This window comes from Pandoraea sp. SD6-2, from assembly GCF_000389825.1.
GTDB lineage: Bacteria > Pseudomonadota > Gammaproteobacteria > Burkholderiales > Burkholderiaceae > Pandoraea > Pandoraea communis.
Genome location: NZ_KB944426.1, coordinates 57,672 through 288,357, shown reverse-complemented (window position 1 = coordinate 288,357; position 230,686 = coordinate 57,672). Strand labels below are relative to the sequence as shown.

Annotated in this window: 185 protein-coding genes, 2 tRNA genes and 1 pseudogene (2 of these 188 only partly in view); 125 read left to right on the top strand and 63 right to left on the bottom strand. The window is 62.7% G+C overall.

Translation table 11 applies throughout. The features are described 5' to 3' along the window. From C266_RS26065 to C266_RS05875, 8 genes are all read left to right on the top strand, one after another. On the top strand, window positions 1–580 hold the 3' portion of the coding sequence (locus tag C266_RS26065) for a TonB family protein (RefSeq protein ID WP_010806337.1). The gene continues 152 nt to the left of window position 1, outside the view; the window shows 580 of its 732 coding nt (coding positions 153–732); its start codon lies off the left edge, out of view; it ends in the stop codon at window positions 578–580. Continuing rightward, window positions 577–1,083, top strand: coding sequence for an RNA polymerase sigma factor (locus C266_RS05905; RefSeq protein ID WP_010806336.1), 507 nt, complete (start codon window positions 577–579; stop codon window positions 1,081–1,083). The genes C266_RS26065 and C266_RS05905 overlap by 4 nt, the downstream gene beginning before the upstream one ends. A 127-nt stretch (window positions 1,084–1,210) precedes the next feature. After that, window positions 1,211–2,203, top strand: a complete 993-nt coding sequence (locus C266_RS05900) for a FecR domain-containing protein (protein WP_010806335.1) — start codon at window positions 1,211–1,213, stop codon at window positions 2,201–2,203. Between the two features lie 305 nt (window positions 2,204–2,508). Next, the gene (locus C266_RS05895) at window positions 2,509–15,150 is read left to right on the top strand and encodes a filamentous haemagglutinin family protein (protein WP_010806334.1); all 12,642 of its coding nucleotides are present in this window, start codon (window positions 2,509–2,511) and stop codon (window positions 15,148–15,150) included. 269 nt (window positions 15,151–15,419) lie between these two features. Next, the gene (locus tag C266_RS26060) at window positions 15,420–16,049 is read left to right on the top strand and encodes a hypothetical protein (RefSeq protein ID WP_010806333.1); all 630 of its coding nucleotides are present in this window, start codon (window positions 15,420–15,422) and stop codon (window positions 16,047–16,049) included. 308 nt (window positions 16,050–16,357) lie between these two features. Then, window positions 16,358–16,660, top strand: a complete 303-nt coding sequence (locus tag C266_RS27870; protein WP_010806332.1) for a hypothetical protein — start codon at window positions 16,358–16,360, stop codon at window positions 16,658–16,660. A gap of 326 nt (window positions 16,661–16,986) precedes the next feature. Beyond that, entirely contained in the window at window positions 16,987–17,199 is a 213-nt protein-coding gene (rpsU, locus tag C266_RS05880) for a 30S ribosomal protein S21 (protein WP_010806331.1), read from the top strand. Between the two features lie 158 nt (window positions 17,200–17,357). Then, entirely contained in the window at window positions 17,358–17,831 is a 474-nt protein-coding gene (locus C266_RS05875) for a WbuC family cupin fold metalloprotein (protein WP_010806330.1), read from the top strand. A 255-nt stretch (window positions 17,832–18,086) separates the two neighbouring features. Here the strand turns inward: C266_RS05875 and C266_RS05870 are convergent. After that, a tRNA-Arg gene (locus C266_RS05870) sits at window positions 18,087–18,161 on the bottom strand. Between the two features lie 282 nt (window positions 18,162–18,443). Between C266_RS05870 and C266_RS05860 the strand changes: the two genes are divergently transcribed. Then, entirely contained in the window at window positions 18,444–18,725 is a 282-nt protein-coding gene (locus tag C266_RS05860; protein WP_010806329.1) for an amidase family protein, read from the top strand. A 265-nt stretch (window positions 18,726–18,990) separates the two neighbouring features. Continuing rightward, on the top strand, window positions 18,991–19,431 hold the full coding sequence (locus tag C266_RS26630) for a universal stress protein (protein ID WP_306439158.1): 441 nt from the start codon (window positions 18,991–18,993) through the stop codon (window positions 19,429–19,431). Between the two features lie 214 nt (window positions 19,432–19,645). Here C266_RS26630 and C266_RS05855 read toward each other — a convergent pair whose 3' ends face one another. From C266_RS05855 to C266_RS05845, 3 genes are read right to left on the bottom strand one after another with little or no spacing between them, the layout of a single operon-like run. Then, window positions 19,646–20,491 (bottom strand): MBL fold metallo-hydrolase, encoded by an 846-nt coding sequence (locus tag C266_RS05855; protein ID WP_010806327.1) that lies wholly within the window; start codon window positions 20,489–20,491, stop codon window positions 19,646–19,648. Between the two features lie 18 nt (window positions 20,492–20,509). After that, window positions 20,510–20,836, bottom strand: coding sequence for a hypothetical protein (locus tag C266_RS05850; protein WP_010806326.1), 327 nt, complete (start codon window positions 20,834–20,836; stop codon window positions 20,510–20,512). Window positions 20,837–20,843: 7 nt separating this feature from the next. Beyond that, complete coding sequence (locus tag C266_RS05845; RefSeq protein ID WP_010806325.1) at window positions 20,844–21,389, bottom strand: hypothetical protein; 546 nt, start codon at window positions 21,387–21,389, stop codon at window positions 20,844–20,846. A 165-nt stretch (window positions 21,390–21,554) separates the two neighbouring features. On the opposite strand from C266_RS05845, the gene C266_RS05840 reads away from it, so the two are divergent. From C266_RS05840 to C266_RS05775, 14 genes are all read left to right on the top strand, one after another. After that, complete coding sequence (locus C266_RS05840; RefSeq protein WP_010806324.1) at window positions 21,555–22,454, top strand: LysR substrate-binding domain-containing protein; 900 nt, start codon at window positions 21,555–21,557, stop codon at window positions 22,452–22,454. Between the two features lie 259 nt (window positions 22,455–22,713). After that, on the top strand, window positions 22,714–23,511 hold the full coding sequence (locus C266_RS05835; protein ID WP_010806323.1) for a GntR family transcriptional regulator: 798 nt from the start codon (window positions 22,714–22,716) through the stop codon (window positions 23,509–23,511). Window positions 23,512–23,531: 20 nt separating this feature from the next. Further along, complete coding sequence (locus C266_RS05830; protein WP_010806322.1) at window positions 23,532–24,743, top strand: ABC transporter substrate-binding protein; 1,212 nt, start codon at window positions 23,532–23,534, stop codon at window positions 24,741–24,743. A 4-nt stretch (window positions 24,744–24,747) separates the two neighbouring features. After that, the gene (locus C266_RS05825; RefSeq protein ID WP_010806321.1) at window positions 24,748–25,620 is read left to right on the top strand and encodes a branched-chain amino acid ABC transporter permease; all 873 of its coding nucleotides are present in this window, start codon (window positions 24,748–24,750) and stop codon (window positions 25,618–25,620) included. 16 nt (window positions 25,621–25,636) lie between these two features. Continuing rightward, window positions 25,637–26,653 (top strand): branched-chain amino acid ABC transporter permease, encoded by a 1,017-nt coding sequence (locus C266_RS05820; protein WP_010806320.1) that lies wholly within the window; start codon window positions 25,637–25,639, stop codon window positions 26,651–26,653. Next, complete coding sequence (locus C266_RS05815) at window positions 26,646–27,404, top strand: ABC transporter ATP-binding protein (RefSeq protein ID WP_010806319.1); 759 nt, start codon at window positions 26,646–26,648, stop codon at window positions 27,402–27,404. Before C266_RS05820 ends, C266_RS05815 begins: the two co-directional genes overlap by 8 nt. Beyond that, window positions 27,401–28,111, top strand: a complete 711-nt coding sequence (locus C266_RS05810) for an ABC transporter ATP-binding protein (protein ID WP_036661642.1) — start codon at window positions 27,401–27,403, stop codon at window positions 28,109–28,111. The genes C266_RS05815 and C266_RS05810 overlap by 4 nt, the downstream gene beginning before the upstream one ends. 4 nt (window positions 28,112–28,115) lie before the next feature. Then, a complete protein-coding gene (locus C266_RS05805; RefSeq protein WP_010806317.1) occupies window positions 28,116–29,384 on the top strand; it encodes a 3-isopropylmalate dehydratase large subunit in 1,269 nt (422 codons plus the stop codon). Between the two features lie 22 nt (window positions 29,385–29,406). Next, window positions 29,407–29,955 carry a 3-isopropylmalate dehydratase gene (locus tag C266_RS05800; RefSeq protein ID WP_036661640.1) on the top strand — a complete coding sequence of 183 codons (549 nt, stop codon included), beginning with the start codon at window positions 29,407–29,409 and terminating at the stop codon, window positions 29,953–29,955. Continuing rightward, window positions 29,949–31,643 carry a hydantoinase B/oxoprolinase family protein gene (locus C266_RS05795; RefSeq protein WP_010806315.1) on the top strand — a complete coding sequence of 565 codons (1,695 nt, stop codon included), beginning with the start codon at window positions 29,949–29,951 and terminating at the stop codon, window positions 31,641–31,643. The genes C266_RS05800 and C266_RS05795 overlap by 7 nt, the downstream gene beginning before the upstream one ends. Beyond that, window positions 31,640–33,712: a hydantoinase/oxoprolinase family protein gene (locus C266_RS05790; protein ID WP_010806314.1), complete on the top strand. Its 2,073-nt coding sequence runs from the start codon at window positions 31,640–31,642 to the stop codon at window positions 33,710–33,712. Before C266_RS05795 ends, C266_RS05790 begins: the two co-directional genes overlap by 4 nt. Before the next feature lie 22 nt (window positions 33,713–33,734). Beyond that, the gene (locus C266_RS05785) at window positions 33,735–34,352 is read left to right on the top strand and encodes a cysteine hydrolase family protein (protein WP_010806313.1); all 618 of its coding nucleotides are present in this window, start codon (window positions 33,735–33,737) and stop codon (window positions 34,350–34,352) included. After that, window positions 34,349–34,558, top strand: coding sequence for a hypothetical protein (locus C266_RS05780; protein WP_010806312.1), 210 nt, complete (start codon window positions 34,349–34,351; stop codon window positions 34,556–34,558). Before C266_RS05785 ends, C266_RS05780 begins: the two co-directional genes overlap by 4 nt. Then, window positions 34,558–35,418 (top strand): oxaloacetate decarboxylase, encoded by an 861-nt coding sequence (locus tag C266_RS05775; RefSeq protein ID WP_010806311.1) that lies wholly within the window; start codon window positions 34,558–34,560, stop codon window positions 35,416–35,418. The genes C266_RS05780 and C266_RS05775 overlap by 1 nt, the downstream gene beginning before the upstream one ends. A 109-nt stretch (window positions 35,419–35,527) precedes the next feature. Here C266_RS05775 and C266_RS05770 read toward each other — a convergent pair whose 3' ends face one another. Further along, on the bottom strand, window positions 35,528–36,751 hold the full coding sequence (locus C266_RS05770) for a CaiB/BaiF CoA-transferase family protein (RefSeq protein WP_010806310.1): 1,224 nt from the start codon (window positions 36,749–36,751) through the stop codon (window positions 35,528–35,530). Window positions 36,752–36,996: 245 nt separating this feature from the next. Between C266_RS05770 and alaS the strand changes: the two genes are divergently transcribed. From alaS to C266_RS05745, 5 genes are all read left to right on the top strand, one after another. After that, window positions 36,997–39,621, top strand: coding sequence for an alanine--tRNA ligase (gene alaS, locus C266_RS05765; RefSeq protein WP_010806309.1), 2,625 nt, complete (start codon window positions 36,997–36,999; stop codon window positions 39,619–39,621). A gap of 360 nt (window positions 39,622–39,981) precedes the next feature. After that, window positions 39,982–41,238 (top strand): YbfB/YjiJ family MFS transporter, encoded by a 1,257-nt coding sequence (locus C266_RS05760; protein ID WP_051126153.1) that lies wholly within the window; start codon window positions 39,982–39,984, stop codon window positions 41,236–41,238. 92 nt (window positions 41,239–41,330) lie between these two features. Beyond that, a complete protein-coding gene (locus tag C266_RS05755; protein ID WP_010806307.1) occupies window positions 41,331–42,101 on the top strand; it encodes a class II aldolase/adducin family protein in 771 nt (256 codons plus the stop codon). A gap of 114 nt (window positions 42,102–42,215) precedes the next feature. Further along, window positions 42,216–42,410 (top strand): 4-oxalocrotonate tautomerase, encoded by a 195-nt coding sequence (locus C266_RS05750; RefSeq protein WP_010806306.1) that lies wholly within the window; start codon window positions 42,216–42,218, stop codon window positions 42,408–42,410. A 90-nt stretch (window positions 42,411–42,500) separates the two neighbouring features. Beyond that, complete coding sequence (locus tag C266_RS05745; protein WP_010806305.1) at window positions 42,501–43,616, top strand: low specificity L-threonine aldolase; 1,116 nt, start codon at window positions 42,501–42,503, stop codon at window positions 43,614–43,616. A 31-nt stretch (window positions 43,617–43,647) separates the two neighbouring features. Here C266_RS05745 and C266_RS05740 read toward each other — a convergent pair whose 3' ends face one another. Continuing rightward, window positions 43,648–44,943, bottom strand: coding sequence for a chloride channel protein (locus C266_RS05740; RefSeq protein WP_051126162.1), 1,296 nt, complete (start codon window positions 44,941–44,943; stop codon window positions 43,648–43,650). 237 nt (window positions 44,944–45,180) lie between these two features. Between C266_RS05740 and C266_RS05735 the strand changes: the two genes are divergently transcribed. Further along, window positions 45,181–45,711: an NUDIX domain-containing protein gene (locus tag C266_RS05735; protein WP_010806303.1), complete on the top strand. Its 531-nt coding sequence runs from the start codon at window positions 45,181–45,183 to the stop codon at window positions 45,709–45,711. A gap of 89 nt (window positions 45,712–45,800) precedes the next feature. Beyond that, window positions 45,801–46,028: a sulfurtransferase TusA family protein gene (locus C266_RS05730; protein ID WP_010806302.1), complete on the top strand. Its 228-nt coding sequence runs from the start codon at window positions 45,801–45,803 to the stop codon at window positions 46,026–46,028. 75 nt (window positions 46,029–46,103) lie between these two features. Here the strand turns inward: C266_RS05730 and galU are convergent, their stop codons facing one another. Then, window positions 46,104–46,988, bottom strand: coding sequence for a UTP--glucose-1-phosphate uridylyltransferase GalU (gene galU / locus C266_RS05725; RefSeq protein WP_010806301.1), 885 nt, complete (start codon window positions 46,986–46,988; stop codon window positions 46,104–46,106). A gap of 29 nt (window positions 46,989–47,017) precedes the next feature. Next, window positions 47,018–49,879, bottom strand: a complete 2,862-nt coding sequence (locus tag C266_RS05720) for a valine--tRNA ligase (RefSeq protein ID WP_010806300.1) — start codon at window positions 49,877–49,879, stop codon at window positions 47,018–47,020. Between the two features lie 111 nt (window positions 49,880–49,990). Between C266_RS05720 and C266_RS05715 the strand changes: the two genes are divergently transcribed. Then, window positions 49,991–52,312, top strand: coding sequence for a UvrD-helicase domain-containing protein (locus C266_RS05715; RefSeq protein ID WP_010806299.1), 2,322 nt, complete (start codon window positions 49,991–49,993; stop codon window positions 52,310–52,312). A gap of 78 nt (window positions 52,313–52,390) precedes the next feature. On the opposite strand, the gene C266_RS05710 is transcribed toward C266_RS05715, so the two are convergent. The 3 genes from C266_RS05710 to C266_RS05700 all read right to left on the bottom strand — a co-directional run bounded on the left by C266_RS05710 (window position 52,391) and on the right by C266_RS05700 (window position 54,703). Beyond that, on the bottom strand, window positions 52,391–53,200 hold the full coding sequence (locus C266_RS05710) for a BPSS1780 family membrane protein (RefSeq protein WP_010806298.1): 810 nt from the start codon (window positions 53,198–53,200) through the stop codon (window positions 52,391–52,393). Between the two features lie 31 nt (window positions 53,201–53,231). Beyond that, a complete protein-coding gene (locus tag C266_RS05705; RefSeq protein ID WP_010806297.1) occupies window positions 53,232–54,203 on the bottom strand; it encodes a homoserine kinase in 972 nt (323 codons plus the stop codon). A gap of 128 nt (window positions 54,204–54,331) precedes the next feature. Further along, window positions 54,332–54,703: a hypothetical protein gene (locus C266_RS05700; RefSeq protein WP_246174911.1), complete on the bottom strand. Its 372-nt coding sequence runs from the start codon at window positions 54,701–54,703 to the stop codon at window positions 54,332–54,334. A 364-nt stretch (window positions 54,704–55,067) separates the two neighbouring features. Between C266_RS05700 and C266_RS05695 the strand changes: the two genes are divergently transcribed. Then, the gene (locus C266_RS05695; protein WP_010806295.1) at window positions 55,068–56,303 is read left to right on the top strand and encodes a YeeE/YedE family protein; all 1,236 of its coding nucleotides are present in this window, start codon (window positions 55,068–55,070) and stop codon (window positions 56,301–56,303) included. A gap of 123 nt (window positions 56,304–56,426) precedes the next feature. On the opposite strand, the gene C266_RS05690 is transcribed toward C266_RS05695, so the two are convergent. Then, window positions 56,427–57,161 (bottom strand): TIGR00730 family Rossman fold protein, encoded by a 735-nt coding sequence (locus tag C266_RS05690; protein WP_036661637.1) that lies wholly within the window; start codon window positions 57,159–57,161, stop codon window positions 56,427–56,429. Between C266_RS05690 and polA the strand changes: the two genes are divergently transcribed. The 4 genes from polA to C266_RS05670 all read left to right on the top strand — a co-directional run bounded on the left by polA (window position 57,162) and on the right by C266_RS05670 (window position 63,621). Further along, a complete protein-coding gene (gene polA, locus C266_RS05685; protein WP_010806293.1) occupies window positions 57,162–59,900 on the top strand; it encodes a DNA polymerase I in 2,739 nt (912 codons plus the stop codon). A 209-nt stretch (window positions 59,901–60,109) separates the two neighbouring features. Then, a complete protein-coding gene (locus C266_RS05680; RefSeq protein ID WP_010806292.1) occupies window positions 60,110–61,483 on the top strand; it encodes an NAD(P)/FAD-dependent oxidoreductase in 1,374 nt (457 codons plus the stop codon). A 228-nt stretch (window positions 61,484–61,711) separates the two neighbouring features. Beyond that, on the top strand, window positions 61,712–62,587 hold the full coding sequence (locus C266_RS05675; RefSeq protein ID WP_010806291.1) for a dienelactone hydrolase family protein: 876 nt from the start codon (window positions 61,712–61,714) through the stop codon (window positions 62,585–62,587). 197 nt (window positions 62,588–62,784) lie between these two features. Further along, window positions 62,785–63,621, top strand: a complete 837-nt coding sequence (locus tag C266_RS05670) for a ZIP family metal transporter (RefSeq protein ID WP_010806290.1) — start codon at window positions 62,785–62,787, stop codon at window positions 63,619–63,621. A 116-nt stretch (window positions 63,622–63,737) separates the two neighbouring features. Here the strand turns inward: C266_RS05670 and C266_RS05665 are convergent, their stop codons facing one another. The 3 genes from C266_RS05665 to C266_RS05655 form a co-directional block, all read right to left on the bottom strand. Continuing rightward, window positions 63,738–64,622: a sulfurtransferase gene (locus C266_RS05665; RefSeq protein ID WP_010806289.1), complete on the bottom strand. Its 885-nt coding sequence runs from the start codon at window positions 64,620–64,622 to the stop codon at window positions 63,738–63,740. A gap of 158 nt (window positions 64,623–64,780) precedes the next feature. Further along, window positions 64,781–65,635: a DMT family transporter gene (locus C266_RS05660; RefSeq protein ID WP_036661731.1), complete on the bottom strand. Its 855-nt coding sequence runs from the start codon at window positions 65,633–65,635 to the stop codon at window positions 64,781–64,783. A gap of 242 nt (window positions 65,636–65,877) precedes the next feature. Continuing rightward, window positions 65,878–66,993: an aromatic ring-hydroxylating dioxygenase subunit alpha gene (locus tag C266_RS05655; protein WP_010806287.1), complete on the bottom strand. Its 1,116-nt coding sequence runs from the start codon at window positions 66,991–66,993 to the stop codon at window positions 65,878–65,880. Between the two features lie 227 nt (window positions 66,994–67,220). Here C266_RS05655 and C266_RS05650 point away from each other — a divergent pair, with 227 nt between their 5' ends. From C266_RS05650 to folE2, 4 genes are all read left to right on the top strand, one after another. After that, window positions 67,221–67,490 carry an exodeoxyribonuclease VII small subunit gene (locus C266_RS05650; protein ID WP_010806286.1) on the top strand — a complete coding sequence of 90 codons (270 nt, stop codon included), beginning with the start codon at window positions 67,221–67,223 and terminating at the stop codon, window positions 67,488–67,490. A 97-nt stretch (window positions 67,491–67,587) separates the two neighbouring features. After that, window positions 67,588–68,493, top strand: coding sequence for a farnesyl diphosphate synthase (locus tag C266_RS05645; RefSeq protein WP_144265715.1), 906 nt, complete (start codon window positions 67,588–67,590; stop codon window positions 68,491–68,493). Between the two features lie 197 nt (window positions 68,494–68,690). After that, window positions 68,691–70,604 carry a 1-deoxy-D-xylulose-5-phosphate synthase gene (gene dxs, locus C266_RS05640; protein WP_010806284.1) on the top strand — a complete coding sequence of 638 codons (1,914 nt, stop codon included), beginning with the start codon at window positions 68,691–68,693 and terminating at the stop codon, window positions 70,602–70,604. 197 nt (window positions 70,605–70,801) lie between these two features. After that, window positions 70,802–71,611, top strand: coding sequence for a GTP cyclohydrolase FolE2 (gene folE2, locus C266_RS05635; protein ID WP_010806283.1), 810 nt, complete (start codon window positions 70,802–70,804; stop codon window positions 71,609–71,611). Between the two features lie 85 nt (window positions 71,612–71,696). On the opposite strand, the gene tsaD is transcribed toward folE2, so the two are convergent. Next, a complete protein-coding gene (gene tsaD, locus C266_RS05630; RefSeq protein WP_010806282.1) occupies window positions 71,697–72,728 on the bottom strand; it encodes a tRNA (adenosine(37)-N6)-threonylcarbamoyltransferase complex transferase subunit TsaD in 1,032 nt (343 codons plus the stop codon). An 89-nt stretch (window positions 72,729–72,817) separates the two neighbouring features. On the opposite strand from tsaD, the gene C266_RS05625 reads away from it, so the two are divergent. The 6 genes from C266_RS05625 to C266_RS05605 all read left to right on the top strand — a co-directional run bounded on the left by C266_RS05625 (window position 72,818) and on the right by C266_RS05605 (window position 79,636). Beyond that, complete coding sequence (locus tag C266_RS05625) at window positions 72,818–74,068, top strand: NAD(P)/FAD-dependent oxidoreductase (protein WP_010806281.1); 1,251 nt, start codon at window positions 72,818–72,820, stop codon at window positions 74,066–74,068. 373 nt (window positions 74,069–74,441) lie between these two features. Continuing rightward, a complete protein-coding gene (locus C266_RS05620; protein WP_010806280.1) occupies window positions 74,442–74,891 on the top strand; it encodes a GatB/YqeY domain-containing protein in 450 nt (149 codons plus the stop codon). A 69-nt stretch (window positions 74,892–74,960) separates the two neighbouring features. After that, a complete protein-coding gene (gene dnaG, locus C266_RS05615) occupies window positions 74,961–76,844 on the top strand; it encodes a DNA primase (RefSeq protein WP_036661730.1) in 1,884 nt (627 codons plus the stop codon). Between the two features lie 11 nt (window positions 76,845–76,855). Continuing rightward, window positions 76,856–77,116, top strand: coding sequence for a hypothetical protein (locus tag C266_RS27260; protein WP_144265714.1), 261 nt, complete (start codon window positions 76,856–76,858; stop codon window positions 77,114–77,116). Between the two features lie 319 nt (window positions 77,117–77,435). Further along, on the top strand, window positions 77,436–79,532 hold the full coding sequence (gene rpoD, locus C266_RS05610) for an RNA polymerase sigma factor RpoD (RefSeq protein WP_010806277.1): 2,097 nt from the start codon (window positions 77,436–77,438) through the stop codon (window positions 79,530–79,532). A gap of 28 nt (window positions 79,533–79,560) precedes the next feature. Next, a tRNA-Ile gene (locus C266_RS05605) sits at window positions 79,561–79,636 on the top strand. A 188-nt stretch (window positions 79,637–79,824) separates the two neighbouring features. Here C266_RS05605 and C266_RS05600 read toward each other — a convergent pair. Beyond that, window positions 79,825–80,838: an alpha/beta hydrolase gene (locus tag C266_RS05600; protein ID WP_010806276.1), complete on the bottom strand. Its 1,014-nt coding sequence runs from the start codon at window positions 80,836–80,838 to the stop codon at window positions 79,825–79,827. A 49-nt stretch (window positions 80,839–80,887) separates the two neighbouring features. After that, window positions 80,888–81,007 (bottom strand): annotated as a pseudogene (locus tag C266_RS28020) (organic hydroperoxide resistance protein); the annotation flags it as partial. A 163-nt stretch (window positions 81,008–81,170) separates the two neighbouring features. Here C266_RS28020 and C266_RS05595 point away from each other — a divergent pair. Continuing rightward, on the top strand, window positions 81,171–82,037 hold the full coding sequence (locus tag C266_RS05595) for a cupin domain-containing protein (protein ID WP_371257034.1): 867 nt from the start codon (window positions 81,171–81,173) through the stop codon (window positions 82,035–82,037). A 164-nt stretch (window positions 82,038–82,201) separates the two neighbouring features. Here C266_RS05595 and C266_RS05590 read toward each other — a convergent pair whose 3' ends face one another. Further along, window positions 82,202–83,542: a PLP-dependent aminotransferase family protein gene (locus C266_RS05590; protein ID WP_010806273.1), complete on the bottom strand. Its 1,341-nt coding sequence runs from the start codon at window positions 83,540–83,542 to the stop codon at window positions 82,202–82,204. A gap of 214 nt (window positions 83,543–83,756) precedes the next feature. On the opposite strand from C266_RS05590, the gene C266_RS05585 reads away from it, so the two are divergent. After that, window positions 83,757–84,617 carry a DMT family transporter gene (locus C266_RS05585; protein ID WP_010806272.1) on the top strand — a complete coding sequence of 287 codons (861 nt, stop codon included), beginning with the start codon at window positions 83,757–83,759 and terminating at the stop codon, window positions 84,615–84,617. Between the two features lie 58 nt (window positions 84,618–84,675). On the opposite strand, the gene C266_RS05580 is transcribed toward C266_RS05585, so the two are convergent. Next, window positions 84,676–85,809 carry an agmatine/peptidylarginine deiminase gene (locus tag C266_RS05580; protein WP_036661634.1) on the bottom strand — a complete coding sequence of 378 codons (1,134 nt, stop codon included), beginning with the start codon at window positions 85,807–85,809 and terminating at the stop codon, window positions 84,676–84,678. 160 nt (window positions 85,810–85,969) lie between these two features. Between C266_RS05580 and C266_RS05575 the strand changes: the two genes are divergently transcribed. The 4 genes from C266_RS05575 to C266_RS05560 all read left to right on the top strand — a co-directional run bounded on the left by C266_RS05575 (window position 85,970) and on the right by C266_RS05560 (window position 91,378). After that, entirely contained in the window at window positions 85,970–86,854 is an 885-nt protein-coding gene (locus tag C266_RS05575; protein ID WP_010806270.1) for a LysR family transcriptional regulator, read from the top strand. Between the two features lie 253 nt (window positions 86,855–87,107). Then, complete coding sequence (locus C266_RS05570) at window positions 87,108–88,994, top strand: methyl-accepting chemotaxis protein (RefSeq protein WP_010806269.1); 1,887 nt, start codon at window positions 87,108–87,110, stop codon at window positions 88,992–88,994. 183 nt (window positions 88,995–89,177) lie between these two features. Beyond that, on the top strand, window positions 89,178–89,534 hold the full coding sequence (locus C266_RS05565) for a GFA family protein (protein ID WP_036661632.1): 357 nt from the start codon (window positions 89,178–89,180) through the stop codon (window positions 89,532–89,534). 242 nt (window positions 89,535–89,776) lie between these two features. Beyond that, window positions 89,777–91,378 carry a methyl-accepting chemotaxis protein gene (locus tag C266_RS05560; RefSeq protein WP_010806267.1) on the top strand — a complete coding sequence of 534 codons (1,602 nt, stop codon included), beginning with the start codon at window positions 89,777–89,779 and terminating at the stop codon, window positions 91,376–91,378. Between the two features lie 199 nt (window positions 91,379–91,577). On the opposite strand, the gene C266_RS05555 is transcribed toward C266_RS05560, so the two are convergent. Further along, a complete protein-coding gene (locus tag C266_RS05555) occupies window positions 91,578–93,074 on the bottom strand; it encodes an acetyl-CoA hydrolase/transferase family protein (protein ID WP_010806266.1) in 1,497 nt (498 codons plus the stop codon). Window positions 93,075–93,267: 193 nt separating this feature from the next. On the opposite strand from C266_RS05555, the gene C266_RS05550 reads away from it, so the two are divergent. After that, entirely contained in the window at window positions 93,268–94,185 is a 918-nt protein-coding gene (locus tag C266_RS05550) for a LysR family transcriptional regulator (RefSeq protein WP_010806265.1), read from the top strand. Here the strand turns inward: C266_RS05550 and C266_RS05545 are convergent. After that, entirely contained in the window at window positions 94,124–94,681 is a 558-nt protein-coding gene (locus C266_RS05545; RefSeq protein ID WP_036661629.1) for a hypothetical protein, read from the bottom strand. The genes C266_RS05550 and C266_RS05545 overlap by 62 nt on opposite strands. A gap of 257 nt (window positions 94,682–94,938) precedes the next feature. On the opposite strand from C266_RS05545, the gene C266_RS05540 reads away from it, so the two are divergent. Beyond that, window positions 94,939–96,492, top strand: coding sequence for an EAL domain-containing protein (locus C266_RS05540; RefSeq protein WP_010806263.1), 1,554 nt, complete (start codon window positions 94,939–94,941; stop codon window positions 96,490–96,492). A gap of 315 nt (window positions 96,493–96,807) precedes the next feature. Next, window positions 96,808–97,074 (top strand): hypothetical protein, encoded by a 267-nt coding sequence (locus C266_RS05535; RefSeq protein WP_010806262.1) that lies wholly within the window; start codon window positions 96,808–96,810, stop codon window positions 97,072–97,074. A 103-nt stretch (window positions 97,075–97,177) separates the two neighbouring features. On the opposite strand, the gene C266_RS05530 is transcribed toward C266_RS05535, so the two are convergent. Continuing rightward, window positions 97,178–97,825: a hypothetical protein gene (locus C266_RS05530; RefSeq protein WP_010806261.1), complete on the bottom strand. Its 648-nt coding sequence runs from the start codon at window positions 97,823–97,825 to the stop codon at window positions 97,178–97,180. A 655-nt stretch (window positions 97,826–98,480) separates the two neighbouring features. On the opposite strand from C266_RS05530, the gene C266_RS05525 reads away from it, so the two are divergent. Continuing rightward, window positions 98,481–99,836, top strand: coding sequence for an MFS transporter (locus C266_RS05525; RefSeq protein ID WP_010806260.1), 1,356 nt, complete (start codon window positions 98,481–98,483; stop codon window positions 99,834–99,836). A gap of 163 nt (window positions 99,837–99,999) precedes the next feature. Continuing rightward, entirely contained in the window at window positions 100,000–101,214 is a 1,215-nt protein-coding gene (locus C266_RS05520; RefSeq protein ID WP_010806259.1) for a multidrug effflux MFS transporter, read from the top strand. A 137-nt stretch (window positions 101,215–101,351) separates the two neighbouring features. On the opposite strand, the gene C266_RS05515 is transcribed toward C266_RS05520, so the two are convergent. Next, a complete protein-coding gene (locus C266_RS05515) occupies window positions 101,352–103,712 on the bottom strand; it encodes a cytochrome P450/oxidoreductase (protein ID WP_010806258.1) in 2,361 nt (786 codons plus the stop codon). 321 nt (window positions 103,713–104,033) lie between these two features. On the opposite strand from C266_RS05515, the gene C266_RS05510 reads away from it, so the two are divergent. The 3 genes from C266_RS05510 (at window position 104,034) to C266_RS05500 (ending at window position 107,775) form a co-directional block, all read left to right on the top strand. Then, the gene (locus tag C266_RS05510) at window positions 104,034–104,939 is read left to right on the top strand and encodes an IclR family transcriptional regulator (RefSeq protein ID WP_010806257.1); all 906 of its coding nucleotides are present in this window, start codon (window positions 104,034–104,036) and stop codon (window positions 104,937–104,939) included. 231 nt (window positions 104,940–105,170) lie between these two features. After that, a complete protein-coding gene (locus C266_RS05505) occupies window positions 105,171–106,043 on the top strand; it encodes a hypothetical protein (protein WP_010806256.1) in 873 nt (290 codons plus the stop codon). 127 nt (window positions 106,044–106,170) lie between these two features. Next, window positions 106,171–107,775 carry an ABC transporter substrate-binding protein gene (locus C266_RS05500; RefSeq protein WP_010806255.1) on the top strand — a complete coding sequence of 535 codons (1,605 nt, stop codon included), beginning with the start codon at window positions 106,171–106,173 and terminating at the stop codon, window positions 107,773–107,775. A gap of 56 nt (window positions 107,776–107,831) precedes the next feature. Here C266_RS05500 and C266_RS05495 read toward each other — a convergent pair whose 3' ends face one another. Genes C266_RS05495 through C266_RS05480 form a run of 4 tightly spaced genes read right to left on the bottom strand, consistent with a single transcriptional unit; the run spans window position 107,832 to window position 112,607 of the window. Further along, complete coding sequence (locus C266_RS05495) at window positions 107,832–108,722, bottom strand: NAD(P)-dependent oxidoreductase (protein ID WP_036661624.1); 891 nt, start codon at window positions 108,720–108,722, stop codon at window positions 107,832–107,834. Further along, a complete protein-coding gene (gene ilvD / locus C266_RS05490; RefSeq protein ID WP_010806253.1) occupies window positions 108,719–110,464 on the bottom strand; it encodes a dihydroxy-acid dehydratase in 1,746 nt (581 codons plus the stop codon). Before ilvD ends, C266_RS05495 begins: the two co-directional genes overlap by 4 nt. A gap of 38 nt (window positions 110,465–110,502) precedes the next feature. Then, a complete protein-coding gene (locus C266_RS05485) occupies window positions 110,503–111,282 on the bottom strand; it encodes an SDR family NAD(P)-dependent oxidoreductase (protein WP_010806252.1) in 780 nt (259 codons plus the stop codon). Further along, complete coding sequence (locus C266_RS05480) at window positions 111,279–112,607, bottom strand: MFS transporter (protein ID WP_010806251.1); 1,329 nt, start codon at window positions 112,605–112,607, stop codon at window positions 111,279–111,281. Before C266_RS05480 ends, C266_RS05485 begins: the two co-directional genes overlap by 4 nt. A gap of 277 nt (window positions 112,608–112,884) precedes the next feature. Here C266_RS05480 and C266_RS05475 point away from each other — a divergent pair, with 277 nt between their 5' ends. The 3 genes from C266_RS05475 (at window position 112,885) to C266_RS05465 (ending at window position 116,123) form a co-directional block, all read left to right on the top strand. Beyond that, the gene (locus tag C266_RS05475) at window positions 112,885–113,850 is read left to right on the top strand and encodes a LysR family transcriptional regulator (RefSeq protein ID WP_144265710.1); all 966 of its coding nucleotides are present in this window, start codon (window positions 112,885–112,887) and stop codon (window positions 113,848–113,850) included. Window positions 113,851–114,329: 479 nt separating this feature from the next. Then, window positions 114,330–114,872, top strand: coding sequence for a hypothetical protein (locus tag C266_RS27670; protein WP_168162870.1), 543 nt, complete (start codon window positions 114,330–114,332; stop codon window positions 114,870–114,872). 447 nt (window positions 114,873–115,319) lie between these two features. Continuing rightward, window positions 115,320–116,123, top strand: a complete 804-nt coding sequence (locus C266_RS05465; RefSeq protein WP_010806248.1) for a MetQ/NlpA family ABC transporter substrate-binding protein — start codon at window positions 115,320–115,322, stop codon at window positions 116,121–116,123. A gap of 414 nt (window positions 116,124–116,537) precedes the next feature. On the opposite strand, the gene C266_RS05460 is transcribed toward C266_RS05465, so the two are convergent. Further along, window positions 116,538–117,710 (bottom strand): multidrug effflux MFS transporter, encoded by a 1,173-nt coding sequence (locus C266_RS05460; protein WP_010806247.1) that lies wholly within the window; start codon window positions 117,708–117,710, stop codon window positions 116,538–116,540. Between the two features lie 149 nt (window positions 117,711–117,859). On the opposite strand from C266_RS05460, the gene C266_RS05455 reads away from it, so the two are divergent. Further along, window positions 117,860–118,729 (top strand): LysR family transcriptional regulator, encoded by an 870-nt coding sequence (locus C266_RS05455; RefSeq protein ID WP_010806246.1) that lies wholly within the window; start codon window positions 117,860–117,862, stop codon window positions 118,727–118,729. A 337-nt stretch (window positions 118,730–119,066) separates the two neighbouring features. Then, window positions 119,067–119,228, top strand: coding sequence for a hypothetical protein (locus C266_RS27665; protein WP_168162869.1), 162 nt, complete (start codon window positions 119,067–119,069; stop codon window positions 119,226–119,228). Between the two features lie 28 nt (window positions 119,229–119,256). Here C266_RS27665 and prpR read toward each other — a convergent pair whose 3' ends face one another. Further along, the gene (gene prpR / locus C266_RS05450; RefSeq protein WP_010806245.1) at window positions 119,257–121,362 is read right to left on the bottom strand and encodes a propionate catabolism operon regulatory protein PrpR; all 2,106 of its coding nucleotides are present in this window, start codon (window positions 121,360–121,362) and stop codon (window positions 119,257–119,259) included. Between the two features lie 344 nt (window positions 121,363–121,706). Between prpR and prpB the strand changes: the two genes are divergently transcribed. The 5 genes from prpB (at window position 121,707) to C266_RS05425 (ending at window position 129,199) form a co-directional block, all read left to right on the top strand. Continuing rightward, complete coding sequence (gene prpB, locus C266_RS05445) at window positions 121,707–122,597, top strand: methylisocitrate lyase (RefSeq protein WP_010806244.1); 891 nt, start codon at window positions 121,707–121,709, stop codon at window positions 122,595–122,597. 28 nt (window positions 122,598–122,625) lie between these two features. Further along, window positions 122,626–123,777, top strand: coding sequence for a 2-methylcitrate synthase (gene prpC / locus C266_RS05440; RefSeq protein WP_010806243.1), 1,152 nt, complete (start codon window positions 122,626–122,628; stop codon window positions 123,775–123,777). Window positions 123,778–123,914: 137 nt separating this feature from the next. Continuing rightward, window positions 123,915–126,524 (top strand): Fe/S-dependent 2-methylisocitrate dehydratase AcnD, encoded by a 2,610-nt coding sequence (acnD, locus tag C266_RS05435; RefSeq protein ID WP_010806242.1) that lies wholly within the window; start codon window positions 123,915–123,917, stop codon window positions 126,522–126,524. 11 nt (window positions 126,525–126,535) lie between these two features. After that, window positions 126,536–127,726, top strand: coding sequence for a 2-methylaconitate cis-trans isomerase PrpF (gene prpF, locus C266_RS05430; protein ID WP_010806241.1), 1,191 nt, complete (start codon window positions 126,536–126,538; stop codon window positions 127,724–127,726). Window positions 127,727–127,750: 24 nt separating this feature from the next. Beyond that, window positions 127,751–129,199 (top strand): bifunctional 2-methylcitrate dehydratase/aconitate hydratase, encoded by a 1,449-nt coding sequence (locus tag C266_RS05425; RefSeq protein WP_010806240.1) that lies wholly within the window; start codon window positions 127,751–127,753, stop codon window positions 129,197–129,199. 114 nt (window positions 129,200–129,313) lie between these two features. Here the strand turns inward: C266_RS05425 and C266_RS05420 are convergent, their stop codons facing one another. Further along, the gene (locus C266_RS05420) at window positions 129,314–130,465 is read right to left on the bottom strand and encodes a glycerate kinase (protein WP_010806239.1); all 1,152 of its coding nucleotides are present in this window, start codon (window positions 130,463–130,465) and stop codon (window positions 129,314–129,316) included. Window positions 130,466–131,012: 547 nt separating this feature from the next. On the opposite strand from C266_RS05420, the gene C266_RS05415 reads away from it, so the two are divergent. The 4 genes from C266_RS05415 (at window position 131,013) to glpK (ending at window position 135,738) form a co-directional block, all read left to right on the top strand. Continuing rightward, a complete protein-coding gene (locus tag C266_RS05415) occupies window positions 131,013–131,516 on the top strand; it encodes a hypothetical protein (protein WP_010806238.1) in 504 nt (167 codons plus the stop codon). Window positions 131,517–131,647: 131 nt separating this feature from the next. Continuing rightward, on the top strand, window positions 131,648–132,481 hold the full coding sequence (locus C266_RS05410) for a DeoR/GlpR family DNA-binding transcription regulator (RefSeq protein WP_010806237.1): 834 nt from the start codon (window positions 131,648–131,650) through the stop codon (window positions 132,479–132,481). A 185-nt stretch (window positions 132,482–132,666) separates the two neighbouring features. After that, window positions 132,667–134,205 carry a glycerol-3-phosphate dehydrogenase gene (gene glpD / locus C266_RS05405; RefSeq protein ID WP_010806236.1) on the top strand — a complete coding sequence of 513 codons (1,539 nt, stop codon included), beginning with the start codon at window positions 132,667–132,669 and terminating at the stop codon, window positions 134,203–134,205. Between the two features lie 30 nt (window positions 134,206–134,235). Continuing rightward, window positions 134,236–135,738, top strand: a complete 1,503-nt coding sequence (gene glpK / locus C266_RS05400) for a glycerol kinase GlpK (protein WP_010806235.1) — start codon at window positions 134,236–134,238, stop codon at window positions 135,736–135,738. A 735-nt stretch (window positions 135,739–136,473) separates the two neighbouring features. Here glpK and C266_RS05395 read toward each other — a convergent pair. After that, window positions 136,474–137,178 carry a fumarylacetoacetate hydrolase family protein gene (locus C266_RS05395; protein WP_010806234.1) on the bottom strand — a complete coding sequence of 235 codons (705 nt, stop codon included), beginning with the start codon at window positions 137,176–137,178 and terminating at the stop codon, window positions 136,474–136,476. Window positions 137,179–137,301: 123 nt separating this feature from the next. Beyond that, a complete protein-coding gene (locus C266_RS05390; RefSeq protein ID WP_010806233.1) occupies window positions 137,302–137,721 on the bottom strand; it encodes a VOC family protein in 420 nt (139 codons plus the stop codon). A 181-nt stretch (window positions 137,722–137,902) separates the two neighbouring features. Here C266_RS05390 and C266_RS05385 point away from each other — a divergent pair, with 181 nt between their 5' ends. Continuing rightward, window positions 137,903–138,829, top strand: coding sequence for a LysR family transcriptional regulator (locus C266_RS05385; RefSeq protein ID WP_010806232.1), 927 nt, complete (start codon window positions 137,903–137,905; stop codon window positions 138,827–138,829). On the opposite strand, the gene C266_RS05380 is transcribed toward C266_RS05385, so the two are convergent. Genes C266_RS05380 through C266_RS05365 form a run of 4 tightly spaced genes read right to left on the bottom strand, consistent with a single transcriptional unit; the run spans window position 138,814 to window position 143,438 of the window. Beyond that, window positions 138,814–140,337 (bottom strand): efflux transporter outer membrane subunit, encoded by a 1,524-nt coding sequence (locus C266_RS05380; RefSeq protein WP_051126152.1) that lies wholly within the window; start codon window positions 140,335–140,337, stop codon window positions 138,814–138,816. The genes C266_RS05385 and C266_RS05380 overlap by 16 nt on opposite strands. A 7-nt stretch (window positions 140,338–140,344) precedes the next feature. Further along, on the bottom strand, window positions 140,345–141,487 hold the full coding sequence (locus C266_RS05375) for an ABC transporter permease (RefSeq protein WP_010806230.1): 1,143 nt from the start codon (window positions 141,485–141,487) through the stop codon (window positions 140,345–140,347). Beyond that, a complete protein-coding gene (locus C266_RS05370) occupies window positions 141,484–142,476 on the bottom strand; it encodes an ABC transporter ATP-binding protein (RefSeq protein WP_010806229.1) in 993 nt (330 codons plus the stop codon). The genes C266_RS05375 and C266_RS05370 overlap by 4 nt, the downstream gene beginning before the upstream one ends. Next, window positions 142,473–143,438, bottom strand: a complete 966-nt coding sequence (locus C266_RS05365; RefSeq protein ID WP_010806228.1) for an HlyD family secretion protein — start codon at window positions 143,436–143,438, stop codon at window positions 142,473–142,475. Before C266_RS05365 ends, C266_RS05370 begins: the two co-directional genes overlap by 4 nt. Before the next feature lie 199 nt (window positions 143,439–143,637). On the opposite strand from C266_RS05365, the gene folE reads away from it, so the two are divergent. After that, window positions 143,638–144,204, top strand: coding sequence for a GTP cyclohydrolase I FolE (gene folE / locus C266_RS05360; protein WP_010806227.1), 567 nt, complete (start codon window positions 143,638–143,640; stop codon window positions 144,202–144,204). A gap of 91 nt (window positions 144,205–144,295) precedes the next feature. Here folE and C266_RS05355 read toward each other — a convergent pair whose 3' ends face one another. From C266_RS05355 to C266_RS05335, 5 genes are all read right to left on the bottom strand, one after another. Then, on the bottom strand, window positions 144,296–144,859 hold the full coding sequence (locus C266_RS05355) for a YbhB/YbcL family Raf kinase inhibitor-like protein (protein ID WP_010806226.1): 564 nt from the start codon (window positions 144,857–144,859) through the stop codon (window positions 144,296–144,298). A 180-nt stretch (window positions 144,860–145,039) separates the two neighbouring features. Then, entirely contained in the window at window positions 145,040–146,038 is a 999-nt protein-coding gene (cydB, locus tag C266_RS05350; protein WP_010806225.1) for a cytochrome d ubiquinol oxidase subunit II, read from the bottom strand. A 38-nt stretch (window positions 146,039–146,076) separates the two neighbouring features. Beyond that, a complete protein-coding gene (locus tag C266_RS05345; protein ID WP_010806224.1) occupies window positions 146,077–147,522 on the bottom strand; it encodes a cytochrome ubiquinol oxidase subunit I in 1,446 nt (481 codons plus the stop codon). 248 nt (window positions 147,523–147,770) lie between these two features. Then, window positions 147,771–148,442 (bottom strand): DUF1345 domain-containing protein, encoded by a 672-nt coding sequence (locus C266_RS05340; protein WP_010806223.1) that lies wholly within the window; start codon window positions 148,440–148,442, stop codon window positions 147,771–147,773. A gap of 63 nt (window positions 148,443–148,505) precedes the next feature. After that, window positions 148,506–150,314: a CPBP family intramembrane glutamic endopeptidase gene (locus tag C266_RS05335; protein ID WP_010806222.1), complete on the bottom strand. Its 1,809-nt coding sequence runs from the start codon at window positions 150,312–150,314 to the stop codon at window positions 148,506–148,508. Window positions 150,315–150,820: 506 nt separating this feature from the next. On the opposite strand from C266_RS05335, the gene C266_RS05330 reads away from it, so the two are divergent. Continuing rightward, window positions 150,821–152,209, top strand: a complete 1,389-nt coding sequence (locus C266_RS05330; RefSeq protein WP_010806221.1) for an MFS transporter — start codon at window positions 150,821–150,823, stop codon at window positions 152,207–152,209. Window positions 152,210–152,325: 116 nt separating this feature from the next. Further along, the gene (locus C266_RS05325; protein ID WP_010806220.1) at window positions 152,326–153,288 is read left to right on the top strand and encodes a LysR substrate-binding domain-containing protein; all 963 of its coding nucleotides are present in this window, start codon (window positions 152,326–152,328) and stop codon (window positions 153,286–153,288) included. Here the strand turns inward: C266_RS05325 and C266_RS05320 are convergent. Beyond that, entirely contained in the window at window positions 153,234–154,040 is an 807-nt protein-coding gene (locus C266_RS05320; RefSeq protein WP_010806219.1) for a class II aldolase/adducin family protein, read from the bottom strand. The two genes, C266_RS05325 and C266_RS05320, sit on opposite strands and share 55 nt — an antisense overlap. A 126-nt stretch (window positions 154,041–154,166) precedes the next feature. Further along, the gene (locus C266_RS05315) at window positions 154,167–155,048 is read right to left on the bottom strand and encodes an oxaloacetate decarboxylase (protein WP_010806218.1); all 882 of its coding nucleotides are present in this window, start codon (window positions 155,046–155,048) and stop codon (window positions 154,167–154,169) included. A gap of 360 nt (window positions 155,049–155,408) precedes the next feature. Between C266_RS05315 and C266_RS05310 the strand changes: the two genes are divergently transcribed. The 4 genes from C266_RS05310 to mnmH are packed head-to-tail and all read left to right on the top strand — an operon-like array spanning window position 155,409 to window position 159,219. Further along, window positions 155,409–155,951 carry a cytochrome b gene (locus C266_RS05310; protein ID WP_246189805.1) on the top strand — a complete coding sequence of 181 codons (543 nt, stop codon included), beginning with the start codon at window positions 155,409–155,411 and terminating at the stop codon, window positions 155,949–155,951. An 8-nt stretch (window positions 155,952–155,959) separates the two neighbouring features. Beyond that, the gene (locus tag C266_RS05305; protein ID WP_371257035.1) at window positions 155,960–157,453 is read left to right on the top strand and encodes a glycosyltransferase; all 1,494 of its coding nucleotides are present in this window, start codon (window positions 155,960–155,962) and stop codon (window positions 157,451–157,453) included. Window positions 157,454–157,492: 39 nt separating this feature from the next. Further along, window positions 157,493–158,119 carry a lipopolysaccharide assembly protein LapB gene (locus C266_RS05300; protein ID WP_010806215.1) on the top strand — a complete coding sequence of 209 codons (627 nt, stop codon included), beginning with the start codon at window positions 157,493–157,495 and terminating at the stop codon, window positions 158,117–158,119. Continuing rightward, the gene (gene mnmH / locus C266_RS05295; RefSeq protein ID WP_010806214.1) at window positions 158,116–159,219 is read left to right on the top strand and encodes a tRNA 2-selenouridine(34) synthase MnmH; all 1,104 of its coding nucleotides are present in this window, start codon (window positions 158,116–158,118) and stop codon (window positions 159,217–159,219) included. The genes C266_RS05300 and mnmH overlap by 4 nt, the downstream gene beginning before the upstream one ends. Here the strand turns inward: mnmH and C266_RS05290 are convergent. Next, window positions 159,155–159,988, bottom strand: coding sequence for a GyrI-like domain-containing protein (locus tag C266_RS05290; protein WP_010806213.1), 834 nt, complete (start codon window positions 159,986–159,988; stop codon window positions 159,155–159,157). The genes mnmH and C266_RS05290 overlap by 65 nt on opposite strands. A gap of 138 nt (window positions 159,989–160,126) precedes the next feature. After that, window positions 160,127–161,017 (bottom strand): LysR substrate-binding domain-containing protein, encoded by an 891-nt coding sequence (locus C266_RS05285; protein ID WP_010806212.1) that lies wholly within the window; start codon window positions 161,015–161,017, stop codon window positions 160,127–160,129. 173 nt (window positions 161,018–161,190) lie between these two features. On the opposite strand from C266_RS05285, the gene C266_RS05280 reads away from it, so the two are divergent. The 9 genes from C266_RS05280 (at window position 161,191) to C266_RS05240 (ending at window position 169,711) form a co-directional block, all read left to right on the top strand. Then, window positions 161,191–162,255, top strand: a complete 1,065-nt coding sequence (locus tag C266_RS05280) for an ABC transporter substrate-binding protein (protein ID WP_010806211.1) — start codon at window positions 161,191–161,193, stop codon at window positions 162,253–162,255. 22 nt (window positions 162,256–162,277) lie between these two features. Further along, complete coding sequence (locus tag C266_RS05275; protein WP_036661615.1) at window positions 162,278–163,384, top strand: ABC transporter ATP-binding protein; 1,107 nt, start codon at window positions 162,278–162,280, stop codon at window positions 163,382–163,384. Further along, window positions 163,381–164,319 (top strand): ABC transporter permease, encoded by a 939-nt coding sequence (locus C266_RS05270; RefSeq protein WP_010806209.1) that lies wholly within the window; start codon window positions 163,381–163,383, stop codon window positions 164,317–164,319. Before C266_RS05275 ends, C266_RS05270 begins: the two co-directional genes overlap by 4 nt. A gap of 12 nt (window positions 164,320–164,331) precedes the next feature. After that, complete coding sequence (locus tag C266_RS05265; RefSeq protein ID WP_010806208.1) at window positions 164,332–165,147, top strand: ABC transporter permease; 816 nt, start codon at window positions 164,332–164,334, stop codon at window positions 165,145–165,147. Window positions 165,148–165,150: 3 nt separating this feature from the next. Continuing rightward, complete coding sequence (locus C266_RS05260) at window positions 165,151–166,251, top strand: FAD-binding oxidoreductase (protein ID WP_010806207.1); 1,101 nt, start codon at window positions 165,151–165,153, stop codon at window positions 166,249–166,251. Continuing rightward, window positions 166,229–166,537, top strand: coding sequence for a (2Fe-2S)-binding protein (locus tag C266_RS05255; RefSeq protein WP_010806206.1), 309 nt, complete (start codon window positions 166,229–166,231; stop codon window positions 166,535–166,537). Before C266_RS05260 ends, C266_RS05255 begins: the two co-directional genes overlap by 23 nt. Continuing rightward, window positions 166,534–167,967 (top strand): NAD(P)/FAD-dependent oxidoreductase, encoded by a 1,434-nt coding sequence (locus C266_RS05250; protein WP_010806205.1) that lies wholly within the window; start codon window positions 166,534–166,536, stop codon window positions 167,965–167,967. The genes C266_RS05255 and C266_RS05250 overlap by 4 nt, the downstream gene beginning before the upstream one ends. Before the next feature lie 58 nt (window positions 167,968–168,025). Further along, window positions 168,026–168,382, top strand: a complete 357-nt coding sequence (locus C266_RS05245) for a RidA family protein (protein WP_010806204.1) — start codon at window positions 168,026–168,028, stop codon at window positions 168,380–168,382. A gap of 228 nt (window positions 168,383–168,610) precedes the next feature. Next, the gene (locus C266_RS05240) at window positions 168,611–169,711 is read left to right on the top strand and encodes a sensor domain-containing diguanylate cyclase (protein ID WP_010806203.1); all 1,101 of its coding nucleotides are present in this window, start codon (window positions 168,611–168,613) and stop codon (window positions 169,709–169,711) included. Window positions 169,712–169,776: 65 nt separating this feature from the next. On the opposite strand, the gene C266_RS05235 is transcribed toward C266_RS05240, so the two are convergent. Next, window positions 169,777–170,448 carry a Crp/Fnr family transcriptional regulator gene (locus C266_RS05235; protein WP_010806202.1) on the bottom strand — a complete coding sequence of 224 codons (672 nt, stop codon included), beginning with the start codon at window positions 170,446–170,448 and terminating at the stop codon, window positions 169,777–169,779. A 334-nt stretch (window positions 170,449–170,782) separates the two neighbouring features. Between C266_RS05235 and C266_RS05230 the strand changes: the two genes are divergently transcribed. From C266_RS05230 to C266_RS05200, 7 genes are all read left to right on the top strand, one after another. Beyond that, window positions 170,783–172,756 (top strand): long-chain fatty acid--CoA ligase, encoded by a 1,974-nt coding sequence (locus tag C266_RS05230; protein WP_010806201.1) that lies wholly within the window; start codon window positions 170,783–170,785, stop codon window positions 172,754–172,756. Between the two features lie 17 nt (window positions 172,757–172,773). Continuing rightward, window positions 172,774–173,625: an ABC transporter ATP-binding protein gene (locus tag C266_RS05225; protein WP_051126148.1), complete on the top strand. Its 852-nt coding sequence runs from the start codon at window positions 172,774–172,776 to the stop codon at window positions 173,623–173,625. A 52-nt stretch (window positions 173,626–173,677) separates the two neighbouring features. After that, a complete protein-coding gene (locus tag C266_RS05220; protein WP_010806199.1) occupies window positions 173,678–174,592 on the top strand; it encodes a branched-chain amino acid ABC transporter permease in 915 nt (304 codons plus the stop codon). 55 nt (window positions 174,593–174,647) lie between these two features. Beyond that, window positions 174,648–175,724, top strand: coding sequence for a branched-chain amino acid ABC transporter permease (locus C266_RS05215; protein ID WP_010806198.1), 1,077 nt, complete (start codon window positions 174,648–174,650; stop codon window positions 175,722–175,724). A 132-nt stretch (window positions 175,725–175,856) separates the two neighbouring features. After that, entirely contained in the window at window positions 175,857–177,131 is a 1,275-nt protein-coding gene (locus tag C266_RS05210; protein WP_246831143.1) for an ABC transporter substrate-binding protein, read from the top strand. Window positions 177,132–177,228: 97 nt separating this feature from the next. Then, a complete protein-coding gene (locus tag C266_RS05205) occupies window positions 177,229–178,041 on the top strand; it encodes an ABC transporter ATP-binding protein (protein ID WP_010806196.1) in 813 nt (270 codons plus the stop codon). A 73-nt stretch (window positions 178,042–178,114) separates the two neighbouring features. Next, window positions 178,115–179,353, top strand: a complete 1,239-nt coding sequence (locus C266_RS05200) for a phenylacetate--CoA ligase family protein (protein WP_010806195.1) — start codon at window positions 178,115–178,117, stop codon at window positions 179,351–179,353. 201 nt (window positions 179,354–179,554) lie between these two features. Here C266_RS05200 and C266_RS05195 read toward each other — a convergent pair whose 3' ends face one another. The 8 genes from C266_RS05195 to C266_RS26055 all read right to left on the bottom strand — a co-directional run bounded on the left by C266_RS05195 (window position 179,555) and on the right by C266_RS26055 (window position 189,432). Continuing rightward, entirely contained in the window at window positions 179,555–180,100 is a 546-nt protein-coding gene (locus tag C266_RS05195; protein ID WP_036661612.1) for a hypothetical protein, read from the bottom strand. Between the two features lie 119 nt (window positions 180,101–180,219). Continuing rightward, entirely contained in the window at window positions 180,220–181,071 is an 852-nt protein-coding gene (locus C266_RS05190; RefSeq protein WP_010806193.1) for a hypothetical protein, read from the bottom strand. Between the two features lie 305 nt (window positions 181,072–181,376). Continuing rightward, a complete protein-coding gene (gene acnB / locus C266_RS05185; RefSeq protein WP_010806192.1) occupies window positions 181,377–183,962 on the bottom strand; it encodes a bifunctional aconitate hydratase 2/2-methylisocitrate dehydratase in 2,586 nt (861 codons plus the stop codon). A gap of 541 nt (window positions 183,963–184,503) precedes the next feature. Beyond that, window positions 184,504–185,559 (bottom strand): AI-2E family transporter, encoded by a 1,056-nt coding sequence (locus tag C266_RS05180; RefSeq protein WP_010806191.1) that lies wholly within the window; start codon window positions 185,557–185,559, stop codon window positions 184,504–184,506. 232 nt (window positions 185,560–185,791) lie between these two features. Continuing rightward, a complete protein-coding gene (locus tag C266_RS05175; protein ID WP_010806190.1) occupies window positions 185,792–187,360 on the bottom strand; it encodes a DUF1254 domain-containing protein in 1,569 nt (522 codons plus the stop codon). A gap of 119 nt (window positions 187,361–187,479) precedes the next feature. Then, window positions 187,480–187,779 (bottom strand): YXWGXW repeat-containing protein, encoded by a 300-nt coding sequence (locus C266_RS26615; RefSeq protein ID WP_081636167.1) that lies wholly within the window; start codon window positions 187,777–187,779, stop codon window positions 187,480–187,482. A gap of 162 nt (window positions 187,780–187,941) precedes the next feature. Next, entirely contained in the window at window positions 187,942–188,817 is an 876-nt protein-coding gene (locus tag C266_RS05170; protein ID WP_371257033.1) for a phosphatase PAP2 family protein, read from the bottom strand. A gap of 252 nt (window positions 188,818–189,069) precedes the next feature. After that, window positions 189,070–189,432: a hypothetical protein gene (locus C266_RS26055; RefSeq protein WP_010806188.1), complete on the bottom strand. Its 363-nt coding sequence runs from the start codon at window positions 189,430–189,432 to the stop codon at window positions 189,070–189,072. An 808-nt stretch (window positions 189,433–190,240) separates the two neighbouring features. Here C266_RS26055 and C266_RS26050 point away from each other — a divergent pair. The 5 genes from C266_RS26050 to C266_RS05140 all read left to right on the top strand — a co-directional run bounded on the left by C266_RS26050 (window position 190,241) and on the right by C266_RS05140 (window position 196,379). Beyond that, window positions 190,241–191,029, top strand: coding sequence for a response regulator transcription factor (locus C266_RS26050; RefSeq protein ID WP_010806187.1), 789 nt, complete (start codon window positions 190,241–190,243; stop codon window positions 191,027–191,029). Window positions 191,030–191,360: 331 nt separating this feature from the next. After that, complete coding sequence (locus C266_RS05155) at window positions 191,361–192,863, top strand: EAL domain-containing protein (RefSeq protein WP_010806186.1); 1,503 nt, start codon at window positions 191,361–191,363, stop codon at window positions 192,861–192,863. Window positions 192,864–193,111: 248 nt separating this feature from the next. After that, window positions 193,112–193,966, top strand: a complete 855-nt coding sequence (locus C266_RS05150) for a helix-turn-helix domain-containing protein (RefSeq protein ID WP_010806185.1) — start codon at window positions 193,112–193,114, stop codon at window positions 193,964–193,966. A gap of 122 nt (window positions 193,967–194,088) precedes the next feature. Continuing rightward, the gene (locus C266_RS05145; protein ID WP_168162868.1) at window positions 194,089–194,820 is read left to right on the top strand and encodes a helix-turn-helix domain-containing protein; all 732 of its coding nucleotides are present in this window, start codon (window positions 194,089–194,091) and stop codon (window positions 194,818–194,820) included. A 419-nt stretch (window positions 194,821–195,239) separates the two neighbouring features. Then, window positions 195,240–196,379: a helix-turn-helix domain-containing protein gene (locus C266_RS05140; protein ID WP_168162867.1), complete on the top strand. Its 1,140-nt coding sequence runs from the start codon at window positions 195,240–195,242 to the stop codon at window positions 196,377–196,379. Window positions 196,380–196,385: 6 nt separating this feature from the next. Here the strand turns inward: C266_RS05140 and C266_RS05135 are convergent, their stop codons facing one another. Both C266_RS05135 and C266_RS05130 read right to left on the bottom strand, forming a co-directional pair. Continuing rightward, window positions 196,386–199,145 carry an AAA family ATPase gene (locus tag C266_RS05135; protein ID WP_371257032.1) on the bottom strand — a complete coding sequence of 920 codons (2,760 nt, stop codon included), beginning with the start codon at window positions 199,143–199,145 and terminating at the stop codon, window positions 196,386–196,388. Between the two features lie 632 nt (window positions 199,146–199,777). Continuing rightward, window positions 199,778–200,365 carry a YSC84-related protein gene (locus C266_RS05130; RefSeq protein ID WP_010806181.1) on the bottom strand — a complete coding sequence of 196 codons (588 nt, stop codon included), beginning with the start codon at window positions 200,363–200,365 and terminating at the stop codon, window positions 199,778–199,780. A gap of 899 nt (window positions 200,366–201,264) precedes the next feature. Here C266_RS05130 and C266_RS05125 point away from each other — a divergent pair. Together C266_RS05125 and C266_RS05120 are read left to right on the top strand one after the other, a co-directional pair. Further along, complete coding sequence (locus C266_RS05125) at window positions 201,265–202,179, top strand: transporter (protein ID WP_051126157.1); 915 nt, start codon at window positions 201,265–201,267, stop codon at window positions 202,177–202,179. Between the two features lie 15 nt (window positions 202,180–202,194). Then, window positions 202,195–202,644: a YMGG-like glycine zipper-containing protein gene (locus tag C266_RS05120; RefSeq protein ID WP_010806179.1), complete on the top strand. Its 450-nt coding sequence runs from the start codon at window positions 202,195–202,197 to the stop codon at window positions 202,642–202,644. A 48-nt stretch (window positions 202,645–202,692) separates the two neighbouring features. Here C266_RS05120 and C266_RS05115 read toward each other — a convergent pair whose 3' ends face one another. Continuing rightward, on the bottom strand, window positions 202,693–203,298 hold the full coding sequence (locus C266_RS05115) for a chloramphenicol phosphotransferase CPT family protein (RefSeq protein WP_010806178.1): 606 nt from the start codon (window positions 203,296–203,298) through the stop codon (window positions 202,693–202,695). A gap of 134 nt (window positions 203,299–203,432) precedes the next feature. Here C266_RS05115 and C266_RS26045 point away from each other — a divergent pair, with 134 nt between their 5' ends. After that, complete coding sequence (locus C266_RS26045) at window positions 203,433–204,140, top strand: hypothetical protein (RefSeq protein ID WP_010806177.1); 708 nt, start codon at window positions 203,433–203,435, stop codon at window positions 204,138–204,140. Window positions 204,141–204,325: 185 nt separating this feature from the next. Beyond that, the gene (locus C266_RS05105; RefSeq protein ID WP_010806176.1) at window positions 204,326–204,787 is read left to right on the top strand and encodes a GNAT family N-acetyltransferase; all 462 of its coding nucleotides are present in this window, start codon (window positions 204,326–204,328) and stop codon (window positions 204,785–204,787) included. A gap of 193 nt (window positions 204,788–204,980) precedes the next feature. Here C266_RS05105 and C266_RS05100 read toward each other — a convergent pair whose 3' ends face one another. Further along, on the bottom strand, window positions 204,981–205,535 hold the full coding sequence (locus C266_RS05100; RefSeq protein ID WP_036661608.1) for a cytochrome b: 555 nt from the start codon (window positions 205,533–205,535) through the stop codon (window positions 204,981–204,983). A 222-nt stretch (window positions 205,536–205,757) separates the two neighbouring features. Between C266_RS05100 and C266_RS05095 the strand changes: the two genes are divergently transcribed. Further along, window positions 205,758–206,633 carry a cation diffusion facilitator family transporter gene (locus C266_RS05095; RefSeq protein ID WP_010806174.1) on the top strand — a complete coding sequence of 292 codons (876 nt, stop codon included), beginning with the start codon at window positions 205,758–205,760 and terminating at the stop codon, window positions 206,631–206,633. Window positions 206,634–206,710: 77 nt separating this feature from the next. Next, entirely contained in the window at window positions 206,711–206,947 is a 237-nt protein-coding gene (locus C266_RS05090) for a hypothetical protein (RefSeq protein WP_010806173.1), read from the top strand. A 114-nt stretch (window positions 206,948–207,061) separates the two neighbouring features. Here C266_RS05090 and C266_RS05085 read toward each other — a convergent pair whose 3' ends face one another. Next, window positions 207,062–207,967, bottom strand: coding sequence for a LysR family transcriptional regulator (locus C266_RS05085; protein ID WP_010806172.1), 906 nt, complete (start codon window positions 207,965–207,967; stop codon window positions 207,062–207,064). A 166-nt stretch (window positions 207,968–208,133) separates the two neighbouring features. On the opposite strand from C266_RS05085, the gene C266_RS05080 reads away from it, so the two are divergent. Next, window positions 208,134–209,648: an MFS transporter gene (locus tag C266_RS05080; protein WP_036661602.1), complete on the top strand. Its 1,515-nt coding sequence runs from the start codon at window positions 208,134–208,136 to the stop codon at window positions 209,646–209,648. Window positions 209,649–209,754: 106 nt separating this feature from the next. On the opposite strand, the gene C266_RS05075 is transcribed toward C266_RS05080, so the two are convergent. Next, window positions 209,755–210,438, bottom strand: coding sequence for a glutathione S-transferase (locus C266_RS05075; RefSeq protein ID WP_010806170.1), 684 nt, complete (start codon window positions 210,436–210,438; stop codon window positions 209,755–209,757). A gap of 147 nt (window positions 210,439–210,585) precedes the next feature. Here C266_RS05075 and C266_RS05070 point away from each other — a divergent pair, with 147 nt between their 5' ends. The 7 genes from C266_RS05070 (at window position 210,586) to C266_RS05040 (ending at window position 218,978) form a co-directional block, all read left to right on the top strand. Continuing rightward, a complete protein-coding gene (locus C266_RS05070) occupies window positions 210,586–211,161 on the top strand; it encodes a TetR/AcrR family transcriptional regulator (RefSeq protein WP_010806169.1) in 576 nt (191 codons plus the stop codon). A gap of 527 nt (window positions 211,162–211,688) precedes the next feature. After that, complete coding sequence (locus C266_RS26040; protein ID WP_168162866.1) at window positions 211,689–212,735, top strand: BMP family protein; 1,047 nt, start codon at window positions 211,689–211,691, stop codon at window positions 212,733–212,735. 2 nt (window positions 212,736–212,737) lie between these two features. Continuing rightward, a complete protein-coding gene (locus tag C266_RS05060) occupies window positions 212,738–214,318 on the top strand; it encodes an ABC transporter ATP-binding protein (RefSeq protein WP_010806166.1) in 1,581 nt (526 codons plus the stop codon). A gap of 20 nt (window positions 214,319–214,338) precedes the next feature. Beyond that, a complete protein-coding gene (locus C266_RS05055) occupies window positions 214,339–215,406 on the top strand; it encodes an ABC transporter permease (RefSeq protein WP_168162865.1) in 1,068 nt (355 codons plus the stop codon). Continuing rightward, a complete protein-coding gene (locus C266_RS05050) occupies window positions 215,403–216,338 on the top strand; it encodes an ABC transporter permease (protein ID WP_010806164.1) in 936 nt (311 codons plus the stop codon). The genes C266_RS05055 and C266_RS05050 overlap by 4 nt, the downstream gene beginning before the upstream one ends. Window positions 216,339–216,481: 143 nt before the next feature. Further along, complete coding sequence (locus C266_RS05045; RefSeq protein WP_010806163.1) at window positions 216,482–217,555, top strand: ring-opening amidohydrolase; 1,074 nt, start codon at window positions 216,482–216,484, stop codon at window positions 217,553–217,555. Window positions 217,556–217,568: 13 nt separating this feature from the next. Next, window positions 217,569–218,978 carry an amidase gene (locus C266_RS05040; RefSeq protein WP_010806162.1) on the top strand — a complete coding sequence of 470 codons (1,410 nt, stop codon included), beginning with the start codon at window positions 217,569–217,571 and terminating at the stop codon, window positions 218,976–218,978. Between the two features lie 43 nt (window positions 218,979–219,021). Here the strand turns inward: C266_RS05040 and C266_RS05035 are convergent, their stop codons facing one another. After that, window positions 219,022–219,900, bottom strand: coding sequence for an IclR family transcriptional regulator (locus C266_RS05035; RefSeq protein WP_010806161.1), 879 nt, complete (start codon window positions 219,898–219,900; stop codon window positions 219,022–219,024). A gap of 412 nt (window positions 219,901–220,312) precedes the next feature. Between C266_RS05035 and C266_RS05030 the strand changes: the two genes are divergently transcribed. Further along, window positions 220,313–221,623 (top strand): hypothetical protein, encoded by a 1,311-nt coding sequence (locus C266_RS05030; protein ID WP_010806160.1) that lies wholly within the window; start codon window positions 220,313–220,315, stop codon window positions 221,621–221,623. A 135-nt stretch (window positions 221,624–221,758) separates the two neighbouring features. On the opposite strand, the gene C266_RS05025 is transcribed toward C266_RS05030, so the two are convergent. After that, window positions 221,759–224,095 (bottom strand): hypothetical protein, encoded by a 2,337-nt coding sequence (locus C266_RS05025; protein ID WP_010806159.1) that lies wholly within the window; start codon window positions 224,093–224,095, stop codon window positions 221,759–221,761. A gap of 283 nt (window positions 224,096–224,378) precedes the next feature. Between C266_RS05025 and C266_RS05020 the strand changes: the two genes are divergently transcribed. The 6 genes from C266_RS05020 to C266_RS04995 all read left to right on the top strand — a co-directional run. Next, window positions 224,379–225,887 (top strand): amidase, encoded by a 1,509-nt coding sequence (locus C266_RS05020; RefSeq protein ID WP_010806158.1) that lies wholly within the window; start codon window positions 224,379–224,381, stop codon window positions 225,885–225,887. Window positions 225,888–225,943: 56 nt separating this feature from the next. Then, a complete protein-coding gene (locus C266_RS05015) occupies window positions 225,944–227,263 on the top strand; it encodes an MFS transporter (RefSeq protein WP_010806157.1) in 1,320 nt (439 codons plus the stop codon). Window positions 227,264–227,414: 151 nt separating this feature from the next. Continuing rightward, entirely contained in the window at window positions 227,415–228,146 is a 732-nt protein-coding gene (locus tag C266_RS05010) for a TenA family transcriptional regulator (RefSeq protein WP_010806156.1), read from the top strand. A gap of 102 nt (window positions 228,147–228,248) precedes the next feature. Then, window positions 228,249–229,703: an aldehyde dehydrogenase family protein gene (locus C266_RS05005; RefSeq protein ID WP_010806155.1), complete on the top strand. Its 1,455-nt coding sequence runs from the start codon at window positions 228,249–228,251 to the stop codon at window positions 229,701–229,703. A 31-nt stretch (window positions 229,704–229,734) separates the two neighbouring features. Continuing rightward, entirely contained in the window at window positions 229,735–230,214 is a 480-nt protein-coding gene (locus C266_RS05000; protein ID WP_010806154.1) for a heme-binding protein, read from the top strand. Between the two features lie 18 nt (window positions 230,215–230,232). Beyond that, window positions 230,233–230,686, top strand: the beginning of a protein-coding gene (locus tag C266_RS04995) for a 2Fe-2S iron-sulfur cluster-binding protein (protein ID WP_036661600.1). Its footprint extends 578 nt past the window's final position; the window shows 454 of its 1,032 coding nt (coding positions 1–454); it begins with the start codon at window positions 230,233–230,235; its stop codon lies beyond the right edge, outside the window.

Genomic DNA, 230,686 nt, shown 5'->3' with positions numbered 1-230,686 from the left:
TATTCCGGCGTTAGCGCTGACCGACGCGCTCCAGCGTTATGGCGCCACGGCGCGTCAACCGGCGCTCTATCGCAGTGAAATCCTCGCGGGACAAATCTCAACGGCCGTTCAGGGCAGATATTCGCCCGAGGCCGCCCTGCATAAATTGCTCGAAGGCACGGGCCTGACGGCTGAGAAATTCAATATGGGGCAAAGCAGCGCGTTCATCCTGAAGTCAGCGAGTGATAGTACCGCCGTGCCGTCGCCCAATGGGCTGGGCAATCTGACCGGCTATCCCGGATTTGTGCAGGCACGCGTCTGGCAGGCGTTGTGTGGCAACCCGCTGACCGTGCCCGGCCGCTATCGTGCCGTGCTGCGCTTCGAGCTTGACGCCTCCGGGCACATCCAGCATCCCCGCCTGATCGGCTCGACGGGCGACCGTCGCCGGGACATCGCAGTACTCGAAACGCTACGTGACCTCCGCATGGACGCCGCACCGCCCAAGGACATCGCGCAACCGGTCACGATGTTGCTGCTGCCGCGCGATGCCGAATTCGGCATGTCGTGCGACGCCGACCCGGCAGCCAGGGCGGGCTCATGAGCGACGACACGCCGCCGATGGTGCTGGTGGACTATCTCACCAAGCACTACACCACGCTCAAGTCGCGCATGACACGCCTGCTGGGCAACGGCGATCTCGCCGGCGATGCGCTTCAAGACACCTGGCTGCGCGTGCACAGTCGCGAGGAAGACGAGCCGATCCATAGTCCGGCAGGCTACCTGTTGCGCATGGCCGTCAATATCGCCGTCGACATACAGCGCCGTCAGGGGCGAGCCCTGCCGCTCGACGAAATCGCCGAACTCATGGACATGGCCGATCCCTCGCCTGGACCGGAGCAGATCGTGGAGGCACGCTCCCGCGTGGAGGCGCTGCGTCAGTTCATCGACGCCATGCCCAAACGGCGTCGCCAGATTGTGCTGATGGTCCATTGGGACGGACTGGAACAAAAGGAAGTGGCTCGGCGGCTCGGCGTTTCGCTGCGCACGGTCGAGTCTGATCTGAAGCGGGCGCACGACTACCTGATCGCCCGGAAAGACCGATGATGAAAATAGTCTGCGGTTCCCCAGGGGGCTCGTTCGTCTTTGCATATGAGGCCAAATTTCAGGCAGCCCGCCTGCCACTCGTGCATGCCATATCCTTCCCGGATGGCGCAGTCTATGGGGAAAACGCGTGAGTTCCGTTGACGACAACCGCGGCCCGTCGTCGGGCGACCTTGAGCGCCAGGCATGGGCGTGGCTGCGTCGTCTAAGCTCGGGTGACGTGACGTCGTGGGATGCCGACGCGTTCAAGCGCTGGCTGCACACCAGTCCGGCGCATCACGCTGCCTTCAGCGAGGCCAGGCAGGCGTGGGCGTTGATCAAGCCCGCCGCGCGCGAGGTGCTGGTGAGCAATCCCGAAGCGGCCCGGCAGCATGTGCGCGCGCTGAATGGACCGAATCTCGGCCGCCGCGCGTTTCTTGGTGCGGCCGCGAGCGCTGCCGTGGTCGCCGGCGTTGCCATGCTGCATCCCCCTGCCGGCCTTTGGCCCGCCCCGGCAGCGTGGGGGGCCGATTTCCGCACGGCAACCGGCGAGCAGCGCACGATCTCGGTGGCGTCGAGGGTGAACGTCATGCTCAATACCGAGACCAGCATTCGCCGGGAAACCGCAGGTGCGAAAATGGTCGGTATTCGGCTGCTGACCGGGGAGGCTGCGGTCGATGTGGCGGCGGGCGGTGCCGCCTTTGCCGTCATCGCCGGTGCGGGGCGCAGCGAAGCCAATGCGGGACGTTTCGAAGTGCGCCGTCTGGCCAGCGGTGTTTGCGTGACGTGTATTGACGGGGCCGTGAGCGTCGATCACCCCGCCGGCCGCCATGTCTTGAGGGCCGGTGACCAGACCGTCTACGACGACGCGACGGTTGGTCGCGTCAGACGTGTCGCGGTGGCCGATGTCTCCGCATGGCGCAACGGTATGCTGGTGTTCCGCGAGACGCCGCTCAGTCAGGTACTCGACGAGATCAACCGTTACCGGCGCGGCAGGGTGGTGCTGATGAACGCGTCGTTGCGCAGCCAGCCCGTGAGTGGGAGCTTCGACATTACGTTGCTGGATATGGCCGTGGCGCAACTGGAGCGCACTTTCGGCCTGAATGCCCGCGCATTGCCGGGTGGATTGGTCGTACTTTCCTGACGTCTTCGCAGCGACGTGGCCGCCATGTCGTGTCGCTGTCTCTTACAGAAAAAATTCTTCGAAATATTCTGCGGGTGGATGGGTTCGCCGTTCGTCCTTGAGCATGGGGTCGCGTTGTCATCATGACGATACGTCGTGGGTGTCCGGCGTACCCCGATGAACAGGACTTCCCGGCACGGGGCGGGCAGTCGAGTGGTATTGACCCTTTACCGGCAGGATTTGAGATGAGCACACGCGGTCACACGGGCGCAGCACGAAAATTACGGTATCCTAAACAACTGAGAAACTTGTTTCGTGCAGCACCGATGACGCGTGCTATTGCCATGGCGCTGGCGACGGGCGGCATGTTCGTCGAGGCGCATGCGCAACAGGCTTTCAGCGCAGGTTGGTTCGCCGCTCGGGGCGCTGCACAGAATACGGCGACGCAGACCGGCAGACTGCCTAACGGCATGCCAGTTTCATCGTTAAATACGCCGTCCGAGCAACAGCGTCTTGCGAACGTTCAACTGCAACGCTCCATCGATAATCTGGGCATCACTGCGCAGGCCATCGCGGCGCAGCAATCGATGCAGGCTGCCGCCAGACAGGCCGCGCAGAACGACGCCTCAGTGCCGGACGGTTTGACCGCCGGCGGCCTGAAAGTCGACTCCAACAGCCTGACGCAGGGCTGGATCAACGTCAACGCGCCGACCCAGACCGTGTCCGGCGGCAAGACCACGGTGTCGGTGCAACAAACCGCCGACAAGGCCATTCTGAACTGGGAGACGTTCAACGTCGGCAAGAACACCACGGTCGCTTTCGAGCAGCAGCGCGACTGGGCGGTGCTCAATCGCGTGAACGATCCGAAAGCCCGGCCGAGCGTGATTCAGGGGCAGATCAAGGCGGATGGCACGGTGCTGATCGCCAACCGGAACGGTGTTGTGTTCACGGGGTCCAGCCAGATCGACACGCGAAATCTCGTGGCGGCGGCGGCCAACATCAGCAACGACCAATTTCAGAACAATGGCATCTATGGTGTCGGGGCCAGCACCCCGACATTCACCGGGGCTGCGGGCAAGGTGGAGGTATTGGCCGGTGCGCAGATCGCGACGCGCGCACCCGGCGCGTCGACCGACGGTGGCGGATACGTGTTGCTGCTCGGTAAGGAAGTGCACAACGCAGGAGACATCGCCACGCTCAAGGGGCAGGCGGTGCTGGCGGCAGGCGACAGCTTTGTCATCAAGCGCGGTGTCGGGACCAACAGCAACCCGGCGTCGACCACACGCGGCAGCGAGATTACGCCGCAATTCGCCGCCAACAGCGCGGCCGGACTCGTGACCAATTCGGGCCTGATCATGGCTCGCGAGGGCGATGTCACGCTCGCCGGGCGCGACGTCCAGCAAAACGGCGTGGCAATTGCCACCACATCGGTCAACACGCGCGGCACGATCCATCTGTTGGCCGTGGGGGCCGATAGCAAGATCGCCGTTGGGCGCGGGGCGGCGACCGCCATCGTGATCGATGGCAACGGCAGCGCGCTGGACAGTCAGCGCAGCGCCTTGCTCGGGCCGCCCGTCGAGGGGGCCTACAACATTACACCGGTCGACGACCGTCGCGACCAGTCGCGTATCGAGATTATCAGCGCGGGCACCGTCGACTTCCTGCAGGACTCGCTGACGCTTGCGACCGGCGGACAGATCATCGTCAACGCGGCGACACGCAGTCTGGTGCGCGACGGCGCCCAACTCGATGTCTCCGGTGCCGTCGGCGTCAATCTGTCGATGGAGAGCAACAACGTCAAGGTCAACGTTCAGGGCAACGAGCAACGCGATGCCCCGGGCAATCGCGGCAGCAAACTGCTCAATAGCAATGATGTGTGGATCGACCGCCGCAAAGTCGTCTTCGTTCCAAAGGGCACGAACGGCTACGACAGCGACCGCTGGTACACGGCAGGCGGCTTGCTCGAAGTCAGCGGCTACCTCGGTACCCAGGGACATAGCGTTGGCGAATGGATGGCACAGGGTGGCACGCTGACCTTCGGCGGCGCGGACGTCGTTACGCAATCGGGGTCCAACATCAATTTGTCGGGCGGCACGTTCAATGTGCAGACCGGCTATCTGAGGCAGACTTGGCTCAAGGGTGCCGACGGAAGTCTGTACGAAGTATCGAAGGCCCCGGCCGACCTGCTTTACACCGGCATTTACAAGGGCTTCGAGGATGTCCACGCCCGCTGGGGTGACAGCGCGACCCGCTACTACGCCACACCGCTCATCGCGCCGTCGACACGCCTTGAGAATGGCTACACGGTCGGTCGCGACGCCGGGCGGCTCGTGGTCTCGGCCAAGAGCGCGGTGCTCGAAGGCGGCATTGTCGGCAACGTCTTCCAGGGTGCCCGGCAGACACAAGCCCCGGCACCGGATCTCGATGGATACAACCAGTCGCAGAACACCGTCGCACGTCAAGGGCAGTTGATCGTCGGCAAGTATCAGTCGATGTACGACAAGACCAGCGGCCTGCTCTACGACAACCTGAGTGCGGTGATGAACGAGGTCGACTTGCGCGACACGCAAGCGCGCGTTGCGGCAGGGTTGGATCTCACCACGGCGACACCCGCTGAGCGTCAGGGCAAGCTGGTGCTCGACACGTCGCAGCTCAACGGCTTTTCGCTCGGCGCGATACGCCTTGCCGCCAAGGACCGCATCGAGGTCAGTGGCGACCTTCAGGCCGCGTCCGGCGGTCTCGTCACCTTGTATGGCAACGACGTGGCGGTGAACGCCAACGTGAGCGCGCACGGCGGCCGTATCCAGATTGGCAGTCTGCTCAGTCAGATGGATACGAACGGTCTTGTCAACACCATCGTCAATTCCGGCGCGCCCGTGGGCAACGTCACCCTGGCCCAGGGCGTGAAACTCGATGCGAGCGGCCTGTGGAGCAACCTGGTGACGAACCCGGACCGGATCGACGGTCTGCCGTATCGCGATGGCGGCAGCGTTGTCATTCGCGGCAGTGGCAACGTGAGGCTGGGTCAGGGCAGTCTCATCGACGTTTCCTCGGGGGCGACGCTCGCGAGCGACGGTAAATTGCAAGGCGGGCGCGGCGGCGATGTGACGCTGGCGGCAACGGGCGACAACGCAACGCTTGCGCTGGGGTCCGATGCTGCCCTTCGTGCCTATGGCTTCGGCGGTGGCGGCACGTTCGACGTGCTCTCGCAGAAGGTACTGATCGGCGATGCACTCGCAGCGCCGGATGCGGGAACCCTGACGCTCGGCGGCGACTTCTTCAACAAGGGGTTCTCCAATTATCGGGTGAACGGTGCGGTAGGCCTGAGCGTGAGCGACGGCGCGCATGTCGATGTGACGATGCCCGTCTATCGACGTGCCGACGACGCGCGCGATCTGACGACGGCAAACGACCTGCGCGACAGGTTCACGGTGTGGACTCCGCCGTTGTATCAGGAGAACGCCGCCAAGGCGGTGCTCACCCAGCGCAAAGGCGCGAGTCTTGCCCTGCAAACCGGCAACTACCTCTCGACGGCGCAGGACATGGCGACGGCGCAGTTGGTCATTGGAAAGGGCGCTGCCGTCAGCGTTGACCCTGGCCAGTCGATCGCATTGAGCGGCATCGGCCAGATTACGGTGAATGGCACCTTGAACGCCTGGGGCGGCAACATTACGTTGGGCGACATGAAGGACAATGCCGTGGTGGCCGAGACGGTCAACGCACACGGGCATGCCCGCTCGATCTGGATTGGCGAGCGCGCCGTTCTGGACGTGGCGGCCCGGGCGGCGACGGCGAGCGACGCGCGTGGCAATCCCTACGGACTGGTGCGCAACGGCGGCAATATCGTCATCGGCGCAGAGATCGATCATGTTACCGGCAGCGCGACAGGCACGCACCTGTTCGTCGTCGTGCGTAACGGTGCCGTACTCGATGCTTCCGGCGCGCAGGCGATGCTCAACGTCGATGGACAGGGCGTAAGACAGGTCACGACCAACGGCGGCAATATCTCGATTGCGTCGAACAATGGCCTGTATCTGGACGGTGCGTTCAGAGCGGCTGCCGGTGGTGCTGGTGCGACGGGGGGCACGTTCTCCGTTGCGCAGGTGAGTGCGGCCTATCTGCAGCAGGCGGCGACCGCGCGCGTGCTTGCATCGCGTGAATGGACTGTTGAGCAAGTCCAGAGTGAGGGCCCCTTGCACGGCATGCTGACGCCCGCACAGGCCGCCGCCGCACTGACTTATGGGTACGGCCGATTGTCCGTGGCACAGATCGAGGCAGGTGGCTTCGATAACTTTTCCATCCTCGGGCAAGTTGGATTTTCTGGCGATGTTTCGCTCAAGCTCAACCAGAATCTGCAGATCTACGGCGGCCTCACGACGGCGAAAGGCGCTGCCGCGCCGTCGAACGTCCACCTCGATGCGTCGTACCTGCGTCTGGCTCAGGCACGTTTGAATGCTCGGGACGGGTACGTCGTCCCGGGCGAGGTAACGCCTGCGCCGCGCCCGCTCATTGGCAAACTGGATGCGAAAGCCAACCTCATCGACGTTCGCGGCGGGGTGGCCGTCGACGCCGGTAACATTGAGTTGACCAGCCGTGGCGACTTGCGGTTTATGCCCACTAGCGACGGGTGGAATGGCGGGGAGCCCGTCACGGTGCTGGCCGGCCCGGGAGACATCACGCTTCGCGCCGCGCAGTTGTACCCGGGCACCGGTGCAGGTGCTGCGGTCAGGGCCGGCTACAGTGTTGTCAAGGGGCTGGCCGGCTACGACCCGACGCGTAAGCTGAGCGTCGCACGCACCACCGATGTCATTCCGGAGCTCCCGTATTCGGCATTCGGTTCGCTGTCGTTGCTGGCCGCGAACGTGGAACAGGGCGGTGTGGTCCGTGCACCATTGGGACGCATTCAGCTTGGCACGCCGGGTTATGACGGCGCGAACAGCCTGACCGTCCGTCTTTTGCCCGGCAGCGTGACATCCGTGAGTGGTGCCGGTCTCACCATGCCCTATGGGGGCACGCTCGACGGTCAAAGCTGGACTTACAACGGCAAGGACGTCACCTTCCAGGGCGCGGGCGGCGTTGCCGGCTTGGTATTGGCGGGGAAGTCGGTCAGCGTTGAGCGCGGCGCGCTGGTCGACCTTTCGGGCGGTGGCGACCTCATGGGTGCCGGCTTCGTGTCGGGGCGAGGCGGTTCCACCGACGCGCGCTTCTATCCGCTGATGCAGGTCGGTGCGAATGGCGGATTCGTCTTGCCGGATTCGAAGACCAACCCGGTCTACGCCATCGTTCCCGGCGTGCAAAGGGCCTACGCACCGTCGGCAGGCGGCACTGGCGATCCGGCCATCGGCCGCCAGATCACTATCGGCGCGGGCGTGCCCGGTCTGCCCGCAGGCACCTACACGTTGATGCCTTCGACTTATGCGCTGCTGCCGGGCGCGTTCCGCGTGGAAATCAACGGACGTGCGGGACAAGGCGCGGGCGCATCGGCGCAGGCCATGCGCAACGGCTCGTGGTCCGCTTCCGGAACCCTGTCGACGGCAGGCACAGGGTCTCGCGACAGTCTTGCCAGCCAGATGATCCTGACACCGGCGAATGTGTTGCGTACCTATTCGCAATACAACGAGACCGACTATGCCACGTTCGCGATAGCCGATGCGGCGCGGCGCGGTATTCCGCGTCCCGCGTTGCCGGTCGACGCCAGAACGCTTCAGTTGGCGCTACAGCCGGGCGCCGGTGCCAATGCCTTCCGTTTCGATGGCACGGGCCGTTTCGATGCGGCGCAAGGCGGCTACGGTGGCACGGTGTCGGTATTGACGCCGAGGGGAAGCGCTGGGATTCAGGCGCTGGAAGTCGTGGCCGAGAACGCCAATGCCACGCCCGGATTCAAGGGGGTCACGCTGCGCGCGGACACCCTGAACAATATCGGCGCATCACGCATCGTGCTTGGCGGTACGCCGGTGACAACCTACGGTCAGGGTGGCAACTACATCAGCTTTGGCTATGACATGCCCGAGCAGCTCTATTTGCGTAGCGGCGCGATATTGTCGGCACCGGAGGTGTTCCTCGTGGCGGCGGATAATACCGGAAATCCGCTCGCGGGTGGTCTGATTCGCGTGGAGCAGGGGGCGGGCATCAACACGCTCGGCCGGGGCAAGGTCGCTTACGACGCGAACGACGGATTCATCTATCAGGCAAACGGCTATGTACTCGCGGCGTCCAACGGGCTGGTGAATCTCTTGCCGTCCAGTGCTGCCGCGCGAGGGGGGATCGAGATAGGCAACTGTCCCGGTGGCGCATGCACCGGCACGACAACGCTCTATTCCGAAGGCACGATCGCTGCCGCAACGACCGGCTCGTTCACGCTCGACGACGCTGTGCGCTACGGCACGCGCAATCTCACGCTTGCGGTGGGCGCCATCAACGTCGGTACCTCGCAAGCGCTTGCCGAAGCGCAGGCGAACGGTACTCGCGCGAACGGTCTGGCGATGAACCAGAGTCTGATGGACCGACTGCTGCGCGGCGACACGTCGACAGGTGCCCCGGCATTGGAGACGCTGACACTGAGCGCGGCGAACAGCGTCAACTTCTACGGCGACGTCACGCTCGATACCTACGACAAGACAACCGGCAAATCCGTGCTGAGCCGTCTGGTGCTCACCACGCCGGCCATCTACGGGCAGGGCGATGCCGCGACGGCGGCCACTATCCGTACCGCCAACTTGATCTGGGGCGGGGCGCAGAGCGAGCCCGGCGCCGTGATCACCCATGGGGCAGGCACTGGCAGCGGCACGTTGAATCTGGAGACGGAGCGCTTCGAGTTCGGTTTCGGACCGTTCTCGCAACCAAGCAGCATCAAGTCGTACGACCGTCTGGCGCTGGGTTTTGCCAACGTCAACATCAGCGCCAGCGATCGTGTGACGTCGAATCACAAGGGCAGTTTGTCCGTGTATCAGTCAAAGGGCGCCTATGACGCGTTGAGCGGCTTCCAGTACAGCGGCGGTAACCTGAACCTGACGACGCCACTCATGACGGGGGCGGCCGGTTCCTCGAACCGGATCACCGCTGGCGGCGCGGTTTCCGTGGCGTCGCCCGCAGGTGCGGTGCCGGTCGATCGCTCGCGGGATATCGACGCGCTGGGCGCAGATCTGACACTGCACGGGGATAGCTTGGGCGTGGCGACGGCCGTGGTGCTGCCTGGCGGCAAGCTCACGCTGATTGCCGATAAGGATCTGACGCTGGCCGACGCCGCGCAGATCGATCTGGCAGGGCGCAAACGCAGCTTCTTCGACGTCGACAAATTCACCTGGGGAGGCGACGTTGTGCTGGAGAGCCGTGGCGGCAACATCTTCCAGTCAGGCGGGTCGACCATCGATCTGTCCGCCGTCAACAGCAGCGCGGGCACGCTAAAGGCCATCGCCCTGGATGCGGCAGCGGGGCAAGTGGATTTGGAAGGCCGGATTCTCGGCAACAGCAGCGGCCACTACGATGCCGCCGGCACGTGGGTCCCGTTCATGCCGGGCAGAGTGGAGATCCGTGCGCAATCGCTGGGCGCCGGGTCGCCGGATGCGCAGTTCGCGGCGCTCAACACGCGGCTGAACGACGGCGGCGTGTTCGGCGGGCGCAGTTTCCAGCTCAAGCGCGGCGACCTCACCATCGGCAGTGAACTCAAGGCGGGCGACGTCAACGTGTCGGTCGATAACGGCAGTCTGACCGTCGCCGGCATGATCGACGCCAGCGGCGAGCGTGTCGGGTCGATCCGGCTCGCGGGGAAAAACGGTCTCACGCTGGCCGATACTGCGGTGCTCGACGCGCACAGCACCGTATTGCGTGTGGACAGTTACGGCAAGATCATCGACAGTCCGAACCGAGCCATCGTCGAACTCAGTTCGGGCAATGGCACCCTCACCCTGGGGCGTGGCGCACAGATCGACTTGCGTCACGGCACGAATGCGGCGTTCGGCACGGCAGCGGGGCAGAACGACGGCGTGCCGCGCGGCACGCTCACGCTGAACGCGCCGCGCCTGGGGAGTCAGGGCAGCGTGGGCGATGCCGATGCCACCACCTACGGTGACGTTGCCATCGACGCTCGCAGCGGTCTGACCATTCGCGGGGCCAAGTCCATTGCACTGAACGGCATGCAGCGGTACGACGACGCCCCATATGCCACGCTCAAGGATGCCAATGGCAACGTCCTGCTCGATGCGAACGGCAAGCCGGTGCTGGAACTGGCGGCCGGCGGCCGTCCGTATCAGGTGATCGATCAGGCGTACATGGACGGTAAGCACGCAGACAGTACGACCTTCATCGACCATGCACTGGCCAACGGCAATTTGCTGAACGTGAAGATGGCGGGGCTCAATAACGCCGACTACCTCGGCGCGTTGCATTTGCGTCCCGGCGTGGAGGTTGTGAGCAAGACCGCCGACGGCGACATGATCGTTCGCGGTGACCTCGATCTGTCGGGCTATCGCTACGCGAGCCTCAATCCGCTCTCGGCGAAGACCAACGTCTACGGTTCTGGAGAGGTGGGCATGCTCACCGTGCGGGCGGGCGGAAATCTCGATATTTTCGGCAGCATCAACGATGGCTTCTCGCCGCCGCCGATCACCAAGGACGATAACGGGTGGAAGCTGCTGCCGGGCATGAACTTCGGCGGAGACGACATCGTCGTGCCGGGGCTGGGCGTGACGCTGGCCGACGGTACCGCGTTCCCCGCCGGGGCGATCCTCAACTACGACTTGCCGATCAAGGGCGTTGTCATACCGGCCGGTACGCGCATGCCGGTGACAGTGACGCTCGACGCGCCTCTGATATTGCCCGCCGGCACGGTACTCACGGGCGCCGTGCGCGACAGCGCGGGCAATGTCTTGTTTGCGGCTGGCACGCTGCTGAAGACGTCGGTAACGCTTGCCGCCGATTCCCGGATCGACCCTGGCTCGGTGTTGCCGTTGGGCGTGAGCGCACGCGCCATGCTCTGGCCTAAGGGCGTGCCGTTGCTAGGAACACCTGATCCGGGCGAAGGCGATCTGAAACGAAACGTGGTGTTGCTCAACGGGGCACAGGCGCTTGCTGCGGGGGCGGTGATCCCGTCAGGTACCGACGTGAAACTGCTCGCGGGGGTCGACTCAATCGAGCTGCGTCCGGAGATTGCCGGCCGGCAAGGCAAGTCGTGGGCCATTGCCCAGATGCTGCCCGAGGGATCTCAGTCGTGGTCGCTGCGGCTGGTCGCGGGGGCCGATACAACTGCGGCCGATAGCCGGATCGTACAAACGCGTCCGGTGCATGGGGACCTGCGGCTGGCAGACAGCCACTACGGCATGTACGGCAAGGGTGTGCCACCCAAAGGGGTTCAGTACTGGACGCAGGAGGCGGCGGATTTGGGGATTGACGGCATTGTGGCAGGCGAAAAGATCGACGAGGCCCTGCTCAAAAAGCTGGGTGTCGACTCCTCCGTCGATGATTTCTGCTCGGATTCACCGGCATATTGCGTCCTCAAGGTCAGCTATACGTGGACGCAGCAAGGGATCGACGAATGGGGCGATCCGTCGCTCCATGTGGGTGACGTGCTGGACCCGGTCAAACTCGGCTGGCCGACGATGTGTGATGAGAACCCGGGGTGGTGTACCGCGCCGGGCATGACGTACAACTACTACGCGACGAGTCAGCGCTTCAGCGTCTTGCGCACTGGCACGGGCGATCTTGAATTGCTCAGTGGCGGCAACATGCGAATGGACTCGTTGTACGGTGTCTACACCGCCGGTACGTCGTCGGCCAAGACTCGCCCGGATGATCCGTACAACCTGCCGCGAGCGAGAAGTGCGGCCGGCACTGTGCTCAACGAGCCCGCAGGCAACAATGAAGCGTTTGTCGACGGTGGCGCCGACAGTGTGTATCGCGCCTGGTATCCCGATCAGGGCGGCAACCTGTCGCTGCGTGTCGGCGGCAATCTGACGGGGTCGATACTGCAACCGAGCGCGTGGATCAGCCAGCGGCCGCTTCCGGGCGACGGCGGGTACGACAGCGCCAGTGTCAGCAACTGGTTATGGCGTCAGGGCAGCGATGGCGTGGCCACCGGCACCCAGGCGCAACCGACAGCGTGGTGGATCAACTTCGGCAGTTTTGTCAGCGCATTTGGCGGGGGCGTAAGCCGACTGATCGGCTTTACAGGGTTCGGTACGCTGGGCGGGGGCAATCTGACGGCGCAGGTCGATGGCGACGCAGGGCAATTGACGAGGCTTGTCGGCAGTCGTTTCTCTGAGGTGGTGAACCCGCGCCCACAAGGGCTGGTGCTGGCTGTTGCGAGCACCGGCCGTGTCGCGGCGGACGGCAGCATGACGTTGACCGGTGGCGGCGACCTCGATTTGCGCGTGAGCGGCGCGGTGAATCCTGTTGGCAGTAATGTTCTCGATCACGCGAACGGTGTGGTCAGCAACTTGCGCGGTCACACCGAGATCAAGGCCGGCCAACTGGGTACGATCGACCTCGTCTACGGCAACGCGTGGTCACAACATACGGCGGGCGAGACCCGCGCGTTCGATCCCTTCCGGTCGACGCGCGGCGACATGAGAGGTGGGTTCACTTTAGTGCCGGGGGATTCGACGTTCAACCTGTCGACCCTGTCGGATCAGGTCACGCACGACGTTGCCGATCCCGGCCGGCTTCCAATGGAATATGCCTCGCCATATGTCAGCAAGACGGGCATTTACGGTAGCGGCTGGAGCTGGTTCACCTTGTGGACGGATCGCACGGCCATCGATATGGTCACCGCGGGCGGCAACCTCACGCCGGTCAACACCTCGGTCGGCACGTTGACGGATGAGGCCGTGATGTATCCGGCGACGCTGCGCGCGGTGGCGGCCAGTGGCAGTCTCTACTACAGTAAGCCGGGGCTCGTGCAGGGCGCCACCAACGACGCGTTCCCGATCTTGCTGGCACCGTCGTCCGCGGGCGGTCAGTTGCAGTTCCTCGCCGCTGACTCGATTTATGCAGGGGGCTTCACGGTCAGCCAGTCCGGGGCGTCGAAGCGCGCGATTGCGACGCCGCAACGGCCCGCGTATCTGTCCTGGTTGCTGCCCGTGGGTGGGTCGATGGCACAGACACCGGACGCCACCAATCTTTCTGGCGACGGTAATCGCGCGGGGCTCGGGATGTTCCCGCTGTTCGCATTCGACGCGAATTCTGCGACGGGGCAGCCGAATGCCGGCGCGATCCCGGCGCTCTTCTATGCCGTGGATGGTGATCTGGTTGGGGTGAGTACCGGGCGGATCATCAAGTTCACCGGCACAGGCACTTTCTTCGAGCGGGAACCGCGGCGCGGCCGCACCTGGTATGAGGGGGCACAGCCGGTCCGGATGCTGGCGGGACGCGACATCGTGCGAAGTGGCAACCTGCTGCTTGAGGGAGGCTCTGGGGCCATTGCAAGCGGTTTCGATTTGAGCTACACGGGCAATCTGTTCGTTCATAACAACGCGACCGACGTGTCGGTCGTCTCTGCCGGACGCGACATTCTCTATAGCTCATTCAACGTCGCCGGTCCGGGCACGCTGGATATCAGCGCCGGGCGCAACATTCTGATGGAAGACCGTGCTGCGGTGACCAGCGTCGGACCTGTCACGACGGCCGATACGCGTCCCGGTGCGAGCATCGCCATGCAGGCGGGTGTGGGCGCCAAGGGACTGGATTATCTCCAGTTCGTGAAACCCTATCTGGACCCGGCCAATCTGGCGCGCACCGGCGTGCCGTTGGCCGATCAGGCGGGCAAGGTCGTGAAGACCTACGAAGCGGAATTGGCGACGTGGCTGGCCGAACGTTACGGCTTTTCGGGCACCGGAGACGAAGCCCGCGCGTACTACCTCGGATTGCCGGTGGAGCAGCAGAGGGGTTTTGCGCGCGATGTCTATTTCGCCGAACTCAAGGCTGGCGGGCGCGAGTACAACGATCCGGCCAGCCCGCGCTACGGCAGCTTCCTGCGCAGCCGCAATGCCATTGCCGCGCTTGCCCCGGACACCGATGCGAATGGCAATCCCACGGCGTACGCGGGCGACATTCTGATCTTCCGGGGGAATCGGGTGATCTGGGACCAGCTGAATCAGGTGAACATTTATCAGCCGCGCAGTGGCTACATCCGCACCAACTACGGCGGGGACATTCAACTCCTCACGCCGGGCGGGCGCCAGGTCTTCGGTATCGAGGGCGCGGCGCCGCCGGCAGAGTCCGGTGTGCTTACGCAAGGCGGCGGCAATATCGAGATGTTCTCGCGTGGCAGCATTCTGCTCGGCCAGAGCCGGATCATGACGACCTTCGGAGGCAGCATTCTGGGCTGGTCGTCGGAAGGGGATATCAACGCGGGGCGCGGTTCGAAGTCCACGATCGTCTATACGCCGCCCAAGCGTGAATACGACCAGTGGGGCAACGTGAAACTGTCGCCGCAGGTGCCGAGCACCGGCGCGGGGATCGCCACACTCAACCCGATTCCGGAGGTGAAGCCGGGCGACGTCGATCTGCTGGCGCCGCTAGGGACGATCGATGCCGGCGAGGCGGGGATTCGGGTATCGGGGAACATCAATCTGGTGGCGCCGCAAGTGGTGAACGCAGCGAACATCCAGGTGCAGGGGAAGTCGACCGGCATTCCGGTCATCGCTGGCGTGAACGTGGCGGCACTCTCCAACGCGAGCGCCAGTGCAGCGCAAGCCGCCTCTGCCGCGCAGGACGCCGTGCAGCGCGAGCGAAGCGCCGCGCGTGCATCGCAGCCGTCGATCTTCACGGTGCGTACGTTGGGGCAGGGGAATGCGCCGGAAGCAGGGGCAGACGCCGGTAAGGTCTTGCCGCTGCGCTCGCCGTTGTCGCCCGAGACGGTGCGCTACAGCGCGTCAAACCCGGTGCAGATCGTAGGGCTGGGCGAGAAGGTCGATCCGGCGCTCTGGGCACGTCTGAGCGACGCGGAACGCCTGGCGTTGCGGCAGGACCGATAGGCGGTGGGTGAGGCGTGGCCATCAAACCGGCGCTCATGCGGGCCTTCGTGGAAGCGGGCATCCGTTTCGCGATTCCGGCCATCGTGCAATAGCTTGCTTAAGCGTTCGAGCCTCCGGGGGGCGTGTGCACCACACACTAGACGCCCGGGGGCTCGAGCCTGCTGGCATAAGCACTGCGGCGTGGTAGGATCGCTCGTGTCCACGTGATTCGGTTCGTGGCGTCGATCCAATCCGGTCCCGTCTCGAGATGGGGACTTCAGGAGGCCAGTATGTCTGCAGAGCAAAAGACGTTACATCGCGGGTTCACCATCATCACCGTTCTCGAACGCCTATCGAAGGGTCGTGCACGGTTGTCGGCCAAGGTGCTCGCCAGCGACGAAGATCACAAGCGACGCCTCGGCGGAAAAAAGCTCCTGCAAGCCAAGCGCTGGTTCGATCACTTTGCGGATGATCTGGCAGCGCCGGTCATCGCCGGACTCAAGCACACCATCGATCTGGAGTTGGCCGCCGCCGCGAAGACCGCATCGAAGACCCCTGCTAAGCCGGCAGCTCCCAAGGCTTCCAAAGCCGCCAAGCCGGCTAAACCTGCGAAGGCCGTGAAGGCCGCCAAGCCGAAAAAAGCGGCGAAGGCGGACAAGCCTAATAAGGTGGTGAAGCCGGGCAAGACGTCCAAAGTTGTCGCTGCGACGAAGTTGGTGCAAGGGCCGAGAGTGGGCAATGGTTCGCCCGCCGCCGTAGGTGCAGCCAATGGCGCGGCACCGGCAAAGTCGGCGAGAACGGCCAAACCGGTCGCGACCGGCAGTGTCGCGAAGACGCGTAAGCGCACTGCGTCGTCGGCGCCCGTCGGAACATCGGCACCCAAGCCGCTCAAGACGGCGCCGGGTCGTAGCACGACATAGCGTCTTACGAGGGCGAGCGGCGCATATCGGGAACGATTGCCGCATTCATGTGCGGACTTCGTCGCGGACGTGTCAAAATGCGCCCGCTTTGCGATCACCAGCGGTGCTTTTTCCTTCGCAGGAAAGCACCGCTAGTCATTTAATAAGCACTCCATTGCATATGCAGTGGAAGCAAGTGCTACCTGCTGAGCGGTTTGGCCTTCATCGACAGCGATGGCAGCGTGGGTGGTACAACGGCGCTCCCGGGCATCACCAAGAGCACGAAGCCGCGTTGTTGGTTCCAGTCAACGCCAAGGGGAGTGCCCTCGTTGAGCAAGCGCACGGAGATGTACCTGACGGGTGTCGACCAGCGCGCAACGGGTGACGCTACCCCATCGTGGCCGCGATGGACGACGGGCACCGGCGCGCCGTCGCAAATCGCCGTCGTCGCTGGCATGCGTCACAAGTTTCAAGGCGGATTTCAGGCCGATTCGCACCGCATTGTCGGCATGACCGGAGGGGAGGCCGAAGTCATTCATCCGGTTGCAAAGGGCTCCGCCGCTTGCCGGCGGGGTCTGTTGTGTATCGGGGAAGGTCAATTCGTGTGCATTTCACTCACTTTATGTGTATAATCACGACCTTGTCCAAAATTTGGGCAAGTGCGGGGGAGTGGTGCTCACTGACGAACGATGAGTATCTGCTTCGCCATCAATCAACCGTTCAGCCAGTCTGGAAGGCGCGATGCGGGTTCGCGGTAGCGAGCGAGGCGTCGAATGCCAATCGGGAGATCGCAGAGGAGGTGAGTCGCGGTCCCGCCGGATGTGGTGTAGTGCAGTCCGTAGCAAGTCCGTTCGTCGCGCCTGGCAGGAGGAGTCTCCGGCAGGGCGGGGAAGGGTATCTTTGCTCGGTAAGTTAAATATCCGGCTCGAATGAGCCGAATCACTATTCGAGATATTGCATGACCAAGATCGTTATCAAAGACGGTGAACCCGTTGAAGTTGCACTGCGTCGTTTCCGTCGCGCTATCGACGGCACGGGCCTGATCAAGGAAGTCAAGGCACGCGCTGCTTACGAAAAGCCGACGGCTGAGCGCAAGCGCAAGAAGGCCGCTGCCGTGGCCCGTCTGCGTAAGCGTCTGCGCAGCCAAACGCTGAAGAAGAAGATGTACTAAGCACGTCGTTGCGCCGATGGCGCAGTGAAGTGTGAAGTCAAGAACCCGCCGCGAGGCGGGTTTTTTTATGGACGGAAGCGGCGTATCGATTTGCTACACTCGTGGCCGTCGCTGCCACGCCGCGATCCTTTTATCCCCTGACTCCCCACGATTCCGATATGAAAACGTTGACTTTCGCCGCACTCGACGTGCTGACGCAACAAGCCGAGCAGTCGCCGCGTGCGCGCATGAACCAGAACCTGCACGAGTCGCTGGAAGATCCGATTCAGCGTCTGGCCATCGCGATGGAGCCGGCAACGTACATTCGCCCGCATCTGCATCGCCAGACGTGGGAGTTGCTCACGGCCCTGCGCGGCCGTTTTATTGTGCTGACGTTCGACGAGGCGGGTATCGTCACTGACCGCAAGGTGCTCGGAGAGGGCACGAGCGTAACGGAGATGCCGCAGGGCACCCATCACACCGTGCTGTCGCTGGATGCGGGGGCGGTGATTTTCGAAGTGAAGCATGGCCCGTACCGACCGTTCGTCGAGTCCGATTACGCGAGTTGGTCGGCACCGGCAGACACCCCCGAAGCCGCAGCGTTCATGGCGTGGGTCAAGACGGCACAAGTGGGTGAGCGCTGGACAGCCTGATGCCCGATAGCGCCTCTACGGCGCGCAATTCGATGGCGCCGTTGAGGCGTCAGCGCGTCCAGCCTTGAAGCTCGATGGCCGTGGCGAGCAGCGCTGTGGCCGCCTAGTCGATCGCACTACACCAGTCGATCCAGTCGACGGCTTCGGGTGGGATAGCGTTTGACTTGCTGTTGCCGCTGCGACCCCGAAGGCATAGGCCCACTTTGCCGATTTGACACAAACGTGTCACAGGGAACGCTGAAAGCCTTATCTGGCTGGTCCCCCCGACAGGAATCGAACCTGTATCTAGCGCTTAGGAGGCACTCGTTCTATCCATTGAACTACAGGGAGAGACTGGATTCTATCCAGTAGCGCGACGTCCTTTGAAATCAAGGGCATCGCCTTATTCTACGGGGACTTCCGGCTGATTGTGATACCCCTAACGTATCACGCCAGATCACCCCGCAACCTTCGGTTTCACGTCGTCCTTGCTGCAGATTCGCTACTGCAAGGAGGCGACGATGACATCGATCTTACAGATAGGAACGCGTTGGCGCTCAGATACGACGCGAGGGCAAGAGTATAGCAAAAACGTTGCGCACGAAGGCACAGACGGTAGCCTGGAGGCGCGAAATGGATAAGGTTATTGATGACGGCCGAAGCCATCAATGCCGCGTCGCTGGCGTACCGTTTTTGGTCAAGGATATTGCAGTTGCCATGAGCGGTAAGCGGCTGGAGCTAGGAAGCCGGCTCTCCAGCGGCGTCGTCGCCCCGGCCGATTCGTGGCCCATGTCGCGGTTCCGCGCAGCCGACGCCGTCCCGCTCGCGCATGCCACCTATGCCGCCGGATCGATCCGGGTGCCAGCAAGCTACAACGGCTTGTTCGGACTCAATCCGACTCGCAGGGCAGCTTGAACGCGCACGGCCGTGAATCAATCGGTAACCCGCAGTTTTGGGCGGGACACCGCACCTCTTGGCGGAAACCGGCATTGGATACCGTTTGGTGGGTGTGACGTGAACCATAGTCGGCGTGAAAGTGCAATTTCTACGTTTTTTTTGAGTCAATCACCATCTTGGGCAGGCATCCGGCACCGCCAATTTTGATTGGTTTTTTACGGGGTGCGCTCGTGCGTTTACGCCATCCTTGCACTGTCCTTGCTTCAATGAAGTTGAAAACTAAGTGGTGTGTAACCGGAGGTCGATTGTGCTAAGACTGCTTATTCCTGTGCTCGGAACTCAAGGCGCAACGGAGGCCGCACGTCACGGTGCATTCATGTTCACCGAGAGATGTGTGTCCGACGTTGAGATTATCGAAGTGCTTGATGATGTGACCCATAGCCGTGCTGTTGCGTTTCATTCGTTGGGCGCATTGCATCGACGAGAAAAGCAAGCGGCACGCGATGCGCTAATGCAAACTCGGGCGATTCTCGATGATGCAGGCGTCCCATATACGTGGAAGCGCGTGTTCGGGCCAGCCGAGCGAACCATCGCCCAATATGCTGCGCAGGTGCATGCAGATATCGTGGTGCTTGACGCAAGTCATCTCGGTTTCTTTCATCGGTGGGCAGTCCTCGCCAGGCTCTGGCGCTTTACTTCAACTCCAGTAACGATGCTTCACTAACGTGTGAGGTCAATAGCTGACACCGCCGCCGATAGGTGCATAAACGAGATTCTGGAAACTCGAACCACGAGCAAGGCACCGGGACGGGCTCGTCTTTGCCAGGATTGCTCAATCCGCGCGTAGGTTAGATCCCTTCCGGCAATATGCGCGCGGTAGCTTTTTCACATGACCTTCTCACACTCGAGGCGGATCGCAGCCTCTCGCCACCATCGCTTTAGGCTTCGGTCACGTAAAGCAGATCGTATTCGCTCCGCGTCCGCTTGATTCTCGCGAAGCCGAGTTCGCCCAAATGCATGCCCGCGATCAGAAGTCCCTCCGAACTGACCATGTCCAGAAGCCTCGATCGTGTGGTGGCTGCCCGTGTGGGGTCTTGATCGAATGCAATCGATACGTCAGGGCGTTCAATCTGGATGTGAGGAAAATGCACGACATCCCCCCAAACCAGCAAGCTTTGGTCCCGGGATTCGACGAGGTATCCCGTGTGTCCATCGGTGTGCCCCGGCAATGACATCGCGCGGATGCCGGGAAGCACCTCCCCATCATCGAAAGTCCGCAGCCTGTCGCCGTAGCCATCGAACACCTGACGGGCTATCCGGAAGTTGCCGCGTGCCCGCTCGCTCGCACGACTGAGATTTCCCTCATCCTGCCAAAATCCGACCTCACGCCGATGAGCGACCAGCTCCGCGTTCGGGAAGGCAATCTGTCCGGCGGCATTCACGAGTCCCCCGACATGGTCGGGATGAGCATGTGTGAGCAGGATAGTGTCGACCGAGGATGGTTCGATACCGGCGAGCAGCAGATTGTCTTTCAGACGGCCGCCCCATTGTTTGATACCGCCAGCCCCCCCATCGATGAGGATGGTGCGGCCCGCGCCGCGTACCACATAGCAGTTGATATGCACGGCGTCGGGCACCGTCTGCCCGGCATCACGTTGCATTCTGGACGCTTCGGACGCCTCGATATTCGAGAGGAAGTCGAGGCTGGCGGTGAGGTAGCCATCGCTGATCGCGGTAACGGTGAAATCGCCAACTTGCTGGCTCGGAAAGGCAGAAACGGACACAACAATTCTCCTGATCGACTAATTTCGGGCGTGGATGCTCGGCGCCGCATAGCCAAAACAACGAATGCGTGCCGTGAGACCTGTGCGGCGGGCAATGGCGCTTTCCAAGCCTTCCATGAACTGATTCATTACCGCGGGCGTGCGAAACGTCTCGAGGCGATACTGGATTTCCGCAAAGACGGGATGGCCGTGTCCATGCCGAACATCCAGATAGATGACGTGAACGTTTTCGAGTTTGGCCTCGAGGACGTTCGTGCAAAGCTCGACACAGTCGCGGGAAAGCCCGGCAAGGCTCTCCCCGGAAGGCATGCTGCCCGCCTCGATATGGAATGTGACATTCGGCATTGCAGACCTATTTCGTCGACGCTGTCGAAAGAGCGCGGGGGCTTGTCAGTTGCTCTGTCATCGGTGCGTATAGATGAAGGCCATCGGCGATGCTCTCGACAAGCGGAGCGTTTGCCCGCGAAAGAACGGCGAGCCAGCGGTGCTCCGGAAACTTCTCCAACGCAACGGCGTGCATGGCCAGCGGCGCGAGGCCCATTCGAATCAGAGGATCGGGGCCACTTGAACAAAGCACGAGGATTTCATCGGCACCGACCGCAGGCGCAAGACCGATATCGCTATACAGATTTCGGTGCCAGTCGGTGATGTGTTGCTGCCACCTCGCAAAATTGCCACCACCTTTCTGACGATATTCCTCTCCCGTCAGCACTTCCATGCCGTCAATCGTGTGGATGGCGAGATAGACGGGGCAACCGTCGCTCATCGACCGGAAGCGTTGCGATGTGTGAAAGCCGGTGACCGAGATCAGGGCGGGCAGCTTTTCAAGGCTGTAGAAGTCGTTCCATTCGGCTTCGCTGTGGGCGTCGGCGAAGCTGCATTCCACGGTGTAGATCATCAGATTGTCCTCTGTGCCGGATGAGCACCTTGCTGCGAAAAATGCATCATCAGTGCGGTAACGTAATGGTAGTCTGGTGTTTTCAGTGTTTATAGCGAATTAAAGTCAGCCTTCAGTGATGTTTGCTCAAGCTGACTCGAGCGCGTTTGAATCGACGAGACCCCCATGCCACGTAAAATTCCCAGCAACTCAGCGCTTCTGGCATTCGAAGCGGCGGCTCGACACGGCAGCTTCGCCCGCGCCGCCGAGGAGTTGGCACGCACCGAGGGCGCAGTCAGTCGTCAGATTGGCCGGTTGGAGGCGTTCTTGGGGGTTGCGCTGTTCGAGCGAGTGGGAAATCGGGTGCGTCTCGCACCTCACGGCACGCGGTACGCGGTACAGGTTCGGGAGATTCTGGACCGGCTGGAGCGGGACAGCCTGTATCTGATGGGACAACCCATCGAGGGGGCGAGCATCGATATTGCCGCCAGTCCCACCTTCGCTACCCGTTGGCTCATTCCCCGGCTGAAGCGCTTTCAGCGCGAGTATCCGAACATTACCGTGCATATCGCGGAACGTATGGACCCCTTCCTTCTCGCGGGGAGCGGTTTCGACGCGGCCATCCATTTTGAACATCCCGCATGGGCGGGGATGCATCTGCATCGCCTGCTGGAAGAGATTCTTGTGCCGGTTTGTAGCCCGGCGCTCCTTGCCGATGCCGGTGCAAACACATCGCTCGATGCGTTGCCACTGCTTCACAGAAGGCAGAATCCGGATGCCTGGCAGAGGTATGCGCAAGCGTCAGGCATCGTGCTTACCAACCCGGCGGTGGGCGCGCGTTACGATCTCCACGTCATGCTGATAGAAGCCGCACTAGCTGGTTTGGGGGTGGCGTTGGTGCCGCGTCTGTACATCGGCGCCGAGCTTGAGCAAGGCCGATTGGTCGCGCCCTGGCCAGACGGTAAGGTGCTCACCAAGAACTTTTGCCTTGTGCTTCCCGAGCCGATTGAATTGAGTGAGAGGCCGGTTCAGGCATTTTCGAAATGGATTCTGGAAGAGGCTCGCGGCTCGGGAATTTCCCGATAGAACAACTGCGCTCGCCATTTGTTCCATTGACGCTAGAAATCTTCATCGGTGCGCCACCCACGAACTCGTGGCCGCTTCTGAAAACGATTGCGGCGCAGCCTTGAAGCATGCTGCGCCGCAACCTGGAAACCCTTGCGGCGCCTGCGTTTGCGGGCCGCCTTCCGGTAATGCCGAATGCCTTAGGTGTTTTCCCGATAGAACATTTTGTCTGCCGCTTTGTTCTATTGACCGGACATTATGACACTTCCAGAATCGCCGCATGGATACCTCACTACCGCTTCCGAAGTACCACCAGATCTATCTCGTGCTACGCGAGCAGTTGCAGGAGGGACGTTTCGATCGCGACGGCGTGCCGGGCGAACATGTGCTGGCCGATCAGTTCAGCGTGGCGCGTATCACCATTCGCCGTGCGATGGAAATGCTGGTGGCCGACGGTCTCGTCGTGCGTCGCCCGGGACTGGGAACGTGGCCGTTGCATGCCGGGCAACGCACCGGCGGCAAGACGCCGGGCATCTCCCGCGAGAAGGCGCATCTGACCGGCTTGCTCGAGAACATCGTCAACATGGGACTGCGCACGAGCGTTTCGGTGCTCGAATCGAGTGTCGTGGGTGCGAGCGATGCCGTTGCCGACGCGTTGGCGCTGGAACTCGGTGCGCCGGTCTACAAAAGCGTCCGCGTACGCAGCACGCAGGCTGGCCCCTTGTCGTACATCACAACACATGTGCCCCAGGGGATCGCCGAGATCAATCGCGAAGAACTTGAGCGCAAGCCGCTGCTGATGCTGCTCGAAGAAGCCGGTGTCGAACTCGGCGGCGCGACGCAAACCATTTCCGCTCGCCTGGCCGATGCCGTGGTGGCACGCCATCTCGACATCGCCGTCGGCTCTGCGTTGCTGGCGGTCACGCGCCTCGTGCGCGACGTGTCCGAGCGTCCCGTGCAACTGTTGCAAGGCCTGTATCGCCCCGATCGCTACCAGTACCAACTTCAACTCTCTCGTGTCGGCAATATCGACGCGAAGGTCTGGGTCAGCGAAGAACTGTCTGCCCAATTCCACTGATCACGTCCGGAGAATCGTCAATGAGTTCGCGTCGCACGTTCCTGCGTCAGTCCACTGCCATGGCCGCGCTCGCTGCCACTTCCAGCGCACCATGGCTCGCGCACGCCGCCGGCAAGCCGGTCAAGATCGGTGTGCTGCATCCCGTCACGGGAGCGCTGGCCTACTCCGGCCAGCAGTGCCGTCTCGGTGCGCTGCTCGCCATTGACGACATCAATGCCGCAGGCGGCATCAAGTCGCTTGGCGGCGCGCCCATCGAGGCGGTGCTCGGCGACGCGCAGTCGCGCCCGGAGGCCGGGTCGGCGGAAGTCGAGAAGATGAACGAGGCTGGGGTGTCGGCCATCGTCGGTGCTTATGCGTCGGCGATCTGTCTGGCGACGACGCAAACGGCGGCGAAATATGGCCTGCCGCATGTCGTTGACGTGGGTGTGGCCGACCAGATCGTGGAGCGCGGCCTGACGAACACCTTCCGTTTTGGCCCCGGCTACCGCATGTGTTCGCTGCGCGCGGTCGACGATCTCGCCGCACTCAACAACGCCGCCGGGAAGCCGGCCAAGACGGTGATGATCGTGCACGAAGAGTCGCTCTTCGGTACGGGCACGGCCGCGCTGCTGCAAAAGGAACTGCCCGCACGCGGTTTCGAGATCAAGGAAGTGATCAAGCACGCCAACCCGACGCGCGACTTCAATAACATCGTGCTGCGCATGCGCTCGGTGAATCCGGATATTGTGATTCCGGCGAACTACTACAACGAATACGCGCTACTGCTGCGTGCGATGAAGCAGCAGAAGGTGCAGCCCAAGGCGATCTACTCGGTGCTCGGCGGCGCGGCGTCGAGCTACAAGTTCCTCAAGGAGTTTCCGGACATCGCCGACGGCATCATCGACTGCAACCATTGGTTCAATCCGAAAGACCCGCGCGTGGCGACGCTCAAAGCGCGCACGCAAGCCAAGGGAGCGTTCTTCAGCTACGAGGTCTTCATGACCTACACGGCGATGATGCTGCTGGCCGATGCCATCGAGCGCGCCAAATCCGTCGATCGCGCGGCGATTACGGCGGCGCTCGCATCGAGTTCGTTCAAGGACCACATCATGCCCTACGGCCCGACGAAGTTCGTCAACGGGCAGAACACGGGCGCACAGCCGCTGCTCACGCAGGTCTCGCGCGGCGACATCAACGTGATTCTGCCGGACACCTATCGTCAGGTGGCGCCGATCTTCCCGCTCAAGGCCTGATGCGATGTTCGACCCGGTCATTCTCCTGTCGGCCGTGCTCAACGGGCTCACCACGGGGGCGGTGTACGCGCTCATCGCCCTGGGCCTCACGCTCGTGTACGGCGTGCTGCACATCATCAACTTCTCGCACGGCGCGGCGTTGATGATTGCGCTATACGCCGTGTGGCTGCTCAAGGAAAAGCTCGGCATCGATCCGTATGTTGCGCTGCCGTTCGTCACGCTAGGCATGTTTGCGCTCGGCTACGGCTTGCAACGGTGCGTGATCGAGCGTGCCAGCCACGGCAAGGACGAGAACATTCTGCTCGTCACCCTCGGGCTTGCCATCGTGCTGGAGAACCTCGCGCTGGTGTGGTTCAAGTCCGATACGCACACTATCGACACCCCTTACACGCTCGCCACCGTCGACATCGGCCCGGTCATGCTGTCTGTGCCGAAGCTCGTCGCCTTCGGCGGCGCGTTGGCCGCGGCGGCGTTGCTCTTCTGGATCATGCGGGCGACGGATCTCGGCCGTGCGATTCGTGCCGTTGCCAGGGAGAAGCACGGCGCGAAGCTCATGGGGATCGACGTCGAGCGGGTCTACGCGCTGTCGTTCGGCATCGGTATGGCGTGTGTGGGCGCGGCGGCTTGTTTCCTGATGCCGACTTACTACGTCAACCCGCAAGTGGGCAGCGGCTTCGTGCTGGTGGCCTTCACCATCGTGGTGCTCGGCGGCATGGGGAGCTTCGCCGGCGCACTCGCCGGGGGGCTGCTCATCGGTGTGGTCGAGTCGCTGGGCGGGTTATGGCTGGGCGATTCGCTCGGGCAGATGGGCATCTTCGCCATTTTCATCATCGTCGTGCTGCTGCGTCCGCAGGGCTTGTTCGGTGCGCGCGCGTGAGCGGGGAGAGCAAGCGATGAGAGACCTTCGTTGGATCGTGCTGTTCGGTGTCGTGATCGCGGCGCTGCTGGCCACGTTGCAATCGGGCGTGTGGCTGTCGTTCGTGATGATGACGCTCTACACCGTGCTGTTGTCGCAGTCCTGGAACATTCTGGGCGGGTTCGGCGGACAGTTGTCGTTCGGGCATGCGCTCTTCTTCGGCGTAGGCGCCTACGCGCAAGCGATTGCGCAATTGCGATGGGGCTGGAGCCCGTGGCTGGCGATGCCGTTCGCCATCGCGATGGGGACGGTGGTCGCCGTCGCCATCGGCGCGATCACGTTCCGCTACGGCCTCAAGGGGTCGTACTTCGCGCTCGTGACGCTGGCCTTCGCGGAAGTCTTCCGGATTCTCGCGGTGTCGCTGCCGTTCACCGGGGCGGGCGTGGGCCTGATGGTGCCGTTGCATCAGAGCGTCGGGAATCTTCAATTCGCGTCGCCGCGTGGCTATGCGGCGCTTCTGTTTGTCTTCGTGATGGCCGCGCTGCTCGTCACGGCCTGGCTGCGGCATTCGCGTTTCGGCGCGTGGCTGCAGGCCGTGCGCGACAACGAGAACGCAGCGCGTGCGGTCGGCGTGAATCCGCTGCGCGTGAAGCTCGGTGCAATTGCGCTCTCTGGCGTATTCATGAGCGCGGCGGGCATGTGCTACGTGCAGATGTTCCAGTACATCGACGCGGGCATTGCCTTCGGCTCGACGATCTCGGTCGAGGCACTTGTCGGCGTGATCGTGGGCGGTTTGGGCACGCTCTGGGGGCCCGTGCTGGGCGCTGCGGTGCTGTATGCGCTGGGCGAGTTCACGCGAAATCTGTTCGGCGAGTTGCCGGGGCTGTCGATGGTGATCTATGGCGTGGTGCTGATTGCGATCGTGATGTTCCTGCCGCGCGGCATTACCGGCGCGGGGGCATCGGTGCGCCGGGTGCTGGGAATGGACAAGAAGACGGTTGCCGCGCCTGATGCGCAAGCGGCCGCCACGCATGAGGAGAATGCCCGTGTCTGAGGCGCTGTTGAAGGCCGATGGCCTGTCCATTACGTTCGGCGGCCTCAAGGCCGTTCAGGACGTGAGTCTCGTCGTCAAACCGGGCACGCTCACGGCACTCGTCGGCCCGAACGGTGCGGGGAAAACGACGCTGTTCGGTCTGCTCTCCGGATTCCTGACGCCAACGGCGGGCCGCGTCGAGTTTCAGGGACGCGACATTACGGGACAAGCCCCGTTTGAAACTGCGCGCCAGGGGCTCACGCGTACCTTCCAGATCGTGCAGCCGTTCGGTGCGCAGACGGTGCGCGAGAACATTGCCGTGGGCGCGCATCTGCATCGACGCGAGCGCAGCGCAGCGCTGCGCGAGGCTGAGGAAATCGCACTTCGCACGAACCTGCAGGCGCAGTTGGACAAGCCTGCCGCCGACCTGACCGTCTGCGGTCGCAAGCGGCTCGAACTGGCTCGTGCGCTGGCAACGCGCCCGCGTCTGTTGCTGCTCGACGAGGTGCTCGCGGGCCTTAACCCGAGCGAGATCGACGAGATGATTCCCGTGGTGCGCGAAATCGCCGAGAGCGGGGTGACCGTGCTGATGATCGAGCATGTGATGCGCGCGGTCATGAGTCTTGCGGAGCATGTGTGGGTACTCGCGCAGGGCAAGCTGATTGCCGCCGGTACGCCGCGCGAAGTCACGTCCGATGCCACCGTAATCGAAGCCTATCTGGGACACGGCGCAGCGGCGCGGCTCGCTGCGCAGTCGGGCGGTGCGCAATGAGCCATTTGTTGGAAGTGGAAGGCTTGCGCACCGGCTATGGCCGCGTCGAAGTGCTGCGCGGCGTCGATCTGAGCGTGGGCGCGGGCGAGATCGTGGTGCTGCTCGGCAGCAACGGCGCGGGCAAATCCACGCTGAACAATACGCTCTCGGGCATTAACCCCGTGTGGGCCGGACGAGTGCGGTTCGACGGGCACGACCTCACCGGGCGTCATTACCGCGACGTAGTGAAAGCCGGGCTGATACAGGTGCCGGAAGGCCGCCGCATCTTCCCCAACCTGAGCGTGCGCGAAAACCTGATGCTGGGGGCGTTCGCCCGTGGCCGCGCGTCGCGCGAGCAAAGTCTGGAGCGCATGCTCGATCTGTTTCCGCGCCTTCGAGAGCGCATTGCCCAGCCCGCCGGCACGATGTCCGGCGGCGAGCAGCAGATGCTGGCCATCGGCCGCGGCCTGATGGCCGAGCCGCGGCTGCTCATTCTCGACGAACCATCGCTGGGCCTCTCGCCCCTGATGGTCGAAGAACTCTTCACGCTGATCGCCCGCTTGCAACACGATGGCCTGTCGATCCTGCTGGTCGAACAGAACGTGGGGCAGTCGCTGGAAACGGGCCAGCGCGGCTATGTGCTGGAGAACGGCGCGATCCGTCACAGCGGCACGTGCGCCGAGTTGCTGGCAAGCAGTGACCTGCGCCGCGCCTATCTCGGAATGTGAGGGAATGACCGTGACTCAAACGCTGACGCAAAAACTGCTGGCGGCCGCCTGTGGCCGCGACGAAGTCGCCGTGGGCGAGATCGTCACTTGTCGCGTCGATCTCGCGATGTTTCACGATTCCAGCGGCCCGCGCCGTCTGCAACCGATGCTCGAATCGCTGGGCGCACAGTTGTGGGACAAATCGAAAGTGGTACTCGTCATCGATCACTACGTGCCGGAATTCGACGACGAATCGCGGCGCATCGTGCGCATCGCCCGCGACTGGGCGAGCGCGCAGGCGCTGCCCAACGTCTACGACTCGGTTGGCATCTGCCACGTGGTCGTGCCCGAACACGGCCATCTGCGCCCCGGCATGTTCTGCGTGGGCGGCGATTCGCATTCGCCCACCGGCGGGGCGTTCGGCGCTTATATGTTCGGCATTGGCAGTACCGAAATGCTGGGCGTCGCCGTCTCGGGCGAGATCTGGGTCAAAGTGCCGGAAACCCTTCAGATGCGCTGGGACGGACGTCTGGCCGACGGTGTGACCGCCAAGGACATGATGCTGCACATGATCGGCCGCTTTGGCATGAATGGCGGACGTTATCAGGCCATCGAATTCTGTGGCGAGGCCGTGCGTGCGCTGTCGATGCAGGAGCGCATGACGCTCTCGAACATGAGCGCCGAACTTGGCTCGCAGGTTGGGCTGATTGCACCCGATGCGACCACGCTCAACTACTTACGCTCGGCTGGCGTGAGCGCCGCTATCGACGTCGAGCGCTGGCAGTCAGATGAGGGCGCCGCCGCCGAAGTGCATTCGTTCGACGCCAGCGCACTTGCCCCGCAGGTGGCCGCGCCGCACAGCCCTGCCAATACGCGCGGCGTCGGCGAATTCGCCGATGTCGCGGTCGACGTCGCTTATCTGGGCGCCTGCACGGGGGCAAAGCTCGAGGACCTGCGCGCGGCGGCCCGCGTGCTGCGTGGCAAGCGCGTGGCCGACGGCATGCACTTCGTCGTCGCCCCGGCCTCGCAGCGAGATCAGGCGCAGGCGGCTCGTGAGGGCGTGATGGACGTGCTCACGGCTGCCGGTGCGCAGGTGCTTGCCACTACCTGCGGTGCCTGTGCGGGATACGGCGGCTCGATTCCCGAAGGGGCAACCGTCGTGTCGAGTACCGCCCGCAATTTCAAGGGGCGCATGGGGGCGGAGACGGCGCAGGTCTATCTCGGCTCGCCCTATACGGTGGCGGCGGCCGCGCTCACTGGCCGCATCGCCGACCCGCGCGACTTGCTCGCCTGACTTTGTTCGTCACACGTTTTCCATGACCACCCCAACCACGACTGTTGATCCACGCAGCACCTTGCATCGCGCCTGGGTCGTCGGCGCCGATATCGATACCGACGCGCTCGCGCCGGGCGCTTACATGAAGTTCGGCATCGACGAGATCGCGCGCCATTGCCTGCATCGCGTTCGCCCCGAGTTTGCGGCGAGCGTGCAGGCGGGCGATGTGCTCGTCGCCGGCCCGAACTTCGGCATCGGCTCGTCGCGCGAGCAGGCGGCGGCGGCGCTGGTTCATCTCGGCGTGCGCGCCGTCATTGCGCCGTCGTTCAATGGTCTGTATTTCCGCAACGCCTTCAATGTGGGGCTGTTGCTACTGACCTGCGCCGACGCGCATCGCGTTGCCGAGGGCGAAGCCCTGCGGCTCTCGCCGCGCGAAGGTTTCGTCGAGCGCGCCGACGGCAGCCGGCTCGCCTGCGAGACCGTGCCGGACTTTCTGCTCGACATGGTCGACGCGGGCGGGCTGCTCAACCTGCTCAAGCGGCGCCGTACGGCACCCCATGCGACACCCAACGGAGTTTCCTCATGCTAGATCCCGTCACTTTGGCGGTCCTCAAGGGCCGTCTGGAGCAGATCGCCGACGAAATGGACGCGACGCTTTACCGCAGTGCGTTCAATCCCATCATTGCCGAGGCGCATGACGCCTGCCACGGCATCTACGACGCCGCCACCGGTGCCACGCTGATTCAGGGCAAGTCGGGCCTGCCCGTCTTCGTCGGTGCGATGGCCTTCGCCGTGCAGGCGGCAGCGCGCGCGGCGGCAGAGCGCGGCGGCATGGTCGATGGCGATGTGTGGCTGTTCAACGACCCCTACGAGGGTGGCACCCACGCCAACGACTTCAAGCTCGTGCGTCCGGTGTTTCGCAATGGCAAGCTGTATTGCTTTCTGGCGTCGGCCGCGCACTGGCACGACGTGGGAGGTGCGGTGCCGGGCAACTACAACCCGGCGGCGACCGAGTGCTGGCAGGAAGCCGTGCAGATTCCGCCGGTGCGCATCGTTCGCGGCGGTGAACTCGATGCCGACGTGCTCGCGATTCTCAAGGCGAACACGCGACTGCCCGACAGCCTCTGGGGCGATCTGAACGGCCAACTGTCGGCGCTGACCCTCGGCGCACGACGTCTGGCAGATCTGCTCGACGAATACGGCGACACGACGGTGCAGGAGGCCCTGGGCCAACTGCGCGAGCGTGCCGTCAAGCTCATGCGTGCGCATGTGGCCGCGTTACCCGATGGCGAGTACGTCTACCGGGACATGCTCGATAACGACGGGGTGCGCGATGTGCCGCTCACCATCGCGTTGCGCATGCGGGTGCAAGGCGAGACGCTCACGCTCGATTTCACCGGAACGTCGCCCGCCTGCATGGGGCCGGTGAACATTTCCCGGGCGACGGCGATCGCCGCCTGCTACGTGGCGCTCAAACACCTGTTCCCGGATGTGCCGGCCAACGCGGGCGTGCTGGACGCGGTGCAATTCGAGCTGCCGGAAGGGTCGGTGATTTCCGCACAGCGCCCGCGCCCCGTGGGCGGCTATACCGAGACGATCCTGCGCATGATCGATGTGATCTTCTGTGCGATGGCCAAAGCCGCGCCGCAACGCGCGATGGCGCAGGCATACGGCACGATCAATGCCTTGTCGATCGCGGGCTATCGCACCGACGAGGCACGTCGAGGCCAGCGCTGGGTGATGTTCAGCTTCTTCGGCGGCGGCCATGGCGGCCACATGGATGGCGATGGCCTGTCGCATGGCAACGCGCCGATTTCGACCGCCACGATTCCGCCCGTCGAGATTCTCGAGGCGGCCTATCCCGTGCGTTTCACCCAGTGGGCGCTGCGTCCCGATTCGGCGGGCGATGGGGAGCATCGGGGCGGGCTGGGCGCGATCTACGAGATCGAACTGCTGGAAGACAGCGCAGAAGCCTTCGTGTTCGGCGAGCGCGGCCGCTCGGCGCCGCAAGGCATTGCGGGTGGTCAGGCGTCGGTGCCGAATGTGTTCCGGTATCAGAACGACGGCGAGTGGCGCACGCCGCCGATGGCTTCGAAGATGCTCGGCATCCGGCTGGCGCGCGGCGAACGTGTGCGGCTCGAGACGCCGGGGGGCGGTGGCTACGGCGATCCTGCCCGGCGCGACGCGGCAGCGCGCGCGCATGACCGGGCGATGGGGTATGTGACGCAGGTGGCGGATGCCGCGACCGGCAAGGCAACGAAGGAGCAACAGGCATGAGCACAGCAGCAACGACCGGGGCCCCGCTGATCGTGGGGGTCGATGTGGGCGGCACGTTTACCGATTTGTTCGTGCTCGACGAGGCGGCCGGTGCGGCACGCATCGTCAAGGTGCCATCGACGCGCGGCGAGGAAGCGCGCGGTTTCATGAACGGCATCGAACGTGTCGGCGCCGCCGCCGAGACGGCAGGCGCGGGGGCTATCGCGACCATCGTGCACGGCACGACGGTCGGCACGAATGCACTGCTCGAACGTAAGGTCGCCCGCACCGGCATCATCACCACGACCGGCTTTCGCGACGTGCTGGAGATGCGCCGTCGCGACCGTCCCGCCACATGGGGGTTGCGCGGCGACTTCACGCCGATCGTGCCGCGCGACCTGCGCATCGAAGTCGATGAGCGCGTGCTCTCGGACGGCACGATTCACACCGACGTCGATATCGCTCAGGTCGAGTCGGCGGCGCGTGCGCTGCTCGAAGCCGGTTGCGACGCCGTGTGCGTGTTCTTTATCAATGCGTATGCCAACCCCGTTAACGAACAGCGGGCGGTCGCGGCGGTTCGTGCCCTCTGGCCTAACGGCTATGTGACGGCGGCGACGGAAGTGTTGCCCGAGATTCGCGAGTTCGAGCGCTGCTCGACCGCCACGCTCAACGCGGCGCTGCAACCGGTGGTAGGCAGTTATCTCACGCGGCTCGAGCGTGACCTGAAGGCACAAGGGTTCGGCGGCGAACTGCTCGTCGTGCAGAGCAACGGGGGCATCATGTCGCGGCAGACCGCCAGCGATGTCCCGGTACGCACCGCGCTCTCCGGGCCGGCGGCCGGCGTGATCGCGTGCGCGGCGATTGCGCGCGCGGCGGGCTTCGCCAACGTTGTCACCGGCGACATGGGCGGCACGTCGTTCGACGTCTCGCTCGTGGCGGGCGGCGAGGCATCGCTCTCCGCACAGACATCCATCGAGTTCGGCATGGTGGTGCGCTCGCCGATGATCCAGATCGAAACCATCGGGGCGGGCGGTGGCTCAATCGCGTCGGTGGACGCAGGCGGCTTGCTGCAAGTCGGGCCCGAGTCGGCGGGCAGCATTCCGGGTCCGGCCTGCTACGGGCGCGGCAATCTGCGCCCGACCGTGACCGACGCCAACGTGTTGCTCGGACGCATTGCCGCCGACCGGCCGCTGGGCGGCGGCTTGCTCGACAAACTCGACGCGGGCTTGGCGGCACAGGCCATTGGCGAGCACGTGGCCGCGCCGCTGGGGTTGGAGGTGCATGCGGCGGCGGAAGCCATTCTGACGGTGGCTAATGCCAAGATGGCCGGGGCCATTCGTGTGGTGTCGATCGAACGGGGCCACGATCCGCGCCAGTTTGTCTACATGCCGTTCGGTGGCGGCGGTGCGTTGCATGTGTGCGCCATGATGCGCGAGGTCGGTACGACCACAGGGATCGTGCCGCGTTACCCCGGCGTGACCTCGGCGCTCGGTTGCGTGATGGCCGACATGCGTCACGACAGCGTGCAGACACTCAATCAACCGCTTGCCGCCCTCGATGTCGAGGACCTCCTGGCCCGTGTGGAGGCGCTTGCTGAGTCTTGTCAGACGCGTCTGGATTCGGCGGGCGTGCGTTTCGAATCGGTGCGAGAGGCCATCGAACTCGACATGCTCTACGTCGGCCAAAGCCACACCGTACGTGTGCCCGTGTTGCGCGATGCGCTGCATCGCGAAGGCATCGCGCAGGCCTTCGACGTTGCCTATCGCGAGGCGTTCGGCGGTGCGCTCGATGGGATTGCGGTGCGCATCATGAATCTGCGCTACGCCCGCATCGGTGTGCGCCCGAAATTCGATCTCGCGGTGCTCGCACCGCAGGCCAGCGCCATGCCGGCGCCGCTGGGTACGCAACGTGTCTACCACGCGGGACAGTGGTGGGATGCCGTGCGATATGCGCGTCTCGATTTGCCGGTCGGTGCGACGGTGCCGGGCCCCGCAATCCTTGAGCAATCGGATACGACGATCTGGCTGGAGCCGGAATTCTCGGGGCGCGTCGACGCGCTGGGCAACCTGCTCATCACACGCAGCGCTTGAGCACGGGTACCGGAGAGACGACATGAGTCAAACCCTCAAGCTCGACAGCACTCGCACCGCGCTCATCATCGTGGACTTGCAGAACGACTTCATCACGCCGGGCGGCGCGTACGACCGCGGGGGAGCGGCCACACCGCAGGCGCAGGCGCTTCCCGCGCGGGTGGCGCCGGTGGCGGCATCGCTAAAAGCGGCGGGCGGTTACGTCGCCGCGAGTCAGTTCACGCTCTGGCCCGATGCGAACGGCGAGCCGATGATCTCCCCGCACCTGAAACAGCTGCGGCCTTTTCTGAGGCGCGGTGACTTCGTGGCCGGCACGCCGGGACACGCCACGGTGGATGCCCTCGCGGGCCACGTCGACATGTCGGTGTGGAAGGTGGCTTATTCGGCGTTCTTCAACACGCAGCTCGACTGGGTGCTGCGTCGCGCAGGCGTCGAGACCGTAGCGGTGTGCGGCATCGTGACGAACGGCGGCGTGGCGAGCACCGCACGCGACGCGCATATGCGCGATTACCGTGTGCTCGTGCTCTCGGACGGTTGCGCCGCTCCCACGCCTGCCGCACACGACGCCGCGCTTGCCGATCTGTGCACGGTAAGCGAGGTCCTGACTTGCGAGGCCTTCATGGGCCGGCTTGCCGCATGAGCGCGCCGGTGATTCGTCATGGCTTGCCGCCAGTGGACGATCTGCTGCACGCCGGTGGCGCGGCGCGCGGCGTGTCGGGCAATGCCGTCTGGGGCTATCTGTCGGGCAACGGCCTGCGCTCGGCCGTCGCGGGCGGCTTTCTCGCAGCGCATACGGCAGCCGATGTGCTCGCGGCCCAATCACCTTCTCAGGAGACCTCCGCATGATGACCTCGTCGTCTCTCAAACAGCGCCTGGGCGGCGGTGTGCTGCTCGCCCCCGGTGTCTACGACGCGCTGTCCGCGCTCATTGCCGCTCAGGCGGGCTTCGAGGCGTTGTATCTGTCGGGCGCGTCGATTGCCTACACCCGGCTCGGGCGCTCGGACATCGGGCTGACGACCTATCCGGAGGTGGAAGACACGCTCGCCCGGATTGCCGAGCGCGTCGACATTCCCGTGATCGTCGACGCCGACACCGGCTTCGGCAACGCCCTCAACGTCAAACGTACCGTGCGAGGCTTCGAGCGTGCCGGGGCCGCGATGATTCAGTTGGAAGATCAGACCTTTCCGAAGCGCTGCGGCCATCTCGACGGCAAGGGCGTGGTGCCGGTGCAGGAGATGATCGGCAAGGTGCGCGCGGCGGTCGATGCTCGTCACGATGCGCGCACGCTGATTCTCGCGCGAACGGACGCCGTGGCCGTCGAAGGTCTCGATGCGGCGCTCGATCGTGCCGAGCGTTATCTGGAAGCGGGGGCCGATGCGCTGTTCATCGAAGCGTTGCGCAGCCCGGCGCAGATGGCCGTGGCGTGCGGGCGATTCGCGCAGCGCGTGCCCTTGCTTGCCAATATGGTCGAAGGCGGCAAGACTCCGGTGCAAAGCGCGCAGGCGCTCGCCGATATCGGCTTCCGTATCGTGATCTTCCCGGGCGGGACGGCGCGCGCTGTCGCCAGCACGTTGCAGGGGTACTACGCCAATCTGCACGCGCAAGGCACTACGGCCGCATGGCGTGAGCGCATGCTCGACTTCGATGGCTTGAATGCGGTGATCGGCACCCCGGCGCTGCTCGCCGAGGGCAAGCAATACGAATAGACGGGCAAGGAGGGCGGTGCCCGTATGAGGAATCGGCGCGTGACGTGGGGCTCGCCGGTAAAGCAGGGCCTGCCGCGATCGGCTTCGCGTCAGGCCCTTTTCATGGGCGTCAGACGATGCTGTCGCCGCGCAACTGCGCGATCTTCGTGTCGTCGAAGCCCAGGCGTTCACGCAGAATTTCGTCGCTGTGCTGGCCCAGCGTAGGCGGGGCGCTACGGGCAATGGGCGGGGTCTCGCTCATCTTCATCGGGCTGGCGACGAGGCGGGCCACACCGCCCGAGGGATGCGGCAACTCCAGCGCCATCTCGCGCGCGATGACCTGCGGATGTGCGAACACTTCCGGCAGCGTGTTGATCGGGCCGCACGGCACACCGGCGGCTTCGAGCTTGTCGATCCAGGTGTCCTTGCCGAACTTGCGCACCATTTGCGCGAGAATCGGCACGAGCGTATCGCGGTGACGTACGCGCGATGGGTTGGTCGCAAAACGCGCGTCGTCGGCGAGCGCGGGCGCTTCACCTGCTTCGACGAACTTGCGGAACTGCCCGTCGTTGCCCACCGCCACGATGATCCAGCCGTCGTCGGCCGTCTGGAAGGTCTGGTACGGCACGATGTTCGGGTGCGCATTGCCCCAACGCACGGGCGGCTTCCCGCTCGCCAGATAGTTGGTGTTCATGTTGGCGAGCATGGCGACCTGCGTGTCGAGCAACGCCATGTCGATGTACTGACCCACGCCCGTGCGGTCGCGGTGGGTGAGGGCGGCCATGATCGCGAGGCTTGCATACATGCCCGTCATCAGATCGGCAATGGCGACGCCTGCCTTCTGAGGACCGCCACCCGGCAGGCCGTCGCGCTCTCCGGTGATGCTCATGAAGCCGCCGATGCCTTGCACGATGAAGTCGTATCCGGCGCGCGACGCGTGTGGGCCGCTCTGACCGAAGCCCGTGATCGAACAGTAGACGAGATCCGGTTTGATGGCCTTGAGCGACGCGTAGTCGAGGCCGTACTTCGCGAGTTGCCCGACCTTGTAGTTCTCGACGACGACGTCGCTTTGCGCGGCGAGTGCGCGCACGATCGCTTGCCCTTCCGGGCGCGAGATGTCGAGTGTGAGCGAGCGTTTGTTGCGGTTGGCCGCGAGATAGTAAGCGGCCTCCTGGGTGTCGTTGCCGTCAGCGTCTCGCTGATACGGCGGCCCCCAGCTACGGGTGTCGTCGCCCACACCGGGACGCTCCACCTTGATGACGTCGGCCCCCAGATCCGCCAGATTCTGCGTGGCCCACGGCCCGGCCAGTACTCGCGAAAGATCCAACACCCGGATATGGCTCAGCGCGCCCATCGTATTCGTATCTCCTGTGCATTCGTCGTGGTTCGGGGTCGTCGGCATCGCGCGGAACGATGTTTTGCAATGCGGAACTTCTGGGAAGGAGTCTACGTCCTGCCGTTCTCTGCTGACCAGCGTCGTTTCGCAGTGCGGTTGGCGGCGCGACGCGGTGACTGGATCGATTTCCCGTATAATCAAAAGTTTGCAAAATACCCACCAGGCTTGGCTTAGCTCGCCCGGTCCCCACGCTCACGCAGCCTATGAAAGTCGCAGACATTCGGGAAAAATTCCTCAACTTCTTCGAGTCGAAGGGGCACACCATCGTGCGCTCGTCGAGCCTCGTGCCGTCCAATGACCCAACGCTGCTGTTCACGAACTCCGGCATGGTGCAGTTCAAGGACGTCTTCCTCGGTTTCGAAACGCGCCCTTACAAGCGCGCGACCACGGCCCAGCGCAGTGTGCGCGCGGGCGGCAAGCACAACGATCTGGAGAACGTCGGCTACACGGCGCGTCACCACACGTTCTTCGAAATGCTGGGCAACTTCTCGTTCGGCGACTATTTCAAGCGCGAAGCGATTCAGTACGCCTGGGAATTGCTGACGGAAGTGTACAAACTGCCGAAGGACAAGCTCTGGGTCACCGTCTACAAGGAAGACGACGAGGCCTACGACATCTGGGCGAAGGAAGTGGGCGTGCCGGTCGAGCGAATCATCCGCATCGGCGACAACAAGGGCGCGCGCTACGCCTCGGACAACTTCTGGCAGATGGCCGACACCGGCCCGTGCGGTCCGTGCTCGGAAATCTTCTTCGATCACGGCGCCGACGTGTGGGGCGGCCCCCCCGGATCACCGGAAGAAGACGGCGATCGCTACATCGAGATCTGGAATCTCGTGTTCATGCAGTTCAACCGCGACGAGCAGGGCAACATGACGCCGCTGCCCAAGCCCTGCGTGGATACCGGCATGGGGCTGGAGCGTATCGCGGCCGTGCTGCAACACGTGCACAGCAACTACGAAATCGACCTGTTCCAGCACCTGATCAAGGCCGCGGGCCGCGAGACCGGTGTGACCGATCTCAACGCGAACTCGCTCAAGGTGATTGCCGATCACATCCGCGCTTGCTCGTTCCTGATCGTCGATGGCGTGATTCCGGGCAACGAAGGCCGCGGCTATGTGCTGCGCCGTATCATCCGCCGCGCGATCCGTCACGGTTACAAGCTCGGCTGCAAGAAGCCGTTCTTCTACAAGCTCGTACCGGATCTGGTCGCCGAGATGGGCGCCGCTTATCCGGAACTGGCGCAGGCGCAGCAACGCGTGACCGACGTGCTCAAGCAGGAAGAAGAGCGTTTCGGCGAAACCATCGAGAACGGCATGGAGATTCTCGAAGGGGCGCTGGCCGATCTGGCCAAGCGCGGTGTGACCACGCTCGACGGCGAACTCGCCTTCAAGCTGCACGACACGTATGGCTTCCCGCTCGATCTGACGGCCGACGTTTGCCGCGAGCGCAGCATCACGGTCGACGAGGCCGCGTTCGATGCCGCGATGGCGCGCCAGCGCGAGCAGGCCCGTGCCGCGGGCAAGTTCAAGATGGCGACGGCCCTCGAATACACCGGCGACAAGACCCGCTTCCAGGGCTACGACAAGCTGATGCTCGAAGGCGCGAAGGTGACGGCGCTCTACGTCGACGGCACGAGCGTGGGTAAGCTCTCTGCGGGGCAACAAGGTATCGTCGTGCTCGACACCACGCCGTTCTACGCCGAGTCTGGCGGTCAGGTGGGCGATCAGGGCCTGATCGTCGCCGGCGGTGCGCGTTTCGGTGTGTCGGACACGCAGAAGATTCAGGCTGACGTGTTCGGCCACTACGGCAAGCTGGAATCGGGCGAACTGAAGGTGGGCGAGGCTGTTACGGCGCAGGTCGATGCCGTGCGCCGCGCTCGCACCGTTCGCAACCACTCTGCCACGCATTTGATGCACAAGGCGCTGCGTGAAGTGCTGGGGGCTCACGTGCAACAGAAGGGCTCGCTCGTCGACGCCGACAAGACGCGTTTCGACTTCGCACACAACGCCGCGATGACCGCCGAGGAAATCCGTCGCGTGGAAGACATCGTCAACGCGGAAGTCCTGACCAACGTGCCGACGCAAGCGGCCGTGATGTCCTTCGACGATGCCGTCAAGGGCGGTGCAATGGCCCTGTTCGGTGAGAAGTACGGCGACGAAGTGCGCGTACTCGATATCGGCACGTCGCGCGAACTGTGCGGCGGCACACACGTGACGCGCACCGGCGACATTGGCCTGTTCAAGATCGTGATGGAAGGGGGCGTGGCTGCCGGTATCCGTCGCGTAGAAGCCATCACCGGTGACAACTCGGTGCGTTTCGTGCAGAAGCTCGACGACCAGGTCAACGAGGCCGCCGCTGCGCTCAAGACTCAACCGGCCGAACTCACTCCGCGTATCGCGCAGGTGCAGGAGCAGGTCAAGTCGCTCGAGAAGGAACTGGCGGCGCTCAAGTCGAAGCTCGCTTCGAGCCAGGGTGATGAACTGGTCGAGAAGGCCGTCGACGTGAACGGTCTGAAAGTGCTGGCCGCGCAACTCGAAGGTGCCGATGTCAAGACGCTGCGCGAGACGATGGATAAGCTCAAGGACAAGCTCAAGAGCGCGGCCATCGTGCTCGCGGCTGTCGAGGGCGGCAAGGTCAGCCTCATTGCCGGCGTGACGGCCGACGCGACCAGCAAGGTCAAGGCCGGCGAGTTGGTCAACTTCGTCGCGCAGCAAGTCGGTGGCAAGGGCGGGGGCCGTCCTGATATGGCGCAAGCTGGCGGTACCGACCCGTCGCAGTTGCCGCAGGCGCTGGCCGGCGTGCAGGGTTGGGTCGCAGGCAAGTTCTGACGATCCGGTAAGGGCGGCGGCGCAGGCTGCCGCTCCGGTTCGATGGGCAGTCTCCGGCGATTCGCCGGGATGGCTTGAGCAAAACGCGCACTTCGGTGCGCGTTTTGCATTCGGGGAGCGGATAACCCCGTGCCGTCGGGTGGCCTGATGAACAAACGATACAATTTCAGTATTTGAAAGGATACCGAAGCAAATGGGCTCAGTATTTCACGGGCGTGAGGGGCACAGCCACACCCGGATGGCAATGGCTGCCATTGCCCTTCATGATGCAGGGGAACCTCCGCTTTCCGTAATGGTTTGCATGTAAAGTATTCGGAAAGTTGCGCGCACCGGCGCCCGGTTTCCCACATAGTTATCGTCATGCCAGCCACACTCACCGATTCCGACAGAGCCGCCTCGTTGCACCAGCCTTCGCCTGAGCGCGCAGCGTGGCGCATTGCGCTGTCCTGCATGCTTGCGCTGGCCATTGCCATGGGCATCGGGCGCTTCGCCTTTACGCCGATGTTGCCCCTGATGCTGCAAGAGCGGCTCACCGATATTCAGCACGGCAGTTGGCTCGCTTCCCTCAATTACGCAGGGTACTTCGTTGGCGCGTTGTCATGCATGTGGCTGCGCTTCACGCCGACGCTCATCATCCGTTTTGCACTCGCTGCCACCGTCGTGTTGACACTGGCGATGGGGCTGCTCGAGTCGTTCGCCGTGTGGGCCGTCGTGCGTACGCTCGCGGGGGTGATGAGTGCCTGGGCGATGGTGTTCTCGGCCGGATGGGGTTTCCGCAAACTCGGTGAATTGCGCATGCCGAGTCTGGGGGGCGTGATCTTCGCCGGCCCCGGGGCTGGCATCGTGGTGACGGGCTTGCTTGCGAGCGTGAACAGCTCGCTGGCGTGGCCCGCACGCGGCGGCTGGCTGCTGTGCGGCGTGCTTGCACTAGCGTTGCTCGCGGTGATCTGGCGCACGTTCGCGGCCGACGCGCCCGAGGCCGCGAAGACGGCCCACGCCGCCAAATCCTCGGGCGGTACACCGGGGCAGGCCGCGGCACATGCCATCAATCATGGCAGTGGCGAGAGTGTCATCCCTGTCACGGTGCTCTACAGCTTCGCCGGCTTCGGTTACATCATCACGGCAACGTTTCTGCCGGTGATCGCGCGTCAGGCCCTACCGGGCTCGGCGTGGCCGGACCTGTTTTTCCCGCTGCTCGGCCTGATGGTCATGCCGGGGGCGATCATTGGCGCGCGTGCGCCGCTTGCCTGGGACAATCGGCTGCTGCTCGCCGCGTGCTACGTCATGCAGGGGTTGGGGGTAGGAATCGGTATCGTACTGCCGAACGTGGCGGGATTCGCGCTGGGCAGCGTGCTCGTGGGGCTGCCGTTCACGGCGATTACCGTGTACGCAGTGCGCGAGTGCCGGCGTCTGCGTGGGGACAATGCCAATGGCTTGATCGGTTTGGTGACGGCATCCTATGGCATCGGCCAGATCGTCGGGCCGTTGGCGGCTGCGCCACTGGTCGCGGCCACTGGCAGCTTCACGGCAGCGCTGCTGTGCGCGAGCGGCGTGCTCGTGCTCGGTGCGATCGGCTTCGTGTGGGATTGGCGGCGCTCGCTCGAGCACGCACTCTGATTCTCGCGCGCAGTGCCGCTGTCGCCGCCCTCGCTATCGCGATTGACGTCTGACGTCTGCCGATCCGACATCTTCATCCTCTGGGACTCTCTATGTCTTTTACCCTGCGGGCGGGCAAAAAGGCCGCCACCGCCACGAGCGACGCCGAGCACCAGATGCGCGTCGATCTCGCGGCCTGTTACCGCCTCGTTGCGCTGCACGGCTGGGACGATCTCATCTACACCCATATCTCCGCGATGGTGCCGGGCGAGCCGGGGTACTTTCTCATCAACCCGTTCGGTCTGGCATTCGACGAAGTGACGGCATCGAATCTCGTCAAGATCACGATCGCCGGCGAGATCGTGGGCGAGAGCGAACACCCCGTGAACGTGACCGGATTTGCGCTGCACGGCGCCGTGCATGCGGCGCGTGCGGATGCCGTGTGTGTCATGCATTTACACAATACGGCCGGCATTGCGGTGTCGATCCAGCCTCACGGATTACTGCCGATCTCGCAGCACGCGCTTCGCTTTCACGAGCGTATCGGCTATCACGACTACGAAGGTCTGGCGTTTTCACCGTCGGAGGGGGAGCGGCTCGTGGCGTCGCTCGGCCCGTATCCGGCCATGCTGCTGCGCAATCACGGCACGCTCACGACCGGACGCACGGTGGCCGAAGCCTTCGTGCTGATGGCCACGCTGGTCAAGGCGTGCGAGATCCAGTTGCAAGCATTGGCGGGCGGTATGCCACCTCATCTGCCGAGTGCCGCCGTGCAGGACAAGACTGCCATTCAACTCGAAGACGGTGGTGCTATCGAAGGTGTGCTGGAGTGGCCTGCACTGCTACGCAAACTGGATAGAATAGACGCCTCGTTTCGCGATTGACCGCCGCGCAGGTGCGATGTCGGGAGCGCAGGGAAGGCTGGCAGGCTTTGCCCGAGGAAGGGGATGGGCGGCGGCGCCGCCCATCTTGATAACGACATGAGGAGATAGACGGCAATGCCAACGTTTCACGTCGAGATGTTCGAGGGGCGCTCGGTCGAGCAAAAGCGCGCATTCGTCAAAGCTGTCACGGAAGCGGCAGTGAACACGATCGGTTGCACGGCTGAGTCCGTGGACATCATCATCACCGACATCAAGCGCGAGAACTGGTCCACAGCGGGTACGCTTTGGTCGGACCCGCGTCCCGAGTAAAACCGAGTGAGCCGGTGAGCGCCGCTGGCGCCGCCGGTAGGTCTGGGGCGGGGAGACTCACGGCCTCCCCGCCGTATCGAAGAGGTTGTCATGTCGCAAGTCCCGTCCGTATCGAGTCTTCACGCCACCGCCCGTGCCGCCGCCGGCAGCGAACCGGCACAAACGCCGCAACACTTTGCGTCGGATAACTACGCCGGGATTTGCCCCGAGGCGCTGCACTATCTGATTGAGGCAAATGCCAGCGGTCACGAAGTTGCCTACGGCGACGATACCTGGACGCAGCGTGTATGCGACGGCATTCGCCAGTTGTTCGACACGGACTGCGATGTCTTCTTCGTCTTCAACGGCACGGCCGCCAACTCGCTGGCGCTGGCGTCGTTGTCGCAGTCGTATCACTCCGTCATCTGCCACGAACTGGCGCACGTCGAGACCGACGAGTGCGGTGGACCCGAATTTTTCTCCAACGGCGCGAAGCTGCTCACCGCGCGCGGCCGCGAGAACAACGGCAAGCTCACGCCGGACGCCGTCGAATCGGTGATCAACCGGCGCTCGGACATTCACTTCCCGAAACCCAAGGTCGTCACGCTCACGCAGGCGACCGAAGTCGGCACCGTCTACTCGGTCGACGAGATCAAGGCGATCTCGTCGGTGGCCCGGCGGCGCAATCTTCGCGTGCATATGGACGGCGCTCGCTTCGCCAATGCCGTCGCAACGCTGGGCTGTCATCCGGGCGATGTGACCTGGCGCGCGGGCGTGGACGTGCTTTGCTTCGGCGGCACAAAGAATGGCCTGCCGGTAGGCGAGGCCGTGGTGTTCTTCAATCGCGCGCTGGCCGAGGACTTTGCGTATCGGGTGAAGCAGGCAGGGCAGTTGGCGTCGAAGATGCGCTTCATTTCCGCACCTTGGCTTGGCATGCTGGAGGACGACACCTGGCTGCGCAACGCACGTCACGCCAACGCCATGGCGCAACTGCTCGCGCAACGCCTTCGCGATGTGCCGGGCGTATCGCTGATGTTCGAGACGCAAGCCAACGCCGTGTTCGCGGAATTGCCGTTGCATGTGATCGAAGCGCTGCGCGCCAAGGGCTGGCGCTTCTACACGTTCATTGGCGCCGGCGGTTGCCGTTTCATGTGTGCGTGGGATACCCGCCCGGAAACGGTCGAGCGTCTGGCCGCAGATATCCGGGAACTGAGCGCGAAGGCGTAATCGATTCTCCGGCGCGGGCCGGCGGCGCGATTCATGCCTGTCGCGGCGCTGGTATCGCAGGCGTGAGAAAGCGGTGTGCCAACGTGTGATAGAACGATGGCGCGATGGCTTTCGACACCTGAGTCGAGAGCAATGCAACGGCCATGAGAGGAATCACCATCTGATGGCCGTCGATCATCTCCATGACGATCACGAACGACGTAATCGGCGATTGCGTGACTGCCGCCAGATACCCGACCATACACAGCGCGGCCATCGCTGGCAGCGGTATCGCCGACGTGACGTGAGCCATTACGTTGCCGAGCCCGGCGCCGATGGCGAGCGACGGCGCGAAGATGCCTCCGGGAATCCCCGACAGGTACGATACACATAGCGCGGCGAATTTCAGCAGGGCGTAGAGCGGCGAGAGCGCCGCATGCGACTCGAGCAGGCCGCGCGCTTCCGCATAACCGCTGCCGAAGGTCGTCCCCCCCGAGACCACGCCGATCACGGCAATGGCCAGCCCGCACAGAAACGCGAAGCGCACCGGGTACGTCCGGCGAAGGCTCACCAGCGACGCGGGCATCCAGCGCGCCACGTTGAGCATCAGCCAGCCGAACAGGCCACCTGCGACGCCCGTCAGCAGGCTGGCGGCAATGAGCACGGGGATCAGCGCCCAGTGGAATTCGGTGAGCGCCTTGATTTGCCCGAAGTACAGATAATTGCCTTGCAGTCCGAGTGCCACGACGCCGGAAAAGATGATGGCCGTGATGAGTGTGCCGCTGTTCCGGGCAACGAAACTTCGGCTCAATTCCTCGATGGCGAACACCACACCTGCGAGCGGTGTATTGAACGCGGCCGCCAGACCTGCCGCTGCGCCGGCCAGCGTCAATTGACGCTCGATGTGCGCGCTGCTGCGGCGATAGCCATGACGCATGGCATACATCAGCGAAGCGCCGATCTGCACCGTCGGCCCTTCGCGGCCAATGGTGAAGCCGCAAAGAATGCCGAGAAACGAGATCGCAATCTTGCCGACCATGATGCGCAGCGACAGCAGCGATTTCGACAGCCGCGAATCTTGCAGCGTGGCGATGACCTGCGGAATGCCGCTGCCTTCCGCGCCACGGAAGAACTTCTGCGTCAGCCAGATGGCCAGCGCAGCGCCAAGCGGCGTGACGATCAGCGGCAGCCAGGCGCCATGCGACAGCATGCGCTGGAACAGTTCGAAACCGAAGTCGATGAGCTTGGCGTACGCAACCGAGACCAGACCCACGAGCACGGCGCCGAGCCAGAACACACCGTAGTTATGCCAGAGGCGCCGCGAGCGATTGACGCCCCGTCTGGCCAGACGCGCCGATAACGACGGCGGCGCGAGGGGAGGTGTCGGCGAAGGCGACGGCGGTGGCGAGGCAGACTCGGTGTTTGGCGGGATAGCTGACACTTGGTCGTGAGCGAAGGGTGAAAGACGTTGGCCGATTATACGCCCCGGCCCTTATGGGCTTGGTCTTCAGACGTCTTGGATAGTTCTGAATGTGCATCCCGTCATGAGTTCATTTAAGATATTCGAATTCGCGGAAGAACGATCATGAACGAACTAATTTTCTGTCCCCGCTGTGCCTCGCCGCTCGACTCGCGTGATGTCGCCGGGCGTATTCGCCGCGCTTGTCCGGATACCGCTTGCGGTTTCGTCCACTGGGACAATCCGTTGCCGGTGGTTGCCGGCCTTGTGGAGTATCGCGGTCAGATTCTGCTGGCGCGCAACGCCGCGTGGACCGAGGGCATGTTCGCGCTCATCACCGGATTTCTCGAACGCGACGAAACGCCTGAAGATGGCCTGCGGCGCGAGATCAAGGAAGAGACCAATCTGGAGACCGACGCGATTTCGCTGCTCGGCGTCTACGAATTCATGCGCAAGAATGAGTTGATCATCGCCTATCACGCGGTCTGCGATGGCGATATTCGTCTCTCGGAAGAGTTGGCCGAGTTCCGTCTCGTGTCGCCGGAGCGGGTGCGTCCGTGGCGCGCGGGCACCGGACATGCGGTGGCCGAGTGGTTACGCCGGCGCAACCTGCCGGTCGAATACGTCGATTCGGCAAAGCTGTCGATTGCGGGCTGACGGCGGGGTGCGGCGACTACGGTAGAATCGCGGTTTGCAGGGTGAACCTGGCACAAGATTCGCACAAGACTGACAAGAGGGACATGAGCATGGAATTTCAGAAAGAAGTCGACGCGAGCGGTCTGAACTGCCCGCTGCCGATCCTGCGTGCCAAGAAGGCGCTTGCCGAAATGCAGAGCGGCGAAGTGCTGCACATCATCGCCACGGATCCCGGTTCGGCGCGCGACTTCAGCGCATTTGCCAAGCAAACCGGCAACGAACTCATCGAGTCGCGTGAAGAGGGCAAGACGTTCCACTTCCTGATGCGCCGCCGCTGATCGCACCGCATCGCGCGGGCATAAAAAAGCCGACGGACATGCCGTCGGCTTTTTCTTTGGTGCGGTGCCTGACGCTTACATGACAGCGCCGTGCGACTCGCGCAGGTACTCGCGGAACGCGTCCTTCAGCTCCGGGTGACGCAGCGCAAATTCCACCGTCGCCTTCAGGTAGCCGAGCTTGCTGCCGCAATCGAAGCGCTTACCCTTGTAGCGGTATGCCAGGACAACCTCGTCGTGCATCAGTTTCTGGATGGCATCCGTCAACTGAATCTCGCCACCTGACCCCGGATCGATCTCGCGGATGCAATCGAAAATGCGCGGACGCAGCACATAGCGGCCGACGACACCCAGATTCGACGGTGCGTCTTCCGGTGCCGGCTTCTCGACGATACTTGTCAGCTTGACGATGTCCTTCTCGCCCCACTCGTTGCCCGCGACGATCCCGTACGACCGGCTTTGCTCGATGGGAATCTCTTCCACGCCGATGATCGAGCTGTGATACTGGTTGTACAGATCGACCATCTGCTTGAGCACCGGCGGATCGCCGTCGAGCAAGTCGTCGGCGAGGATGACCGCGAACGGCTCGTCGCCCACGAGCTTTTCCGCGCACAGCACGGCATGCCCCAGACCGAGTGCCTTGGGCTGACGCACGTAGAAGCAGTCGATGTGCGGCGGCTTGATCGAATGCACGACGTCGAGCAGTGCCTGCTTGTTCTTGGCTTCCAGTTCCGCTTCGAGTTCGAAGGCCGTGTCGAAGTGATCTTCGATCGCGCGCTTGTTACGGCCCGTCACGAAGATCATCTCTGTAATGCCGGCGGCCGCCGCTTCTTCCACCGCGTACTGAATCAGCGGCTTGTCGACGATGGGCAGCATTTCCTTCGGGCTCGCCTTGGTCGCCGGGAGGAATCGGGTGCCGAGGCCCGCAACGGGGAACACGGCTTTGGTCACGAAGGTTTTCATTGGTATCTCCCTGGTGGATGTCGAGCGTCTCAGGCCGGCAGGCGAGCCAGCTGGGCCTGCAACTTGCCGAGAACGGCTTCAAAGTCGACCAATCGTTGCTTCTCGAGTTCCACGACGTTCGCAGGCGCGCGGGCCACAAAGCTCTCATTGGAGAGCTTGCCGTGGCACTTTGCGATTTCGCCTTCGAGACGTTTGACTTCCTTGCCGAGGCGCTCGCGCTCTGCGGCCACATCGATCTCGACCTTCAATGCCAGCTTGTTCGCGCCCACCACGGCGAGCGGCGCACCGGCAGCCTGCGCGTCGAGCGTGGCTTCGTCGTCCAGCACCTGCACCTCGGAGAGCTTGGCGAGCGTTTGCAGATACGGCGCGATCGACGTGAGGAATGGCACGTCGCCCGCGACCAGCAGCGGCACGCGTTGTGCCGGCGACAGGTTCATTTCGCCTCGCAGATTACGGCATGCGTCGACGGCCGCCTTCAACTGCTGCATCCAGGCTTCGTCGCCTTCGTCGATCTTGCTCGTGTCGGCCACCGGGTACGGCTGCACCATGATGCTGGCTTCGCCTGCGGCCTTGTCCGCCGGGTAGCGGCCGGCGAGCGGCGCCACCTTCTGCCACAGGGCTTCGGTGATGAACGGAATGATCGGGTGGGCCAGACGCAGCACCGTTTCCAGCACGCGCAGCAGGGTGCGGCGCGTGGCGCGTTGTTGCGCCGGGGTGCCGTTCTGGATCTGCCACTTGGCCAGTTCGACGTACCAGTCGCAGTACTCGTCCCACACGAACTTGTAGATCGTGCTGGCGATGTTGTCGAAGCGATAGTCGGCAAAGCCCTTCGCAACGTCGGCTTCCACGCGTTGCAACAGCGATACGATCCAGCGGTCGGCGCGCGAGAAGTCCAGTTGACCGTCGGGGCCGCAATCGCCCACGCACGGCGCCATGCCGCAGTCCTGGCCTTCGCAGTTCATCAGCACGAAGCGCGTGGCGTTCCACAGCTTGTTGCAGAAGTTGCGATAGCCTTCGCAGCGTGCGAGGTCGAAGTTGATGTTCCGGCCGAGCGTGGCCATCGACGCGAACGTGAAGCGCAGCGCGTCGGTGCCGAACGGCGCAATGCCATCCGGGAATTCCTTGCGCGTCTTCTTCTCGATGCTCGTCGCCTGCTTCGGGTTCATCAGGCCGGTCGTGCGCTTGGCGAGGAGGGTGTCGAGCGACACACCGTCGACGATATCGAGCGGATCGAGCGTGTTGCCCTTCGACTTGGACATCTTCTGGCCCTCGGCGTCGCGCACCAGACCGTGCATGTACACGGTCTTGAACGGCACCTTGCCGGTGAAGTGCGTGGTCATCATGACCATGCGCGCCACCCAGAAGAAGATGATGTCGAAGCCGGTCACGAGCACCGTCGACGGCAGGAAATGCTTCAGTTCGGGCGTCTCTTGCGGCCAGCCGAGCGACGAGAACGGCACCAGTGCCGACGAGAACCACGTGTCGAGCACGTCTTCGTCGCGCCTGAGCGCGCCGGTATAGCCGTTCGCGCGTGCTTTCCCGGCAGCTTCCTCTTCCGTCCGGGCGACGTAGACATTGCCCGCATCGTCGTACCATGCGGGAATCTGGTGTCCCCACCAGAGTTGACGCGAGATACACCAGTCCTGAATGTTCTCGAGCCACTGGTGATATGTCGTCGCCCAGTTCTCCGGCACGAACTTGATCTCACCGTCGCGCACGACGTCGAGAGCGACTTCGGTGATCGACTTGCCCGGATGGAACGTGCCTTCCGGCGCCGGCTTGCTCATCGCGACAAACCACTGGTCGGTAAGCATCGGCTCGATGATCGTGCCGGTACGATCGCTGCGCGGCACCATCAGCTTGTGCGGCTTGACCGATTCGAGCAGACCCTGAGCGTCGAGGTCGGCCACGATCTGCTTGCGCGCCTCGAAACGATCCAGTCCGCGGTACTTTTCCGGGGCATTCTCGTTGATCTTCGCGTCGAGCGTGAGAATGTTGATCTGCGGCAGGTTGTGGCGCTGGCCCACGGCGTAATCGTTGAAGTCGTGCGCCGGCGTGACTTTCACCACGCCCGTGCCGAATTCAAGATCGACGTAATCGTCGGCGATGATCGGGATTTCACGATCGGACAGCGGCAGCTTGGCCATCTGCCCGATCAGGTGCTTGTAGCGCTCGTCTTCCGGATGGACCATCAGGGCTACGTCGCCGAGCATCGTTTCGGGGCGCGTGGTGGCGACCGTGAGCGAGCCCGAACCGTTAGCCAGGGGGTAGCGGATGTGCCACAGCGAGCCTTCTTCTTCCTCGCTGACCACTTCCAGATCGGACACTGCGGTGAGCAGGACCGATTCCCAGTTCACGAGACGCTTGCCCCGGTAGAGCAGCCCTTGCTCGTACAGCGTGACGAACACATCGCGCACGACGCGCGACATCTTCTCGTCCATCGTGAAGTATTCGCGGCTCCAGTCGATGGAGGCGCCCAGACGGCGCACCTGACGTGTGATCGTGCTGCCCGACTGTTCCTTCCACTCCCAGACGCGCTCGACGAACTTCTCGCGGCCGAGGTCGTGGCGCGAGACCTTCTCGGCGTCGAGCTGGCGTTCGACGACGATCTGCGTGGCGATGCCCGCGTGGTCCGTGCCCGGCACCCAGAGGGTGTTGGCCCCCTTCATACGGTGGTAGCGGGTGAGGCCATCCATGATCGTCTGGTTGAACGCATGACCCATGTGCAGCGTGCCGGTAACGTTCGGCGGCGGCAACTGGATGCTGAAATCTTCGCGGGCGTCGTCGAAAGTCGGCCGGGCATAGCCTCGGCGTTCCCATTCGGGGCCCCAGTGGGCTTCGACGTCCTGCGGCTCGAAGCTCTTGGCAAGCGTATTGTCGCTGTCGCTCATGGATTGGATGGACCGTGTAATGCGTGAAACCCTGAATTATAAAAGATTCGGTGCCGTTTCCGCGGTGCGGCAGGATTTATAATCGGGCTTCACTCGAAATTCCCTCCCGACATGCCCGATCTGTTAGCGAATCTGAACCCCGAACAACTGGCCGCCGTGACCCTCCCGGACGAGCCAGCCCTCATTCTCGCGGGCGCAGGTTCCGGCAAGACGCGCGTGCTGACCACGCGTATCGCCTGGCTGATACAGCAGGGCCATGTCGGTCCGGCCGGTATTCTGGCGGTGACCTTCACCAACAAGGCGGCCAAGGAAATGCAGGCTCGTCTGGGGGCCATGCTGCCGATCAGCACCCGCGCCATGTGGATCGGCACCTTCCACGGGCTGTGCAACCGCATGCTGCGCGCGCATTTCCGCGATGCCGGGCTGCCGCAGAGCTTCCAGATCCTCGATCAGGCCGATCAGCTCTCTGCGATCAAGCGAATGATGAAGGCGGCGAATGTCGACGATGAGAAGTATCCGCCGAAAAACCTGCAGTATTTCATCAATAACGCCAAGGAGCAGGGCCTGCGCCCTCACGAGGTCGAGGCCAACGACGCCTTCAACCAGAAGTTCGTCGAGCTGTACACCACCTATCAGGCGCAGTGCCAGCGCGAAGGGGTGGTCGATTTTGCCGAATTGCTGCTGCGCTGTTTCGAGTTGCTCAAGCATAACGAACCGCTGCGGGTGCATTACCAATCGCGCTTTCGTCACATTCTCGTCGACGAGTTCCAGGACACGAACAAACTCCAGTACGCATGGCTCAAGATGCTCGCAGGGTCGAACGCCGCAGTATTTGCGGTGGGTGACGACGATCAGAGTATTTACGCCTTTCGTGGTGCCAACGTCGGCAATATGGCCGACTTCGAGCGCGAATTCCGCGTTCGGCACATGATCAAGCTGGAGCAGAACTACCGGTCGCACGGCAACATCCTCGACGCCGCCAATGCGTTGATTTCGAATAACGCACGGCGTCTGGGCAAGAATTTACGCACCGATGCGGGGCATGGCGAGTTGATCCGGGTCTACGAAGCCGCGACCGACTTGCAGGAGGCGAGCTGGCTGGTCGATGAAATCAAGGCGCTCGTTGCACAGGGGCTGTCGCGTCAGGACATCGCCATTCTGTATCGTAGCAATGCCCAGTCGCGGGTGATGGAGCACGCGCTGGTGGGCGCGGGCATCGCATATCGTGTGTACGGGGGGCTGCGCTTCTTCGAGCGTCAGGAAGTCAAGCATGCGCTGGCATATTTGCGTCTGATCGAGAATCCGAACGACGACACGGCATTTGCCCGCGTCGTGAACTTCCCGACGCGCGGGATCGGCGCACGGTCGCTGGAGCAACTGGCCGACGCGGCGCGTCTGTACAACTGCTCGATGTACGCCGCCGTGCCCTATATGACCGGCAAGGCGGGCACCAATCTGACGGCCTTCGTCCGGTTGATCGAGCAGATGCGTCAGGACACTGGGCGCCTTACGCTGCCGGAGGTCGTCACGCACGTCATCGACGCGAGCGGGCTGATCACGCACTATCAAACCGAGAAGGAAGGTCAGGATCGCATCGAGAACTTGCAGGAACTGGTGCACGCCGCCACGGCGTTTATCGCCGAGGAAGGCTATGGGCTCGACGCGCCGGCGCGTCTGATTGCCATGCGTCCTGCACTGCCGGGCGCCCCGGATATCCTGGCCTCGCCCGATGGCGTGGTGGACGCCGACACGCCCGTGGAGATGACCCCGCTCGCCGGTTTCCTGTCACACGCCTCGCTTGAGGCCGGGGACAATCAGGCCGAGGCCGGGCAGGACGCCGTGCAACTCATGACGGTTCACGCGGCCAAGGGGCTGGAATTCACGGCGGTCTTTGTCACCGGGCTGGAGGAGGGACTGTTCCCGCACGAAAACAGTGCGCTCGAACTCGACGGCCTCGAAGAAGAACGCCGGTTGATGTATGTGGCGATCACGCGGGCCAAGGAACGGCTGTATCTCTCGTTCACCCAAAGCCGCATGCTGCACGGTCAGACACGCTACAACGTGCGTTCGCGCTTCTTCGAGGAAATCCCGGAAGCGGTGCTGAAGTTCCTGACGCCGCGTGCGCAATCTGGTGCGCGTCTGGGGCAAGCCGAGCCGGCGTGGGGGCGCGACTGGTTCTCGCGTCCGCAAGTGGGCGCGACGAAGCAGGACGAATGGGTGGCGACAAAGTCGGAGCAGGCGCTTGCCGACCGTTCGCGCGCGTCGGAGACCGGCTTCAAGCTGGGGCAGGGGGTCTTCCACACCAAGTTCGGCGAGGGCAAGATCATCGGGCTCGAGGGGGCGGGCGTGGAAGCCCGTGCGCATGTGAAATTCGGCCGACATGGCGAGAAGTGGCTCGCACTGGCCGTCGCGAAGCTCCAGCCGATCGAGTAACGACGGCGTCTTACCCATGACAAAGGGCACCCGAGGGTGCCCTTTGTTTTGCCGGTCGCTTGTCTGCGCTGTCTGCGGTTATGCCTCCGGCGGCGCGACGTTCGGATCGATGGCGCCGATTTCCTGCACGCCGAAGCAGCCGCGATAGGTTGCATAGAACGAGCAGTACAGCACGGCCGTGAACAGGATCGAGTACGGCATGAGTATCAGCATTGCGTACTGATGAATGCCCATCGCGGCCATCGTCAGCGCCACGATCAGCGGCAGCACCGTGGCGACGACCGCCGTGCACAGCCCGTAGACGAAGAAGGCACGCAGGTTGCGTACGCAGGCCGTCCAACTGAAGAAGAGCGCCTTGACGGGAGTGACGTCGTGCCATGCCACGAGCACCGGTGCGAACCAGAACATCATCGCCACCGGAACGTAGGCCACCGCTGCCGCCAGCATCGCCTGGCCCATGGAACCGTTCACGAGCGACTCTTCGCTGATGCGGCCGCCGAAGAGCATCTTGTTCAGCAGATCGCCGCCGTCGAAGAGTGCCGAGAACAGGAACACCGCAGCCATCGCCAAAATGTAATAGCCGCCGAGGATCAGCAGGCGGCGCGAAACCTCCTTGCCGTGACCGCGAAAGCCGTCGAGCAGCACGTTCGGCAATACCTGCTTGCTCTTGATGATGTCACGGCAGGCGGCCATGAAGCCGACGGACAAGCCGGGGATGAACAGCAGCGGCAGGAACGCGCCCACGACCGGCGGGATCGACAGCAGCATCACGCCAAACAAATAGGCGAAGAGCAGCGTCAGAATGGCGAGCGGGTTCTTGCGGAATAGCCAGATACCCTGGCGCAGCCACACATAACCACTCTTCGGCGGGACTTCAAGCAATTGCATAGGGTTCGAATGACTCCGATAGGACGTCAGGTTACAGCCACGGGATGGAAACGGCTTCGATGCGTTCGCGCAGGATTCGTTCGAAATGCCCCGGATCGTGCGGCTTGAGCATTTCGGCCTCCCGCGGCAAGTGAAAATCATACAGGCGCGACACCCAGAAGCGCAGCGCTCCCGCCCGGAGCATATCGCGCCAGTGCGACGCTTCGATGCTCGTGAGCGGGCGCACCGTCTCGTAGGCGCGCAGCATGGCATGCACGCGAGCCTCGTCGAGCACGCCGGTCGACAGGTCGCAGCACCAGTCGTTGACCGTTACGGCCAGATCGAACAGCCACTTGTCGCAACCTGCGAAGTAGAAATCGAAGAATCCGCCCAGGCGGGGCGAACCGTCTTCGGCCATGTCGAACAACACGTTGTCGCGGAACAGGTCGCAGTGGCAGGGGCCGGCCGGCATCTCGCGATAGTCGGTCGACGCGAAAAACGCCTCCTGATGCGCCATCTCGCTTTGCAGCAACGCGCGTTCCGCGTCGCTCAGGAACGGCATGACTTCGGGCGTCGCTTCGCGCCACCACGGCAGGCTGCGCAGGTTGGCCTGCTCGAGCGTGAAGTCTCGTCCGGCCAGGTGCATGCGCGCGAGCATCGCGCCGACGTGCGTGCAGTGTGCCGGCGTGGGCGCCAGTTCGGAGCGTCCCGCCAGCTTGGTGACGATGGTCGCCGGCTTGCCGTTCAACTCGCCCAGGATCTCACCCGTGCGATCGGGAATCGGATCGGGCACCGGCACGCTGTGATGCGCGAGGTGGCCCATCAGTTGAAGATAGAACGGCAACTGCGTCGCGGTGAGCTTCTCGAACAGCGTCAGCACGAACTCGCCGCGCTCGGTTGTCAGGAAGTAGTTGGTGTTTTCAATGCCGGAGCTGATGCCCCGGAAATCGAGAACATTCCCCAAATCGTAGCGTTGCAGCCATTGTTGGAGTTGCTCGGGCGAGACGGAAGTGAAAACGGCCATGCGTGCGTTGAGTGGAGGTGTCTCAGACAAACGGCCCGTGCACGTGCAGCGGGCCGCTGAATCAAGACATACAGGAAGCTGGCGTGCCGCCAGGCGGCACGCGGGGGTGAGTCAGATTACCAGAGATGTCAGAACTTCAGACCGACAGACGGCAAGCGGTCGTTTTGCGACGTGTTGTCGCGCGCTCGCGGCGAGTTGTCCGGTGGCGTGGTCAACTGGTAATTGGTGCCGAATCGTGAGTGGACATCGATCTCCGTCGGCTTGCCGCGATCGCGATACTCGGTCACGGTGGTGCCTTGATCGTTGACGTAGTAGCTCGGCTTGCGCTCCTGGTTGACGTCCACCGACGAGGTGCTGGTGGCAGCGGCGCGGGCGTCAGCTTCGCGTTTGGCGGCTTGCGCGGCGGTTTCCTTGCCATCCTGGGCAAATGCATGGCCGGTGAGCAACAGGCCGGCACCGAACAGCAGGGGCAGGGCACGGGAAAGGCGCGTTTTCATCATTATTCTCCGAGGGCGGGAACGCATCCGCGACGTTGGGGCAAGCCGGGGCGGCGCAGCGGGTTCCAATATGTCCATTCTATCAAACGTCCCCCGCTTCGCATCGTGAAATCGCGTTGAATACGCCGTGGTTCCTTGCCTGCGGCGCGGTGCTGCATTCCGGGAGGTCGTTTCAAGGGGCTTGAGCGGGGGCGTGGGCGAGTGGTCCGGCCGGCCGGGAGCACGCGATCGCTATCCGCTATATTCCTTCCGGTAATAAGCGAATCACGAAACGGTCGTTTTCCTCACTGCTGTGTTCTGGCATCCTCCAACGTCGTCTTGATGGGTGGCCGCGTGCCGCCCATCTGCATTCTGGAGTCCGCAATTCATGTCTTCTTCCGCTGCTTCCGCCGTCGTCAAAACGGCCCCGCCTTCGCCGTCCGCATATAACGCCCGTCCGCTCGCCATTGCGTTGGTGCTGATTGCCGCCGGCATCGCCTATCTGCAAGCTACCGTCGGCCCGAAGCAGGCCGCGTTGGCCGGTGTGGGGGCGCTGCTCGGTGTGGCGCTCTATCACGCCGCGTTCGGCTTCACGTCGGCATGGCGTGTGTTCATTGCCGATCGTCGCGGTGCGGGGCTGCGTGCGCAGATGGTGATGCTCGCCGTCGGCGTCCTGCTGTTCTTCCCTGCGCTGGCCGACGGAACGCTCTTCGGTAACAAGGTCGTCGGACTCGTCTCGCCGGTTGGCGTGTCGGTGGCGTTCGGCGCTTTTATTTTCGGCGTTGGCATGCAACTCGGCGGCGGCTGCGCGTCGGGCACGCTCTACACGGTGGGCGGCGGCAGCACGCGCATGATCGTCACGCTGGCCGCCTTCATCGTCGGTTCGGTGGTCGCGACGGCGCATCTGCCCTGGTGGGAATCGTTGCCGCATATCAAGCCGGTCTCACTGGTCAAGGTGTGGGGGCTGTGGCCCGCGCTTATCGCGAATCTCGTGCTGTTCGCTGCGATCGGCGCCTTCACGTTGTGGGCGGAAAAGCGTCGTCATGGGCGGGTCGTCGGCGTGCCGATGACGCGTAGTGCGAAGGGCACGCCTGCGCTCTTGCGTGGCCCGTGGCCGCTGTTGTGGGGGGCGTTGGCGCTGGTGCTGCTGAACTACGCGACGCTGGCGCTGGCCGGTCGTCCGTGGGGCGTGACGTCGGCGTTCGCTCTCTGGGGCGCCAAGGCCTTCATGGCGCTCGGCGTCGATGTGGCCTCGTGGCCGTACTGGGCGAAGCAGGTCAACGTGCTGAATGCACCAGTCGCACAAGACGTTACGTCTGTGATGGACATCGGCATCATTCTCGGGGCGCTCGCCGCCGCGTCCATCGCCGGCAAGTTCGCTCCCGTGTGGAAGATCCCCGTGCGCTCGCTGATTGCGGCCGTCGTGGGCGGGTTGCTGCTCGGTTACGGCGCGCGTTTGGCGTACGGCTGCAATATCGGGGCGTATTTCAGTGGCATTGTTTCGGGCAGCCTGCACGGCTGGCTGTGGCTGGTGGCAGCGTTTTTCGGCAATGTGTTCGGCACACGCCTGCGTCCGCTGTTCGGTCTGGCGGTGGAAACCACCCCGCGCGAAACTGGCTGCTGATCGACACAAGGCCTCGGCAGATCCCGTGTCTGCCGAGAAAACGGCGCCCGTGATAACGCAAACCCCCAAGCGTTGGACATGAATCCAACCCTTGGGGGTTTTTCATGGCGAAGATTGTCGCGATTACAGGTAGAACATCTTCTCGCTGGTTTCCGACTCGGGCTCGATGCGGCCTTCATAGAAGGCGAACACGGCCTTGAGGATTTCGTCGGGATCGTCAATGACCTTCACCAGGTCGAGATCCTTCTCGCCGATGAGTCCCATCGGCAACATCGTCGAGCGCACCCAGTCGAGCAACCCCGTCCAGAACTCCGTGCCCACGAGAATCACGGGGACATGACGCGACTTCTGCGTCTGGATGAGGGTGAGGACTTCGGACAGCTCATCGAGCGTACCGAAGCCGCCCGGCATGATCACGAAGGCATCCGAATTCTTCACAAAGGTGACCTTGCGTGTGAAGAAGTGACGAAAGCGCAGCGAGATGTCCTGATACTGGTTGCCCTTTTGTTCGTGCGGCAATTCGATGTTCAGACCCACGGTCGGCGAGGCGCCGCCATGTGCGCCCTTGTTGGCCGCTTCCATAATGCCGGGGCCGCCGCCGGAGATCACCGCAAACCCGTTGTCGGAGAATTTGCGGGCGATGGTCATCGTTAGTTTGTAGAACGGCGATTTCGGTTTGATACGCGCGCTGCCGTAGATGCTGACGGCCGGCCGGATCTCGGACAGGTACTCGGTCGCCTCGATGAACTCTGCCATAATCGTGAACATCTGCCACGACGCGCGCGCTTTTTTTGCGGTGGCGCGCTCATGGTCTGCCAGCATGCGCAGACTGGGTATCTCTTTTCTTCTCTTGGTCATATGTCGGAACAGCAAAGTCTGGAAGGTAAGACGCTCTTATTGGTCGATGGTTCGAGTTATCTTTATCGAGCCTATCACGCCCTGCCGGATTTGCGCGGCCCCAACGGCGAACCCACCGGGGCGCTGCACGGCATCGTCAATATGCTGCGCCGCATGCGTAAAGACGTACATGCGGAGTATAGCGCCTGCGTTTTCGACGCCAAGGGCAAGACGTTCCGCGACGATTGGTACGCCGAATACAAGGCGAACCGTCCGTCGATGCCGGAAGATTTGCGCGCGCAGATCGAACCCATTCACGAAGCCGTGCGCGCCATGGGCTGGCCGCTGTTGATGATCGACGGCGTGGAAGCCGATGACGTCATCGGCACGCTCGCGAAGCAAGCGGCCGCGCGAGGCATGCGCGTGGTGGTCTCCACCGGCGACAAGGATCTGGCGCAACTTGTGAACGATCACGTGACGCTCGTCAACACGATGACCAACGAGACGCTCGACGCCGCTGCGGTGGCCGCGAAATTCGGCGTGCCGCCCGAGCGCATCGTCGATTACCTCACCCTGGTGGGCGATACGGTCGATAACGTGCCGGGTGTGGAAAAATGCGGACCGAAAACGGCCGTCAAGTGGCTCACGCAATACGGTGATCTCGACAACCTCGTCGCGAATGCGGCGGAAGTAAAGGGCGCGGTAGGCGAGAATTTGCGACGTGCTCTGGACTGGCTGCCTATGGGACGCAAGCTCGTGACGGTTGCGCTCGACTGCGATCTCGCGCCGCAGGTCACGTCCATCGAAGCCAGCTTGCAGACGCAACCCGAAGACACCGAGACGTTGCGCGATTTCTTTGCGCGTCACGGCTTCAAGACGCTGCTGCGTGAGGCAGAGGCCGCTGCCGCCACGCAGGCTGGCGAGCAGGCACCGGCGCCCGCGGCCGACACGATCGAACGTCAGTACGACGCCGTGCTGACGTGGGAACAGTTCGACGCGTGGCTGAAGATCATCGAAGCGGCGGAACTGACGGCGTTCGATACCGAGACGACGTCGCTCGACGCGATGCAGGCGCAACTTGTCGGTCTCTCGTTCTCGTGCGAGCCGGGGCGTGCGGCTTATATCCCGGTGGCGCACCGCGCACCGGGCGAGGTCGAACAATTGCCGCGTGACGAAGTTCTCGCGCGCCTGAAGCATTGGCTCGAGAGCCCGGACCACAAGAAGGTCGGTCAGAACCTCAAGTACGACTCGCATGTGCTCGAGAACTACGGCATCAGGCTGGGCGGCATCGAGCACGACACGCTGCTCCAGTCATACGTGGTCGAGTCGCATCGCAGCCATGACATGGACAGTCTTGCGTCGCGTCACCTCGGTGTGACGACGATCAAGTATGAGGATGTGTGCGGCAAGGGCGTCAAGCAGATCGGCTTCGATGAAGTCGGCATCGAACAGGCCACGGCATACGCTGCGGAGGATGCCGACATCACACTGCGTTTGCATCGCGCGCTTTATCCCGATGTGGCGCGTGAAGCCACGTTGGAGTTCGTCTACAGCAGCATCGAAATGCCGACGGCGCGTGTGCTCCAGCGCATGGAGCGCAACGGCGTGCTCGTCGATACCGCTCGCCTCGCCGCGCAAAGCGACGAAATCGGCCACAAGTTGATCGCGCTCGAAACCGAGGCGTATGCATTGGCCGGGCAGCAATTCAATCTGAATTCCCCTAAGCAGATCGGCGACATCTTCTTCACGCAATTGCAACTGCCGGTTGTCAAGAAGACGGCCAGCGGTGCCCCGTCGACCGACGAGGAAGTGCTTCAGAAACTGGCCGAAGATTATCCGCTGCCGAAGGTGTTGCTCGACTATCGTGGCCTCGCCAAGCTCAAGTCGACCTATACCGACAAGCTGCCGAAGATGGTCAATCCGTCGACCGGCCGGGTGCACACGAACTACGCACAGGCGGTGGCGATCACCGGACGTCTGGCATCGAACGATCCGAATTTGCAGAACATCCCGGTGCGCACGGCCGAGGGGCGTCGCATTCGTGAAGCGTTCATCGCCCCGCTGGGCAGTCAACTGGTATCGGCCGATTATTCGCAGATCGAACTGCGCATCATGGCGCATATCTCCGGCGACGAAAGCCTGCTGCGCGCGTTCGCCAACGGTGAGGACATCCACCGGGCGACGGCCGCGGAAATCTTTGCCGTCACGCCGCTCGAAGTCTCTTCCGAGCAGCGTCGTTACGCCAAGGTCATCAACTTCGGTCTGATCTACGGCATGAGCGCGTTCGGGCTGGCCGCGAACCTCGGGATCGAGCGCGACGCCGCCAAGCAGTACATCGATCGTTATTTCATGCGTTACCCCGGCGTCGCACGTTACATGGACGAGACGCGCAAGAGCGCCAAGGCGCGCGGTTACGTCGAGACGGTGTTCGGCCGCCGGCTGTGGCTGCCGGACATCAACGGGGGCAACGGGCCGCGTCGCCAGGCTGCCGAGCGGGCGGCGATCAACGCGCCGATGCAGGGCACCGCCGCCGATCTCATCAAGCTCTCGATGATCGCCGTACAGCGCTGGCTGGACGACAGAGGCTTACAGACGCGTCAGATCATGCAGGTCCACGATGAACTCGTGCTGGAAGTGCCCGATCACGAACTGGCGGAAGTTCGCAAGCGTCTTCCGGAACTGATGTGCGGCGTGGCAAAGCTGCGCGTGCCGCTCGTGGCGGAGGTGGGCGTTGGCGAGAATTGGGAACAGGCGCACTGACGAGGTTGGCTGGGCTGGCGCCTAAAGTGCGTGCGCGATACAAGATGCAGCGCGCCTTGGCTGCCGCCGCGCTCGGGTTCTTGCAATAGCGGGAATAGAGATGCGGGCATACCCGAAGTCCGCACTCTGCGGTAAGGTGATCGCTATCGCCGGGGCGGCAGTGACCGACCGGCTGGACGGTTTTCCAAGCACAGGGAGTTATCGTGAGTGTGCATCGCATCGTTGTGGTCGGCGGCGGCGCCGGCGGTCTGGAGCTTGTCACCCGCTTGGGCGACAAGTACGGGCGTGGCAAGGACGTTCAAATCACGCTGGTCGACCGTTCGCTGTCGCACATCTGGAAACCGCTGCTGCATGAGGTCGCCGCCGGTGTCATGGACACCGCGACGCACCAGCTCTCGTACGTTGCTCAGGCCAATTGGCATCACTTCGAGTTCGCCGCAGGCGAGATGATCGGGCTGGATCGCGCTGCCAAGACGATCCGACTGGCGGCCGTGCCGGCGGCGGCTGACGAAGGCGAGGGCGATCTGCTGCCAGAGCGTACGTTGCCCTACGACACGCTTGTCCTCGCCATGGGTAGCACCACCAACTTCTTCGGTGTGCCTGGGGCTCAGCAAAACACTATCGCACTGGACACGGTCGAGCAGGCCGAGCGCTTCCGGCGTCGCCTGATGGCGGCCTGTGTGCGCGCACAGAATGATTCGGAAACACCGGCGGCACAGCATGCCGGCGTGAACGAGGTGCCCGAAGGCACGCAAGGCGGTGAGCGCTTGCCGGCCCCGGGGCGTCGCAAGGTCAACCTCGTCATCGTCGGTGCAGGCGCCACGGGCGTGGAGCTTTCGGCGGAGCTGCGCAACACGGCGGAAGTCCTTCGCTCCTACGGCCTGAAGCTCGATCCGCGAAAGGATGTGGGCATTACCATCATCGAATCGAGTCCGCGCATTCTGAAGGCGCTGCCTGAGCGTGTGTCCGGCGCGGTTGCCGGATTGCTCGGCAAGCTCGATGTCGACATTCTTTGCGGCGATTCGGTCGCCGAGGTGCGCAAGAACGAGGTCACGACTACCGGCGGAAAGGTGTTGCCCGCGGATATCACGGTCTGGTCGGCGGGGATCACGGCCCCGCCGGTGCTCGGTACGTTGGGGCTTGCCGTCAATCGTCTGAATCAGATTGAGGTCTTGCCGACGTTGCAAAGCAAGACGGATTCGGACATCTTCGCTTTTGGCGACTGCGCGAGCTGCGAATGGCCGGAACACGGCTTTGTGCCGCCGCGTGCGCAAGCCGCGCATCAGCAGGCGAGTTTTCTGGTCAAGGCCATTGATGCCCGGCTCAAAGGGCAAAGCTTGCCGGCATTCACCTATCGCGATTTCGGATCGCTTGTCTCGCTGGGCAAGTTCAGCGCAGTGGGCAATCTGATGGGCGGCCTGATCGGTGGCAGCATGTTCATCGAAGGGCTCTTCGCCCGGGTGATGTACACGTCGCTCTATCGCATGCACGTGGCGGCGCTGCATGGTGTCTGGCGCATGATGCTCGACACCATTGCCAATCGTCTGCGGCGTTCGACCGTACCGCGCGTCAAGTTGCATTGACGTTGGCCGCAGGGGGGGCGAGCGTGCCGTCCCTGCCTTGCGCCGGTCTTCCTCTGCTGGACGTGTGCGGTTTCGGATAGATCCGATCATCGGCGCGCCAGTGTCCGAGTGCATGCGCGCGCCCTCTCTAGTAATATCCGAACGTCCGGCCCGGATCGACGATTCCCGTCTTTTCCGTTGGCGGTTTCCCGGCAATTCTTCTACCGACGCTTTTCTCTGGAGTGCGACATGTCGCAAGCGGATCTGGATAGTCTCGTGCCCGAAGTGGCGCCGCGCAATCGCCGCGATTTTCTGAAGACCGCCGCTGGCTCGGCGTTTGCGCTGGCCGTGCTGCCGGTGGCTGCCGAAACCATCACCACCGACACACAAGGGCTCGACGCGGGCGAGGTCATGCTGACCGTGCCGGGCATCAAGATGCCGGTCTACTACGCGAAGCCTGCCGGTAAGACGCATCTGCCGACCGTCGTCGTGGTCTCGGAGATCTTCGGCGTACATCAACATATTGCCGACATCTGCCGCCGGTTCGCCAAACTCGGCTATCTGGCGCTTGCGCCGGAATTGTTCGCGCGCGCGGGCGATCCGCAGTCGCTGGGGACAATTGCCGAGATTCAGTCGCAGATCGTCTCGAAGACGCCGGACAAGCAGGTGCTGAGCGATATCGATGCGACGGTCAAATGGGCGGTGGCCAATGGCGGCGACGAGAAGCGTCTGGGCATCACCGGTTTCTGCTGGGGCGGTCGCGTGGCATGGCTTTATGACGTCCACAACCCGAACGTGAAGGCGGCGGTGGCCTGGTACGGGCGTATCGTCGGCGACAAGAGTGCCGACTTCCCCGAAAATCCGATCGATATCGCAGGCAAGCTGCACGGGCCGCTGCTCGGTCTGTACGGTGGCAAGGATGCGGGTATTCCGGTCGCGAGCGTCGAGCGGGCGCGCGAGGCCCTTGCCAAGGGCAACGCGGCATCGAAGGGGTCGGAACTGACGGTGTTCCCGAATTCGGGGCACGCCTTCTTCGCCGACTACCGGTCGAGCTATGTCGAGGCCGACGCGAAGGCGGGCTGGACGCTGGCGTTGAACTGGTTCCGCAAGCATGGTGTGGTCTGAGTTGCGGGGGCTGCGGGTGGGCCGTCGGGTTTGTTGAGTCGTTCGAGCGTATCGGGGGACGTCGAACGTCTTTGCGCTGCGCGAGCCGACGGTTTGCCTGTAACGGTAAAAGCTGGTTAAATCGCCGGCTTGCCTGCGGGAGAATCACCATCGACACCATCTTCTTATTCATCGTTATCGCCACGCTGGCTTCCGGCGTGCTGAGCCTTGCCGGGGCGGCGTCGCTGTCGCTCGGCCTGCTCTCCAGGCTCATCGACAAGATGGTGAGTTTCTCGGCGGGCGTGCTGCTCGGCACGGCGCTGTTGCATCTGCTGCCTGAGAGTCTGGAGTCGCACGTCGACGCGCACGTCATCACGCGCTGGCTGTTGGGCGGGTTGCTTGGGTTCTTCCTGCTGGAGAAGCTCTCGCTCTTGCGCCACAGCCACCATCACGAGGGCGACGGGCATCATCACGAGCATGGGCACGATGCCCACGAGGCGGGCAAGGGCGGCTGGATGATTCTGGTTGGCAGCGCGATTCACAACTTTGCCGATGGCGTTGTGATTGCGGCGGCGTTTCTGGCCGATCCGCGTCTCGGGGTGGCGGCAACGGTGTCGATCACCGTCCACGAGGTGGCGCACAAACTCGGCGACTTCATGGTGTTGCTCAATGCGGGTTTCAAGCGCCGCAAAGCATTGGTGCTGACGCTGGCGTCGAGCCTGACGGCGCTGGCGGGCGGGGTGCTGGGCTACTTCATGCTCGACCGTCTGCAGAGCCTGATCCCGTATCTGCTGGCGCTGGCGGCGAGCAGTTTCATCTACATCGCCGTGTCGGACCTGATGCCGCAGATGCAGCGTCGGACGTCGCCGCGCGATGCGCTGCCTCAGATCCTGTTGATCGCTGTCGGGCTGACGCTGGTGGTGTGGCTCAACGGTCACGATCATGAGCACGAGCACGGACACGATCATAAGGACGGTGGCAGTGCTCTTGCGATGTCCGCATCAGCGTCGGGCGACGGCAGTCGCGCATCAGCGACGGGCAAGTCGCCGCATTGATGGGATAGCGTGGCGCCCGCTATTTGACGCCGGGCCGCGCGAAGCAAGAAAGAAGGGCGTCCCTCGGGACGCCCTTTGTCATTGCTGCTGGCGCTTCAGAGCAGCCGCTGCGTGACTTACGGTTGCGCTCCGGTGGCGACCGGACGGCGCTTGTCGGCGCACCACTCGCTCCAGGATCCTGGATAGAGGCTGGCGCCGTGAAGCCCGGCGACCTCCATCGCGAGCAGGTTGTGGCAAGCCGTCACGCCTGAGCCGCATTGCGAGATGACCCGCTCCGGTTGGCGATCCTTGCCGATGACTTGCATGAAAGCTTCGCGAAGCGTGGCGGCGGGCTTGAAACGGCCGTCAGGGCCGAGGTTGTCTTCGAAGCATCGGTTGACCGCACCAGGAATGTGGCCGCCAATCGGGTCGATGGTTTCGTTCTCGCCGCGATAACGATCCGCTGCGCGGGCGTCGATGACCAGACGTTCATGCGAAGTCAGATTGCGTTCGACGGCGGCCGCGTCTGCGGTGGTGGCGAGTGGCTCGCCCGGGCTGAAGTCGCCGGCCGGCGGTGTTTCGGGCGGGGCGGCGTCGAGCTTGAAGCCCGCCGCTTCCCAGGCTTGCAGGCCGCCGTCGAGCACCGCAACGGATTCGTGGCCGAGCCAACGAAGCAGCCACCACAGGCGGGCGGCATACCTGCCGCCTTGTGCGTCATAGGCGACGGCCTGCTGGCCGTTCGACAATCCGCAGTCGGCAAGGTAGCGTACGAGGGCGTCGCGATCGGGCAGCGGATGGCGGCCGTTTTTGCCCGTCGTCTTTCCGGACAAATCGCGCTCGAGGTGGGCGTAAAACGCACCGAAGATATGGCCGTCGACATAGGCGGCTTCGCCAGCCGCCGGATTGGCGAGGTCAAAGCGGCAATCGAAGATGACCACCGGGGCGCCGCCGCCGGCGGCGGTTTGCATCAGCGCATCGAGATTTTGCGGACTGATGAGCGTGGTGAAGTGCGTATGAATCATGACGTCTCCGCAGACGGGCGTGGGGGAATCGTTCAGCGGGAACTGACCGAACCGCTTGCCGGACGCATAGCGCGCATAGCCCTTGGGGGCGCTATCGGCGGCCGGGAGCCGTTGCCAAAAATACCGCGGCGCCCTGGTGTGACGCCCGGCGGCTGCAATCAGGCGGGCGCCGACGGCCGTCGCAATGCGGTCATGCCGCTCACCACAATCAGCAGCATGCCGATCCAGCCGGCCAGTGCGGGCCAATCGTCCCAGACAAGCATGCTGATCAGTGTAGCGAAGATTACGCCGGAATATTGCAGATTCGCAGTGACAAGGGTGTTGCCCAGACTGAAGGCCCGGGTGAGTGCCGTTTGCGCGATGAGTGCTGCGAGGCCGATACCCAGCATCAGCGCGGTGCCGCGCCATGTCAGCGCATGCATGCCTTCGACGGCAACCCAACCGAGGCCCAGCAACACGCCACCGAGCGAGAAATAGAAGACGATGCGCCAGTCGGGCTCACCTGCCGCCCCCAGCTCCTTGACCTGCATGTACGCCACGGCTGAGAACACCCCCGAGACAACACCGGCGACGCCGCCGCCCCAGGCCTGACTGTCGATGGTCGGCTGAAGCAATAGCGCCACACCGACAAATCCCGCAAAGATCGCGGCGACCAGACGGAAGTCGGTACGCAGGCTGCCGCGCATCGCGGCGGTCGCCATGACAATCAGCGAAATCCAGATCGGCGACATGTAATTGAGCGTCATCGCTGTGGATAGCGGCAATTGTGTGAGCGAATAGAACCAAAGGCCGAGCGAGATGACACCTGCGGTGCTGCGTTTGACGTGGGCGCCAAGGTGGCGAGTCCGGAGCGTCTGGCCTCGCATGCCGGTAATTGCCAGCAAAACGATGACGCCGATAAGACTGCGGTAGAGAACGATTTCGCCGGTGTTGTATTCGTTTGCCGCAAGTTTGATGAAGAGCCCCATCAACGTGAACATGAAGGCGGAGACCAACATCCAGAGCGATTGCATGGCGAATTGTGGCCGATTGACGGCGAAAAGGCGCGTTTTGTGCTGAACGCGGGTGACGCGCGCGGCATAGATCGTTGCCGCAGGGTCATCGTTGAAGCATGGCGACGATTCTAACGAAAACGGCGGGCCCATGGCCCGCCGTTCGGCGAAAGTTCGGCAAATATTTAATTCAGTCTCGCCAGTACCACATTGCCGCCTGCGCCTGCTTTCTCACGCAGTGAGATGCTTCTGGAGGAAGCTGTTTAGAAGTCACCCATCTGGCGACGCAGGAATTCGTGGAAATGCTGCATGCCGTCTTCCATCGGACTCTGGTACGGGCCGACTTCCGACACGCCGCGCTCGAACAGGGCGCGACGGCCTGCATCCATGCGTTCGGCGATCTCGTCGTCCTCGCGGGCGGTTTCCATATAGGCGGCACGCTCGGCCTCGATGAATTCGCGTTCGAAGAGCGCGATTTCCTCGGGGTAATAGAATTCGACGATGTTTGTCGTCTTCTGCGGGCCGCGCGGAATGAGCCACGACACCACCAGCACATGCGGATACCACTCGATCATCAGGTGTGGGTAGTACACCATCCAGATCGCGCCGAAGTCGGGTGGAACGCCTTCGCGGTAACGCAGCAGCACATCGTGCCAATCGCGGTAGATAGGGCTGCCCGGCTTGGCGAGACCTTCATGAACGCCTACGGTCTGGACGCTGTACCAGTCGCCGAACTCCCAGCTCAGGTCTTCGCACGAGACGAAGCTGCCCAATCCCGGGTGGAACGGCACGACATGATAATCCTCGAGGTAAACCTCGATGAACGTCTTCCAGTTGTAGTTACATTCGTGCACTTCGACGTGATCGAACATGAAATTCGAAAAGTCGAGATGGTGCTTCACGCCCAGACGTGCGAGATCGGCTTGTACGTCGCGGCCTTGCGCTTCGAACAGCAGTCCGTTCCAGCGTTGCAGCGGGAACTTGCTCAGGTTAAGGCATGGCTTTTCGGGGAAATGCGGCGCGCCGAGCAGTTCGCCCTTCGTGTCGTAAGTCCAACGATGGAGCGGACATACAATGTTGCGTGCATTACCGCGCCCATTGAGCATGACCGCCTGACGATGGCGGCAGACGTTCGAGAGCAGTTCGATGCCACTATGCTCGCCCGCGCCATTGCGGACCAGCATGCGACCTTCCTGCTCGGCCGGCAGCGCGAAATAATCGCCCGCTTCCGGCACCATCAGTTCGTGGCCTACATACCGAGGCCCGTATTTGAATAGGACTTCACGTTCGCGGGCGAGGAGCGCCTCGTCGAAATACGTGTAGACCGGCAATTGGCTCGAGGCCGGTTTCAATTGCAAAGCGCTGCTTAGATTGGACATTCCCACTCCCGTCGAGCTTGAAAGCAGTGAACAACCCAACCATCGAAGAATCGATTTAGGGAACCGATGATTATACCCGGTATGGGCTGTCGGGGGCACCTAAGTCCATGATTTGCGTTAAATAATGTCCGAAAATTGTCATCCCCGACGGTTTTGAGGCAATTTACGCCCTGCGAGGTGGCGTGCTTTTGCCGTAAAATGGAACATTCGACCTGAATTTTGCGTTTATGGCCAAGACTGCTAAGTCGCAAGACGCGGCACCCGAGGTGCCGCAGGACCTGCCCGAGACCTATGAGGCGGCGCTTGCCGAGCTGGAAAAGCTGGTGGGGCGCATGGAGGGCGGCGAGCTGGGGCTGGAGGAATCGCTCGGTGCATACCGGCGGGGGGCTGTGCTGGTGAAATATTGCCAGGGCCTGCTCGAGAAGGTGGAGCAGCAGGTCAAGGTGCTGGAAGGTGAAACGCTCAAGCCGCTCGAGGCGGCGCGCGACGACTTCTAACTGTCCAGCTACGGCAAGGCGACCCACGACCCAACGCGTCCCGAGGTGGCCCCCGGGGCGACTCAATAACACGCACGGCCTGAAGGGTACGTGCAGGATGAAGACGATGGCGGATCAGAATATCAAGACCTGGATGCAGGCGGTGCAGGCCCGTGTGGAGCAGGCGCTCGATGCCGCGCTGCCCAAGGCAGCCGATGGCGGCTCGGCGCGACTCAACGAGTCGATGCGTTACGCGGTGCTCGGTGGCGGCAAGCGGGTGCGCCCGCTGTTGTGCTTTGCGGCCGGCGAAGTGACCCAAGCCAGCGAGACGGCCCTCGACCGTGCCGCGTGCGCCGTGGAAATGATCCATGCCTATTCGCTGGTGCACGACGATCTGCCGTGCATGGACGATGACGATCTGCGCCGCGGCAAGCCGACGGTGCACGTCCAGTACGACGAAGCCACCGGCCTGCTCGCGGGCGACGGTCTGCAAACCCAGGCATTTGCGTTGCTCGGCGAAGCCACGGGGGATCTGAGTGCTGCGCAGTCGCTCGCATTGGTGCGCGAACTGGCGATGGCCTCGGGCGCGCTCGGTATGGCGGGCGGCCAGGCGATCGATCTGGAGAGCGTCGGCATCAAGCTCACGCAGCCGCAACTGGAAAACATGCATCGCCTGAAGACGGGGGCGCTGTTGCGTGCCTCGCTGCGCATGGGAGCGATCTGCGGCCGTGCGTTGTCGGACGACGAAACGGTTGCGCTGGATGCCTATGCGGCAGCCGTGGGATTGGCTTTCCAGGTGGTGGACGACATTCTCGATGCGACGGCCGATTCGGCTACGCTCGGCAAGACGGCAGGCAAGGACGCCGCGAACGACAAGCCGACTTACGTGTCGCTGATGGGGCTTGAGGGCGCACGGGCATACGCGGAAAAACTGCGTGCCGACGCCCATGCGGCGAGTACGTCGCTCGGCAATGCGGATCGCTTGCGCGCTTTGGCCGATTACGTGGTGGATCGCATCAACTGACCGGCGGATTGCCGGGCGGGCAAGTTTCGAGGCGGCCCCCAGCAGCACAGGATCACGAGATCCGGGGGCGGTTTGCAGTAGACATAAGCAAGGGGCAAGGAGGGTCGGCGCGATCTCCCCACAGAACGCACCGGCAGGAGATCGGGATTGGCCCACTGGGGAGGCCGCCCGATAAAACGCCTATATATGGAACGACGATGTACGAACTTCTAAATACCATCGATGACCCGGCCGCATTGCGGCGTCTGGAGCGTCGCCAACTTGCGCCGTTGGCCGAAGAGTTGCGCGCCTTCGTGCTCGAAAGTGTGTCGCGCACGGGGGGGCACTTGTCGTCCAACCTCGGCACGGTCGAGTTGACGATCGCGCTGCACTACGTGTTCAACACGCCGGAGGATCGCATCGTCTGGGACGTGGGCCACCAGAGCTATCCGCACAAGATCCTGACCGGCCGTCGCGATGCGATGGGTTCGCTGCGTCAGCTCGGCGGCATTTCGGGCTTCCCGAAGCGCGACGAGTCGCCGTACGATACGTTCGGTACGGCACACTCGAGCACGTCGATTTCGGCGGCACTTGGCATGGCGCTGGGCGCGCGCACGAAGGGCGAGAGCCGCTTCGGCATCGCCGTGATCGGCGACGGCGCGATGACAGCCGGTATGGCGTTCGAGGCGATGAACAACGCGGGGGTTCACGAAGACGTGCCGCTGCTGGTCATCCTGAACGACAACGACATGTCGATTTCGCCGCCGGTGGGTGCGCTCAACCGCTACCTCGCCCGTCTGATGTCGGGCCGCTTCTATGCGGCGGCAAAAAAGGGCGTGGAGAAGGTGCTGAGCGTGGCGCCGCCGGTGCTGGAATTGGCGCGCAAGTTCGAAGAGCATGCGAAGGGTATGGTCGTGCCTGCGACGATGTTCGAGGAATTCGGCTTCAACTATATCGGTCCGATCGACGGTCACGATCTCGACTCGCTGATTCCGACGCTTGAGAACATCAAGAATCTGAAGGGGCCGCAATTCTTGCACGTGGTCACGCGCAAGGGGTACGGCTACAAGCTGGCCGAGGCTGACCCGGTGCTGTATCACGGTCCCGGCAAGTTCAACCCGGCGGAAGGTATCAAGCCGAGCACGAACAGCAAGAAGACGTACACCCAGGTGTTCGGCGACTGGCTGTGCGATATGGCCGCAGCCGACAAGCGTGTCGTGGGGATCACCCCCGCCATGCGCGAAGGCTCAGGCATGGTCGAGTTCGAGAAGCGCTTCCCGGAACGTTATTACGACGTTGGCATTGCCGAGCAGCACGCTGTGACGTTCGCGGGCGGTATGGCGACCGAAGGCCTCAGGCCGGTCGTCGCCATTTACTCGACGTTCCTGCAACGCGGCTACGATCAATTGATCCACGATGTCGCGCTGCAAAATCTGCCGGTCCTCTTCGCGCTTGATCGTTCGGGCCTTGTGGGTGCGGATGGTGCAACGCACGCGGGCGCTTACGACATCGCTTATCTGCGGTGCATCCCGAATATGGTCGTGATGGCGCCGTCGGACGAGAACGAATGCCGCCAGATGCTCTACACCGGTGTGCAGATCGACGGCCCGTCGGCCGTGCGTTACCCGCGCGGCGCCGGTACGGGTGCCGTCATCGAGCAAACGATGACCGCGCTGCCGATCGGCAAGGGCCTCGTGCGCCGTGAAGGTCGGGCGGAAGCCGGGCGTCGCGTGGCGATTCTGGCGTTCGGTAGCATGGTTGCCCCGGCGCTTGCCGCTGCCGCACAACTGGACGCGACCGTAGCCGACATGCGCTTCGTCAAGCCGATCGACGATGAACTGATCGCACGACTGGCGCAGACACACGATTACCTCGTGACGGTGGAAGAGGGGAGCATCATGGGGGGCGCGGGTTCGGCCGTTGCGGAATCCCTGCTCGCCGGTGGGGTTACTCGGCCCGTACTACAATTGGGCCTGTCCGATCGCTTCATCGATCATGGCGATCCGGCGGCGCTGCTGTCGGCCGAGGGACTCGACGCGGCGGGTATTGCGAAGTCGATCTGTGCGCGCTTCGACCTGTCGCTGGGAGCCTCTCGGGCAGCTGACAAGGTCACGACGAAGCTCGTCGCCTGAGCGTCCGGTAGTCCCGAATATCCGAACGATCCGGCTTGCGCGCCGGATCGTTTCGTTTTGCGTTACGTATTTTCCGTCCCGTGCCGGGGCTCTCCGGCACGTTCCCGATGACACTCGCCGGAGGCCCGCGAGCCGTGCGTCGGATACGTTTGCCCATTGCCTCCCCCCAGTCGGCTTGCCGGCAAAGAAGGAAATAGATGAATCAGATGAACCCCGCTTTCGTCATGCCGGACGTGCAGAGCACCGTCGATACCCGGCAGATTCCGATTCAACGCGTTGGCGTGCGCGGTGTGCGTCACCCGTTGTCGGTGCGTCTGGCCGATGGCGACGCACAAGCCACCGTGGGCTTGTTCAATCTCGATGTCCATTTGCCTGCCGATCAGAAGGGCACGCATATGTCGCGTTTCGTGGCGCTGCTCGAGGCGCATCGTGCGCCGCTGGATGTCGCTGGCTTCCGGGCCATGCTCGACAGCATGCTGGATAAGCTCGAGGCCGAGGCCGGTCGCATCGAAGTGACGTTCCCGTATTTCATCAACAAGACCGCACCGGTGTCGGGTGTGCAGAGTTTGCTGGACTACGAGGTGACGCTCACGGGTGACGTGCGCAACGGTCAGACGCGCGTGTGGCTCAAGGTGCTCGTGCCGGTCACGAGCCTGTGCCCGTGCTCGAAGAAGATTTCGCAGTACGGTGCGCACAACCAGCGCTCGCACATCACCATCGACGCGGAAATCGCGGGCGACATCGCCGTCGACGAATTGGTGCGCATGGCCGAAGAAGAAGCGTCCTGCGAATTGTGGGGGCTGCTCAAGCGTCCGGACGAGAAATACGTGACCGAGCGCGCCTATGAGAATCCGAAGTTCGTCGAGGATCTGGTGCGCGACGTGGCAACGCGTTTGAACGACGAGCCGCGGATTGTGGCCTACGTGCTTCAGGCAGAGAACTTCGAGTCGATCCACAATCACAGTGCTTACGCCGTGATCGAGCGCGACAAGCGCGTGGCAGCTTGAGGTTGCGGCACCTTCCGGAGCGCGCTGCAAAAAAAGACCGCTCCTGGGAGCGGTCTTTTTATTGGACGGTTCCCCGGAAGGGGTGTCAGATGTTGCGCACGATGTCGGCAAGGTCCCAACGCGGGCGGACGGTGTAGGCGTATTCGCTGTCCGCTTCGTCCGGCCAATGCTTAAGGCGCATCGCGCCGGCGAAGGCGATCATGGCCCCGTTATCCGTGCAAAATGCGAGGTCGGGGTAGTGCACGCGATAGCCGCGTCGTCGGGCCGCTTCGTTGAGCCCCGCGCGAAGCTGTGCGTTGGCGCCGACGCCGCCGGCGACGACGAGCGTCTTCATGCCGGTCTGCTTGAGGGCGGCCATTGACTTGGCGACGAGTACGTCGACGATCGCGTCGACAAAGCCTCGCGCGAGATCGGCCTTTTCCTGCTCGCAGACATTGCCGTCGAGCTTGCGCACTTGCGTGAGCACGGCAGTTTTCAAGCCGCTGAAGCTGAAGTCGAGGTTGCCGGAGTGCTTCATCGGGCGTGGCAGGTCGTAGCGTCCCGGTGTGCCGAACTCGGCCAGACGCGAGACCGCCGGACCGCCCGGATAGCCGAGTCCCAGCAGTTTGGCGGTCTTGTCGAAGGCTTCGCCCGCAGCGTCGTCCAGCGTTTCGCCAAGCATGGCGTACTGGCCGAAGGCGCGCACTTCCATCAACTGCGTGTGACCGCCGGAGACCAGCAGCGCGACGAACGGGAAGTCGGGGGCGTCCGGGGCGAGCAGCGGGGAGAGCAGGTGGCCCTCGAGATGGTGCACGCCGACGACCGGGCGATCGAGCGCGAAGGCAAGCGCGTTCGCGACGCTTGCGCCCACCAGTAGCGCGCCGGCAAGGCCGGGGCCTTGCGTGTAGGCGATGGCGTCGACTGCGCTGAGCGGCTTGCCGGCCTGCGCGAGCACCTCTTCGGCCAGCGGCAGCGCACGACGAATGTGGTCGCGTGACGCCAGCTCGGGCACCACGCCGCCATATTCACGGTGCATGGCAATCTGCGAATGCAGCGCGTGCGAGAGCAGGCCGGCCTCCGTGTCATAGAGGGCGAGCCCGGTTTCGTCGCAGGAGCTTTCAATGCCTAGAACCAGCATGGCGTGAGGGGAGGCGCGGAGCGTCATTAAGAGGGATAACCGCCAAGTATACCAGTCGACCTTACCGCCCGCCGGTTACAATGCGCGCCATGGAAAAGTTCGATGTAGCGATTGTGGGCGCTGGCGCGGCCGGCCTGATGTGCGCGGCGGTGGCCGGGCAGTTGGGGCTGCGAGTGGTGCTCATCGATCACGCGACGCGTCTGGCCGAGAAGATCCGGATTTCAGGCGGCGGGCGCTGCAATTTCACCAATATCAATGCCGGGCCGGCCAACTACCTGTCCGAGAATCCCCGTTTCTGCCGCTCGGCACTGGCGCGCTATACGCCGCGCGACTTTCTGGATTTGCTCAAGCGTCATCGTATTGCGTGGCACGAAAAGCATCGCGGGCAGCTTTTCTGCGACGACAGCGCCGAAGACATCATCGAGATGCTTCGCCAGGAGTGCGCTGCGGGGCACGTGCACTGGCGGATGCCCTGTGCTGTCCACACCGTTGCCTATACGGAAGAGGGTGGGGCGCATCGGTATCATTTGACGACCGATGCGGGGCATATCGCGGCAAAACGGCTCGTGATCGCGACAGGTGGCCTGTCGATCCCAAAAATCGGCGCGACGGACTGGGGCTATCGCATCGCGCGTCAGTTCGGTCTGGAGATCGTTGAACCGCGCCCGGCACTCGTACCGCTCATGTTCGACGCCTCGACGTGGGCGCCCTTCGCAGGGCTGTCCGGCTTGTCGCTGGAAGTCGAGGTCAGTACGGGTAAGGGGAAGGAAGCCGGCAGCTTCGTCGAGGATCTGCTGTTCACGCACCGGGGATTGTCCGGGCCCGCCATCCTCCAAATCTCCAGTTTCTGGACGCCAGGACAACCTATTACGCTGGATCTGGCGCCATCGTCGGACATTGAGGCGGCATTGTTCGAGGCCAAGGCGACGTCTAAGCGTCAGTTGGCCAATTTGCTGGCGCAATGGGTGCCGGCGCGTCTGGCAGACGCCTGGGTGGCCAACAGCGGACTCTCGCCGCAGGCACGTGTGCAAGAGTTGCCGGACAAGGCGCTGCGCTCGCTCGCCCAGACGTTTTCGGGGTGGGCGCTCAAACCATGCGGCTCAGAGGGCTGGCGTAAGGCGGAAGTCACGCGCGGCGGGGTCGACACGCGGGCGCTTTCCTCTGCAACGATGGAGGCCCGCACGCAGCCGGGGTTGTACTTCGTCGGGGAAGTCGTGGACGTGACGGGGTGGCTCGGCGGTTACAACTTTCAGTGGGCGTGGGCCTCGGCGGTGGCTTGTGCCCGGGCGATGTCCGAAAGCGTTCAGGCCAGTCAGGCAGGAGAGAACGCACTGTCGTAGACGGCCACTCCCGGCGTGTGATACGCTCCCACCTTCGTGGAGACGACGCATCAATGGTTGTTTTCGGGACGTTTGTGACGACAGTTCAGGACGCTTCGGAAGCATTGCCGGGGGATTTGCGTCTGACACGTCACCGGCCAAACGGACGTTCAGCGTCTGAGCCGGGGCGGGTCCAGGTCTCCGGCGTGCCCGCTTGTGATCGCGTTTGTGATCGTCTCCCCAAGCGGGTTTTTGTGCTTTCTGCCCCCCCGGTTGCGTCTGCGCCAGCTTATCGGCTGCGGCCGCGCACGGTGAGTGCCAGGCGGCAGTCGCCCTTTTCTTTGGGGCGGCATGCACTACACTGAAACGTATTCGAATTCCGGAACCCCTGCTCATGAGTCTGAAAGAACGCATCAACGAAGACATGAAGACGGCCATGCGTGCCAAGGCCGCCGACAAACTGGGGACCATCCGGCTGCTGCTCGCGGCAATCAAACAAAAGGAAGTCGACGAGCGCATCTCTCTGGACGATGACGCAGCGGTTGTTGCTATCGTCGACAAGCTGATCAAGCAGCGAAAGGATTCCATCAGCCAGTTCCAGGCTGCCGGCCGTACCGATCTGGCCGACAAGGAGGCTGCCGAACTCGAAGTGCTCCAGGTCTATATGCCGCAGCAGCTTTCGGCAGACGAAGTCGCGCAAGCGGTCAAGGCCGCCGTGGCGCAAACCGGCGCTGCCGGTCCGCAGGACATGGGCAAGGTCATGGGTGTGCTCAAGGGCCTGTTGGCCGGTCGGGCTGACATGACGGCCGTGTCCGCGCAAGTGAAGGCGGCGTTGGCTGCGTAATTCTGTGGTGCGGCAAGTTGCCGTCGTTTGCGCGACGGCGCGTCACCGCATCGCGATGGCATCGATCCAGTGATTCCCCAGTCGTTCCTGCAGGACCTCCTCAACCGCGTCGATATCGTCGAGGTGGTGGGTCGCTACGTTCAGTTGAAGAAAGGCGGGGCGAACTTCATGGGGCTATGCCCCTTTCATAACGAGAAGTCGCCCTCATTTACGGTGAGTCCCACCAAGCAGTTCTATCACTGCTTCGGGTGTGGCGCGCACGGCAGCGCGATCAGCTTCCTGATGGAGCATGCCGGACTCGGATTTGTCGAAGCTGTCGAGGAGTTGGCCCGCAACGTCGGGCTGGATGTGCCGCGTGAAGCGCCGATACCTGGCGCGCCGGCACCTGCCGCGCAACGGGCGCAAACCCTTGGTCTGGTCGACGTCATGACGCGTGCCTGCGACTACTACCGCAAACAATTGCGAGGAGCGCCGGTCGCCATCGAATATTTGAAGCGGCGCGGGTTGACGGGTGAAATCGCCGCGCATTTCGGGCTGGGGTATGCCCCGGATGCCTGGCAGAACCTTGAGGCCGCGTTTCAGAACTACCGTGACGATCAGTTGCTCGACGCCGGTCTCGTCATCGAGAGTGAGAAGGGCGAGGGGGGCGGCGCGAAGCGTCGTTATGACCGTTTTCGCGACCGGATCATGTTCCCGATCCGGAACACGAAGGGGCAGGTGATCGCCTTCGGCGGACGAGTGCTGGACAAAGGTGAGCCGAAGTATCTGAACTCGCCTGAAACACCGCTTTTCAGCAAGGGTAGTGAGCTGTACGGCCTGTTCGAGGCGCGCACCGGTATTCGCGACGCGGGCTACGTACTGGTAGTGGAAGGGTATATGGATGTGGTCGCGCTGGCGCAGCTTGGGTTTCCGCAGGCGGTGGCTACATTGGGTACGGCGTGCACGCCCATGCATGTCCAGAAGCTGTTGCGCCAGACCGAGACGGTGGTGTTCAGCTTTGACGGTGACGCGGCGGGCCGCCGGGCGGCACGCCGTGCGCTGGAAGCCTGTTTGCAGCATGCGGATGACAACCGGAGCTTCAAGTTCCTGTTCCTGCCCAGCGAGCACGATCCGGACAGCTACGTGCGTGAATACGGCGCGAACGCGTTTGCCGAAGAGGTGTCGCGAGCCATGCCGCTGTCGCAGTTCCTGATTGGCGAAGTGACGGCCGGTAAAGAGATGCATCAGCCCGAGGGCCGGGCACGTGCGCTGTTCGAGGCGAAGCCGCTGCTGCAGCAGATGCCGGCGAATGCCCTGCGAGGGCAGATTCTGCATGCGCTGGCCGAGCGGGTGGGTAGTTCGGTAGAGGAAGTGGCTGAGCTGTGCGAGTTGCAGATCAGCGTGGCGCGCCGGCAGAACACGTGGGACAAGGCGCCGGCCAAGCGCGAGAAGCGGCGCGTGATGGGCACCGAGCATCGGGCACTGCAGAACCTGCTGATGTTTCCGGTGCTCGGAAACGAATTGACCGAAGAAGAGACCAAGATTTTGCAGGATGGACGTCACCACGCCGAGATTTTCTCAGAGGTGCTGGCGCATTGTCGCGAAATGGGAGCCCAGGCCGATTTCCGCTTCATGTCGGATCGGTTGCGGGCATCGCCGAACTGGGCGAGTTTCGACGACATTATTCGCGAAATCCTCGCGTTCGAAGAGAACGCTCGCGACCTGCTGTTGTTCGACCCGGCCGATGAGGCGCAGGTCGAGCGTCGCGAGGAACAGATTGCACTGCGGCTCACGGAGTTGCGAAGCGCGATTCGGCGTTTGCAATACGATGGGCTGTGCGAAGCGCTGGAGACGATTTTCAAGCGGCCGTCATTGACGTCCGATGAATTGCGCCATGCTCAGGCGCTGTCGCGGCAACGCGACGAATTGAAGCGGTTGCTGGCTCCGGTCGGCACAGGAGGCGCGCGAAGTTGAGGTAAGCCCGCGTGCTACAATGGAAAGTTTTCAGTGGGCTGTTTTCTGGCAAGCGAGATCGCTATGGCAAAGATGACAACGACCAGCGGAAAAAAGACGGTTATCCCTTCACCGAAGGCAAAGCGCGCGACAAGCGCGGCGGCGGCGTCTGGTGGGAAGGGGGCGTCTCGCTCCGCAAAAGCTGGCGTTGCCGTAAAAGCTGGCGCGGTTGCGCAAGCCAAGACGAAAACGGCCAGCCAGGCAAGTTCGGCGAAACGTACTACGCAAGTTAAGGCAGCCGCCGGCGCAACGAAGACGACCGGCAAGACGGCTGCGAAGGTGACCGATGTCACCAAGCGCAAGAGTGCGACCGCCGCGACGGTGGGGGCTGCGAAAGCGGCCAAGCCGACGGTGAAGTCCGAGCCATCCGTCAAAGCGACGACGACGGCAACGACTGCGAAGGCGACGGCAGGCGGGAAACCGCAAGCCCGACAACCCGCTGAAAAAAGCGCGAAGAGCGCAACCACCGCCAAGGCGTCGACCTTGGCGGGCCGCAGTACGCCTGCGACGCGAGTCCCACGCAAGACCGGGGCTTCAAGCAAACCCGAGGCAGTGGAAGTCACGCCGGCAGCAGTTGCACCTACCGTCTCCAAGACGCGTGGCAAGGCCGCGAAGACCGCCGCTTCGGGAGGGCAGAACGTTGCAGCGAATACTAATGATCAACCCGTGAACGAAGATCAGACCAAAGTGGAAAAGCAGAAGGCGCGTGATCGCCGGGCAAAAGAGAAAGCACTGCTCAAGGACGCATTTTCCTCGCACCAGCCCGGTACGGCCGAGGAACTTGAGGAGCGTCGCGGCAAACTGAGGACACTGATCAAGCTGGGCAAGGAACGTGGCTTCCTGACCTTTGCAGAGATCAACGACCACCTGCCTGACGACGTGGTGGAGGGCGACGCGCTGGAAGGCGTGATCGCTACGTTTAACGACATGGGCGTGGCCGTCTACGAGCAGGCGCCGGATGCCGAAACGCTGTTGCTCAACGACAATGCGCCGAATGCCGCGACGGACGACGAAGTTGAGGAGCAAGCGGAAGCGGCCCTGTCGACCGTCGATTCCGAGTTCGGCCGCACGACCGATCCGGTGCGTATGTACATGCGCGAAATGGGGACGGTTGAGCTGCTGACGCGCGAAGGCGAAATCGAGATCGCCAAGCGCATCGAGGAAGGCCTGAAGCACATGGTGCAGGCCATTTCCGCGTGCCCGACGACGATTGCCGAGATTCTGGCAATGGCCGAAAAGGTCGAACGTGAAGAAATGCGCATCGACGAAGTGGTCGATGGCCTGATCGATCCGAATGCGGATGCCGTTGCGGCAGCCGCCTCCGAAGACGAGGATTTCGACGCGGATGCGGAGGAAGAGGCGGAAGAAGAGGAAGCCGAATCGGACGAAGAAGACGACAGCAGCAGTGGTGCTGCTGCTTCGGCTGCGCAGGTCGAGCAGCTCAAGCGTGACGCGCTCGCCAAGTTCTCCGTGATCGCCGAGTGGTTCGGCAAGATGCGTCGTGCGTTCGAGAAGGAAGGTTATCAGTCGAAGCCGTATGTGAAGGCGGGCGAAGCCATCCAGATGGAACTGATGACGATTCGCTTCACGGCGCGTACGGTCGAGCGTCTGTGCGACACGCTGCGTTCGCAAGTGGACGAAGTGCGGAACATCGAGCGTGCGATTCTGAACATCGTGGTCGACAAGTGCGGCATGCCGCGTGCGGATTTCGTGCAGCGTTTCCCGGGCAACGAAACCAATGTCGACTGGATCTACACCGTTGTGGCCGACAACAAGGCTTACAGCTCGGTGGTGGAACGTAACGTGCCGGCCGTGCGGGAACTGCAGCAGAAGCTGATCGACCTGCAGGCGCGTGTGGTGTTGCCGCTCACGGAACTCAAGGACGTCAATCGCAAGATGGCCGAAGGTGAGCGACGTGCGCGCAAGGCCAAGCGCGAGATGACCGAAGCGAACTTGCGTCTGGTGATTTCGATCGCGAAGAAGTATACGAACCGCGGCCTGCAGTTCCTGGATCTGATTCAGGAAGGCAACATCGGCCTGATGAAGGCGGTGGACAAGTTCGAATACCGTCGTGGTTACAAGTTCTCAACGTACGCGACGTGGTGGATTCGTCAGGCCATTACGCGTTCGATTGCTGACCAGGCACGTACCATCCGTATTCCGGTGCACATGATCGAAACGATCAACAAGATGAACCGGATTTCGCGTCAGATTCTGCAGGAAACCGGTGTTGAGCCGGATCCGGCGACGCTGGCCGAGAAGATGGAAATGCCGGAGGACAAGATCCGCAAGATCATGAAGATCGCGAAGGAGCCGATCTCCATGGAAACGCCGATCGGTGACGACGACGATTCGCACTTGGGTGATTTCATCGAAGATACTGGCACGGTAGCACCTGCTGACGCCGCATTGCATGGTAGTATGCGCGACGTCGTGAAGGACGTGCTTGATTCGCTGACGCCGCGCGAGGCCAAAGTGCTGCGCATGCGTTTCGGTATCGAGATGAGCACGGATCATACGCTTGAGGAAGTGGGCAAGCAGTTTGACGTGACGCGCGAGCGTATTCGTCAGATCGAAGCCAAGGCGCTGCGCAAGTTGCGTCACCCGAGCCGCTCCGACAAGCTTAAGTCGTTCCTCGAAGGCAATTGATTGCTGTTGAGCGAGCGCCGGTAGTTGCGGGCCGTTAGCTCAGCGGTTAGAGCAGGGGACTCATAATCCCTTGGTCGCTGGTTCGAACCCAGCACGGCCTACCAATATCTACGCGGCTTTCCGGCCGTTCTTTGAAGATGCTCACCCTTTGTGGTGGGCATTTTTTTGCTATGTACACATTCAGCCGGGGATGGATGGGAATGGTAACGTTGGCATGCCGGGTTGACCTCTGAGAGGTTAAACGAAAAACGTCAGACAAGGCCGAAAAGCGGCCTTGTCTGACGAAATCAAGTTAACGCAAACGGGCCTTCAGCTCTTCGCTGGCTTGGTGCAGAGCCGCGCGAGTGGTTGGCAAATCGGCCAGCGCATTGAGCAGGCCGAAGTCGTGAATCATGCCGTTGTAGCGGGTCGCGACCACATTCACGCCAGCGGCGTCCAGCTTGCGGGCGTAGGCTTCACCTTCATCGCGCAGCACGTCTTTCTCGGCCGTCTGGATCAGCGTCGGCGGGAGGCCCTTCAACTGTTCCGGCGTCGCCAGCAGCGGCGAGGTGTAAATTTCCTGGCGCTGCTTCGGGTCGGTCGTGTAAGCATCCCAGAACCACTTCATCATGTCCTTGGTCAGGAAGTGGCCGTTGGCATACGCATCGTAAGACGCGTTCTCGAAGTTGGCGTCCGTGACGGGCCAGAACAGCACCTGCGAACGCAATGCGGGCGAGCCCTTGGCTTTAGCCATCAGCGCCACCACTGTGGCCATGTTGCCGCCCACGCTGTTGCCCACAATGGCCAGCCGCTTTCCGTCCACGTTGATCTGCGCGCCGTTGTCGGCCACCCACTTTGTGGCAGCGTAGATCTCGTTGATTGCCATGGGGTAACGCGCCTCGGGCGAAGGAGTGTAGTTCACGAAAATCCCCACCGCGCCGGAATCGGCAACCAGGTCGCGTACGAAGCGTTCGTGCGTCGGGAAGTCGCCCAAGATCCAGCCGCCGCCGTGCACGAAGATAAACGCGGGCAGCACGCCTTTGGCGCCTGCGGGGCGAACGATGTTGAGCACGATCTGCTTGCCATCGGCGGTGATGGTCTTCTCGCTCACGTCTGCAGGCGGCAGCTTTGCCCCCTTCTGCGCGCCGACAAGTACCTGACGAGCATCGGCAGGCGCCAGCGTCTCCAGTGGCTGGCCACCGCCCTTAGCCAAGGCGTCAAGGAAGGCTTGGGTATTGTGTTCGACACCCGGGCTACCTGCCGCCAGAGACAGGGTGGATGCCAGAGCCATCGCGGAAGCGGCAATAAGTTTGTGTGTGACTTTCATGTTGCTAATCCTTTAGTTGAGGGGTTGACGATGAAGGAGACCAGGAGACTCAAACGAGGCTCAAGCGCACATCGATGTTGTTGCGCGTCGCGTTGGAGTGCGGGCAGACGATGTGGGCCTTGTCGACCAACGCCTGGGCTTGTTCACGAGGAAGACCAGGTGCGCTGATGAGATGGCGCTCCCTTCGCGACCATCGGTCGCCTGGGCGTGGTACAGAACTTTTTCGATCGACACGATGTACTCCTTGTGACTTGAGGGTTGAGTAGTGCCAAGCGGCAGGACGAACTGTAGAACTGGAATAAGTACTTTAAGTCTCGTAAAATACGAAAAACTTGATACAGAGTTCCAAATTGATCGAAACATGCACTGACCGCTTGGGGGCATTGCTGAACCACTTCCCAGTAAGCGCGCGTATGTTCCATTCGGGCGCCATGTGTGGCATCACCGACTTCTCTGCCCCACTCGAGGGAGGGCAGATGCATCTGGTCAGGAGAGGGGCGATGGAGGTCATTCATCCGGGACGCCCCGCGCTTCAGCTGAGCGTTCCGAGTCTGCTGCTCTATCCGCGCCCCATGTCCAGGCGCTTTGTTACCGACGCCCAGCGCGGCGCAGACCTGGTCTGTGCAGATCTTCAATTCGATGGTGGAATTTCAAATCCGGTGTCGGCTGCGTTGCCCGACGTCATATGCGTAGCGCTGGATGACGTCGATGGTGCCGATCAAGTGCTGACACTGTTGTTCGATGAAGCATTCGGCAACAACTGCGGTCGGCATGTACTGATCGACCGGTTGTTCGAGGTTGTGTTAGTGCAGGTGTTGCGGCACCTGATGGAGACGGGGCAGATCAGCGGTGGCATGATGGCCGGCTTGTCGCACCCCAGGCTGCGCAAAGCCCTGGTGGCGATGCACGAGCAACCGGGACAGGAATGGTCGCTGGATACACTGGCTAGCATCTCGGGGATGTCGCGTACCGTGTTCGCCAACAGTTTTCGCAGTGTTGTTGGCTGTACCCCCGGTGCTTATCTTCAGGGGTGGCGTATCAGGTTGGCGCAGCAGGCATTGCGACAGGGGCGACCGCTAAAGGTGATCGCGATTGAGGTTGGCTACGGCAGTGAAGCCGCGCTTTCCCGCGCATTCAAGGCGCAATGCGGTATGACGCCACGGGAATGGCGAAACTTCACACTCACTTCTCGAGAGTGAAAGGCACCGCAGATGCACTTCTTTCTCCATCATTGGAGAGGCCCCGTTCAGATCACTGCATCCGCCAATACCGGCTTAGCGTGCTCAACTTTTTTGTTGCATAACGTTGATATGAACTCTTCATGGGTTCCATGGCACTTCCCGATGGGAATGAACGGGAGCGCCTACAGGTCCCGGTGGCTGAGAACGACCTGCTTCACGGATTGCAGCGCTTGGCGGAGTTTCGGGATGTCGACCGAACCCAGCGCCAGCCGTATCGCTTGCGTGCTGTGAGACGACGTAGCAAAGGGTTCTGACGTCGACACGGAGATGCCCTGTCGCATCAGTGCCATGGCCACCAGATCCGCTCTGACCTCAGGCTCAAGCGGCAGCCAGAGGAAATACGACGACGGGTGCCGCACGAGCGACAGGCCCGACAAGATATTCGCTGCAATTGCCTGCCGCAACGTCGCGTCTTGCCGCTTTTCCTCTTCAAGCCGCGCGACCGTACCATCGTCGATCCACCCGCAAGCGATGGCCGTCATCACGGCGGGGGCGTTCCAGGTTGTAGCCCTCACGGTACGTTCCATTGCCGGTATCCACGTCTTGGGTGCCGAAGCAAATCCAAATCGCAGCCCCGTCGCGACACTTTTCGATAGCCCGGAAACATACACCGTTGTCTCCGGCGCCAATGCGGCGAGAGGCGGCGGCGGGTTGTCCGCAAGAAATGCATAGGCGGCATCTTCGATGATAACGAGTCCATGTTTCTGCGCTATTTCGACCAGATGCTCACGCCATTGAAGGTCCAGAACCCAGCCCATCGGGTTGTGCATTGTCGGCATCGCATAGACCGCGCGAACCCGTCGTTTGACGCAGAGGCTCGCCAGCGCATCCAGGTCCGGGCCCGTCGCGGAGATCGGCACCGGTACCAGTTCCAATCGATGCACGTCGGCCAGCACTTTGAATCCGGGGTAAGTCAATGCATCCACGGCGACCACGTCGCCGGGTTTCAGCAACGCCATGACGGCGACCGTCAGACCATGCTGGGCGCCGTTGACTATCAACACATCGGAACCTTCAACGGTCAGGCCCCGGCACGCGAGATGACGTGCCACGGCGGCTCGTTCTATTGGTCGTCCGCTGTGCGGCTGATATCTCAATGCCGCTTCGAGGTCGCCGGAGGACGCGAGTTGCCGCAACGCAATTCGCAGCATGTCGGTTTGGCCCGGTAGCGAAGGGTAGTTGAAATTCAGGTCGACCGTGCCCGCCGCCACAAGGTCCTGTTGGTCAATTCCATGGCCGCTCGGAAGCGAGATGTCTCGCACGAAGGTGCCTCGACCCACTTCCCCACTGACCAGCCCCATTGCCTCCAGCTCGGCAAACACACGGGTCGCCGTGACCAGCGCGAGCCCCTCCCTGGCCGCAAATTCTCTGTGGGTCGGCAGGCGAGCGCCGGGAAGCAGCCGCCCCTCTTTAATCTCCGCAGCGATTGCATCGACGAGCGTCTTGTAGCGAGCTTTTCCCATCGTCAAATGTATCCATGACAATTATTTCACTTGTGCTGCACATCGCCCATACAATGCACGCGCGCATCTCAGGTTTCAAGTTCTTGGGAGATATTTACCGACCCAATTCCCCCGGAGCGCGGCGAGAAGCAGAGACGAGAAGCAGAGACGTGAATGCGCCGATTTTGACATTGCGCTTTGGCCGCCGCGCTCGCGCCGGCTCACGGAGAGGGAAGTGGATAAGTCAACGAGCGGTTGGGTAAACGGTTCTATTGGCGTCGCGATATTTGCCGGGTCACTGCCAGCGACACGTGTTGCGGTGAAGGACTTCGATCCGACGTTCCTGACGTGTGCACGAGCCACGATCGCCGCATTGCTGAGCCTGGCGTTACTCGTACTGCTCAAGCAGCGTCGACCGGACGTCAAGGACCTGCCATCGCTAGCGCTGACTGCGCTGGGCGGTGTGGTTGGTTTCCCATTGCTGACGGCGCTGGCCCTGCAACATGTCACCTCTGCGCATTCGATCGTGTTTCTCGGGCTGCTTCCCCTTTGCACTGCGGCATTCGCGGTTTTGCGCGGAGAGCGCCCGAAGCCCTTGTTCTGGGTGTTCTCCGTCATCGGAAGCGCGTTCGTGGTCGGCTATGCGCTCATGGGAGGCGGTGAAGCGTCGCTCGCCGGCGACCTGCTGATGCTCGCCGCCATCGTCGTTTGCGGCTTGGGCTATGCCGAAGGCGCGCGCCTTTCGCGCAAGCTTGGTGGCTGGCAGGTCATTAGTTGGGCGCTGGTCCTGTCGCTGCCAATGATGCTGATCCTCGCGCTTTTTACGCGCCCCGATTCGTTTGCGCACGTGAGCGGCCCCGCCTGGTTCAGCCTCGGTTACGTGTCGATATTCAGCATGTTGCTCGGCTTCGTCTTCTGGTATCAAGGACTCGCACAGGGTGGCATTGCCGCAGTCGGTCAGCTTCAATTGTTCCAACCCTTCATGGGGCTCGGGCTTGCCGCGCTGTTGCTTCACGAGAGCGTGAGCTGGACGATGCTGATTGCAACGCTGGGCGCTGTTGTCTGCGTTGCCGGGGCAAAAAAATACGCTAAGTAGTGCTACCCCGCGATGTCAAGAAAAGCCGCTTGCGGATGCGCTCCCTGCGCACCGCGCATCAAACGGGTTGCTGCTGCGTAGTACAGTGAATGCCGCCCCCACCATTCGCGATTCCGTCGATGTTGAGTTGCACGATATCGTGTTTGGGGAAGAGATCGCGTAACTTGTCTCTCGTGCTCCTGTCGGTCTGCGTGTCACCGAATTGCGGTGTGATGACGGCGCCGTTGCACACGTAGAAGTTGATATATCCGGCCGCAAACGTGTCCGATTCGTAGGTGCTGCGCACACTATTCGGGCCGGGGAGCGCGACCACTTGCAGCTTGCGTCCTGCGGCATCCGTCGCCTGCCGCAAGATGTCCAGATGGCGCATCGTGACGGCATGTTCGTAGAACGAGGTGTCGTTTTCCAGGTGCGCGACGACCACCCCGGGCCGCACGAACCGCGCGTAGAAGTCGGTGTGTCCGTCGGTGATGTCCTTACCGGCGATCCCCGGCAACCAGATGATCTTGCGCACCCCGAGAAGCCGCCTCAATTCCGTTTCGCACGCTGACTTGCTCACGCCCGGGTTGCGATTGACGTTGAGGACACAACTCTCCGTGATGATGGCCGTGCCTTCGCCGTCGACCTCGATGGCGCCACCCTCGAGCACGAGCGGCGTGCCTAGCACGCGTTCCCCGGCCTTTCGAACGACGAATTCGGCCACTTCGGCGTCGTTCGCGTGAGACTGTTTGGCCCCCCAGCCGTTGAAGTTGAAGTTGACGCCGGCCTTTTCGCCATGGCGTGTGCGGACGAAGACGGGGCCTGTGTCACGTATCCACAGATCGTCGATGGGGTGCACGATCAGGTTGACTGCGTTGCCGCACATGCGCTGCGCGGCGTCATAGTCCTCCTCGCACACCAGCATGTTGACCGGCTCGAAGCTGCCGATGCTCTTCGCTATACCGGCCAGTCCCTCGCGTGCCGCTCGTTGCAGGCGACGACCCCAAAGGTCTTCGCCCGCGCCGAACGCCATCCATGTAGCGGCGTGCCGCTCGCCCTCATCCGGCATGATCCATTCCGGCGTGTCGCTACCCGTCGTGCCGGGCGTCAACGCACTCGCATTTCCGGCAAAACTGCCGGCCGCGGCCCCTGCCAACAACGTCGCGCCCGACGCTGCCAATCCATTTTTCAGAAACCCACGCCTTGTTTGCATTGCCCCGTTCTCTTGAGAATTGCCGCACGACGCCGCCATCGAGTGACCGCTTGTGCGCTGGCGAGTCTGGCAGTTCACGCAGTTTGAGGCGCATGACCGATAATGAAAAACGATATTTCTTGCTAATATTAATTAATTTTTCTCATATCTCGGAGGGACCATGAGCCGGCAGCGAATTCCATCGCTCAAGCTATTGATGGGCTTTGAAGCGGCCGCCCGTCATGGGAATTTTTCCCGCGCGGCGGATGAACTGCACGTTAGCCAATCGGCGATCAGCCATCAGGTGCAGCAACTGGAAGAGGAGGTCGGGCAGCCGCTGTTCCGGCGAGTGGGGCGAGGGGTGGAGTTGACGGTGGCGGGCGAAGTACTCCAACGCAGCATTCAACGGTCGGTGGGGACGTTGCGCAGCGGGCTGGACCGTATTGCAACGTATCTCGACCCTGGCCTTGTCGTTATCGCCGGTCCGGCGGAGTTGCTGCACGGCTGGCTGAGTCCACGTATCGATCAACTTCTGGCGCGCCATCCGGCGCTTTGCCCGATGTTGTCGACCGACGATTCGGCACGATTCATCGACGAGACCGATATCGACATCGCTATTGGCGACCGGCCGCTGCAGCAAGCCGGCCTGACGGAAGTCCCTTTCCTGAAAGACGAGTGGGTGATTGTCGCGAATGAAGTGCTGGCCGGACGCTTGGCGGATCTCCCGCAAGCGCAACACCCCGAGCATGCTTCGCTGGTTTGCCTGGAAGAGAGTTTCACGCGCGACGACACGGCCGCGCTATTTCGCAATCAACTGGCGCCGTTTCGCAAACATGCGATCTATGACGACGAACGTCTTCTGCTCGACGCAGCCCTGCGCGGCCGCGGCATCGCTTGTCTCTCTCGTCTTGTGGCCGACGAAAGTCTGGCGCAAGGACGCCTGCATATCCTTGCCGGTTATCCGCGCATCGAGGGAGTCACGTGGTGGGTGTCCCGGGTCGCCGGCGAGCCACGCTCGCCGGTAGTGACCGAGGTCTTCGACTGGTTGATCGAGGCCGCGCAGTAATCCGGCGGGCGGTGCCCATTTTCACCGCATACAATTCGTATCCCTGATTTTTCGCCATCCATAACGACACGTACGCGCGAGTGCGCGTTGTTGTGGTCAATTCACATACGAATTTCGGGGTTAACACCTAAAGTTCCACCGGCGCAGGCCGTAAGTCACAAGGTGGAACCCCCACCTCGTGGAGCCGGTGGCCTGGGCACCGGCTTCTGTCTTTTGACCCCCCCCTAGCCGCAGGCCTGCCTGTCCAGACAGCATGACAGTATCTTCGCTTAGAACACGCATCATCCTGATCGCGTGTGCCACCGTTATTGGTGCACTGATCCTCTCCGGCATTACCACGTACGTCATCGTGCGCAGCAGCATGATGTCGACCATCGCCAACACGCTCGATGCCGTTGCACGCGGTAACACGCTTGCTGTGGAACGCTGGGCTGCAGCCAAGGGCCAGTCGGTCGTGGGCACTGCTGCCGCCGTCGAAAAGGGCGAGCAGGGCGTGGCGCTCACCAAACTGCTTGGCGCTACGAACGGTTTTCCGATCTCCAGCATCGGCTGGAGCGACAAGTCGTATTTCTCCAGCGGCCCCACGCCGCCCGACTACGATCCGACGGTGCGTCCCTGGTACAAGGGGGCGACCGGTGCGGGCAAACTGACGGTCGTCAAGCCGTACGCCGATATCGCCTCTGGCAAGCTGTACGTATCTTTTGCTGCGCCTATTCTGCGTGACGGGCAAACGCTCGGTGCCGTGAGCGGCGCTGTGCCGCTCGACGCCGTGCAGGAAGTCGTCAAGGCCGTGCACCCCACGCCGTCGAGCCTCGCGTTCGTGGTCTCGCGCGACGGTCTTGTCATCGCGCACCCCGATGAGAAACTCATGCTCAAGCAGTCGAGCGATCTTGCTCAATCGCTCACCCCCGAGGCGCTTGCCAATCTGGAGCGTGCGACCGAACCGATGGAGGTCGATCTCAGCGGTGCCGCCAAGCTGCTCAAGGTGCAGCCGGTGCCGGGCACCGACTGGCTCTTCGTCGTCGCCCTCGATAAAGCCGAAGCCACGGCCGGCCTGTCACGCGTGTTGAGCGCCACGATCATCGCACTGATCGTGCTGACCCTGTGCGCTATCGGGATCGCAAGCTTCTTCACGTCGCAAGCCTTCCGCCGTCTGTCGCAAGTGCGCGATGCGATGGATACCATCGGTTCGGGCGGTGGCGACCTGACGCACCGTCTCGACGTCGTCGGTCACGACGAAGTCGCGCAGATTTCGCGCTCGTTCAATGCTTTCGTGGACAAGATCAGCACGGTGATGATCGATGTGCGTGCCGGTGTCCATGGCATGACGTCGGCGACGAGCGAGATCGAGATGGGCAATCGCGATCTGTCGCAACGCACGGAAGCGTCGGCAGGCACGTTGCAGGAAACGTCGGCGGCGCTGACCGAATTGACGGCCAGCGTCAGGCAGACGGCCGAAGCGGCCGAGCACGCCACGCGCCTGGCCAACGACGCGAGTGAAGCGGCCGCGCGTGGCGGCGATGTCGTCACGGGGGCAGTGACGACGATGAGCGAAATTGCACAGTCGTCCGAGCGCATTACCGAGATCATCAGCGTGATCGACGGCATCGCCTTCCAGACGAACATTCTCGCGCTGAACGCAGCGGTCGAAGCGGCTCGGGCCGGTGAGCAGGGGCGCGGCTTCGCTGTGGTCGCAGGCGAAGTGCGCACGCTGGCGCAACGCAGTGCAGCCGCCGCGCACGAGATCAAGACGCTCATCGAAGCGTCGGTGCAGAACGTCAAGAGCGGCACGCAACGTGTGCAAGCGGCGGGCGATACGATGGGGGAAATCGTCGACGGCATCTCGCGTGTGCGCCGTCTGATCGGTGAGATCCACAGCGCCGTGACGGAGCAAAGCACCGGCATTAGCCAGATCGATCGCAGCGTGGCGGAGATGGACCAGTCGACGCAGCAAAATGCGGCACTGGTCGAAGAGTCGGCGGCAGCTTCGGCGATGCTCAGCGAACAGGCGCGGAATCTGGCCGACACGGTCGCGCTGTTTCAACTGCGCGAGCACAGCCGTCACGGCGTGACCGCAGTTCGCAACTACGCCAACGGCTCGCGCGATCCGCATCGTGACGAACCGGCGCTGGCCGCCTGAGCCGGCGTTTTGCACTAACGCTTCACGTTCCTCCTTGGCGGGGCCGGCGCTGTTGCCGCCGGCTATCGCCAGTCCGCCGGATTTTGTCGCAAAATAGAGCGCACTGCCGGCGGACTTCTCCTCGCAGATTCCTCGCATTTTATTTCCGCCGGCCAAGTCCTCGACATTATCGGGAGATACGACATGGCGAATCAGCAATATTCAGGTGGATGCCATTGTGGCGATTTGCGATTTACTGCAAATATTGATTTATCCAAAACAATTGCGTGCAATTGTTCAATTTGCAAAAAGCGTGGACTGATTCTCGCTTTTTCACCGATTTCCGAGTTCTCGCAAACGGCAGGTGTGGGAAAGGCACGGGAATACCTTTTCAATAAGCACGTCATTCGTCACCAATTCTGTCCGACCTGCGGTGTTGAAGCGTTCGCCTTTGGCGAAATGCCGGATGGGTCGAAAATGGCAGCCGTCAATGTTCGCTGTATCGATGGCATCGATCTGGATACGGTGCATCCGACGCCCTTTGATGGCGCCAGCAAGTAGGCCGCGCTGGCCACGCCGGATACCTGCCCGGAAAATTAGCGCCGCGTCGAAAGGCGCGGTGATCCCTTGCACCATTGCACAGTAATATCCGAATTAATAGATTAAGAAATATATTTCTATGGATATTATAGAAAATATCAAAAGCCATTGTGTGAGAATTCTGTAGTTATTGGCTAAAGATTTTTGAATGATTGCCCGTTATGCGATGTGATTGTTGTTGTTTTATCGAATACGGAGCGGGCATGAAGTTCTTGGACAGTCTCAAAATCGGCACACGCTTGAGCATCGGGTTTGCCGTCACGTTGGTTCTGCTGTGCGTCGTGGGGGGCATGGCGGTATTCCAGGCGTCACGTATTTACGGTGGCACTCGCGATCTTGCCGACAACTGGTTGCCCAGCGTGCAGGTGCTGGGTAACGTACAGACTGCGGCCAACTCGGCCCGCCGGGCCACGCTCGGCACGCTGCTCTCGGCGGGCGACGGTATGCAGGTTGAGCAGATGAAGCGGCGTCAGGCAGCCATCGATCTGATGAACAAGACGCTCGACAGCTACAACAGCCTGGTGGCATCAAGCGAAGATCGCCGCGCCTACGATGCCGTGCGCGAGGCGTGGGCGAGCTATCTGGAGATCGACAATCGCGCCGTCGAGCTGGAAAAGGGCGATGATGCTGCCAAAGAGCAGGCGCGCGCGCTCATCATGACCGACGCCTTCAAGCGCTTCGCGGTTCTCAGCGACAGGCTAGTCGAGCACGTGGCCGTAAATCGCGCCGGTGCACAGGCGGCGAGCGACGCCGCGGCGAACGAATACCGCACGGCGTTCATTGCCGCTATCGTGCTGATCTTGTTGTCGCTGGGCGTCAACATCGTTATTGCGCTGGTCATCACCCGTTCCATTACCGTGCCGATCGGCCGCTGTGTGGATATCGCGCAGACGGTGGCACGCGGCGATCTCAGTTCGCGTATCGAAGTGCGCGGAAAAGACGAACTCGCCCAATTGCTGGGTTCGTTACGGGACATGAACACGAAGCTTGCGCAGGTCGTGGGGCAGGTGCGTAACACCAGCGAGAGCATCGCGACCGGTTCGGCACAAATCGCCGCAGGCAATACCGACCTGTCGTCACGCACCGAACAGCAGGCAGCGTCGCTCGAGGAGACGGCGGCGAGCATGGAAGAACTGACGACCACGGTCAAACAGAACGCCGACAACGCGGAGCAGGGCAACGTGCTTGCGTCGAACGCATCTGACGTCGCCCGGCGTGGCGGCGAAGTGGTGCGTCAGGTCGTCGAGACGATGCGCGAGATATCCGAAGGTTCGACCCGCGTGTCGGACATCACGAGCGTGATCGAAGGCATTGCCTTTCAGACCAACATTCTGGCGCTTAACGCCGCCGTTGAAGCAGCGCGTGCCGGTGAGCAGGGGCGAGGCTTCGCTGTGGTCGCGGGGGAAGTGCGCACGCTTGCCCAGCGCAGTGCCAATGCCGCGAAGGAGATCAAGGAACTGATCGACGCGTCGACGCGTCAGGTCAGCGACGGCACGAAACTCGTCGCCGAGGCGGGCAGCACGATGGACGAGGTCGTTCGCGCGGTGAAACGCGTGACCGATCTGATGGCGGAAATTGCCGCTGCGTCTACGGAGCAGCGCACGGGCATCGAGCAGGTCAATCAGGCCGTCATGCAGATGGATACTGTCACGCAGCAGAACGCCGCGCTGGTGGAGGAAGCTTCTGCCGCCGCGCAGTCGATGGCGGCACAATCGGGTGGTTTGCGTGAACTGGTGTCGATCTTCACGCTCGAGGGTACAACCCATCAGCATCAGGCCCATCTTGCTCAACGGCTACCGGCCTGAAGGGCATTTGCAAAGCGGGAAAAAGTGGCTCGCCAGCGAGCGCTGGCGAGCCGCGAATGCCTGAACACTCTCTCACCAGCGTTCGGCCCACAGGACCGCATGCGTCCTATGTTCTTCCCGGCAACGGTCTTTGCCGCCGACGCCGGTCGATCAGTGTCCGGCACGCCTCGCCCCCCGGCGTCGGCGACCGGCACCGACGTTACTTCCCTGCCAGCATCGAGCCGCGCTCGCGCAAGTTGACGTGCATGTCGAACGCGCGCTCCAGCGCGTGCGGCGTCTGTCCGCCGTAGCGCAGCGCATCGCGATAGTAGTCGCGCAGAACCTCCCGGTAACTCGGGTGTGCGCAGCGATCGATCACCAGATTTACGCGCTCGCGCGGGGCCAGTGTGCGCAGGTCGGCGAGACCTTGTTCGGTGACGATGATGTCCACATCGTGTTCGTTGTGGTCGACATGCGGCACCATCGGGACGATGCTCGAAATCTTGCCGTCCTTGGCAATCGATTTGGTGGCGAAGATCGCCATGCGAGCGTTGCGCGCAAAATCGCCCGATCCGCCGATGCCGTTCATCATGTGCGTGCCGCCGACATGCGTGGAATTCACGTTGCCGTAAATATCCGCTTCGAGCGCGGTATTCAGGGCAATCAGCCCCAGCCGGCGGATGACTTCCGGATGGTTGCTGACCTCCTGCGGGCGCAACACGAGCTTGTCGCGATAACGCTCCAGATGTTTGAACACACGATCCTGCACCGCTTGCGATACCGTGATCGACGAGCCCGACGCGAACACCATCTTGCCCGCATCCATGAGTTCGAACGTCGAGTCCTGAAGCACCTCCGAGTACATCGTGAGGTCTTCGAACGGCGAGTCGATGAAGCCCGTGAGCACCGCATTGGCAATGGTGCCGATGCCCGACTGAAGGGCAGGCAGCGTGTGCGGCAGGCGGCCACGCGAGACTTCGTGCTGGAAGAACTCGATGAGATGGCCGGCAATGCGCTGCGTGTCGGCATCGGCCGGGAGGGCATTGGAGGCGCTGTCCGGGGTGTCGGTAATGACGATGGCGGCAATCTTCTCCGGCGCAATCTTCACCACGTTCGTGCCGACACGATCACGCACGTCGACGATAGGCAGCGGCCCACGGTGCGGACGCTGCCCCGGAATCCAGATGTCGTGCATGCCCTCGAAGGCGAGTGGCTGCGCGAGATTGATCTCGACGATGACCTTTTCCGCCAGGATCGCAAAGCTCGCCGAGTTGCCGACCGAGGAACTCGGCACGAGTCCGCCGTCTTCGGTGATGGCGACGGCTTCAATGACCGCCACGTCGAGCTTGCCGAACTGACCGGTGCGCAGAAATTCCACCGTCTCCGACAGATGCTGATCGACGAACATCACCTCGCCGCGATTGATCGCGTTGCGCAGTGTCGTGTCGACCTGAAACGGCAGGCGCTTGGCGAGTACGCCAGCTTCGGTGAGTGTCTTGTCGGAATCGTGCCCCAGCGATGCCCCGGTGATCAGCGTGATCTTCATCGGGTGGGTCTTCGCCCGCTTGGCCAGTGCAATCGGCATGTCCTTGGCGTCGCCGGCGCGGGTGAATCCGCTCATGCCGACCACCATGCCGTCGCCAACCAGCTTTGCAGCGTCGTCAGCGCTCATCACCCGGTCGCGTAGCGACGCCAGGCGGATGCGGTCTTCAAACATCGTGATGCTCCTCGTCTCTCTTATATTCAAATCTCTTGATCGGCGCGGTCACCAACGATGCGGCCCTGCGCGCTTGATTCGAAGTGTATTGACCCATCGGTCACATTTCCAATATATTAAGAGCGTAGTTTTCATACTTTTTATGTATTGTCGGTGCAAACCCCGGCGGGGCAGGGCTGACAGGAGGGGGGCGATGGAATTGCGGCATTTGCAATATTTCATTGCGGTGGCCGAAGAGCGCCATTTCACGCGAGCCGCCGCGCGTGTCGGGATTCAGCAACCGCCGTTGAGTTTGCAGATTCGGCAACTCGAGACGGAACTGGGCGGCCCGCTATTTGTGCGCCTGCCGCGCGACGTGGTGTTGACGGAGTTGGGCGAGGCGTTCCTGCCCGAGGCGCGGCAGATTCTTGAGCGGGTGGCGCGCGTGAAGCGTCGCATGCAGCAGATTTCGCGCGGCGAGGCGGGGCAGATCCGTATCGGATTCGCGGGCGCAACGTACTTCGAGCCGCGCATTCCGGCGTGGATTCGTGACTTCCGTGCGCGGTATCCCGACGTTCAACTGCATCCGCAGCAGAGCAATACGGCGAGTCTGCTGACGGCGTTGCTGGACGAGGCCATCGACGTCGCGTTCGTGCGTACGCCGTTCGAGGTGCCGGAGGGTATCGTCAGCGTGCCGGTTGTCGACGAACCGATGATGGTGGTGCTGCCGCTGGGGCATGCCATGTGCGCGCGCGAGCGTGTGCCGCTTGCTGCGCTCGCACAGGACGAGTTCATTCTGCTGCCGCGAGAGATCAGTCCTGCACTGTACGACCGCATTATCGCGGCCTGCGAGGCGGCGGGTTTCCGGCCGAAGCTGGGGCAGGAGGCGCCACAGATCACCTCCATCGTGCCGATGGTGGCCGCGGGGTTCGGGGTGTCGCTGGTGCCGGCGTCGGTGAGTCAGATCCGCACGCCCGGTATGGGCTTCTGGCCGATCGAAGGTGATGTGCCGCTAGCGCCGATCAGCCTCGCCTATCGCGCCGACCACGGCTCGGCAGCGCTTGACCGGTTCATTGCGATGGCACCTGCAGATTCGCCTGACAGTGGTGACAGCGCATCGCCTGCACCTTGATCGTTCCGGCGCAGAACGGGCATGCTTTTTCGTCGACGCTCGGGGCAGCACCTTCGTTGGCTGTCGGCCCGTTTGCCAGACTAACCATGTTGTGCGCCGGGGGCGTGGCGGCCGAGGGTTGCGCCGGAGCGAGCACCACGCCTTGCCTGGCGCGGCCGGTGCTTGGGATGTCGCCATGGGCATCGTAGCCGCGCTGGCCGGGGCCGGGCGCGGCGTCGGCGCGCGTGGGCAGCCAACCGTCAGCGCGCAACTTGCCGATAAGCAGCGGCTGGATCATCAGCGAATAGAGCAGGCAGGTGGCGGGTAGCGAAATCGCCAGTGCCGAATCCCGCCAGATCAAGGCGGGGCCAATGGCGAGAGCGGTCCAGAGGAGCGCATGCCACGCGAAACCGTAGGCCAGTAGATACACCGGACCCAGGAAGAAGGCGCCGACGCACGACATGTACGTGATCTCGACAACATCGCCGTCCGCCGGATTGCGAAATTTGAGCATCATGTCGAACGATCGTGAAAGGGGGAGTCTGCAACGTTACGCTGGCACCGACCCCATTTCGTCCCCCCTCCAACATGGGCTTCGGCGTTGCTTGCCGGAGCGCTGCGCAGCGCATATTGAGACCGGCGGATCACGCAAACGCCTGTGGCGCGCGCCCTGCTGACCCATCGTGTGGCAATCCGATACATCGGGCAGGGGGTGCGCTACACTGGCGGCCGTGCCCTGTATGGGATACAGGGCGTTACGCGGACGCGACTGCCATGCAAACGCTCAGAAGACTGACCCGCTGGCTGCCGGTGCTGACCGGGAGCATCGCGGGCATGTTGGTCATGTTGCTGGTGGGGCAGATCGTGCAGACTCGCGTCGACGACTTCCGCCTGCGCGCCTACGTGCACGAAATCATGGGTTTCATGAGCGATGCTTCGGTGTCCAGCCGTAATGCGTTGCTCAGCGCGATGTACAGCGACGCCGTGCCCTGTACCGACGCCGACATTCTGGCGCTGCGTCGCGTCGCCATGCGCAGCCCCTATTTCCACGATATCGGCCGGGTTCACGGTTCCCGGCTGCTGTGTTCGGCTGTCGCGGGACGGCTCGCTCCGGAGCCCGAGCTGCCGCCGCCAAGTCATGAAACGCGCAACGGCTTGAAGCTCTGGCGTACGCTGACCGGCGTCGTAACGCCCGGCGTGCAGGTCAATGCCACCGGCATGGGCGATGTGGTGGTGTTCAGTTCGCCGGTCTTGCCGGAGCGGCTGGCGATGCCGCCGAGCGGCTTTGCTTCTGTCGGGTCGACGAGCGACATGCGTTTTCAGTTCTGGCGCGCGGGGCTGTTCGAGGACCAGCAGCGTATTACGCTGGGCGCCACGTCGCCATGGCTCGAGATCGGGGCGTTGCGCCGTTATTCGGCGTGTTCGGAGCTGGTGGACGTGTGCGCGTCGGCGGTCTACGTGTCGTCGCAGATCCTGGCCAATCCGCTGGGTCTCATGCTGGCGTTGACGATTGGCGCATCGGCGGGTGCGTCGATGGGCATGGCGTGGCGTTCGCGCCGTCGTTACCGTATGTCGATCGATTGGGTGACGCAGCAAGCCGCCGAGTCCGGTGGCATCAGTGTTGTGTATCAACCGTTGGTGCGATTGCGTGACCGCAAGGTCATCGGCGTGGAAGCGCTGGCACGCCTGAACGACAGCGCCGGTGCGCCGATCTCGCCGGACATGTTCATTCCGATTGCCGAGCGTCGGGGGGTGATCGGGCTGATTTCGCGGCAGGTCGTGCGCCGCGCGTTGATCGATATGCACGGGCGCGCGCTGGCCGATCCCGAGTTTCACATCAGCGTCAATCTCGCGACGACGGACATCGTCGACAGCACATTCCACACCTATCTGAATCACATGTCGGCGTCTGTGCAGGTGCCACGCGCGCAAATCGTGCTGGAGATTACCGAGCGCTCGACAGACAACATGAAACGCCTCAGAGAGGCTCTCGACCGTTTGCGTGTCGATGGTTATCAGATCCATATCGACGATTTTGGAACGGGGTTCTCGAACCTCGCCTATCTGTCGACGCTGAATGTCGACGCGCTGAAAATCGATCGCATGTTCACGCAGTCCATTGGCAGCGATACCGTGGGCAGCGCCATCGTCGACCAGATCTGCAAGATGGCGGCGCTACTCAAGGTCGATGTCATTGTGGAGGGGGTGGAAACCGAGGCGCAGGCCGACTACATGCTGGCGCTGTTTCCCGAGGCAATCGGGCAGGGATGGTTGTTTGGCAAAGCCGTGCCGGCCGAGGATTTGCCACGCGAGGTGGGCGATGGCTGAAGGGCGTAAACCTGCCATTGATTCAGCGACCCCCCCCGAGATTTTTACTTGCCGGGCTGGGTGTCGAATGGCCGGCAGTCAGCAGAAATTTTTGTGCCGCATCAGGCAAATTACCGAGAATAACGACAACCATTCGGGACTAAAGTGAAATGACCGTGGTTCTGATGTGCCCCCGACCTCCACGGACTATCCGGCTCGCCGTCATGGCGGGCCGCTTTTTTTCTATCGTTTGTCGCGGTTCGTGTACATGTTAGGATTTCCCAAAAAACAGCGTTGGGAGACAGGTCCATAGCTGTCGCACTATCGAGGGGACATATGACTGATTCGTATCATTTTTCTTGGCATTACGTGAGCAACACACCGCCGGGGCGTCCGTTCGAGCTGGCCGGGGCGATTACGCCGCGCGCCGACGAACGCTTTGACGGCGCTGTTGATGCCTATTGCGATGGGCAGTACATCGGCCGTTGCGAGTTCTCGAGCATCGACGCGCATGACGCGTCCGAGGCGGCCCAGCAAATCCGAAAACGTATCGAGCTTCGCATCGAGGATCGCGTGGCCCGCGAAAACTCGACCTCGCACTGAGTCGTACCGAGAGCGCTCCCGACCGTCACGCTAGGCATTGCACGTAGCGCAGCGCCACACGTTTATCAAACGTCAGCCAGTTATGCGCATGACGCGGAGCCGTTCAGCGCCAGCGATGGCAGCAGCGGCCGCCCCATCCACCCCAGCCACGCCCCCATGAAAACGAAACCGACACGTTGCTGACCCAAGGCGACGCGCCGAACGCCGGGTAAAACGGTGCATAGGCCGGATACGTCGCATAGGCCGGATAGACGGCGTACGCGGGGTAGGCCGAATACGCTGGATATGCCGGATAGGTCTGATAAGTCGGGTAGGTGGGGTACGCCGGATAGGACACATATCCCGGGTCTTGTGCGTACGCGACGCTGCCGGACGGTGCTCGCGACGTAGGCGGCACATAGTCCGGCGGAACGGGCGAGCCGTTTGGATAAACGGGGGCGCGTGGCGTTTGCTGCGCTGGCGGCCGGTAATCCGGTGGCACCGGATTACCGTTCGGATAACGCTGAGGCGCGACCGTGCCGACGGGCGGCGGCGGCGCTAGCGACGACTTCACGGGTGCGGTCGAGACACTGGGCGTGGGTACCGGCGCGGTCGAGACTTCTGCGGCGCCGGGCGCACCCGGCGCAGCGCGCATGGCTTGCGGCGCGACAGGGTTCGGCGAGAGCGTGAGCGCACCTCCCGGATACTGCACGACATAGCAGCCGGCGAGCGGCAAAACACAAAGCAGAGTGGAGAGTGGCGCGAGTTTCATGGCAGCGAGTGTAGCGCAGGCAGGCCTGTTGTCAGTGATGTCGCCGACGCACTCGCATTACGATCTATTGCCGCTGGGGCGAGGTCTCACGGGACCGACAGGTAAAAAAAACGGCCAGCAATTTGCTGGCCGTAAAATCCACCAGGAGGAGGTGGAGGAGACAGGTGTAACTATATCAGGGAAATCCCTAGATGGGTTAACCTCTGCCAAAAAAATCTGTAGAAAAACCACAACTGCGACAATTCACCGCTTTTTTCCCTGGCAATCACTCAATTTCACGCCCTGTATAGCCTTTGGGCGCATTGACCGGGCGTCGTCTCGTTCTCCGTATGGAGAAAAACCACAGACTCAGGCCCCGTTCGCCGATGCCAGTCTATCCGGCGCTGGTCGGACAGCCTCGCGCGCAAGCACGCATCCTCCGGGAATCTAAGTGTTAACACCAAGCATTGAATTACGTTCGGCGGGATAAACTTCCGCAAAGCGTAATTTTGTGCGCGAGAGGATTCGGCAAATCCATCCTCTGATCGCGATGCATGAAATGCCCTGAATGCCCGACCGGGGCGGCAGGGTGCCGGAATCGAGGCAACGACTGGAGAAGCCGGCGCCTCGACCGGGTACGCAATGACACGAAGTTGCGAGAACGTTTGGAGACAGGATGAAAGCAGCAGAAGTGAATGTGGGCAAACTGATCGACGAGAGTCGACTGGGCGCCTATCAGTGGTGGGTCATCGCGTTGTGCGCGATGTGCCTGGTGGTGGATGGTTTCGACGTCCAGGCCATGGGCTACGTCGCCCCTGTGGTAATCCGCGAGTGGGGCATTGCCAAGGAAACGCTCTCGCCAGTGTTCGGCGCGGGGCTGTTCGGCATGTTGGTCGGGTCGCTCACGTTCTCGGCGCTGGCCGACAAGCTGGGCCGCCGTCCGGTGCTGATCGGTGCGACGCTGTTTTTCTCGGTATGCATGATCCTTACCGGTTTCGCCAACACGATCACGGAGTTGGTCGTCTGGCGCTTCGTGGCCGGGTTGGGGCTGGGGTGCATCATGCCGAACGCGATGGCGCTCGCCGGTGAGTACAGCCCGCGTCGCATTCGCGTGTCGCTCATGATGATGGTGTCGTGCGGCTTCACACTGGGCGGTGTGGTCGGTGGCCTCATCACGGCCGCGATCATTCCGAGTCTGGGCTGGCGCGCTGTGTTCTATATCGGCGGGGCCATCCCGTTGGTGCTCGGCATGCTGATGTGGATTTCGCTGCCCGAGTCGATCCAGTTCCTGATGTTCAAGAAGAGCGACGGCGCGCGTATTCGCAAGCAGTTGCTGCGCGTGGCGCCCAACGCCAACGTGCCAGCCGACGCTCGCTTCGTGTTCGACGAGCAGAAGGCGAAGGGCGTGCCGTTCATCGAACTGTTCAAGGACGGTCGTGCCCGCGTGACGCTGCTGCTCTGGGTCATCAACTTCGCCAATCTGCTCGACATGTACTTCCTGTCGAACTGGCTGCCGACGGTGATTCGCGACGCCGGTTATTCGACGCAGGTCGCCGTGATGGCGGGCACCGCCCTGTGGGCCGGCGGTGTGATGGGCACGCTGCTGCTCGGCCGGGTGATCGACCGTGTGGGCTTCACTAGCGTGTTGGCGGTCACCTTCCTGATCGCGATTGCGGCTACGGCGGCCATCGGCAACCCGGTGGTGATGGTGTCGATGGCTGCGGTGTTCATCGCCATCTTCTTCGCGGGCTTCTCGATCATCGGCGGACAACCTGCGCTTAACGCGTTGGCCGCGACTTACTACCCCACGTCGCTGCGCTCGACGGGCATCGGCTGGAGCCTCGGCATCGGCCGGATCGGGTCGGTGCTTGGCCCCGTGCTGGGGGGCGCGCTGATGCATCTGCAATGGTCGTCGTCGTCGCTGTTCCTCGCGGCGGCGGTGCCGGCATGCGTGTCGCTGATCGGTGTGCTGGCCATTGCCCGCACGCAGCGCAACAACGGCGGCACGCTGCGCACGGCTGCGGCCAACTGAGGGTGGTGCCGCAGTGCAGGCCGCGCCATAAGCCGCGGTTAAGCGTGCGATAACCATCGAGTATGAAAGTGCGGCGCCCGCCAGCGTTATCATGGCGGGCGTCGCTGTTTTCGCGGCGTCATCCACGGCGCGGCGGGCTTCGCGCCGAATCATCATAACGATAATGACATCGACGTCCGAACTCTCTCCTGCGTTGCCCTCCGAGCGTGTGTTGCTTGGCATTCTCGGCCTGTTCATGATGATCGCGCCAGCGTCCACGGACATGTACCTGCCGGGGCTCGTGACGATGCGCCACGAGCTGGGCGCGAGCGCCGCGGCCACGCAACTCACCCTGTCGTACTTCTTTCTGGGATTCGCTTTCGGACAACTCGTGTGGGGCCCGCTTGCGGATCGCTTCGGGCGTCGCCGGCCGATGGCGGCGGGGATCGCGCTGTACATCTTCGGCACCATCGGATGTGCGTTCGCCGACAGCATGGAGCACATGATGATGTGGCGCTTCGTGCAGGCACTCGGCGGGTGCGCCATGCCGGTGATCGCGCAAGCCATCGTGCGCGACGTCTACGGGCCGCGTCACAGTGCGCGCGCCTTTTCGATCATGTTGCTGGTGATGAGCGTGGCGCCGATCGTGGCACCGCTCATCGGCGGACAGATGCTGCGCTTCACCTCGTGGCGCGTGATCTTCGGCATTCTCGCGGTGTTCGGTGTGGGGGCAATGGCGGCGCTGTGGCGCCTGCCTGAGACCGGTGCCGTGCATGCGCGTCAGGCGGGCGGCCCGCGTGCCGTGGCGGCGTCGTACTGGCACCTGTTGCGCGACCCGCAGTTCGTCGGCTACATGGTGGCGGGCGGTGCGGTCTTCGGCGCGTCGTTCACGTACATTACCGGCACGCCGCTGGTGTACATGGAGTACTTCCATGTCTCGCCGCAATTCTTCGGCGTGCTCTTCGGCATCAACATCGTCGGGATGGCATCGGTGACGATGTTCAACTCGCGCCGCGTGGGGCAGGTGGGGCCCTATCGATTGATGCGTCTCGGCATCATCGGGTGCGCCATCGTGACGTCTGTGTTGTGTGCGACGGTGTGGTTGGGCGTCGCGTTGCTGCCGGTGATGGTTGCACTGCTGTTTCTGTTCATGTCGCTGCGTGGCGTCATCACCGCGAACTCGGTGGCGGGGGCGCTGGCCAATCATCCGACCCGCGCCGGCGCTGCGGCGGCGCTCGTGGGCAGCGTGCAGTACGGCTTCGGCTTCGCTGCAGGCGGCCTGTTGGGTGTGCTCAACGACGGCTCACCACGCCCGCTCGCGACCGTCATGTGTGGATTCTCGGTGTTGGCCCTCGTCGCGCTACTGACGATGCTGCGCAAGCCTCAGCACGCGCATTGAGTGCATCGGGAAACGCTCGGCGTTTTTGTGTCGTGCCGCATGTATTTTCGTTTCACGAAGTCACCGCGACACGTGGCAAAAAGGGGGGCGCCGCAGTGAACTGCACCCCCCGTACTTCCGCAGACCGATGCCGCAGCTTACAACGCCAGCACCAGTTTCTTGCCGCAGGCGCGTGAGCAGCAGGACATCATCTTGGTGTTCGCGTCGCGCTCGGCGCGCGTGAGCACCACGTCGCGGTGATCCACGTCGCCCTCCAGCACCTGGACCTCGCACGAGCCGCACAGACCCTCCTCGCAGTCGCTCTGCACGTCGATGTTCGCCGCGCGCAGTGCCGTGAGCAACGTTTGGTCTGCCGGCACCGTGACCGTAATGCCGGAATCCTTGAGCGTGACCTCGAACGCGTGCTCCTTTTCGGGGTCCAGCGTGCCCAGTTGCGACTGGAAGTGTTCGACGCGCAACGTGTCGTCCGGCCAGTGCGCGCAGCATTGCGCCAGACGATCGAGCATGCGCAGGGGACCACAGGCATACACCTGCGTGCCGTCTCGCGGCGTTGCGAGCAGGGCGGCATAGTCGGCACGCTGCCCTTCGTCCTTCACCCACAGATGCAGGCGATCGCCATGCAGCGCCTGAAGCTCGTCGATCAGCGCCATCGTGCGGCGGCTGCGCCCGCTGTAATGGATTTCATAGTCGATACCCAGCGCCTTCGCGCGCCGTGCCATGGCGGCGATCGGCGTGACCCCGATGCCTCCAGCCACGAAGATCGCGCGCGGCGTCGTTTCATCCAGCCGGAAGTGATTGCGCGGGCCGCGAATGCGCAGACGGTCGCCGCTTTTCACTTGCGTGTGAACCCAGTTCGAACCGCCGCGGCCTTCCGGCTCATGCAGCACGGCGATTTCGAGCGCGCCCGCGTCCGACGGATCGCCGCACAGCGAATACTGACGTGAGAGCCCCGTGTCGCCGCATTCGATATCGATGTGCGAGCCGGGTGCCCAGCGCGGCATGGCGCGGCCGTCCGGAGCGACGAGACGCAATTTGACGATGCCCTCGGCGGCCGGGGTGACCGACTCGACCACGACCGGACGCGTCACGCTGTGGCCCGACGGTTCGCCGATGCGCACGGGCGACTGACGTGTCAACACGGCCGGATCCTGGCGTTCGGGGTTCTGCGCCGGGTCCCACTCGACCCATACATGCTCGGGACCCCGGAACGACGTGTTAGGCACGTAGGTAAACGCCTGCTCCGCGAGCTTCATATGCGGCAGGCGGCGGGTGAATTCCTCGAGGAAGATCTGCATCTCCATGCGGGCGAGATTCTTGCCCATGCACTGGTGCGAGCCGTAACCGAACGTGAGCTGATCGCTGGCGTTTTCGCGGCGGATGTCGAACAGATCGGCGTCGGCAAAGTGCGCTTCATCATGGTTGGCAGACGACGTCACGATCAGCAGTTTCGAGCCCGCGGCGATGTCGATGCCGCCGATATTCACGTCCTTCGTAGCCAGACGACGCCACGCGGCGACCGAACCGTTGTGACGCAGGCACTCTTCCACCGCGTTCGGAATCAGCGACGGGTCTTCGCAGACCTCGCGCCACACGTCCGGGTGCTGTAGCAGCAGCTTCATTGCGTTCGCGGTGGCGTTGGCCGTCGTTTCGTGAGCCGCCACAATGCCAGCCATCATCATCGAATGCAGATACGAATCGGTGACGACCTCAGGGTGATCCTTCTGCTTGCGAATGCCGTACTGCATCCAGCCAGGGCCGTCCGGGTTCTGACGCATCTTGTCGAGAATCTTGCCCGCGAGTTGCCAGAAGTTGCCGACGGCGTGGGCCACGGCCACTTGTTCTTCGGGCTTCGGGCGTCCCCATGTGTTGACCGTGTGCGCGATGGAGTACTCACGCAGCTTGTCCATGTCCTCTTCCGGCACACCGAGGAAGTGCAGCGCTACCGTGAGCGGAACTTCCCACAGCATCTGGTCGACGAGATCGGCGCGGCCATCGTTGATGAAGCGGTCGACATACTCGCGCGCGAGTTGGCGCACCAACGGCTCGTGATGCTTGAGATGCTCGGGCGTGAAGGGTTCCATCAGCACGCGCCGGCGCGGCATGTGCGCCGGTTCGTCTTCGTTGACGAGCGTGCGATTGAGGGCGAATCCATACGACGCCAGCACAGCATTCGCTTCCGGTCCCGTCGGTGTAATCTTTTCCAGCGCAATCGACGGGCTGAAGGTGATGTTGTCGCGGAAGATCGCTTTGATGTCGTCGTAGCGCGTCACCACCCAGTAGCCAAGCTTCGGGCTGTAGAACACCGGCTCCTGATCGCGCGCCCAGCGCAAGTACTCGGGAGGGTCTTGCTGATAGCCGTTTTCGAACGGATCGAAGTCTGCCGCACGCGCGCTCACCGGGCAGCCATTGGGGGCTTTGTCGATAGCGGTTTGATGAAACGGGCAGCCGCCGGCGCTCGCGGCGGCAGTGTCGGGGGTGGGGGAAGTCGTTTGGCTCATCCGTTCACGCTCTCTGAGTCGGGTGCGACGACGGCCATGCAAGGCTCGTGACGACACACGCAATGAAACAAGTGTAGAGGAGCGGCTCGCGATCTTGCGGCGAGTGTGCGAGCACACTGGCGCATGAATCTGACGAGTGCGTCTCCTCATCTCGATGTGATATGCCCCGGATGCCCGACAATCGCGAGCACAGAGAGCGTTCACATTCTCTGAATCTGATAAGCGTAAATATAATACGCATTGCGTAAATTAGTGGACTGGGGTTAACCTCTAGGCCCGTCGATGCCGGGCGAAAGCGATTTGCATCATAGAATCTCGCCGATGACCACAAGCAAACGACCCACAGCTGGCCGCCCGCGCAGTGCGGCTGCGCCTTCCGGCGTGACGGACGGCCTCGCGGCATCCGGCACCGATGCCATCGACGCGCCTCGCGAGCGCGGCCGCCGACAACGCGTACAGTCGGCCGAAACCGGCATGGTCGTGCTCAAGGGACTGGCCCGCCTGGGCGGTCGCGCGAGCCTCACCGCGCTTGCCTTGCACGTGCAGCAGAGTCCCGCCAAGGTTCACCGCTATCTGATGAGCCTTGTGGAAGAGGGGCTCGTCGCGCAGGACGCCGACTCGCAGCACTATCATCTCGGGCTTGAGTCCATGCTCATCGGCGTGGCAGCCATGCGCCAGGCCGATCCGGTGCGGGCTGCCGAACCGGCGCTCGTGCGCTTGCGCGAGGCGTTCGACGTGACCTGCTTCATTGCCGTCATGGGCAATAAGGGGCCGACCATCGTGCGTTTCGAAGAGCCGGGTCTGCCGGTGACGATCAATGTGCGTATCGGTTCCGTGATGTCCGTCCTCTGGTCTGCGGCGGGGCGCGTCTTTCTTGGATGGCTCGACGATCCTCAGGTACTGGCGATGGCCGAAGGCGAACTGGCAAACGCCACGCCGGAGCAGCGCGCGCAGCTCGATGCGGCCGATCCCATCGGCACGCTCCGGGCGTCGGTGCGTGCCGCGCAGGGGGCAAGCGTGCGCGACACCAACCTGACCGGCATCAGCGCGCTGGCCGGCCCGGTCTTTAACTATGACGGCCGTCTCGTCGGCGTGATTACCGCGCTCGGCGCCACCGGCGGATTCGACTCCCGAATGGATGGCCCCATCGGCGAAGCCGTACGCCGGGAAGCGTTGGCCGCCAGTCATTCGCTGGGTTATCGCCCGCCGTTGCCGGCCGGCGCCTGACCCGTCAGCGCTTCACGACCCTCCGTCGCTGTGCAGCCGCCGCCCTCGCGGCTGCCGGCTTATACCGCCCAATCACACTCCCGCGCCAGTTCCAGTCTGAGCCTCGCACGCTTTCCTGTGGACCCATGTGCTATTATTTGATAATGATTCTCATTAACAAATTAACGGCCACCGATGACGTTGGGCACAGGCAAGACCTGTCGTCGGAGACCTCGCCTGTGGAGGTCGTAAATGCTGATGTTGAAACGAACCGTCGATCCGGCACCGCGGGTGGCATCGATTCCAACGCCTTCCATGACGTACCTGCCGTTAGGGCAGTTCGGTCAGGGGGAGCGCAAGCTGACCGGTGGCGCGCAACATCGTGCGCTGTCGGGCAGCGATAGGGAGGCGGTGGATAGCGTTGGTGAGCATCCTCTGGCGGTGCCACGCACGTTGCTTCGATGTGACGGTGACGAAATGTGGTTGTGGCGCTTTCTGCTGGCCGGACGTCCCTTCGGGGCGACGGGCGCGACCACCGGCGGACCCGACGACGGCGCGACATGGTTGTCGGCGGCCGAACATTCGCTCGCCCGCCGGCTGCCGCGTGCACAGATGCGCCATCGTTTCCTGTCGGAGCGCATCGCGCTGCGCTGGATTCTCGGCCGCTGGTTCCGCTGTTCTCCCGCACAAGCCCCTGTCCCGGCGCCCACGCCTGGCGGTTCGCCGCTGGAATGCGAGGGACCGCACGGCAAGGTGTGGGTCGACATGGCGCACGCGGGTTTGTGGTTGTTCGTCGCGCTGGGGCAGGGGCCGGTGGCGCTGGCCGTGCATGCCCCGACGCCGGTCGGGCCGGACGACGGCGCGCGGGTGAGCGCACAGCCGGGCGATCCGTTCGCCGTGGCGCGCGACGCCGCGCATCGTTTGTGTCTGGCGCGTCTGGCGGGCGACGCAGAAGCGCTGGCGCCGGGCGTCGGCGTGCCGTTGCTGGCGCACCCCTACGTGAGCGTGCCCTACGCGGGCCGTACACGTTATCTGTACGACATGTCGGTCAGTTCGCGACTAACCGTGGTGGCGGCGCGCGACAGCATCGTCCACCGGATGCGGGTCTTCGGTTGGCAGAATTGACCTCCGGCTTCAGGGTTCGAGACGGCCGATATAAGCATATGCGGCGGCGCAAAGGCAGTTGTCCTGAATTTGCGCTATTCTGGCCCGTTGTTTGCCAACCGTCATCGACTTCCTGGAGAAGAAGCTCATGCACCGTCGCTCGCGTCGTACTCTCGCTGCCGTTCTGACTGTCCTTTCCCTGCCGCTGGTGCCTCTCGCAGCGCACGCCAAGGCCCTTACCGTGTGCACCGAAGCCAGCCCTGAAGGCTTCGACGTCGTGCGCTACAACTCGCTCACCACGACCAACGCGTCTGCCGATCCGGTGTTCAACCGGCTGGTCGAATTCGATGCCGCGCAAGCGAAAGTCGTGCCGAGTCTGGCGACCAAGTGGGACGTCAGTCCCGACGGCCTGATCTACACGTTCACGCTGCGCCCGAACGTGAGCTTCCATAGCAACGACCTCTTCAAGCCGACGCGCGCCTTCAATGCCGACGACGTCGTCTTCACGTTCGATCGCATGCTCAACGACAACGCGCCGTGGCACAAGCTCACACCGTCGGGCTTCCCGCATGCGCAATCGCTCTCGCTGGGCAAGCTGATCAAGTCGGTGCAGAAGGTTGACGACAACACCGTTCGCTTCACACTGTCCGAGCCGGACGCCGTGTTCCTGTCGATGCTGTCGATGGGCTTTGCGTCGATCTATTCGGCCGAGTACGCAGATAAGCTCATCGCCGCCAACAAGACGGATGAACTGAATGCGCGTCCGATCGGCACCGGCCCGTTTGTGTTCCGCAGCTATCAGAAGGACAGCGTTGTGCGTTTCGACGCCAACGCGTCGTACTTCGGCGGCAAGCCGGCTTCGGAACGCCTGATCTACACGATCGTGCCCGACGCCGCCGTGCGCGCGCAGAAGGTGAAGGTTGGCGAGTGTCAGATCGCACTGTCGCCCAAGCCGCTCGACGTGCAGGCCGCGCGGGCAGACAAGGCCCTCAAGGTCGTGCAGACGCCCGCCTTCATGACGGCATTCGTCGCCATCAACACGCAGCACAAACCGCTGAACGACGTGCGCGTGCGTCAGGCGCTGAATCTGGCGTTCGACAAGCCCAGTTACGTCAAGCAGGTGTTCGAGGGCACGGCCACGCCAGCGGTCAATGTGTATCCGCCGAACACGTGGAGCTACGCCAAGAGCGTGGCTGACTATCCGCACAACATCGAGAAAGCGAAGAAGCTGCTCGCCGACGCCGGTTTCCCGCAAGGCTTCGAAACGACGATCTGGACGCGTCCGGCCGGCAGCCTGCTCAACCCGAACCCGCGCGTGGGCGCAGAGATGCTGCAAAGCGATCTGGCGAAGATCGGCGTGAAGGCGCAGATCAAGACCGTGGAGTGGGGCGAGCTGATTCGCCGTGGCAAGGCGGGCGAGCACGACCTGCTGTTCATGGGCTGGTCGGGGGATAACGGCGATCCCGATAACTTCCTCACGCCGCAGTTCAGTTGCGCTGCCGTGACCTCGGGGACGAACTTCGCGCGCTTCTGCGACGCCAATCTCGACAAGCTGATCGGCGACGGTAAGCGCACGCCCGATGTCGCCACGCGTACCGCCAAGTACCAGGCGGCGCAGAAGACGATCAAGGACGATGCGCTGTGGATTCCGTTGGCCCATCCGGTGGCCGCGGTGATTACGCGCTCGGAGGTCTCGGGGTATCAGGTGAGCCCGTTCGGCCGCCAGAACTTCGCGACGGTGCAGGTCAAGTAAGTTCTCAGTCATGACTGGCCATGCCCCGCGACGGGCATGGCCGCTTCAGGTCATCGTCACGCTTGCGGCGAACTCTCGGCTTCGCCGATCCGGAAAATCTGGGACAGATCCCAATCCGCCATGCCGCGTTGCGCGGCGTCGTTCAGCAGACGGCGCACCTCGGGCAGCACGCGTTGCACCGTAGCGCTCGTGTGGGCCAGTTCTGCAATCGCATCGAGATCCTTGAGCATCACGCGAACCGTACCGGTGGCATGCGCCGGGGGGGTCACCATGCGCGGCCACAGTGTTTGCAGCAGGACGGAATCGGCCCAACCCCCTTGCAGCGCCGACGGTACGGCCGACGTATCGATGCCGCTGCGTTTGGCCAGCAGGAAGGCCTCCGCCAGCCCTGCGAGCGTGGTGGCGACGATGGCCTGATTGGCCAGCTTCGTGGTCTGGCCTGCGCCGGTGTCGCCCATGCGTGTCACGCGTGAGGAGAATGCGCGCAGTACCGGCGTGATCGCTTCGACAGCCTCTTTCGGACCCCCCGCCATGATCGCCAGCGTGCCGGCCTCGGCACCGGCCGTGCCGCCAGACACGGGCGCGTCGATCCATACACTGCCGGTCGTTTCGTGCCAGCGCTTGGCGAGGGTGCGGGTCAACGCAGGCGAGAGCGTCGAATGATCGACGAGAAAGCGCGGCGGCGTGGCCGCATGCACGAGCCCGTGTTCACCGAACACCACGTCCTCCACCGCCTTGCCGTCACCGAGACAGAGCAGCGCCATATCGACGCATTCACTGAGCGCCTGCGGGGTGACGCAGGCCATTGCGCCGGCATCGGTCAACGCGGCCAGTTTTGCCGCCGAGCGGTTCCAGACGGCGACCTCGTGTCCGGCGGCGAGCAGCCGCCGCGTCATGGGTTCGCCCATGCGGCCGATACCGCAAAAACCTACGCGTGGGGTAGTCATCGATTCGTGTCCTCGTGGGTTGGCGTCTCCCCAAGCAAGGCTTCGTAGGGCCATTCCACGGCCCCCGAGTGCGTCACGGCGCCGAGCTTGGCGGGCCGCACGAGCGCTTCGTACTTTTCCAGCACGCCGCCCAGTCGTCCGCGCACGAACGGTGGGGTCTCGGCGGCGCGTGCCGCGAGTGCCTCGTCGGAGAGTTCGACGTCGAGCTTACCCTTGATTGCGTCGATGTGGATGCGGTCGCCATCGCGCAGCAAACGGATCGGCCCGCCCGCCGCCGCCTCGGGGCCGACGTAGCCGATGCACATGCCGCGCGTCGCCCCGGAGAAGCGGCCGTCGGTCAGCAGCGCCACCTTTTCGCCCATCCCTTGCCCGTAGATCGCTGCGGTCACGCTCAGCATTTCGCGCATGCCCGGCCCACCCTTGGGGCCTTCGTTGCGAATCACGAGCACGTCGCCTTCGCGGTACGTGCCTGCCGACACCACCGCCATGCAGGCTTCCTCCGTTTCGAATACGCGCGCGGTGCCCGAGAACACCAGTTGCTTCAGGCCGGCGGTCTTGAGTGCGGCGCCATCGGGCGCAAGGTTGCCGCGCAGCACGACCAGCCCCGCGTTTGGCGAGAGCGGTTCGGTATGCGGCTTGACGACGCGGCCGTCGGGGCCGGGAAACGCGCGCAATGCGACATCGAGCGTCTCGCCGCTCTGCGTGAGCGTGTCGCCATGAATGTGGCCGCCGGCGAGCAGGGCGTTGAGCACCGCAGGCACTCCGCCGACGTGGTGCAGATCGACGGCCAGATAGCGGCCGCCAGGCTGCATGTCGCCGATGAGCGGGGTGCGGGCGAGGACTTCGGAGACGTCGTCGAGCGTGAACGGGATGCCGGCTTCATGCGCGATCGCAGGAATATGCAGCATGGCGTTGGTCGAGCCACCGGTGGCCGCCACCGCCGCGCAGGCGTTTTCCAGACTCTTGCGCGTGACCAGATCGCGCGGCAACGGCCCGCCGTTGCGCAGGGCGCGCATGACGTTTTCTCCGGCGCGCCGGGCAATGGCGATGCGCTCGCTATACACCGCAGGCACCATGGCTGAGCCCAGCGGCGCGAGGCCGAGAACTTCCGCCACCATCGCCATTGTGTTCGCCGTGAATTGCCCGGGGCACGAACCGGCCGTCGGCGTGCAGCGCTTTTCGATGCCGTGCAACGTGTCGGGCGTCATATCGCCACGCTGCGCCGTGCCGACGGCTTCGATGGCCGTGAGGATGGTGGCTTGCGAGCCATCCGGCGCCACGCCGGGCAGCATCGCGCCGCCGAACAGGAACACGCCGGGGACGTTCACGCGCACCATGCCCATCAGAATGCCGGGCAGCGTCTTGTCGCAGCCGGCCACGCCAACGAGCGCGTCGTAACAATGCGCGCGCACGAACAACTCGACGCTGTCGGCAATCGTCTCGCGCGACACCAGCGAGAAGCGCATGCCGGAGTGATTCATCGAAGTGCCGTCCGATACCGAGATCGCGGAGCCGCGAATCGGTACGCCTCCCCCGGCGGCCACGCCAAGCCGGACGTTGTCCGAGATCTGGTTCAGCGACATGGAGCAGGGTGTGTTTTCGCCAAACGTATCGACGATGGCGACGAACGGCTTTTCGATGGCGGCGTCGTCGAGGCCGGTGGCGCGCAGAAACGCGCGGTGCGGCGTGCGCGTCACGCCTTCCGTTACGGTGCGGGAGCGGTGCTTGTGCAAATCTGTCATGGGGGGCTTCCTTAAGTTGTGTCGCGCGCCGTTGCCGCTCACGTGTTCAGCAGCAAGCCATTCTCGATGGCGATCACCTGACCGGTCATCGCGGGCGCGTGAGCGGCGAGGAACCAGGCGAGGTCCGCGATCTCCGACGGCTGCGAGACTCGCTTGAGCGGCGCGTTCTCGCGCATGCCGTCGACCACGCGGGCGTAAGCATCGTCGCCGAGCACGCGTCGCAGCAGGCCGTCGTCGACCATGCCCGGCGCAATGGCGTTCACGCGCACGTGCGGGGCCAGATTGCGCGCGAGCGAGAGCGTCAGCGAGTTGACTGCCCCCTTGGACGCTGCATAGGCAATCGACGAGCCCGTGCCATTGAGCGACGCGAGCGACGAGATGTTGACGACGGCGCCCGACGATGCGCCTGCCGGCCTGTTGCGCAGCAACGGTGCGGCGGCGCGCGTCATTTGAAACATGCCGATCAGGTTGACGCGGTAGACGCGTTCGAACTCGACGTCATCGATGGCGTCGAGGTCCCCGTGCGGAATCACGCGCGTTGTGCCAGCGCTGTTCACGAGGGCGTCGAGCCGCCCCCATTGCGCACCGACCGCATCCGCCATGCGACGGCAAGCCGCATCGTTGCCGACGTCGGCATCGATGACGAGCGTTTGCGCACCGGCGTCGCGGCATTGCGCGGCCACCGATTCTGCGGCGTCGCGGGTACTGTCGTCGAAGTTGTTGATGGCCACGGCCCAGCCGTCGCGTGCGAAGCGCAGGGCCGTGGCGGCGCCGATACCGGTGGCGGCACCGGTTACGAGGCAGACGGGAAAACTCATGCGCGACTCCGTTGCGGCCTCAGCGACAGCACGATGAGGGCACCGCCGACCAGCGCGCACGCCAGCACGATCATGCCCGGCAGCAGTTGTCCGGTACTGTCTTTGAGAAAGCCGATGACATACGGGCTGACGAAGCCGGCGAGGTTGCCGGTCGAATTGATCAGCGCGATGGCGGCGGCCGCACCGGCACCGCCCATCATCGCCGTGGGAATGCCCCAGAAGACCGGCGCGATCGAGTTGATGCCGATGGCGGCCACGATGAGCGCAGCCATCGACCACCACAGGTGCTGGGCCAGCAACACCGAGGCCAGCATGCCTGCGGCACCCAGCAGGCAGCATATGGCCACATGCACGCGGCGCTCGTTGCGGCGATCAGCGTGACGAGCCACCAGAATCATCGCAACCGCGCTGATGAGCGAGGGCACCGCCGAGAGCAGGCCGATGTTGCCGAGATTGGCAACGCCGGCGGCGCGGATCATCGTCGGCAGCCAGAACACGAGGCCGTAATTGCCCATCGCGATGCAGAAGTACAGCAGGCCGAGCAACCAGACCTTGCCGTTGCCGAACACCTCCCGCACGCTCTGATGGACGCGGGTGCTGTCGTCGGCGGCGAGATCCTGCGCGAGCAGGCGCTTCTCGTCCGCGTTCAGCCATTTCACCGTTTCGATCCGGTCCTGCAACACGAAGAACGCGGCGATGCCCACGAACAGCGATGCAATGCCTTCGATCAGGAACAGCCATTGCCAGCCGGCGAAGTCGTGCAGACCGCCGAAGTGCTGCATGATCCAGCCGGACAGCGGTCCGCCGATCGCGCCAGACACCGGAATCGCCACCATGAACATGGCAATGATCTGCGAGCGCTTGTTCGACGGGAACCACTTCGACAGATACAGCACGATGCCGGGGAAGAAGCCGGCTTCGGCTACGCCAAGCAGGAAGCGAAGCACATAGAACGAGGTCGGACCCTGCGTGAACATCGTCAGGCAGGAGATGATCGACCACGTGACCATGATGCGGGCGATCCACATGCGCGCGCCCACGCGGTGCATGATGAGGTTGCTCGGCACTTCGAAAATGAAATAGCCGAGGAAGAACACGCCGGCCCCGGCGCCGTAGACGGTTTCGGACAACGACAGGTCCGAGAGCATCTCCAGCTTCGCGAAGCTCACGTTCACGCGGTCGATGTACGCGACGATGAACGAGAGAAAGAGGAACGGGATGATGTGCCAGGTCAGCTTCCGATACAGCGCGTCGCGCTGCGTCGGGTCCAGGGCGGCGTTCGCGCCGGCATGCGGCCGCGCGCCGCCGGAAAGGGACGTGCTCATGAGTGTTGTCTCCATGGATGCGTGCCGTTCGGCACGTCGAGTTATTGAGCAGCGTGACTCGCGTTCGGTTATGTGGTGGTGTCTCAATCGGGAGCCGCGCGGAGTGGCGCCGAATTGACCCATACATCACGGGGTGCCCGCTTGGCAGTGCTGCTCGATCGAAGGGTAAGGGGGAGCGGACGCCACGGCAAATCACAGTTTGCACTCGCGTCATTACCATTTGGTTATGATGTCGGCGTTCTGCCTCGCGCAGCGCTACGTCATTCCGACGCCCGCCATGTCAACCACCGATAATTCGATAGAGCGCTTTTTCCGCAGTGGCCTGAAGCTGGGTCATCTGCGCATTCTGGTGACGCTGGGGGAACTGCGACAGGTCACGCGCGTGGCTGCGGCGTTTCATGTCACGCAGCCGGCCATCTCCAAGCAGATCGCGGAGATCGAAGAGGCCCTGGGAGCGCCGGTCCTGCGTCGCGTGGGGAACGCCGTGGAGCTGACGGGCATTGGGCGCGTACTTGTCGAGCGAGGCCGCGAGATTCTCCGGCAAATCGAACTGGCGCGGCGCGATGTCAGCGCACTGACCGCCGGAACGGCCGGCCATGTGCGTTTCGGTGCCGTGGTGACGATTCCGCAGCCGTTGATTGCCCATGCGGTCGAGCTGTTCACACGGCGTGCACCGACCGCGTCGTTCTCGTTCGTGGAAGCCACGCTCGACCGTCTGCTCAAGATGATGGACGAGGGCAATCTCGATCTGGCGCTCGGACGCAATCGTGTGACCGGCCATTTGCCTGTCATGCGTCACGAATCGCTGCACCATGAGCCGTTCGTTTTCGTGGTCGGCACGCGCCATCCGCTGGGCGGCCACGATAGTGCCGAAAAGCCTGTCGCCTGGGAAGACTTGCAGGAGGTTCGCTGGATCACGCCGATGCGCGGCTCGCCAGCGTTTGCGACGATGGTGGAGATCCTCGCCGAGCACGGGGTGACCTTGCAGCGTCCGGCCATCGAATCGAGTTCGCTGGCATTGAACCTCTCGCTGCTGCGAGGCGGGGATTTTGTCTCGATCCTGCCGTTATCGCTCGCCCGGCGCTACGTGCAGCGCGGTTCGATGCGCGTGTTGCCGCTGCCGCTGCTCGGCCCTCTGGGTGAGGCAATTCTCTACTGGCGGGAAGATACGACGACGCCCGCCGCACAACTCTTCGCCGCATGTCTGCGCGAGTCGTCTGCCGAATTGATCGAAGCGAATTGAGACGATCGGGGGGAGGGGCGCGGCGGCTGGTGCGCGTCGCGTTCTCCGGCCGACGCGTCGTCTGCCCGTCGCGTGCCGGCGCGGTGACCTACGTTGTAAGCGTTTCAAGAACGATACGTTTTCAGCAGATGTCCTTCCGATGTCTCGTAAGTTGAGTTATTAATTCATTTTAAATCAATGGGTTGAGTTGTCTGGCACAGAATTCGCGTATGTGAATCGTGTATGGCGAAGCGCCAACCCGGAATTCCCGCAAGCCGTTGGCAAGGTGTTCCTGTGCATCAACGCACGGGGCGGCCGACTATTGCCCGCGATTTTTGCTGATGCGCTCACGCCGTAACGCAGAACCTTCTGGCGGGGGTCTGCGTGTTCCGAGGTGAGAGTGAGCGTGCACGGGGAGGGGACCATGAACGGGTTCAAGGCGACTTTGGTGGGGGCTGCGACGGTAGCCATGTTGTGTGGTATTTCGATCAATGCGTCGTATGCCGCTGGCGGTGGCGGCGGGCGCGGTGGAGGTGGCGGCATCGGTTTTGGCGGTGCAGGCGGATTCGGCGGACTCGGTGCATTCGGTGGCCCCAGCGGCCCCGGCGGGACAGGCGTTGGCGCAGGCGCCGGGATCGGTGGCGCAGGCGGTTGCGGCTGCGGCAGTCACGGGGGAGGTCCCGGTGGTGGTGGTGGTGGTGGTGGTGGCCCCGGCGGTGGCGGCGGCCCTGGTGGTGGTGGCGGTCCCGGCGGTGGCGGCGGCCCCGGTGGTGGTGGTGGCCCCGGTGGTGGTGGTGGTCCCGGTGGTGGCGGCGGCCCCGGCGGTGGCGGCGGCCCCGGTGGTGGTGGCGGTCCCGGCGGCGGTGGTGGCCCCGGCGGCGGCAGTGGTCCCGGTGGCGGCGTCGGCGCCAGCAGCGGTGGTGGCGGTGGCGTTGGTGCTTCCGGACCCGGCGGTCGCGGCATTGGTGGCTCAGCCGGTGGCAATGGGCTTGCAGCCTTCGGTGGCCCCAGCGGTTTCGGTGGCGGAGGGGGGTGTTCAATGAATGGACAGAACGGCGAGGAGCCATGCCCCTGAGCCAAGGGTGGGCAGCCTGCACGTGCTCGGCACTGCATGTGCAGGGGCTGTTCCGCAATTCAACGGTATAGCGAGTCTCACAGGTTAATCGTCGGTTCCTGATACGACCGGCTGGCGGCGTAGCCGCCGGCCGTGCCTTCCCCCCGGCCCGTGATCAGGCTGCTCTCCCGGCGATACGCCCTCTCGGTGATCCGAGAGGGCTTTTTTTTGCGATTTTCCCTGCCTATCGAAACGAGCGGGGGGATATGGAAATGCCGATTATGTATTTCGCGTAAACCCGCATCTATGGCAGCATCCGGGGTCTGGGTTGCGCGGGAGGCTAATGGCCGCCTGCGACCGCAGCGGGCCTGTGAGGCCCGTTTGATACCGAACAGGTGCTCAAGAGGCGCCAGATAAGTAAAAGGAGAAATCGCACATGCTGTCCCGTCAACTGATCAATGCGTTCCTCGGCGCCACGTTTGCGCTGGCATCCCTCGGCGCTGCGGCCCAGACGGCCGACAAGCCTCTGAAAGTCGGCACGATGGCCGGCTCGGACGCGCAGATCTTCGAAGTCGTGAAGAAGGTGGCACACCAGCGCGGCCTCGAAATCAAGATCGTCGAGTTCAGTGACTACGCACAGCCGAACGCCGCACTCGACGCGGGCGATCTGGATGCCAATGGCTTCCAGCACAAGCCGTTCCTCGACAGTCAGATCAAGGACCGCGGCTACAAGATCGTGAGCGCCGGTCTCACGTACGTCTCGCCGCTGGGTTTCTACTCGAAGAAGTTCAAGTCGCTGGGGGATCTGCCGAACGGCGCAAAGGTCGGTATCCAGAACGACCCGTCGAACGGTAACCGTGCCCTGCTTCTGCTGCAAAAGGAAGGCCTGATCAAGCTGCGCGCGGGGCTCGACGGCAAGAACGCCACGCCGCTGGACATCGTGCAGAACCCGAAGAAGCTGAAGATCGTGGAACTTGAAGCCGCGCAACTGCCGCGCGCGTTGCCGGATCTGGCCGCCGCGTCGATCAATACGAACTTCGCTGCGCAAGCCGGTTTGGTGCCGCAGCGTGACGCCATCGCCATTGAAGACCTGAAGGGTCCGTACGCCAATCTGATCGCCGTGCGCGCGCAGGATGCGAACAAGCCTTGGGTCAAGCAACTGGTCGACGCCTATCACTCGGATGAAGTGAAGAAGTTCATCGAAACGCAGTTCAAGGGCGCGCTGATTGCAACGTGGTAAGCGCTGACGCCGCTTTCGATGCGCATTGCGCGCATCGTTCGAGGTCAATGAAGAACCGGGGTTTCGACCCCGGTTTTTTTATTTCAGGCTGACGCCAGCACCGCACCTCACTGGACTACGCCGCAGCCCGATATAGCAGTCTAGTCATAGGCCACGACCCCGCCAGCAGTCCAGTTTGCAACAACGCCGTATTCGTGGACGCTTCGCGTGTGCTGCCCACGTAAAGCGCTTGACGCCGCAGGCGTGGCGCCGTGCTGCCAGAATAGTCGCTGGCAGCGCTTGCCGCACAAGCGCTGGAGGCCAAAGATCATTGAAATTGGCGCGACCTCAAAAGACGAAGCCCCGCGCAGTGCTGAAACCCCGGAAGAGAAACCTGTGAGAAGTGCGAAACGCTTGAGGCGTACCTGATGGTTCTCAGGCCGTGCCCGTCCGGCGTCCAGGCCATGGCAGACAGGTGGACAGCGCGATCAGGCCTAGCACCAGCACCGTGCCGCCAAGCACGCCAAGGCCGGTGCCGAAGGCCGCGCTGACACCCATTGCCACCAGCGCGGCGCTGCCGATCTGACAGAACCCTACCAGTCCCGACGCAGTCGCCGCATGCCCGTGCTCGCTGGCAATGGCTCCGGACACGGCGAGCGACAGCGACGATCCATTGGCGAGACTGACCAGGCACATCGGCATCACGACTGCGACCGCGCCATGTAGCCCCAATGCCACTACGGCCAGGAATGCGACACCGCCAAGCACGAAGCACATGATGCCGGCCGCGAGGATGCGATCGTAGGGCCAGCGATCAAGCAAGCGCTTGGCCAGCAGGTTCGCACAGATGATGCCGGCCGTCAGCGACAGGTACAGCCAGCCGCTTTGTTCCTCGCTCAAGCCTTGGCGCGCAAAAAGAAACGGCGATTGGGTCAAGTAGACGAACCAAGCGCAATAGATCGCGCAGACTACCAACGTATAGCGGCGAAAAGTCCGGTCGCGAAGAACATGGTTGAAGCCGGCAAAGGGAGAGGTGCGGGCACGGGCAGTTGTGGGGAGCGTTTCCGGTAGCTGCGTCATCACCATCAGTAGTGCCGCGACACCGAACGCGGAGACGAACAGGAAATCAGACCGCCAGCCGAAAGCCGCAGCCAGGTGCCCGCCTATGGCCGGCGCCAGGGCTGGCGACAGCGACACCAGCGGGTAGATCACCGCATAGACCTTGGCGGAGGTGCGCTTGTCGCAGGTGTCGGCGATCAGGGCGCGGCCAATGACAAGGCCCGCAGCCGCGCCGACTGCTTCCAGCATGCGCCAGGCCAGGAACCCGTTGTAGGTGGCGGAGGCGGCACAGCCCACCGAGCCGGCGATATAGAGGGCGATGCCGGCCAGCAGTACGGGCTTGCGGCCACTGCGGTCCGACAGTGGCCCGTAGGTCAACTGGGCGATTGCCAGTGCTAGCAGGTAGAACGAGATGGTCTGCGGCATTTGCCAGTCGGCGACGCCAAACTCCGTGGCCATGCTTGGCATGGCGGGCAGATAGACATCCGAAGCGATCAGGCCGAAGGCACTCAGCATGGCGACGGTCAGAATGAACGATAAGCGAGGCATGGCAGTTCCCGGCAGCCAGCCAGTCGGGCGGGCTGCGCGTCAAAGGTTCAGAAGGGATGGACGCCATGTTACGGAGATGCCTTTCATGTGAAAATGCACAAAACAGCAACCTATGGCTGCATATTTGCAGCATCGGCAATGAGGCAGCAATGAACTGGGACGACGTGCGGGTATTCCTGGCAATTCAGCGCGCTGGCACCTTGCGTGGGGCGGCGCAGCAACTGGCCATCGACCAGACCACGGTGGGCCGGCGTCTGACCGGATTGGAGCGGGCGCTGGGCAGCCGGCTGTTCCTGCGCACCACGGGCGGTCTGGTGTTGACCGACACCGGCCAGGAAGTGCTGCGCGTGGCTGCGGACATGGAGCGCATGGCAGTCTCCTTCGAGCGCCGCGGCGAAGGTGCCGATGCGCGCGTGGCCGGTGAGGTGCGCGTGACCACCACCGACGCGCTGGCGGTGGACTTTGTGGTTCCTGCCATTGAACGCCTGCGCGCCAGCCATCCTGAGGTACGGGTGATACTGAGCACCACGACGCGGCTACTCGATCTGGCGCGGCGGGAGGCCGACATAGCTGTACGTACGCTAAGGCCCGAGCAGCCGGATTTGATCGTTCGCCAACTCGGCTGCTGGGAAGTCGGCCTGTACGCCACCCGAAGCTATCTGGCAAAACATGGCGAACCGCAGCCCGGACAAGGCCTTGCGAACCACGATATTGCACTTTACCAGCAGGGTGTGACCGGCCGGCAGGACGATACGCTGGCGGGGGAATCCAGGGCACAGGGTCGCGTGGTTGCCGAACTGGATTCGAGCCTGATGCTCGCGACCTTCGTGCGCGCTGGCCTGGCCATAGGCGAGCTACCCGAGTACCTGGCCCGGCGCGATCCCGCGCTGGTGCGGCTATGGCCGGAGCGCCGTCGGGCCAGGCCCTACGAAACGTGGCTGGTGTTGCACCAAGATTTGGCGCGCACGGCCAGAGTGCGTGTCGTCGTGGAGGCGATCACATCGGCGTTTGCCGATTGAGCGTCAGGCATGGGCAAGCCACATAGTGGCTTTGGGGCGCGACGGCCAAGAGGTTACGATGCCGCGACAAGCTTGCCATCTGCAGGCAATAGTTCCCGATGCAGTGCGACCCGGCTGTCTTCCGCGATGCGCTTATATGGCGCCTAGCCCACGAAGTCGCAGCTCCGCAAAGTTGCGCTAACCTCGCGTCCTGCATACGTTTCTGGTCTTCAAGAAAATTCTCGCGAATGACTTGATGCCGGTCATTTTTTATGGCGTCGCCATTAAGGGAACGGGATGCAGGCGTGAAAACGATTGACTAGAATGGAAACACATTCCCGACCGATAGGAGGCCGCCATGTCCACGCTCAACCTTTCGATGATGCTTGTGGCGCTGCTCGTCGGCTTCGCCATCGGCATGGCCGTCGATCATTTCTGGGTGACGCATCACGATGAGCCGTCCGAGCACAAGCGCCTGGACTGGCACGAGATGTGGGATCGCATCCGTCACCAGCATTGACGGCGGGGGTGCATCGGCTCGATGAGGCTCAGCCGCCGCTGGTGTCGCGAAGTTTGCGCCAGAGCGTCGAGCGGCTGATGCCGAGCGCTTCGCAGGCAGCGTTGCGCTCGCCACCGCACGCCGCCAGCGTAGCGTGAATGCGGGCGAGTTCCTCTGCTGCGCGTCGGGCTCGGCCCGACAGGGGCGGCGTTGTGCAGGTATCTGCCTCATCGACGCGAGTTTCCGGGGAATCCTGACCTTCCATTTCTCGTCCGTTGTTCGCTTTTGAAACATCGGACGATGTGATTCCCAACTCTGGCGCAATTTCGATCAATCGCGCGCGACCGATTTCCCGCGCGTCGACGACGTCGGCGCACACGACCGCAATGCGCTCCAGCAGATTCTCCAATTCCCGCACATTCCCCGGCCAGCGATAGGCGGCCAGCAACGGCAGCAGCGATGCCTGTAGCGCGTCGACGCTCATGCGCGCCCCGGCGCGAGCGAGCGCCCGTTCGAGAAAGAGGGGCGTGAGGCGCGGCAGGTCGTCCATGCGCTCGCGCAGCGGCGGCAACACCATGCGCAGAATGTTGAGCCGGTAGTAAAGGTCTTCGCGAAACAGTCCGGCGGCAACTTGCTGTCGAAGATCGCGGTGCGTGGCGGCAATCACGCGCACGTCGCACGGCACGGGCTCGGTCGCGCCAAGACGCAGCACTTCACGTTCCTGCAAGACCCGCAACAGACGTGTTTGCAGCGGCATCGGCATCTCGCCGATCTCGTCCAGAAAGAGGGTGCCGTTGTGCGCCGTCTCGAACAGACCTGCCTTGCCGCCGCGCCGGGCGCCGGAGAATGCGCCGTCTTCATAGCCGAACAGTTCGCTTTCGAGCAGCGTTTCGGGAAATGCGGCGCAGTTGATGGCGACGAACGGGTAATCGCGCCGCCGGCTGGCGTTGTGAATGCCCTGCGCGAGCAGTTCCTTGCCAGTGCCGCTCTCGCCGTGGACGAGCACGGTCGAATCGGTCTGTGCGTAGCGGCGTGCCAGCGTGCGCACTTGCGTCATCGCTGCCGAGTCGCCGATCAGATCGTCGAGGCGGTAGCGCGCCACGAGATGCCGGGGGCGATGACGCGAGCGCAGCGAACGATCCACGCGCGCGAACGACTGCGAGTCCTGGCAGGTGAGCAGCGCACCCGTTAGCGTGCCCTGATCGAGCAGCGGAATGCGGTTGACGACCCACGTCTTGCCCGCCATCGAGACAATGGCCTCGAGTTCCGCGCTCGCGCTTTCCAGCGTACGGGCAATGTCCAGCGCAGGCGCAATGGCATCGAGCGGACGGCCGACGGCGTCGGCAACGGTCACGCCGAGCATGCCTGCCATCGACGCATTGATGGCTTCGATGCGTCCGTTCAGATCGACTGACGCCACGCCTTCGTGCAAATGCCGCAGCACGGTGTCGAGCCGTTCGCGCCGCTGGGCTTCGATACGCCCGAAACGCGCAACTTCGAGGGCGGTATCGAACGCGGCGCGCACCGAATCCTGCGAGTAGAGAAAGACGCCCGTGAGTCCGGCCCGCTCGGCCAACTCTGTCACAAGGCCGGGGCCGACGATGACTTCCACGCCTTCGTCGCGCAGCCGGTGCACGAGGTCTTCAGCGTCGTGGGCGTCGAAATAGGCGTGCTGCGCAATATCGAGGTGAAAGGCGCTCTTGAAGCGCTCGAACTCGGGCGCAGGCCGCGCATAGGACACGAGCGCAATACGTGAGGCAGGCGAGGCAGACGAGGGTGGGGGCAGGGTGCGGCGTGCCCTTGCCAGCGCATGCATCACGTCGAAGCCGGTCACTTTCACCAGCACCACGGGCAGGGCAACGCGCTCGCGCAGAAATGCGCCGTTCGATCCGGCTGCAACGATGCCGTCGACGCTGCCGGCGGGCAAGCGTTCCAATGCCTCGATGACCGCTTCGTAGCCTTTGTCGATGATCTGCACATCGGCTTGCGCGGCGTAGTCGGGCACGATGTCGCGGTACAGCTCGCCGAGCTTGCTGATACCCACCGCCCAGATCACCGGCTTGCGCATGGCAGCCACAGGTTGGGCGAACCCCACACGGGCACCGCTCGCGGCGGAAGCCGGCAGGCGGGGTGGCAAATCGGCGGCGTTGGACATGACGTAACTCATCGGTAATCTTGCGGCGGGGGACTGCTGAGGCTGCGGGGAAAGATAAGCGTATCGTAGCATGATGCGACGTGTAGTTTCATAATTGGTTTCAAAATGAAACGCAATGCAACATGAGTGAAACGCATCAAGCGACAATCGGCTTGACGTAAACGTGACTTCCGCAAAGAATTTCTGCTGACAAATGAACGCGTTAGGTGCGCGACAACGATAACGGCGTGCACGCCGGAGCCCGGCTGGCACGTCCATTGCTATTGAAGTACCCGTAACTCAACCCAAGTGCGATTCGGCGACGTCAGACTGCCGGTCGCGCACAACACGACCGAGGGACTCAAGTGACGCAAACCATTCGTTCGGCCGGCGCCGCCTTCCGCGAGGCCGTCAAGACCGAGCAACCGTTGCAGGTTGTCGGCGCTATCAATGCCAACCACGCCTTGCTCGCCAAGGCGGCTGGTTTCAAGGCGATCTATCTGTCCGGCGGCGGTGTGGCGGCAGGCTCGCTCGGCCTGCCCGATCTGGGCATCTCCACGCTCGACGACGTGCTGACCGATGTGCGCCGTATCACCGATGTCTGCGATCTGCCGTTGCTGGTCGACGTCGATACCGGCTTCGGTCCGTCGGCGTTCAACATTGCGCGTACGGTGCAGTCGCTCATTAAATTCGGCGCAGGCGCCATGCACATCGAGGATCAGGTTGGCGCGAAGCGCTGCGGCCATCGCCCCGGCAAGGCCATCGTGAGCCAGCAGGAGATGGTCGACCGCATCAAGGCGGCAGTCGATGCCCGCACCGACGAGAGCTTCGTCATCATGGCGCGCACCGACGCGCTGGCCGTGGAGGGACTTCAGGCCGCCATCGATCGCGCCTGTGCGTGCGTTGAAGCGGGCGCCGACATGATTTTCCCGGAAGCGATGACCGAGTTGCCGATGTACCGTCAGTTCTCCGACGCCGTGAAGGTGCCGGTGCTCGCGAACATTACCGAGTTCGGCTCGACGCCGCTGTTCACCGTGGAAGAGTTGAAGAGTGCGCAGGTCGGTCTGGTGCTGTACCCGCTCTCGGCGTTCCGCGCCATGAACAAGGCGGCGGAGAACGTCTATCACACGATTCGTCGCGACGGCACGCAAAAGGCCGCACTCGACACTATGCAAACGCGCGCCGAACTCTATGAGAGCATCGGCTACCACGCTTATGAACAGAAGCTCGACGCTCTGTTCGCCCAACAGAAATAACCGAATCCCTGATCCTGGAGGAAAGAGCATGAGCGAGACGACTGCCACTGGCTTCAAACCGAAGAAATCCGTCGCCCTGTCGGGGGTGACCGCCGGCAATACCGCCCTGTGTACCGTGGGCCGTTCGGGCAACGATCTGCACTATCGCGGCTACGACATTCTGGATCTGGCCCAGACCTCGGAGTTCGAGGAAATTGCGTATCTGCTGGTGTACGGCAAGTTGCCGACCGTGGCGGAGCTGCGCGGCTACAAGGCCAAGCTGAAGTCGCTGCGCGGCTTGCCGGCTGCCGTCAAGGACGCCCTCGAAACCGTCCCCGCCGCCGCGCATCCGATGGACGTGATGCGCACGGGCGTCTCGGTGCTCGGCACCGTGCTGCCGGAGAAGGACGACCACAACGTGCCGGGCGCACGCGACATCGCCGATCGGCTGATGGCCAGCCTCGGTTCGATGCTGCTGTACTGGTACCACTACAGCCAGAACGGCGTGCGCATCGATGTCGAGACGGACGACGACAGCATCGGCGGTCACTTCCTGCATCTGCTGCACGGCGAAAAGCCGTCGGATTTGTGGGTGCGGGCGATGCATACCTCGCTGATCCTGTACGCGGAGCACGAGTTCAATGCGTCGACGTTCACGGCTCGCGTGATCGCGGGCACGGGTTCGGATATTCACTCGGCGATCACCGGCGCCATCGGCGCGCTGCGTGGCCCGAAGCATGGCGGCGCGAACGAAGTGGCTTTCGAGATTCAGAAGCGCTACGACTCACCCGACGAAGCTGAGGCCGATATCCGCAAGCGCGTCGAGAACAAGGAAGTGATCATCGGCTTCGGTCACCCGGTCTACACCGTGAGCGATCCGCGTAACAAGGTCATCAAGGAAGTGGCGCACGAACTGTCGAAGGATCAGCAAAACACGAAGATGTACGACATTGCCGAGCGCCTGGAATCGGTGATGTGGGACGTCAAGAAGATGTTCCCGAATCTGGACTGGTTCAGCGCCGTGAGCTACCACATGATGGGCGTGCCGACCGCGATGTTCACGCCGTTGTTCGTGATTGCGCGCACGTCGGGCTGGAGCGCACACATCATCGAGCAGCGCATCGACAACAAGATCATTCGTCCGAGCGCCAACTACACGGGGCCGGAAGATCAGCAGTTCGTGCCGATCGAAAAGCGCTGAGATTGCCCGACCGGGCATGCCTTGCCCGCACGGCCCGGGATGGCGGCGACAGGATCTGCGCCACCGTCCCGGATGTCTACCAAACAGGCACATTGTTTGAATACCGCCACAGGCCGGGCCGACACTTTCCTCACATGATGAACACCGAATACCGCAAAACGCTGCCCGGGACGTCGCTCGATTACTTCGACGCCCGCGCTGCCGTCGAGGCCATTGCGCCGGGCGCTTACGACACGCTGCCCTACACCTCGCGCGTGCTGGCCGAAAACCTCGTGCGCCGCTGCGATCCCGCGGCGCTTACCGATTCGCTCAAGCAACTCATCGAGCGACGCCGCGATCTCGATTTCCCCTGGTTCCCTGCGCGCGTGGTGTGTCACGACATTCTCGGCCAGACGGCGCTCGTCGATCTCGCCGGTCTTCGTGACGCGATCGCCGCACAAGGCGGCGATCCGGCGCTGGTCAATCCGGTGGTGCCCACGCAACTCGTCGTCGATCACTCGCTGGCGGTCGAATGCGGAGGCTTCGATCCGGATGCGTTCGCGAAGAACCGTGCCATCGAAGACCGTCGCAACGAAGACCGCTTCGACTTCATCAACTGGACGAAGCGCGCGTTTCGCAATGTCGACGTGATTCCCCCCGGCAACGGCATTCTTCACCAGATCAACCTGGAGCGCATGAGCCCGGTGATTCAGGTGACGGACGGCGTGGCGTACCCCGACACCCTCGTGGGCACCGATTCGCATACGCCGATGGTCGATGCGCTCGGCGTGATCGCCATCGGCGTGGGCGGTCTGGAAGCGGAGAGCGTGATGCTCGGACGCGCGTCGTGGATGCGTCTGCCCGATATCGTTGGTGTGGAACTGACGGGCAAGCCGCAGCCGGGCATTACGGCGACCGATATCGTGCTGGCGCTGACCGAATTCCTGCGCAAGGAAAAGGTGGTGTCCGCTTACCTCGAGTTTTACGGCGAGGGTGCCGCCAACCTTACACTGGGCGACCGCGCGACGATCTCGAACATGGCGCCCGAATTCGGTGCCACGGCGGCGATGTTCTACATCGATGCGCAAACGATCAAATACCTGAAGCTCACCGGCCGCGACGATGCCCTCGTCGCCCTGGTCGAAACCTATGCGAAGCAGACCGGTCTGTGGGCCGACAGCCTGACGAAGGCGCGGTACGAGCGCGTGCTCACGTTCGATCTGTCGAGCGTCGTGCGCAATATCGCCGGTCCGTCGAATCCGCACAAGCGCGTGCCGACGAGCGAGCTGGCCGCACGCGGCATCAGCGGCAAGGTTGAGAACGAACCGGGCCTGATGCCCGACGGTGCGGTCATCATCGCGGCCATCACGAGTTGCACGAACACGAACAACCCGCGCAATATGATTGCCGCCGGGCTGTTCGCGCGCAACGCCAACCGCGCGGGCCTCGTGCGCAAGCCTTGGGTCAAGAGTTCGCTGGCGCCCGGCTCGAAGGCCGTCACGCTGTATCTGGAAGCCGCCGGGCTGCTGCCGGAGCTCGAAGCGCTCGGCTTCGGTGTCGTCGCCTACGCCTGCACGTCGTGCAACGGCATGTCGGGTGCGCTCGACCCGGTGATCCAACAGGAAATCATCGAGCGCGATCTGTACGCCACGGCCGTGCTCTCGGGCAATCGCAACTTCGACGGCCGGATTCATCCGTATGCGAAGCAGGCGTTTCTCGCGTCGCCGCCGCTGGTGGTGGCTTACGCCATTGCCGGGACGATCCGTTTCGACATCGAAAAGGACGTGCTGGGTGTCGATGCCAACGGCAAGCCCGTGAGGCTTGCCGACCTGTGGCCGAACGACGAGGAAATCGACGCGATCATCGCAAGCAGCGTCAAGCCGGAACAATTCCGCCGCGTGTACGAGCCGATGTTCGCCGCCTCCGTCGTGCATGGCGAGCCGGCCGAGCCGCTGTACGACTGGCGCGAGAAGAGCACCTACATCCGCCGTCCGCCCTATTGGGAAGGGGCGCTGGCCGGTGAGCGCACGCTGCGCGGCATGCGTGCATTGGCGGTGCTGGGCGATAACATCACGACCGATCACCTCTCGCCGTCGAACGCGATCATGGCCGACAGCGCAGCCGGCGAGTACCTCGCGAAGATGGGGCTGCCGGAAGAGGACTTCAATTCGTACGCCACGCACCGGGGCGATCACCTGACGGCGCAGCGCGCCACGTTCGCCAATCCGACGCTCAAAAACGAGATGGTCGTGGTCGATGGGCAGGTCAAGGCGGGGTCGCTCGCGCGCATCGAGCCGGAAGGCAAGATCACGCGCATGTGGGAAGCGATCGAGACGTACATGACGCGCAAGCAGCCGCTCATTGTGATTGCCGGGGCCGATTACGGTCAGGGGTCGTCGCGCGACTGGGCGGCCAAGGGCGTGCGTCTGGCGGGCACCGAGGCGATCGTCGCCGAAGGCTTCGAGCGCATTCACCGTACCAATCTGGTCGGCATGGGGGTGTTGCCGCTCGAGTTCAAGCCGGGCACGAACCGCAAGACGCTGGGCATCGACGGCAGCGAAACGTTCGACGTGATCGGTGAGCGCAAGCCGCGCGCGGATCTCACGCTGGTCATTCACCGCCAGAAGAAGGACGGAAGCAGCGAGCATGTGGAGGTGCCGGTGACCTGCCGTCTGGATACCGCTGAAGAAGTGTCGATCTACGAGGCGGGCGGCGTGCTGCAGCGCTTCGCGCAGGACTTTCTGGAATCGTCGCAGGCGGCCGCCTGAGGAGAGATGTGATGGCGCATCAGCCACAAATCCGCATTCCCGCCACCTATATGCGTGGCGGCACCAGCAAGGGCGTGTTCTTTCGCCTTCAGGACCTGCCCGCCGCCGCGCAGGTGCCGGGCGCGGCGCGCGACGCGCTGCTCATGCGCGTGATCGGCAGCCCGGACCCGTATGGCAAGCAGATCGACGGCATGGGCGGGGCGACGTCGAGCACGAGCAAGACGGTCATCATCGCGAAAAGCGAGCGGCCGGGGCACGATGTGGACTATCTGTTCGGCCAGGTGTCGATCGACCAGAAGTTCGTCGACTGGAGCGGCAATTGCGGCAATCTGTCGGCGGCCGTCGGCCCGTTCGCGATCAGCGGCGCACTGGTCGATCCGGCGCGGGTGCCGCGCGATGGCGTGGCCGTCGTGCGTATCTGGCAGGCCAACATCGGCAAGACGATCATTGCGCATGTGCCGATGACGAACGGTGCGGTGCAGGAGACGGGGGATTTCGAACTCGACGGCGTGACGTTCCCGGCCGCCGAAGTGCAACTCGAATTCCTCGATCCGGCCGCCGAGGAAGACGGTGAGGGCGGTGCCATGTTCCCGACCGGCAATCTCGTCGACGATCTCGAGGTGCCCGGCGTAGGCACCTTCAAGGCGACGATGATCAACGCCGGCATTCCGACGATCTTCCTCAACGCGGAAGACATCGGCTATCGGGGCACCGAGTTGCAGGACGCGATCAACAGCGATCCGAAAGCGCTCGCGATGTTCGAGACTATCCGCGCGCACGGCGCGATCCGCATGGGGTTGATCAAGGACGTGTCCGAAGCGGCAACGCGCCAGCACACGCCGAAGGTCGCGTTCGTCGCGAAGCCGGCCGGTTATACGGCGTCGAGCGGTAAGGCCGTGAATCCCGGCGACATCGATCTGCTGGTGCGTGCCCTGTCGATGGGCAAGCTGCATCATGCGATGATGGGTACGGCGGCGGTCTGCATCGGTGCGGCGGCGGCGATTCCGGGTACGCTGGTCAATCTGGCCGCCGGTGGCGGCGCGCGTAACGCGGTGCGCTTCGGGCATCCCTCGGGCACCCTGCGCGTGGGCGCGGAAGCGAAACAGGAGGGCGGCGAGTGGACGGTCACCAAGGCTATCATGAGCCGTAGCGCCCGAGTGTTGATGGAAGGCTGGGTGCGTATTCCCGGAGACGCGTTTTGACAACGTAATGACAGGAGGTAGTCGATGTCTGCCGGTATCTCGAACGTGCGTCCTTCTCCCGACAAGGTTCTCGCGGACATTGTCGACTACGTCCTGACCTATGAGATCCGCAGCGATCTCGCCTTCGACACCGCTCGCAACTGCCTGATCGATACGCTCGGGTGCGGTTTCGAAGCGTTGTCCTATCCGGCCTGCACCAAGCTGTTGGGCCCCATCGTGCCGGGTACGGTGGTGCCGAACGGGGCGAAAGTCCCCGGCACGCCGTATCAACTCGATCCGGTGCAGGCAGCGTTCAGTCTGGGCGCGATGATTCGCTGGCTCGACTTCAACGACACCTGGCTGGCCGCCGAATGGGGACACCCGTCCGATAATCTCGGCGGCATTCTCATGACGGCCGATTGGCTCTCGCGCACGGCGGTGGCGCAGGGGCAGCCGCCACTGACGATGCGTCATGTGCTTGCCGCCATGATCAAGGCGCACGAGATTCAGGGCTGTCTGGCGCTGGAAAACTCGTTCAATCAGGTCGGCCTCGATCACGTCGTGCTGGTGAAAGTGGCGTCGACGGCGGTCGTCGGCGAAATGCTCGGGCTTTCGCGCGACGAACTGATCAACGCGCTCTCGCTTGCATTCGTCGACGGACAGAGTCTGCGCACATACCGTCATGCCCCTAACACCGGTAGCCGCAAGTCGTGGGCGGCGGGCGATGCGACGAGCCGCGCCGTGCGGCTCGCGCTGATGGCGCGCACCGGAGAGATGGGCTATCCGTCGGTGCTCACCGCCAAGACCTGGGGCTTCTACGACGTGCTGTTCAAGGGCAAGCCGTTCGCATTTCAGCGCCCGTACGGTTCGTATGTGATGGAGAACGTGCTGTTCAAAATTTCCTTCCCGGCCGAGTTTCACGCACAGACGGCCGCCGAGGCGGCAATGACACTTCACGGCCAGTTGAAGGCGATGGGGCGTACCGCGCAGGACATTCGCTCGGTCAAAATCCGCACGCATGCGGCCGCGATTCGCATCATCGACAAGCAGGGACCGCTCGCCAATCCGGCCGACCGCGATCACTGCATTCAGTACATGGTGGCGGTGCCGTTGCTATTCGGGCGTCTGACGGCGGCCGACTATGAGGATGCCGTCGCCGCCGATCCTCGTATCGATGCGTTGCGCGCGAATATCGTCTGCGAGGAAGACCCGCAGTTCACCCGCGACTATCACGATCCCGACAAGCGTTCGATTGCCAACGGGCTGAGCGTCACGCTGACCGACGGCACCACGCTCGGCGAAGTGCTGGTCGAATACCCGATCGGCCACATGCGCCGCCGTGCCGAGGGGATTCCGCTGCTCGTGGAGAAGTTCAAGACGAATCTGGCGCGCCGCTTCGCTGCTCGCGCACAAACGCGCATCCTCGACATCGCGCTCGATCAGCAACGGCTGGAGGCGATGCCGGTGCACCAGTTCGTGGATCTGATGGTGTGACGGGGCTGACTCGCCACGAGCCCCCGCTTGTGCTTGTCAGCCAATGTCGGGCCGCCCGGTGCTCGGCATCGCCGAATCGCCGGATGAGGCGAGTGTAGCGACGGTGCGTGCGGCTCAGCCCTTGTGGGTATAGCGCAGGCGAGTCATCTGTTCCGCGCTGTCGGCCAGCAGACCGGCCGCATCGGCAATCGCCTTTTCTAGCGTGGTGGGGCCGAACGTCAGCGAGAAGCATCCCGAGAACACGCGCGAGAGACTTTCCAGCGCGCTGCGATCGATCGCGCCCGAGAGCAGCGATGCCGTCGCCCCGGCCTTGATCGCCACCTGGGCGGCAATCATCGGCGTCTTGCCCGAAAGCGTCTGCCCGTCGCTGCGGCCTTCGCCGGTAATGAGCCAGTCGGCGCCTTCCACCGCTTGCGGCAGTCCAACGCGCTCGGCCACCACTTCCGCCCCGGAGCGGAACTGCGCCCCGAGCAAATGCAGCGCGAAGCCCAGACCGCCAGCCGCACCGGCACCGGCGCGGCTGGCCGCCTCGTTGGCACTGAACGCTCGATGGGCATGCCCGGCGAAATGGGCGATGGCACGGTCGAGCGGTTCGACCTGTGATTCGCTCACGCCTTTTTGCGGCCCGAAGATCGCCGTCGCGCCTTGTGGGCCGTTCAGCGGATTGTTCACGTCGGACATGGCGATCAGTTCGCAGTCCTTCAGACGGCCATCGAGCCCGTTCAGGTCGATCGATGCGACACGATGCAGCGCCGCAGGCACCGGCTGCACGGCTTCGCCCGATGCATCGAGCAAACGCGCGCCGAGACCGACGAGCAGACCCGCGCCGCCGTCGTTCGTGCTGCTGCCGCCCAGACCGATGAGCACGCGGCGCGCACCGGTATCGAGCAGGGCGCGCACCAGTTCGCCGAGGCCGACCGTCGAGCGCTCGGCCACCGGTGTCTGCATGCCGACGGGGTCGGTGATGCTCACCACGTTGGCGCTTTCCAGCACGCCGGTGCCGTCGGGCATGATGCCGTACTCGGCGGTGACCGACGCCTGACCCGCACCACGCACTGACAGCGGCACACGTCGACCGCCTGCGGAGAGCAGGGCGTCGAGCGTGCCTTCGCCGCCGTCGGCCATCGGGCGCAACCGCAGTTCGGCTTGCGGCAGCGCGCGAGCGATGCCGGACGCGATGGCGCGCGCGACTTCCGGAGCACTCAGTGAACCTTTGAACGAATCGGGGGCGATGACGATGATCGGGGCTTGCGCATTGCTGGACATGGAAATCGGGACAGTCGCAAAAGTGAATACGGGTTGGCTGGGCTCACATGCGCCACGTGTGGCTATCGGTCCGCTTGTTGTTCTCGCTTATGGCGTACCGGCCGGATGATTGATCCAGGGCTCGGCGGGCGGGGTGGCACGTCGGCTCGCAGCAGGGTCGGGCGCGAGGCGGTGCGGCGCAGTGTGACAGAAACCTGCAATATACGCGATTCGGGCCAGCGCGCATTGCGCGAATTGCCATGCTATGAATAACACGAGTAAGATGAGCGCCAACTGGCGATCCGTCGCCCGATCAGCCGTGTGGCCCGCAATGCGAGGCGCGGGGCGCGCGAGGGTGACGGCATTACCAGAGCAGACCGAACAAATCGGCGCGGGTTGTGGCCTGACACGAGCGCAAAAGACATTGCGTGGCCAGCAGCCCACCAGCTCAGCAGAGATAAGGCGCCGGAACCAGATACCAAACTGTCGTCACAACGATGCCCGGCTTGCCGCGGCAGCCGGAAGACATGGCGCGTGCGACGGCTATTAGCAAGTGTGGAGCGGGGGCATGAACCGGGGCAAAGACAGGAATTCCGGCACGACGCGTACGGCGCGGCGCGGTGCTACGGGGGCGGTTGCCGCAGCGAGTGTGACGCTCGCTGTGTTGCTGGCCGCATGCGCGCAAACGCCGCCCGTCGCGTCGTGCAACGATCCCCCCGTGGGCAGCGTCGCCGACGTTGCACCGGAAAATGTAAAAGTCGAGACGTTGCCTGCCTATCGGGATACGGTCGACGACGCGCGCAGTAACGGTGCCGTGTGGCAAGGTTCCTCGAAGAAGGCGTTTGCCAGCGTGAGTGCCTGCACGGCGCGTCTCTGGAAGAAGCAACTGCCTTATGCCCGCCTGCAACGGCAGAAAGCCGGCACCGGTCAGACACTCCAGCTCTCCTCGCAAGACGACGGCATTCTCGCCATTCTCGATCTTGCACCGCACAAGCCGGGTAGCCAGGGTTCGCTCTATCTCGGGTCGACCGGCCCGCAGTCGCTTGCCGACGCCGTGCGCCAGTGTCTCTGACCCTCCTGCGACGCCGATAGCGGCCGCAGTGTCATGCCGCTGTCACGGCGGCGTCATACAACGGCGGGGTATCATGACGGCGAACGTGCCGCCGGCCGGGCGGCACGAAGGCTTTTACTGTGTGCGTGCCGATGTCCCATACCGAATCCGCCGAATCCATTGATGTCTCAGAGGGACTCTCCTCTGCTGGCGATGCCGGGCAGGCCTCGCTGAACCCGCGCCAGCAGGCGCTTTTCGACGCCGTTCGCCGCGACGGCTTTCTTACGGTCGACGAACTGGCTGCGCGCTTCGATGTGACACCGCAGACCATCCGGCGCGACATCAACTTTCTGGCCGAGCGCAAATGGGTACGCCGCTACCACGGCGGGGTTGGCCTGCCGGGCGGGGCGGAGAACGACGCCTACGACGCCCGTCAGACGCATCTGGCCGATGAAAAGCGCCGCATCGCCGTACGCCTCGCGGAACAAATCCCCGATCATGCATCGATCTTCATCAATCTGGGCACCACGACGGAAGCCGTGGCCCGGGCGTTGTCTCGTCATCGCGGCTTGCGCGTCATCACGAATAACCTGCACGTCGCGGCCATGATGAGCAGCTACGCCGACGCCGAGGTCATCATCACCGGCGGCGTCGTGCGCGCCCGCGACCAGGGCGTGACCGGCGAGGCCACGCTCGACTTCATCCGTCAGTTCAAAGTCGATTTCGGCATCATCGGCATCTCCGCCATCGATACCGACGGCACGCTGCGAGACTTCGACTATCGCGAGGTCCGCGTGGCCGAGGCGATCATCGCGCACTCCCGCACCGTATTTCTGGCGGCCGATCACAGCAAGTTCGGACGTCCGGCGCTTGTCCGGCTGGGGCACCTGTCTCAGATCGACGCCCTGTTCACCGATCGCCCGGTGCCCGAAAGCATGGCGCAGGTGATCGCCGAGGCGGGCACGCTGGTACACGTCGCGGACTGACACGCGTGGCGGTCAGGGGCAGGTGCGAACTCGCACATTCGGGCAGGGAAATGCGCGAATTCGAAACTCAAACGACGTGATCTGCTAAAATCCGAGTATATATGTTCGAAAACGAATTTAATTGAACGTAAACGAACATTTTCAAACTTTCTCTGATTTAACGCCCATCACACGGGAGTGACGACGTGCAGACATCCACTCAATCGCCATCGGACAACCTGCTTGCCCCTTATGACCTGCTGGTCGTGGGCGGGGGGATCAACGGGACGGGCATTGCGCGCGACGCCGCCGGTCGCGGTTTGCGGGTGTTGCTCGTCGAGCAGGACGATCTGGCGTCTCATACTTCGTCGGCGAGCACCAAGCTGATTCATGGCGGTCTGCGCTATCTCGAGTACTACGAGTTCGGTCTGGTGCGCAAGGCGTTGCAGGAGCGTGAAGTGTTGCTGCGTGCCGCGCCGCACATCATGTGGCCGCTGCGTTTCGTGATGCCCCATATGCCGAATCTTCGTCCTGCGTGGCTGATTCGCGCGGGCCTGTTCCTTTACGATCACCTTGCTCGACGCGAAATGCTGCCCGGCTCGCGCGGTATCGATCTGCGCCGGCATCCGGCGGGTGCGCCGCTGCGCCGTGACCTGTCGCGTGGTTTCGTCTACTCGGACGGCTGGGTGCAGGACGCGCGTCTGGTCGTGCTCAACGCGCAGGACGCCGCCGAGCGCGGTGCGACGATCCTCACGCGCACGAAGCTCATCGGCGCGGATCGCGGCGAGCACATGTGGACGGCCCAGCTGGAGACGCCCGAGGGCACGCACCAGACCGTGCGTGCGCGGGCCATCGTCAATGCTGCCGGGCCGTGGGTTGGGCATCTGCTGGGCGACGTACTGCGTCAGAATGCGACGCATCGCGTGCGTATGGTCAAGGGCAGTCATATCGTGACGCGCAAGCTGTTCGATCACGATCACGCCTACATCTTCCAGAACCCTGACAAGCGCATCATCTTCGCGATTCCCTACGAGCGCGATTTCACGCTGATCGGCACGACCGATATCGAGTATCACGGCGACCCCGCGCAGGTCGAGATCGACGACGACGAGATCGTGTATCTCTGCCGGTCGGCCAGCGAATACTTCACCAAGCCGATCGTGCCTGGCGATGTCGTCTGGACTTATGCGGGCGTGCGGCCGTTGATGGAAGAAGAGGTTTCGAACCCGTCGGCCGTCACGCGCGATTACAAGCTCGAACTGGACGCGACCGGCAAGCGCGCACCGCTGCTGTCGGTGTTCGGCGGCAAGATCACGACATACCGTCGTCTCGCGGAAGAGGCGATGTCGCATCTGCATGGCCCGCTGGGCTTCACGCACGGCGACTGGACGGCGGGCGCGCCGCTGCCGGGCGGCGACATGGCCGAGCCGGATGCGGGGGTTTTCGAAACGTCGCTGCGCGCTCAGTTGCCGTGGCTGCCGCAGGCGCTGGCGCATCGTTACGCGCGCACGTACGGAACACGCACCCATGTGCTGATTGGCGAAGCGAATTCGCTCGACGCTCTGGGGCAACGCATCTGCGGCGATCTGTATGAAGCCGAGCTGCGCTATCTTGTGCAATACGAATGGGCGCGCACGGCGCAGGACGTGCTGTGGCGCCGGACCAAACTCGGTCTGCATGTCGGCAAGGACGGCGAAGCCAGCGTACAGCGATGGTTTGCACAGCACATGGAAATGGCTGCCTGACGCCCGCAGAAAAAACAGGAGACAAGCGCAATGGCAGGAGGAGCGTACATCCTCGCGTTCGACCAGGGCACGACCAGTTCGCGAGCGTTGCTGTTCGATCGCGATGGCCATGTCGTGGCGACCGCGCAGAAGGAATTCCGTCAGATCTATCCGCACCCCGGCTGGGTGGAGCACGATCCGCGCGAAATCTGGTCGACGCAGGCCGGCGTTGCCGCCGAAGCGCTGACACATGCGGGCCTGGGCGGGAGCGACATTGCTGCCATCGGCATCACGAATCAGCGCGAGACGACTGTCGTGTGGGATCGCCGCACAGGCGAGCCGGTATACAACGCCATCGTCTGGCAGGACCGCCGGACGGCGGATTTCTGCGATCAGTTGCGTGCGCAAGGCAAGGAAGATCTTGTCGCCAGCAGCACCGGACTGCGTGTCGATTCGTACTTCTCCGGCACCAAGATTCGCTGGATTCTCGATCACGTCGATGGCGCGCGCGCCGCCGCCGAAGCGGGGCACCTCGCCTTCGGCACGATCGATAGCTGGCTCGTATGGCATTTGACGGGCGGCAGGCTGCATGTGACGGATGTGTCGAACGCATCGCGCACCATGCTCTTCAACATCCACACGCTCGCGTGGGACGACGAACTTCTCGCGCTGCTCGACGTGCCGCGCAGCATGTTGCCGGAGGTGCGCTCGTCGAGCGAAGTGTTCGGACATACGGCCACGCCACTGTTCTCCGTGCCGGTGCCGATTGCGGGCATCGCGGGCGATCAGCAGGCAGCCCTCTTCGGGCAGATGTGTCTCTCGCCAGGCATGGTGAAGAACACATACGGCACGGGCTGCTTCATGGTGATGAACACCGGCAGCAAGCCGCAGGCGTCCAGTCATAACCTGCTCACGACGGTGGCCTGGAAGATCGGCAATCGGGTGGACTATGCGCTGGAGGGCAGCATCTTCATCGGCGGTGCGGTCGTGCAGTGGTTGCGTGACGGGTTGGGCATCATCCGTCACTCTCGCGACGTGGAAGCGCTCGCGACCAGCGTGCCCGACGCCGATGGTGTCGTCCTCGTGCCGGCATTCGCCGGGCTCGGCGCACCGCATTGGCAGCCACGCGCGCGGGGCACACTGTTCGGCGCGACGCGCGGCACCACCGCCGCCCATGTGGCGCGTGCGGCACTCGACAGCATTGCGTTTCAGACGCTCGACGTCTTGCGCGCGATGGAAGCCGACGCCGGTTTGCATGTGTCGGAGTTGCGGGTCGACGGTGGCGCGGCGGCCAACGATCTCCTGATGCAATGGCAGGCGGATTTGCTGGGGGCGGACGTGGTGCGTCCCAGGGTCATCGAGACGACGGCCGCAGGTGCCGCCTATCTCGCCGGACTCGCAGTGGGATTCTGGCCGGATATCGACGCGCTGCAACGCCAATGGCAGCTACAGCGGCGCTTTTCCCGCAAGCTCTCCGAGAGCGATGTCGATCGTGCTGTCAGGGGTTGGCAGCGCGCGGTGCGTGCCGCCAAGGTCTGGGCGGAAGAGGGCTGAAGCCACCTGACGAGGGTTGGCTTCAGCGTAAGGCTCTTCCGGGCGCCACATGGCGCCGGTCTCCGGCGGCATCGTGCCGCCGGTGCCGCCAACTCGCGCACCGCTCGCGCGGCTGACGGCGGGCTGACTTGGCCGGACTCGCAGGCGCGAGCGACCGGGCGCAGGGACTTAGGGCGCAAGGCCCGGTGCGGCGCATTTGCATGATCCCCTCCCTGAACATTTCCCATCGTCCGACGTCAATCGGTCACTGGTGCAGTCCGTCCGCGTCCGGGGCGCTCCCGGCGAGGGATTGGCATCGGGCGTGCCGGGGCCATGTGGCGTGCATGACTTGATTCCCGAGGCGGTCGACTCGGGCGAAGAGACTTTCCCGGAGGCGGACGGCTTGCATCCTTACCGATGCGAGAAGCATGCCAATGGCTGCAACTCATTGAATCGACAGGGAAGTTCAATGTTCGAAACGGGCTGTGCTCAGCCTTTCGGACGAAAACGTTTCAGGAATGAAAGGTGAGGGGGACGTGGTGCGCGGAACGGAGCATGGCGCTGCAGGGGGCATCCGTTCAAGGCGTCGGATGCCGCACCGGTGACGGCAAATTAGGCAATGCACTTGACACTCAATGCTGGCGGGCGTTTGCGCCGCCGGCCGAGTACTTATGCAAAGGGTTATCAACAGTAGCTGTGGATATCCTTGCCGGTCTGCCGGTGCGGAACCTGCAAAATCAGTCGGACGACGATGGGTCAGGCCGCGGGCTTCTTGCCGATGGTGAAAGCGATCTCGCCCACGCCTGCCACACCGGCGCTGACCTTGTCGCCGGGTTCGAGCGGCCCGACGCCGGCAGGCGTGCCGGTGAAGATCAGATCGCCCGCCGCGAGCTTCACGCTGCGCGAGATCTCGGCGATGAGGTCGGGCACCGACCAGATCAACTCATTGAGATCGCCGGTCTGACGATTCTCGCCGTTCACGTCCAGCCACACGCGGCCTTGCTTCGGATGACCGACTTCTGCCACCGCGTGGAGCGGGCCGCAGGGTGCCGAGGCGTCGAACGCCTTGCCCCAGTCCCATGGCCGGCGCGTGTCTTTGGCCTGTTGCTGGAGGTCGCGGCGCGTGAGATCGACGCCGACACCGTAACCCCACACCAGCGACAGCGCATGGCTGGCATCGACGTTCTCGCCGTCGGCGCCAATGGCGACGACCAGCTCGATTTCGTGATGCAGCTCGCTCGTGAGCGGCGGGTAGGGCAGTGTGCCTTCGGCGGCAACGACGGCGTCGGCCGGCTTCATGAAGAAGAACGGCGGCTCGCGATCCGGATTGCTACCCATCTCGCGCGCGTGCGCGGCGTAGTTACGGCCGACGCAGAACACGCGGCGCACCGGGAAACGAGCGTCGCTGCCTGCGACGGCGACCGACGCCTGAGGCGGGGCCGAAATAACGAATTGGCTCATGAGAAGACTCTTGGCTGAAACGAAACAATAACCAACAAAACACAGGCGCCACCACACGACGGCGCCTTGAATACCCTCACGCCTACCGGCGCAAGCGACAGTGGAGCGGCATGACGCACGGCCTCACTTGGCGAAGACCTGCGACAGGTCGGCAAATGCTTTGAACTCCAGCGCATTGCCCGCCGGGTCGTAGAAGAACAGCGTCGCCTGCTCGCCCACCTGTCCGGCGAAGCGAATATGCGGTTCGATCACGAAACGGGTCCCGGCGGCGCGCAGACGATCGGCCAGCGCATGCCACGCGGGCATGTCAAGGATAACGCCGAAATGCGGGACGGGAACCTCGTCGCCGTCGACCGGATTCGTGATGCGCTTGCCCGCCTCGTCCGGCGAGAGATGCGCGACCAGTTGATGCCCGAAAAAATCGAAATCGATCCAGTGATCCGAACTACGGCCTTCGGCGCAGCCCATCACGCCGCCGTAGAAGCGGCGGGCCGCTTCGAGGTCATCGACAGGGAACGCAAGATGAAAGAGCGGTGTAACCATGTGGGACTCCGGCGCAATGTGGGGTTGAACGAGATTCGAATGCCGCGTGGTCTCGCGGAGGTCTTTTTTCCTTGTCCATCGGCGGGCGGAACGGCCTCGCCGATTTGCTGTAGATTCTATCCATCGATAAAAATAATCAGAAACGAATAATTCAACCGCTCAGAAACAAAATTTTCGATCAATGATCCGTTACCTGAAAACCTTCGTCACGGCAGCCGAAACCGCTTCGTTCTCGGCGGCGGGCGCGCGTCTCGGACTGACGCAGTCGGCCGTGAGCGCGCAGATTCAGCGTCTCGAAGAGGATCTCGGCGTGCAGCTTTTCGAGCGAACCGGACGCGCCGTGTCGCTCTCGGACGATGGCCGCCGCCTGCTCGCGCAGGCGCAAGGGGTGATCGCCGGGTATCAGGCCATGCGCGGCGAGGCCGGGACGCACGACGCGCAAGCGGCACTGGCGCCTATCCATGTCGGTGCGATCCTCACGGTGCAGCTTGGTTTGTTGCCGGGGGCGGTGCAACGCTGGACGGCGCTCGGGGCGATGCCGCATCTGAACATCGTGCCGGGCATGTCGGTGCAATTGCTGGGGCAGCTCGACGCGAAGGAACTCGATTTGGCGGTGATGATCCGGCCACGCATCGGGGTGCCCGCCGATATGAAATGGCTCACGCTCATGCAGGAGCCTTACGTTGCCATCGCGCCGAAGGGGACTCGCGGTACGGTGGCCGATTGGGTGGCGGAGATGCCCTTCGTGCGCTACAACCGGCGCTCATACGGCGGCGATCTGGTCGAACGATACCTGCGACGGCACCGCTTCTGGGTGCGCGAAGGGGTGGAACTGGACGAGCCCGAAGTCATTCTTCGTCTGGTGCGTGCGCGGCTGGGATGGTCGATCGTGCCTGCGACGCTCATCGGCCTGCCCGTCGACGGTCAGGCTGCGGGGAAGGCGGGCAAAGCCGGCGCGGCAGCTGTTCATGGTGTTCAGGTGCTGCCGCTCTCCGGCGCGCCGCTCACACGCGAGCTGGGCGTACTCGTGCGTCAATCGGCGCTCAAACGTGCGCCGGTTGCCACGTTGATGACATGTCTCGCCGATGAAGCTCAGTCCCTGGGATAGGTTCCGGCCCTCGATTCGACCGGCGCCGTCGTTGCCCCGCCCAGTGCTTGCCAGAGCGCGGCCGTGTCTGTCAGACGAGCCCCTTGTGCGTCGAGCCGGGCACGAGTGGCGTCGAGTGCCTGCCGTTGCGCGTCGAGTAGCGAGAGATGGCTGATACCCCCCACGCGATATCGCTCGCTCGCTATCCGGAACGCCGCTTCCGCCCGGCGGGCGGCATCGTCACGGGCGGTGAGGGCGGCAGCGTCGGCCTCCAGCGCGCGCATGGCGTCGGCGACTTGCGCGAGGCCGAGCAGCACGGTGTCCTGATACGACGCCAGTGCGGCGTCGTAAGCCGCGAGCGCCGAGCGCCGTTGCGCGTGCAATTCGCCGCCGCGAAACAGCGGCTGGAGCAGGTTCATCCCGAGGCTCCAGATGTTGATGCCGTTACCCAGATCGGCCGTTCGCATACGCTGGGTGCCGAAGCTGCCGGAGAGCGTGAATTGCGGGTAAAGATTCGCAGTCGCCACGCCGACGTCGGCGCTTGCCTTGTGCAGCAGGGCTTCCGACGCGCGGATATCCGGGCGTCGCTGGGCCAGTGTCGATGGCAGGGAAACGGGAACCGTCTGCGGCAGTGTCAGGCCATTGAGATCGATGACGGGGGACGTGAACGCCCCCGGTGCCTGACCGGTCAGGCGAGCCAATTGATGATCGTATTGGGCGATCTGCAAGCGCAGCGTGGGTAACTGTGCTTCGGTCTGCGCAACGAGCGCGGCCTGATTCTCGACGTCCAGCAGTGCGACACCCCCCGCACGTTGCCGCGCGCGCGTGATATCGAGCTGTGCCCGCTGTGCGCTCGCCATGCCTTCCAGTGCCGAGAGCTGGGCTCGTGCACTGGCTTGCCGCAGGGCCGCCGTCACCACATTGCCCGCGAGCGAGAGCCGGGCGGCTTCCGCTTCGAAGCGCTGGTAGTCGATCTGGGCGGCCAGACCTTCCAGCACGCGTCGATTCCCGCCGAAGACATCCAGCGTGTAAGCGATGTTGACACTCGCGTTGTACAGGGTGAAAGGCCCGGGGCTCGGCACGCTGGTGATGCCGAACGATGCGAGATCGACCTGCTCGCGTGTGCCGGAGAGCTTCAGATCGGCCGACGGCAGCAATCGCGCACCTGCTTGCGCGCGGTAGTCTTCCTGCGCCTGACGCAACTTGGCCTGCGCTTGTCGCAGGGTCGGGCTATCGGCCAGGGCCTGGGCGACGAGCGCGTCCAGTGCGGGTGAGCCGAAGCGGGTCCACCAATGCGATGGCACGTCGTCCCCGGCAACGAGCGTTTGCGCCGCACCCTGTGCGCCGCCGGTTCCGGCGGTCGACGAGAGTTGCGTGGCGGTCGTGTATCGAGCAACGTCCGTAGGTTCCGGCGTGTGGAAGTCCGGCCCGACCGCGCAGGCAGCGAGCGTTGCGCCAAGCCCGAGCGCGAGCCATGGCAATGCGCTGCGGGCAGGGGAGTGACGACGCGCACGGTGGGCAACTCTCATGATGGCCTCAGTCGAGCGTTCGTTTGTAGAACCTGACGGCCACCGCCATGAGCACGGCGGAGAAGACCAGCAGCGGCCACAGGTCATGCCAGGCATCGCCCCATCCGTTGCCCTTGAGCAGAATGCCGCGAATGAGCCGGTTGAAATAGGTGAGCGGCAGAACATTGCCAATGGCCTGTGCCCACGCAGGCATGCCGCGAAACGGGAACATGAAGCCCGAGAGCAGCATGTTCGGCAGGAAATAGAACACGGTGAGTTGCATGGCCTGCAACTGATTCTGCGCGAACGACGAGAGCGCGATGCCCACCGTGAGATTGGCCGCGATGAAGACCAGGGCCGAGAGATAGATGGCAATCACACTGCCCTCGAACGGCACGTGAAAGACGAAACGCGCAGCGATAAGAATAATGCTCGCCTGAATCAGGCCGATGGCGATGTACGGCACAATCTTGCCCGTCATGAGTTCGACGGGCCGCACCGGCGTGGCGAGCAGATTTTCCATCGTCCCGCGCTCGCGTTCACGCACGATGGCGAGCCCCGTCATCATGGCGAGCGTCATCGTCAGAATCACCCCCATCAGCCCGGGGATGATGTTGTATTGCGTGATCCCCTCAGCGTTGTACAGCCGGTGCACCTGCACGTCGAACGGGCTCTGCCCGCCAGCGAGCGGCGCGAGCGGGCCGGTCAGATCTTTTTGCGCGACCGATTGCGCGATGGCGGGTAGCGCACCGAGTGCCGAGGCCATGGCCATTGGGTCTGTCGCGTCGGCCTCGATGAGTACCGCGGGCCGTTCGCCGCGCAACAACCGTCGCGTGAAGTCGGCGGGGATATTCAGCACGAACTGAACACGGCCCTGTGCCAGCGCGGCGCGTCCCGCTTGCTCGCTCGTGAGCCTCTCAGTCACGTGGAAGTACGCCGAGTGCTCCATCGCCGCCACGAAGCTGCGTGTGAATTCGCTGTCGTCGGCAAAGATCACCGCAGTGGGCATGTGCTTCGGATCGGTGTTGATGGCGAAGCCGAAGAGCGTCAGTTGCACGAGCGGCACGCCCACGATCATCGCGAAAGTCACGCGGTCGCGGCGCAGTTGCAGGAACTCCTTGCACACAATGCTCCACCACCGCGCGATGGAGAACCCCAGCAGCGTGCTCATGCGTGGTCTCCGAAGTTGTCCTTCGCGTGGCTCATCAGGTAGATGAAGACGTCTTCCAGGCTGGTGTCGATGGGGGTGACGCGCAGCCCGCGTGCCCCCGCCAGTTCGTGCAACACCTTGCCGAGCGTGTCGGCGTCCGGCCCGCTGACGTGCAGCGCGTCGCCGAACGCGACCGTCTGCGCCACGGCGGGTTGTGCGCGCAGTTCGCGCGCCAGATCGACGAGATTGTCGGCGTGTACCGTCCATGTCGACAGGTGCTGGCTGTCGATGATCTCCGACGCCGTGCCCTTCGCGAGCAACTCGCCGTAGGAGATGTAAGCGAGCTTGTGGCACCGCTCCGCTTCGTCCATGTAATGCGTGCTCACGAGCACGGAAATGCCGCGTGAGGCCAACTCGTGCAGTTCCTCCCAGAAGTCGCGCCGGGCGCTCGGATCGACGCCGGCGGTCGGTTCGTCGAGCAGCAACACCTGCGGCTCGTGCAGCATGCATGCCGCGAGTGCGAGGCGCTGTTTCCAGCCGCCCGAGAGTGAGCCGGTCAACTGCTTTGCGCGGCCTTTCAGGCCGAGCCCTTCAATGGCGCGATCGACCGCTTCGCGCCGGTTCGGCATGCCGTACACGCGCGCAACGAAATCCAGATTCTCGCGAATCGTCAGGTCTTCCCAGTACGAGAAGCGTTGTGTCATATAGCCGACCTGACGCTTGATTTGCGCGCTCTCGCGGACGATGTCGAAGCCCAGGCAGGTGCCGCTGCCCGAGTCGGGCGTGAGCAACCCGCACATCATGCGGATGCAGGTCGTCTTCCCGCTGCCGTTCGGGCCGAGAAAGCCGAAGATCTCGCCGCGCCGCACTTGCAGCGATACGTTCCGGACGACGTGCTTGTCACCAAAGTGCTTGTTCAGTCCGTTCACGTCGATGGCGAGATCTCCATGACCGTCGCGACTGCCTCGCAACGCAGCGGTATCGGGCGGCGGCGCGTCGCGGCCGTTCATGGGCGCGTCACCTGCACCGGCTGTCCCGGATTGAGCTTGGCGGCGTCTGCCGGGGCGGGGCGGGCTTCGATCATATAGACGAGCTTGTCGCGCGTGTCGTTGCTGTAGATGACCGGTGGCGTGTACTCCGCCTGATGGGCGACATAGGTGATGCGGGCGTCGACACCTGCGCCGCATCCGTCGCAGGCAATATGCACCGTTTGCCCGGCACTCAGGCTGCCCAGCACGGTCTCCGGCACGAAGAAGCGGACCTTGATGTTGCCCGGCGGCAGCAGCCGCAGCACGGGGCTGCCTGCCGCAACCCATTCGCCAACGCGATACATCGTGTCGTACACGCGCCCGGCAGCACTCGCCCCCGGGTGCTTTTGCGCGAGCTGCCAATCGGCCTGCGCAAGCGAGGCACGCGCCGCGTCGACTTGCGCTGCCTGGGCTTGCCGCTGAGCTTCGCGGCCCGGCAGCCTCGCCACAGCGAGGCTGCTTTGCAGTTCCTGTACGTGTGCGGTGCTGCTGCGTGCATCGGCACGGCTGGCGTCGAGTTGCTCGCGGGAAATGCCGCCTGCGGCGTATTGCGCCTGATCGCGGTCGAACTGGGCGATCGACTTGTCGCGCACGGCGATGGCCTGCTTGAGTTGCGCGGCCGATACCGCGATTTCGTCGGGACGTTTGCCGGTGTCGAGATCGCGCAATTGCGCTTCGGCGCTGGCGAGCGTCTTGCGCGCGTGGGCTTGCGCGGCAAGCTCGAACGTGGATTCGAGATCGAAAAGGGCGTCGCCCGCCTTGACCTGCTGGCCGCGCCCGACCGACAGGGTCTGAAGCGTTCCGGCCTGCGAGGAAGCGACATAGACAAACTCGCCTTCTACATAGCCTTGCCATGGCGCGGGGCCGTGATCGCCACAGCCGGTCAGCGCGGCCGTGACGGCAAGGGTCGTCGCGGTAGTGCACATGCGAGTGTATGCCTGCATGACACGCCTCGTGCGTTGCGGTTGTCCGCTGCCACCTTAGCGCAAAAGCGCCGGAGCGATCAATCCGGGGCAATCGGGGTGAGCGCCATGCGCGCACGGGGACTCTCTGCTATTGTGTGCGCACATGTCCGGCGGCGCACGGGGCGCGCGAGCCGTAGCGGCGCAGCGCACCGGACTTCATGCAAGGAGCTTGATTGATATGTCTCACGACACGTTCGACGAAAACGACTGGAAGCGATTCCTGAAACACATCGGCGAAGACCCGAACCGCCCCGGCCTGCACGAAACGCCGTCGCGTGTGCAAAAAGCATGGCGTCAATGGACGGCCGGCTATGCTCAGGATCCGGCCGAAGTACTCAAGGTTTTCGAAGACGGGGCGGAGCAGTACAACGAATTGATCGTCGTGCGGGGCATCCCTGTCTATAGTCATTGCGAGCACCATCTCGCACCGTTCTTCGGCAAGGCGACGATCGGCTATCTGCCCAATGGCAAGATCGTCGGATTGTCGAAGCTCACGCGTCTGGTCGACTGCTTCGCCCGCCGCTTGCAAGTGCAGGAGCGTCTGACGACGCAGATCGCCGAAGCGCTGATGACGCATCTGCAACCGAAGGCCGTCGGTGTGGTGGTGTCGTGCCGTCACATGTGCATGGAAAGCCGTGGCATTCGCACGGCGGGTGAGGAGACGGTGACGTCTTCGATGCTTGGCGAGTTGCAGCCCAATCTGGCGTTGCGCACCGAGTTCCTCGCGCTCGCTCGCGACAATTGATCGCGCAGCGGTAAGCGGATAAGAAAAAGCGCCGGCGGGACACTCCCTGCCGGCGCTTTTTCTTTGTGGCGTGTCGGGGCGTTCGACCGGCTTACCGGCCGTAGCGCGCCACGATGGTCGAGCCGTTCAGCGTATGACCGGCGAGCGCGGCGGAAAGCCCGTTGGCGTCGAGCCCTGCCGGCAACTGACCCGGTTCGATATCGGTTGCCGTTACCGTGATGATGTAGTGATGCGGTGTATCGCCGACTGGCGGGCAAGCGCCCCGATAGGCCATCGCGCCGCTGACGTTCTTGCCGACGGTGACCTGCCGTCCGGTTTCGTTACCCGCGCCAGCGGCGAGCGACGAGACCGTGGCCGGAATGTTGTAGGCGACCCAATGCACGACACCGCCGCCCTTCGCACCGTCGGGGTCCTTCATTGTGACGACCACGCTGTGCGTGGCTTGGGGCAGATTCTTCCATTCGACAGGCGGACTGACATTCTTCCCGCCGCACTCGCCCAGTCCGGCATGAATCGCGGGCAGCAGGCCGCCGTCCGCAAACGCGCTCGACGAGACGCTCATGCCTTCGGCCCGCGCCGTACCTGCGGCGAGCGCCATCGCGACAGCCGCCACGCTTGCCGCGCACGTCGCGCCTGTGGATGAAAGCCATTTCATAAGCGTGCCTCCTATTTGGCAGATGCAATGATGAGTTTGAATGGTAGTGCAAGCAGTGCCGTGCCCGCTACACCGGCACACCATAGGGCGATAAACCACCCCCAGCGAATCAGGGTCTGCTGCCACGGGCTGCGTACGACAGCCCGTTCGCGCTGCCTGCGCGCTGCGGGGCGAACGAGATCAGTGATGGTACGCATCGTGAGTCACCTTGCCGCGAAATACCCAGTAGGCCAGCATCGTGTAGGCGATGATCACCGGAATGATGAAGGCCGCACCCCATAGCGAGAACGACAGACTCGAATGCGGCGCGGCGGCGTCCCGGAGCGTGATGCCGGGCAGAATCGCATAGGGATAGGCGCTGATGAGCAGACCGCTGTAGCCGAGAAACACGAGGCCGATGGCGAGCCAGAACGGTGTCGCGTCGTGTGCACGGCGCAGCACCCGGCGCATGGCGAGCGTGGCGCCCCCGACGAGGAACGGCACCGGCAGGCATCGCCAGAACCACTGGTCGTCGAACCAGCGCTCGGCCACGAGTGGCAGTTGCAGCGGTGTCCACAGCGAGACGATGGCCATGGTCGCCACGAGCGCCAGCGTTAGCGGCCAGGCGAGCACACGCATGCGGCGCTGCAAATCGCCCTCGGTCTTGCCGATCAGCCAGCATGCGCCGAGCAACGCATACGTCACGAGCAGGCCCAGGCCGGCGAACAGATTGAAGGCTGTGACCCAGGCAAAAGCGTCTCCCGCGAACTGGCCGTTCTCCACCGGAATGCCGGACAGATACGCACCGATTGAAACGCCCTGAAAGAACGTCGCCCCGGCCGAGCCGCCGATGAAAGCCAGATCCCACCACTGCCGGGTGCGGCGTGACTTGCCGCGAATCTCGAACGCTACGCCGCGAAAGATCAGGCACACCAGCATGAACACGAGCGGCAGATACAGCGCCGAGAGCAGCACCGAGTACACCATTGGAAACGCGGCGAGCAAGCCGGCGCCGCCGAGCACGAGCCAAGTCTCGTTGCCGTCCCAGACCGGGGCGACGGAGTTCATCATCGTGTCGCGTTCGCGCGCATCGGGGAAGAACGGAAAGAGAATGCCGATGCCGAGGTCGAAACCGTCGAGCACCACGTACAGAAACAGGCCGAGGGCAATGATGGCGGCCCAGGCTAAGATCAGATCCATGAAATTCTCGCTAAGGTCGATGTCGTGTCGGGCGACGATCAGGTCGCGTGCGCTCGGTCGGTATCCATCCGTCCGGACAGGCCCGACAGGGCTGGCGCAGTTTGCGGCACGAGGTGTGCGTCGTGCGGCGCATGGCCGTTGCCGGAGGCCGTCGACGGATCGCCGGGCAGTACCGGGCCGCTGCGCAGAATCTTCAGCAGGTAATACACGCCGGTGCCGAACACCAGAAAGTAGGCCAGCACCAGAATCAGCAGCGAGACCTGCACCTGTTGGGCGCTGACGGGCGATAGGGCATGCGCGGTGCGCATCACCCCGTAGACGACCCACGGCTGGCGCCCGGCCTCGGTGGTGACCCAGCCGGCGAGCAGGGCTACGAAACCGGTCGGCGAGAGCACGAGCATGGTGCGGGCGAAGCTGCGCGATGTGAAGAGCGTGCCGCGACGGCGCAGCCACACTGAGGCGAGTGCTGCGGCGATCATCGCCAGGCCAAGGCCAACCATGATGCGAAAGCTCCAGAACACCAACGGCACGTTGGGGCGTTCGTCCTTCGGAAACGCCTTCAGGCCGCGAATCTCGCCGTCCCAGCTATGCGTGAGGATGAGGCTGCCCAGATGCGGTATTTCGAGCGCGTAGCGTGTGGTTTCGGCCTCCATGTCGGGCCAGCCGAACAGGTTGAGCGGGGTGCCACCGGTCTTCGTCTCCCAAAGCCCCTCGATGGCGGCGAGCTTGGCGGGCTGATGCTCCCGCGTGTTCAACCCGTGAAGATCGCCCACGACGGCTTGCAACGGCGCGAAGATCAGCAGCAGCCACATGGCCATCGAGAACATCGTCTTGACGGCCGGATCGCGACGGCCGCGCAAGAGATGCCAGGCGGCGGTGCCCGCCACGACCAGCGCGGCCACCACGAACGCGGCGATGCTCATGTGCGCCAGTCGATACGGGAAGGACGGGTTGAAGATCACGTCCCACCACGACAGCACGACCACGCGGCCGTCGACGATTTCGTAGCCTTGCGGCGTTTGCATCCAACTATTCGACGCGAGGATCCAGAACGTCGAAATCAGCGTGCCGATGGCCACACACAAGGTCGCGGCGAAGTGTGCGCGCGGACTCACGCGATTCCAGCCGAACAGCATGATGCCGAGGAAACCGGCTTCGAGGAAGAACGCCGTCATCACCTCGTAGGCGAGCAGCGGACCCGTGACCGCGCCGGCGAAGCTCGAAAAGCCCGACCAGTTGGTGCCGAACTGGTAGGCCATCACCACGCCTGAGACCACGCCCATGCCGAAACAGACGGCAAAGGCCTTCGACCAGAAGCGGCAGAGATCGAGATAGTGCTGCTGACGTGTTTTGAGCCAGAGACCTTCGAGAACGGCGATGAAACTCGCCAGACCGATGGAGACAGCGGGGAAAACGATGTGAAACGAGACCGTGAACGCGAATTGCAGGCGTGCGAGGTCGAGGGCTTCCGGAACGGCAGTCATGTGGCGCTCTATGTATGCAAATTAACCCTGTCTTGTATGGCGTCAATATTTATAAAGCGCCATTTCTTTGCATGCATGTTAGAGGTTGCTGCGTTGCAGCACGCGTGACAAGTCGTCACATGTGGCGCATTGACGCGGCATGCGAGAGGCTGCCGATCGGCGCTACTTGTATGTTTTTCAAGTGATTTATGTGGGCGTCCCGTGCGACGTCATGTCACACGGGGGCGCGGTGCCGCGAGGGCCGCGTCTTAGCTGAGCAGTCCGGCGCCGATATTGATCGACAGCCCGAGTACGGCCAGATTGAAGAAGAACGAGAGGATCGCCTGTGCGAGCGCGGCGCGTCGCATGCGGCGCGATTTCAGCGCAACGTCGGCGGTCTGCGACGCCACGGCGATGGTGAACGAGAAGTAAAGGAAGTCCCAGTAGTCCGGATCGCAGTCGCGGTCGGGCCACGCCAGTGCATAGGGCGATTCCGTGTCCGTGAAGTACAGCCGTGCGTAGTGCAGCGTGTAGATCGTCGGCACGAGAAACCAGCCGGCGATGAGTGTGGTTGCGGCGAACAGGACATGTTCGGATGTCTGGTGCGGGATGCCGGATTTGGCCCCGGCAAGAATGTGGACGATGGCGGCCACACTCGCAATGGCCGACAGGCTGACTACGCTGAGCACGACGGCGGCGCTCTGGTCTTCTTGTTCGGCGAAGCGCTCGATGCTGCGTTTGGGCGCGGTGACCATCATGAGCCAGATCATCGCGAGATAAGACCAGGCGCCCGCGTTCCAGCCGATCAGTGTGCGCGTGACGGCACTGGGCTCGCCTTTCACGACAATCTGAACGAACAGACCGGCAATGACGCCAACGACGATGGCAATGAGCAATCGAGGGTGGAAGCGAACCAGATGCGGGAAGAGCTTGGCATTCATGAAAGATGTCCGAACGGTGACGGCGGGCGGTTCGATTATCCACCAACGCCGTCACTTGCCCGATTAACGGGACAGCACTAGCACGACGAAAATCGTATTGATTGCCGCGTGCAGCACGATGGGGGCGGCGAGGCCGCGTGTTTTCTTCACCAGCCAACCGGCCGTAAGCCCGATCAGTAGATAGAAGAGGAAACGCCGGGCGTCGACGTGAACGGCAGCGAAGATCGCCGCTTGCCACAGGTTCGAGGCGAAGAAGCTCATATGACGCGTCAGGCCGCCCAGCAGGCAGCCGCGGAAGACGAATTCCTCGACAATCGGCACCGCGACGGCAAGCAGCAACAGGGCGAGCCACGTACCGCCCAGTTGCGCCGCACCGCGTGCGATCCCCTCGGCCCACTGAGGCACCTGCCCGCCAGCCGGTCCGTGGCGCGCGGCCAACCAGCCACCGAGCGCAGCGAGCGCGACGAGGATGACGGGCCAGATGAACCATCTCGCCTTCCACTTGCCGGTGCCGAGCCACTGGCGCCAGCCAAAGCGCCATAGCGTCGCGCACAGGGCAAGCGCGATGACGCCGAGCGTCACGGCGTGCGCGATGGCGAGCCTGGGCTCCAGCAGCGGCATGTTGTTACCGACCCGCAGCGCGAATTGTCCCACCATGAGGACGGGCACGATCCCCGTGATCACGCAGAGCGCCGCCAGACCATACCAGGCGTGGCGCAGACCGATGCCGTCGAACAGAGGAGCGGTCGGGCGTCCCTTGCGCGCGCGTACGGTGCCGACATAGTGCACGGGGAACATCAGCAGGCCCGGCGACAGGGCGACGAGGAGCACGCTGCCGACGAGCGTGGCCAACAGTGGGAGGAAGACCAGTCGAAACGCTGCGGCGGGTTCTATCGTCAGCAGCACCCCATACGATTGGGAGAGCGGCCAGAGGTTGCCCTTCTCGTGTTCGAGCGATGCCTGGAGGGCGGCTTCCGTCGCCTTGACATCGCCGGCGGCGAGACCGACCTGCAGGCGAAGCGCGCGATTCTGGGGTGTCTCGTTGGCGCCTTGAGGCGACGCGGCCAGCGCACGCTGCGCGCCGGCCGCGTCGCCTGCCTGAAGCAGGGCACGCGCACTTGCGTGCGGATCGACCTTCAACCCTGCCTTCTGCATGCGCTGCAGCACCTCGCGCGCCGTGGTGCCCGGCAGTACGTCGTGCGCGGTATTGATCCATGAATTCGCGACCCATGGTGTCTTGGGCACAGGGGCATTCATCAGCAAACGCTTTGCCTCGTCCTTTCGGCCCGTCGTTGCGAGGTAGCGAACGGCGCTCAGCAGCACCGGGGTATCCGGTGCCAGCCTGGCGGCTTCCACTGCCTGCAGACCGGCATTGCGCGTGTCTTGTGTCGCCTGATACGCGCTGGAGAGGGCGGCATGCAGACTCGCGCGATCCTTCTCCGGCCAGCGCCCGGCCGTGGGCAGGAGGGCAGTGCCCTGCGCAATCGCTGCCTTGCCATAGACACCCTGTAGCAGATACAGCGCGACTTCCGGTACCTCCGAAAATCTGGCTTTCAGATTCTGCTGACACGCTTCCAGGTCGTTCTGGGCTTGCCCGGCCCATCGCAACTCGTCCGACCAGGAGAAGTTCTGCATGAACCGGCAGCGCGCCATGACGAGCGCGGCGTCGTCGGGCCGGGCGCGCACGGCAGCGGTGTAGTCCGAGACGATCTGACGATATTTGGTGAGAGAGGCGGCGTCGACCTGCTTGGACGTCTCGTCGAGGTTCAGCAGGCCCTGAGGCGGCGAGGCGGTGGCTTGTGCGGCGTCGAGATGCGCAAGTGGCGAGAAGCCGAGCGCCGCGACCACTAGACAGAGAAGGGTGCGGTACACGCGAGAGGTCCAGGAATGTTGTTGTCGCTCACCGCCGGAAACGCGGCCAGCCTGAATGGGAATAACGACCGATAGCGGGTGAACTGTAGCGTAGCCCCTCGGTAATGGCAGGTCAGAGCGGGCAGGTCAGGGCGGGCACAGATATGGTGCGCCGCCGCATCGCGATGCGGCATTGTGCCCGTTGCCGTGTCACCGGCGGTGTGACAGGCACGCTGCGGCGCACTGCGCATGACACGCCGCCATGACGGATCGATCAGGTGCAGGGCCTTGCGTTGCGGGGCTTGGCGAGGAATGCGCGCCTGCCGTGCCGGCACATGGCACGCCACTTGCTAACCCTTGCATAAGGCCAAAGGCGGCCGAGTGAAGACAAGCGAATTTTCTGCACCGCATTCATGCCCCCGCGTCAGCGGGGACTTCGGGGCAACGGCGTCCCGAAGCCATAGGCCTGTTCACAGGCGTACGGCTTCGGGACGCTTTTTTTTGGGCATACGAACACGAGGGTATCCATGAGCACGCTCACGCAATCGTTGAAAAGTGGCAACTGGCGCGCGCTGGTTGCGTGTTTTCTCTACTTCGACACGGGTTTCACCGTCTGGGTGATGCTCGGGCCGCTGGCGCCGTTCATCGGTAAAGACATCGCGATGACGCCCGCGCAAACCGGCTTTCTCGTGGCCGTGCCGGTGTTGGGGGCGGCCATTCTGCGCGTCACGCTGGGCAATCTTTATCAGGCTTTCGATGGCCGCAAGATCGCGTTGATGGGACTTGCACTCTCGGCCATTCCGTCTGTGGTCTTGCTGCTCATGCCGGGCACGCCGTCGTACACGCTGCTGCTGGTGCTCGGCGTGCTACTCGGCATTGGGGGGGCGAGCTTCGCCGTAGCGTTGCCGATGGCAGGCAGCAACTATCCGCCGAAGGTGCAGGGGCTGGTGCTCGGTCTCGCTGCGGCGGGCAACATCGGCGCCGTGCTCGATGGCTTCATGTTCCCCGGACTGGCCGAGCACTACGGGTGGGCGCATGCGGCGGGTGCCGCACTGCCGTTGCTCGCCCTCGCCGCGTTGGCGCTGGTGTTCTGGGCGAAGGATCAGGGTGTGAAATCGGGCAGTGCACCGCGCGCGTTCACGAGCTTCATCATCAGCGTGTTCGGTCTCGTTGCACTCGTGCTGTGCGTGCATGCGGGCGCTTTCGGTGAAGGCAAGGCCGGTGTGCTGTTGCTGCCGGTGCTGGGCGCGCTGCTCGCGATTGCCGTGCTGCCGCGTCACTATCGCGGCGTGCTGGCCGAGCGCGACACGTGGGTCATCATGCTGGTCTACAGCATCACGTTCGGTGGTTTCGTCGGCATGTCGTCGTATGTCACCACGTTGCTTATCTCGTTGTATGGCATGCCGCGTATCGAAGCGGGTCTGTTCATGTCGCTGCTCGCGTTTCTCGGCGCGCTGGTACGTCCCATCGGCGGTTTGGTTGCCGACAAGATTTCCGGTGTGCGTGCGCTCGTGCTGCTGCTCGCGGCGATTTCGGCCATCGACCTGATCTTCGCCGCGTGGATGCCTCCGCAAGGGGCCGGTATCACCCTGCTCGTGCTGGTCTACGTGTGCTTCGGTCTTGGCAACGGCGCGACGTTCCAGCTTGTGCCGCAACGCTGGCAAGGCAAGACGGGCCTGATGTCGGGCATCATCGGCGCCGCCGGCGGTATCGGCGGCTTCTATCTGCCGGTGATCATGGGCATCGCGAAGGAGTCGACGGGCAGCTATCAGATGGGCTTCGCCACGTTCGGTGCATTGGCGGCGCTTGCGTTCGTGCTGGTCGTTGCTCTGCGCACGCACTGGATGTCGTGGGCACTGCCCAAAGAAGTGGCTGGCGGCGCTGTCCTCGCGGGGGGCGTGGCGCACGTCGAGTAAGCGCGGTGCGCATATTCCACGCGGCCCGGCGATGCTCCGGCACGGCGGGCCGTTTTGTTTCCCCGCGACGCATCGCATAGACTGTCGGGCAAGATCGTATTCCCGCAGGAGACACCATGCGTCTGGGCGTTCCCAGCCTCTCGGCGTTGCAGGCCTTCGAGGCCAGCGCCCGTCATCAGAATTTCGCGCAGGCCGCACAGGAGCTTGCACTCACGCATGGCGCCGTCTGCAAACGCGTCGGCGAACTCGAGAAGCATCTCGGCGTGGCGTTGTTCGAGCGCGTGAAGCAACGGCTGGTCTTGACACCGGCCGGTGCGGAATACGCCAAGCGCATTCGCGTGCATCTCGACCAGATTCGACGCGACACGCTCGACGTCGTTCAGCAAGGGCAGGAGACGGCGCTGGAAATTGCCGTCGGCGTGACATTCGCCGCGCAATGGCTGATTCCACGGCTGGACGATTTCTACGCAAACACGCGCGACGTTCGCCTTCACATTCTCGGGCGCGATCAACCCGTGTTCTTCGAAGACTCCGCGTTCGACGCCGCGATCTACTTCAGCACGCGGCGATGGCCCGGCATGCCGGGTACCGCGCTCATTACCGACGATTCTCTTATGCTTGTCGCGGCACCCCGTCTGCTTGAGGGGCAGGCGTCGCTCTCGCTGGAACAGATCGCCGCATTGTCATGGATCTGCCCGCGCGACCTGCCTCGCGTGTGGGACGACTGGCTCGCGTCGCTGGGCATGCACGACGCGTCCACCGTCGGGCAGGACGTCAAACCCCTGCGCAGCGAACAGCGTTACGACATGTTCATCATGGCGATCAACGCGGCGGTGGCGGGGCTTGGCATTGCTTTGCTGCCGCGCGTGCTGATCGAGCGCGAACTGGCCAGCGGCACGCTGGTGCAGGCGCATCCGCATACGCTCGCCAATCCGCAGACCATCTATTTTTCCTATCCGGCGCAGCGCCGCGACTGGGCGCCGTTGCGCCAGTTCGACGTCTGGTTGCGTCAGGCGGTCGAGGCTTATCGGGCAGACAACGCTGACAGATCAGGGCTTTCGCGCAGCACCTGTTCGTAGAGGCCCTGATAACCCAGCCACGCCACATAGTCGGAGCCGAGCAGACGATACACCTCGCGGGCTTCGCTGTCGGAGAGCACTTCAAGCGGGCCTGCCGCCTCGGCGAGCAACTGCACTTGCGCGCATCGCTCCATCGCGAGAAAGCGATAGGCCGCGGCGTCGACCGACGAACCCACCGTCAGCAACCCGTGATTGAGCAGCACGGCGGCGCGCTTGTGTCCCATCGTCTGAGCGATGCGACGGCCCTCGTCGGCACCGAGCACGAGCACATCGCCGCGAAACAGCACGTGGTCGTCGTAGAAGAGGCAGGCTTCCTGATTGATCGGGGCCAGCGGGCGTGCGCGTGCCGAGAAAGCGCGTCCGTGTGTCGTGTGCGTGTGCGCGGCCGCCGTCACATGGGGCAGGGTGGCGTGAATGCCGGCATGAATCGCCATGGCTGCGGCATTGACCGGACCTTGGCCGTGATGCAGGCCACCCGCCTCGTCGACGAGAATCAGATCGTCCGGATGAATCGACGAAAAGTGCTGCGCGTAGCGATTGACCCAGAAGCGGTCGTGAAACTCGGGATCGCGCACGGTGATGTGGCCGGCGATACCCTCGGCGAGACCGAAGCGCGCGAAGATCCGGAACGCCACCGCGAGACGCAGCTTCCGGTCGGCGCGTTCGTCCTCGACGTTATCGAACGCACGCGGCTTGGGCAGGGGGGCGCCAAGTGGCGTGGGAATGGCAAAAGCCTCGTGCGGCATGTTCATTGGGACGCTCCGTCGGGTGGGGATGCCGTGCATGCCGAGTCCGGAAGACGTCGTGGCGCGGCGCATCGGCTGACAGCGAATTGTCCGGGGACGGGCGCGGCTCGTCTATCGACGAAAAGTCACTGGTCATGTACTTGCCGCGCCGGTTGCCGTCATGCGCGGCGTATGGACAATCCCGGGGAATGACTCGCCCGGCCGGAACAGTCCGTTGAGCGTCGCGCCGCTGGCTGCGCCATCGAAGCCGTCGAAGCGGCCTTCGGCAAGTGCCGTCGCCGCATGGATGAAGCCGCCCCATGCGGCGCGGGCAAGCGCACCGCCGACGCTCACGCGCCGCACCCCGAGGTCGGCCATATCTTGCAACGTCAGCGGCGACGTCGACCCGATCAGCACGTTCACCGGCTTGGGCGCGACGGCTGCGACGACAGCCTGAATTTGCTCGACCGACTGAATGCCCGGTGCATACAGGCAATCGGCACCCGCTTCGGCATAGGCTTGCAGGCGCGCAATGGTGTCGTCCAGATCGGGCACGCCGGCGAAGAAATTCTCCGCGCGGCCAATGAGGAGCGTGTCGCCACCGGTCTCGTCGATAGCGCGGCGGGCGGCCTTCATGCGCGCGGCCGCTTCGTCGAGCGGGAAGAGCGGCGCGTTGACGTTGCCGGTCGAGTCTTCGATCGACAACCCGGCAACGCCCGTTGCCACAGCCATCTTGACGCTCTGCGCCACATCATCGGGCGTTTTGCCGAAGCCGCTCTCGAAGTCGGCGTTGACCGGCAGATCGGTGGCGTCGACCAGGGTTCGCAAATGTGCGAGTACCGTGTCGCGCGTCACGCCGTTGTCGGGATGCCCCGTCGACCAGGCAAAGCCCGAACTGGTCGAGGCGATGGCCTTGAAGCCGGCGTGTTCGAGATACCGGGCGCTGCCCGCGTCCCACGGATTCGGGATCACAAAGCAACCGGCGAGGTGGAGTTTGCGAAAGGCGGCGCGTTTTTCTGCGGTGCTGCGTGGCATGACATGTCTCCTTGATGAGGGCGCAGTTCCTTGCACGCTGCGCGCGGAATTCCCGATCATCGCGGTTTTGCGCGGGGCTCGCAAGGCAGACCAGGGGGCATGTGAAGCGTAATGCCGACTGCCGGACGTTTTTCGCGTGTCGAACCGGGATGGAGGGCTGCGCGTGCGCTGTAATCGGCCGTAACAACCATTTTTTGCGGCAACGCGGGAATAAGCACGATTCAACTCGCGTTATGCAATCATCTCCACTGTATTTTCAGGATGTCCGACGTGAGTGCCTCACCTCCCCCAGTTTCTTCCGTGTCTGCTCGCAAGCCCGGCGTGACGTTGTATGAAGACGTCAGGTACACCCGTGTGGCGATGCTGCTGCATTGGGCTGTCGCATTGTTGATGCTCGGCAATGTCGCCATCGGTCAGACAGTCGCGTTGCTGTCCGATGCCACGCTCGAGAAGATCGACGTGCGCTTCTGGATCGATCTGCACAAGTCCATCGGCATCACCGTGCTGGGCCTCGCGATCCTGCGCATTCTGTGGCGTGCGACGCACCGTCCGCCGGCACTCTCGCAAGTCTTTGCTTCGTGGGAGCGTGCGGCCGCGCATCTGGTGCATTGGTTGCTGTATGTCGTCATCTTCGCGCTGCCGCTCTCGGGCTGGGCGCACGACTCGGCGTGGGTGGCGGCATCGACGCACCCACTGGTGCTGTTCGGCAGCGTGCCGTTCCCACGCATGGGTTTCCTGATGGCCATGAACGATGCGAGCAAGGACTACTGGCACGGGCTGCTGGGTAACGTTCACACTTACTGCGCCTATAGCTTGTACGTGCTGCTGGCGTTGCATATCGGTGGTGCGCTCAAGCATCAGTGGATCGATCGTCACCCGGTGCTCGGCCGGATGCTGCCGTGAGCACCGGCATGACGATGAAAGCGTCGCGGCTCGACGCGGCACGCGAGGCGCACTCGCCGCGCTTCACGCTGCCGCCGACGCCGTTCGCGAGTTGGTTCGTGCATACCGGTGTGGCGGTGCTGTGGTGCCTGTTGTTCGCGCAGGCGTTCTTCCTCAAGGGGGTGTTCGCCTGGGGGACCGGGGTGGCCTACGTCGTATATGACACGGCGCTGCTCGCGTTCGTGTTTTGGCAGGCATGGCGTCTGATGCGTCCCGATCCCGAGGAGACAGCGGCGCTGGCGAGTCGCGATGCCGCCAACGTCCGGTTGACGCTCGGCGTCGTGGTCGCGGCGCACAACGAGGCGGCTGCACTGCCGGTGACGTTGCGTGCGCTCATGGCGGGATGCAGGGTGCCCGACGCTATCGTCATCGCCGACGACGGATCGCAGGATGGCACGGCGGCGCTGCTTACCGGTGAATACGGTCTCACGGACCCCGGCCAGGGGGGGCTCAGTGCGCCGAGCCGCCGCTACCCGAATCTGCGATGGCTGCGCGTGCCGCACGGTGGCAAGGCGCGTGCGCTCAACGCGGCGCTGGTCGGCATGGAGACGGACGTCGTGATGACGGTCGATGCCGACACGTTGCTCGACATCGGCGCGTGTGCCGCGATGCACGACGCGTTTGCGCATCGCCCGAAGCTGGTGGCGGCGACCGGTGTACTCACCCCGGTGTGCGGCAACACGGCGAGCGGGCGTGTGTTGCAGTTTTTCCAGACGTACGAGTACATCCGCAACTTCGTTTCGCGCTTTGCCTGGATGCGCGCAGACGGCCTGCTGCTGATCTCGGGGGCGTTTGCCTGTTTCCGCCGCGAGGCAGTGCTGGCCGTGGGCGGATTCGACCCGGCGTGCCTGGTCGAGGATTACGAACTGATCCATCGCCTGCGCCGTTATTCGGTCACGCATGGGCAGGGATGGGAGGTTCGCGTGGTGGGCGGTGCGCAGGCGATCACCGACGCGCCGGGCACGCTGACGAGTTTCCTGCGTCAACGGCGCCGCTGGTTTGCGGGGTTTCTCCAGACGCAATACTGGTATCGCGAGATGGTCGGCAACGGCCGTTACGGCAATCTGGGACGTTGGATGCTGCCGGTGAAGGCATTCGACACGCTTCAGCCGATCTACGGTCTTACCGCTTTCGCGCTGCTCGTGACGTTCGTGTGCGAGGGGCATTACGGTGTGGTGCTGCCGGTGTCGGGCATCATCCTTGGCAAGATCGTGCTCGATCTCGGCTTTCATCTCTGGTCGGTGCACGCCTATCGGCGCTGGACTGGGCGCCGCACGGGCACGAGCCTCGGGCTGGCGTTTTTCGCGGCCGTGCTGGAGCCGTTTTCGTTCCAGTTGATGCGTCACACGGGGGCAGCGCTGGGGTGGGGCCATTTCCTCACCGGACGCCAGCGTTGGGGAGTTCAGGTGCGACGCGGTATCCTGTCGAGCGAGCGCGAGACGGAGGTGTCCCGCGACAGGTGATTTTCCGGCAGTGTCCTTTTTCCGATGATTCGATCTTCGATGTGGTTGGCCATGGTGTGTGCGCTCGGCGGTGTGTTGAGTGCCGGGTGCAGTGCGCCCGAGCGCAGGCCGTCCGGTCCCGACTATGCCGCACTGGGAGGCGCGGCTGAAGTGCGTGGCGACTGGGATGGCGCGCGACGCGCCTTCGGGCAGGCGGTACTGGTGGCCGATCAATCGGGCTGGCCGGCATCGCAACGCGCGGCCATTCACTTCGACTACGGCCGGGCGCTGGGCGTGACCTGCTACTACACCGAGGCCGAACGAGAGCTGAGCCTCGCTTACGATCTCGATATTCTGACGGCCCGTTATCGGTATCCGGCACTCATCGAGCTGGCGCGGCTGTCGCTGGTGCAGCGGCAATTTTCACAATCGGCGAAGTACTTCGGCCGGGCGCTGGGTTCGCTCGATCGCATGGAGGCGGCGCGCAAGGTGCCGTACGCGTACGTCGAGGTACTCGACGATTACGCGCTGGCGTTAGGCGGCGCGGGCGATGCCGAAGCCGCTACCCGCATCATTGACCGTGCGGCGAAGGTGCGCGCCGGTCTGGACGACGCGCCACCGGGGCAGGCGAGTTCGCGCACGCCGTACGGCACGCATTGTGGCCAACCGGCGGCGGGGGCACGATGAACTTCCTCCGCGCTCCCCTGGAAAGCGCCGGCGACTTCGACGAAATCATCGATGTTCGCACCCCGCTCGAATTCGCCGACGACCACATCCCCGGCGCCATCAATGCGCCGGTGCTCAGCAACGAGGAACGGGTAATCGTCGGCACGATGTATAAGCAGGTGTCCCCATTTGATGCCTCGCGCGTGGGCGCGGCCATGGTCGCGCGCAACATCGCCACGCATCTCGAGACGACTTTCGCCGACCGGCCGCGCAATTGGCGTGCGCTCGTCTATTGTTGGCGAGGCGGCATGCGTTCCGAGTCGATGACCGTCATCATGAACAAGATTGGCTGGCGCGCACGCCAGCTCGAAGGCGGTTACAAGGCCTACCGGCGTGATGTCGTGGCGTCGCTCGACGCGCTGCCGCCCACGCTTGATTACATCGTGCTGGCGGGGCACACGGGCAGCGGCAAGACTCGCCTGCTGCATGCGCTGGACGACTCAGGGGCACAGGTACTCGATCTCGAGGCGCTCGCCATGCATCGCGGTTCCGTGCTGGGCGCAATGCCGGACGTGCCGCAGCCCTCGCAGAAATCGTTCGATACCGCGTTGATCGGCGCGTTGCGTGGTTTCGACCCGAAGCGGCCGGTGTTCGTCGAAGCGGAGAGCCGCCGGATCGGGCGCATCACCCTGCCCGAGTCGCTGATGACTTCGCTGCGCGGCTCGACGGTCTGTGTCGAGGTGAGCGTTTCTCTCGAGGAGCGTGTCGATCTGTTGCTGCAGGAGTACGGCCATTTGTTGGCGTTGCCGGACCACTTCCGCACACAACTGCTTCGGCTGGTGCCGCTTCACGGACGCGCCGTCATCGATCAATGGCTCGCGTTGTTCGACGCTGGACAGCAACGAGAACTGTCGGAAGCGCTCATCACGAGACACTACGATCCCGCGTATTCGCGAAGCGCTCGAAAGATGCTGCCGGGGCTGGCGACAGCCATCCCGTTCGGGTTCCATCCGGGGGCGCAAGACCTGCGCGCGCAGGCGCAGGCCTTGCTCGCACTCATTTCACCAGCAGACAGATCCGGGTGCGCAACTGCGCCGGAGGCGTCGAGCGGGGATCGTTGAGATATTGCTCGAACATCGGGAAGTCGGCGGGCTCCAGGCCACTGTTTGGCAGCCATTCCGAAAACAGCCACTGATAAGGCCGGTTCATCTCGTTATACGGCCCGGTGTACGTCAATACCGCACAGCGCCCGGCGGGAATCTCGAAGCGTTCCAGATCCTTGCCGACATCGGCGCCGGCGGGTACGGACACGCCCGCTAATGAACGCAATTGTTCGACGGGTACCTGTTCGGGATCGTCGAGGTAGACCCCGAAGCCGGTGGCGTCGGGGTGGGCCAGCCCGTGGGCCGACGCGAGCATGAACGCGCGCACGAACACGGGGCCGATTTCCTGATAGCTGCCGCTGTGCTTGAGCACGGCGAGGGTTGTGGCGGGGAACGACTCGACGGCGATCGGATACATGATGAGCTCCTTGGGATCGATGGGGCCGGAGCGAGCGTCGCGGTAGCGTCCCGGCGGCATGCCGAAGAACGTGCCGAAGGCCCGGTTGAAGGCCGCATCCGACGCATAGCCGGCCCGCGACGCCACAACACGCATCGAATCCTCAGACCCGGCCAATGCCACCGCCGCACGATGCATGCGAATGCGCTGCACCGTGGCGTTCACCGTCTCACCGAGCAATGCGCGGTAGATCCGATGAAAGTGATACGGCGACAGACATGCCAACTCCGCGAGGTGGTACAGATCCGGCGTACTGTCCGGATGACTGGCAAGCCATGCCAGCACGGGCTCCATGCGTTGGGCATATCGAAGACGGGTCTCGGGTTTCATTTGCGCTCCTTGGACGCCAATGTATCGTCGGACGATTTGCCGATTTTGCGATTTATGGGGTTGGGCTATCGCTGTTGGCCAAGCGTGTCTCAATCGTGCGGTGTGTCAGGCAAGGGCTGTGCAAGCGGGGCCGCTGGCTCAGTCGCCGAACTGCTCGATCATGCGCTGCTTCGTATAGTCGACGAAGGCTTTCGCGAGTTGCGAGGGCGGGTGCTGTGTCGAGGTGACGAGCGAGAAGCCCGATAAGACGGTCGGCTCGAACGGTTTGACGACGACGCGCCCCGCGGCATACCGGGCCGTGATCTGATCGATGATCGCCACCCCCGCGCCGTGTTGCACCAGCACGCAAATCGCTGCGGACAATTGCGACTCCGCACTCATCACCCGGTCAATCTGCCGCTCGGCGAAGATGCGGTCGATATACATCCGCCCATCGAATTCCTTCGGATACGACACAAACGACTCGTCGCGCAAATCTTCGGGATGGATCACATCTCGGTTAGCGAGGCGATGGCCGAGCGGCAGGATGCACCGCATGGGGGCACGGTGCAGCGTCTCGACGTTCACGCCGGCATGGGTGAGCGGATGGGCGATGAAACCGACGTCGCAACGGCGCCCGACCACCATATCCACCACGATGCTCGACGCGTGAATCAGCAGCGTGGTGCTGACACCCGGATGCTCGCGCATGAAGCCGGTCAAGGTCCTCGGCAGGAATTCCAGCGCGAGGGCAGGCGCGCCTGCGATATGCAGCGAGCCGCGCCGCAGCGACTTGATCTGCTCGGCGGTTTGCGCAATGCGGTCGATGCCCGCAAACGAGCGCTCCACTTCCTCGAACAGCACCAACGCTTCGGGCGTCGGGTTCAACCGGCCGTTGATTCGGTCGAATAAGGAAAACCCTACGTCGGCTTCCAGATCGTTGATCAGGCGCGTGACCGCCGGTTGCGAGATGTGAAGCATGTCGGCCGCGCGGGTGACCGTCTGGCGCAGGATCAGCGCGCGAAATGCCTCCAACTGCCGGATCTTCATCGAAACCTCATCTGCACCACCCCCATAACATTTGCGTATGGTTGGGTTAAAAAAAGTGATTTGACGGTGAGTGTGTCGAAAATGACTCTACGAAAACCACGCAATAGTTTGATTTTTTTCGTAATGCCGGGCCATAACATCACATAACACTGCATCACGCAAGGAGCTTCTCGATGAAGACTGTCGTTCCCCAAACGCTTCGCAAGCTTGGCCGCGCCGCCGTATCGATCGGTGCTGCCGGACTGGTACTCGGTGCCACGACCGCTCATGCCGACACGACGCTGTATGTCGGCGCCTATGGCGGTTCGTTTGAACAGATGCTCAAGAAGGACGTCATTCCCGGTTTCGAACGGGCGAACCCCGGCACCAAGGTGGTGATCGTGCCGGGCGATTCGACGACGACCCTCGCCAAGCTTCAGGCGCAGAAGGGCAAGGCCGGCATGGACGTGGTCTTCCTTGACGACGGTCCGATGTATCAGGCCATCCAGATGGGCTTCTGCGGCAAGCTCGCCGACGCACCGGTTTATCAGGATCTTTACGACATCGCGAGATTCAAGAGCGGCAATGCCGTGGCAGCCGGGCTGATCGCGACGGGGATCGCCTACAACACGCGTCTGTTCCAGTCGAAGGGCTGGCCCGCGCCAACGTCGTGGAAAGAGCTCTCCGATCCGAAGTACAAGGGCAAGCTCGTGATGCCGAGCATCAAGAACACCTACGGCTTGCATGCGTTGCTCGTCGAGTCGAAACTCAACGGCGGCAGCGACGCCAACATCGATCCGGGTTTCCGTGAGATGGAGAAGATTGCGCCGAACGTGCTGTCGTTCGATCCGTCGCCGGGCAAGATCGCCGAGCTGTTCCAGGCGGATGAAGTCGGCATCGCCGTATGGGGCAACGGCCGCGTGCAAGCGCTGCGTCAGCAGGGCATTCCGGTCGAATTCGTGTATCCGAAGGAAGGCGCGGTAGCCCTTAGCATGGCGATGTGTGCAGTCGATAAGTCGGCCAACGACGCGCTTGCGCAGAAGTTCATTCAGACGATTCTCTCGCCGCAGACGCAAGCCATCCTCGCCGAAAGCCAGGGGGTTGCGCCGTCCAACAAGAAGACCCAACTGTCGATGGCCGTTGCGGCACGTGTGCCGTCGCCCGCGCAGATCGACAAGCTCGTACGTGTCGACTGGGACATCGTCAACGCCAAGCGCGCCGAGTGGACGCAGCGCTGGAACCGTCAGATCGAGCGTTAAGGCGCAAGGGATCACAAGCGTCATGAGCACTCCATATTTGCGTCTCGAGCAACTCGGCAAACGCTTTGGCGACACCGTCGCGGTCGAGGGCGTCGATCTTTCGATCGAGCAGGGCGAGTTCATCTCCCTGCTCGGCCCGTCCGGTTGCGGCAAGACCACCACGTTGCAGATGATCGCCGGGTTCGTCGCCCCGAGCACGGGCCGCATTCTGCTTGAGGGCCGCGACCTCACACCGGTGCCGCCGGAAAAACGCGGCCTCGGTATCGTGTTCCAGAGCTACGCGCTGTTTCCGCACATGACCGTGGCGCAGAACGTGGCTTTCGGTCTCGACATGCGCCGCGTGGACCCTGCGCAGAAGCAACGCCGTGTGCAGGACACTCTGGAGCTGGTGCACCTCGGTCAGCATGCGCAGCGCTACCCCCGCGAACTCTCGGGCGGTCAGCGTCAGCGTGTGGCGCTCGCCAGGGCGCTGGTGATCGCGCCGCCCGTGCTGCTGCTCGACGAGCCTCTGTCGAACCTCGACGCGAAGCTGCGCGAGCAGATGCAGGACGAGTTGCGCGCCATTCAGCGCAAGGTCGGCACGACCACCATCATGGTCACGCACGATCAGGCCGAGGCGCTCGCCATCAGCGATCGCGTGGTGTTGCTCAACGCCGGACGTGTGGTGCGTATCGATACGCCGCACGACGTATACGAAGACCCTCAGGCCACGTTCGCTGCGCACTTCATCGGGCAGACCAATCTCATCACCGGTCACCTCGACATGCGCGGCGGCGTGGCCGTGCTCGATGCGCAAGGGCATCGGCTCGCCGTGTCGCCTGCGCACGCGGGCCCAGTGTTGGCGGGCGGCGCGAGTGGGGCAACCGGGGCGAAGGGGGCGAGCGGCCCGGCAACGTTCAGCTTGCGGCCCGAGCGCATTCGCCTGACGTCGGCGACGGCGGGCCGGCTCGCCGGCCGCGTGGGGCAGCGTAGCTTCCACGGCAATCACTGGGTGCTCACGGTGTCCACGGCGCTCGGTGAACTGCGAGTGCTCGTATCGAATGACGGTGTCGTTGCCGCGAACGATGGCGAGGCGGTAGGGCTCGATTGGGCCGATGACGCGCTGCGTCTCGTGCAGGAGGGCGCATGAACGCCGCGACGTCTAGGCCATCGGGCGTCCCCGCCGTGCCGGACGCGAATGCGGCCGCGACGGTCTCGCCCGAGATCGCCAGCCAGCGGCGGGCCGCCTGGGCGCTGGTCATGCCGGCGACGATTTATTTCCTCGTGCTGCTGGCGGTGCCGCTCGTACTGACGTTCGTGCTGAGCCTGCATGGTTTCGATCCGAATCTGGGGGGGATTCTGCCGACAGTCTCGTTGCAGCACTATGTCGACATTCTGACGGACAGCTATTTCTACGAGATCTTCCTGCGCACGTTGCTGCTGTCTGTTGGTGTGACGCTTCTGTGTGTGCTGGTCGGTGTGCCCGAGGCATATTTCCTGTTCCGCATGCGCGATCCGTGGCGTTCGCTCTGTCTGGTGCTGGTGCTCGGGCCGCTGCTGATCTCGGTCGTCGTGCGCACGCTCGGCTGGTCGATCTTGCTAGGGCGTGAAGGGCTCGTGAACGCGGTGCTCGTGAAGCTGGGGCTCGTCGATCATCCGTTGCAGATGCTCTTCACGATGGGCGCGGTCACGGTGGCGCTCGTCCACGTGCTCGTGCCGCTCATGGTGCTGTCGGTGTGGACCTCGCTCACCCGGCTCGACCCGGCGGTGGCGCACGCCGCGCGCTCGCTCGGTGCAGGACGCGCGACGGTGATGTGGCGCGTGGTGCTTCCGCAGATTACGCCGGGCATTCTCTCGGGCAGCCTGATCGTGTTCGCGCTGACGGCGAGCGCCTTCGCCACACCTGCGCTCATTGGTGGACGCCGCCTGAAAGTCGTAGCGACCACGGCTTACGACGAATTTCTCGGCACGCTGAACTGGCCGCTGGGCGCTGCCATCGCCATCGTGCTGCTGATCGTCAATGTGGCCATCATCAGCGGGTATAACCGCGCACTCGAGAAGCGCTTCACGCGTCGTCTCGGCTGAGGAGGAGGGCATATGAATCGGCAAGATCCTCAGTACGACCGTAACGGTGCGGTGGCGCTCGCGTTCCATGTGCTGTTCCTCGTCTTCATCCTCGCGCCGCTGGTCGTGGTGTGTCTGGTCGCGTTCACGCCGGACAACTTCCTGTCGATCCCGACGGCGCACTTTTCACTGCGTTGGTTTTCGTCGTTGATGGGCGATGAGGACTTCCAGTCGGCGCTGCGCACAAGTTTGTGGCTGGGTGTGACGTCGGCCAGCGTGTCGACGGCGTTGGCGGTGCCCACGGCGATGGGGCTGGCACGCTACCGTTTCCCGGGGCGGGATGCGATCAATTCGTTCTTGCTCTCGCCGTTGATGATTCCGCCGGTGGTATTGGGCATTGCCTTCCTGCGGCTGTTCACGCTGCTCGATATGGGCGGATCGTTCGTGAGCCTCGTGGCTTGCCATGCGCTGCTGATCTTCCCGTACGCGCTGCGCCTTATCATGTCGGCGCTCGTCGGGCAGGCCGACGAAGCGGAGCGTGCAGCGCGCTCGCTCGGCGCAGGACGCTGGACGACATTTCGCCGCATCACGCTGCCGGCGATTCTGCCGGGGGTGGCGGGCGGCTGGGTGCTGGCGTTCATCAACAGTTTCGACGAGCTGACGGCCACGATCTTCGTCACGTCGCCCACGACGATCACGCTGCCGGTGCGCATCTACATGAACATGAGCGAGACGGTCGATCCGAGCGTGGCGGCGATCTCGACGCTGCTTATCGGGCTGACGCTGGCGGTGATGTTGCTGCTCGATCGCATCTATGGACTGAACAAGGTTCTGGTTGGAAATCACTAAAACATGCAAAAGACATACGATATCGCTGTCATAGGCGGCGGCCTCGTCGGCATGGCGATCGCCTACGGGCTCGCCAAACGCGGACAACGCGTCGTCGTTTGCGATGGCGAAGATAATTCGCTGCGTGCCGCACGCGGCAACTTCGGACTGGTCTGGGTGCAGGGTAAAGGCAGTACCTGCACGGACTATGCACGCTGGTCGTTGCACTCGGCCAACACATGGCAAGGCTTTGCCGACGAGTTGTTCGCACGCACCGGCGTGTCCGTCGGCTTTCAGCGGCCGGGCGGCTTCAACATCGCGCAAACACCGGAGGAACTGGCGGTCAAGGTCGAAAGCATGCGCAAGTTGCAGGAAGCCGAGCCTGCGCTGGTGTACGAAGTGCTCGATCATGACGCGCTGGCCGAGCGCCTGCCGGCAATCGGCTCCGATGTGGCGGGCGGCATCTATTCCCCGAACGACGGTCACGTCAGCCCGCTGTACACGTTGCGCGCGCTGTTCGCCGCATTTGAACAAGCGGGCGGCGAGTATGCGCCGAACGGGCATGTGACCGATATTCGTCAGATCGGCAGCGCGTTTCGCGTGAGCACGGGCGATACGTCGTTCGACGCCGGGCGCGTAGTGCTGGCCGCCGGTCTCGGCAATCGCGATCTCGCGCCGATGGTGGGGCTGAGCGCACCGGTTAAACCGCTGCGGGGCCAGATTCTCGTGACCGAGCGCGTCAAGCCGTTTCTCTCGTATCCCACGATCTATGTGCGCCAAACCGTCGAGGGTTCGGTGATGCTCGGCGACTCGGCCGAAGACGTGGGCTTCAACGACGGCGTGACACCGGACGTGCTCGCGGATATCGCGCGGCGCGGCATTGCGCCGTTCCCTTTGCTCAAGAACGTGCGCGTGGTGCGTGCCTGGGGGGCGTTGCGCGTGATGACGGCCGACGGTCTGCCGATCTACGAGGCCTCCGAGGCTTGCCCGGGTGCGTTCCTCGCGACCTGCCACAGCGGCGTCACGCTGGCCGCTGCCCATTGTGAAACCATCGCGCCATGGATTCTCGGCGCGCCGCGTCCCGCGCTTCTGGATCATTTTTATGCCAAACGTTTCGCTGCTTAAGTCGCTGGCGCGCAAGGATAGCGCGACGGTGCGGATATTCATCGAAGGCACCCCGGTTGATGTACCGACCGACATGAATGTGGCCGCCGCCTTGCTCTTGGCGGGCGTGACGGCTTGCCGGACCACGCCCGTGACGGGCAGCGAGCGTGCGCCGTTCTGCATGATGGGCGTGTGCTTCGACTGTCTCGTGGAGATTGACGGTGTGCCGAACCGGCAGGGGTGCATGACACCCGTGCGTGAGGGCATGCAGGTGCGTCGAATGGATGGTGCGAGGAGTGTGGCATGAGCACGAAGATCGTGGATTTGTTGGTGATAGGCGCCGGCCCCGCCGGGTTGGCGGCGGCATTGGAGGCAAAGCGTCATGGGCTCGCGCCGCTGGTGGTCGATGAAAACGGGCTGCCCGGCGGTCAGATCTATCGCAACGTCAGCCGCTCGCCGCTGGCCGACCCCGCGGTGCTCGGACCGGACTATCTGCGCGGACGTGCGCTCGTCGATGCGTTCGCCGCCGCCGGCATCGCTTATTGGCCGCAGACGCTCGCCTGGCAGATCGGCGGCGACAGACGGGTGTCCGTCACGCGGCAGGGCGCGGGCGGCGGAACGCTGCAAATCGAAGCCGGTGCCATCGTGCTTGCGAGCGGTGCGCAGGAGCGGCCGTTCCCCATTCCCGGTTGGACGCTGCCCGGTGTCATGGGCGTGGGCGCAGCGCAAACGCTGCTCAAGGCGTCGGCGCTGGTGCCCGATTCGCCTGCGGTGCTGGCCGGGTGTGGCCCGTTGCTTTATCTGTTTGCGTGGCAACTCATCAATGCCGGTGTCCCGGTGCGTGCCATTCTCGACACGGCTGAGGTCAGCGGGCGACGCGACGCCTTGCGTCATGCAGGCGGGGCCTTGCGGGCGCCGTCGTACCTGATGAAGGGTTTCAAGCTGCTGCGCGCGATTCGTGCAGCCGGTGTGCAGCACGTCAAGCATGTGGAGGCGTTGCGCGTGATCGGTTCCACGCAGGCCGAAGGCATCGAGTATGTCGTGGACGGCCGCACGGCGCGCATCGACACGGCGCTGGTGCTGCTGCATCAGGGCGTGATTCCGAACACGCAGATCACGCGCTCGATCGGTTGCGAGCACGAGTGGGACGAGGCGCAGTTGTGCTGGCGTCCGAAGACAGACGCCTGGGGCGAGACAAGCTTGCCGGGCATCTTCGTGGCCGGTGATGGCGCGGGGATTGCCGGGGCGCTGGCCGCAGAGCCGTCGGGACGGCTCGCGGCCGTCCAGGCCGCCGTGAAGCTTGGCAAACTCGACGACGCGAAGCGCGACTCGCGCACGCTTTCCCTGCGCCGTGAACTGTCGGCGCACACGGCGATTCGTCCGTTTCTCGACGCGCTGTACCGGCCTGCACAAGCCTTCCGCGCACCGGCAGACGACAGCACCATCGTGTGCCGCTGCGAAGAAGTGACGGCGGGAGATGTGCGCCGCATGGCGGGTCTGGGCTGTGTCGGCCCGAACCAGACCAAGAGTTTTTCGCGCTGCGGCATGGGCCCGTGTCAGGGCCGCTTCTGCGGCCTGACGGTCGCGGAGCTGCTAGCGCAAGCTCAGGGCTGCTCGGTGCCGGAAGTCGGTTACTACCGGATCCGTCCGCCGATCAAGCCGGTTACGCTGGGCGAGCTGGCCACGGCGGTCGAGGCCCCCGAATTCCTGAGCGAGCGCGCAGGCTTCCCCAAGTAGGTGAGGCAGGCTCGCGCCTCTCACCTGCTTCTTTTTATTCTCTTTGGAGACGTGGTTAATGAGCGATATTCAACGCCATCACACGAATGCACGGATGAGCCGTGTCGTGGTGCATAACGGAACGGTCTACATCGGTGGCCAGACGGCCGACGATCGCAGCCAGGACATTACCGGGCAGACGCAGCAGGTGCTCGCGAAGATCGACGGGTATCTGAAAGACGCCGGTATCGATAAGTCGCGCCTGCTGTCGGCACAGGTCTGGCTCAAGGACATCGAGTCCGATTTCGCCGGCATGAACGCCGTGTGGGACGCCTGGACGAGCCCGGGCAATACGCCCACGCGTGCCACCGTCGAGTCGCGTCTGGCGGCTGCCGACCTGCTCGTCGAGATTGCCGTGATTGCCGCCGCAAAGTAATCGGCAACACCGAGCGTCGTTTGCACGTTGGGCCCGCAGTTGTCTGCGGGCCCTTTTCATGAGGCGTGCGCCCCGGATTTCGTGATACTCAGGTAAACGCATTGGTGAATTTAATGCGCTCGTTGGTTGGCGTTGCGCGGGGTTCGAAAGAACGCAGTGCAGGCATAATGCGCAGGCCGCCAGGCGATGCCACTTTCCTAAACCGATGACGCCTCAGACGTTGATGAAATGACGGACCAATCGACAGACCAGGCCACGCGCGCCGAATCGCAAAGGGGACGAGACTTCTCGCGTCGCGTGCTGGGCCTGCGCAGTCTGGGCTGCGCGCTGAGCGCCATCGCTGTTTTCACGGTGTTTCAATCGACGGGGGCGTCGCACCTCGCCTATGGCGTGTGGGCCCTCAACGCCTTCCTCTGGCCGGCCTTTGCCCATGCCCTCGCCATGTCGGCGGTCGATCCGGTCGTGGCAGAGCGTCGCAACCTGTTGTGCGATTCCGCGTTCGGCGGGGGCTGGGTCGTGGCGATGCACTTCAGCGGCGTACCGTCGGCCGTTCTGATCTCGGTGTTGCTGATGCACAATGCATCGGCAGGCGGCTACCGGCTGCTGCGCGATGGCATTCTGAGCATGATGGCCGGCGGTGTACTCGCCGGCATCTTCCTCGGTTTCGTGTTCAGGACCGAGATCGAATTCCCGGAGTTGCTGGCGAGCTTGCCGCTGCTGCTGATCTATCCGACGCTCGTCGGGCTGGCCAGCTTTCGGCTGGCGAAACGTCTCTCGAAAAGTGAGCGCGCATTGCGCCGGATCAGCGATCAGGACGATCTGACGTCGCTGCTCAATCGCCGATCGTGGATGCGGGCGTTGACGAACTGCTATGCCGACAAACGGACCGGCAGGTCGGGGACGGCAAGCATTGCGCTGATCGATATCGACGGGTTCAAGGAGATCAACGATCTCCATGGGCATCTCCAGGGCGATTCGCTGATTCGAATTCTCTCCGACGTGTTGTCGAGAGAATTGGGCCGTCACGACGTGATCGGCCGTTACGGCGGCGACGAGTTCTGCGTTCTGTTCGACGGGCAAGCGGCCGAGAAGGCTCGCAAGAAGCTGGAGCGGGTGTGTGCGGTGTTTGCCGGGGCCACCCGGGGTCTCGACACGTCGGGCAGCGTTACCCTGAGCGTTGGCGTCGCCAATTTCGACGGGGATCTCGTCTCGCCCACCGCGTGGCTGGCACTGGCCGACGGCGCGCTCTACTCGGCCAAACGTTCGGGAAAGGACTGTGTCGTCATTGCGCGTGCCGACAGCGGGTTAGCAGGGGCCGTGCTGCGGTAGTGACGCGGGGCTCGGCAGCGTGACGGTCGTGAGCGGCACGCTGGCGTGCTCAGCCGCCGCCGTATCTACATCCCGAATTCGCGCAACCCCTCCAGATCGAGAATCGTCAGCACGCCATAGTCCACCTTCACCAGTCCGGCTTGCTCCAACACCTTGAGCGCGAGGTTGACGCGCTGACGCGACACCCCGGCGAGATAACTCAGTTCTTCCTGCGAAATCTGCACGGTGTTGTCGTCGGATGGGTACAGGGTCGGATTGAACATCGACGAGAGCGAACGCGCGACGCGGGCATCGGTGTCGAGCAAGCGTTCGTGCTCGACGGCCGCAATGAACTGACCGAGACGTTCATTGAGTTGAAGTGTCAGAAAGCGGTTGAACGGAATGCTGGTATCGAGCAACCAGTCGAACGTGGCAATCGGCATGTGAGCGACGACCGAGTCGCGCAGCGCCATCACATCGTACTTCCGGATCTCGCGCTTGAGTACCGACCCTTCGCCGAACCATGCGCCCGCAGGTACGCCCGTAAACGTCACGGACTTTCCGCTGGCCGACGCCGTCGCAATTTTCACCAAACCTTCGATGACACCGAACCAGGCGTGCGTGGGGTCGCCCTTGCGGCACACGTAGCCGCCGTTCTCGACAGGCCGCACCTGAATTTCCGCCACCACGCGTTCGCGCTGCGCTGGCGTCAGTCCTTGCGCCCATACGCTGCGCTGCAACAGGGTTTCGAGCGACATATAGGGATTTTCCCTTGATTGTCATCCGGGTGACAAATCCGCCGTGAGCCATGAGGTATCTTCGCCTTGCCTGGTAGCGCCGAGACAAGCATTCATGGCGGTTCGTACACGACGCCGAAGCACAAGTATAGAAGCTGCCGACTGCCGGGCATAGCCGTTGTCGCTCCGTATTGCAGACTTTCGCAGACTCAAGCAGGTCACCGAATAAAAGCGTCGTTCAGAGACGCAACTCGCAATAGAAAACTAGAGAGCGTGCCACACGCACGCGCGCCGACCGAGCCACGCCACTCCCCCTCGACAACCGTCGAATCGTGGCGAGACACAGGAGACAGGCATGCAGGAGCGGACCACTTTCCCGCGTTTATTGCTGGCCCATGCCGCGACGCACGGCGCCCGCACGGCGTATCGGGAAAAAGATCTGGGAATCTGGCAAAGCTGGAGCTGGCAGGAGGCCGCGCATGAAGTCCGGATGCTGGCTTGCGCGCTGGCGGCAGCCGGATTCAAGCGGGGCGACAACCTCGCCATCGTCGGCAATAATCGCGTGCGCCTGTATTGGGCGATGACGGCGGCACAAGCGCTGGGTGGCGTGGCCGTACCGTTGTATCAAGACGCCGTTGCGGCCGAAATGATCCACGTGCTCGAAGACGCCGAAATCGATTTCGCCATCGTCGAAGACCAGGAGCAAGTCGACAAGCTGCTCGAGCTGCGTGAGCACGTGACGCGCTTGTCGCACATCATCTACGAAGACCCGAGAGGGCTGCGTAACTACGACGCCGCAGGTTTGCAGTCGTATGCCGCCGCAGTGGAGCAGGGCCGCGACTTCAACGCCAGACATCCGCGCTACTTTGACGATGCGGTAGCGAGCGTCGATCCGGACGACACGGCGACGATTCTCTACACGTCGGGTACGACGGGGAAGCCCAAGGGCGTTTGCCATTCGCACGCCGGTCTGATCGGCGCCGCGTTTCACGGCAGTGCTTTCGATAGACTCGCCCCCGGCGACGAGGTGCTGTCGTACCTGCCCATGGCATGGGTCGGCGATCACCTGTTTTCCTACGCACAGGCTTTGGTCGCGGGCTTCACCGTCAATTGCCCCGAATCACCAGAGACGGTCGCTACGGACATGCGCGAGATCGGGCCGACTTACTACTTTGCGCCGCCGCGCGTCTATGAAAACGTGCTCACGCAAGTGATGATCCGCATGGAAGACGCGAATCGTTTCAAGCGAAAGATGTTCGCGCATTTCATGGACGTGGCGAACCGGTGCGGTGCGGCGGTGCTCGACCGGCGTCCGGTGCCGCTGCTCGACAGGCTGCAATATGCGCTGGGCAATCTTTGCGTGTACGGGCCGCTGCGCAACACGCTCGGCATGAGCCGGATTCGCACGGCCTATACCGCCGGGGAGGCCATCGGCCCGGATCTGTTCCGCTTCTATCGCGCAATCGGCATCAACCTGAAACAGTTCTACGGGCAGACGGAGACGTGTGCGTACGTTTGTCTGCAACCGGACCGTCAGGTGCGATTCGACAGCGTGGGGCCGGTAGCGCCGGGCATGGAAATCAAGATCGCCGATAACGGGGAAGTGCTGGTGCGCGGTGTGGGATTGCTCAAGGAGTACTACAAGCGGCCCGACGCCACGCGCGAAGCCCTCGACGAGGCCGGATACTTCCGCACGGGCGACGCCGGCATCATCGACGCGGACGGTCATCTGCGCATCATCGATCGTGCCAAGGATGTGGGCAAACTCGCTTGCGGGTCGCTGTTTGCGCCGAAGTACATCGAGAACAAGCTCAAGTTCTTCGCGTACATCAAGGAGGCGGTTGCGTTTGGCGACGGTCGTGACGGCGTGTGCGCGTTCATCAACATCGACATGGATGCCGTGGGCAATTGGGCGGAGAGGCAAAGCCTTGCCTATGCAGGGTATGTCGACCTCGCCACCCATTCACGTGTTGCCGAACTGATTCTGGGGTGTGTGGACGCCGTGAATGCGGATCTCGCCAAAGAGCCGGCATTCTTGGCGGCGCAGATTCGGCGCTTCGTGATCCTGCATAAGGAACTGGACCCGGACGACGACGAACTCACGCGCACGCGCAAGGTGCGTCGCGCGTTCATCGCGCAGAAGTACGACGTGCTGGTCGATGCGTTCTATTCGGGCAAGTCGACACAGTTCATCGAGACGCGCGTGAAGTTCGAGGATGGGCGCGAGGGCAGCGTGAGCGCCACGCTCACGATACATCCCGCGCGCGTGGTCGGTGCCCGCTCGCCCGTCGACGACCCTGCGCCTGTGAAATTGCGCTGCGCCGCCTGACGTTCGCAACGGCCCTCATCGGAACTCAGCCAGGCGCTGCCAGGCACTTCGCAGGAGAAGGCATGAACGACAACCGCAAAACCGGCGACATCTTGCTCGATTTGCAGCACATCAGTCTGTCGTTTGGTGGTGTGAAGGCGTTGACGGACATCTCGTTCAACGTTCGGGAGCACGAGGTCCGCGCGATCATCGGCCCGAACGGTGCGGGCAAGAGTTCGATGCTCAACGTGATCAATGGCGTTTACCACCCGCAGCAAGGCACGATCGTTTTCCGGGGACAGGTGCGGCAGCGCATGCATCCGACGTCGGCCGCGCGTCAGGGCGTGGCGCGCACGTTCCAGAACATCGCGCTGTTCAAGGGCATGACGGTGCTCGACAACATTATGACGGGACGCAACACCCGGATGCGCTCGGGGCTGCTTGCCAGCGCGATCTGGTGGGGGCGTGCGCGCCGGGAGGAAATGGCCAATCGCGCCAAGGTCGAGGAGATCATCGACTTCCTCGAAATTCAACACATCCGCAAGACACCGGTCGGACGACTGCCGTATGGCCTGCAAAAACGCGTCGAGCTGGCGCGCGCGCTTGCAGCCGAGCCGGAGCTGTTGCTGCTGGACGAGCCGATGGCCGGTATGAACCTCGAAGAGAAGCGCGACATGTGCCGCTTCATTCTGGAAGTCAACGAAGAGTTCGGCACGACGATCGTGCTGATCGAGCACGACATGGGCGTGGTGATGGATATCTCCGACCGGGTCGTGGTGCTCGATTACGGCAAGAAGATCGGCGACGGCACGCCTGCCGAGGTCAGAGACGATCCGGAGGTCATTCGTGCCTATCTGGGCGCCGCACAGGGCATGCCCGCTGCGGCATGACAGGTAGAGGGTAACCGTCGCTCGGCGACGCGATGGCAACTTGGAGACATCGATGCAGTTCTTTCTGGAAATCCTGATCGGCGGGTTGCTCTCGGGGGTGATGTATTCGCTCGTTGCGCTCGGTTTCGTGCTGATCTTCAAGGCATCCGGCGTATTCAACTTCGCGCAGGGCGCGATGGTGTATTTCGCGGCGCTCTCGGTGGTCGGCTTGATGGAGCGCGGCTTGCCACTGTGGCTGGCCGCCATCGGCGCGTTCGGCGTCATGGTGCTGGTCGGGGCCGCCACGGAGCGTTTCGTGCTGCGAAAGCTGGTGAACCAGTCACCCATCACGTTGTTCATGGCGACCATCGGCCTGTCGTTCTTCCTCGAGGGACTGGCGCCACTGTTGTGGGGCAACGAGGTGCGCCCGCTGTCGCTGGGCATTGTCGATGAGCCGATCGCATCGATCATGGATTCGACGGGGGTACTCGTCAGCAGCTTCGATCTGGCTGCGGCGGGCATCGCGGCCGTGCTGGTGGCGCTGCTCGCGCTGTTCTTCAAGGTGACGAGCATTGGCCGCGCGCTGCGCGCGGTGGCCGACGATCATCAGGCAGCGCTCTCGCTGGGTATTCCGTTGCAGCGGATCTGGGTGGTGGTGTGGAGCGTCTCGGGGTTCGTCGCGCTGGTGGCCGGCATGCTCTGGGGCTCGCGCAACGGCGTTCAGTTTGCCCTGACGATGACCGCGCTCAAGGCGCTGCCCGTGTTGATCCTGGGCGGCTTCACGTCGATCCCCGGCGCGATTGTCGGCGGGTTGATTATCGGCGCGGCGGAAAAGCTCGCGGAGATCTACGTGCCGCAATTGCTGCAAAGCCAGTTTGGCGGGAATTTCGGGGGCATCGAGGGCTGGTTCCCGTACGTCTTCGCATTGCTGTTCCTGCTGGTTCGCCCAGAAGGGTTGTTCGGCGAGCGGCACATCGATCGGGTCTGAGCCGCCGGTATTCCACTCGGGACGTACGCGCACGCATTCATCGCAGAGGCCATACATGTTCTATCGCGAAGCTGGGCAGTTCAAGACATCTTACGAAGCCGACAGTCAGATTTTCCCGATCCGGCAGGACCGGGTTGCCGTGTGCACCGTGCTCGCCATTGCGTTCGGCGTGCTGCCGTGGATTGCCACCGAATATTGGCTGACGGCGATTCTGGTGCCCTTTCTCGTGTTCTCGCTCGCCGCGCTGGGGCTCAATCTTCTGACGGGCTACGCCGGGCAACTGTCGCTGGGCACGGCAGCGTTCATGGCAGTCGGCGCGTACGCGTCGTATAACTTTCAATTGCGCATCGAAGGCATGCCGATTCTTGCGTCGTTCGCCCTCGGGGGTGTTTGCGCGGCACTCGTCGGCATTGCGTTCGGTCTGCCGTCCTTGCGCATCAAGGGCTTCTATCTGGCGGTCGCCACGCTCGCGGCGCAGTTCTTCGTGCTGTGGGTGCTGACGAAGTTTCCGTGGCTCTCGAACAATAGTTCGTCGGGCGTGATTACCGCGCAGAAGATCTCCATTCTTGGCGTGGACGTCGACACGCCGGTGCGCAAATACCTGTTCGTGCTGGGTGTCGTGACCGTCATGGCGCTTGTGGCGAAGAATCTGGTGCGCTCCCACATCGGCCGCGCCTGGATGGCGGTGCGCGACATGGACGTTGCTGCCGAAGTCATCGGCATTCCGCTAATGCGCGTCAAACTGCTGGCCTTCGCGGTGAGTTCGTTCTATTGCGGCGTGGCCGGCGCGCTCTACGCCTACTGCTACCTTGGTTCGGTCGAACCGGATGGCTTTTCGCTCGATCTGTCCTTTCGTATCCTGTTCATGATCATCATCGGCGGTGTCGGCAGCATTCTCGGCAGCTTTCTGGGGGCGGCCTTCATTCTGCTGCTGCCGATTCTGCTCGACAGCACGTTACCCGCGATCGCCACGTTCCTGCATTTGCCGTTCACCAACGCCACCGTCTCGCATATCCAGTTGATGGTCTTTGGCGGTCTCATCATCTTTTTCCTGATTGTCGAACCGCACGGGCTGGCGCGGCTTTGGCAGATTGCTAAGGAGAAGCTGCGCATCTGGCCCTTCCCGCATTGAGATTCGGCTGGCTCGTGCACCGGGAGTTGCGCGCTGCCAGACACGTTTTGCCATGAATAAAACCACAGATGGAGACACAGCATGAACACGAAAAACTTGGCGGTCTCGTTGGGTACGGCGCTCGTGCTCGGCATGGGGAGCGTGGGCGCATCGTTCGCGCAATCGAACGACCAGTTCATCGCCCTTGCCGACTATCGGGTCGGGCCGTATGGCGCGAACGGGCAATCGTTCTACGGCGGTTTCATCGACTATCTGCAATACGTGAATCTGAAGAATGGTGGCGTCAACGGCGTCAAGCTGACGTGGGAGGAGTGCGAGACCGAGTACAACAACGCCAAGGGCGTGGAGTGCTATGAACGTCTCAAGGGCAAGAACCCGGTCACCAAGGGCACGGCGTATCACGTGATGGCGACGGGGATTTCCTACGCGCTGATCGACAAGACGGCAACCGATCAGGTGCCGCTGGTGATGATGGGCTATGGCCGCACCGATGCCGTGGATGGCACGGTGTTTCCTTGGGCATTCCCGCTGGTGACGACGTATCAGATGCAGGCGTCGGCCATCATCAAGTTCCTCGCGAGCAAGAACGGCGGGTCGCTCAACGGCAAGAAGATCGTCTTTCTGTATCACGACTCGGCCTATGGCAAGGAGCCGATCGTCGCGATGCAGGCGGAGTCGAAGATCAACAAGTTCAACCTCATCGAGATTCCGGTCGCGCACCCAGGTAACGAACAGGGTGCGCAATGGCTGCGTATTCGTCAGGAGAATCCCGACTACGTGGTGTTCTGGGGCTGGGGCGTGATGAACCAGACGGCGCTCAAGGCCGCGCAAAAGGTCGGCTATCCGCGCGAGAAGATCGTCGGTAGCTGGTGGGCCGGCTCCGAAGAAGACACGATTCCGGCGGGCCCGGCGGCCAAGGGATACATGAGCGCGACATGGAACGTGGCAGGCAAGCAGGTGCCAGTCATCGCCGACATCGAGAAGGTGGTCTACGGCGCGGGCAAGGGCAACATGCAAGACCCGTCGAAGGTCGGCTCGGTGCTGTACAACCGTGGTGTTTCGGCGGCGGTGGCGACGGTCGAGGCGCTCAACACGGCGCAGAACAAGTTCGGTAAGGGCAAGGTCATGACGCCGGTGCAGGTGCGCTGGGCGCTCGAGAACCTGAATATCGACGCCGCCCGGCTCAAGGCGCTGGGCGCGACCGGCCTGCTGCCCGACATCAAGACGAGTTGCGAGGATCACGAGGGATCGGGCAAGGTGCGCATCCAGCAATGGGACGGCGCCAAGTGGGTGCTCGTGTCGGACTGGATCGAGGGTAACCGGCGTCTGATTCACCCGCTTTTCGAGGCCTCGGCCAAGCAGTACGCCAAAGAGAAGGGGATGACGCCCGCCTGCTACAAGATGTAATCGACGCCTTCGCCCGCGTGGCAGCGCGCCACGTGGGCGAAGGCTGACGAACCATGGCCGGTGGATGAACCCGGCAGCATCGATTCCGGAGTTATGCATGGAAGCGAGTTTGCGCGTCAACAATATCGAAGTCATTTACGACCACGTCATTCTCGTGCTCAAGGGGGTGTCGCTGATCGTACCGGAGGGCAAGATCGTGGCGTTGCTCGGGGCCAACGGGGCGGGCAAGAGTACGACGCTCAAGGCGATTTCGAACCTGCTTCACGCCGAGCGCGGCGAGGTCACGAAGGGCACGATCGACTATCGCGGCGAGCGGGTCGAGAAGCTCACGCCGAACGGTCTGGTCAAGCGCGGGGTGATTCAGGTGATGGAAGGCCGTCACTGCTTCGGGCATTTGACCATTGAAGAGAATTTGCTGACGGGCGGTTATGTGCGGCATGCGTCGCGCAGTGCCCAGCAGCATGCGCTGGAACGCATCTATGCCTACTTCCCGCGCCTGAAGACGCGCCGCAAATCGCAAGCGGGTTACACGTCGGGCGGCGAACAGCAGATGTGCGCGATCGGGCGCGCCATGATGGCGCAGCCGTCGATGATATTGCTCGACGAGCCGTCGATGGGGCTCGCGCCGCAGATCGTGGAAGAGATCTTTGCCATCGTGCGCGACCTGAACCAGCGCGAGAACGTCAGCTTCCTGCTGGCCGAACAGAACACGATGGCGGCGCTGCGTTACGCGGACTATGGCTACATCCTCGAAAACGGCCGGGTGGTGATGGATGGCGATGCGGCGTCGCTGCGCGATAACGAGGACGTCAAGGAGTTCTACCTGGGAATTGCCAAGGACGGCGCCAGTAGCGCCGGGAGCTTCCGAAACGTCAAGAGCTATCGACGGCGCAAGCGCTGGATCGCCTGAGCAATTGCGCGCTTGCGTGTTTGCGAGATCGAATGAGTGGCTGACTGTTAATCCTCAACGTATTTCCGTCAATATGAACGATTACTTCGACACGCTGGAAACCCGTGCGCCGGAGGTTCGCGAGAAGGCACTGCTGGCGGCGTTGCCGGCGCACGTGTCGCATGCGCAGACGCACGCGCCGTATTTCACGCAGGTGCTGGGCAACGTCGATGCGAAGGACATCGGCTCGCGCGATGCACTGGCCGGCCTGCCTGTGACGCGCAAGTCGGATCTGTCGGCGTATCAGGTGCGCCGCCCTCCGTTCGGCGGGATGAACGCAACGCCCCTGGGCGGTCTGGCGCACGTGTACCAGTCGCCCGGTCCGATCTACGAGCCGGACGGCCGCGGCAGTGACTGGTGGCGCTTTGCGCGTGCCATGTTTGCCGCGGGCTTGCGCGCGGGCGATCTGGTCTATAACACGTACTCGTATCACTTCACGCCGGCCGGGATGATGATCGAGACGGGCGCTGCCCGGCTGGGATGCTGCGTATTTCCGGCCGGGGTCGGGCAGACGGAGATGCAGCTTGCCGCGATTCGTCATCTGCAACCCGTGGCGTATGCCGGGACGCCGTCGTTTCTGAAGATATTGATCGAGAAGAGCGAGGCGGCCGGAGCGGATATCGGCTGCATTCGTCGGGCGACGCTCTCGGGCGAGGCATTACCGCCATCGTTACGCGATTGGTTCAAGACGCGCGGCATTACGGCACGGCAATTGTATGGCACGGCCGATCTGGGATTGATCGCGTTCGAGAGCGACGCACAGGCGGGATTGATCGTCGACGAGAACGTGCTGGTGGAGCTGGTGGAGCCGGGTGGCACGAAACCGGTGCCGGACGGTGAGATCGGTGAGGTCGTGGTGACGAACTTCAATCCGGACTATCCGTTGATTCGTTTCGCGACGGGGGATCTGTCGGCGGTAGAGGCGGGAATCAGCCCGTGCGGGCGCACCAATATGCGGCTCAAAGGCTGGCTCGGCCGCGCCGATCAGACGGTCAAGGTGCGCGGTATGTTTGTGCACCCAGGGCAGATCGGCGAGATCGGCAAGCGGTATCCGGAGTTGGTTCGCCTGCGGCTGCGAGTGGAAGGGCGGATTGGCGACGATCGGATGCGGCTGATTTGCGAGACGAACGCCGCACCGCCCGAAGGGCTGGCTGCGCGCGTGCAGGAAACACTCCGGGATGTGACCCGGTTGCGCGGCGAGGTCGATTTTGTCGCCGCCGGGACACTGCCGACCGATGGGAAACTGGTCGAGGACGCGCGGGCTTACGATTGATTTGCCGTCCGTTGTGCACAAGTAGCATCAACGAACGTGCTGCGGTCGTAATAGGTCGCAGCACGGTGATATGGGATTGGCGCCATCGCCCCGCAAGCGGTCAACAGGCCGATGAGGGCAAAAAGATTCGGATGGATAAGAAACCAATCGATGGCGGATAGCCGATTCGAAAGGTAGATCAGCCCAGGTGCGGCCAATCACTTATTCACTGCGCGAAAGTTCGTGAGGCTTGCATCCGGATTCATTGCTATGAACGATACTCATGCCCGGCACTAGCCCGAGTTTGGCAGAGTCGCCCGTCGGTACCGTGAGAATCATCCGGATTTCCTCCGCCTGGCCCTGCCAGATGCTTTTGATTTCCCTCCATTCCCATGTCCCTGCTGGATTCGTGATGGACTGATCCGTCGCGGTCACTGTGGGACTTCCGTACTGTTTTACCAGAGCGTATTGCTCGTTTGCGTAATTTGCGGCTGTAAAAGTGAGGGACTTCGAGACCAGCGAAAGACCTGTGGTACAGAACACCAAATGGTAAGTGTCCAGCGCGCCCGTATTGGGGGCACGCCGATGAATGAACACGCCTCCAGGCTTCTCGTCGAGCGTGTCGCCGCGAGCTTTGGCTTCGCGCAATATGTCCTCCTTCTTGTTGCCGCCAACGAAGCCCCAAGCCTCGAAAGCCGTCGCCTTCGAGGCTTGGCTCAGCAGGCCTAGCGCGACGAAGGCAAGTGCGCACATGTTCTCTTTGATCATCGTATTGGAAAGGTCTATGGCCGCGGGTGGGCGGTGCCGGAGTCGAATTGCCACCAGTCCCGCCGTACCACAATCGTTTTGATTGTATTTGGCGCCAACCCGCGTTTGCGAGGCGCCACTTATTTATTGGTCGTCGCCGAAATCCCTGTGAGGACTGTCGGTGCTACAAAAGTAACGTAATCCTGCCCGCGGTGCTGGCCAATCTGCTGAAGAAAGCCACGGAACTGCGCAGACTTATCGGTAGTCTTCTTTCCCAGCTCAGAGTCGATCTCAAAGCCGAAATAGGTCGGAATGACCTCCTTGTCCTTCACGGCCCACTGGATGACTTCCGTGACGGATTTCACACCGTCATATTGTCGGTGGAGATTGGCGATGTCGTTGGCATATCGCTGCTGATAGCTTTGCCTCGATCCTTCCAGCGACGCGGTATTTGTACCGGAATTGGCCTTGTCGAGTTCTGCCTGATAGCGCTCGACTTCAGACACGGCGTAAGCCCTTGAGGCATCCCACACCTGCTTCGCCTTCAGCGCCGAAGGGCCATCCATGCCGGCCATCTGGGCCTGACTCTTTTCGTCGATTTGCCGCAATTCGGCCTTTTTCTCTTCGAGGAGCTTCGTATAGCGAGCCGCATCGCCTGCCGCGCCTTCAATGGCTTTCCCGAGATTGTCGTTGCTGGCTTTGAGATAGCCGTTGATCTCGTCAATCTGCGCATCGCGAACCTTGTTCAACTCGGCGACGGCGTCGTTCAACTCGCAGCGATATTCAACCGCCGTGCGATTGCTGCTGTCTTTGAACGTTTTCCAACTAATGCTTTTGCAGGCGGCACGTTCGGACAACGCCGAGCCGTAAGTGTGCGTCGTGTCGACGGGGTCGTTGGCGGCTTTCACCTGACCGATTTCGGAGTCCTCGCAACCCGCCAGAAGGACGCAGAGCAGTGCCGCAGCGACACCATATCGTAATCTCAGATTCATTTCTTCCGCATTTCATAAAAGACGACGGCCCCATATCTCCTGCGGCGGGGATGCACGAGATCCCGGTCGCAGGAGATATGGGGATTGCTACGGGCCGGCATTGATGCCGAACCGCCTGAGAGATAACGGCATTTTTCTGCGGATGTTTAATACACCTAATGATCTGCCTGGCACGCCATCGGCGGGCGCGCGCAGTCATCGCATCCATAAAAAAATGGCGTCGAGAGCGGAACGCTCCGGACGCCATTTGATCGTGATGCGACGGTGTGACGGCGCAAGTCCCGCGCCGTCACCCAGCTTCACACTTACATCTGCACCGTGTCGGCGACTTCCTTGAAGTCTTCGATCTGGTCGAAGTTCATGTACTTGTAGATCTTGTCGCCGTTGGTGGCGAGTACACCCATGTCGGCCATGTACTCTTCCTTGCTCGGAATCTTGCCCAGACGCGAGCAAATCGCGGCGAGTTCGGCCGAGCCAAGGTACACGTTCGTGTTCTTGCCGAGACGGTTCGGGAAGTTGCGGGTGGACGTCGACATGACCGTCGCGCCTTCGCGCACTTGTGCCTGGTTACCCATGCACAGCGAGCAGCCCGGCATTTCTGTACGGGCACCCGCCGTGCCGAAGACACCGTAGTGACCTTCTTCCGTCAATTGCTTCTGATCCATCTTGGTCGGCGGGGCAACCCACAGCTTGACCGGAATGTCGCGCTTGCCTTCGAGCAGCTTGGACGCCGCGCGGAAGTGACCGATGTTGGTCATGCACGAGCCGATGAACACTTCGTCGATCTTCGCACCGGCCACATCCGACAGGGTTTTCACGTCGTCCGGATCGTTCGGGCAGGCCACGATCGGCTCGTGGATGTCGGCCAGATCGATCTCGATGACCGCGGCGTATTCCGCATCGGCATCCGGCGAGAGCAGCTTCGGATCGGCCAGCCATTGTTCCATCGCCGCGATACGGCGTTGCAGGCTGCGCGGGTCTTGATAACCTTGCGCGATCATCCACTTCAGCAGCGTGACGTTGCTGTTGAGGTACTCGATGATCGGTTCTTTGTTCAGATGCACCGTGCAACCGGCGGCCGAGCGCTCGGCGGAGGCGTCCGAGAGTTCGAACGCTTGCTCGACCTTCAGGTCGGGCAGGCCTTCGATTTCGAGGATGCGGCCCGAGAAGATATTCTTCTTGCCTTGTTTGGCAACGGTCAGCATGCCTTGCTTGATGGCGTACAGCGGGATCGCATTGACGAGATCGCGCAGCGTGACGCCGGGCTGCATCTTGCCTTTGAAGCGGACCAGCACCGACTCCGGCATGTCCAGCGGCATCGTGCCGGTGGCGGCCGCGAAGGCGACCAGACCCGAGCCTGCCGGGAAGCTGATGCCGATCGGGAAACGCGTGTGCGAGTCACCGCCGGTGCCCACCGTGTCGGGCAGCAGCATGCGGTTCAGCCACGAGTGGATCACACCGTCGCCCGGACGCAGTGCGATGCCGCCACGCGTGCTGATGAAGTTCGGCAGGGTCTGGTGCGTCTTCACGTCCACCGGCTTCGGATAAGCGGCGGTGTGGCAGAACGACTGCATGACGAGATCGGCCGAAAAGCCGAGGCAGGCCAGATCCTTGAGTTCGTCGCGGGTCATCGGGCCGGTGGTGTCTTGCGAGCCGACCGAGGTCATCTTCGGTTCGCAGTACGTGCCCGGACGAATGCCCTGACCTTCGGGCAGACCGCAGGCGCGGCCAACCATCTTCTGCGCCAGCGAGAAGCCGCGGCCGCTGTCGGCCGGCTGCTGCGGCAGGCGGAACAGGGTCGACGCGGGCAGACCAAGGGCTTCGCGAGCCTTGGCGGTCAGGCCGCGACCGATGATGAGGGGAATACGGCCACCGGCGCGCACTTCGTCGAACAGCACGTCGGACTTGACCTGGAACTCGGCGATGACTTCGCCGTTCTTCAGCGCCTTGCCTTCGTACGGGCGCAGTTCGACCACGTCGCCCATTTCCATCTTCGACACGTCGAGTTCGATCGGCAGGGCGCCAGCGTCTTCCATTGTGTTGTAGAAGATCGGGGCGATCTTGCTGCCCAGGCACACGCCACCGAAGCGCTTGTTCGGGATGAAGGGGATGTCTTCGCCCGTGAACCACAGCACCGAGTTGGTGGCCGACTTGCGCGAGGAGCCGGTGCCGACCACGTCACCCACATAGGCGACCAGATGACCTTTTTCCTTGAGCGATTCAATGAACTTGACCGGGCCGCGCTTGCCGTCTTCTTCCGGGGTAATGCCGGGGCGTGCGTTCTTGAGCATCGCCAGCGCGTGCATCGGAATGTCCGGGCGGGTGGTGGCGTCCGGGGCCGGCGACAGGTCGTCGGTGTTGGTCTCGCCCGTTACCTTGAACACGGTAATGGTCAGGCTTTGCGGCACTTCCGGACGGCTCGTGAACCATTCGGCGTCGGCCCAGCTCTGGAGCACGGCGCGCGCATTGGCATTGCCCTTGTCGGCCAGTTCCTTGACGTCATGGAACTGATCGAACATCAGCAGGGTTTTCTTGAGGGCGTCGGCGGCGACGGTGCCGACTTCGGCGTCCGGCAGCAGTTCGATCAGCGGCTGGATGTTGTAGCCGCCCAGCATCGTGCCGAGCAGTTCAGTCGCACGGGCACGCGAGATCAGCGCGCAGCGGGTCTCGCCCTTGGCAACTGCGGCAAGGAAGCCTGCCTTCACGCGAGCGGCTTCGTCCACGCCGGCGGGCACGCGATGGGTGATCAAGTCGAGCAGGGTCTGCGCTTCGCCAGCCGGCGGGTTCGTCAGCAACTCGACCAGTTCGGCGGTCTGCTGTGCCGTCAGCGGCAGGGGAGGAATACCAAGCGCGGCGCGTGCGGCCACGTGAGCACGATAGTTTTCAAGCATGGGGAGACCTGCTGTGTTGCGTTTCGGGGGAAGGCTGTTCAGGCCTCCAAGGCTATACCGGGCGCTACTTTGATCGTGATTTTAGTCTCGACGCCGCGTCTCGTCAAACGTCTTATATCTTATATAAGAGTTGGGCGAGGCGAGCGTTCGTCGTCCGACGGTCGCCGTGACTTGACCTCATTTGCCGAGCAGGACTTCGATGCCGTGTTCAGCCCCGGCGGATTGTCGCGGGATACGGCCATCGTCTATGGGCCTCACGAGGGGGCTTTGAATTATCTGTTCTCGCCATTGAGTTCCGGTGCGAGTTGCCAGACGCGGGGCGATCTGTCTTGTGCCGGGGAGATGCCCCCATTACCCTTGTCTCTGACTACTGCGCAACTCGATTCGAATGGATTGAGGCTGGCGGGTAGTTCTCCCCTGCGGTTTACCTCGACCGCACTTCTCCCTACCGGCCCCCAGGTGGTAGGGAGCCTACGCCGCCTCTTTCAGGGGCGGTTTTTTTTTGCCCGGCGCATGGCAGTCCGATCGGCTCGCCGGGCGTTCACTTTTTGGCGGGGGACGGCGGAAGCACGGCATCGGGGGCGCCGTCGTGCGATATGAGAATCGCCAGCCATCTTGAGCTTTCAAACTGCGCGGCGATGACCATCACGAGGACGGTCAGTGGCGTCGAAAGAATGGCGCCGGGTACCCCCCACACCAGCGTCCAGATCCCCAGTGCGAACAGTCCGACCAATGGGTCCGTGTTCGTGCTTTTCGCCTGGAGCTTGGGGAGCACGAGATTGTGGGCAATTTGGAAAATGGAAAGGGTGAGGACAAACACCCCGAGCGGCACGGTAATCGAATCGCTATGGAGCGCGGCAAATAGTGCGGGCACAACGCTCGCTACGAACGGTCCCACGACGGGCATGAACGCGAGAAAAAACACTGTGACTGCCCAGAATGCGGTATTGGGCAGTTCGGCAATCCGGAAGACCAGCGCGGAGATGACGGCAATCGCCAGGTTGATGGCCGTCTGAGAGATCAGATAAGCCTGTACGCCATGCACGATCTTGTTGAGAACGATGCGCTGCGAATTCGCTCTGGCCTCGCTCGTCGTGATCCGCAGTATTTTCGGCTCGGTGTTCGTCATTGCCCCAAGCAGCATGAACACGAGAAACATCAAGGTAAGAAATGCCATCGACACGGCGTTTCCCACCCAGGCGGCAAGGCTGTGCTCGAGTTTGGGGAGATCGATCAACCCGATAACGGTTGCGAGATCGAATTTCCGCCCGAAGCCCACGGCGGCAGACCGAATGAGGCGGTCGAGTTGAGCGGGGAGGTCGGGGGACTGCTGGATGAGATCGCTGATGCCCTGGAGCGTGATGATGAAGATGCTATAGGCGGTGAACCCCACAATCGCTGCGGTAGCCACCAGGATCAGCCATTTGGGCGCTCGCGGAAGGAGGCGCACGACCACGGAGACGATGCCCGAAATCAGAATTCGCAGGAGTATGGCGAGAAAGAACGGGATGAGTACCGGGCGAAGAAAATACAGGGTTGCCAGACCTGCGGCTACGCCTGTAGTTGTCTGTGCAACGGACCCGGGTGTTGTTGTCATGATGGATTTTCTTAACGGTCAAGGCAGAAAACGCGCCTCTGATCGCGCGTCTTTCGTCCGCAAGAATATCAGGCTAATTTATTTCGGGGTGATGGCATCGGCGATGCGGACAGGCGGGGGCGTGCGCGTGGCGAGGCGCACAAAAACAGGGGCCGCCTCGCTGCATCGGCAGCCGGCGGCCCCTGTCGTCACTCACATCCTTTCGCGGATGACTCCGCTCACTGGCTCGCGCTTACTTCACTTCCTCGATCTCGCCCGGCTTCCACGTCTTGTCGAACCATGCATCGAGGGGACCGTACAGTCGCAAGATCGTGAACCAGCCTTTGCCCGGCACCGTCTGCGTCCAATTGGCCTCTTTGCCTTTGGGCGCCTCGGGCCCGAAGTACAGATCGACTGACCCGTCGGCGTTGGCGATCAACTTGTCACGCTTGTTGTTCTTGCTGGGGAACGGTTGCGAGGTCTGAAGCTCGGAGCGGGTCTGCGGATCGTAGAGAACCACCGACCAGAAGTCCTTTGCCGGCACGCCATTGGGAATGCGGAGGCGGTAGTGCTTCGCGCCGTCGAGAGGCTTGCCTGCCGCATCGGTGCTGGCAATCGCATACTGCGAACCCTTGCCGACCAGTTTCGCAGCCATCGCAGGCGTGTTGACCGTGGCGACGTAGAAGAAGCTGGTACGTGCATCGAGGTCGCGGCCCGAGAGACCGTCGCCGCCCAGCCAGCGATAATCGTCGCCGATAAAGCCGGATCGCCACGCACTATTCGGATACAGCGCGGCGCGCGGATCGCGACTGCGGAAGCTGATGGCACGCGCGGTGGCGTTACCGACGGCGACCGCATCGGTGAGAATCTTCGTCATCCGCTCGTCGGGGGCGAATGTCTTGCCCTTGCGGATGCCAATCGAGGCGACCAGTCCACGCAGTTCGGGATCGATGAAACCGATAGGTTCCTTCTGGATGACGTGATCGAGTTCCTCGAAGAACGCGAAGGTGTTGGCATGCACCGTGTTGAGGGCTTGTTTCGAGGAGTTGATGAACTCCATCTTTGGCGGGTTCTTTGCGCGGCTCAGCGAGTAGACCTTGAAACCTTCGCGGAACATCTTCGACGCCGCGTCGGGTTTGCCGTCCACCAGGAATCCGCGCAGGACCACGAAGTTCACATAGGAGGGTGAGCGCGAGATGTAGTACTCGCCACCGTCCTTCACATCCTTGGGGAGTTTGCCCGTGTAGTCCGGGGGCACGATCAGGTACTTGCCGCCCTTGCCGCGATCCGGACCGGGGGCGCCCATGTCGACGACGAAGCGGAAGAACGCGTCGTTGACGGTTCCCGGACCGCTGCCCGGCGGCACCTCGACCACGGTCGGGCCGTCGGTCTGCAGATCGAGCATGGAGAAGGCGTAGACCGTGTCGGTGTTGGCGGTGAGCAGAAGCGGATTGGAGTCGGCCAGTTGATCGTAGATCGTGGCCTGGTTGCTCTTGGTCGCCCCGAGCGCAACGCTTGACCGGCGGATCGCTTCAATGCTCGCGGCAGGCATGAGATTGAGGAACACTTCCACGCCGCGCAGGAAGTCGAGGTTATCGAAGGCCAGTTTAGCCGTGTCTTCCGTCGGAATACCGTCGGCAAAGTTGAGCGTGCCAATTCGGGTCTGGACCGTATTGGGTGTCAGCACTTCCTGCGGGATGTAGGTATTGAACCCTCGCGTCGGCGCTGCTCCATCGGGAGCCTTTTGCGCGTAGGCGCCCGGGGCACATAGCGCCCCAATGAGCGTGGCGGTAACAAGGCTACGGGTACGGTTGAATATCATTCACTTCTCCAACACTAGAGTTGTTGCTAAAGAGATGCTTGTTTCGAGCTGCCGGCATTCGCGCTTGCACGAGCACGGCAAGAGCGGCTGAGGCTGCCGCTCGGTCTTGTTGGCGGCGTTCAGTTCCAGTGGCCGGGGATCCAACGCCAGTTCGCACCGAACCGGATCCAATGGCCGGGTATCCAGTGATGCCCGACTCGCACCGGTTGCCAGTGCCCGGGCTCCCAGACATACCCACCCGCCGCCCAGCGCCAATGGCCGGGGTCCCAGACATATCCCGCACGAGCCGCAGGCACGACTTCCACTCGTGCGGCGGGCGGTTCGTGGGGCGCGATGATAACCGCCTCTGCAACGGCAATGCCGCTGGCGAGCGTGAGGACTGCCGCGCCTAGCCACGCACAAAGGGACTTCCTTGTCATAACGTCTTTGTTTCCTTGTTGATTGCCGGCGGAATCGGGTTGCGCTGAATTCCGCCATCGGAGATCGCTCATACGTCGATAGCGAGTCCGATAGTGGGGCGCGAAGCCCCATCTTTCGGTGCTCTCGCGTTGACCATCGAGCGAGGGCATCCGATCGATTGGTTACTGATCAGACAAGGCCGCTTCTTCTGCGCCGCAGTTGAGTGCAGAGGCAGAACCTTGGGTTCTCGCGTTCTGAACTTCCTTGCGCGCGGCCTTCACGTCGGCAAGAAATGCCGCATTGGTATGAAGTTTGGCCACCGTGGCGGCGCCCATGGTGCGTCCCGCATCCACGTCGCTTTGCCAATGCGCATTGCAGACGACTCGGCTTTGACCGAACTCCAGGCCACGCTTGAACAGCGTATCGGCTCGCTCAGGGCTGATTTCGGTCAAGACCAGCGCCCATGCCCAGCCGGCCGCGGTGTGGCCCGACGGGTATGAGCCGTCATGGCGCAGCAACGGTTCCTGCTCCGGCATACAGGTGCCTTCGTTGTGAACCACGAAGGGGCGAGTGCGGTTGTATTTGTTCTTGACGCCATAGGTGGACATCCCCGCATCGGTCAGTACTCGCTCCATCAGGTGATACAGACGAGGGGTCTTCTTTTGATCGATGTCGACGCCCATTGCGCAGGAGAAGTTCTTGGCCGGCTGCGGAAACACGAGGTCGGCGTCGAGACGCGCGATCTCCGAGCGCGCTTTGCCGCGCAACGGCACGGTCGCTTCCCTTGCTGCTTCGTCTCGGGCCAGTGCCGCGCTGCCGTCGGCAGGCGGCGGTCCGAGCAACTCGAGACTGTTAGGTAAGTCTTTCTGCGGGAGATAGCCGGGCGCGAATTTGAAGTGCGGATCGGTGATCTTCGGATTCGGCGAGCTGTCCGAAGCGGTTGCCGTCGCACAGACAACGCTCAGGAGCGCAGCGCCGAGCACGTACGTCATCTTATGATTTTCTAGGCGCATAGAGGATGGTTCTCGTTTCAATGTGATTGAGAATTGATCGCGCATCGAGCATCCGGTATTCGCTTTTTGCGGCAATGAAAGAGGGTGGTTTATGTTGTTCTTGTGAAAAACCGGCGGCAAACCACTCAGTGGATTTCTTTATGGCAGTTGTCCCTCGACTGTACTCCGGGAGCTTTCGAGAGAAACGGGGTTGAGGGTGAAATGAGTCAAATTGGTATCAAGAATGAGACGAAATCGAGGGGTGGTCGCTGCGGCGGACAACAGACCGGGCTTCCCGAGATTTTCCGAGTGCCATCGTCAGACCGACGGTACCGCTTGCATGGCAATCAGGAATTTCGTGACCTTCGCGGTTTTCGGGTCCATCAGACATTCGAACGAAAACGTGCGCCATCCTCCGTCGTATCGCGCCTGACCGGTGCCAACCAACTTGTCGCTGCGAATCAGGCTGAGACTGTTGGGGTCATCGGTGCCGAGGAATACGCGATCCACCCCCTTGAGCTTGCCGTCAAAGGCCGCCAGCGCTTTCTGACGACAGATGAACTCGGCGACCTGCTTCGCGCGCGGCCACCCGCGGGCGACCGCACGGTCGCTCGGCGAACGTAACCCGGTGATGCTCGCATCGATCACGCGTTGCTGCGCCGGCGACACAATGGCTTCCATCGGTTGTCCGGAAGTGGTGGCATCAAGGGGCGCGCAGTAGCCCAGCGAAGCCACAACGAGTCCGCATACGCCAAGGAGTGATCGCTTGCACATGAAATCAACAGCCCTATCAAGAGAATTGAGACATCCGTGGGGACCAACCGACATGGGACGTGCGCAGGCTCCGGAGTCCGATGCCGACACCGGTGAGGAAGATGTCGCTATCGCGATCGGACCTCGACCTCACCCGTGACCCAAGCGAGCTTCGCCCCGCCATCGTTTCGAAAACGAATGAATGCGCGGGCGCGTTTTGCGAGGTGCCGCTGCTCACCACGGACGGCCCGCAGAGGGTGTGCAGCATGTGTTTTCCGTCAACCGCAGCGGGTTGCGCATGCGGCTCTGCGCGTGTCACGACATCGACTGGATAGCGAACGCCGAGCAGATACGTCGTCGTATCGATGCTTCGGTGCGTGCGCACCCAATTGACCCGAAATGTTGCCGCTCAGTGGGGCGAGAAACAGCCCTTTGAGTGATTTGACGTCTTATTGCGCGGACGGATATTTGGAAAATCGATCTCGATTTTTGATCCGTTCACCCAGTCAGCCGGAGGGCCTTTTCAATGGTTCGGAGCGCGCGGCTAAGCAGAAAATCAAATACTGGCAGCCAAGTATCAAATGCGCCGTTCATTTCCTGAAGGTATAAAGCGAATCGTCTGAACTTGCCGGATCGCGCTGACGGAAGATCCAACGAGGGGCGGGCGTGAAATATTCGGGCTGGGCTTGCTCGCGCGCTGGCGTAAGGTTCCGTGCGATGAGCGGGAGGACAAACGGTGTTTGCATTGATACTGACTGCGTCGGCGTTTCTCGACACGAACGCGTCGCCAGTTGTGGGGCCGTCAAGCGGAGACCACTCGAAAGTCGAGACGCTCGTGCGCTCGATAGTTGAAGACGGGCATTATGTCCTGACGTTTAACGTGCTCGAAAAGGCCCTGGTGGCTATCGAGAAAGGGATTCCCGACGTCGTCATCATAGATCTGAGGCGTGCGCACTGGACCTCGCTCGATCGGATCAGTGTCGTGCATCTCAGGAATCCTTCAGTTCCACTTGTGGTGATTGGCGTTCGAATGACGGATCACGAGGTCGTGATGGCCCTTGACGCCGGCGCCAGCGAATGTGTCGATGCCGCATGCGCCCCCCCGGTTTTCCTGGCACGCCTGCGTGCGCTGGTTCGCCGGTCGCTGCCGATCACAATGCGCCCCACGCGCATCAATATTGGTGCCTACGATCTATGCAGCACCTCACGTTCGGTGTTGGTGGCGGAGCAAGCTGTTGTCCTGACGGAACTTGAGTTCGATGTCGCCTGGACACTCTTTTCCCACTTCGAGAAAACCGTCTCGAGAGAAGCGCTCTTGCGAAATGTCTGGCGCCTGAATGTTGACCGGGAAACGCGGCGCATCGATGTACTGGTTGTCAGACTACGAAACAAGCTGAAACTCAGCGCAACGGGTGAGCTGCAACTTGCCGCCGTGCGTGGGCAGGGGTATCGGATTTTTCGCTCGGCCAAGCACTCCGACGAGTATCGCGAGTGGCCCCCTGCGTTGCCGAGAACGTGGCAGTGAAGGTCGATCAGCCGTGCCGATTTCGTAACGGCATGGCGGAGAACCGTCGCCCATGGACGGCTCCGCAACCGATTGCAGACGCCGGCGCGTTTTTTCTCGGCAGGGGCGCGATGCGGTGCGGAAATTCAATACCGTTCTTGTATTTGTCAAAGATAGCAGCGGGGGACATTCAATAGGCTTGCGTGACAGGAGGTGTTGGCAAACAAGTCGCAGATCCTGATCATCCATCGAGCTTATGCCAGGGGGGGACGTGCAAACGAATGTGGCGGGAAGACCTGCGTTTCCTCGGCATTGGCACCTCTGGCTCGCCATCTCTGCTGGCGTTGTTCCCATGATCGCAGCGGTCTGGCTCGCGTATTGGCATGCGAGCCGTTCTTTGGACGACGAAGTCCAACTGCAGGCGCATCGTGTCCTTGTTCACGTTGAGTGGATATTGGGCAACGCCGCAGAGGCGGCCGCCCGGGTGCGTGACGAGGCAGGGAAAAGTTGCGACGACGTGGTGCTGGACCTGCGCAAGCAGGTCAACTCGGTGCTGTTCGTCAGGTCGGTCGATTTGTTCGTCGATACCTCTGCTGTCTATTGCAGTTCCTTGTATGGCACCTATCGCCGCGAACGCGACGTCTCGGATTACGTCGACGGGCACCTGCAAATCCTTCCGCACAGCGGAACCGTTCCTGACTCCACACTCTTCCTATATCGGAGCGCAGTGCGAGGCCGTGGTGCGATTGTCGCTATCGACGGACGGCACGTTCGCGATGTGCTGGGGCTGATGGCGCGTGACGGAATTGACATGACGGTTCATGTGGGCGCGGTGTCCATCGGAAAGGATGGACTCATTTCGGTGCATTCGGACGCCCCCGCCAGCACGGTGGTTATGCGTTCCAAACGTTTCCCTGTGCTTGTCCGTGCAGAGAGTCCCCGGCTGGAGCTTGCAAGACGGGTGATCTCCGATTACGCCGGATTGCTGATCGCATTCGCGGTACTCAGCGTGTTTCTCGGGAGCGTTGTCAAGCGCGGATTAGCTGCCGTAAGTTCTCGTCGTCATGAAATGGTAAGAGCATTGCAGTTCGGTGAGTTCGTGCCCTATTTTCAGCCGCTGGTTTGCGCAGACGACGGGCGCTGGATTGGGGCGGAGATCCTCGCTCGGTGGCTCCATCCGAAAGAGGGCGAGGTGATGCCGGACAGTTTCATTCCGCTGGCCGAGTCGAGCGGGCTAATCGTGCCGATGACGCGAGCGTTGTTCCGCGCCGTAGGAGAAATGTTGGCCTCCGTGGATTTGCCGCCGAATTTCCGGCTCAGTTTCAACGTGAGCGCGCGACACATGAGTGAGCGATCGATCATCGCGGATTGCGACGCTTTGCAGGCGGTGTTGGGCAAAAGTCGCGTGCAGCTCGTGCTCGAAGTTACGGAGCGAGATCTGCTGGGCTCCGAAATCGACACCATGGAGATATTCGACGCATTGCACGCGAGAGGCATAAAGATTGCCATCGACGATTTCGGTGTCGGGCATTCGAGTCTTGGCTATCTTCGCGATTTCGATATGGACGCCGTAAAAATCGACAAGACCTTCGTGGCGAAGATTGGCGGAGGGGCGCTCTCTCAGCGAGTGCTCGACAGTATCCTCGAGATGGCAATGAAGCTCGGCCTGATTATCATCGCGGAGGGAGTCGAGACATCGCGGCAGCGAGATTACCTGTGTGAGCGCGGAGTGCCGATTCTGCAAGGCTATCTGTTTGGCCGTCCCATGCCGATTCACGTGTTTGTTCCCCGCCTGGCTGAACGGTGCCGTGCGGATGCCGGGCAGGCGGCGAGCCCATGCCCCGCCGTTTTGTAAGCAGACTTTCTCTTGCTCAGCGGAGGATGGAGACAAAAAGAACCGAATTCTGAGACGCCAGGGAGAGTCATGCTCCCCCATGTTGACGACAATGCTCTCACGATCCACGAGGCGCCATTCGGCCCGATCGATCATGTGCGCGCCTACCACTGATTCCTGAACGGTGGTGGCGTGCCGTCAGGGAAAAACGGACCTATCGGCTTTTCTATGGCGAGAGTGTCCGGCTTGTGTCAAACGGGGGACGTGCCATGCAATTGCAATCACAATCCGAGCGTTATGTGATGGTCGATGGCGGAATCGGTCACATAACGTGCATCAAGGATGGCGTGCGTTTGAGCGGCGTTAGCCTTCGCGTGGTGCGAAGTCTTACCGAAGCCCTGAGGGGCTGCGCGTCGGACGACCTGCCCGATCTGGTGCTTGTCGGTGTTCGCGATTCGAATGTCGACGCGATTTCGGGATGCCGCGAGGTGTTGCGCCAACATGACGCATCGATCATCGCGTTTGGACCTGCGCAGGCCCCGGCGCTGCGGGTGCGGTGTTTCCGTGCTGGCGCCGTCGATTACATCGACACCGATGCATCCCCCAAAGAGTTGGACTTGCGCATTGGGATGCATCTCAGGACGCGGCCTGAGTTTGCCGTTGTGCCGGCATCTCGGAATAGTCTGGACATCACGGGCTCGCGCAAGCAGGAAATCTATCATCTGGCCGTGAAGTACCTTGCTCAAACCGAGATCGGCAACATCTCGCAACAGGTGCTGGCCTCGCGTATCGGCGTGTCGGTGGGGCACCTCGATGCCGCTTTTCGAAGTGTTCTGGGCTGCAGCATCGTACGGTTTCTCAAGCGGCGCCGGATCGATCTTGCCACCGTGTTGCTCAAGGGAAGCGATATGAGCGTGACGGCCATCGCCGAACTTCTGGGGTTTTGCGATGGCGCCAACTTCGCGACGGCGTTCAGACAGGACGTCGGGCAGTCGCCATCCGAATACCGATATGCTTCGAGCGACGAATGCCGGAGCGGGAGCGGCCTGCGCGCGCAGGATTGGCGCACAGAGACGTGCGCACCGCAAGGGAGGACGCTTGGGTATGCCGGGGCGACGTCATGACGAGCCCGTCAGCCCCTTCCGGGCCGCATGCGTCGCAAGGTGAGGGGGGCGGGTTCTCCGCCAATACAGCAATTCGTTCCACCCTCTGGCTCCTGACTGAGCGCCCTGCAGCGTTTGCCGACGTGGTTGACGAACTGCGCGCTCAGCTTTTCGACGTGCGGGAGGTGTGCGACGGCTGGACGAGCTACTACGAGGCGCTGGTTTCTCCGCCGACGGCCTTCGTCGTCGACGGCGCCCTCCGCGCGATGGATGCCAGGGCATTTTGTTGCCTGATGGGCGGTGCGCCGCGCCTTCGTGGCGTACCCGTCATCTATGTCGATGCCGAAGCGGCCAGCGAGGCTCGCAGCCGCGCGCTGGCTTCCGGTGCATCTGACTGCATTGTCTTTCCCTTCATGCCCGAGGAATTGATTGCGCGATTGCGTGTGCAACTGCGAATTGGGCGCGGTGTTACCGATCCGGTCGAACGCGAACGGGTCGATCGCGCGTCGCGAAGCACGCGTACGGTGATGACACTGATCAACGGCGGCCGGATCGCTGACATGAGTGCGAAGGCGTTGGCGAGCGCCGTTGGTGCAAGCGATCGTCGCTTATCGCGAGACTTCAAGGATAAGTTGGGCGTTTCGGTGTCCGAGTATCTGCGGCGGGAAAAACTGGCGCGCGCGGCGTGGCTGCTGCAGCACTCGGGCATCTCGGTGACGGATGTTGCGCACGAGGTCGGCTTTCGGAGTCCGTGCAATTTCAGCGTCGCATTCAAGAAGCACACTGGCTTGACACCCTCAAAATTCCGCGCGCTTCGGCAGTGCCGGGCCGCGGATAAAGATGAGGACGGCAGCTCACCGTCTTCCGATAACTGAGCGGAGCCACTTACGTCCGACGCCGGAGCCCTCCCGAAGGGGGCCGAAGCCGTCTGTGTGCCCTGTCAATACCCCCCCGGCGAGACGGCATCGACCGAATCGCATTCTCTCGCTTGCCGTGTTAAATTCCGCATAATACGCATGCGTAGCTGTAATACGACGCTGGCCGCAATGGCTCGGCCGATGGGCATAAGCGCGGCGATTCGGGGCTTGCCCGAAGATGATAGGGTGCGATCCGAAGCATCAGGCGTTGGCCTCGAGACTTAGCGGGTCAAATTGCATGGTGTTTGCCCCAGTTGCCAGCGAAGCGGCTTCCCATGTGGACACTTCGAAAATGACGTCTTCTTGCTCGGCATATTGGGCGTCGGCATTAAGGAAACCAAGGCATGCCCACCAACTCCGGAGCGGACGCATTCGGCTTGCAGTCGACCGACGGCGTTACGTTTTCCACGGCCTATCTCCCTCCCGAGGATCGTGACGAGGCTTGCCGCCTGCTCATCAGCCCTTTTTTCGACGCCCGTCATGTCAAAAGTGAAAAAGGGGGCAGCCTTGAAGGGGCGCTGACATCGACACATGTCGGCAGGTTGCTGATAGGTGAGACGGCGTTCAATTCGCAGCGGCATGAACGGAGTCGGAAGCTGACATTGAGCAGCAGTCTCGATCAGTACCTGATCCAACTGTTCATTTCCGGTTCGCTCGATGGCGATTTCGAAGGGGTGCCCGTTGCGGTGCGTCCGGGCGATATTCTCGCCATGGATCTTTCGCGCGTTGTCAACACACAGGTTAGCCCAGGCGCGACGGTGTCTCTGGTGATCCCGCGCGAGGCAATCGACAAATCCACTGGCGGGCGCAGCATCCACGGTACCGTTCTCAAGGCTGAATACGCTGTCACCCGTTTGCTCGCCGGATTCCTCACCAGCCTGTCGGACGTGGCCGCCGAGATTGACAGCGAGGAAGCACCCGGTGTGGAGAGTGGCGCGTTGAATCTGCTTGCCGAGATCCTCGCCAAGAAGTCGGAATCGACGTGGTTCAACGAAGACTCGGCGCTCTCGCGCGTGCTGCGCAGTCAAGTGCTTTCATACATCAATGCCAATCTCACGTCGCCTTCCCTGGGGCTGGATGCCATCATCATGCGCTTTCGTGTCTCACGTGCGCATCTCTATCGCATTTTCGCGGCTGACGGCGGCATCGCGACGGTGATCCGTAACAAGCGGCTGGATGCCGCTTATCGCGCATTGACGCTCGGGAACGGACGGGGTGCGCTGTCCATTACCCGTCTCGCGCATGACCTGGCATTCTCGGGGAGTAACCATTTTCTACGGGCGTTCCGGGCACGTTTCGGGGTGACGCCGAGCGAGGCGCGAGAACTGGCTTTCTCATTCGAGCTTGCCGACCAGAGCGTTGCGGGCTTGTATACCCACCTGTTGAATTACGCAAACCCCGCATCGGAGCATCTGGCCCAGCAAACCGCTGAGGCCTCGGTACGATTGAAGAAGCTGAAACCCTTTCCCGATGATTTTCAGGGTGCCGGGGGGAGTGCCTTCATGACACCGGATTGATGCCGGCTACTCGTGGCGCGCGGGCCCACCTGCCGCAACGTCGATGGCAAGCAGACCGTCTTGCGACAGTGAAAGACCGATTCGCTGCGCTGCCTCTCCCGAGGTACGCCTGACCAGAATCTCCCGGGCAATCGTGGGCAAGACTTGTTGATTGATGTGGGCGTCGATGCCGCGCGCGCCGGTATCTCGTGCGAGACACTGCTGCGTCAACGTCGTCACCAGCGATTCGGCTACGGATAACGTCATCCCGTGCTTCCCTTTCAGGTGCTCCGCGACCTTTGCGAATTTCATTTGAGCGACCTCCCGGAGGGCTGACCCATCCAAAGGACGGTACACAAGAGGTTGCACGCGTTCGAGAAGGGCGGAGGAGAAGTGTGTTGACAACACCGGTCGAACCGCGTCGAGCAGTATGTCGTGGGGCGCGTCCGCTTGTTCGGCGGTGATCGACTCGATCGTTTCGCCCCCGACACTGGACGTCATCAGGAAGACGCAGTTGCGGAAGTCGATCGTGCGTCCCTGCGCGTCGTGAGTCACGCGCCCATCGACCACTCGGCAGAGTATGTCCAACACCTCGCGATGGGCATTCTCCAGCCCATCAAGCAGGACAACGCTGTACGGCCGTTGACGCACCGCTTCGGTCAGCACACCCTCCCGGCCATATCCGGCATCGCCCGGCAGTGGTCCCGTCAAGCGGGAGGCGGTGCGGGCTTCGTGGTATTCGGACATGTCGAGGACGATAAGCGCGGCCTGACTGCCGAACAGGATGTCCGCCAGTGCCAATGCCGTCTCGGTCTTTCCCACCCCGGATGGCCCGGTCAGCAGAAAGACCGCTGACGGGGCACGCTCCGGCTTGAATCCGGCATTGGCGGTCCGAAGGTTTTCGGCGAGCACCCGCAGCGCGTCGTGCTGTCCCGCTATCCGTGATCTCAATGGCGTGTCCAGCGCGAGGAGATCATGTGACTCGTCCATTGCCAAATTGCCGACAGGAATCCCCGTCCACTCGGCGACCACCTGAGCGACTACCTGTGCGTCAACGTCAGCGGACACGAGCGGGGTCGTGTCCTGAGCCTGCGCTTGTGCCAGCGCTTCGCAAGCGAGCGCCAACGCGTTGGCGTTGCGCATCTGAGGCGCTGCGTCGCGCTGCGCCCGTATGGCATCGGCAAGCTCGCGCTCGGTAGCGCAACGGGCTCGAACGTCATTCACCTCAGCCCTTGCCGCATGAAGGGAGATTTCGATGTCCTTCAACCGTTTGGACGCGCCGGCTCCCGCTTCGGCAATATCGAATTCAAGTGTCGCCTGCTCGATTTCTAGTGCACTGACTGTTGCCGAGGCTCGCTGAAGGGCCGCCGGTGCGATGTCGAGCGCCATCCTCACGCGCGCGGCCGCGGTATCGAGCAGATCAAAGGCCTTTTCCGGCAACTTCCGCGTTGGAATATAGCGACGCGCGAGCCTGACTGCTGCCACCAGCGCGTCGTCCCGCACATGGACTCGGTGGAACGTTGCGTAGTGCCACTTGAGTCCGCGCAACATCAGGCATGCGTCGTCGTCGTCCGGCTCGTCGACCCGAATGATCTGACAGCGGCGCGCCAAGGCGGCATCGTGTTCGAAGATCGCTTTGTATTCCGCCCACGTCACCACGACAATGGTTCGTATGTCGCAACGTGCCAGTGCGCGCCTCAATAGATCGATTGCGTCTGCTTCATTTGTCGAATTACAGGATCTCGATAGCGTGTGGACTTCGTCGATAAACAAAATCACAGGCTCGGCGCTCGCCCGCGCCGCGTCGATTACGGCGTCAAACCGCTGCCCGAATCCGGTGTCTCCTTCGATACCCGGCAGCAACGACCCGAGGGAAAGCGTCAGAATACGCACGTCGCGAATGACATTCGGCACGTTGCCGCTCGCCACGCGTAACGCCAGCCCATCGACCAAGGCCGTTTTTCCCACCCCGGGATCTCCCACCAAAATCAGATTGTTTTTTCGGCTCTTGGCGAGGACCTCGATCATTTGCTGGATCTCTCGATCACGCCCGAAGACGGGATCGAGTTCCCGGTTTCTCGCTCTCTTCGTCAGATCGGTGGTGTGACGTGCCAGCGGGTCCGCCGATGCCAAGCCCATGCCGTAGGCCGCTGCCGGCATGTATGACTGCGCCATGGACGCCATGTCCTGCCCGAATGTCGTTTGAAGCATTGAGTCGACTATCGCTGAGGGCGCGCTGAGGGGCGACGGCGTTTCGCACGTGTGGGCGCCGAGCTGCGAGAGAAGTTTGTCGATTTGAGCGCTGTTGAAGCTCAATAGCGGCCAGAGCGAGGGGGCACGCAGCACGTGTGGTGCATCAACGATGACCTGGAGCAAATGGGCGGAGCGGATAGGCCATTGGGCATTGTCCACGCAGGCGTGCAGCAGGCTCACGAGTTGCGACGACAGGCCAGGATCTTTTCGCAGATTGCGCGGCAGGCGGTCGATGGTGGACATCAGCACATCCCAGAGAACATCCACGTCGATGCCGTAGTGGCCCATGATGGCGGGGATATCGCCGTCACCCGCCTCAAGGAGCGCGAGCAACCAGTGCTCGACGGTGATTTCGTCTGAAAGTCGCAGCTTGCACAGACTCGCGGCCGCCTCGAGCGCCATCGCACAGTGAGTATTGAGGCGTTGCAGCACGAGAGTGGTATCGCGAGATGTCATGTCAGGCATGCAAGAATTTCGGGGGAGGGCGAGAGACTCCACAAGCTTACGAAGCGAGCCTAAGAGACGCGTCGGCAAACCAAACAGCTCCCGCCGGAAAAAACGTTACCCCGACGTGCATCGCGCTTAGTGGGCGCTTTCGGCTCGGAATGGGTCAAACGCCATAGTTCACCTTAGCAACGCTGGTTACACCATGCCTTTGAACTTTTGCAAAGGTTGTTTGATCTCGATCTCTATCGTGATCTGCTCGAATTCCGCTAAGGAAAATCGGACGTAAGTCCTTCGTGTGACAGTCTTGACGGGGGAGGGACGTCAGTGGCATCGCTTCTGTCCAGTTGGTGGTGGACGTATCGGCCGTATCGACGGGCGCCGGCGTTTGATATGCCTGAGATGACGGTTGACTTGCGTTGAGCGGGAGGGCAAACCGTGACTTGGGCTGTGGCTGCGAACACAGCGTTGCGCTGAACCGTTCACCGATTCTTGCGCGGGCAGGGGGGGAGCGTTTCGAGACTGGTGACGCGTCGGCGCATGTGCGCGCGAGCGATAACCACGCTGTGAGGCCAGAGGTTCGCGGGCTCACGACAGAGCCCGCGACCCCGATTGGGCCATACGGGGCGAATGCGCAAATCGCGGTGATGCCGAGTGGCAAGATCGCCGACATTTGCGCAGGGCCCAGGCACGGCACCGAAGCGCATACGCTTGCTGTAGCGTCAGAGCTTGAGCTTCGTGACCTTCGTTCCGTTGATCGACACGTCGCCCATCAGGCCAGTGTTGGTCATCACAACAACCTGAACCGGTGCGGTGGCCGTGGTTGTGTCGACTGCGCCGTTTGCACCCACCTTCACGAGCGCGACAGACGCGCCTGCGCCGGCGGCCCAGCCGTCCGAATGGCGGAACTCGTCGAGCGCGCTCTGCGTCATGAACAGGAAGACGATCGCCTTCGACTGCGCGCCGGCCTGAAGACCGACCGACAGCGACGACGTGTTGTAGTAACCGACGGTATCGCCGCCAATGCGCAGGGCGCCGTTACCGGATTGCGCACCGACGATGAAGCCCGCCTGGATCACTTCCGGGAAGACCAGCACGCCGCGCGACTTCGAGACAAGTTCACGTGAGCCCTTGACGGTGGAATAGAGGCGCGTCAGCGTTGCATCGACGCTCGCGTCGATCGCCGAACCTTTGGATGCGCTGGTCGCGGCGGTATCGGGCTTGTCGCCGGTGGTGGTGCAACCGGCAAGCGCTAAGCTGCCGACGACAAGCGCTGCCGCGACCATCAGCATGGATTTCCGTTTTTGCATCGTTATTCCCTATCAGTTGTGATATGCAATCGGTTGGTCTTCACCGCGAAGACTGAAAATGTGAACGAGGTGATCGGGAGTCCATCGCAATCGTTGGCAAGATTGCGCATCACCCATTCGTTCATAAAAAATACGGAGAAATCGTGTTTCACAACGATTCATCCTAAGCGACAGGTGACTGGCGATTTGAATGCGGCGTTCAGTCACTTGGACCACTGGCCCACGAGCCTTTTTGCTGCTCTGCCATCAGCGCGTCTTATTCTGTCACGCGGCCCCTGCGGCACAAGATCTCACCGTCTCATTTTCCTCTCGAATTTGTCTCGTCAGACCGCCTGGTGCTTGTTTTTACACACAATTTGACACATTCTGATCCGACGTTTCCCGTGTGTAGCCTTGATCTGAGTGCCTCGTTTGCCGTGTGCGTGCTCGCCTTTGATTTGGCTCGAGCGTCATCGTCTATCGCGCGGGCACGAGAGGTTTTTTGTTTCAAGCGATTGGGCTATAGTTGAGATTCAAACAAGAATGACATTTATTCAAATGCGGGCCTTTCGTACTTCGTCTATTTTTCTCGCACGAAAAGGCAGGTGTCTCAATTGACGGCAATCGATGTGTTCGCGCGGATCGCAACAGGGCAATTGCGGCCGGCTTTGAGACAGTATTAATACGCTTGCCACGGATTCGGCAGCGCGACATCGCCCGTTTCAGGCAAGCCTGCGCTGGCAGCCTTCAGCTTGATGCCGACCCCCTCCATTTCCATGAATTTTCGACCAACGCCAGGCAAACGCCCGGCCTTGATGCATGAGGACTTTCTCGTGATGCCACAACGTCTGTTTCGCCGGATTTCACCAAAGGCGGCCTCGCTCCGGCGGCCAGCTTTCGCGCTTGGCGCCGCGGTGTCCATGTTGGGCGCAGCCACTCACGCTCACGCCACAGAGGGCGCGCTGGGGCGCCCGATCACGGGCACTGCCGTGCAGCCCAGCATCGGGATCGTGTCGCCCCAGCCGATCTGGATCGCGAATCTCTCCCAGATCTATTTCGACGGGAGTATCGGCGGAAACCGGCAGGTACCGGTGGCGGGCAAGACTTCGCTCGGGCTTGACGCGCAGGTTGCCCTCACGCTCGCCACGCTCATGAAGACCTGGGACACCGGCACGGGGGCATGGAATTTCGCATCGAGTTTCACGTTGCCGTATATGTGGACCAGTGTCACGGCATCGCTCGGGGTGGGCGGACGCAACGCGGCTGCCTCGCAGCGTGCGTCCAACCTGTTCGATATCAGCTTTGCGCCGATCATCGCCGGCTACCATTTCTCGCAGACCGATCATATTGCGCTCTCGCTCAACGTCTGGGCGCCGACCGGGCGCTATGACTCGAACGCGCTGGCCAATACGGGCCTGAACAATTGGACCTTCATTCCGCAGGTGGCCTATACGAAGTTAGTGCCGTCATATGGGCTGGAGTTCGATGTGGTTGCCGGCGTGCAGTTTTATACGCGCAATAACGCCACCGGTTATCAAAACGCGCCATTGTTCACGCTTGATGTGATGGGGATGAAGAAGTTCTCGAATGGTCTCGGCGTCGGCCTTGTCGTGGGCACGACACAGCAGCTTGGCAACGACACCGGTTCCACCGCCGATCGCCTGGGTGGCTTTCGTGGTCAGGACGTGGCACTCGGGCCGATCGTGACCTACGACACCAAGATCGACGGCAAGCTACCGCTCTCGTTCTCGGCTCGCTGGGTGCCGACCATTTCGAGTACTAACCGCTTCAAGAGCACGCAGACGTTCATGGCAACGGGCACGCTCATCTTCTAGTAACAGGAAATTCTCATGAGATTTGTGATATTGGCGTTGGGTCTGACGCTTGCGGCCTCCGCATTCGGCCAGAAGCCCTCCGTCTATCCGGGCCACGGTCAGAGTCCTGAGCGGCAGGCGAGTGACGATGGCGCATGCTACGGATGGGCCAGGCAGAACACTGGGATCGATCCGGCAGTGGTCGCGGCGCAGGCGGCGCCTCCGCCGGTACCGGTGGGCGGCCACGTAAGGGGGGCTGCCCGTGGGGCGGCGGCGGGTGCTGTCGTGGGTGAACTTGGGCACAACGACGTGGGGCATGCTGCGGCGGTCGGGGCAACCGTGGGTGCCGTTGCCGGCGGTGCGCGAGCGCGTGGCCGCTATGCCGCCGAAACCCGGATGGAGCAAAACGCCAAGGTGTCGCAGATGGATACGTACTGGCGTGCCTACGGGGCGTGTATGGAGGGGCGTGGCTACACGGTTAGGTGATGCTGCGAGGTTCTAACTTACGGAAGGGGTGCCCGCCACCACCGGCAACTATTGGCCGGTTTTCGTCAAGTTTGCGTTGCCGAAAAATTGGTGGTGCATCTTTGCGAACGCAGTGGGAGCCGGTCGGCGCTGTAACCATTCCAGTACGGACTGACCGCAATCGAGTACGCTCGAAGACGACGTGTCTACGACGTGATCATAGTGCCGGTTAGCGTGAATCGAGTCGAATTGAGACTTGGCCAAGCCGATCTTGCGGTTACCACGCTTAAGTTCGCGCTCGGTCAATATTTCGAGCGAACAAAAGACGCCGACTGTAAGGACCGGGAGACCGGTCAAGTCCTCTAGCATGTAGTGCCACGCATCGGATGAAAGGACGTGATCGACGATCACAGCCTGACCATGCATGGAGAAGGTCGCGGCCGTGGCATTGATGGCTCTACAGAGCGCGGCCGCGCGAACCTGTGTCACCTGCTTCTCGACATCCCAATAGTTAGCCGGCTCCATGTTTCGGAACGCGTCCAGCTCGATGTGCAAATGATGTTCGGCCAAGTTCTCACACAAATACCTGGACAGGGTGCTTTTGCCGGCACTGCTCGGACCGTTGAGCACAATGATGGTCCCATAGGGGGGATGCAGCATTTCCGTGATCGGCATTGACGTATCCATCGGTGGCCTGCGAACGCAGGCGGCGGTTCAAGTGTCGACGAACCGGATCGCGGTGTCGACCGGTTGAATCCGCCCCCAGCCAGAACGGACGCTCAGCAAACTGAGGCAGCAGGGAGATAGCAGTGGACGAAGCCTTCGAGGTGGTTACAGACATCGCGGACATCTCGCGACTGAACGAGCAACTTGCGAAGCAATTGCGTGCGACCCTCCAATACAAGGAGAGCCGCGAGATATCCTACCCGGCCGGTCACCACACCGGCACGGTGTACTTCGAGGCGCGGGCAGGCACCAGCGTACGAGCTTGGTCACCGCATGTCGCGCCGGACAAACTGCTTAACCTCGTGCTTTTTGCAGAACCCGGAAGTCCGAAGTGGATCGAGATCGCCGTCCAGTTGAACTTTCCGGCTGGCACCTATAACCGGCGTACGGCTGGTGCCTTTGTCAAGGATGGCCGGGGCGACATCTTCGTGGCGCATCGGGGCAAGCTGACAAAGGGCAATGCGGGGACTCCAAAGGACAAGGTCTTCCGCGAGTTCGCCGCCTCCACCGTCGAGGCTGCGGACAACGGCAAGACCTCCAGGGTCATCCTGATTGGCGGGTTGAAAGCGCCAGACCTTGCCGACCGGCTGTGGGCGTTCGCTGAGGAGGCCCGAGAGGTTGCGGCCCGGCCGAGTGATGCGCGGCATGGCGATGGGCAGAGTCGGTCGACAGGCGAAATCGTCGTTGGTGGTTCTGGTGGGGCAAGTGAGGCCGATGCAGGCGGCCAGCGGGCTGCGTCACCCGCGGAGCGCCTTCTGATGTCGCGGGGCTACTTCCGAGTATTTTGGTGAGGGCGCAATAGAAGGGCATGGAGGCGGCAGGCGAACCGTAGTCCATGGTGCGGTTGTCCGGGCCATGGCGCTTTTTACGCGCAACGCCTGGCTACCCGTTACAAAAACTCCCGCACCATGACTGAGATACACTGACTCGGACTTACATTGAGAAATTGCCTTGGGCAACAAGGAGAGTGCGCTCCATGCGATTGACATTTGCTCCCACCAAGGACTCCGATGCCGAGACATTGGTGCGGATTCGCATTAGCGCCATGCAGGAAAGTCTCGAGCGAGTCGGACGGTTCGACCCGCAACGGGCGCGAGACCGCTTCCTTTCAAGTTTTGAGCCGTCGCAATGCAAGTTCATTATTGTTGACGGCCAGCAGGTCGGCTTCGTATCGATAACCCTCGCCCCCGACCATATAGCGCTAGACCATCTCTACATCACACCCGGCAATCAACGAAAGGGCATAGGCGCCCTGGTCTTGGCGTCGATCTTTCGGCAAGCTGACGAAAAGTCTTTACCCCTCACTGTAGGGGCTCTCAGAGACAGTGACTCCATTCGCTTTTATATGCGGCATGGCTTCACGAGGACAGGAGAATCCGACTGGGACATATATTTCATTCGGATTCCAATCGACAATAAGCCAGAAAGTCTGCGCTGAGGCTTAGTATCGGGGGCCGCTGTGGCGCAGCCCCCTCAATGCGCAACACGGACCTGATGCGCGGATTTCTGACATTGACCCAGGCGATTAGTGTCCTGATCAATGGTGTCTCCCCCAGGGCATTTATTCAAACGTCTCGCAATGGCATTGAGTGTCGCTTGCGAGTACATCGAGAGCGGGGGAGTCCAGATCATCATTCGATCGAGCCCCACTTCTTACTGGAGAGAGGGAGCATTCGTTCCATGACGCCGTCCCGCAGAATCAAACGGTGATACAGAGCGGCGAGAACATGAGTCCCGACGATTCCAAGCAGAATGTACGATCCATAGACATGAATGTCGCCCATCGCATGACCAAGCGTCGAGCCTTCTGTCGATAATGAAGGCAACGTTACGGCACCGAACAGGTGAACCGCATAACCGCGCGACGAAGCGTTGATCCAGCCCATAATGGGAACGGCAAACAGCAAGACGTAGATCGCCGCATGCCCGGCTCCGGCAAGTGCGTTCAATAGTGGCGTGTTTGCCGCACTCTGTACCGGGTGAGTCATTCGCCACAGTAATCGCGCCAACACCAGTGCAAGCAGGGCAGTCCCAATAGACAGATGCCATCCGACCAAGCCGACGGGTAGGGTTCCCCGGTGGATATCCGGCATCGTCCACGCCACCGTATATTGGGCTATGAGCAACAGCACCATGACCCAATGAAATGCTCGGGCAACAACGCCGAATGAAGTTCGCTTATTCACTATTCAACCTTCAGTTTGAGTGGGTAGTGAATTATGCATTTATTAAGCTTAGTGAAGAATTAGGTCGTTCAAGAAATTTGCTTTTTGTAATTGTGCATAGGAACGATTATCAGTACCAAAAACGTTTTAATATCATGTGCTTGAAAAATTCGTGACTTTAAAATATCGTTCGCTTCGCCGGGAAAAAGCCACTGTCCACCCAACCCCGTGCGAAGGGAAATTATGGATCGTCACGATGCAGCAACACGCAGCACGCTAGTCAGCGTTTGGGTCAATCTTGTTTTGTCGATCGCCCAAGTGGCTATCGGGCTGCTGGCCAGGTCTCAGGCGCTTGTAGCTGACGGCATTCACTCTCTTTCCGATCTGATTTCGGACTTCCTTGTGATCGCGGCCAACCGCCAAAGCAGGCTGGCCCCTGACGCCAATCATCCCTACGGCCACCACCGATTCGAGACGGCAGCTTCGTTGCTTCTTGGTGTGCTCATGCTTGGCGTTGCGGCTGGTATCGGATGGACGGCGGTGACCCGCTTGCTCAGTCCGGCTTCCATTCCTGTGGTTCACGCGTCGGCTATCTGGGCTGCCGCTCTCGCGTTGCTCGCGAAGGAGTTGCTGTTCCGTTACATGCTCACGGTTGGCCGGCGTGTCGACTCGAAAATGCTGATTGCGAATGCGTGGCATGCAAGATCCGATGCGGCTTCGTCGCTCGTGGTGCTGGCCGGCATTCTTGCGAACGCATTCGGATTTCCCTTGGGGGACCCGATCGCTTCCTTGATTGTCGCGGCAATGGTCGCGCGAATGGGGGGGCAGATTGGGTGGGCCGCGATGAGCGACCTCATGGATCACTCAGCCGCCGATGAAGCAATATTGGCAATCGAACATGCGGTTGCCGGCGTGAGTGGCGTGCGCGGATTTCACGATCTTCGTACGCGCACCGTGGGCGATTTTGTCCTCGTCGACATTCACATCGAGGTGGACGAATTCCTGTCGGTGCGAGATGGCCACCAGATCGCAGAATCCGTGCATCACCGACTCAAAGCGATACCCAAAGTCCTGGACGTCATGACGCACGTGGATCCGGTGCCGGCAGCGCGGCTTTGATCTGCACGCCATACGTGCGAGCTAGGCGCGTTTCCAGCAATTGAATCACAGCGATAGATCCCAACGGAGACAACGTCATGAAATGCGCCACGATGCTCGCCGCGTCACTCAGGCAAATCTGGCCATTGCTAGCCGTTCGTTTGCGACTTAGCCTGCGCGTTGCTTGTCGCGGGGCCTTGGTGATGCAGATCGCGGCACTTGTCGCGATTTTTGTGTTTCAGGTGCCGGAGGATAGTTTCACAAACGACAGCTTTCGGGCTTGGGCGGCCATTGTCCTAATCACCTCGGTCGCCTTCTTCAATGTTGTCGGTTAGCCGTGTGACACTCAAAATCGGCTTGGCGTGTGTGTTCGATCCCGGCCGGCTTTGGCCGGGGGAGGGGGGCAGACGCCCTCTTTCAAGCAACCCGCTGTGTGCCCACACGTTGCATCAATCGAGTCGACTGGACGGAATCTGTGTGGCAAGCGCTTCAATCGCAAACCGCGTCTTCGATGGCAGATACGGTGTGTCCGGCCAGACCACGTGAATGTCCAGTGGCCGTGCGGCGCAACGCTCGCGCACGGCAACCAGTTCGCCCGTGGTGACGTAGTGCGACAACAACCAACAGGGCAACTGCACGAGCCCCAAACCGTCGCGCCCCGCGTCGGCGATGGCCTGCACGTCGTCCATGCTGAGTTGCCCGCAAATTGGCAACGCCTTCGCCATTCCATCCGGTTCGAGCACGGTCCAGGGCATCACCGCGCCCGCACGCGCATACGTGACACCGACGTGGCGGGCAAAGTCTTCCACTGCCACCGGCGCGCCGTGCTGGGCAAGGTACGACGGCGCCGCTCCGATGCTCTGGTTCTGGACACCGATGCGACGAGAAGCCAGTCGCCCTGCGCCGCCCACATCGCCAATGCGTACGGCCAGATCGAATCCCTCCTCGACCAGATCCACCGCGCGATCTGAAAACGAAATGTGGACCTGTAGCTCAGGGTGCTTTCTAGTCAGGGCGAACAACACGGGGGCGACGCAGCGGTGACCAAAGGCAGTGGGTGCGCTCACGCGCAACCGGCCACGCGGCTCACTCGCGCCGCTCTCGAGTTCCGCCTCGCCAGCATGAAGCTCCGCTAGTGCCCGAACGCATCGGTCGTAATAGGCCCGTCCCGCCTCCGTTAACGCCTGGTTGCGCGTCGTGCGATGAAGCAGCCGTGTGCCCAGTCGCGCCTCAAGCCTGGTCACGACCTTGCCGACCGCGGAGCGCGTGATATGCAGCCGTTCGGCCGCCTCCGTAAAGCTGCCAGCTTCGACCACTTGGACGAAGACATCGACGCCATCGAGTTTGCCAATCAATTGGGGCCTCCATAGCCTCATTGCTGGGAAAAAACTTCAGCAATGGGGAATTTATCTCCCGATATAGTACCTGTAACCTCCGGCGTTGGTTGCTTGTCAGCCGCTCGCTGCTCCGCCTCGCACGGCCGCTATCGCCCTGCGGGTCAATCTAATCCCGACGGCTCTGATGAAACATTCCCTAAACAACAAATTGGCCCTCGCGGCGGTCTGTCTCACGGCGCTGATGTTCGGCTTGGAAATTTCCAGCGTTCCTGCCGTACTGCCGACCCTGGCCGCCGACCTGCATGCCGACTTCAAGGCGCTCCAATGGATCATGAATGCCTACACGCTGGCCTGCACTACCGTGCTGATGGCGACTGGCTCGCTGGCGGATCGATTCGGCCGCAAACGCGTCTACGCGATCAGCATCGTGCTGTTCGCGATCACGTCGCTGGCGTGCGGCCTTGCTCAGACCACCTCGGTGTTGATCGTCAGCCGCTTCCTGCAAGGGGTGGCCGGTGGAGCCATGCTGATCTGTCAGGTGGCGATCCTGTCCCACCAGTTTCGAGAAGGACGCGAGCGCAGCCGGGCGTTCGGTGTATGGGGCATCATCTTCGGCATCGGTCTCGGCTTCGGCCCGATGGTCGGTGGCGCAATCGTTGCGCTTACCGATTGGCCCTGGGTCTTCCTCGTACATGTGCTGATCTCGATGGTCGCGCTCTGGCTCACGGTGTCAGGCGTGCAGGAGTCGCGCGATCCGCATGCGCAAACGCTCGACATCGGCGGGATCCTCACATTGTCGATCTCGAGCTTTTGCCTCGTGTACTTCATTACCCAAGGCGCGGTTCTTGGCTGGGGAAGTCGGCCCGCGCTGAGCATGCTGCTATCAGCGCTCGTCAGCTTCGTCATGTTCGTTGTCATCGAGATGCGCACCGAGCGCCCAGCGTTCGATTTTTCGGTGTTCCGGATCCGCGCATTCTCGGGCGCTATGTTCGGCTCGATGGGAATGAACTTCAGCTACTGGCCGTTCATGATCTATCTGCCGATCTACTTTCACGGTGTGCTGGGTTACGACGGCCTGGCGGCCGGACTAGCCTTGCTGAGCTATACATTGCCGACGTTGGTGGTGCCGCCGCTCGCCGAACGCCTCGCCGCGAAATACGATGCGAAGCGTGTCATTCCGCTCGGCATGTTCACCATCGGTCTTGGCTTCCTACTGATGAAACTCGGAACTGGCGCTCCCCTCGCGGGCTGGCTGGCGATGCTGCCAGGGTGCGTCCTGTGCGGCACCGGCCTTGGTCTAACGAATACGCCGGTCACGAACACGGCGACGGGGGCCGTTTCGCCGAATCGTGCGGGCATGGCATCCGGTATCGACATGAGCGCACGCCTGATCAGCCTGGCGATCAACATCGCCGTGATGGGATTCCTGCTTCTCGAAGGTGTTCACAGCGGGCTTGCCCGGGCATTGCCGAAGGAGTGGGATGCCGCAACCTCGCAGCGGCTCGCTGAGCAGGTTGCAGCCGGTGAATTTGCAGGGCTCACGACCAGCACGGATCTTGCAATGGCACACGCAGCGCTCGTCCACGGTTTCGAGTGGGTGATGCTCTACGGCATGGCTGGTGCCTGGCTTCTGGCACTGCTCAGCCGAGTCGCCTTCGGAGTGAGCCCCAAGATGTCGGCTCAACGCGTTGAGCCTTGAGGCCTCGCCAAACTATCACTTGCCGGGGAGATGGGGTATCTCTCCCGGCGCCTTGGCTTTGCAATCCAAGATGGGCTATTCATCACGGTCGGCCAAGGCTGCGATGTCAGGCGAACGCCGGCTGGTTCTTGACGCTCGGGCGTTCCAGCATTCTCGTGTACCAAGCGAGAAGGGCTTCGCACTCCGCAGGCACGGACAGCTTCACGATCGACGCAAAGACCAGAGCGCCAATGAGGGTGATATCGGCCATCGAGAAGGCATCCCCGGCGACAAACATTTGCTTTTTCAGAATGCCATTGAAGTAGCGCATGCCCCTCAGGGCTTTGTCGCGCTGACGCCCCCCCCATTCGGGGTTCTGATAGCGTTCGACGTCGGGCCCAAGCCCTGGCGTGGCATGGTGGAAATAGACACTGATGGCATCGAGCACCTCCAGCTCGGCGCGCTTACTCATCATGTGGATCACGCCCTTTTCAAGCGGTGTCTTGCCGGTTAGCGTGGGTGCGCCATCGAGCGTATCGAGATATTCGGTAATGGCGGTGCATTCGGCGATGCAGGCGCCGTCGTTGAGTTCGAGGACCGGCAGCGTGCCCGAGTAGTTTTTCTCGGCGATGAACTCGGGTCTTTTGTGTTCCCCCTTGTAAAGATCGACCATCACGAACTCGACGCGCGATTGCAGATTTTTCTCGGCTAGGGCGATACGCACGCGTGTCGGATAAGGCCCTTTTGGAAAATCGTAAATCGTCATGATCGGGAGCGTGGTTACGTCAAAATTGGTGGTGCCGGAAGTCATATTTGCCTCGCTGTGCGCTCTGTTACGCGGGATTGGACAATATGGGGAGGTCATTGTCCGTGATGTCTACCTAACGTTCGTTAGGTTAACGGTAGCGGCTATACTCTCCTGCGTCAACAGTCATTCCAGTTTGTGGAGGCGGTAGTAGTGAAGAACAATTCAGGCTTGAACTCCAGGGAGCGAATCCTGGTGGCTGCCACAAAGATTGCGCAGGCGCACGGCTACAGCGGCTTGAATTATCGTGAGCTCGCTGAGGATATCGGCATCAAGCCCGCGAGCATCTACCATCACTTCGCAAGCAAGGCCGATCTCGGCGTAGCGGTGGCGAGGCGTTATTGGGAGAGTTCAGCCGCGACCCTGGATGCGCTTTTGGCCGAATCCGCAGATCCGATCGACTGCCTGCGCCACTATCCCGATACCTTTCGCAAGGCGCTTGAGAGTGGCAATCGCATGTGCCTTTGCAGCTTCATGGCTGCGGAATCTGATGACCTGCCGGAAATGGTGATGAAAGAGGTCCAGACCTTTGCCGATGTGAATGTGGCGTGGCTGAGCCGGGTGCTATCCGCCGCGGCCGTGGTCAGCGCTGAGGATAGTGAACGGCGTGCTCGCGCCATCTTCGCAGCCGTCGCTGGCGCTCAGCTCATCGCCAGGAGCCGCTCGGATATTTCTGTCTACGACGGGCTAATTGAAAGCTATCGCGTTGCTGGTCTTCTGCCGGCATAGCAGTCGCGATGCCGTAGCCGGATATCGTCCGAAGGTTCACTTCGCTATTGAAGGACGCCGCCGCCACATGAGAAAACTCCTGGGCCGGCGCTGACGGCAAGCACGGTCTGTACGAGTACACGCACACGCTCTCGCTTCCAGCCTGATGCGGCCGGAGCGGCAATCATCTTCCCGGTTTCGCCGAACGCGATCAGCGACACGTCGTCATCTTCGACTTGGCCTCGCAGATACCGAGTTTCCCTATTCCTCGCAAGACGCGGTGTAGCTCGAACACCGCGCGTCAGCTCGAGCGTGACCTTCCCCATTTTCGCCGTATTACTTTTCCAGTGGCGTCCCGGTGAACGGAGATTTCATCCGGGAAACAATGTAAGTAATTGATTGTTATTGAAATTGTTTGCGTGCTTCCGCTCGGTGAAATGACGTCCCGCGACGAATTTTTAGCGACTTATATTGGCCCTGTCGGGTGCATGGGGCGCAATCAAAGCGCGCTCGAAAACCGTCAAATTTTCCACACACGGTACATCGCTATGTTCAATAAACAAAATGAAGTGCGTTCCTGTCGAAGCCTCGCCCGACGTTTGACGCAGGCGTTCATCCTGGGGCTTACCGGGATGGCCGTGGTTTCCGCTTCGGCGTTTGCTGCAGAGAAGGCCGCGATTCTGTTGCCCGGTAGTATCAACGACCAGAGCTGGAACGCGCAGGGTTACGCGGGGGTGAAGCAACTCAAGGCCATGGGTTGGGACGTCGCTTACTCGGAGAACGTCCAGCCTGCGGACATGGCGCAGGCCATGCGCGACTACGCACGTCAGGGCTATAGCCTGGTCATCGGTCATACCGGGCGCTTTCAGTCGGCGGCGCAAGCCGTTGGCCCGCGCTTTCCGAAGACGTTGTTCGTGGTGGGCTCCGGCTCGGCCGGATCTGGCAAAAACGTGACTTCGGTCGACTTCGACAACACACAGTTCGGCTATCTGGAAGGTGTACTGGCGGCACGAATGAGCAAGACCGGCAAGATCGGGTCGGTGAACGGCCTTGAGGGCCTGCCTAATGTGGTCGCTCAGGTCGGTGCATTCCGTAAAGGGGCCAAGAGCGTGCGGCCGGACATTCAGGTCAAGGTGATCTATGTCCAGGATATGGAGGACGCCGGCGCGGCCAAGGAAGCGGCACTGTCGCTGATCGCGTGGGGAGCCGACTTTGTCACTGGCAAGTTGAATGCGGGTCAGTCCGGGATCATTGCCGCGGCGAAGGAGAAAAATGTCTACGCCGCCGGCCGTTCGGTGGCTGACACGGTGCTCGCGCCGAAGAATGTGCTGACGAATATCGTCGAGCAATGGGGCGATATGTACGCCGCTGTTGCCGATTCGGCAGCGCACGGCCCGAAGGGCGGGGAATATCGCTTGTACGGCCTGAATAGTAAAGGAAGCACGGGCGCGCAACTCGCCTACCAACCGGGACAGCAGTTCAACCCCGTGGTACCGGCTGCCATCTCGCAGGAGTTGGGCGACGTCGAGAAAAAGTTCGCTTCCGGCAATCTGAAGGTTACCGTGACGCCGCAAGACGCGCGCGGCGGACTGTAACGATGACGAGCGTGCAGAGCACGGCGGGCAACCCGCCGTTGCGGCCCATTCTCGAGCTGCAGAAGATATGTAAGCGGTTTGGCGCTGTCGTGGCCAATGACAGCGTCGATCTGGTCGTGCCTCGCGGGCGCATCGTTGCACTGCTCGGCGAGAATGGGTCGGGAAAGAGCACGCTGATGAAGCTGGTGTTTGGCATCACCCGTCCTGACAGCGGGGTGATTCTATTCAAAGGGCGAGAGCTCGCGGGGCATGACCCGCGCGATGCGATTGCCGTGGGCATCGGCATGATTCATCAGCATTTCATGCTCGTCGAGTCGATGGCCGTCGTGGACAACGTCATGCTCGGATGGCCCGCATCCGGACGCTGGCTACGCCGCGCAAAGATGGCGGAATTGGTCAGGAAGGCCAGTGCCCGCTACGGTCTGGAACTGGACCCCGAGAGTCTCGTCTCGGACCTCTCTTTTGGCCAGCGTCAGCGTGTCGAGATCGTCAAGGCGATCCTGCGCGGCGCGGATCTGCTTATCCTGGACGAACCCACCTCCAACCTGAGCGCACCTGAGGTGAAGAGCCTCACCAAGATCATGCACGTGTTCAAGGAGGAGGGGCGGTCGGTCATTTTCATCACCCACAAACTCGGGGAAGTGATGGAAGCCTGCGACGAGGGCATTGTTTTGCGCTCAGGCAGGGTGGCGAGCAAGTTTGTCGTAGCTCACACTCATCGATCCGAGCTTGCCCGTCTAATGGTCGATCGCGATATCGACGAGCCGACGCGTCGCGCCGAATTTGGCAATCGCGAAACCGTGCTTCAGGTTCGCGGACTCACCGTCGCGGACAAGCTCGGCCAACCGCGGATCAACGACGTGAATTTCGAGTTGCGCCGCGGCGAGATTCTGGCGATTGCCGGCGTCGATGGAAACGGTCAGACGGAACTCGCCGAGGCGCTTGCCGGACTGCGCCGGAGGAGGCGCGGTTCGATCACGCTCGATGGCGTCGACATCTCCGATATGGGGGCACGCGGCCGCCTCGCGGCAGGTATTGCTTATGTGCCAGTCGATCGTGCTCACACGAGCCTGATTCCTGCAATGACAGTCGAAGACAACCTCGCGATTCGAGATTTCTCCCGAAAGCCATTCAGCAAGGGGGCAATGCTCAATCGCAAGGCGTTTCGCCGTCGTGCTCAAGAACAGATCGCGGCGTTCCGGATTGCCTGCCCGGGGCCCGAGGGCATTGCCGGCGCGTTGTCCGGCGGCAATCAGCAGAAGATCGTGCTGGCGCGAGAGATAGGGCGAGAGCCACGTGTGCTGATCGCGATGCAGCCGACATGGGGCCTCGATCCGGGGGCGACGAGGTTCGTCGTGGACCGGATTCTGGCGCTTCGCGATGCCGGCGCGGCCGTCATCTACATTTCGGCAGAACTGGAAGAGGTGCTGATGCTGGGAGATCGCATCGGTGTATTGAGCGCGGGGCAATTGAAGGGCGTCGTCGCTCGCGAGCACGTCGATCTGACGCAGATCGGCATGCTGATGGCCGGGGCAGACGAGATGCCGGAACGTTCGAAAGCCATGGAGGGTTCGTTGACGTGATGAGCACCGAAGAGCCTACGATGGCAATTACCCGGCCAGAACCGCTGATCGACCGCATCTTGCAGCACCTCACGCTGGCTCGCGCCCTTAGAGACGCGATCCTTGCCGTTCTCCTCGCGTTCGGCCTGACGGCGATCTTCATCATGATGTCGGGGCACAACCCGGCGGTCGCATTCTGGCATATGGCGATCGGTGCATTTGGGTCGGCCGATGCAGTGGCCTTCGCCTTGAACAAGAGCGCGCCATACATCCTCGCGGCTGCCGGTATCGCCTTGTGTTTCCGCGCCCGCATCATCAGCATCGGTGCAGAAGGACAAATTGCCGTCGGCGGGATCTGCGCGACATGGGCGGCATTGCATACCGGCGATCTGTCCGGCCCGTTACCGCTTCTGATGTCACTGCTGAGTGCGGCCATCGGGGGAGCACTCTGGGCTTTCCTCGCGGCAGCGCTGCGAATTTGGCGAGGTGTCAATGAGGTCATCTCGACACTGATGCTCAATTTCGTGGGCCTTCTGCTGGTGGGTGAGGTGCTCAATGGTCCAATGGGCGAGCCGGGGGCCGGGTTTCCCCAATCCCCGGTGGTTCCGGATAGCACGTTCTTGCCGCTGCTGATTTCGAATACCGATCTGACGATTGGCATTCTGCTGGCAATCTTCGCCTGCCTGGCCGTAGCCTTTCTGCTGTGGAGGACCCCCTTCGGATTCGGCGCTCGCATGCTCGGTGCGAGTCCGTCGGCCGCTCGCTACTCGGGGGTGTCGCAGACACATGTCGTCATCGTTGCAATGTTGATCGCCGGCGGATTGGCCGGTGTCGCGGGGGCGATCGAAGTGCTCGGCGTGCAATCTCGCCTGATTGAAGGCTTTTCCGTCGGCTTCGGTTTCAAGGGGGTCGCTGTGGCGCTGCTGGCCGGACTGGACCCGCTGGCGGTCATTCCGGCGGGGCTGTTCTTTGGCTTCGTCGAGGCTGGCGCCCTCGCAATGCAGCGAGACATTGGCGTGCCGTCGTCACTTGTTTATGTGCTTCAAGGACTGACGATGGTGTTTGTGCTTTGCGCACGCGGGCTGGACCGGAGGCATAAGCGCGTATGAACCTCTTTCTCGACACGAACGTTGCGGCCGGACTGATTGCTTCCACGGTTCGCATTGCCACGCCGCTGATGTTCGCCGCGCTTGGCGCGACACTTTGCGAGGCCGCGGGAACCTTCGGCGTCTGCGTGGAAGGCATGATGTTGATGGGCGCGTTCTCGGGCGCGGTTGTCGAATACCTCAGCGGAAACTACATGGCCGGCCTTCTGTTCAGTGCATTGGGCGGTGCAGCCATTGGATTGATCATGACCGTCGTCACCGGCAGGTTCCGAACCGATCACATGGTCACGGGGCTATCGGTCAATATCCTGGTTGCAGGTGTGACGAGCTTTGCGCTTCGCGCCCTCTTTGGTGGACGTGCACCGAATCTGCAACTTCCTACGCCTGGCCCGGTGTTGATTCCCGGCTTATCGAAGCTGCCCGTCATCGGCCCCGGCCTGTTCCATCAGACATTGCTGACCTATGTCGCCTTTGCCTGTCCCTTCCTGCTTCACCTTCTGATGCGACGCACACAAACCGGGTTGTTGGTTCGTGCCACGGGCGAAAACCCGTCGGCGGTCTTCGCTGCCGGGTCCAACCCAGCCGCCGTGCGGGGTTGGGCGCTCATTGCCGCCGGGGCATTTGCCGGTGTGGGCGGCGCGGCGTTGGCGCTGGATCAATTGGGCACCTTCACCGACGGGATGACCAACGGCCGGGGATTCATTGCGCTCGCCGCCGTGTTGATCGGCCGCTGGCGGCCGGTGCCCGTCATGCTCGCCTGTCTGCTGTTCGGCGCGAGCAATGCCGTCGGTCTCAATATGCAGGGTTGGGGGCTGTCGACGAGTTCCTATGTGATCCAGATGGCCCCGTATCTGATGGCGCTCGCCGTCCTGTGTTTCTTCGGCCGTGCTACGCGCATGCCGTCTGCATTGGGCACGGCGATTGTCCGTCATTGATCGTCCATCGTCAGATATCGATAGACCGCCCGTCTTCACCGTTGATGCCTCGATGTCGTATTGGGAGAGGTTGGGCGCCACATCCGACGTATTTCGTATTCCGTAATCCGATGAAATTCATATCGATCTTTTAGGAACCTCTGATGAAGATCCATCTGCATAAAATTCCCATGATGTCGCCGAGCGATACGTCGGTGTTGGAACGCCTGATCGATAGCGGCGATATCGATCCGTCCACGATCGTTGCTGTCATTGGCAAAACTGAGGGCAATGGCGGCGCTAACGATTTCACGCGAGGGTTTGCCACGCAGTCATTTCAACTGCTGATTGCGAGCAAAATGGGCGTTTCGCGCGACGCCATCGCGAGCCGGATTTGCTTTGTCTGGTCGGGCGGCACGGAAGGGGTGCTATCGCCTCACGCAACCGTCTTCACGCGAGTCGATGACGATGGCGCTACAAGTTCCAACGGTGCGGCACGACTCGTTCTGGGTGTCACCGTAACCCGAGATCTTCTGCCCGAGGAAATCGGCACGCTCAGGCAAGTCGAGCTGGTTGCGGAAGCGGTACGTGGCGCGATGCTTCAGGCCTGCATTTCGGATCCCAGGGACGTCCATTACGTGCAGGTCAAAGGACCGTTGCTGACGCCGGCCCTCATCGCCGATGCAGACAAGCGTGGTAAGCCGATCGTCACCCGCGACGCGAATGCATCGAAGCCGTATGCGCGGGGCGCAACCGCGCTGGGGGTTGCCATCGCGCTCGACGAAGTGGATGCCTCCGGCGTGTCGAACGAAGCGATTGCGAAACGGCTCGAGCTGTACTCGTCGGTCGCGTCGACATCGGCGGGCGGGGAGCTGAGAAATTGCGAGGTACTCCTTTTCGGCAATTCACCACGGTCGACGAGCGATTTCTCGATTCGTCATCGTGTGTTGAATGACGTCATCGACGCGAATACGGTCCGGGATCTGATTGGCGATGCGCCAGGCGGCGCCGTTGCCGCGATCTTCGCAAAGGCCGACGCGAGTCCTGACGGCCGGATACGCGGATGGAGAACCACGATGCTGACCGACGCCGATATCAACTATGAGCGCCACGCGCGTGCCGCGCTAGGGGCTGTAATCGGATCGATCACGAGCGACCCGGCGATCTTCGTTTCGGGCGGGACGGAGCATCAATGCGCGCCGGGAGAAATGCCGATTGCCGCCATCATTCGTCACTAAGTCGGGGATCCCTTTGCCGAAAGACGATCAGTTGTGGACCTATTCCGCCAGCGAACTGGCGACGGGGTTCGGGCGAGGCGAATACACGCCGATCGACGTTCTGGAGAGTGTCATCACTCGCATGGAGGGCATCAATCCACGCATCAACGCGGTGGTTACGACGGATCTTGATACCGCGCGCATCGCTGCGAAGGCGAGCGCGCAGCGATGGCGCAATGGCTGTCCGTCAGGCGCGCTGGATGGGGTTCCGATGACCGTCAAAGACAATGTCCCCGTGGCGGGAATGCGTGCGACGTGGGGGAGCGAACTTTTCGGCACCTACGTTCCGAGCGAGGATGAGTTGTGCGTGGCGCGTTTGCGTGCGGCGGGAGCCGTCATTGTGGGGAAGACGAATTGCCCCGAACTCACCGTGCAGGGATATACGGACAATGCGATTTTCGGGCTCACCCGGAATCCCTTCGACCTGGATCTGACGCCGGGCGGCTCGAGCGGCGGGGCCGTGGCTGCGGTCGCCGCAGGCATCTGCCCGATTGCGATCGCGACGGATGGCGGAGGATCGATTCGCCGGCCTGCGTCGTATACGGGACTCATCGGTATGAAGCCCTCGCGGGGCCGGGTTGCCCGTGCGGACGGCTTTGCCGCCATTCTTCATGACTGCGAGGTGGTCGGCCCCATTGCCCGTACCGTAGCGGACGTGCGCCGCGTGATGGAAATCATCGGCCGCCCCCATTTTCGCGATCCGCTGTCTGTGCTCCTCGCCGATGATGCTTACGAAGCGGCCTGCCCGAAGCCATGTCGAATTCTCTACTTGCCGGAGTTCGGTTCATCGCCGGTCGACCGTCAGATTGCCGATAGCGTGGCACAGGCCGCAGATCTGTTGTCGTCGCTGGGACATCGCGTCGAAGCCGGGGCGGTGCCATTCGACATCGACGCGCTCGGAATGGCATGGACGACCATCAGCCAGACCGGTCTGACGTGGTTGCTGAAGCGACATTCCAGCGGGGGAAATCGCGTGGGCGCTGATATTCAGGCAATGTACGAGGCCGGTAGCCGCTTACGGGCCGAGCAGTACTACGAGGCACTGGCGATGCTGGCGGAACTCAAATCCACACTCGCCGAGCTTTACGAGGCCTATGACCTGATCATGTCCCCCTCTGCCGCCGCAATGCCATGGCCTGCCGGCGAAGCGTTCCCAAACATCATCGACGATCAGCCTGTGGGGCCGCGCGGGCACGCGATCTTTACGGGGTTCGTCAACATGTCAGGTTGCGCGGCAATCAATTTGCCCTCGGCACCCAATGCGCGAGGCGTGCCGATCGGCTTTCAGCTCGTCGGCCCGGTGGGCGCCGACAAGCTGCTTTGCGACATCGGCGAGCAATACGAAAGTGCATTTCGTCCGCCACGTATTTGGCCTTTGCGCTAGGTCCGCTTGCCGTTATCGGGTGTCGGTGTCTCGGGCAAGGCCATCAACTGCATGTGACAGTCGACATGCGGGCGGAAATGATGGCCTTGACCTCGGCAGGCAGACGGCCTCCGATGGCGGCCGTGACTTCGGCGGCAGCTACCATCACCGATTTGCTCAAACCGTCCAGGCGTTCGAGCGTGACGCGAAGCGTCGGGCCGACTACGGAGATCGCGGCGATGGGCAGCGAGAACTCGTTGAAGACTGGTGCCGCAATGCACCTTAACCCGATAGCCACCTCTTCGTTGTCGACGGCATATCCCGTCTGGCGAATTTCCCGCAGCGCTGAGTGAAGCGCAGTGCCACGATTAATCGATTGCGGTGTCAGACGCGGGAGGCCTTGCTGGACCAATTGCGTGACGCGCTCCGGGGGCAACCACGCAAGAATCGACTTTCCCATGGCCGTGTTCGCGAGCGGTGAGCGCTGCCCCGGACGACAGATGGCGCGCATCGTCTGCTTGCTCTCGATCTGATGCAACAGCAGGATTTCGTCCTGATCGAGTCCTCCGACATTCACCGTCTCTCCGACGATATCGCGCAGACGCCGCAGCATAGGCGTTGCGATGGCGACCATGTCGCGGCGCTGCATGAACGCCGACCCGACGGCAAAACACTGCGGGCCGATTCTCCACAGATTTTTCTCCGATTCGAACACCACGAAGCGTCGCTGCTGAAGCGTTGTGAGCAGTCGATGAATCGTCGGGGCGGGCAGGCCGCTGCGCTCGGCAAGATCGACGAGCCGGTAGCCGTCGTCATCTTCCGAAAGGATTTCCAGCACGGTGAGCGCTCTCGATAGCGCCTGAACGGAGGACTTATCTTCGCGCAGGATGGGTTCCACCTTGCGCGATGCGTCGTTGCGAGACTTTCCGGGGAGCAGTGCCATACGCGTTATACCGAAAGTTGCCGCGCGCGATCCCGAAGCGCAGGCGATACCGCGTACGGTCGGTGAGGGGGCGACGGGGTTTGACAGCTATCGGGGAAAAGCAAGCAAACAACGTGCCTTCGTATTTCCGTGAAAAAGCCGTCGATTTGCACCACGGCAGTGGCGTGTGCGTTGTCATTGACCCGTTACAGGGAACGGGATGCACCACAAGCGAACATGGTGTCGGGCGGCACGTGGCGTCCAACGCATTTTTTCTCTAACTATATGAAGTGGCGAGGTTTTTTCGGCGGACTTCCATCCTGCGAAATGTCGAATGTGTCGTGATTCTGGCTCGTTAATTTACAGCGGGTCCTTTGACAGTCGAACTGCTGACAGAGGGGTCAACAATCACACAGAGCAGACCAACTCAATCATGAATGTCAAATCGGAAGCCACGCTTCGCCGCACCATGTTTCCTTGGCTCGCAACGGCATTGATCGTCGCGCCGACGCTCGCGTCGGCGCAGGTGCTGGAAACATGGCAGCCTCCGGAAGCCAGCAGTCTTGCGGGACTCTTCACGCAAGGCCATGTCTCGGGGGATGTGCGCGCGTTCTACTACGGCGCGCACAATGCGTTCTATAACAAGGGACTCAACCAGAACACGATCAATTACGGCGGTGGCTTGACGTTGCAATCGGCGTCGCTCTACGGCATTTCCTTTGGCGTGAGCGCATACGCTTCGCGTCCCTTGCTTCACCCGTCAGACCCGTCTCGCGTAGATGGCAGTCTTGGGCCGTCATTCACGACACTCGGCGAGGCCTATGTCCAGTACCGGAAGTCGCTATTTACGGCGACGGCGGGGAATCAGTCGTTCGACGTGCCGTTCATCTCACCGTACGACTACCGCATTGCGCCGCAACTGTTTCAGGGGGTCTCGGGCAGATACGGCACGAAGGACAATTACATCGAGGCCTTCCGGATGTTCCGTTGGAAATCGTGGACCAGCGACTCTTTCACCGACAGAACGGCTTACAACTCGGACTTCGATGGCGGCTCGACGATTGGCATGAAGGGCACGCCGGGCTTTTACGGTGCTGGCGGTGCCGGTAAGCAATCGTTTGGCGCTTACGGTGTGGACGGACAGGCGTGGTACGTGAACTACATGAACTATGCGCGAATGTTCTATGCAGACGGCCATGTGTCGCTGAACGAGGGTGTGCTTCAACCGTATGCGGGCATTCAGGTCGCGTATGAGAACGGTGGTGATAGCAATCTTCTGGGGCGCATTCGCAGTCAGGTCTACGGCTTTCAAGCCGGCGTGAAGCACAATTCGTTGAATGTCTCGCTGGGCTACGACTACACAAGGCCAGACGCCAACGCCTACCAGAATGGCTCGCTGGTGACGCCCTATGCCCATAACATGTCATCGGGACCGTTCTTTGCCCAGCCGTTCATCACCAGCACGCAGGATTTGGGCGCTGGCAGGGCTTATGGGCTGTCGATCAGTGGCAAGCCTGTGGACAACCTGACGCTAGGCACCCAGTACTCGTTCATGGATCTCGTGAGCACCCCTGGGGCGCCGAGTCTGAATCAGTCCGAGTACCTGGTGTACGTCATGTACAACTTTCAGGGAAAGCTGAAGGGCTTCAGTATCGTCGACTTCTTTGCCTATCAGTCGTCACCGGCCAAGCCCGCAAAGTTCTTCCAGAATCGCTTGCAGCTTCAGTATGCATGGGGCCAATAATGAGTTCACCCGGCAGACGATAGTCTGCCGGGGCGTTAATAGCCCGATGCGCCGGGACTCAGGCGGGGGCGTGAGGCCGGAAAGTGCCTTGATGCCGACGGCTGTCCAGACCGGGACGCCTGGGCGGCTCAGTCATCAAACACCGCATTTGCTCATCATCCCGGCGACTTCCCTCGTAAGCTGCGCCTCCCAGCGTTGCAAGATATAGACGCACACGGCCGACGAGTGGATGCCTTCGCATGGCCAATTCAGTGGCAGCGTGTCCGTCTTTGCCTTCTGGATGCTGTTGCCGCCACCGTCGGTCTGGTTGGCCGTCTGCGCGGCCTGATTGGCGGCGTCGTCGAGTTCCGCAATGCGTTGGTTGACGGTCACCATCGTGACGCCTTTGCGACGCATGTCCGCCAGCGTCTCCGGTACGGAGGTTGTGAGGATCGCCTGCCGCGCCTGTGCCAGATCGCTATTTGTGTAAGCCCGCAGGTTCGGTGCCAGATAGCTGAAGTCGCCGCGACATTCCGCAGATGCGCTCCCACCCTTGGCCGCGCCGGATGCCGCAGCACTTGTCTTGAGCATCGCGCCGGGCGTTGTCGCCGCGGCATCTGCCCGCACTGCCCGCCGTACGGGCAATTTGCTCTGAGGTACCTGCACCAGACTGCTGTCTTGCAACGTAATCGATGCGTTACGAAGTTCGAGAAAGTCCTCGTCGACGACGCCCAACTGGCCCTTGACGTTCAGCGATGTCATGCCGTCCAGCCGCCGGGCCTGCGCGCTGGGCATCGGCACACCGATCGGCACGCCCTGATAGGTGCCGGAGAAATAGCTACCGTCCGCGTTGTAATCGCGCACGGCAACTTCCATCTCGAAGGGCTGCGCGAGTTTCGCGACGCGATTGCGGTACTCGGCCGTCGTTTCGTATTTGTCTTTCTGGAGCGACTTCAGGAACGTGGCGTACGCATCGCCTTTGCCGTTTGCGCTCGATTGCGCGAAGCGCGTGATCCGGATCGGTTTGACCTTGTTCCATTCACCTGCCTCGGCCAGCGTGTAGGCCACTGTTGATCCGCGCAGCCGTCCAGCCGGCTGTTGCACCAATTGGCCAGTCTTGCTATCGAACACCTGCGCAAAATCGTCATCGCGGTCATCGCCGTAAGCCGGGTTGCCAACGATCACGTACTGGCTGCCCGGGGCTGTGGGTCGCGCGCTTACGTAGTCGCCGCGTACCTTCGTCGTCACTGTCCTGCGGACCTGCAGCGTATCGGGATCGAGCAGCGTCAACTGCCCCGACTTGCCGTCCATTACCGCCGCGAAATCGCCGTCGCGAAAGAACCGGCCCGGAATATTGAGTGCCTGCAACCGGCAGTTCGGCACGTCGACACTTGCCGGCGGCGTACTGATGCTGACACGCCCTTGTTTGTCGGCGCTGAGCCAGCCGTCGTTGCGCGGCAACTCGCACAGCAACTTGTTGGCGCGCACATCCCAGACCCTGAACGGCATCGTCTTTTCAGGCTCGCCGCCGTTTAGCCAGGAGACCGCGTAGCGTCCGTCTTCGACGACGACGTACACCGCTGAGGCATATTCGCTGCCCTTGCGGCCATCGCCCGAAAACGACGCTGTCTGCTGGCTGTTGACGTAAATCGACACCTCATTGCCACGCTGTACGATGACCTGGAACTTGCCGTCTTTCGTCAGGCGAGGGTCGCAGCGATTGGCCGCCTGTCCGCTGAGATCCATCTGGGCGATCGGCTTGCCGCTGGTGTCGTAGAGTGCGACCTGATGACAGACGTTCGGCGAGAAAGTTTGGTGACTGCCGTAAATGCGGTTTTCATACGCATATACCGACCATCCTTTCGGCCACGACATCAGCACACGCCCCTGGAGATCGACCAGTTCGACGCCGATGGTCATGCCGGAAATGCCAGTGATGAGAAGGGATTGATTCCCTGCGAAAGAGAGGACGACGGATGAATCCGGTTTGGGCAAGGTGTAGACGACACGCTCCGCGCCACCTGCGAATGGCCGCACGACGACCTGATTCGATGTGTTGACGTACGCCAGAAGACTACTGTCCTGTGAAACGGCAGGTGACATACGGGACATGATGCCCACCTCGCCGCCGCTCGAAGCCGGGTTACGCTCGAGCAGCTTGCGATTGATGACCAGATGGCTTGCCCATTCCGGCGGCGGCGCGAGCGCGGCGAGTTCCTGGGACGAGGCTTGCGCACGGGCCGCCGCAGCGCGCTGACGCTGATCGTCCTCTTGCTGCTTTTTCTGGGCATCAGCGGCGTCGCGCCGTGCTTGCTCGGCCGCTGCCTGTGCCCGGCGGTTCGCATTGTCACGATCATTCTGGTCAAGCACAGTCTGCAATTGCTGCAAACTGCGCATGACCGCGCCGACATCGGCTGCCAGCGCAGCGGATGAGCCGAGTGCGAACACAGCAGCGAGGCCAACCACATTGGCCGCGATTCGTTTCGTTTTCATTGATATTCTCCTGTCGCGTACGCTGCGCGATCACCTTGGCAGCCGAAGCCTACGCTATGCGATTATCTCGTCGCGCGACGCCTGTTGTACTCATCCATTTGAAGGATGCGAAGGTATCGCGCTGCGCGCCCACACCTGCCCCCGATGCTATATAAGCAAGCTTTATCTTGGGTATCGGATCGGAAGCCGCCGCTGTGGTTTACGCACAAACCCTGATCGGCAAGTGACTTGACAGCGTAAATTTGTCCATCGATGGTATACAGAATACTGAATTGGGTGTTCCATGATGACAAATTCCACGGCCGCCGCGCGCGCTCCCGGTGAAGCTTCGGGGTCGACGCCATCCGCTGTCAACTGGCATTACGCGACGATTTCCGCGGCTCAGGAGGCCCTGCGACGAGGGGAAACCACGTCGACGGATCTCGTGGCTGCGTGTGAGACCGTCTGGCGCCAGTCCAATCCGCAACTGAACGCGGTTGTCGTGAGCGATTTCGATCAGGCCTATGCGGTGGCGCAGGCGCGTGATGCGGAACTGCGTGCGGGCAGGGTCCGAGGCCCTTTGCACGGGGTGCCGTTCACGATCAAGGAGTCGTTCGACGTCAAGGATTGGCCGACCAGCGTTGGTGATCCGGCATTCGCGGACAACATCGCGGTGCGTCACGCCAGCGTTGTTCAGCGGTTGACAGACGCCGGGGCCGTCCTGCTCGGTAAAACCAACGTGCCGATCTGGCTGCGTGACTGGCAAAGCTACAACGATGTTTACGGCACGACGCGCAACCCGCACGATACCTCGCGCACACCGGGTGGGTCGTCCGGTGGCAGTGCCGCCGCCGTCTGCTCGGGCATGGCTTTCTTCGACGTGGGCTCGGATATTGGTTCATCGGTCCGCAACCCCGCCCATTACTGTGGCATCTTTTCGCACAAGAGCACCCACGGTCTGGTGCCTCTTGACGGTCACGGGCTGCCGGGCGGAATGACATTTCCCGACATTAACGTTGCCGGGCCGCTCGCACGAAGCGCTAACGACCTCGAGTTGGTGCTCTCGGCCATTGCCGGCCCGACCGCCGACGCTGCCTGCGCCGTCCGTTTCGAGTTGCCTCGGTGCGACGCCAGCGATCTGAGCCAGATCCGCTTCGGCATTCTGCCCAACCATCCGATTGCCGAAGTCGATGCACAGGTGGAGCAGTGCATCGTGGCGCTCGGAAAAGACCTCGAGCGACGCGGAGCGACCGTGGTGTGGAATGCGCGTCCGTCGCTGGACGCTGGCGAGTTGCTACGCGTCTACATACTGATGCTGCGCGCGGCCACCTGCGGCTATCTCGGAGACGACGCCTTCGCGGCCGCCGTCTCCGCCGCCGCCGAGGTGCCGGAGGACGACATGCGTTATGCATCGCTCCAATATGTCGGGGCCGTCATGCGGCATCGCGACTGGCTCAAGCTGCAACCGCTGCGCGAGCGCTTTGCCGCCGCCTGGCGCGCGCTATTCGAGCAGGTCGACGTGCTGTTGTGCCCCGTGGCCGCTACGCCGGCGTTCACGTTGAACGAGACGGGCGCACCGTGGCAACGCACGCTGGACGTCAACGGACAGGCGCAGCCACTCACCACACAGATTTTCTGGGCCGGTCACTCCGGCCTGTGCGGCTTGCCCTCGAGCGTCGCCCCGGCAGGGCGCACTGTCGACGGGCTGCCCGTGGGCGTTCAGATCGTGGCCCCGCTGTATCACGACCTGCGCTCGATCCATGTAGCCAGACTGCTGGAAGCCGCCGGCTACGCCTTTGTACCTCCCGCCTGACACCCCGGAAATCCCCAATCCCCACAACACCACGACAACCTAAGGAGGACACCTTCATGTCCTGGCTCAACTCACTGTCGAAAAACGAGAAGCGCGCTTTTGCCGGCACTTTCATCGGCCATACGGTCGACGTCTACGACTTCATGATCTATTCCTTTCTCATCCCGGTGCTGTTGACGACCTGGAGCATGAGCAAGGCAACTGCCGGCAGCATCGTCACCTACACACTGATTGCGTCGCTCGTAGGCGCCATCGGGGCAGGCCTGCTGGCCGACCGCTACGGACGCGTGCGCATTCTTCGCTGGACCATCGCACTGTTCGCGCTGGCGTGTTTCGCCTGCGGTCTCGCCAACTCGCCAACGCAACTGGCCGTGCTGCGAATTATCCAGGGGCTGGGTTTCGGCGGAGAGTCGTCGCTGTGCATGGTGCTCGTGATGGAGACGATTCGTAATCCCGCGCATCGCGGCAAGTTCTCGGGCTTCACCGCCAGCAGCTACTCGTTCGGCTGGGCGCTGGCGGCACTGGCCTACAGTGTGATCTTCAGCTGGCTGCCGCCTGACTGGGCGTGGCGGGTTTGCCTGTTCATCGGTGTGGCGCCTGCGTTGATGGTGTTCTGGCTGCGACGCAATCTCGAGGAGCCGGAGGCTTTCACGCGCACGCTGGCCGAACGAAGCCAGACGAGCCCGCTCAAGACGATCCGCAGCGTATTCAGCGGGCGTCTTGCTGCGCGCACGTTCCTGTGCAGCCTGCTCTCGGGCGGCATGCTGGGCGCCTACTATGCCATTGCGACGTGGATGCCTACCTGGCTCAAGACCGAGCGAGGGCTCTCTGTCACAGGCACCGGCTTGTGGCTGGCGATCACGATCTGCGGATCGATTGTCGGCTACGCCATAGGCGCGTGGAGCACCGACCGGCTGGGGCGTCGTCCGACGTACATCCTGTTCGCACTCGGGGCGTTCGTCATGAGCATTGCGTACATGCTGATTCCCGCGCCCATGCCCGTCATGATGGTGCTGGGTTTCCTCATGGGCGTGCTGATGCAAGGCACCTTCGCGGGCGTGGCGGCGACAATCTCGGAGACTTACCCGCACGAGATTCGCGCGACCGGCTACGGTGTGGCCTATAACGCAGGCCGCGTCATCGGTTCTGTCTTCCCGTTCATGGCAGGCTGGCTGGCCAGCGGTCACACGACACTCACGCTCGCGATTCCCATCGTTGCCGCTGTCGGGTACGGTTTTGTCATCGTCGCAGCCTTGATGTTGCCCGAGACGAACGGCATCGAGCTGGACGCCATCGACCCCGTCAAACCCAGCGCAAACCCGGCACCCACCGTTGAGCATCCGATGTCGCACGCCGTTCGCAACGCGGCCGACTGATGATTTTCTTCACGCCTCACCGGAGCACCGCACTCAGGAATTTGTTGTATTGGCATTTTCGTTAAAACTGTATACAGTGTACAAAAATGCAGATCGAGACCCGGCGTCCATGAACGCAGCGGGTTATCCACCTGAAATCAAGGAGTAAGACATGGCAGAACTGATGGATCGCGAGACCTTCCGCGCAGCACTCGAAGAGGCAATCAAGGGCAAGAGCGCGAACAAGGCACCGTTCAGCATTGCATGGGCAAGCGGCAAGCTGTCGCGCGCGCACCTGGCTCGTTGGGCTGAGAATCACTATCACTACGTGGGCCCGTTCGCCGATTACCTCGGCTATCTCTACGCCCGTACGCCGGACCACATGACCGAAGCGAAGGATTTTCTGCTCGCGAACATGTACGAGGAGGAAATCGGGGGAGACCGCCACACCGATCTGCTGATTCGCTTCGCCGAAGCGTGCGGCACGACGCGTGAGCGTGTGGTCGACCCTGACAACATGTCGCCGACCACGCGCGGCTTGCAAAGCTGGTGTTATGCGGTGGCGATGCGTGAAGACCCGGTGGTCGCCGTTGCAGGCCTTGTCGTCGGCCTTGAGTCGCAGGTGCCGTCGATCTATCGCAAACAGACGCCCACGTTGCGCGACACGTACAAGTTCACCGACGAGGAGGTCGAGTTCTTCGATCTGCACATCGTGTCGGATGAGATCCACGGCGAACGCGGCTACCAGATCGTGCTGGAGAACGCGAATACGCCGGAACTGCAGCAGCGTTGCCTGAAGATTTGCGAGATCGGCGCACAAATGCGTCTGCTCTATACGACGGCGCTCTACTACGACTATGTCGAAAAGGAAGTCCCGCTGCCCGAGCTGGGTCTCGCGGCCTGAGCGACGCCCGGCAGCCCCGTGCCCCTGCGCGGCCCCCTCCGGGAGGAGGGGGAAGCGATGGGGGCGCGGGTCTTCAAGCCTCTTTGCAGGATTGCTGCACTCATGACAACCGTTCCAACGTTCTTGAATTACATCGACGGCGAGTGGTGCCCGAGCCGATCGGGCGCCACCTTTGAAAACGTCAATCCAGCCGATACCCGTGACGTGGTCGGTCATTTCCAGGCATCGGGCGAGGCTGACGCACAAGCCGCTGTGCGTGCAGCCGCATCGGCGTTCGCCGACTGGAAACGCCTCTCGACGAGCGCTCGTGCGAAGCTCCTGCTGAGCGCCGCCGCCTATCTGGAAAGTCATGCCAAGCGTTTCGGTGAAGAACTCACACGCGAGGAGGGCAAACAAGTGGGCCTCGCGACAGACGAGTTCATGCGCGCCGCACAGACGCTTCGTTATTACGCGATCGAAGCCCAATCGTATGGCGGGGAAACCTTCCCGAACGACGACGCCGGCATGACGGTGTATACCGTGCGCGAACCGCTGGGTGTCGTGACGGTCATTTCGCCGTGGAACTTCCCCGTTTCGATTCCCGCCCGCAAGATCGCGCCTGCGCTCATCTGCGGGAACACCGTGGTGTTCAAGCCCGCATCGGATGCGCCGCTGAGCGGACTGCGTCTGACCGAAGCGTTTGTGCAAGCCGGGATTCCCAGAGGCGTGTTGAACTTTGTCACGGGAAGCGCTTCGGCGGTCGGCCCGGTATTGACTGGCGCGCGCGAAGTGAAGGCGATCTCGTTCACCGGATCGACGGCTGCCGGCGAGCAGATCCATCGGGCAGCCTCGCTTTCCACGCGCACGCAAATGGAACTCGGCGGTAAGAACCCGTTGATCGTGCTCGACGCAAAGGACATCGATCGCGCCGTCGACCTCACGATCAAGGGGGGCTTTTCGCTGACCGGGCAGGCGTGCACCGGCACAAGCCGCGTGCTGGTCGCTCGCGAGATCCGCGCGGCCTTCGTCGAACGCCTCGCGGCCAAGGCGCAAACACTCAAGGTTGGCAACGGTCTGGTGTCCGGCATGGATCTCGGCCCGCTCGCGACGGCGGGACAACTGCGCACCGTGCTCGATTACATCGAGATCGGCAAGCGTGAAGCCACCTTGGTCTGCGGCGGTCAGCAACTCACCCACGACGGGTACGCGCATGGCTATTTCGTCACGCCGGCCATCTTCGCCGACGTGCCGCGCGATGCGCGTATCGCGCGGGAGGAGATTTTCGGTCCGGTGATTGCCGTGATCGATGTCGACGGCTACGACGATGCCATCGCCGTCGCGAACGACAGCGACTACGGTCTCGCGGCCTCGCTCGTCACGCAGGACGCCGGCCTGATGCACCGCTTCGCGAATGACATCGAAGCCGGTACGGTCAAGATCAATCGCACGACCACCGGCAATCTGGTCAATGCACCGTTCGGCGGCATCAAGCAATCGAGCACGGCCACGTTCCGCGAGTCCGGACGCGACGGGCTCGAGTTCTATCTGCAAATCAAGACCGTCTATCGCGGCGTCTGACGAGCGTTTTCCACGACATCTCTTATTAGCCATGAAGCCATTTCTCAAACTCGAACTTGCCGAAGCCCGGCACATGATTGCGGCAGCCGTTGCCCGCTCGCAGGAGATCGGCGTCCTCGAATCGATCTGTGTGGTCGACGAAGGCGGCTTTCCGCTCGCGCTGGAGCGCATGGATGGTGGCCGCGTCACCGGGCCGCAGATCGCCTGGAACAAGGCCTTCACGGCCGCAGGTCACAAGCGCTCGACGCATTTGTTCACCACGCCCCCCAACGGCCCGGCGCTGCCAGGCAACGAGGCCTTCGGCATTCAGTGGAGCTTTGAAGGGCGCTTTGCAGCCTTCGTCGGGGGGTTCCCCATCGTGGTCGACAATCAGGTGGTCGGCGGCATCGGCCTGTCGGGCGGCAACGGCGAGCAGGACACACAGGCCGGGCTCGCGGGTCTTGCTGCGTTGCAAGACCTGCTGCGTCAGAGCGGACGCGAGGTGCTGGTTCAGGCCGACATCAAGCTCTGACCCCGACGCGAGGTGCTCGTGAACTATCGGATCACATGGATCGAAGCCGAGTGCAGCTTCGAGGCCGCTTCTGACGAAACGGTGCTCGAAGCCGCTCGGCGAGCGGGCGTAGTACTGCCATCGGAGTGCGAATTCGGCGGTTGCGGAACCTGCCGGGTGAAGGTGCAGCAGGGCCGCGTGCAGTACGAGGAACTGCCACCCGCGCTGTCGCAGGAGGAGGTGGACGCCGGCTACGCCCTGTTATGTCAGGCGTACCCGGCCTCGGATCTCGCCGTCAGTACCGAGCGCACGCTCGCCGCGCCAGCACCGGCGCGGCGTCGTAAGGCCAAGGTCATGAGCACCGCACCGCTGAGTGCCGACGTCACCCGCCTTGTGCTCGCTTTCGCCGACGATGAACCGTGGGCATTCCGTCCGGGACAGTACGTCAACATTCTTCCGGGCGATGCCGGCCCGCGTAGTTTCTCGATTGCGT

Bases quoted from the DNA above. Each gene is read 5' to 3' on its own strand.
- C266_RS05905 (WP_010806336.1), top strand. From the start codon at position 577: ATGAGCGACGACACGCCGCCGATGGTGCTGGTGGACTATCTCACCAAG.
- C266_RS05895 (WP_010806334.1), top strand. From the start codon at position 2,509: ATGACGCGTGCTATTGCCATGGCGCTGGCGACGGGCGGCATGTTCGTC.
- C266_RS26060 (WP_010806333.1), top strand. From the start codon at position 15,420: ATGTCTGCAGAGCAAAAGACGTTACATCGCGGGTTCACCATCATCACC.
- rpsU (WP_010806331.1), top strand. From the start codon at position 16,987: ATGACCAAGATCGTTATCAAAGACGGTGAACCCGTTGAAGTTGCACTG.
- C266_RS05875 (WP_010806330.1), top strand. From the start codon at position 17,358: ATGAAAACGTTGACTTTCGCCGCACTCGACGTGCTGACGCAACAAGCC.
- C266_RS05860 (WP_010806329.1), top strand. From the start codon at position 18,444: ATGGATAAGGTTATTGATGACGGCCGAAGCCATCAATGCCGCGTCGCT.
- C266_RS05850 (WP_010806326.1), bottom strand. From the start codon at position 20,836: ATGCCGAATGTCACATTCCATATCGAGGCGGGCAGCATGCCTTCCGGG.
- C266_RS05845 (WP_010806325.1), bottom strand. From the start codon at position 21,389: ATGATCTACACCGTGGAATGCAGCTTCGCCGACGCCCACAGCGAAGCC.
- C266_RS05840 (WP_010806324.1), top strand. From the start codon at position 21,555: ATGCCACGTAAAATTCCCAGCAACTCAGCGCTTCTGGCATTCGAAGCG.
- C266_RS05835 (WP_010806323.1), top strand. From the start codon at position 22,714: ATGGATACCTCACTACCGCTTCCGAAGTACCACCAGATCTATCTCGTG.
- C266_RS05830 (WP_010806322.1), top strand. From the start codon at position 23,532: ATGAGTTCGCGTCGCACGTTCCTGCGTCAGTCCACTGCCATGGCCGCG.
- C266_RS05825 (WP_010806321.1), top strand. From the start codon at position 24,748: ATGTTCGACCCGGTCATTCTCCTGTCGGCCGTGCTCAACGGGCTCACC.
- C266_RS05820 (WP_010806320.1), top strand. From the start codon at position 25,637: ATGAGAGACCTTCGTTGGATCGTGCTGTTCGGTGTCGTGATCGCGGCG.
- C266_RS05810 (WP_036661642.1), top strand. From the start codon at position 27,401: ATGAGCCATTTGTTGGAAGTGGAAGGCTTGCGCACCGGCTATGGCCGC.
- C266_RS05805 (WP_010806317.1), top strand. From the start codon at position 28,116: ATGACCGTGACTCAAACGCTGACGCAAAAACTGCTGGCGGCCGCCTGT.
- C266_RS05800 (WP_036661640.1), top strand. From the start codon at position 29,407: ATGACCACCCCAACCACGACTGTTGATCCACGCAGCACCTTGCATCGC.
- C266_RS05795 (WP_010806315.1), top strand. From the start codon at position 29,949: ATGCTAGATCCCGTCACTTTGGCGGTCCTCAAGGGCCGTCTGGAGCAG.
- C266_RS05790 (WP_010806314.1), top strand. From the start codon at position 31,640: ATGAGCACAGCAGCAACGACCGGGGCCCCGCTGATCGTGGGGGTCGAT.
- C266_RS05785 (WP_010806313.1), top strand. From the start codon at position 33,735: ATGAGTCAAACCCTCAAGCTCGACAGCACTCGCACCGCGCTCATCATC.
- C266_RS05780 (WP_010806312.1), top strand. From the start codon at position 34,349: ATGAGCGCGCCGGTGATTCGTCATGGCTTGCCGCCAGTGGACGATCTG.
- C266_RS05775 (WP_010806311.1), top strand. From the start codon at position 34,558: ATGACCTCGTCGTCTCTCAAACAGCGCCTGGGCGGCGGTGTGCTGCTC.
- C266_RS05770 (WP_010806310.1), bottom strand. From the start codon at position 36,751: ATGGGCGCGCTGAGCCATATCCGGGTGTTGGATCTTTCGCGAGTACTG.
- alaS (WP_010806309.1), top strand. From the start codon at position 36,997: ATGAAAGTCGCAGACATTCGGGAAAAATTCCTCAACTTCTTCGAGTCG.
- C266_RS05760 (WP_051126153.1), top strand. From the start codon at position 39,982: ATGCCAGCCACACTCACCGATTCCGACAGAGCCGCCTCGTTGCACCAG.
- C266_RS05755 (WP_010806307.1), top strand. From the start codon at position 41,331: ATGTCTTTTACCCTGCGGGCGGGCAAAAAGGCCGCCACCGCCACGAGC.
- C266_RS05750 (WP_010806306.1), top strand. From the start codon at position 42,216: ATGCCAACGTTTCACGTCGAGATGTTCGAGGGGCGCTCGGTCGAGCAA.
- C266_RS05745 (WP_010806305.1), top strand. From the start codon at position 42,501: ATGTCGCAAGTCCCGTCCGTATCGAGTCTTCACGCCACCGCCCGTGCC.
- C266_RS05735 (WP_010806303.1), top strand. From the start codon at position 45,181: ATGAACGAACTAATTTTCTGTCCCCGCTGTGCCTCGCCGCTCGACTCG.
- C266_RS05730 (WP_010806302.1), top strand. From the start codon at position 45,801: ATGGAATTTCAGAAAGAAGTCGACGCGAGCGGTCTGAACTGCCCGCTG.
- galU (WP_010806301.1), bottom strand. From the start codon at position 46,988: ATGAAAACCTTCGTGACCAAAGCCGTGTTCCCCGTTGCGGGCCTCGGC.
- C266_RS05720 (WP_010806300.1), bottom strand. From the start codon at position 49,879: ATGAGCGACAGCGACAATACGCTTGCCAAGAGCTTCGAGCCGCAGGAC.
- C266_RS05715 (WP_010806299.1), top strand. From the start codon at position 49,991: ATGCCCGATCTGTTAGCGAATCTGAACCCCGAACAACTGGCCGCCGTG.
- C266_RS05710 (WP_010806298.1), bottom strand. From the start codon at position 53,200: ATGCAATTGCTTGAAGTCCCGCCGAAGAGTGGTTATGTGTGGCTGCGC.
- C266_RS05705 (WP_010806297.1), bottom strand. From the start codon at position 54,203: ATGGCCGTTTTCACTTCCGTCTCGCCCGAGCAACTCCAACAATGGCTG.
- C266_RS05700 (WP_246174911.1), bottom strand. From the start codon at position 54,703: ATGATGAAAACGCGCCTTTCCCGTGCCCTGCCCCTGCTGTTCGGTGCC.
- C266_RS05695 (WP_010806295.1), top strand. From the start codon at position 55,068: ATGTCTTCTTCCGCTGCTTCCGCCGTCGTCAAAACGGCCCCGCCTTCG.
- C266_RS05690 (WP_036661637.1), bottom strand. From the start codon at position 57,161: ATGACCAAGAGAAGAAAAGAGATACCCAGTCTGCGCATGCTGGCAGAC.
- polA (WP_010806293.1), top strand. From the start codon at position 57,162: ATGTCGGAACAGCAAAGTCTGGAAGGTAAGACGCTCTTATTGGTCGAT.
- C266_RS05675 (WP_010806291.1), top strand. From the start codon at position 61,712: ATGTCGCAAGCGGATCTGGATAGTCTCGTGCCCGAAGTGGCGCCGCGC.
- C266_RS05665 (WP_010806289.1), bottom strand. From the start codon at position 64,622: ATGATTCATACGCACTTCACCACGCTCATCAGTCCGCAAAATCTCGAT.
- C266_RS05660 (WP_036661731.1), bottom strand. From the start codon at position 65,635: ATGCAATCGCTCTGGATGTTGGTCTCCGCCTTCATGTTCACGTTGATG.
- C266_RS05655 (WP_010806287.1), bottom strand. From the start codon at position 66,993: ATGTCCAATCTAAGCAGCGCTTTGCAATTGAAACCGGCCTCGAGCCAA.
- C266_RS05650 (WP_010806286.1), top strand. From the start codon at position 67,221: ATGGCCAAGACTGCTAAGTCGCAAGACGCGGCACCCGAGGTGCCGCAG.
- C266_RS05645 (WP_144265715.1), top strand. From the start codon at position 67,588: ATGAAGACGATGGCGGATCAGAATATCAAGACCTGGATGCAGGCGGTG.
- dxs (WP_010806284.1), top strand. From the start codon at position 68,691: ATGTACGAACTTCTAAATACCATCGATGACCCGGCCGCATTGCGGCGT.
- folE2 (WP_010806283.1), top strand. From the start codon at position 70,802: ATGAATCAGATGAACCCCGCTTTCGTCATGCCGGACGTGCAGAGCACC.
- tsaD (WP_010806282.1), bottom strand. From the start codon at position 72,728: ATGCTGGTTCTAGGCATTGAAAGCTCCTGCGACGAAACCGGGCTCGCC.
- C266_RS05625 (WP_010806281.1), top strand. From the start codon at position 72,818: ATGGAAAAGTTCGATGTAGCGATTGTGGGCGCTGGCGCGGCCGGCCTG.
- C266_RS05620 (WP_010806280.1), top strand. From the start codon at position 74,442: ATGAGTCTGAAAGAACGCATCAACGAAGACATGAAGACGGCCATGCGT.
- C266_RS05600 (WP_010806276.1), bottom strand. From the start codon at position 80,838: ATGAAAGTCACACACAAACTTATTGCCGCTTCCGCGATGGCTCTGGCA.
- C266_RS05590 (WP_010806273.1), bottom strand. From the start codon at position 83,542: ATGGGAAAAGCTCGCTACAAGACGCTCGTCGATGCAATCGCTGCGGAG.
- C266_RS05580 (WP_036661634.1), bottom strand. From the start codon at position 85,809: ATGCAAACAAGGCGTGGGTTTCTGAAAAATGGATTGGCAGCGTCGGGC.
- C266_RS05575 (WP_010806270.1), top strand. From the start codon at position 85,970: ATGAGCCGGCAGCGAATTCCATCGCTCAAGCTATTGATGGGCTTTGAA.
- C266_RS05570 (WP_010806269.1), top strand. From the start codon at position 87,108: ATGACAGTATCTTCGCTTAGAACACGCATCATCCTGATCGCGTGTGCC.
- C266_RS05565 (WP_036661632.1), top strand. From the start codon at position 89,178: ATGGCGAATCAGCAATATTCAGGTGGATGCCATTGTGGCGATTTGCGA.
- C266_RS05560 (WP_010806267.1), top strand. From the start codon at position 89,777: ATGAAGTTCTTGGACAGTCTCAAAATCGGCACACGCTTGAGCATCGGG.
- C266_RS05555 (WP_010806266.1), bottom strand. From the start codon at position 93,074: ATGTTTGAAGACCGCATCCGCCTGGCGTCGCTACGCGACCGGGTGATG.
- C266_RS05550 (WP_010806265.1), top strand. From the start codon at position 93,268: ATGGAATTGCGGCATTTGCAATATTTCATTGCGGTGGCCGAAGAGCGC.
- C266_RS05545 (WP_036661629.1), bottom strand. From the start codon at position 94,681: ATGATGCTCAAATTTCGCAATCCGGCGGACGGCGATGTTGTCGAGATC.
- C266_RS05540 (WP_010806263.1), top strand. From the start codon at position 94,939: ATGCAAACGCTCAGAAGACTGACCCGCTGGCTGCCGGTGCTGACCGGG.
- C266_RS05535 (WP_010806262.1), top strand. From the start codon at position 96,808: ATGACTGATTCGTATCATTTTTCTTGGCATTACGTGAGCAACACACCG.
- C266_RS05530 (WP_010806261.1), bottom strand. From the start codon at position 97,825: ATGAAACTCGCGCCACTCTCCACTCTGCTTTGTGTTTTGCCGCTCGCC.
- C266_RS05525 (WP_010806260.1), top strand. From the start codon at position 98,481: ATGAAAGCAGCAGAAGTGAATGTGGGCAAACTGATCGACGAGAGTCGA.
- C266_RS05520 (WP_010806259.1), top strand. From the start codon at position 100,000: ATGACATCGACGTCCGAACTCTCTCCTGCGTTGCCCTCCGAGCGTGTG.
- C266_RS05515 (WP_010806258.1), bottom strand. From the start codon at position 103,712: ATGAGCCAAACGACTTCCCCCACCCCCGACACTGCCGCCGCGAGCGCC.
- C266_RS05510 (WP_010806257.1), top strand. From the start codon at position 104,034: ATGACCACAAGCAAACGACCCACAGCTGGCCGCCCGCGCAGTGCGGCT.
- C266_RS05505 (WP_010806256.1), top strand. From the start codon at position 105,171: ATGCTGATGTTGAAACGAACCGTCGATCCGGCACCGCGGGTGGCATCG.
- C266_RS05500 (WP_010806255.1), top strand. From the start codon at position 106,171: ATGCACCGTCGCTCGCGTCGTACTCTCGCTGCCGTTCTGACTGTCCTT.
- C266_RS05495 (WP_036661624.1), bottom strand. From the start codon at position 108,722: ATGACTACCCCACGCGTAGGTTTTTGCGGTATCGGCCGCATGGGCGAA.
- ilvD (WP_010806253.1), bottom strand. From the start codon at position 110,464: ATGACAGATTTGCACAAGCACCGCTCCCGCACCGTAACGGAAGGCGTG.
- C266_RS05485 (WP_010806252.1), bottom strand. From the start codon at position 111,282: ATGAGTTTTCCCGTCTGCCTCGTAACCGGTGCCGCCACCGGTATCGGC.
- C266_RS05480 (WP_010806251.1), bottom strand. From the start codon at position 112,607: ATGAGCACGTCCCTTTCCGGCGGCGCGCGGCCGCATGCCGGCGCGAAC.
- C266_RS05475 (WP_144265710.1), top strand. From the start codon at position 112,885: ATGTCAACCACCGATAATTCGATAGAGCGCTTTTTCCGCAGTGGCCTG.
- C266_RS27670 (WP_168162870.1), top strand. From the start codon at position 114,330: ATGCCGCTGGCGGTGGCGGCGGGCGCGGTGGAGGTGGCGGCATCGGTT.
- C266_RS05465 (WP_010806248.1), top strand. From the start codon at position 115,320: ATGCTGTCCCGTCAACTGATCAATGCGTTCCTCGGCGCCACGTTTGCG.
- C266_RS05460 (WP_010806247.1), bottom strand. From the start codon at position 117,710: ATGCCTCGCTTATCGTTCATTCTGACCGTCGCCATGCTGAGTGCCTTC.
- C266_RS05455 (WP_010806246.1), top strand. From the start codon at position 117,860: ATGAACTGGGACGACGTGCGGGTATTCCTGGCAATTCAGCGCGCTGGC.
- C266_RS27665 (WP_168162869.1), top strand. From the start codon at position 119,067: ATGTCCACGCTCAACCTTTCGATGATGCTTGTGGCGCTGCTCGTCGGC.
- prpR (WP_010806245.1), bottom strand. From the start codon at position 121,362: ATGTCCAACGCCGCCGATTTGCCACCCCGCCTGCCGGCTTCCGCCGCG.
- prpC (WP_010806243.1), top strand. From the start codon at position 122,626: ATGAGCGAGACGACTGCCACTGGCTTCAAACCGAAGAAATCCGTCGCC.
- acnD (WP_010806242.1), top strand. From the start codon at position 123,915: ATGAACACCGAATACCGCAAAACGCTGCCCGGGACGTCGCTCGATTAC.
- prpF (WP_010806241.1), top strand. From the start codon at position 126,536: ATGGCGCATCAGCCACAAATCCGCATTCCCGCCACCTATATGCGTGGC.
- C266_RS05425 (WP_010806240.1), top strand. From the start codon at position 127,751: ATGTCTGCCGGTATCTCGAACGTGCGTCCTTCTCCCGACAAGGTTCTC.
- C266_RS05420 (WP_010806239.1), bottom strand. From the start codon at position 130,465: ATGTCCAGCAATGCGCAAGCCCCGATCATCGTCATCGCCCCCGATTCG.
- C266_RS05415 (WP_010806238.1), top strand. From the start codon at position 131,013: ATGAACCGGGGCAAAGACAGGAATTCCGGCACGACGCGTACGGCGCGG.
- C266_RS05410 (WP_010806237.1), top strand. From the start codon at position 131,648: ATGTCCCATACCGAATCCGCCGAATCCATTGATGTCTCAGAGGGACTC.
- glpK (WP_010806235.1), top strand. From the start codon at position 134,236: ATGGCAGGAGGAGCGTACATCCTCGCGTTCGACCAGGGCACGACCAGT.
- C266_RS05395 (WP_010806234.1), bottom strand. From the start codon at position 137,178: ATGAGCCAATTCGTTATTTCGGCCCCGCCTCAGGCGTCGGTCGCCGTC.
- C266_RS05390 (WP_010806233.1), bottom strand. From the start codon at position 137,721: ATGGTTACACCGCTCTTTCATCTTGCGTTCCCTGTCGATGACCTCGAA.
- C266_RS05385 (WP_010806232.1), top strand. From the start codon at position 137,903: ATGATCCGTTACCTGAAAACCTTCGTCACGGCAGCCGAAACCGCTTCG.
- C266_RS05380 (WP_051126152.1), bottom strand. From the start codon at position 140,337: ATGAGAGTTGCCCACCGTGCGCGTCGTCACTCCCCTGCCCGCAGCGCA.
- C266_RS05375 (WP_010806230.1), bottom strand. From the start codon at position 141,487: ATGAGCACGCTGCTGGGGTTCTCCATCGCGCGGTGGTGGAGCATTGTG.
- C266_RS05370 (WP_010806229.1), bottom strand. From the start codon at position 142,476: ATGAACGGCCGCGACGCGCCGCCGCCCGATACCGCTGCGTTGCGAGGC.
- C266_RS05365 (WP_010806228.1), bottom strand. From the start codon at position 143,438: ATGCAGGCATACACTCGCATGTGCACTACCGCGACGACCCTTGCCGTC.
- folE (WP_010806227.1), top strand. From the start codon at position 143,638: ATGTCTCACGACACGTTCGACGAAAACGACTGGAAGCGATTCCTGAAA.
- C266_RS05355 (WP_010806226.1), bottom strand. From the start codon at position 144,859: ATGAAATGGCTTTCATCCACAGGCGCGACGTGCGCGGCAAGCGTGGCG.
- cydB (WP_010806225.1), bottom strand. From the start codon at position 146,038: ATGGATCTGATCTTAGCCTGGGCCGCCATCATTGCCCTCGGCCTGTTT.
- C266_RS05345 (WP_010806224.1), bottom strand. From the start codon at position 147,522: ATGACTGCCGTTCCGGAAGCCCTCGACCTCGCACGCCTGCAATTCGCG.
- C266_RS05340 (WP_010806223.1), bottom strand. From the start codon at position 148,442: ATGAATGCCAAGCTCTTCCCGCATCTGGTTCGCTTCCACCCTCGATTG.
- C266_RS05330 (WP_010806221.1), top strand. From the start codon at position 150,821: ATGAGCACGCTCACGCAATCGTTGAAAAGTGGCAACTGGCGCGCGCTG.
- C266_RS05325 (WP_010806220.1), top strand. From the start codon at position 152,326: ATGCGTCTGGGCGTTCCCAGCCTCTCGGCGTTGCAGGCCTTCGAGGCC.
- C266_RS05320 (WP_010806219.1), bottom strand. From the start codon at position 154,040: ATGAACATGCCGCACGAGGCTTTTGCCATTCCCACGCCACTTGGCGCC.
- C266_RS05315 (WP_010806218.1), bottom strand. From the start codon at position 155,048: ATGCCACGCAGCACCGCAGAAAAACGCGCCGCCTTTCGCAAACTCCAC.
- C266_RS05310 (WP_246189805.1), top strand. From the start codon at position 155,409: ATGCTGCTGCATTGGGCTGTCGCATTGTTGATGCTCGGCAATGTCGCC.
- C266_RS05305 (WP_371257035.1), top strand. From the start codon at position 155,960: ATGACGATGAAAGCGTCGCGGCTCGACGCGGCACGCGAGGCGCACTCG.
- C266_RS05300 (WP_010806215.1), top strand. From the start codon at position 157,493: ATGTGGTTGGCCATGGTGTGTGCGCTCGGCGGTGTGTTGAGTGCCGGG.
- mnmH (WP_010806214.1), top strand. From the start codon at position 158,116: ATGAACTTCCTCCGCGCTCCCCTGGAAAGCGCCGGCGACTTCGACGAA.
- C266_RS05290 (WP_010806213.1), bottom strand. From the start codon at position 159,988: ATGAAACCCGAGACCCGTCTTCGATATGCCCAACGCATGGAGCCCGTG.
- C266_RS05285 (WP_010806212.1), bottom strand. From the start codon at position 161,017: ATGAAGATCCGGCAGTTGGAGGCATTTCGCGCGCTGATCCTGCGCCAG.
- C266_RS05280 (WP_010806211.1), top strand. From the start codon at position 161,191: ATGAAGACTGTCGTTCCCCAAACGCTTCGCAAGCTTGGCCGCGCCGCC.
- C266_RS05275 (WP_036661615.1), top strand. From the start codon at position 162,278: ATGAGCACTCCATATTTGCGTCTCGAGCAACTCGGCAAACGCTTTGGC.
- C266_RS05270 (WP_010806209.1), top strand. From the start codon at position 163,381: ATGAACGCCGCGACGTCTAGGCCATCGGGCGTCCCCGCCGTGCCGGAC.
- C266_RS05265 (WP_010806208.1), top strand. From the start codon at position 164,332: ATGAATCGGCAAGATCCTCAGTACGACCGTAACGGTGCGGTGGCGCTC.
- C266_RS05260 (WP_010806207.1), top strand. From the start codon at position 165,151: ATGCAAAAGACATACGATATCGCTGTCATAGGCGGCGGCCTCGTCGGC.
- C266_RS05255 (WP_010806206.1), top strand. From the start codon at position 166,229: ATGCCAAACGTTTCGCTGCTTAAGTCGCTGGCGCGCAAGGATAGCGCG.
- C266_RS05250 (WP_010806205.1), top strand. From the start codon at position 166,534: ATGAGCACGAAGATCGTGGATTTGTTGGTGATAGGCGCCGGCCCCGCC.
- C266_RS05245 (WP_010806204.1), top strand. From the start codon at position 168,026: ATGAGCGATATTCAACGCCATCACACGAATGCACGGATGAGCCGTGTC.
- C266_RS05240 (WP_010806203.1), top strand. From the start codon at position 168,611: ATGACGGACCAATCGACAGACCAGGCCACGCGCGCCGAATCGCAAAGG.
- C266_RS05235 (WP_010806202.1), bottom strand. From the start codon at position 170,448: ATGTCGCTCGAAACCCTGTTGCAGCGCAGCGTATGGGCGCAAGGACTG.
- C266_RS05230 (WP_010806201.1), top strand. From the start codon at position 170,783: ATGCAGGAGCGGACCACTTTCCCGCGTTTATTGCTGGCCCATGCCGCG.
- C266_RS05220 (WP_010806199.1), top strand. From the start codon at position 173,678: ATGCAGTTCTTTCTGGAAATCCTGATCGGCGGGTTGCTCTCGGGGGTG.
- C266_RS05215 (WP_010806198.1), top strand. From the start codon at position 174,648: ATGTTCTATCGCGAAGCTGGGCAGTTCAAGACATCTTACGAAGCCGAC.
- C266_RS05210 (WP_246831143.1), top strand. From the start codon at position 175,857: ATGGGGAGCGTGGGCGCATCGTTCGCGCAATCGAACGACCAGTTCATC.
- C266_RS05205 (WP_010806196.1), top strand. From the start codon at position 177,229: ATGGAAGCGAGTTTGCGCGTCAACAATATCGAAGTCATTTACGACCAC.
- C266_RS05200 (WP_010806195.1), top strand. From the start codon at position 178,115: ATGAACGATTACTTCGACACGCTGGAAACCCGTGCGCCGGAGGTTCGC.
- C266_RS05195 (WP_036661612.1), bottom strand. From the start codon at position 180,100: ATGATCAAAGAGAACATGTGCGCACTTGCCTTCGTCGCGCTAGGCCTG.
- C266_RS05190 (WP_010806193.1), bottom strand. From the start codon at position 181,071: ATGAATCTGAGATTACGATATGGTGTCGCTGCGGCACTGCTCTGCGTC.
- acnB (WP_010806192.1), bottom strand. From the start codon at position 183,962: ATGCTTGAAAACTATCGTGCTCACGTGGCCGCACGCGCCGCGCTTGGT.
- C266_RS05180 (WP_010806191.1), bottom strand. From the start codon at position 185,559: ATGACAACAACACCCGGGTCCGTTGCACAGACAACTACAGGCGTAGCC.
- C266_RS05175 (WP_010806190.1), bottom strand. From the start codon at position 187,360: ATGATATTCAACCGTACCCGTAGCCTTGTTACCGCCACGCTCATTGGG.
- C266_RS26615 (WP_081636167.1), bottom strand. From the start codon at position 187,779: ATGACAAGGAAGTCCCTTTGTGCGTGGCTAGGCGCGGCAGTCCTCACG.
- C266_RS05170 (WP_371257033.1), bottom strand. From the start codon at position 188,817: ATGCGCGATCAATTCTCAATCACATTGAAACGAGAACCATCCTCTATG.
- C266_RS26055 (WP_010806188.1), bottom strand. From the start codon at position 189,432: ATGGAAGCCATTGTGTCGCCGGCGCAGCAACGCGTGATCGATGCGAGC.
- C266_RS05155 (WP_010806186.1), top strand. From the start codon at position 191,361: ATGATCGCAGCGGTCTGGCTCGCGTATTGGCATGCGAGCCGTTCTTTG.
- C266_RS05150 (WP_010806185.1), top strand. From the start codon at position 193,112: ATGCAATTGCAATCACAATCCGAGCGTTATGTGATGGTCGATGGCGGA.
- C266_RS05130 (WP_010806181.1), bottom strand. From the start codon at position 200,365: ATGCAAAAACGGAAATCCATGCTGATGGTCGCGGCAGCGCTTGTCGTC.
- C266_RS05125 (WP_051126157.1), top strand. From the start codon at position 201,265: ATGTTGGGCGCAGCCACTCACGCTCACGCCACAGAGGGCGCGCTGGGG.
- C266_RS05120 (WP_010806179.1), top strand. From the start codon at position 202,195: ATGAGATTTGTGATATTGGCGTTGGGTCTGACGCTTGCGGCCTCCGCA.
- C266_RS05115 (WP_010806178.1), bottom strand. From the start codon at position 203,298: ATGCCGATCACGGAAATGCTGCATCCCCCCTATGGGACCATCATTGTG.
- C266_RS05105 (WP_010806176.1), top strand. From the start codon at position 204,326: ATGCGATTGACATTTGCTCCCACCAAGGACTCCGATGCCGAGACATTG.
- C266_RS05095 (WP_010806174.1), top strand. From the start codon at position 205,758: ATGGATCGTCACGATGCAGCAACACGCAGCACGCTAGTCAGCGTTTGG.
- C266_RS05090 (WP_010806173.1), top strand. From the start codon at position 206,711: ATGAAATGCGCCACGATGCTCGCCGCGTCACTCAGGCAAATCTGGCCA.
- C266_RS05080 (WP_036661602.1), top strand. From the start codon at position 208,134: ATGAAACATTCCCTAAACAACAAATTGGCCCTCGCGGCGGTCTGTCTC.
- C266_RS05075 (WP_010806170.1), bottom strand. From the start codon at position 210,438: ATGACTTCCGGCACCACCAATTTTGACGTAACCACGCTCCCGATCATG.
- C266_RS26040 (WP_168162866.1), top strand. From the start codon at position 211,689: ATGTTCAATAAACAAAATGAAGTGCGTTCCTGTCGAAGCCTCGCCCGA.
- C266_RS05060 (WP_010806166.1), top strand. From the start codon at position 212,738: ATGACGAGCGTGCAGAGCACGGCGGGCAACCCGCCGTTGCGGCCCATT.
- C266_RS05055 (WP_168162865.1), top strand. From the start codon at position 214,339: ATGGCAATTACCCGGCCAGAACCGCTGATCGACCGCATCTTGCAGCAC.
- C266_RS05050 (WP_010806164.1), top strand. From the start codon at position 215,403: ATGAACCTCTTTCTCGACACGAACGTTGCGGCCGGACTGATTGCTTCC.
- C266_RS05045 (WP_010806163.1), top strand. From the start codon at position 216,482: ATGAAGATCCATCTGCATAAAATTCCCATGATGTCGCCGAGCGATACG.
- C266_RS05035 (WP_010806161.1), bottom strand. From the start codon at position 219,900: ATGGCACTGCTCCCCGGAAAGTCTCGCAACGACGCATCGCGCAAGGTG.
- C266_RS05030 (WP_010806160.1), top strand. From the start codon at position 220,313: ATGAATGTCAAATCGGAAGCCACGCTTCGCCGCACCATGTTTCCTTGG.
- C266_RS05025 (WP_010806159.1), bottom strand. From the start codon at position 224,095: ATGAAAACGAAACGAATCGCGGCCAATGTGGTTGGCCTCGCTGCTGTG.
- C266_RS05020 (WP_010806158.1), top strand. From the start codon at position 224,379: ATGATGACAAATTCCACGGCCGCCGCGCGCGCTCCCGGTGAAGCTTCG.
- C266_RS05015 (WP_010806157.1), top strand. From the start codon at position 225,944: ATGTCCTGGCTCAACTCACTGTCGAAAAACGAGAAGCGCGCTTTTGCC.
- C266_RS05010 (WP_010806156.1), top strand. From the start codon at position 227,415: ATGGCAGAACTGATGGATCGCGAGACCTTCCGCGCAGCACTCGAAGAG.
- C266_RS05005 (WP_010806155.1), top strand. From the start codon at position 228,249: ATGACAACCGTTCCAACGTTCTTGAATTACATCGACGGCGAGTGGTGC.
- C266_RS05000 (WP_010806154.1), top strand. From the start codon at position 229,735: ATGAAGCCATTTCTCAAACTCGAACTTGCCGAAGCCCGGCACATGATT.